Here is a 227,084-nt window from a genome sequence, read left to right as displayed (position 1 = left end):
AGCGCCAGGGACATGGCCCAGTCCTGCGGGGAGACTTCGAAGGGAACGTAGCCGGTGGCGGGAAACACCGAGGACTGGACAGCGAAGAGGTACACAAAGATGATGCCGATCCAGAAGGCGGGCAGTGCCACGGCCAGGCCGCAGATTCCGCCGACGATCCGGTCCGCGAGGCCTCCGCGCACAGCGGCGGTCACGCCGAGGAGAACCCCCAGTACAGCGCTCAGCACGGTGGCGCCGGCCGCGAGCGACGCGGTCACCGGGAGCCTACTGGCCAGGTCAGCGGACACGGAACGGCCGTCGATGAGCGAGACACCGAGATCGCCCTGGACCGCGCCACCCAGCCAGCCGAAAAACTGGACCAGGAGGGGATCGGACCAGCCAAGCCGACGGTTGACCTCGTCGATGGCTTCCTGGGATGCGCCGGCTCCGAGCGAGACCGCTCCGGGGCTGCCGGGCATTGCGTGCACCAGCAGGAATGCCAGCACCGCGACCACCAGCACGGTGGCGAGCGCCATCAGCAGGCGCTTGGTAATGAATAGTGCCATGGTGACCTCCATCGGTCAGGACCTGCCGGGCCGCCCTCCGTTGAGGACAGCCCGGCAGAGCCGGTGTTGGCTTGGTTCGGGTATTAGCTGGCGGGTGCGTAGGACGAGAGCAGCGGGTAGGCGTTGGTGCCGGCGAACTCCACCTGCTTGATCTTCTTGGTGTTGTAGCCCTGGTTGGTGAGTGACTCGTAGAGCGGGATCATCCAGCCGGATTCCACCAGGCGGGTGTTGAGCTTGGTGAGCGCGGTCTTCCTGGCGGCGTCGTCCTTCGCGGCAGCAGCCTCGCCCGTGGCGGCGGTCAGCTGCTCATCGGTGGCCTTCTGGACGTTGGTGAAACCGTTCAGGACGACGCCGTACATCAGGCCCACCGGGTTGTCCCAGCCGAGGGAGGCGTAGCCGAGGGGCGTGGTGGCAACTGCCGCGAACGCTTCATCGGTGGAAGCGGCCATCTTGACGTTCATGGTGATCCCGACGGCGGCAAGATCCTTCTGGACGGCCTGCAGATCCGTCTGTGTTTCAGCGCTGCCAACAATGGTGAACTCGAAGCCGTCAGCGAAGCCGGCCTCAGCCAGGAGGCTCTTTGCCTTCGCCGGATCATAGGCGAACTTGGTGTTCAGCTCTTCGGTGAAGCCGGCAGAATCCTTGGGAAGTGCATTCCAGGCGGGGATATCCCCCTTGTGCAGTGCGTCCACCAGTGCCTGGCGGTTGATGGCGTACTGGAACGCCTGGCGGACTTTCTCGCTGGCGAAGGCGGGGGCGGTCTTCCCGGTCTTGTCGAAGGAAACCATGGTGTGCAGGGTTCCTCCGATCTGGGAAACGCCCAGGCCCTTGGACTTTGCGAAGTCCACCGTGGGGGAGGTGAGCATGGCGACGTCGGCCTGGCCGGAGACGAGGGCGTTGGCACGCGCCTGGGGATCCTGGATGACGCTGAAGGTGACCTTGCTAAAGGCGTACTTTGAAGCGTCCGGGCTCTTCTCGTTCTTGACCAGCACGTACTTGTTGCCCTTCACCGTGGACGCGTCAAGGGTGTACGGGCCGGAGCCGTCCGGGGTCGCGGCCAGGCTGGCGGTGTCCGCCACGCCGGTCTTGCCGACGATCATGCCCATGGTTCCCGTGAGGTTCTTTTCAAAGCCCGGCTGGGCCTTTGCGAACGTGAGGGAAACCTGCGCGGGGCTGACGACGTCAACCGAGGTGATCTCCTGGGCGCCGCCCTTGGCCACGGCGGAGTACGCACTCAGCGCCGGATCCGTGCGGCGGTCGAAGTTGGCTTTGACCAAGGCTGCGTCCAGGGTGGAACCGTCCGTGAATGTGACACCCTCTTTGAGGGTGAGCGTGAGAACCGTGTTGTCCGCGTTGTAGCTGAACTCCTTGGCCAGGCCCGGACCCGCGGATCCGTCCGGCTGCAGGGTCATCAGGTTCTCGTAGAGGCCTTCGAAGAACTGGCGCTGCGCGTCGGCAACCCGCAGCGGATCAAACCCGAAAGAAGCAGCATCGCTGTCGACGGCGAGGGTCAGGGAGCTCGTGTCCGCCTTGGCAGTTGCCTGGCTGGAACCGCCGCAGGCGGTCAATGATCCCAGGAGGAACGCTCCGGCCAGGACGGCGGAGCTCCCGCGTGCGGTGGAGTTCAGAAGTTTCATGTAGTGCGCCTTTGCATTCTGATGTGACAACGGGAAGAACAGTTAGGGGCGCCAGGCGGGTGGCCGGCTCCCCTCAAGCATCAGCGGGCGCTGTTTGATGGAGACACGAGGATTTCATTGGTTGAAATACTTCTGTGGCGGGCGTCACGGCATCGCATCAGGGGCCGGCAGCTCAGGCGATGAGTCTTTCAATCAATGAAAACGGCTGCCACTGGCCCGCTGCGGAGCACCGAGGATGGACAGTCAGCCCATGCACAGTCGCTTGGCGCTCGCATCGAAAGGAACCAGATGACCGACTCTTTTGCTTTCCCGCATGACTTCCTATGGGGCGTTGCCACGGCAGCCCACCAGGTCGAAGGAAACAACGTCAACAGCGACTGCTGGTTCCTGGAAAGGCTCCCCGGCACGATCTTCGCCGAACCGTCCGGGGACGCCGTGGACCACTACCACCGGTACCGCGAGGACATCGCCCTGATTGCCGGCCTGGGATTCACCAGCTACCGCTTCTCGTTGGAATGGGCACGGATCGAGCCCGAGGAAGGCCACTTCTCAGAGGCAGAACTCAACCACTACCGCCGCGTACTGGAAACCTGCCACGAGCATGGGCTTACCCCGGTGGTCACGTTCCATCACTTCACCTCGCCCCTCTGGCTCCTGGCGGCCGGCGGCTGGGAAGGTCCGAGGACCGCCGGGCTCTTTGCCCGCTACTGCGACCGGGCCATGGCGCACCTGGGCGACCTCATTGGCATCGCCTGCACCCTGAATGAACCCAACCTTCCCTGGCTACTGAAATCCATCGGACTGTTCAGCGAGGCCCCGGAAGACCGCGGTTCTGTTCCGGTTTGGGCTACAGCCGCGGAGCGTTTGGGCGTGGCCGCCAGTACGGTGGCCCCGTTCCAGTTCACTGCCACAGAGGCCGCGTTTGACGTAAAGCTGGCGGCGCACCGGGCCGCCACGGCAGCCATCAAGGCCAGGCGGCCGGAGCTGCAGGTGGGCTGGACGCTTGCAAACTCCGATATCCAGTCCATCGACGGCGGCCAGGACTTTGCTGACTCGGCCCGCCGCGACGTCAACGAACGCTTTCTGGAAGCCTCCCGCAGCGACGACTTCGTGGGAATCCAGACCTATGGCCGCACCGTCTTCGGTCCGGACGGATTGGCTCCGGCTGCGGAGGGCGTCCCCACCAACCAGATGGGCGAGGAGATCTACCCCCAGGGCCTTGAGGCCACCATTCGGGAAGCTCACCGCGTTGCCGGCATTCCCGTGATCGTCACGGAGAACGGCCTTGCCACCGAGGACGACACCCAGCGGCTTGCCTACCTGCGCACGGCGGTGGACGGCGTTGCCTCCTGCCTGGCGGACGGGATCGACGTGCGCGGCTACATTGCGTGGACTGCCTTCGACAACTACGAGTGGATTTTCGGTTACCGACCCAAGTTCGGCCTCATCGCGGTGGACCGGACTACCCAGGAACGGACCCCGAAGGAAAGCGCCAGGTTCCTCGGCAGCCTCGCCCGGGCGAAGGTGGTGGAGTCCGTCTGAACCGGTGCTGGTGACGCCCCGCCCAGTGAGCGCGGAGACCATGGAACACCGGCTAGGAGTTTCATTGGGCGAAACACTATTGTGGTGGGGGTCACTGGCGACGAAGAAGGAACGGTGTGAGATGACAGCAGTCCCGACTAGCGGTCCGGACGTTGCCGCTCCTGTCCGCGGCAAGCGCCCCAAGCAGGGCGAACCGGTCATTGACCGGGCCCTGAGCCTCCTCGCGGTCTTCACCGACCGTCGTCGTGCCCTGACGCTGTCCGAAATGGCCAGGTACGCAGACATGCCGGCGCCGACGGCGCTCCGGTTGATTGCCCGGCTGGTGGCGTGGGGCGCCTTGGAAAGGCTCGACGACGGCCGGTACGTGGTGGGCGTGAGGCTCTGGGAAGTCGCATCGCTGTCGCCCCGCGGCCACGGTGTGCGGGAAATCGCGCTGCCCTATCTGGAGGACCTCTTTGAAGTAACGCGCCACCACGTCCTGCTGGCGGTCCGGGACAAAAACGAGGCCGTGCTGATTGAGCGGCTGTCCTCCAAGGAGGCCACCGAAGTTGCCTATCGGGTGGGCGGCCGTGCGCCGCTACGGTCCACCGCCGTCGGCCTGGTTCTCCTCTCCGGCGCGGACGCGGATTTCCAGGAAGCGGTGATCCGGCAGCCTGCCGACGTGGAGGCCGGGGTGGACGCCATGCCGGAGGGCCAGCTCAGGCGAACGCTCTCCGACGTCCGCCGCACCGGCGTCGCGATGATCAGACGGTCTGCGCCCTCCCGGACCGTTTCCGTGGCATCACCCATATTCGATGCCCAGGGTGCCGTGGTTGCCGCACTGTCCATTGTGGTCCCCGACGGCGCCACTCCCCCGAACGTCCTGGCGCCGGCAGTCCAGGCTACGGCCAGGGCGGTGTCCCGAAACCTCGGGTTCCGGGCCGAAGCCAGCTCCGGCGTCCGGGACGCGGGGCGGGCATAACAGCCCGTCTTACGTTCCAACCATTGAAATCCACGGTCCAGCCGCCGGACCGGGCTCCCTAACGTAGGAACTGCCGGCCCCAGAAAGCCGGCAGTGAACACTTTGCTACGGATGGAGCCCTGATGATTGACAGTGCAGCGGAACTGGCGCGGCCAGCCACAGCGTCCGCCGCCATCACACCGGTCATCCCCGGCTTCTTCCCGGACCCCACCATCTGCCGCGCGGGCGACGACTATTTCCTGGCTACGTCAAGCTTCGAATACTTCCCCGGGGCGCCCATCTTCCACAGCCGCGACCTCGTCAGCTGGGAGCAGATCGGGAACATCCTCACGCGGCGGAGCCAGTTTGCCGCCGGAGACCGCCGGCCTTCCGGCGGGATCTTCGGATCGACCCTGAGGTACCACAACGGCCGGTTCTGGTTCGTGACCACGAACATGAGCGACTTCGGCGGCGGCCACCTGCTGATGCATGCCGGCAATGCGACGGGGCCCTGGAGCGACCCGGTCCGGATTCCGGGGACCCTGGGCATCGACCCGGACATCGCGTGGGATGCGGACGGCAATTGCTACCTCACCTGGGTGGGCTTTGGACCCGCTGAGAACGAATCGGGGATCGTCCAGGCGCTCCTGGATCCCCTGTCCGGTCAGCTGCTGGAACGTCCGCGGAAGGTTTGGCAGGGAACCGGGCTCGCATTCCCCGAAGGCCCGCACCTCTATCAGCGCGGCAACTGGTGGTACCTGGTCCTCGCCGAGGGCGGCACCGAACGGGGCCATGCCGTTTCGGTCAGCCGGAGCAGCTCGCCGGCGGGCCCCTTCGAGCCGTATCCGGACAACCCGGTCTTCAGCCGCCGCAGCACTGCTGCCACGGTACAGAATGCGGGGCACGCCGACCTGGTCGAAACGGCCGACGGCGGTTGGGCGGCGGTCTACTTGGGCGTACGCCCCCGCGGCGTGGTCCCCGGCTACCACGTCCTGGGGCGGGAAACCTTCGTCGCGGGCATCAACTGGGCTGACGGCTGGCCCGGGTTCGACGAGGACCGCTACCGGGTCCCAGCCGTGGACACCTCCTTTTCCGATGATTTTTCCGCGGACCAGCTCCATCTGCGGTGGATCTCCCCGGGCAATGATCCGGCGTCCTTCACGGCCCCGGCCACAGGCGGTCTCCTCGTCAGCAGCGGGGAGCCCGGCGCCGCCCGAGATTCCGGCGTCGCGGGTGGGCCCGTGGGAGCCGCACCCGTCCTCGCGACCAGGGTCAGGGACCACGCCTGGAGCGCCAGCGCCACTGTCCGCCTGGCGGCAGGCACGGCGGTGAGGCTGGTGCTGAGGATCGACGACTCCCACTGGTATGCGGTTGAAGCGTCCGACTGCGAAGTCAGGGCCGTGGCCCAGATCGGGCCGCTGCGGCAGGTGCTGGCGACGGCCCCGCGGGATCCGTCAACAGGCGCTGTATCAACGAGCGCTGTATCAACGAGCCCTGTCCGGCTGGAGGTCAGCTGCACCGACGCTCCCTTCGCGGGCCAGCCGGGCAAGAACACCGGCCCGGACCAGATCCTCTTCGGATTTCAGCAGGGCGGCACCACCGTGACGCTGGCCCGGCTGGACGGGCGGTATGTGTCCACTGAAGTCGCCGGCGGTTTCACCGGCCGCGTCATCGGCGTGTGTGCAGTCGGGGGGAGCGCCGTCGTCGAACGGTTCGACTACGACGCCGCCCCCTGACCTGCGCCCCTCAGCCCGGTCGTTACCGGACGGCGCCCACGGCGAGGTGCTGGGCCCGACCGTCCACGAACGTCGCCAGAACCCGGGCGGCGGCCAGGTCATCCGGGGCAACCGACAGCGGATCGACGTCGAACACGGTGAAATCCGCGCGCTTGCCCACCGTGACAGACCCGGAGACAGCCCACTCCCCTGCCGCTTTGGCAGCGTGCGAGGTGTAGCCTTCGAGCGCCTGCAAGGCAGTGAGGGCCTGGCCCGGAACCACCGGTTGTTCGCCCGAATGGCCGGACCGCCGTCGTAATTGCGCGTCCGCCAAAATCGGCAGCGGCTCGAAGGGGGCGATCGGCCAGTCGGAGCCGAGCCCCAGGGTGGTTCCCGCCGCGCGGAGGTCCGCGCACCGCCAGGCGTTGTTCGCGCGCTCCTCCCCCAGGCGCGTGGACCAGTTGTCCGTGTGGTCGGCGCGGGAGTAGTGGGTGCAGTGCGTCGGCTGCATGCTCGCCACCAGGCCGGCGCGGGAGAACCGCTCAATGAGGGCGTCCGGGACGGTTTCGAGGTGTTCGATCCGGTGCGCGGCCTCCGTCGCAACCGGCCGCACCGCGGGAGGCAGGGACTCGAACGCATCCAGGACCGCGGCCACTCCGGCGTCGCCGATCGCGTGGGTAGCGGTGGGAATCCCGCGGCCAGCGAAGAAGCGCACCGCGGCCGCATACTCCTCCGGGCGGGGCCAGAACGGGGCCACGGACTCCCCGTAGGCGTCCGGCTCGAAGAGCCACGCCGTGCCGTTGTCCACGGTGCCGTCAACGAACAGCTTGATGCCGGCTACCTCCCAGCGCTTTCCGCCCACTCCGATCTGTTCCGCAAGCCACTGCCAGTCCTGCTCGACGCTGCCGGGCATGCACCACGGCGAGATCCGCAGGCGCAGCGGGAGCCCGCCGGCCCGATCATGCCCGGGGTCCTCTTCTTCGAGGGCCTCTTGTTCCAGAGCACGGTAAAGCTCCAGCGAGCCCTCCCCGCAGTCCATCACGTGCGCCCCGGTCAGCCCGGACCGCGCGAACTGTGTGAAGAGTTCCGCCAGCCTCGCCTTCCGTTCGCCGAAGGACTCCGCCGGCATCACCTGCGCAACAAGCTCGACGGCGGCGGCCTCCAGCAGGAGCCCGGTGGGCCTGCCGCTGCGGTCACACACCACTTCCGAGGCCTGGTCGAAAGCCCGCGGGCCGGTGACTCCGGCCAGTTCGAGTGCCCGGGAACTGGCCAGCGCGGAATGCCCGTCGAAGAGGCGGATGAGGCACGGGAGCCCGGAGACGACGTCGTCAATCAGTTCGCGGTGGGCAGTGGCAGATCCGAACACATTGGGGTCAAGACCCCAGCCCCGCACCCAGTCCCCTGCGGGGGTTGCTTCCGCTTGGGCACGCAGCAGTGCGCGCACGCCAGCAAGGTCGGTGGCGCCGGACAGGTCGATGCCGCGCGTCAGTTCGAGGCCGAAGACAGGGTGCATGTGGCAGTCCACCAGGCCGGGAGTCAGCACGGCGGCACCGAAGTCGATGACCTCCGCGGCCGGCCAGTTCTCGGCAACGTCACGGCTTCCGACGGCGGCAATCACGCCGCCCTCGACGGCCACCGCCTGCGGGGCGGGACCTCCGGAGGAACTGCCCTCCATGGTGTGGATGGTGTCGGCCAGGATGATCACATCAGGATTCATGGGTTTCGAAGCTTCCAATCTGCGCGAAGGTTTCGGGACGGCGGCGGCGGACCCAGCGGGCAGCCGCAAGCCCGGCGAGAAAGACGACGGGTGTCACCAGGATGAGGATGGTGTTGGTCAGTGCATCGGCGAAGGTGAGCAGCTCGATGTTGATGCCTATCAGCAGCACCACGCCGAAGAGCAGGATGGCCGAGGCCAGGCTGAGCGGCACCATGAGTTTGTGCGTCGCGGCGTCGGGGTTCCGGCGCAGGTACAGGAAGGCCGCCACCGAAACCAGGCCCTGGAGCCCCACGATGCCGAAGATCCCGGGGGTGTTCACCCAGATCAGCAGCTGCTGGTAGGGGTCGGCGTTGAGCAGGGAGCAGATGGCGATCACCACGGCGGCCAGGACAGTCTGCAGCTGGCCGGCCCGGTGCGGGGACTGGAACCTGTGGTGCGTCCTGCCGAGGAAGGCAGGCAGCACTCCGTCGCGGGCCAGCATGTAGACGTAGCGGTTGATCGCGTTATGGAAGGCCAGCTGCGAGGCGTAGACGCTGGTGACGATCAGGAGATACATCACCACTTCTGCCCACGGGCCAACGTAGTGGTTGATGGTCTGGAAGAACATCCCGCCGGCCATTTCGCCGGCGGCCTCGACCACGGCGCCCTCGCCGTAGGCCTGGACCACGGTCCAGACGATGAAGGCGTAGAAAACGGACATAAAGCCGACCGCGATGTACATGGCCCGTGGCACGGATTTGTCCGGGTTGCGCGCCTCGGACCGGTACAGCACGGTGGACTCGAAGCCCATGAAGGCGGCGAAACAGATGCCAAGGATCGCCAGCACGCCCGGGCCGAACGCGTTCTCCGGGCTGAAGGAACCCACGCTGATTCCGTGTGCGCCGCCGCTGCCGAGGATGCCCACTCCCATCACGGCCAGGATGCCGGTCTCGGCGACCAGAAGCACGCCGAGCACCTTCGCGCCGACGTCGATCCCCCGGTAGCCGAGGAACCACACGGCGGCGACGGCGGCGAGCGCGATGGCCGGCCACGGCACGTCGAGCCCGAACAGTACCTTGAACATGTCGTGGGTCTGGACCGCGAAGAGGCCGTAGACGCCGATCTGCAGGCAGTTGTAGGAGACGATCGCCAGGATGGCGGACGCCAGCCCCACGGTCTTGCCCATGGCCAGCGAAATGTACGTGTAGAAGCCGCCGGACGCCTTGACGTGGCGGGTCATGGCCATAAACCCGATGGCGAAGAGGGTGAGCACGATGCCTGCCAGGAGGTAGCCGGCCGGGGCGCCGATGCCGCCGACCCCAATAGCTACGGGGGCCACACCGGCCATCACGGTGAGCGGCGCTGCTGCCGAGATGACGAGGAAGGCAATGCCGCCTGTGCCGAGGGCATTGCGCTTGAGGGCGCCGTCCGCGGACGACGTCGGTGGTCTGGTTTGGGTATCCGGCACTGGTCCGTCCTTTCTGGGGAGCCCTGTTAAACGAAAGGCTTTCGTTTATTATGAATGCGTGTGGCGCAGAGCACAATACTTTTCCCAAAACGGACCCGCGAGCCGTGCCGAGCGACCCGACCGGGCGACCGGAACGGGGCGACCGGAACAGGCAGGACGCACAAGAGCTGCGGGCACTGGCGGCATAAGCCCACCGGTACCCGCAGCCCCACCATGAAGAGCGGCTAAGCTTTGGCCCGCGCCTCCCCCGGTGCGGCACTTTCCGCCATGACCAGGTCCCGGGTGGGCGCGCCCGCAACGACCGGCTCCGGCACGTCCACCGATCCGCCGCGCTTCCGAACCGCGAAGTAGAGCCCCAGCACAACAGCCCAGGACAGGCAGCTCAGCGCCAGCGACACCTGCGTACCGGGCGTCACGGCCATCTGCACCAGGACGGCCGCGATCGCGGCCGCCGTAAGGATGGACAGTCCGGGAAAGAGCCACATCTTCACCGTCAACTCCTCCTCCTTGGCGCGCTTCCGCAGGACAATCTGCGAAAGAGCAATCAGCAGGTAAACGAAGAGGATGATGGCGCCGGATGAATTCAGCAGGAAGAGGAATACTCCGTCGGGCGAAATCGCGGCGGCGATCACGCAGAGAAATCCGACCACCGAAGAAGCAAGGATTGCAACCATCGGCACGCCACGCCTGCTGACCCGGGTGAGCGCGGCCGGCGCTTCACGCCGGGCCGCCAGGACAAAGAGCATCCTTGATGAGGTGTACAGGCCCGAGTTCAGGCAGGAAAGCACGGCGGTGAGCACCACGGCATTCATGACGGTGTCCGCAAAGGGAATCCCCATCACGGTGAAGGCCGTGACGAACGGGGACGCTCCGAGTTCGGTGGAGTTCCAGGGGACGATGACGGCCAGAAGGAAAAGCGAACCTACATAGAAGATCGAAATCCGGACAACCACTGACTTCATGGCTTTGGTGACCGAGCGGACCGGATCTTCTGTTTCTGCCGCGGCGATGGTTGCGACTTCAGCGCCGACCATGGAGAAGACCACCACGACGATGGCCGAGAAGATTGCCTCCGGTCCGTGCGGCAGGAAGCCCTCGTGGGCCACGAGGTTGCTGAAGTCCAAGGTCCGCTCCGGCCAGAAGCCGAGCACGAAGGCGCCCCCGAGGACCAGAAAGACGATGATCGCGGCCACCTTGATGCCGGCAAACCAGAACTCGAATTCCCCAAAGGACGCGACGGAGAACAGGTTGGTGCAGGTCATCAACACCATCAGGCCCAGCGAGAGGACCCACAGGGGAGCATCAATCCAGTAGGAGAGCACCTTGGCCCCGGCAACGGCCTCAAAGCCCACCACGATCACCCAGAAATACCAGTACAGCCAGCCGACCGAGAATCCCGCCCAGCCGCCCAGGGCCCGGCGTGCATAGTCGGCGAACGAACCCGTCGAGGGGTTGGACGTGGCCATTTCACCGAGCATCCGCATCACCAGAATCATGAGCACGCCCGTGATTCCATAGCTGAGGAAGGCTCCAGGGCCGGCGTCGTTGATCACGACTCCCGAGCCCACGAAAAGGCCGGCCCCGATGACTCCGCCGATCGCGATCATGGTGAGCTGCCGTGGTTTGAGGTTCCTGTGCAATTGACGTGCAGGATTCATGGATTTCCATCTCTCCGTCGTTGTGTCCGGCCGATGTCCGGCTGCTTCCCCCGGTTCTTCTCCAACGACTATGGAGGACCGGGACTGTGACCGGAAGCACTCCAGGGCACGCGAAAGTAGGCCTGCCACAAGGGACTCTTGCGCTCCCCGACCGCAACCGCCACCTCCGGAACCGAACGTTAGCCAGCCGCCGCGCTTGAACTGAAGGCGTACACCAGGGCGTCCCGGACCGCCCGGACACTGTCCCGCTCGAGGGCCGAGGAACGCACAATTGCCACGATGCTCCTGCTCGACTCACCGGGCATCACCGCGGTCGGAGCGTCCGTTGGCCTCAGCCCCATCATGAGCGGCGTGGCCAGGGTGATGCCTATTCCGGATTCGGCGAGCGCAATGGAGACGGCCGTATCCGTCACGAGGTGCTGGACGTTCGGCTCGATGCCGGACCGCGCGCAGGCAAACCGGCAGGCCCGGCCAAAGTAGGTGTCAACGGGGGGAAGGATCCAGTCGCTGCTGTTTGCGTAGTCCGCGAGCGCCGGCGGGTCTGCGAGGAGTTCGCGCGCCGCGGGGGGCAGGACCATGAGGAACGGCTCCCGGTGCAGGGCCTGGGACTCGACGCCTCGCAGGGGAGGCTGCGGGGCGTCAGCGTAATTCAGCCCCAAAGCGATGTCGATGCGGGACTCCAGGACGGCCTGGGGCATGGTTTCGACGTCGACCTCCACAGCCTGGATGGCCACATTCGGCGATGATTCCCGCAAGTGGGCGATGGCCGGCTGCATCGCCGACACGGCGGCCGAGCCGAAAACGCCCACTGCAACAACCGCCCGCTGCTCGGACTGCGGACCGCTCAAGGCCGCCGCAGCCCTGCGTTCGTCCTCCAGGAGCACGGCGGCATGGCCAAGCAGGGTCTTGCCCGCATCCGTCAGCGCCACCCTTCGTCCGTCACGGGCAAACAGCGGCCGCGGAACGCTGCCCTGCAGCGCCGCCATCTGCTGGGACACTGCGCCCGGAGTGAATCCCAAGGCTTCCGCCGCCGACGTCATGGTCCCCAGTTCGGCGACCACCTTGAAGGTCTTGAGTTGTTCGAACGTCCACTTCATATAGCAAATCTATATGGAATTATGAAAATGTATCGATAAACCTAAACGTCCGGTGGCTCCAAGCTTGTTTCCAAGACAGGCTTTTGGAGGAAAACATGCAGATCAAGCACGTGGACAATGTCGTCCCGCTGACCAAGTCACCAACTGCCCCGCTTCCCGCGGAGGCAGATGTCGTGATTCTCGGCGGCGGGATTATGGGGGCAAGCATCGCCTTTCATTTGGCGGAGGCGGGCGTCGGGAACATTGTCCTCATCGAACGCAATTCGCTCGGTTCCGGGTCCTCGGCCAAGCCGCTTGGAGGAGTCCGTGCCACGTTCTCCGACCCGGGTAACATCAGGCTGGGGCAGCGCAGTTTGGAGGCCTATGAACGTTTCGGCGAGGACTTCCGCGCCGACATCGGCCTCCGGCAGGTGGGCTATCTTTTCCTGTGCCGCACCGACGCCGAGCTGTTCGAGGTGGAGGCAAGCACCCATATCCAGAACTCGCTGGGCGGGTGCAGCCGGATGGTTTCCCCCGAGGAAGCCCATCGCATCAATCCCTTCCTGGATCCGAAGGCCCTCCTGGGCGCCTCGTATTCCCCGCGTGACGGCTTTGCCGAGCCCTCCAAGGTGGTCCGCGCCTATGCCCAGGCGGCGATGGAGTTGGGCGTAACCATCTGCGAGGACACCGAGGTCCTGGACATCGACGCCGGTGGCGGTTCGGTGCGGGCGGTCAATACCAACCGCGGTCCAGTCCGGACCAGCACAGTCATCTGCGCTGCCGGCGCCTGGTCCACAAGGCTAGGCGCAATGGCCGGCGTCCATCTTCCGATCCAGCCGGTCAGGCGCCAGATCGGGATGACCACCCAACGCCTCGTGCCATTCCCCACCGTTCCGTTCACTCTGGACCTGTCCACCACAATGTACTTTCACAACTACCTCAACGGGATGCTTCTGGGCATCTCCAACCAGGACCAGGAACCGGGCTTTTGCCGTGAGTTCGACTACCAGTGGCTGCCCGCCTTCAATCGTGCCGCAGAAATCGTGGCACCCTCCCTTGCGTGGCAGGAACTCGAGGTCGGCTGGGCCGGACTGTACGAGAACACACCGGACCACAACGCCATGATCGGTTCCTCGGGCACCGTAGAGGGCTTCCTGTACGCCACGGGTTTTTCGGGTCACGGGTTCCTGCAGGGCCCCGCAGTCGGCGAGCTCGTCAGGGACATCTACCTGGGCCGCGAGTCCTTTATGGATCCTGAACAGTTCAGCGCCGCCCGCTTCGCCGGCGAGCTTTCCCGGGTGAAGGAAGTCCACATCATCTGAACCGCGGAATCAGGAACCCCGCACCATGATCCCCCGCGCCAACATCCAAGGATTGAAAGGAAGACCCATGCCAACAACAACGAAGCTGCAGCTGTGGGAACTGAGGGCGGAATTCGCCCTGCGCCTTGCCACCCTGTACGGCAACGAAGTCCCTGCCTACAACACGCTGGTGGACGTCTCACGGGAGGTGAACGAGGACTTCATTCGCAAGAACGGGCAGGACGCAGAACGCCTGGGCAGCGTCCAGCGCGTCACCGCCGAGCGCCATGGCGCCATCCGCGTCGGCTCACACCGCGAGCTTGCCCAGGTGGCGCGGATATTTGCCGCCTTCGGCATGCACCCCGTGGGCTTCTATGACCTCCGGGACGCTTCCAAGAGCTCGGTACCCGTGGTCTCCACAGCCTTCCGCCCCGTGGACCCCGAGGAACTGGCAAGGAACCCGTTCCGCGTCTTCACCTCCATGCTGGCCCATGATGACCGGCGCTTCTTCGACGAGGAAACGCAGCAGCAGCTCGAAACCTTCATCCGCGCGCGGACCCTGTTCCCCGACGAACTGCTCGAGCTCGCCGACCGGACCGCCCGGGAAGGCGAACTCGACCAGCACGACGCCGAACGGCTCCTGGAGCTGGCCACATCAGCATTCAAGCTGTCCACTGCACCCGTTGACCACGACTGGTACTTCAAGCTGGAGGGCATCTCAGCGGTGGCGGCCGACATCGGCGGCGTTCCCTCGACACACATCAACCACCTCACTCCACGCGTCCTGGACATCGATGACCTGTACGCCCGGATGGAGGCCCGCGGCATCACGATGATCGACGAAATCCAGGGGCCGCCCAACTGGGAGGGGCCGGACATCCTGCTCCGGCAGACGTCCTTCCGCGCCCTCGCTGAAGAGAGGTCCTTCCGTTACGCCGACGGCGAGGTCCGCCCCGGGTCACTTCGGGTCCGCTTCGGGGAAGTGGAACAGCGCGGAATCGCCCTCACTGAAACCGGCCGGAACCTCTACGACCGCATGATGGCCGAGGTGGATTCCTGGCTGGCCGCGAGTCCGTCCGGTACGCCGCGCGCCGAGGTTGCCGAGCAGGTCTGGCGGAAGAACCTGCCACGCACTGAACAGGAATTGGCGCTCCAGGGCTTCGCGTACTTCACCTACCGCGTGGCCGATTCTGCCTCGGCTCCCCGGACCGGATCCGCGTCCCTGCGGAAACTCGTCGAGACCGGAGTCCTGGTTCCCGAGCCCATCGTCTACGAGGATTTCCTGCCGCGTTCCGCAGCCGGGATCTTCCAGTCAAACCTCACTGACGACGGCTCCCGCGACGACGGCCAGATCGGCACCCCGTACGACATCGACCGGCTGTCCGACGTCCTGGGCCGCAGGATTTTCGATCCCAACGAACTGTACTCCGCGCAGCGGTACGCATCCCTGGCGGAGGCGCAACGCATCCTCGGTATCACCATCACCGACATCCAGTCGAACCTGTAAATCCAACCCGAAAGAAGGAACCATGACCACCATTGCTCCCGCCCTGCCGGCGACGTCCGAAATCGCGGCTGAAGTCCACAAGAGCCTGCAGGCCATCGGGGTAGACCCGGCCCTGCTCGCCGGTCCGCGCGAAACCCGGACTCCCATCACCGGTGAAGTCATCCTCACCACCAGGGTCCACAACGACGATGATATTGAGGCAGCTGTTTCCACCGCCGCCGAGGCGTTCAAAACCTGGCGAAACGTCCCCGCACCGGTCCGCGGCGCCGTCGTCAAGCGCTGGGGACAGCTGCTGACCGAGCACAAGGAAGACGTCGCAGCGCTGATCACCGCCGAGGTGGGTAAGATCCGCTCCGAAGCCCTGGGCGAGGTGCAGGAGATGATTGACATCGCCGACCTTGCCGTTGGCCAGTCCCGCCAGCTGTACGGCAAAACCATGCCTTCCGAGCGCCCCGGACACCGCCTCGCCGAAACATGGCACCCGCTCGGCGTCGTCGGAATCATCTCGGCTTTCAACTTCCCCGTGGCTGTTTTCGCTTGGAACGCGGCCCTTGCACTGGTGGCCGGCGACACCCTGGTCTGGAAGCCGGCGGACGCCACCCGACTCTCCGCCCTTGCCGTCGACACTCTCCTGGCCCGTGCCGTCAAGGACGTGGGGGCACCGGCCGGTATCCACCACTTGCTGCTGACTGACCGCACCGGCGGACAGAAGCTGGTCGAGGACCCTCGCATCGCCCTCGTTTCCGCAACCGGCTCAGTCCGGATGGGCCAGGAGATCGCGCCCGCGATCGCGAAGCGTTTTGGCCGCGCGCTACTGGAACTCGGCGGCAACAACGGCGCCATCGTGGCTCCCTCCGCCGACCTGGACCTGGCACTGCGCGGAATCGTGTTCGCCGCCGCAGGCACCGCAGGGCAGCGCTGCACCTCGCTGCGGCGCCTCTTTGTGCACACCTCGATCGCCGACACCCTCGTTCCCCGGATCGTGGAGGCGTACCGCACGCTGAACATCGGCAGCCCCACCCAGGAGGGAACGCTCGTGGGACCCCTCATCAACGCAGGCAGTTTCAAGGCGCAGCAGGATGCCCTGGCCCAGGCCGTCGCCGAAGGCGGCGAAGTGGTGCAGGGCGGCAACCGCGTCCTGGCGGACGAGCACCCGGAAGCCTTCTATGTGGAACCGGCCGTCGTGCGCATGCCCGCCCAGACCGCCGTCGTGCATGACGAAACCTTCGCCCCGATCCTGTACGTCATGACGTACGAAAACCTGGACGAGGTCATCGAGGTACACAATGGCGTTCCGCAGGGCCTGTCCTCGGCGATCTTCACCCAGGACCAGACCGAAGCCGAGCTGTTCCTCTCGGCCAGCGGATCAGACTGCGGCATCGCCAATGTGAACATCGGCACCTCCGGCGCGGAAATCGGCGGGGCATTCGGAGGTGAAAAGGAAACCGGCGGCGGCCGCGAATCGGGCTCCGACTCGTGGAAGGCCTACATGCGGCAGGCCACCAACACCATCAACTTCTCCGGGCAGCTCCCGCTCGCCCAGGGCGTCACGTTCATCTAGCCAAGCAGGCACGCGGCAGCTGCCCCCGGGCGCTGCCGCGTGCACCGCATCCTGCCATTCCATCCCCAGTAAGGACAAGACCAGTGACAACCGTCCAGGAACTCCGCCGCCAGCTCGGACACCGGGTGCTGACCGATCCCGCAGACCTGGCCCGCTACAGCGCGGATGCCTCACGCGCCATCCCCGAGGGTCTGCCCGCGGCGATACTGGCCGCCCGTTCCACCGCAGACGTCGTTGCGGGGGTTCAATGGGCCGCCCGGCATCAGGTTCCCGTGTCCGTCCGGGGCGCCGGGACGGGATTGGCTGGAGGAGCTGTGGCTTATGAAGGCGGACTGGTGATTTCCCTTGCCCTCATGGACGCGATCCCCTGCATCGATCCGGACAACCGCCTCGCCCAGGTCCAGGCAGGTGTGGTCACGGCGGACCTCGATGCCGCTGCCGCGGAGTACGGCCTGATGTACGCTCCTGATCCGGCGAGCTACCGGCAGTCCACGATCGGCGGCAATATTGCCACCAATGCGGGAGGCCTGCGGTGTGTGAAGTATGGGGTCACCTCGGACAGCGTGGCAGGCCTGGAAGTGGTCCTGGCCAACGGAGATGTCATCTCCACCGGCGCAAAGACACGGAAGAACGTGGCGGGCTACGACCTGACCAGCCTCTTCGTCGGCTCCGAAGGGACGCTGGGAATCGTGACCGGAGCTACCCTGCGGCTGCATCCCCGCCCTGCGGGGAAAACCGTGACCTTCCGGGCAACTTTTCCTTCCGCGGCTTCAGCCGGCAAGGCCGTCACGGCCATCATGGGCAGTTCAGTGGTTCCTGACGTCATGGAACTGATGGACCGTGCCAGCGTCAGAATCGTCGAACAGTTCCACCCGACAGGACTGTCCACTGATGGAGCCGCCATCCTGGTTGGCCAGTTCATTTCCCCTACGTCGGAAGCGGACGCCGCCGTCGCCGCCCGGCTGTGCACCCGGGCGGGCGCTACCGACGTCGAGCAGGCAGACGGCGATATCCTCCTGGAAGCCCGCCGGGTGTCCGGCAAAGCGCTCGATGCACGGGGGCTACGCGCTTCGTGCGACGTTGCCGTCCCCATCTCGCGGCTGGCCGAGATGTTCCTTGCGCTGGAACAGATCGGATCAGCCAACAACGTGGAGATTCCCACTTTCGCCCATGCCGGTGATGGCAACCTGCACCCCTCCGTGGTCATCGGGGACGAATCCCCCGAGGCCTATGCGGAGGCAGAGCGCATCCTTGACCTGATCACGGACCAGGCCATCCTGCTTGGTGGCACCATCAGCGGAGAGCACGGCATCGGCTCCCTCAAGGTGGGATCGCTCAGCAAGCAACTTGAGCCGGCAACACTGGCCGCCCACCGCCTCGTCAAAACCGCTTTCGACCCGCTGGGGATCCTCACCCCCGGCCGGGGAGTTTGAACGGCCGCGCCGTTCCGGCGCCAGGAGGCAACCATGCTGAACCCCCTGCATTTGCGGACCTTCATCGTCGTGCTGCGGACCGGATCATTTGCTGAGGCCGCCCGATCACTTGGCTACACGAGTTCGGCCGTCTCCCAGCAAATATCCAGCCTGGAGCGGTCCGTCAAGATGTCCCTCTTCGAACGGGACGCCCATGGCATACGGCCCACACCTTCGGCCGGGTTTCTGGCCGAACGTGCCCAAAGTGTCCTGGCTGCCTTTGCCTCCTTCGAAGAGGAGGTAAGGGCCATGTCCGAAGGGAATTTTGGCCAAGTCCGGCTCGGCAGTTTTCCCACTGCCAGCCAGCAGCTACTTCCGCTCTCCCTCTCAACGTTCGCGCGGACGCACCATGACGTAGGCATCGACCTTGATGAGGGCGAGCCGGACACCCTTGTTCCACTGCTGCTGGACCGTGACCTCGACCTGGCCATCGTCTACCACTACGACCTCGTGCCGCAAACCTGGCCAAAGGCCCTGAAAGCAGAGCCGCTCCTTCATGAGGACCTGGTCCTGCTCCTGCCACCCGGTCACCGGTTCGCCGATTCGGAAATCGTCCTCGCCGATCTGGGAAAAGAAACGTGGGTGGCTACCGGGGAACGGACTTCGGGCGCTCGCTCGCTCCGCAGGGCTTGTGCAGCGGCAGGGTTTGAGCCGAACGTGCACTACCGAAGCGATGACTACGACGTCATCAGGAGATTTGTCAGCTCAGGCTTGGGCGTGGCGCTGGTCCCCGCGCTGGGGCACGTGCCCGGCACCATCGCGACGGCGACCATCGCCGACCTTCCCGTGCGGCGGCATGTGGTTGCCCTCCATGCGCCCAGCACGGCCAACCCCGCCGTGGAGGGGGCCGTGGCAGCCCTCAAGGCTGCCAGCGCGGAGGCCGCGGGGCGCCTCCCCGGAGTCCGTGTTGCCTGAACATGTCTGAACCTGCCTGAACTTACCTGAAATAAACCAACCACCAACCAGCAAGAAAATGGAGCATCCGGAAATGACTGACAGCACCTTTGCACTCTTTGACCAGTGGGGACCCGAGAAGATCGTGGTCGTCTCCGACAGGAAGACCGGCATGCGCGGCGTCCTCGTCATCGACAACACTGCACGGGGAACCGGCAAAGGCGGGACCCGCATGAGCCCCAGCCTCACGGTGCAGGAAGTTGCCCGCCTCGCCCGGACCATGACCTGGAAGTGGGCAGCTGTGGACCTGTTCCACGGCGGCGCCAAGGCCGGCATCCTCGGAGATCCCGCCGATCCGAACAAGGAAGCCATCCTCCGTGCCTTCGCCAGGACCCTGTCCAACGAAGTCCCGTCGGAATACGTCTTCGGCCTGGACATGGGCCTGACCGAGGAAGACGCGGCCATCTTCCTCGACGAGCTTGGAGACCGGGGAGCCTCCACCGGGCTGCCGCGGGCCTTGGGCGGCCTCCCCTACGACCAGCTCGGCGTAACCGGCTACGGTGTCGCTGAGGCGGCTGAAGCCGCGGCGCAAAACCGCGGAATCAGCCTCCAGGGCGCACGGGTTTCGATCCAGGGCTTTGGCGCTGTAGGCCAGGCAGCCGCAACCCGCCTCAGCGAGCTGGGCGCCGTCGTCGTTGCCGTCTCTACCGCCGGAGGGGCGGTTCATGACCCCAACGGCCTGGACATCCCGAAGCTCGTGGACCTCCGCGCCGCCACCGGGGACGCGTGCGTGCGTCACTATGGTGCCGTACTTCCGGCTGATGCGGCCTTGCACGTGGACGCCGACGTCCTCATCCCGGCCGCACGGGAAGACACGATCGACGACGTCGTGGCAGCCAGCACCAACGCCAAACTCATCGTGGAGGGCGCCAACCTTCCCACGTCCCCCACGTCGCGGCGGATCCTGCACCAGCGTGGAATCACTGTAGTGCCCGATTTCATTGCCAACGCGGGCGGAATCGTGGCCGCTGCCCACTCCATGGCCGCGCGCTACTCCCCCTTCGTCGTGGACCCCGAAGACATCTTCACGATGATCTCAGCCAAACTGAGGGCGAACACCGCCGCAGTCCTGGACGAAAGCCGCCGCGCCGGCCTCACTCCGCACGAGGCAGCCTACGGCTTGGCGGAGCAGCGCGTCCTAGAGGCGATGAAACTTCGCCTCCAGGTTCCCCGGACCGCCACGGAGACCATCGACGTCCTCGTCTGAGCAGGCGCCCCGACTAGGCTGGGATGACGTTCAAAAGCTGCAGTCAGGAGAACCCATGGGGCGCCCGCTCCGCCCGCTGATATCCGTGGAGGCCCTCACCACCGCCGCCCTCGAGCTGGTTGATGAGGGCGGCGACTTCAGCTTCCCTAAGCTGGCGAAGAAGATCGGCGTCAGCCAGTCCTCCATCTACAACCACGTCAGCGGCCGGGACGAGATCCTGGAGCTCCTGCGCCACCGGATCATCACCGAAGAGCCGTATCCGCCGGTGGACCACAGCGACTGGGAAGCGGCCCTGCGGGTCCTGATCCGCGCCTACCGGGATGCGTTCGTCCGCCACCCGCGGCTGGCGCCGCTCCTTGTCCTGCAAACGATCACTGATCCGGACGTCATCGGGCTTTACGAAGACCTGGCGCTGGCCCTCGAGGCGGCGGGGTTCCGGGGGCGGGACGTGGTGGCGGCCATCTCCACCATCGACAGTTTTGCCCTGGGCGCGGCCCTGGACCTCGCGGCCCCGGAGATTGTCTGGGACCCGCCGGCGGAGGGTTACCCCACACTTAAGCGGGCAGTCGGGAATGCGGGACCGTCGGAGGAACGGGGCGGGCACGCCTTCGACTTCGGCCTGGACGTGATCATCGGCGGGCTTCGGGCCAAGCTGGCCGGTTAACGCCGGGCCGCGCTCAGCCGGGGTCCGCCGGGGCCGGGTTGGCCTCGAGGTTCCGGGTGGCCGGTCCCTGGATAACGGTGCCGTCGGTGCTGAACCGGGAACCGTGGCACGGGCAGTCCCACGTCACGTCGGCCGCATTGAACTCCACCGTGCAGCCCAGGTGCGTGCAAACAGCCGAAACGGCGCTGATGCCGCCCGCAGGGCTGACGTAGACGGCGGTCTTTGCTCCGTCCACGTCCACGACCCTTCCTTGACCCGGGGCGATCGTGGGCGGTGCGGCCGGCGCCTCCCGAAGAGGCTTCTTCGGAAGAGGCTTCTTCGGAAGAGCCGCCTCCGGCGCCACGGCACCCCGTGCCGGGACGGCCCTGGTGCTGTCAAACAATGCCGCCCACGGGTTGGTGCGGCCGCAGAGCAGATCCCGGAGGATCAGGGCGGCGGCCGTTCCGTTGGTCAGCCCCCATTTGCGCAGCCCGGTGATCACGTGGACATGCCGGAAGTCCGGCGACAGGCGCCCGACGAAGGGCAGCCCGTCGGCGGGCATGGCGTCCTGGGTGGACCAGCGGAAGGCGATCTCTTCGGCGCCGAGACGGTCCCGGGCGAAGGCGGCGAGCCTGCCGTACCGTTCGGCGGAGTCAACCGGCTCCGAGGCGGGGTGCCCTTCACCACCGGCCAGAACATAACTGATCCCGCCGATGTCGGTAGTCAGGATGGAGCGCATCGGCTCGTCAACGCTGACAAACGTCGAATCCAAAGGGGCAGCGTCAGAGCGGGCGGCAACGATGTACGAGCGGTGCGCGTAGGTTCGCCCGGCGAAGAATCCGTTGTCCCCGAACGGCATATTGGTGGCGACAATGATTTCCTGCGCCCGGACGGAGCCGCGCTCCGTGTCGACGACGGCCGGCGAGCCGTCCCGGAAACCCGTGGCGGGCGAGTCCTCGAAGACGAAACTTCCGCCCCCGTCCACCGCGCTGGCCAGGCCCTGGACGTACCGGAGTGCGTGGATCTGCGCCTGGTTCTCAAAGCGGACCGCCCCTGCGACCGGGAACGATCCAACCGTGAACGGAAGCGGCACCTCGGTAGTGAAGGACGAGGGAAGTCCCAGCCTGGCAGCGAGCGCCGCTTCCTCGCGGACCAGGGCCAGCGAATCCTCCGATTCCGCGTACGTGTAGTTGGAAACCCGCCGGAAGCCGCAGTCGATCCCCTCCGCGCCAACTGTTCCGGCCACGTGCTCAATCGCGGCTTCGTTGGCCTGCCCGTAGAGGCGGGCCGCCTCGTTGCCGTGGCGGCCCGCAAGCTCGGTGTAAGCCAGCCGGTGCAGGGACGTGACCTTGCCGGTGGTGTTCCCGGTGACTCCGGTGCCCACGCGGGCTGCTTCAAGCACCGCCACTGTCTGGCCCGCCTGCTTCAGGGCCAGCGCAGCGGTGAGGCCGGCGATGCCGCCACCGATCACGGCCACATCCACTTCGAGGGCACCATGGAGGTCTTCATCGAGGGCGGCGTATCCCGTGGATGCGCTCGTGGCCGCCCAGAGGGAGGCGAACTTACCTGCAGGCTGCTCACTCACGGTCCCCGCCTTTCACGTAGCTGGCTTCCCTACTTGGAGCCTTCCCGGCCTGGAGCCTTTCGGCGCCGCAGCCGTCCGGCCGTCGCCGTCAGTCCCCGGCGGACTTCGCAGCCTTGGCAGCAGCTTTGGCCGCCTGCTTGCTGGCGCGCACCTTGGTCAGCGACTCCGGATCAACGATGTCGGCCACGGACAGGTACGAATCCTGCTGGCCGTAGTGGCCAGCGGCCTCGCGCCAGCCTTCTGCCTGGAGTCCGCACTGCTTCCCCAGCAGCGCCAGGAAGATCTTTGCCTTCTGCTCGCCGAATCCCGGCAGGGCCTTCAGCCGGCGCAGCACCTCCTTGCCGTCGGGATCGCCCTGGGTCCAAATGGCCGTGGCGTCCCCGGCCCAGTCCTGGTGCACCGTTTCCGCGAGGGCCTGGACCCGTCCGGCCATGGATCCGGGGAACCGGTGGACGGCCGGGCGTTCCTTGAACATCTCGACGAAGTCCTGGGGGTTGAACCCGGCGATCGCCGCGGGGTCCATGGAGCCGATGCGCGTCCGGATCTTTTCGGGACCGGCAAATGCCGATTCCATGGTCACCTGCTGGTCAAGCAGCATGCCGGTGAGCAGCGCAAACGCGTCGTCGCTGAGTAGTTTGTCCGCCGCGGGGTCCCCTGTGATGTGCAGTTCCATGCGTCCTATCCTCCCACCCGGCCCTGTCCGCGTCATGGGGTCCAACAGCCCGGGTCTCCACAGCCGATCTCAAGTGCTTGCAATCGACTGTCGCCAGGTAATACCGTCCCAACCAGCGGTCGAAACCCACAAGCGGAAGGCATGTCATGCTGAAGCACGTCGCTGAGGGCGTCCTCGTTCATGTGAGCGAGTTCATCCAGAGCAATTCCATCGTCGTGCAGGGCCGGGACGGGGTGTTGCTCATCGACCCCGGCATAACGGGCGACGAAATGGCGGCCCTCGCGAACGACCTCCGCGAGCTGGGCCGGCCCGTGGCCGCAGGCTTCTCCACCCATCCTGATTGGGACCACGTTCTCTGGCACCCGGACTTCGGCGACGCGCCCCGCTACGGTACAGCCCGTTGCGCGGCCTCCCTCCAAGACCTGCTCTCGCATGCTGATTGGGAAGCCCGTGTAGCCGAGGGGCTGCCGCCTGAGTACGCCGACGAGATCCCGATGGATCTGCTCGGCCTCGTCACCGGCCTGCCTGCCGGGGCTACGCATATTCCGTGGGACGGCCCCACGGTCCGGATCATCGAGCACCACGCCCATGCCCCGGGCCATGCGGCGCTGCTGATCGAGGACCGCCACGTCCTGGTCGCCGGCGACATGCTTTCGGACATGACGGCCGTGTTCCCGACGACCCCCGGATCGGCCCGTCGGCCCCGTTGGATTGGCTGCCTGATGTGCACAAATGGCAACTTCTGCGGCTCGCTGAGAGGCAGCAGAACCAGACTCCCTAGGCGGCTTGGGACCGGACCTTCAACCGACCCCGCCACGCGGCAACGCCCCACACGGCCAGCAGCACCGCTACGAGCAGCAGGCCGGCCTCGCCCAGGTCCACCGCACCCAGCCACGTGGTGAGGGGATCCTCCAGGCCAAAGGCCGCGTTGAAGAATCCACCCAGCGTGATGGCCGAAATGAAAAGCGCGGACACGGCGGAGATACCGGTGATCAGGGCGTTGAATCCGAGCTTCCGCCGCGGATTGTGGATGGCTGACCGGTACATGCGCATCATGGCCACACCGTTGACGGTGTCGCACAACGTCATGGCAGCAGTGAAGGCCAGTGGCAGCGCCAGAAGGGCCAGCGGGGAGACCCCGGCGAGGGATGCCGCCGTCGTCATCACCAGAAGCCCGATGGTGGTGGCGGTATCGAATCCCAGCCCGAACAGGAAGCCGATGACGTAGATGTTCCGCGGCCTCTGGACCCTGGACAACGGTTTGGCCAGCAGGCGTGCCACGAATCCCCTGGCCTCCAGGTCCCCGTCCCGCAGTTCCCCGCCGCCCTGCACGTTCCGGTACGCCCGCGCGGCCCGCAGGAACGCCGAGCCGTTGAACAGGCCCATGGCCAGCAGGAACAGCCCGGAAACGCCGCTGCCGATCAGGCCCAGGACCAGGTTTCCGGTGGTTCCGTCCTCCATGAACTCGCCCACCATCGCGGCACCGCCCACCACCAGCGCTCCCGCCAGGATCACTACCGAGCTGTGGCCCAGGCTGAAGGCGAAGCCCACGCTCACGGGATCCTTGTGCTGGGCCACGAACTTCCGCGTCGAGTTGTCGATCGCGGCGATGTGGTCCCAGTCGTAGCTGTGCTTGATGCCTGCCAGGTAGGCGGTGAGCACCAGCCCCAGTGCCAGCGGTTGCGCGGCACCCGCCGAACTGGCAAGCAACAGGACGACGGCGGCAACATGCAGTGCGGCCACCGCACCCAACGCGAACAGCAGGCGCGTCCGGAGCGGCAGTTGCTCCCGTTCCCGGTACATCGCGGCGAACCCGCTGAGCACGGTCATCAGTACTTCCTCAGGTTCAGGGGTGGCTGCCCGTACCAGCGTTCACGCAGCAGGGCGGTGCAGGCGCCCAGCAGCCGGTTGAGTTCCTCCGTGGAGTTGGACAGCGACCGCAGCACCACGCCGGTGGTCCCGCCAATACACGCGGTCAGGGACACCCCGGTATGGGCGTCGTGCCCGGCCGTGAGCGCATGGAACTCATCCGCGAGCGCCTGGTCCACCCGGGCGTCCACCACCACCAGCGACCCCAGGTGACTGAAGCCTTCCATGTATCCCAGGCCGGTGACGTCGTTCAGCGGCGGCCGGATCAGCAGGTTGTCGAGCGCCAGCATCCTGGTGCCCTCCGGTGTCGCCACGTGGATCTCGTTGCGCAGCCGCAGTTCCTCGTACCGGAACGACGCCCCGTCCGGCGACCACCCCGGCGTCACCACTTCAGCCATGACCAGGCTCGACGACGGCCGCACGGTGATGTGCGTGTTCTGCCGGTAGCTGGCCTCCCGGTAGGCGATCAGCTGGTCCGGAGCCAGTTCCAGCTGTGCCCCCTCCCCCAGCCGGAGGGTCATGCGCTGCTCGGCGAACGACCCCGGGGTCCGGTAGATCTTCGTGGCCGACTGCGTGGTCAGCAGCACTTTGGCCCCGTCGCCCGCCTCCACGTCGATGACATAGAGGTCGGCCCCCAGATACGCCCCGCCCGGATTCACGAGGACGTAGCAAACCTGGCCCGAGTCATCCAGGTAATGCGGCCGCAGGACACGGAGGGCACCCCGATGGTACTGGTGCGCGGCCACGGACCGGCCGCCGCGCACGGCGACGACGAGCTCAAGCTCCCCCATCGGGGACTCAACCGCGGCAGCAACGGCCGCCGTCATTGGGCCAGGTCGAGCATCAGGACGTCGCGCCGCACCCATTCGATGACCGCGTCCAGGCCTTCGTCTGTCTTCAGGTTCGTGAAGCAGAACGGCTTCTCGCCCCTGAACTCCTTCGAATCGCGCTCCATCACCGAGAGGTTCGCGCCCACGTGCGGGGCGAGGTCGGTTTTGTTGATGATGAAGAGGTCGGATTTGATCATGCCCTGGCCGGCCTTGCGCGGGATCTTTTCACCCTGCGCCACATCGATGATGTAGATCGAGAAGTCGACCAGCTCGGGGCTGAACGTGGCGGAGAGGTTGTCGCCGCCGGATTCCACGAAGATCACCTGCAGGTCCGGGTGGCGCTTTTTGAGTTCCTCGATGGCCGCCGTGTTCATGGACGTGTCTTCGCGGATGGCCGTGTGCGGGCAGCCGCCGGTTTCGACGCCGATGATCCGGTCCTCGGGCAGGATGCCGTTGGCGGCCAGGATCTTGGCGTCCTCGATGGTGTAAATGTCGTTGGTGATGGCGGCCATGGAGATCTCGCGGCTCATGTGCCGGGTGAGCCGCTCCACGAGCTGGGTCTTGCCGGCGCCGACCGGTCCGCCGATGCCGATCTTGATGGGTTCAGACATACTGTCCTCCTCAGTAATATGCACAGTTAGCTCATGAACATGCGGGCACGTTGACGCTCGTGCCGCATCTGCGAAATTTCCAGTCCGGGGCTGACGGCCCCGAAGTCGTCCGGCGCCAGGCGCCCCACCCGCTCGACGGCGGCAGCGACGTCGTCGGCCGCTTTCCGCAGCAGCCGCTGGCCGGCGTTCTGCCCCAGCGGAATGGCGCGGACGGCGTTCTGGGTCAGGGACGTGACCGCGGCGAAAAGGTAGGCGGCCAGCGCTTCGGTGCGCGGCACACCCAGGGAACGGGCGACGACGGCGAACGCCAGCGGCTGATGGCCGGCGGCCCGGCCGGCGGTCACCAGCTCCCGGTACTCCGCCAGCTCCGGGGAGGGGAACACTTCGGACCCGATCTCCAGCAGCCGGGTGCCCATCTTGGTGCTCGCCTCCCGCAGCTGCCGCGGCAGGAGCTGCGCAGTCAGCAGCGGATCCAGCTCGGCAAGGGGAACGCCGTCGTAGAGGAACCTGATGGCCAGGCCGTCGGAGTACGTGAGCTGCTGCCCTATGAACGCGGACAGCCACACCCCGAAGGACGCCTCGTCATGGACCAGGCCGCGCTCGATGTAGGTCTCGAAGCCGAGCGAGTGCGCAAACGCTCCTGTGGGCAGGGCGGAGTCGGTCAGCTGCTGCAGCGCGAGCTGGTAACTGCCTGCCGCGGCCACGGCGTCAGTGCGAGTGTTCAGCATGGCGGAACGGAACGGGCATCACGCGTTCCTGGCGCTCGTAGGGCACTCCGACGTGTTTGAGGTAGTCCTCCACGGTGTGGTCGTACTGGCACACCATCACCTCGGCCGCGTACTCGGAGGCGGCGTCGAAGAACTGGGCCTGCAGGTGCCGGTTCCCCAGCGAGTGCGCCACCACCCCCATCTCGTGGATGGTCCGCGGCGCCACCACCAGGACGTCGGTGGGCAGCACGGACACCACGATCATGTTGGTTTCGGCCACGTGCAGGATGTCACCGTCGCGGAGGTCCCCGGAACCGGACGGCAGCCGGATGCCCAGCTCCTTGCCGTGGTCCGTGGTGACGCGCTGGATGCGCTTGACCAGCTGGGCGCTGGGCAGCACCACCTTCTCCCGGTGCAGCCCGGCGAAGGCTGCGGTTTCGGCGGCAGGGAGGTCGTGCAGGTTGCCGAGGATCTTTTCGATAATCACGGGTGCTCCGGTGCTCGGGAGGTTAGAAGAGGAAGTAGCGCTGCGCCATGGGCAGCACGTCCGCCGGTTCGCAGGTCACGTCCTCGCCATCCACGGACACCTGGTACGTTTCCGGGTCCACCTGGATGTCCGGAGTGGCGTCGTTGAACTTGAGGTCGGCCTTGGACAGAGTGCGGATCCCCGACACTGGACGGATGACCTTCTGCAGGCCCAGCTGTTCCGGCACACCGGCGTCGATGGCGGCCTGGGACAGGAAGGTGATGGAGGACTGCTGCACGGCCTTGCCGAACGCGGCAAACATGGGACGCATCGTCCGTGGCTGCGGCGTGGGGATGGAGGCGTTGGCGTCACCCATCAGCGCGTAGGCGATCTGGCCGCCCTTGAGGACGAGCTCGGGTTTGACCCCGAAGAACGCGGGGTCCCAGAGCACCAGGTCGGCGAACTTGCCTTCCTCCACCGAGCCGATGGAGTCGGCCATGCCCTGCGCGATGGCGGCGTTGATGGTGTACTTCGCCACGTAGCGCTTGAGCCGGAAGTTGTCGCTCTCCTCGGAACCATGGGCACCCCCCGCCGGATCCTTCAGGACGCCGCCCTGCTTCTTCATCTTGTCCGCCACCTGCCAGGTGCGGGTGATCACCTCGCCCACCCGGCCCATGGCCTGGGAGTCGGAGGAGGTGATGGCGAAGATGCCCAGGTCCTGCAGGACGTCCTCGGCGGCGATGGTCTCGGCGCGGATGCGGGAATCCGCGAACGCCACGTCTTCCGGGATGTCCGGGTTGAGGTGGTGGCACACCATCAGCATGTCCAGGTGCTCTTCGATGGTGTTGCGCGTGTACGGCAGGGTGGGGTTGGTGGAGGCGGGCAGTACGTTCGGGAGCCCGGCGATCTTGATGATGTCCGGGGCGTGTCCGCCGCCGGCCCCTTCGGTGTGGAAGGTGTGGATCACCCGGCCGCCGATGGCCCGGATGGTGTCCTCCACGAAGCCGCACTCGTTGAGGGTGTCGGTGTGGATGGCCACCTGGACGTCGTATTCGTCCGCCACTTTCAGGGAGTTGTCGATCGATGAGGTGGTGGAACCCCAGTCCTCGTGGACCTTGAGCCCGATGGCACCGGCGCGAATCTGCTCGGCCAGCGGCTCGACGGCGGAGGCGTGGCCCTTGCCGAACAGCCCGATGTTGATGGGCATCCCTTCGGTGGCCTGCAGCATCCGCTGGATGTGCCATTTGCCGGGCGTGACCGTGGTGGCCTTGGTTCCTTCGGCCGGCCCGGTCCCGCCGCCCACCATGGTGGTCACGCCGCTGGTGAGGGCGGTGGGCACCTGGTCCGGGGAGATGAAGTGGATGTGCGTGTCCACACCGCCGGCGGTGAGGATCTTCCGTTCGCCGGCGATGATCTCGGTGCTGGCACCGATGACGATGTCCACGCCGTCGGCGATCTGCGGGTTGCCAGCCTTGCCGATCTTGAAGATGTGGCCGTCCTTGAGCGCGACGTCGGCTTTGTAGATGCCGGTGTAGTCCAGGATGACGGCGTTGGTGATGACGGTGTCGGGAACGGCTGCGCCCTGGACGTTCCCGTCCCGGGTCACCTGGCCGTTCTGGCCCATGCCGTCGCGGATCACCTTGCCGCCGCCGAACACCACTTCCTCGCCGTACACGGTGAGGTCTTTTTCGATCTCCAGGAACAGCTCGGTGTCCGCGAGGCGGATGGCGTCGCCCGTCGTCGGGCCGTACAGGTCCGCGTACTGCCTGCGGCTCAGTTCGAAGCTCACTTGGCGTCCCCCTTCCCTGCGTTGGGACCAGCCGTTGCCAGCTTGCCGTTCACGGCGTTGCTGAGACCGTACACCTCGCGGCTGCCGGCCAGTTCGATCAGCCGGACGGTCTTGCTGTCCCCCGGCTCAAACCGCGCCGCAGTGCCGGCCGGGATGTCCAGCCGCCGGCCGTAGGCGGCCTGCCGGTCAAACTCAAGGGCGGCATTCGCTTCGGCGAAGTGGTAGTGCGAGCCCACCTGAACGGGCCGGTCACCGGTGTTAACCACGACGACGTCCACCGCCTCGCGTCCGGCGTTCACCACAACGGGCGCTGACCTGAGAACGTACTCACCTGGAATCATCGCCTGCCCCTAGCGGATCGGATCGTGGACGGTGACGAGCTTGGTGCCGTCCGGGAACGTGGCCTCGATCTGGACGTCGTGGATCATTTCCGGCACGCCCTCCATCACGTCGTCCCGGGTCAGCAGCGTGGTGCCGTAGCTCATGAGGTCGGCCACGGTGCGGCCGTCCCGGGCGCCCTCGATCAGTTCGTAGCTGATGATCGCCACGGATTCCGGAAAGTTCAGCTTCAGGCCGCGGGCCTGGCGGCGCCGGGCGAGGTCGGCGGCGACCACGATCATGAGCTTTTCCTGCTCACGGGGCATCAGGTGCATCGGAATCCCTTCAACGTACTGCTTTGTGACAACAGTAGGCCGGTCACGTTTCCGTGAGATTTCAGGGGACCGTCTCCCGGTTCAGGGACAGCGGGAGACGGTGCGGCGCCCCTTAGCCTTCGCAATCAACGCAATAGGCGTGACCGTTCTTTTCGCGGGCGATCTGGGACCGGTGCCGGACCAGGAAGCAGGAGTAGCAGGTGAATTCATCCTGCGCCTGGGGGATGACCTGGACCACCAGTTCCTCGGCGACGAACTCCCCGCCGGGGACCATGCCGTCGTCCAGCGCGTCGGTCTCATCCAGTTCCCGGACAACGCTTCGCGCGTCGGGGGCGTTGGCGGACTGAAGCGCCTCCAGGGAGTTCTCCTGGGATTCCTTGACGTCGGATCGTACTTCGTCGTAATCGGTTGCCACTTTGGGTGTTTCTCTTTTCTGATGTTCGTGCCCTGACGGGAATGCAACCTACACCATCGCACCCTTATTCCCGATATACCACAACGAACTAAGTCGAAGTGGTGTAATGTGCGGCACGCTGCAGGAAGAAATCAGCCGGCGGGCGCCGCCGTGGAGTCCCTGACCACCAGCTGGGTGGCGAGTTCAACATGGGTTGATTCCAGGGCTTCCCCGTTGGCCAGCCGCAGGATGGACCGGAGCGCCGTGCGCCCCATCTCCTGCAGCGGCTGGGCCACGGATGTCAGTCGTGGCACGGATTGTTCGGTGATGTCGGTGCCGTCGAAGCCCACCAGGCTCAGGTCCCCGGGCACGCTGATCCCCTGCGCGCGGGCTTCGTCCAGGATGCCCAGCGCGATGGCATCGTTGCCGGCAAATATGGCCGTGGGCCGGTCTGCAAGGGCGAAGAGCCGGCGCGCACCGGCGACGCCGAAGTAGCGCTGGAACTGGCCCGACACAATGTAGTCCGGATTCGCCGGGATGTTGTTGGCGCGCAGGGCCGCCAGGTAACCGTGGAGCCGGGCAACGCTGCATTCCGCGGCCTCCGGGCCGCCCAGGAAGGCAATTTTCGTGTGGCCCAGGGCGATCAGGTGCTCTGCGGCTTCCTTGCCGCCCGCCCAGTTGGTGGCGCCCACGCTGACAAAGCCGGAACGTGGCGGGTTCAGCGGGTCGATCACCACCACCGGGATGCTCCTGCGCCGGAAGGATTCCAGCTGGACGGGAGTGATTTCGGAGGTCACCAGGATGAGGCCTTTGCGGCCGGCGTCGAACAGCCGCTGGGACCACTGCTCGTGGTCCGTGTTCTTGAGTTTGTCCGGGGTCACGCTGCTCAGGACCACCTCCACGCCTTCCTCGGCGGCGCAGGCAACGATGCCGGACATCACTTCCAGGGAGTACGAACTGTCCAAGCCGTCAAAGACCAGGTCCACCAGGACAGGGCCGGCGGACCTGACCCTGCGCTGCATCGGCGACTCGTAGCCAAGCTTCACGAGGGCCTTCTGGACGCGGACGCGCGTCGGCTCGGCGACGTCGTCGCGGCCGTTGATGACCTTGGAAACGGTGGGCGCGGACACCCCGGCCAGCGCCGCGACATCGGCCAGGTTCAATTTGGCCTTCGGTGTCTTTGCAGGCATCACAGCAACTTTCTCGAAATATTTCGGTAGCTGAAGTCTGCACCAGTCGCGGCAGTGCCGTCAATATTTGGGCGGAAACCCTTGACGCTGGGACCAAAACGGGGCTAACTTCTATTTCAGTCAACGAATTAGTTGCGAAATATTTCGAAAGCCTCTGTTCATTGCTGGTGCCTCCCGCCCGGGCAGCACCGCCACCGGCGCCGCAATGCCGCGGCTCTTTTCAATGGAGATCAGAATGGAATCACGTCTTTCCTCACGCAGGTCATTCCTTGCCCTTGCAGCCCTCACTCCCCTGGCCGCCTGGACGGTGACCGCCTGCGGCACCTCCGGCCCCGGCACGGCACCGGCAGGCGGCGCCACGTTCTGGTCGCTGACCGGAGAACCCAACGAGTCCATCCGGAAGAAGAGCCTGGATGCCTTCAGCGCGGCCAACCCCGATTCCAAGATCGTGGCCACCGTCTTCCAGAACGATGCCTACAAGACCAAGATCAAAACGGCCATCGGCGCAGGCCAGGCGCCCACCATCATTTACGGTTGGGGCGGCGGAACGCTGAAGACCTATGCACAGGCGGGCCAGGTGGAGGACCTCACCGGCTGGTTCGACGCCAATCCCGACATCCAGGCCAAGCTCTTCCCGTCCTCGTTCGGCGCGGCCACCGTTGACGGCAAGATCTACGCCGTACCCACGCAGACCGTGGCGCCGATTGTCTTCTACTACAACAAGGAACTCTTCGCGAAGGCCAACGCCCAGCCGCCCAAGACCTGGGACGAGCTGATCGCCCTGACCAAGACCTTCAATGACATGGGCGTTGCCCCGTTGTCGCTCGGCGGCCAGTCGCGCTGGACATCCATGATGTGGCTGGAATACCTGCTGGACAGGATCGGCGGACCGGAAGTCTTCCAGGCGATCTTCGACGGCAAGGCCAAGGCCTGGTCCGATCCGGCAGTGCTGGAAACGTGTGCCAAGATCCAGGAACTGGTATCCGCCAACGGCTTCATCAAGGGCTTCTCCTCCATCACGGCGGACAGCAACGCGGACCAGGCACTCCTGTTCACCGGCAAGGCAGCCATGATGCTGCACGGGGCCTGGACCTACGGAGGCATGAAGCACGACGGCGGCACGTTCGTGAAGGACGGCAAGCTCGGCTGGTTCGACTTCCCCACCGTCAGCGGCGGCAAGGGTGATCCGCTCAACACCGTGGGCAACCCCGCCCAGTACCTGTCCATCTCCGCGAAGGCCAGCGACGCCGAAAAGGAGGCCGCCAAGAAGTTCTTCAAGGACGGCCTGCTGACCACGGACGAGATCACCGCGTACATCTCTTCCGGCGCTGTGCCAATTGTCCAGGGCATCGAGGACAAGCTCGCCTCCAGCGAGGACAAGGACTTCCTGAAGTACGTGTACACGCTGAGCAAGAACGCGCCCAGCCTGCAGCAGTCCTGGGACCAGGCCCTCAGCCCCACCGCCGCCGAGGCGCTGCTGAGCAACATCGACCAGCTGTTCCTCAAGTCCATCACCCCGGCGCAGTTTGCCGAAAACATGAATGCGACGCTTGGGAAATGAGCGCCGGAGCACTCACTGCCCGCGAGCCGGCGGAGCAGCAACTTGCCGGGCACCACAGCACCACAGGCACTAAGGCCCGGGGCGGATCGCTAGGCTGGATGGTCCTGCCCGCGCTGCTGTTCTTCGCGGTTTTCGCCGTCCTCCCGCTCCTGGGCGTCGTTGCCCTGAGCTTCACCAACTGGGACGGCATCGGCGCGATCAGCGTGGCCGGCATGGACAACTGGCTCGCCGTCCTGTCCGATCCCGTGATGTACAACGCGGTGTGGCTGACATTCGTGATCATGGTGGTGTCCTGGCTGGTGCAGACACCCATCAGCCTGCTGCTGGGTACCTTCACGGCAGGCAGCCAGAAGTACCGGGCGGTGCTGGCGGTGCTCTACTTCCTGCCGCTGCTGCTCTCCTCCGCAGCCATCGCCATCGCCTACAAGGCGCTGCTCGACCCCAACTTCGGGCTGGCGGAAGGCCTGGGCCTGCCGTTCCTGGCCCAGGACTGGCTGGGACAGCCGCAGCTGGTGCTGTTCCTGGTGATCTTCGTGATCGCGTGGCAGTTTGTCCCGTTCCACACCCTGATCTACCAGGGCGGCGTGCGGCAGATTCCCAAGTCGCTCTACGAGGCTGCCGAGATCGACGGCGCCGGCCGGGTCAAGCAGTTCTTCTACATCACCGTGCCGCAGCTGAAATACACCATCATTACCTCCTCCACCCTCATGGTGGTGGGATCGCTGACCTACTTCGACCTCATCTTCGTGCTCACCGCCGGCGGGCCGGGCAACTCCACCAGGATCCTTGCCCTGGACATGTACCTGACCGGGTTCCGGGCCAACCTGATGGGCCCCGCCAGCGTCATCGCCGTCATCCTGGTGGTGGTGGGACTCGGCCTGGCCCTGCTGCTGCAGCGGCTGGGCGGCAAGAACGCCGGCGGCAGCCAGCTGGAAGGACTCTGACCATGAGCGTCACCCTCACCAAAGCAACGCCCGCAGCCCTGAAGCCCGCGGAGCCGGCGCCCAACCGCGGCCTCGGCCGCCGGATCCGGAAGCTGAACCTTCCCGGCGGCCTGGCCGGCTGGATCTGGCTCGCCGTCATCATCATTCCGATCTACTACATCGTCATCACCAGCTTCAAGAGCCAGGCGGGCTACTTCAGCGAAAACCCGCTGGCACCGCCGTCGAACCCCACCCTGGACAACTACCGGATGGTGCTGGAAGCCGACTTCGCACGGTACTTCCTCAACAGCGCGCTGGTCACGGCCGGAGCGGTGCTGCCGACGGTGCTGTTTTCCTTCATGGCCGCGTTCGCGATTGTCCGCGGCCGCGGTAAGTTCCTGAAGCTCGTCAACGGCCTGTTCCTGATGGGCCTGGCCATTCCGTTGCAGGCCACCATCATCCCGGTGTACCTGCTGATCATCCGGCTGAACCTCTACGACAGCCTGCTGGCCCTGATCCTGCCGTCCATCGCGTTCGGCATCCCGCTCACGGTGCTGATCCTGGCCAACTTCATCCGGGACGTGCCGGATGAGCTGTTCGAGTCCATGCGGCTGGACGGCTGCAACGAGTGGCAGACCATGTGGCGGCTGGCGCTGCCGCTGGTGAAGCCCGCGATCGTCACCGTGGCCATCTACAACGGCCTGGGGGTGTGGAACGGCTTCCTGCTCCCGCTGATCCTCACGCAGAGCCCTGAACTGCGCGTGCTTCCGCTGGCGCTCTGGACTTTCCAGGGCCAGTACAGCGTGAACATTCCTGCAGTTCTGGCCTCCGTTATCCTCACCACCCTGCCCATCCTTGTCCTGTACATCGTGGGCCGCCGCCAGCTGCTGAGCGGCCTCACCGCCGGCTTCAGCAAATAGACCACGATGGAGCGAGATTCATGAACAAGTTGGAAACTGGCACGCCAGAATCGCCGACGGCAACAGATGCCCCGCCGATCCGCATCGGCATGGTGGGCCATGCCTTTATGGGCGCAGCCCACTCGCACGCCTGGCGCACCGCGCCACGCTTTTTCGACCTCCCGCTGGTCCCGGAGCTGAGCGTGCTCGCCGGCCGGGACGCTGACCGAGTGACGGCTGCCGCCCGCCGCCTGGGCTGGGCCGGCACGGAAACGGACTGGCGGGCACTCGTGGAGCGGGACGACGTCGACCTCGTGGACATCTGCACTCCCGGCGACACCCATGCGGAGATTGCCATCGCCGCGCTGCGGGCCGGCAAGCACGTGCTGTGCGAGAAGCCGCTGGCCAACAGCGTTGCGGAGGCCGAGGAAATGGCGCAGGTTGCCGCCGAGGCAGCTGCCCGCGGGGTTTTCGCCATGTGCGGATACTCCTACCGCCGTACGCCGGCCCTTGCACTGGCCCGGAACATGGTCCGGGACGGCAAGCTCGGAACCATCCGCCAGGTGCGCGCACAGTACCTGCAGGACTGGTTGTCCGATGAGAACGCTCCCCTGACCTGGCGGATGGACAAGGCGAAGTCGGGCTCCGGCGCCCTCGGCGACATCGGCGCCCACAGCATCGACGCCGCCCAGTTCGTCACCGGCCAGAGCATCACGGGCGTCTCAGCCATCATGGAGACCTTCACCAAGGAACGTCCCGTCGGCGGGGACTTCGTGGGCCTCGGCGGCAGCGGCGCGGTGGGTGCCGACGTCGAGCGCGGTCCGGTGACCGTGGACGATGCGGTGATCTTCAGTGCACGGTTCGACGACGGCCCCATCGGCGTCTTCGAGGCAAGCCGGGCGGCGCTGGGCAGGAAGAACGCCATGCGCTTGGAGGTGAACGGCTCGCACGGGTCGATCGCCTTCGATTTCGAGGACATGAACTACCTGAACTACTACGACGGCGGCAGCGGCGCCGATCCGGAGTCGCTCGGCTTCCGCCGGATCAACGTTACGGAGGCCCACCACCCTTACACCGGCAACTGGTGGCCGGTGGGCCACGGGCTCGGCTACGAGCACGGCTTTACGCACCAGGTGGTGGACCTGCTGACGGCCATCGGGGCCGGAAGCCAGCCCACGCCGTCGTTCTCCGACGCCCTCCAGGTGCAGCGGGTGCTGGCGGCAGTGGAACACAGTGCGGGCAAGGATTCCCGCTGGACTTCAGTGGACTGACGAAAAGGACATCAAATGACTGAGACAAAGAATGCCTTGGTGGTGCGCGGCGGCTGGGACGGACACCAGCCCCTCGAAGCCACGGACCTTTTTAACCCGTTCCTCCGCGAGCAGGGTTTCACCGTGCGGGTGGAGGAGTCGGCGGCGGTGTACGCGGACGCCGAGTACATGGCCGGCGTGGACCTGATCGTGCAGTGCAACACCATGACCACCATCGAAAAGGCCGAGTTCGAGGGGCTCCGCGCCGCGATCGAGGCTGGCACCGGAATGGCCGGCTGGCACGGCGGGATTGCCGATTCCTACCGGAACAATTCGGACTACCTGCACCTGATCGGCGGCCAGTTCGCCTGCCATCCGGTCAAGGACCACGGTGAGCTGCACGGGGATGCCACGGACAACTTCCGGACGTACACCGTGAACATGCTGCCGGCCGCTGCGGAGCACCCGGTCACTGCGGGGATCGGCGACTTTGAGCTCTTCACCGAGCAGTACTGGGTGCTCTCGGACGACTACATCGACGTGCTGGCCACCACCACGCTGCCCGCCAGGGACAAGGACGCGTGGCACCGGGACGTGGTCTCGCCGGCGGTGTGGACGCGGTCGTGGGGCGAAGGCCGGATCTTCGTGGCCACACCCGGCCACAGCGTGGAGATCCTCAAGGACAACAACGTCCGCACCATCATTGAAAGGGGCATGCTGTGGGCCAGCCGCTAGGAACCACCGAATTGGAGTCACCGACTGCGTCACCGCTCGAGTCACCGTGCGCGTCACCGCTCGAGTCACCGTCTGCGTCACCGCTGCGGATCGGCGTGGTGGGCTGCGGCAACATCATCGCCGCCTACCTGGCCACGTTTCCGCGGCTGACCACCGTCAAGCTGGTGGCGGTGGCGGACCTCGATCCCTCCCGTGCCGAGGCCGTGGCGGCCGGGCAACCGGGCGTGCGGGCGCTGGGCGTGGACCAGCTGCTGGCGGACCCGGACGTGGACCTGGTGCTGAATCTGACCATCCCGGCAGCCCACGCGGACATCGCCCTGCGCGCCATTGCCGCCGGGAAGGCGGTCTACGGCGAGAAGCCGCTGGCTGCCACGACTGACGAGGCACGCAAGGTGCTGGAGGCCGCGGCGGCGGCCGGCGTCGTCGTCGGCTGCGCGCCGGACACGGTCCTGGGGACCGGCATCCAGACCGCCCGCAAGGCGATCGACGACGGCCTGATCGGGGCGCCGATCTCGGCGACGGCCACGATGGTGACACCCGGGCATGAACGCTGGCATCCGCAGCCGGACTTCTACTACGTGCCCGGCGGCGGGCCGCTGCTGGACATGGGGCCGTACTACGTCTCGGCGCTGGTGACGCTGCTGGGTCCCGTAACCTCCGTGATCGGGGCGGCGAGCCACACCCGCGGCACGCGGACCATCGGCACCGGACCGCGCGCCGGCGAGACGGTTCCGGTCAGCACGGACACGCATGTCACGGGGATTCTGGTGCACGAATCCGGTGCGCTGTCCACGCTGGTGATGAGTTTCGACGCGGTGGCCACACAGTCGGCCAACCTGGAGATCCACGGCGCAACGGGGTCTCTGGTGGTGCCCGACCCCAACCATTTCGACGGCGACGTCAAGCTGCGCAGCCTGGGCGGGGAGGACTGGGAGGTGCTTCCGGTTTCAGCAGGCTATGTGGATTCCGCCCGCGGCTACGGCCTGCACGACCTCGCCCGGACCCCGGCCGGAAATGAGCCGCGGGCCGGCGGGGAGCTGGCCTTCCACGTGCTTGAGGTGATGGAATCCGTGCTGGAATCAGCGGCCCTGGGGCAGTCGGTCAAGGTGGCGAGCCGCTGCGAACGGCCCGAGGCGGTGCCGCTGACCGACCTCGGCGGTTAACGGCTTCGATCGACGTTAATTGTCGGTGCCTGCTGACATGCTGTGGGTATGGAAAGCGGTGCAGTTGCGGCGACGTTGGAGGCCATGGCGGCCTCGCTTGTTGCGCTTGCTTCCTGTGCCGGTCGCGTGGATGGAAACGCGGCCGGGAACGTGGCCCCGGCCGGTGCTGACCCGCTCCAGGACGAGGCGGACGCGTGCCTGGACGGTATGGCCGTTGTGGGTGGCCTGGAGGCCATGATGGCCGCGCTGAAAGTGCATTTTGCTGCCGGATACGCCCGCGCCGCTGCGGCCTTGGCGGCCCCGGCCGGTTCCCCGCAGGAGTGCACCGCCCGGGACATGGCGGTGACAGCAGAGGTGGCCTGTGTCCTGACGGTGAGTGAACGGTCGGCAGCCGCGCTCCTGGCGGATTCAGCCACCCTGACCGAGGGCCTGCCGCTGACGCTCGCTGCGCTGGGGGCAGGGACCATTTCATGGCAGCACGCGCGGGTGATGTGCGATGAAACATCCGGTCTGGACCCCGCCGCGGCCGCCGCCCTCGAGGCTCACTTCCTGGACCCCGACGCCCCGTTTGCGGCGCGTGGCTGCCCTGCAGGGGAGCTGGTGCCGGGCAGGTTCCGGGCTAAAGCGCGCAGCTGGCGTGAACGGCACCATCCCGTGAGCATCGAAGCCCGCCACCGCAAGGGTGCGAAGGAGCGCCGGCTGGAACTTGTCCCGGACCGGGACGGCATGGCCTGGCTCTCGGCCTACGTGAGCGCCGATGTGGCGGCGGGTGTCTGGTCCCGTGCCACGGACGCGGCGCGCGCCCTGCAGGGCCCGGCCGAAGCACGGACCCTGACCCAGCTCCGCGCCGACGTCGCCACGTCCTGGCTGCTCGGAGGCGTCGTGGAAGGAACCCCGTCCCCCAAAGCGCAGGTCCTCGTCACCGTTCCGGTGTTCTCGCTTCTGGGCGTAGCGACCGAACCGGCCACGCTGGACGGCTATGGTCCTATACCTGCCAGCATGGCCCGCCGGCTTGTCGCGGACGGTGCCACATCGTTGATGCGCGTCCTGACGGATCCGCGCAGCGGAGCGCCGCTGGAAATAGGGCGCACCAGCTACCCGGTTCCGCAGGCGATGCGCCAGTGGTTGCGGCTTCGGGATGGCCGCTGTCCTTTCCCGGGCTGCAACAACCACTCGCTGGACAACGAAGCGGACCACCTCCTGGCGTGGTCGGACGGAGGCGGCACCGGGATCTCGAATCTTGGCCAGCCATGCCGCAAACACCACCGCCTGAAACACAGCTCACGCTGGAAACCCGTTGGCGCCACCAAGGATCAGCCGCCCGGCTGGATCTCACCTTCGGGACGCTCATATCCCAGCGAACAACAGGACTGGGAACCACCCCACTGGCCGGACCACCCCGGCCACACGGGCGACGATCCGGAGCGGGAACCGCCCCCAGGGCCGGACGGACCTGCCGGTGCCGCCGGTCCCGGCGAGACGGGGGCACCATTACCGGTGGATCCCTTCCCTGACTGGGAGCTATTCATCGCGGCCTAGGATCACCCGCGCCTCTGCTGCTGCCCGGTCACCCCCCTTGGTGAGCAGTCTCTGCCCTGGGAGTCACCGTTGCGGACGCGCGCTGCTGTCTGCAGCCGTCGCCTGCCGGTGCCGGCGGATCCGCCAGGTGACCAGCACGCCGACCGCCACTGCGGCGACAACGACGGCGGCGGCGCTGCCGGCAGTGCGCGCCACCTCGTCGTAGAGGTTCCCGGCCAGGTACCCGTGGGTTACGAAGAGGCTCCCCCAGAGCACGCCGCCGGTGATGTTCCAGAGCGCGAAGCGCCGGTAGGGCATGCCGCTGAGTCCGGCCAGTGCCGGCATCACGGCGCGGAAGAAGGCGGTGAAGCGGCCCAGGAAGACGGCCGGGCCTCCCCGCCGCCTGAGGAACTCCCTGGCTTTCTCGAGTTGGGGCCGCTTCCGGTCAAAGATCTTGCGGGTAACCAGCCGGGGGCCCAGGTGTTTGCCGATTTCGTAGCCCACCGTGTCTCCCAGGATCGCGGCGGAAACCACCACGGCAATCATGGCTGGCAGCGGGAAGCCTCCCTTTCCGGCGATCACCCCGCCCACCACGGCGGCGGTTTCGCCCGGAATGACGAAGCCGATGAAGAGGGCGTCCTCGGCGAAAACCAGGGCGAACACAACACAGGCCACCAGCAGCGGGCTGGCGTTGAGGAGTCCGTCGAAGAATGCCTGCATCAGGAACAGTGTGGCAGTTGAGGCGGGCGGGCGTCAGCCTGCCCGCCTCAATTAGTTGTTAGATGCGCTCCAGCAAGGACACGTCCCGGACCGCTCCCTTGTCTGCGGAGGTGGCCATCGCGGCGTAGGCGCGCAGCGCGGCGGAAACCTGGCGCTCCCGGTCCTTGGGCTTGAACCCGCCGTTGACCAGCAGTTTCTCACGGCGTTCGGCGAGGACCTCGTCGGAGACCTCCAGCTGCAGGGAGCGCTGGCTGATGTTGATGCTGATGATGTCGCCGTCCTCCACCAGGGCGATGGTGCCGCCGGAGGCAGCTTCCGGGGAGATGTGCCCGATCGACAGGCCGGAGGTGCCACCGGAGAAGCGTCCGTCCGTGATGAGGGCGCACTTCTTGCCGAGGCCGCGGCCCTTGAGGAACGACGTCGGGTAGAGCATCTCCTGCATGCCCGGACCGCCCTTGGGGCCTTCGTAGCGGATGACCACCACGTCGCCTTCCTTGACGCCCTTGTTCAGGATCTTCTCCACGGCTTCATCCTGGGACTCGCACACGACGGCCGGGCCGGAGAAGGTCCAAATGGACTCGTCCACACCGGCGGTCTTCACCACGGCGCCGTCCAGTGCCACGTTTCCGCGGAGCACGGCCAGTCCGCCATCCTTGGAGTAGGCGTGCTCCACGGAGCGGATGCAGCCTTCCGCAGCGTCGGTGTCCAGGGAGGTCCACTCGTTCGACTGGGAGAACGCGGTGGAGGAGCGGACGCCGCCGGGAGCCGCGTGCCACAGGGCCTGCGCCTCTTCGGTGGCCTTGCCGCCACGGATGTCCCAGTCATCGAGCCAGCCGTCCAGGTCACCGGAGTGCACGGAATGGACGTCCTTGTGCAGGAGGCCGCCCCGGTTCAGCTCGCCCAGCAGGGCGGGGATGCCGCCGGCGCGGTGAACGTGCTCCATGTAGTAGGTCTTGTCCTTGGCGACGTTCGGGGCCACCTTTGCCAGGCAGGGCACCTGGCGGGACTTGGCGTCCATCTCGGCCAGGCCGTAGTCCACGCCCGCCTCCTGGGCCGCGGCCAGCAGGTGCAGGATGGTGTTGGTGGAGCCGCCCATGGAGATGTCCAGGGCCATGGCGTTGTCGAAGGCCTTCGCAGTGGCGATGTTGCGCGGCAGCACGGAGTCGTCGTCGCCGTCGTAATAGCGCTTCACCAGATCGACGACGGTGGCGCCGGCCTTCTCGTACAGCGACTTGCGGGCGGTGTGGGTCGCGAGCACGGAGCCGTTGCCCGGCAGGGCCAGGCCGATGGCCTCGGCCAGGCAGTTCATGGAGTTGGCGGTGAACATACCCGAGCAGGAACCGCAGGTGGGGCAGGCGTTCTCTTCAATGAGGTTGATGTCCTCGTCGGAGATGGACTCGTCCACGGCGTCGGCGATCGCGTTCACCAGGTCCAGGGAGCGCACGGAGCCGTCGGTCAGGGTCACGCGGCCAGCCTCCATGGGACCGCCGGAGACGAACACAACCGGGATGTTGAGGCGCAGCGCGGCCATGAGCATGCCCGGGGTGATCTTGTCGCAGTTGGAGATGCAGACCAAAGCGTCGGCACAGTGGGCGTTGACCATGTACTCCACGGAGTCGGCGATCAGGTCGCGGGACGGCAGCGAGTAGAGCATGCCGGAGTGGCCCATGGCGATGCCGTCGTCCACGGCAATGGTGTTGAACTCGCGCGGCACGGCGCCGGCGGCCAGGATGGCGTCGGAGACGATCCGGCCCACGGGGGCGAGGTGGGTGTGGCCGGGAACGAACTCGGTGAAGGAGTTGGCCACGGCGATGATCGGCTTGCCGATGTCCGAGTTGGCGACGCCGGAGGCGCGCAGCAGTGCGCGGGCGCCGGCCATGTTGCGGCCACGGGTGACAGTACGTGAACGAAGAGGAGGCATGGTACCGATCATGCCGTCCCGGGCCCCATGGCGGAAGACAGTGCTGATACTAGTAGTAGCAGTACCAGACTACTAGTGTTGGTGACTGTGAAAGAGGCAGGCGAGAGGCGCAAGGAACTGGGACTCTACCTGCGGGCACGCCGCGAGCAGGCGCTGCGGTCGGAGTACGGACTTCCGCCGGTGGCGCGCCGGCGTGAACGCGGACTGCGGCGGGAAGAGATTGCCTTCCTTTCCGGGGTCAGCGTCACCTGGTACACATGGCTGGAGCAGGGACGGGACATCCGGCCCTCGCGGGAAGTGCTTGAGGCTGTGGCCCGCACCCTGCACCTCTCAGAGGCCGGCCGCTCCTATGTCCTGTCACTGGGCGGCTATTCCGTACCGGTGTCGGCCGGCCCGGCGGCCGTTGATGCGCCGGCCCACATCCAGCGACTCCTCGACGCACTGGGCCCCAACCCCGCCTTCGCGCTGGCCCCCGACTGGAGCGTCACGGGCTGGAACCGGGCCTACGCCGCGCTGTATCCCAATATTGCGAACGTGGCCGCAACGGAGCGGAACCTGCTGTGGCTGGTCTTTACCGATCCCTACGTGAAGGAACTGCTGCCCGACTGGGACGTCACCAGCAGGCGCTTCCTGGCAGAATTCCGGGCAGAAGCCGGGCAGCGGCTGGGCGATCCGGACGTGGCCTACCAGGTGGAGCGGCTCAGGGAAACGAGTCCCGGGTTCAAGGAGGGCTGGGACCGGTACGACATCCTCGGCTTCGAATCCCGGGAACGGCTGTTCCGCCACCCGGCGGTGGGCGTCCTGAGGCTGGAGCACCATCAGGTCTCACCGTCGGACCGGCCGGACCTCCATATTGTGGTCTACACTCCGGTACCGGGCAGCGATGCCGCGGAGCAAATCGAGCGGTTGCTGGCCGCCGGCCGTTAGCTGCCCCGGATCTCAGGCCACGCTGCGGGCCGGTGCCCGGCCAAGCCCCTACTAAAACGGGCCCCTACTAAAAGACGTGAAGCGGCGGAACAACGAACGGTTCCGCCGCCTCCTATGCTGGGGCCATGGGAGCCGCACAGCAGTTGGGCACTAAGCCGATCCTCACCCTGACCGTGAACCCGGCGCTGGACATCAGCACCTCAACCGAGCAGGTCAGCAGCGGCCACAAGCTCAGGTGCGGCGCGAGCCGGCTCGATCCCGGCGGCGGAGGCGTCAACGTGGCAAGGGTCATCCAGCGTCTCGGCGGACACACCTTGGCCGTGTACACCGCAGGCGGGCCCACCGGCGAGGCCTACCGCAGGCTCATCGAAGCGGAGCGCATCCCCACGCTGGCGGTGCCGATCCAAGGAAGCACACGCCAGGACTTCACCGTCGATGAGACCTCCACAGGGAAACAATTCCGGTTTGTCCTTCAGGGCCCGGAGCTCTCGGAACCGGAGTGGCAGGCCTGCCTGGACCGTGTTGCCGGGGCGATGCCGGTGGGCGGATACGTGGTGGCCAGCGGCAGCCTCCCGCCCGGCGTGCCGGACGATTTTTATGCCAGGGTTGCCGGGCTGGCACGGCAGTCCGGCGCCCACTGCATCGTCGACGCCTCCGGCCGGGCCCTCACCGAAGCGCTTGCCGAGGGCGTGTTCCTGGTCAAACCAAGCCTCCGCGAACTGGGGGCGCATTTCGGCGCGGCCCTCGACAGCGAGCAGAGCCAGGTGGAGGCGGCATCCGCCCTCGTGGCTGACGGGTCAGCGGAACACGTCGCCCTCACCCTGGGCGAAGCCGGCGCTCTGCTCGCGTCAAAGTCCGGCCTGATCCGGTTGACCGTGCCGGATGTGCCGGTGGTCAGCACGGTCGGAGCCGGCGACAGTTTCCTGGGCGCTTTTGTGCTGCGGCTCGCGCAGGGCCGCCCCCTTGACGCGGCTTTCCGCGCCGCCGTGGCCGCGGGAAGCGCCACAGTCATGACACCTGCCACCGAACTTTGCCACCGCGCCGACGTCGAACGCCTCGAGGCAGAGCTCTCCGGAGCAGTCCCCTGACCGACAGCGGCTGCTTCCGGCAGGGACGCGGAGTCTTCCTACCGCGCTTCCAGGACAGTCTTCAGCTTCCGGAGCTGGGCAACCTCACCCTGCATTGTTCTGGTGACCAGGCCGTCCAGGACTTTCATGAGGCCGGGGAGCTTCAGGTCCAGGACGAAGCGGACGGAGGTGCCTCCTGCTGATTCGCTCAGGATGTACTCGCCGTGAGGCCGCGCCGGACCAGCAACCACGTCGAAGGCGAGGAGCCGGCCGGGCTCCGCTGCCGTGATCCGGTAGTCCCCCTGGATCGGCTTTCCCCGGGGTCCGGTGAGCGTCTGGCTGTTCAGCGGACTGCTCCGGGGTGAACTGGTCCATCGGTGTGGCCGGCCCCTTGTAGAGGTAAATGAACTTGCTCATCATGTGTCCTTTCGTTGCGTGTTTTCCCTTGGGGCTCGCGAACCGTCCCCTTCGAGAAGGGACTTCAGCTTCGCGAGGTCCTTCCGCATGGCCCGGCGCATCATCGGGGCGATGACGAGGCCGGCGACTGCGGAGAAGCCGGCCGGAGTGCCGGTGTTGCGCAGGGTCATCCGGGTGAAACCGCCGTCGGCCGCCGACCAGGTGTACGTGGTCTGCATGGGAAACGGCCCCTGTGCCGTGCGCATCACCAGCGTTCTGCCAGGGTCCAGCTCGGTGAATTCGTAGACGTATTCCAAGGTCCGTCCGAGGAACTGTGCCTTGAACGCCACCTTGGAGCCCACGGCCAACGGCGGGGCCGTTTCCCAGTTGACTGCCTTGATGTTGCTGTACCAGGCAGGCGCGTTGTCCGGGTTGGCCGCGAAGTCGTAGACAGCTTCGGGCGGCCTGCGGATCACTGCTTCCGTCACCACATCAACCATTTCCGGCACCTCCCCCGTGTCTCGTTCTTTCCCGACGACGCTAGAGTCCGGCAACCTGCCGGCCGGTGAAGGCGACCAGGCGTTCCAGGCTTGCCGCCGATTCATCAACCAGGGTTTCCTCGGCAAAGCTCTTGCCGCGCATCTGCGGGCTGATGGTGTTGCGGGCGAGGCCAAGGACGTAGTCGGACAGGACCGGTGAGACGCCGAGCTCCTGGCCGGTTGCCCGGGCGAAGTCCCACGCGTGGACCAGCAGTTCCAGGTTCAGGATGTTGGCCACGGTGGTTGCCGGCAGTTCTGCGAAGCCCATGTCGAGGGCTCCCTCGGTGCCGCGGGCGCGGAACGCCTCCAGGGTGGCCTGCGCGGCATCGGCAATCCGCACCTCGGGTGTTGCAGCCGGCTGATCAGGCACGGTCACGCCGAGGGCTTTGCCGATCGATGCGATCGAACCAAAGAGATGGTCCAGGAGGGCGTCAACGGTGAAGTCCTCGCACGGCGTCGCTGATTCCAGGTCTGATTCCCCCACCTTGCGGAGGACCCGCTGGGCAACCGCCAGGGCCGCCTCGGCGCTGGAGAGTTCATCGATGGGGTCCGGGGCAGCAGCCCATTCGTCCGGACCGGCGTCTCCGCTGGCGGCAAGGAGGACGAGGCGCTCGAGGAAATGGTTCCAGCCTTCTGCGTGGCCTGCCTCCTGCTCTTCCGAGAGTCCCTCGTGAATGAGCTGGACCGTGGTTCCGCCTTCCACAGCCTCCAGGTTCACGGTCACCGTCGACGCTCCCGGCGGCAGCCCGGCGTCGCCCTCCCAGCCCCACGTGTAGACGATCCGCTTTCCCGGCTCGATTTCAGTGAAACTTCCCATCGCCGAGTGCCCCGGCGTGATGGTCCAGCGGTAGTCTCCGCCCACGCGCAGATCCACCCGCGCCGCCACGGTCTTCCAGCGCCGCAACCGCTCCGGTTGCGTGATGAGCTCGAAGGCGGCGTCCGGGTCAACCGGAATGAATACTGTCTTATTGAATGTCATCAGAATTCCCTTGCGATGGTTGCTGGCCCAGCCGGCCGGCGTCGGCCACCAGCAGGTCCAGTTCGGTTGTCCAGAAGGCCTCGAATTGTTCACGCAGCCGGACCATCCCGGCGCCGTCCAGGCGGTAGTACCTGTTCCGGCCGTCCTTCCGGGCGGTCACCAGCCCCACTTCCGAAAGAAGCAGCAGGTGCTGGGAGATGGCCGACCTGCTGACCGGAAAATGGCCGGACAGTTCGGTGACCGTTTTCTCCCCCTCCGCCAGCAGCCGAAGCAGCGCCCGCCTGTTGGGCTCCGTTGCGACTTCCAGAAGATCGGGCACAGAAAATACGTTAGTCGTCACTAACGCATTAAGCAAGCGGTGAGGCCGGGCATGCAAAAGAGCGGCGGCAACCCCTCCGGGCAACCGCCGCCCCGTCTTGCAGTTACGCAGCCGCTACGGACTCCTTGACCTTTAAGGGTTCAATCTTTCCCATGACGAACAGGTAGTTGGCGGCCCCCACGAGGGAGACGGCTCCAATGACCGCCAGCGGCGCCACGAAGGAACCGGTCTGATCCACCAGAACGCCGATCAGGATCGGGGTGAAGATGCCAGCCAGGTTGGAGGCGAAGTTCTGCAGTCCGCCAATGGATCCGACGTGCCTGGAGCTCGGCGCAACGTCCGCGGGCAGCGACCAGATGCCGGTTGCTGCGACGGTGAGGCTTGAGTAGGCAACGGAAAGCAGCGCCAGCGCCATCCAGGCTTCCGGAACGAGCGCTGCAAACATAATGACGGAGCCGCCGGCGAGGCCGCCGGCGATAGCGGTCTTGCGGACCTTGGTGACGGACGCCCCGGCCCGCACGGCACGGTCGGCCAGGTATCCGCCCAGCCAGCCGCACAGCACCGCGCAGATGCCGGGGATGGCTCCGAAGAAGCCCAGCTTGAGCAGGTCGAATCCGCGCTCCTTGACGAGGTAGCTGGGGAAGAACGTGATGAAGAAGTAGATGGCGCTGTTCAGGCAGAAGAAGCCGAACATCATGCTGAGGATGGTGCGGTACTTGAAGAGTGAGCGCCAGGGCAGCTTGGCTGCGTCGGCGTCGTCGCTGCCTTCGCCGCGGGCACCGCCTTCTTCGATATAGGCCACTTCGGCGGCGTTCGCGCCGGGGTGCTCCTGGGGGCTGCGGTACACCTTCCACCAGACGGCAGCCCAGATGAGGCCGGCGACGCCGATGATGATGAACACTGCATGCCACGAGGTCAGTGCCACGATCAGGGTCACGATGGGCAGCGCGATCACGGCCCCCACACGGGACCCCGAGTCCCAGATGCTGGTGGCGAAAGCACGTTCACGGACCGGGAACCAGGTGGCCACCACCTTCGCCGCCGTGCTGGGCGCAGGGCTTTCGCCGACGCCGAGGAGGAAGCGGGCTGCGAACAGGGACCAGAAGCTTGTAGCGGCAGCGGTCACCATCGTGAAGATGGACCACCAGACGGCCGCCAGCGAGAACGACCTGCGCGGTCCCACCTTGTCCACGTACCACCCGGCCGCAAGCTGGCAGAAGTCGTAGGCCCAGAAGAAGGCGGCAAAGATGAGGCCCTGCTGGGTGGCGGTTAGCTCGAAGTCCTTGCCCATGAACGGCAAGGCGACACTCAGGCTGGAGCGGTCAAGGTAATTGATACTCAACCCGATGAAAGCAAGCCAAATGATGACCCAGCGCTTCCGGGTCATCATTCGGGGATCTTTTGTCGGTGACGTGCTGGCAACTTTACTTCCGAGCGCAGTCATGTGGTCTCCTTCGACGTGAACATGGCTTCGGGCGCCTGGGGCGCCTGGGGAAGACACCGAAGATATCGATGCCAAATCATATAGGAATCGGGTTAATCATATAGAAAATGTGATCCAGATCAAGCCCTCCTAAAAAATCGCCCGCAAGAGCACCCCCGAGCCCGGTGGAATATGATTCCCCCAGCGACTCCAACCCGGACACCACCCCAACCAGCACTAAGAGGTCAGCGCGTGCCCCCACGTCAGTCTTCCGATATCTCCCGAGGCAAAGCCGCCGTCAGCGATGTGTATACAGCGATGCGCGCCTCCATCCTCGAGGGTGAGATCGCGCCCGGCACCCGGATCAACATCGACGCCGTTTCGCGAAGTTTGGGCGTTTCGCAGACGCCGGTGCGCGAGGTGCTTCAGCGGCTGGAAGGCGACAACCTGGTGGTCTACAACCCCGGCAAGGGCTACAGCACCACTCCCCTGCTGGACCTGGCCGAACTGCGCTCCCTCTTTGAATTCCGGCTGCTGGTGGAACCCTGGGCTGCGCGGGCTGCTGCCGTAGACCGGCTGGCCAACCCCGCCTCCGCACTGGAGCAGGAGATTAAGGCGTTCCGCGGGGCCATGAAATCCGAAGGCGACCTGCGGCAGGACCTGGTGGCCCATGACACCAGGTTCCACGACACCATCCTCGCCGCCGCGGGCAATACCGTGGTCCGCCACGCCTTTGCCCAGACGCACTGCCACCTGCACACCTTCCGCCTCTACCCGGCCGACGTCGACGGCGCCATCACCGTCGCGGAGCACTCGGCTGTCCGCGAGGCCATCCAGGCCTGCCGGCCGGAAGAAGCCGAAGCGGCCATGGCGGAGCACATCCGAAACTCCTTTGCCCGCTTCGCCCAGGCCTTCGAAGGACACGCCGACCTCGCGCCGCTGGAGGACAGCGGCCCACCCCGACGGCACGTCGTCCAGTAGACCAAAGCGATCAGACCCCGGCCCCGCGGCCGGGGTTTTCTTTTGCCGCGGACTTGATCTGGATCACTCTTCCTATATGATTACTGAAATTCATATAGGAAATCATGCACACCCTCCAGATCGATCCGAGAGAAGAGATCCATGCCTTCCATCACTTCCATCACCACCCAGGACGTCCGCTTTCCCACGTCACTGGAACTCGATGGCTCCGACGCGGTCAACGTTGACCCCGACTACTCCGCCGCCTACGTCGTCATCCGCACCGACGCGGGCGACGAAGGCCACGGCTTCGTTTTCAGCTGCGGCCGCGGCAGCGAGATCCTCACTGCCGCCATCGAGTCCTACGCGGGGCTTCTGCGCGGCCGGGACATCGAAGAACTGATCTATGACCTGGGCAATGCCTCCAAGCGCCTCATCCACGACTCCCAGCTCCGCTGGCTCGGCCCGGAAAAGGGCGTCACGCAGATGGCCGCCGGCGCGCTGGTCAGCGCCCTGTGGGACATCCGCGCCCGGCGCGAGAACAAGCCGCTCTGGCTGCTCCTGAGCGAGATGTCCCCGGAGGAGATCGTGGACGTTGTGGACTTCACCCATATCCGCGACGCCCTGAACCCGCAGCAGGCAATGGAAATCCTCCGCGCGGGCCAGAACGGCAAGGCGGCCCGCATCGCGAGCCTCCGGGCTGACGGCTACCCCGCTTACACCACCTCTCCCGGGTGGCTGGGTTACAGCGACGAGAAACTGGTTCGGCTCAGCAAGGAAGCGGCAGCTGCCGGCTTCTCGATGATCAAGCTCAAGGTGGGTGGCGACATCGCCGACGACCGCCGACGCATGGCCCTCGCACGGCAGGCCGTGGGCGAGCTCCCCATCGCCATCGACGCCAACCAGCGCTGGGAGGTGTCCGAGGCGATTGATTGGGTCAACCAGCTCGCGGAGTTCAACCCGTACTGGATCGAAGAGCCCACCAGCACTGACGACATCCTGGGGCATGCGGAGATCCGGAAGGGAGTCGCACCGGTCCGCGTGGCCACCGGCGAGGCCGTGGCAAGCCGGATTGTGTTCAAGCAACTGCTGCAGGCCAACGCCATCGACGTCCTGCAGCTCGACTCCACCCGCGTGGGCGGAGTCAATGAGAACATCGCCAACCTGCTGCTCGCCGCCAAGTTCGGCGTCCCGGTCTGCCCCCACGCCGGCGGTGTGGGCCTGTGCGAGCTTGTCCAGCACTTCTCCTTCTTCGACTACGCCGCCATCACCGGAAGCCAGGACGGCCGCATGATCGAATACGTGGACCACCTCCACGAGCACTTCGCCGAGCCGGTCCGGATCGTTGGCGGACGCTATGCCGCCCCGCAGCTCCCCGGCACGGGGGCGGAAATGCTCAGCGCCTCCCGGACGCGCTGGGAGTTCCCCTCCGGTGAGGGCTGGCTTGAAGTGGGCAACCGTGCCGCGGTTACCGGCGGCAGCCTTGCACTTGCGGGAGCCGGCCGATGAACAGCACCCCAGCCGAACTGGACGCATCCGTCGAGGCCGCGCACGCGGCGTTCGAAAAGGCCCGGCTGGCAGGTCCCGGAACCAGGGCAGCCTGGCTCGAGGGGGTAGCCGCCGGCCTGGAAGACGACGCTGCGGACCTTGTTGATCTTGCGGTCGCCGAAACCCATCTCGCCGAATCCCGCCTCCAGGGCGAGCTGAAGCGCACCGTCTTCCAGCTCCGGATTTTCGCTGACGAAATCCGCCGCGGTGAGCACTTCGACGCGACGATCGACCATGACGATGCCGCCTGGGGCATGGGGCCGCGGCCCGACCTTCGCCGGTACAACGTTCCGCTCGGCGTCGTCGGGGTCTTCGGGGCATCCAATTTCCCCTTCGCCTTCAGCGTGATGGGCGGTGATTCCGCGTCTGCATTGGCGGCCGGCTGCGCCGTCGTGCACAAGGCACACGACGGCCACCGGGAGCTCGCGGTCCGCACCGCCGAAACGGTGACCGCCGCGCTGGAAGCCGCCGGGGCGCCGTCGGGCCTCTTCTCCCTGGTGACCGGCCGCCAGGCTGCCGAAGCGCTGGTTGACCACCCGCTGGTGAAGGCCATCGGTTTCACGGGTTCGACGGCGGGCGGCCGGGCATTGTTCGACCGTGCGGCCGCGCGGCCGGAACCGATCCCCTTCTTCGGGGAACTGGGCGGCATCAATGCCGTCTTCGTCACCGGCAACGCCTGGGCCGCGCGGCGCGACGAGATCGTCACTGGCTACGCCGGCTCTTTCACCCTCGGCATGGGGCAGTTCTGCACCAAACCGGGTGTGCTGTTCGTCCCTGCCGGACAAACGGACGAGGTCCGGGACAGCCTCCGGAATGCCTTGAGGGATTTCGCTCCCGCCCAGCTGCTCAGCGAACGGCTGCACCAGGGCTACCGGCAGGCAGTCGGCGCGCTGCGGGACACGGCGGGCGTTCAGGTGCTGCTCGACGGCGACTTCGCCGAGGCTCCGGCACCAACCGTCCTGCTGACCACTTCCGAAGCGGTCCGCCGCGATCCCGGAATCCTCCGACAGGAGATGTTCGGGCCCGCCAGCCTGGTGGTGCAGTACAGCGATGAATCCGAACTGGCCGCCCTTGCCGGTCTCTTGGAAGGCCAGCTGACCACTACCTTGCAGGCCGAAGCCGGGGACGACATCGCGGAGCTTGCCGGCAGGCTCGCGGACATCAGCGGGCGCCTGCTCTGGAACGGCTGGCCCACAGGAGTGACCGTCAGTTACGCCCAGCACCACGGCGGCCCCTATCCGGCCACGACGTCGGGCACCACATCCGTGGGGACGGCCGCCATCCGGCGGTTCCTGCGGCCGGTGGCCTACCAGTCCTTCCCGCAGCCGCGGCTGCCGGAGCCGCTGCAGGATGCCAACCCTTGGAACGTTCCGCAAAGGGTCGACGGCGTCTGGCAGCGCCCGTCCGCACGAGCGGAAGGCCTGCTGTGACGGCGCTGCCGGCGTCGGTCGCGGCCGTCCTTCCGGAGGACGCGGAGGACGCCCTTCTCATCGGCCGTCTCTGGGACGCGGAAACCTCCGGTCCCCGGGTTGTGGCGGTTCGGGGCGGGGACGTGTTCGATCTGCAGCACCTCGCCGGGACAGTGTCGGAACTGCTGGAAGGTTCGGAACCCGCTGCGGACGTCCGTTCCGCCCTGACAGTGCCACGGTGGAAGACGGCGGACGTCCTCGAAGCGTCCTTGGCGCAGGACACTTCCCGTCCGCACCTGCTGGCTCCCGTTGACCTCCAGGTCATCAAGGCCTGCGGGGTCACCTTTGTGGACAGCATGATCGAGCGCGTCATCGAGGAGCGCTGCGCCGGAGATGCCGGCAGGGCCAAGGAAATGCGTGAGCTCGTGGGCAGGGCACTCGGCGGCAGCATCGGCGACGTACGGCCAGGCTCCCCCGAAGCTGCCGAAGCCAAGCGGGTGCTCACCGCCGAAGGGCTGTGGTCGCAGTATCTTGAGGTGGGCATCGGCCCGGACCCGGAGGTCTTCACCAAGGCCCCTGTGCTGTCCTCGGTAGGCCTCGGTGCCGGCGTCGGGATTCCCGCGTTCAGTTCCTGGAACAACCCGGAGCCGGAACTCGTGCTGATCTCCACGTCCGCCGGCAAGGTGGTGGGCGCCACGCTGGGCAACGACGTGAACCTCCGCGACGTCGAAGGGCGGAGCGCCCTGCTGCTGGGCAAGGCCAAGGACAACAACGCCTCCAGCGCGCTGGGGCCGCTGATCCGGCTGTTCGACGGCGGATTCACCCTTGAGACCTTGCGGCAGGAAGAGATCCTGCTCCGGGTGGAGGGACCGGACGGGTACCTGCTGGAGGGCCGGAACACCTCGGCCAGGATCAGCCGTCCATTCGAGGAGCTGGTGGCGGCCACCTTCGGCAAGCACCACCAGTACCCGGACGGCTTCGCACTGTTCACCGGCACGCTGTTCGCACCCACGCAGGACCGGGACCAGCCGGGCCAGGGATTCACCCACAAGATGGGGGACGTGGTCACCATCCGCAGCCGCCACCTCGGCGCCCTGGTCAACACCGTGGGTGCCGCCGAGGAGCTGCCACCCTGGCGTTTCGGGCTGCGTCAGCTGTTCACGTACCTGGCAGTGCAGGAGCAGCCCGCTTCAGCTGCGGGCACGGCCGGCCTTAGCTGAACAGCCCTTCGCCGATGTAGCCGCCGGGTTTGGTGCCCGGCGGCACGGCGGCCAGGGCGGAGCCGGTGTGCTTGAGGTACTCCACGGCCAGGGTGTCCTGTTTGGCCATGGCCATCTGCATGGGCACGTAGTGGGTGCGCGGGTCCTTGACGAAGGCAATGAAGAATAGCCCCGCGTCGAGATGCCCCAGCCCGTCGGAACCGTCCGTGTAGTTGTACCCTCGGCGCAGCATCCGGACGCCGCCGTTCTGGTCGGCGTGGGCCAGCCGGACATGTGAATCCATGCCCATCAGGGGCTCGCCGTCCTTGCCCTTGATGGTGAAGTCCGGGGCGGTGAATTCCTTGCCGCCGGACAAGGGGGCGCCCTCGGCCTTGGTCCGGCCGATCAGGGCTTCCTGCTCGCCCAGCGATGTCCGGTCCCAGATTTCGATATGCATGCGGATCCGGCGGGCCACGAGGTAGCTGCCGCCCTCCATCCAGGCCTCTCCCGGCCGGGTGCCGGCCTCCGCCCAGACGTGGTTCTCCAGCAGGTCCGTGTCCTCAGCCTTGAGGTTGTTGGTGCCGTCCTTGAAGCCGAAAAGGTTGCGGGGCGTCTGCTGTGCCCGGGACGTGGAGGCCGTGCGTCCGAAGCCCAGCTGGGACCAGCGGACGCGGACCTTCCCGAACCCCAGCCGTGCCAGGTTGCGGATGGCGTGCACGGCAACCTGGGGATCGTCGGCACATGCCTGCACGATGATGTCACCGCCGCTGCGTCCCGCCTGAAGGTCATCGCCGGGGAAGTGCGGCAGGTCGATCAAGGCCTCCGGGCGGCGGCCCTCGAGCCCGAACCGCGCTTTCCCGTCCTTTTCGAACAGGCCGGCGCCGAAGCCGAAGGTCACGGTGAGCTTGCCGGCGCTGAGGCCCATGGCTTCGCCGGTGTCCTGCGGCGGCGCATCGTAGGAGCCGCCGGCCGCGCCGGTTTCCCCGGTTTCCCGGCCCTGGGTCATCGCCTCCGCGGCGGCGGTCCAGTCTTTCAGGAGCCGGATCAGCTCGTCCCGGTCCTCGGTGATGAGGTCGAAGGCGGCCATGTGCAGGCGGTCCTGCGCCGCCGTCGTAATTCCCGCCTGGCGTTCCCCGTGGAACGGCACGGTGTCGTTGGCCGGTGCGTCGTCGGCAGGTACGGCCGCCACGACGGCGTCGCGTCCCCACAGCCCGGCGGCGAGGCCGGCCAGCGCGCCGGCGCCCCCGACCCCGGCGAAGGAGAGCAGGCCGCGGCGCGAAACGCCGCGCGCGGCTGCCGGGCCGGCCGGCGGCCCTTCCTGGGACGTGGCCTGCCGGCCCTGGCCCGCACCGTCCCGGCCCGCACCGCCCTGGCCCGCACGGCCCTGGCCCCCGCCGAAAGGGCAGCCGGTCACAGCACGACTGCCGCGGTGAGGTTGGACAGCGGCTCGCCCAGGGAATCCACCAGGGCGGCGAGGCGCTGGACCTGCTCGGGGCTCAGCTCGTTGTAGTAGGCAAAGCCGTCACCCCGGGCGTGGGTCTTCAGTTCTGCCTGCAGCGCGGCGAACTTGGTGTCGAGGCTCTTGGCAAGCTCCGGGTCCTTTTGTTCCAGCACGGGCTTGAGGTTTTCGAAGGCGATCCGGGCGCCGTCCACGTTGGCCTGGAAGTCCCAGAGGTCCGTGTGGGACCAGATTTCCTCTTCACCAGTGACCTTGCCGGTGGCCACCTCGTCCAGCAGTTCCTTGGCGCCGTTGCCCAGCTTGTCGGCGGTGAGCTCCACGGTCCGCGTGCGCTTGGCCAGCTCTTCCGTGTCGGCCACCAGCCGGGCAGCGAGCTTGTCACGCTCCGCCGCACTAAGGGCCTGGAACCCGGCCGGCGGGAACAGGTCCTTTTCGGCGCGGTGCCACCCGGTCCATTCCTCGCCCTCGGCCAGGTCCGCCTCGCGGGCGTCCAGCTTGGGGTCTAGGTCGCCGAAGGACTCGGCCACCGGTTCGATCCGTTCCCAGTGCATGCGCGTTGCGGCGTAAAGCTCCTTGGCAGTGGCGGCATCGCCGGCCGCGTAGGCCTCGGCGAATTTCTTCGTACCGGCCAGCAGCTGCTCCGTCTGGTCCTTGACGTAGGCCACGTACTGGGCGGTCCCCTGGTCGGAGAGCGCTTTCAGGTCGCTGTCGACGGCAGGCTGTGTGCCGGAGTCCACCACGTCGAAACCGGCCCGGATGCCGTCGCCCACCATGCCAGGCTTGCAGGCCGCGTTGTATTTCCCTGCAGGGACTGTGACCACCAGGTTCCGCGTCAGGCCGGGCCCGATGTTTTCCACCTCGCCCAGGATCCGCAGGCCGTCTTCGGCCAGCAGGTAGAACTCGGTGACCTGATCGCCGTCGTTCTGGACGGCGAACGTGAGGTTGCCGCTCTTCGCGGACGCCGTGGATACCTTGCAGGCATCGCCGGTGCTGGTGACCCGGATCGGGCCGTCGGCCCCGGCCGAGGACGACGGCGCAGCATTGTCCGTGCAGGCAGCCAGCATCAGCGGAAGAACCACGACGGCGGCTGCAGCGGCCAGGCGGCTGGCAGGGCCACGCCGGCGGCCCTGCGGGTGGATTGCGGACGGGGCGGAATTGGGCAGGCTGGGGCTGGGCATGGGGTTGGTCCTTGGGGTGCGGGGGTGGGGGTCAGGATGCCGCGACGGTTGCCCGGGCAGCTGTGTCCGGACGGGATGATGCGCGGGCACGTCGGTTGGAGCGGAGGTAGAAGAAGAGCACGGCCGGGACGTACAGCAGCCAGGCAGCAGCTTCCAGCCATGTGGTGGCAGGCGAGAAATTCAGGGTGCCTTTGAGCAGGGTGCCGTACCAGGACGACGGCGGGATCGCCGCCGATACGTCAAAGGCCAGGCTGTGGAGCCCGGGGAGGATCCCGGCCTCCTGGAAGTCGTGGACAGCGTAGGCAAGCACGCCTCCGGCGATGACGATCAGCGCCGCGCCGCTCCAGGTGAAGAACGCGCCGAGGTTGATCTTGAGGACACCCCGGTGCAGCAGGAACCCGAGCAGGACGGCGGTGGCCAGCCCCAGCAACGCACCGAACAGCGGCGTTGCCGACTCTCCCGTGGCCTGGGCAGCCGCCCACAGGAAGAGCGCGGTTTCAAGGCCTTCCCGGCCCACGGCCAGTGCGGCGACGGCGGCGAGCCCCCACCCGGCGCCACCTGCAGCCCGGTCCACCTGCGAGCGGAGTCCGGTGCCGAGGGTACGGGCCGTGCGGGCCATCCAGAAAACCATCCACGTCACCAGCGCCACCGCCACAACGGAAAGACTCCCGCCGATGGCCTCCTGCGCCTCGAACGTGAGGCCGCGCGGACCGAAGGTGAGCAGCGCACCAAACCCTGCCGACACGGCGACGGCAAATCCGACGCCCGCCCACAGCCTGGGCAGCAGGTGCTGCCTCCCGGTTTTGAGCAGGTATGCCATCAGGAGCACAACGACGAGTGTCGCCTCGAGGCCTTCGCGCAGGCCGATCAAATAGTTTGCTGTCATTCGTGGAGCCTCAGATATCGCAGCCAAGGTTAGGCTTGCCTTATAAGAGGATCACCCACGCACCTGAATTAAGCAAACTAAACGTGAGGTAATTGAGCGAACGTTACGGCGCCGAGTCCCGCACCTTCAGCTCGAACCCCGCCTCCACGTGGACCCCGCCGGCCGCCGGCTCCGCACCCTCGATCCGGTCGATGAGCAGCTTGATGGACCGCTCGGCTATTTCCTCCATGCCTGGCGACACCGTGGTGAGGGACGGCGACGCGAAACGGGCCTCGTTGATGTCATCAAAGCCTGCCACCGCCACGTCGTCCGGCACCTTGATGCCGCGGATCAGCAACTCGTGCATGGCACCCAGGGCGATTGCGTCATTCAGGCCGAAGACGGCGTCGAACCGGACGCCGCTGCGGGCCAGGCCGACGACGGCGGAGGCCCCGCCGTCGCGGCGCCAGTCGCACTGCACCACCAGGGCGGGATCGAACTCCACCCCCGCAGCCTCCAGCGCCTGTTTGTACCCGTTAAGGCGCAGGCCCGGGCTGTCCGTGGTGTCCCCTGCAGCCGCGCCCAGGACCGCAATCCGGCGCCGGCCGCCTGCGAGGAGATGGGCCGTGATTGCCGCCGCGGCCTCGGAGTTTTTCATGGTTACCAGGTCGAACCGCGGGTCCGTGATGTGTTCGCCCAGCATCACGATCGGCTTGGTGCCCTGCCGCGCGGCGATGGTCCCGGCGTCGAGGGCCAGCGGGGTGAACAGCAGGCCGTCCGTTAGCTGGCGGAACGGGCCCTGCAGCGCGCTCAACTCGTGCGCCGCCTCCGCCCCGGATTGTTCCACCAGGACCCGGTAGCCGCGGCCGGTGGCGATGCTCATCAGCCGGGAGGCCAGTTCCGCGTAGTAGGGCACGGAGAGATCGGACAGCACCAGCCCCAGCATGCGGCTTTTCCCGGAGCGCAGGCTGCGGGCCGTCAGGTTGGCTTCGTAGCCGAGTTCCGCAATGGCATCAAGGACCTTCTGCTTGGTGGCCGGCCGGATGAACTCGTAATCGTTGAGCACATTGGACACGGTCTTCAACGAGACGCCGGCGGCGCGCGCAACGTCGTTCATGGTCACAGCCACAGGTGATTCCCTTCCCCGGCAACACTTTCAGCTACATCGTTGCAGACGGGCCCCGGTTTTGCCCTGTCCACAGGATATACAACGTTATAGAGTTGGCGGGTCAGCAGCAGCCGGGCCGGCCGGTCCGGCAGATCCCAAAGGAACAGCAATGCCGTTTGCCCCGTCGCCCCTCTTCCGCTGCCCCGTGTTCGACGGCGCCGCCGATCCCGTTGTCATCCACCGCCGCGGCACCGCCGAGTGGTGGATGTTCTACACGGCCCGGCGCGCCACGCTCACCACCGGCGGTGTGGACTGGATTACCGGCACCAGGATCGGAATTGCCGTCTCCACGGACGCCGGGGCCACCTGGCAGTACCGCGGCGTAGCGGAGGGGCTCGACCCCGAAGAGTGCCCCGGCCTGAACACCCACTGGGCGCCGGAAGTGGTGTGGCACGACGGCAGATATCACATGTTCCTGACCTGGGGCGCGGGCGCTCCGGGCAGCTGGGCCGAGCAGACCCGGCGCCGGCTGGTGCACTTCACCAGCAGCGACCTGGAGCAGTGGGAGTTCGTAGGCCGCGTGGACGCCGGCTCCGAAAACGTCATTGACGCCGCCTTCGCCGTGGTGTCGGACGGCCGTGCGCGCCTCTGGTTCAAGGACGAGGTGGACGGCTCCACCACCTGGTCCGCTGTCCGCGAAGGTGCCCTGGAAGAAGCGAACGGCCGCTGGCGGGCCGAGGGCCAGGCGATCGGGCTGCCCGCACACGAAGGTCCCAACGTGTTCCGGCTGGGCGGCTGGTACTGGATGGTGGTGGACGAGTGGCGCGGCCAGGCGGTGCACCGTTCGGCCGACGGTCTGGCCTGGACCCGGCAGGAGGCAAACAACGGCCGCATTCTGGACGCCCCCGGCACGGGAGCGGACGACGCCACTTACGGGCGGCACGCGGATGTGGTGACCCAGGGCGATCACGCCTACATCTTTTATTTCACGCACCCCGAATGGCAGGACACCGACATGGTGAGCGGCCTGGCGGACCCGGCCCGGGCGGTCCGGGAGCAGCGCACCAGCATCCACGCGGCGCGGCTGCACGTGGAAGGGGACGCCCTGGTCTGCACTCGCGACCTGGACGCCCCCGTTCACCTCGATCCGGCTCTGCTGGAGAGCTAGTTCCGGCCCGCTTTCGGCCTAGCCCGCAGCGCCGTCAACGGCCAGGCGGACCATGCTCCAGGAGACTGCGGGGAGCTCGGCGGCGAGCCGGCCGCCGTCGAGCTTTACACTGACGTTTTCGCCGGGCACCACTGAGGTGGAGTCGTCCGCCGTCGCCTGCCAGTAGGGGTCCTTGTTGGCGAAGGTGACCGCCTCAACAACCTTGACGTTCCCCAGCCCGGCGACGGCGGCGTCCAGCGTGAGCGCGTCTGTGGCTGAGCGGTTCACGGCAAAAACTACTGCTTGCCCGGAGGCCTCGTCGAACGTGGCGACGGCGGACAGTGCGGCGAAGTCCGCGGTCTTCCCTCCGCTGAGCAGCGGGGATTCGACGGCGAGCTGCAGCACCGTGCCGTGGGCGTGCTGTGAGGTAAGCGCGAACGGGTGGAAGGTGGTCTGCTTCCAGGCGCGGCCGCCGGGTTCGGTCATGATGGGGGCAATGACGTTCACCAGCTGCGCCAGGCTGGCGGAGTGCACGCGGTCGGTGTTGCGGAGCAGGGTGATGAGCAGGTCACCCACCACCACGGCGTCCGCGACGGTGTACCGGTCCTCGAGCAGCACGGGGGCCACCGGCCAGTCCTTGCCCGTGGGCGCCTTGGATTCGTCGCGGCTCATGTGCCAGACGTTCCATTCGTCGAAGGAGATGTTGACCTGTTTGGCGGACTTCTTGACCGACTTCACGTGGTCGATGTGGGCCACGATGTCCTTGATGAATGCCTCCATCCGGTGCCCGGATGAAAGGTGTTCCTGAAGGTCGCCGAAGTCCTCGAAGTACTGGTGGGCGGAGATCAGGTCCACCAGCTCGTACGTTTCGGTGAGGACAACACGCTCCCACTCGCCGAACGTGGGCATGCCGGGGGCCGAGCTGCCGCAGGCCACGAGTTCCAGGTCAGGGTCCACCATCCGCATGGCGCGGGCGGTGTCGGCCGCGAGCCGGCCGTATTCGGTGGCGTTCTTGTGGCCGATCTGCCAGAAGCCGTCCATCTCATTGCCCAGGCACCACATCTTGATGCCGTAGCCGTTTTCTGCCCCGTTGGCCCGGCGCTGGTCGGAAAAGGCCGTGCCGCCGTCGATGTTGCAGTATTCCAGCAGGTCCAGGGCTTCCTGCGTCCCGCGGGTGCCCAGGTTCACGGCCATCATCGGTTCGACGCCGGCCTTGGCGGACCATTTGGCGAACTCGTCCACGCCCACGTGGTTGGGGTCGGTGGAGTGCCAGGCCAGGTCGAGGCGCGCCGGGCGCTGCTCCACCGGCCCCACACCGTCCTCCCAGCGGTAGCCGGAGACGAAGTTGCCACCGGGGTAACGCACGGTGGACACGCCCAGTTCGCGGGTGAGTTCCAGGACGTCGGCCCGGAAGCCGTCCCCGTCCGCCGTCGGATGGCCCGGCTCGAAGATGCCGGTGTAGACGCAGCGGCCAAGGTGCTCCACGAAAGCGCCGAAGGTGCGGCGCCGGACAGGGCCCACGGTGAAGGCGGGGTCCAGGGTGATCTTGGCGGTTGCCTTGGCGGTCATCTCGCCTGCGGCGTTTTCGGTTGCACTCACGTAAACATCCTCGTTTTCTCGGTCTCTACAACGTTATAGAAATCTATTCTTGGTGGTGAAGGCGCTGCCGTCAAGGGACGGCCGCGGACACGCCGGTTCTGTCGACCCCTGGACGAAGGAAAGGCAGCCTGATGAGTACCTGGAATACCGGAATGCCCGGTGCGGCGCAGCGCGCCGCGGCCCTGGCGGCTGTTTTTGGGCTGGCGCTGGCCGGATGCACGGCGAGTCCGCCGCCGGGCCAGCGCCCCACGTCCGCCACAACGTCCGCCGCCAGCACACCGGCCCAGCCCGCCCAGCCGGGCGGAACACAGCCCGGCACACCACAGACCGCCGCGGACATTCCGACCATCGTGGAGAACGTCCAGCCTTCGGTTGTCACCATCCTGACCGACGGCGGCGTGGGCAGCGGCGTGGTCTTCGCGGCCGAGGGGCTGATCCTCACCAATGAGCATGTGGTGCGCGGCAACACTGACGTGGAGGTTGCTTTTGCCGACGGCCAGCGCGTTGCCGGGACGGTCAAGGCCACGGACGCCATTTCGGACCTGGCCCTCGTGGAGGCCAAGCGCACCGGGCTTCCGGCGGCGAAGTTCCAGTCCGACCTTCCGCGGGTGGGTGAGCTGGCCGTCGTGATCGGCTCGCCGCTGGGCTTCGAGAACACGGCGACGGCAGGCATCATCTCCGGGCTGCACCGCGAGATCCCCGGCTCGGCGGCCAGCAGCCAGTCACTGGTGGACCTGATCCAGACCGACGCCGCCATCAGCCCCGGGAACTCCGGCGGCGCCGTCGTCAATTCCCGGGGCGAGGTGATCGGCATCAGTGAGGCGTACATTCCGCCGCAGTCCGGCGCCGTGGCGCTGGGCTTCGCCATTCCGGCCGCAACGGCCGTCCGGGTGGCAGAACAGCTGCGCGAGGACGGCACAGCGGACCACGCCTTTATCGGCCTCCGCCCGGGCGGGATCACCTCACAGATTGCCGAACAGCTGGGGCTCCAAAACACCCGCGGCGCCCTGGTGCTTTCGGTGGTCAGCGGCGGACCGGCGGACCGTGCCGGCATCCGCCCCGGCGATGTACTCACCGCCCTGGACGGCAAGGAGCTGGCCTCCCCGGAGGACCTGCTGGCCGAGCTCCGCGGCAAGAGCCCGGACCAGACGGTCAATGTGGGTTACCGCCGGGGCACGGAATCCAGGGAAGCCAAAGTCACGCTGGCCGCCCGTCCCGCCGCGGAAGGCTGACGGGCGGCACGTGCGCGGGCCCTAAAGCCCGCCGGCCAGCTTGTAATAGGCCGCGTTCCAGTTCAGTTCCTTCTTGAACTGCTTGATGGTGGTGCCTTCGTCAATGGCCAGCAGTTCGGTCTTCGCAATTTCGGCGAAATCCTCGAACACGTCCATGCCCACCTGGGTGGAGAGCACCGTATGGTGGGCCGCTCCGGCGGTCAGCCAGGCAGCGGCGGAGGTGGCGAAGTCGGGCTTCGGGCTCCACAGCGCCCGTGCCACCGGCAGGTTGGGCAGCGGCTCGTCCAGGTCCACGACGTCGACGGCGTTCGCCACGAGGCGGAAACGGTCACGCATGTCGGACAGGGCCACCACGACGCCGGGGCCGGCGTCTGTGTCGAAGACCATCCGGACGGGGTCTTCCTTGCCGCCGATGCCCAGCGGGTGGATCTCGACGCGCGGCTTCGTGGCGGTCAGCGACGGGCAGACCTCCAGCATGTGCGCGCCCAGGATCTTCTCCGCGCCGGGGGCGAGGTGGTAGGTGTAGTCCTCCATCAGGGAGGCGCCGCCGGGAAGTCCGGAGCCCATGACTTTGGCCGCGCGGACCAGGATGGCCGTCTTCCAGTCGCCCTCGGCGCCGAAGCCGTAGCCGTCGGCCATCAGCCGCTGCACGGCCATGCCGGGCAGCTGGCGCAGTTCGCCCAGGTCCTCGAAGGAGGTGGTGAACGCGGCGGAGCCGTTGGCTTCGAGGAAGCCGCGCAGGCCCAGTTCGATCCGCGCACTGTAGCGGAGCGACTCGTGCCGCGCTCCCCCGGCCTTCAGTTCCGGGACCACGTCGTAGAGGCGCTCGTACTCGGCAACGAGGGCGTCTACGTCGGACTCTGCAGCGCCGTGTACGGCGTCGGCGAGCTCGTTAACGGACCAGGTGTTCACCGAAACGCCGAAGCGCAGCTCGGCTTCGGTCTTGTCACCTTCGGTGACGGCCACATTGCGCATGTTGTCGCCGAAGCGGGTCAGTTTCAGCGTGCGGACCGCGGCCCAGCCGGCTGAAGCCCGCTGCCAGACGCCCACCTGCCGGGTCACCTCCGGGTTGGATACGTGGCCCACCACGGTCTTGCGGGGAATGCCCAGGCGGGACTGGATGTAGCCGAATTCACGGTCGCCGTGGGCTGCCTGGTTGAGGTTCATGAAGTCGAAGTCGATGTCCGCCCAGGGCAGCTCAACGTTGGCCTGGGTGTGCAGGTGCAGCAGCGGCTTCCGCAGCAGGTCCAGGCCCTGGATCCACATCTTGGCGGGGCTGAACGTGTGCATCCAGGCCGTCACACCGATCACTGAATCGTCCGAGTTGGCTTCCAGGGCGGTGCGGCGGATGGCATCCGAATCCGTGAGGACCGGCTTCCAGACCACCTTGACCGGAACATCGGAGGATTCGTTCAGCACGCTGGCAATCTCCTGCGACTGCGCGGCGACCTGCTTGAGGACATCCTCGCCGTAGAGGTGCTGGCTGCCAGTGAGGAACCAGACCTCGTACTGTTCGAGCGAAGTTCTGTTGGCGGACGTGTTGTTGGCGTTGCTCATGGGGGTTCTCCTGGAGAAGTGGGGGTGGCCGGCGCTATTGGCCGTAGACGTTCTGGTAGCGGGCGTAGAGGGATTCGATGCTGCCCTGGTCGATGGGCAGCGGTTCGCCCAGCTGGCGGGAGATATGCACCGTGCGTGCCACTTCCTCGCACATCACGGCGGCCTTGACCGCGGAGCGGGCATCCTTGCCGATGGTGAACGGGCCGTGGTTCTGCATCAGGACCGCCGGAGAGGTGGAGTTGCGCAGCGTCTCCACGATTCCCTGGCCGATCGAGTCGTCGCCGATCAGGGCGAAAGGGCCCACCGGAATGCTGCCGCCAAACTCGTCGCTCATCATGGTGAGGACGCACGGGATCGCTTCGCCGCGGGCCGCCCACGCCGTGGCGTACGTGGAGTGCGTGTGCACCACGCCACCCACTTCCGGCATATGCCGGTAGACGTATGCATGCGCGGCAGTGTCCGACGACGGCGAGAACGGCGGGTTGCCCCACCCGCCCTCTGCGGGGACGCCGTAGAGGTCCGTGACCACCATGCTCTCGGGAATGAGGTCCGCATAAGAGACACCGGACGGCTTGATGACCATCAGGTCCCGGCCGGGAACCCGGGCCGAGACGTTGCCGGACGTCCACACCACCAGCTCATAGCGGGTGAGTTCGGCGTGGAGATCGCAGACTTCGCGGCGGACCCGGGCGATGGTTTCCAGGAGGTCGCTCATGCGGACACCTGCGCTGCGGACGGTACGGCCGCTGCCTGCCCGGCGGCATCCTGACCGGCGGCAGCCGCAAACGACGGCTTCGCCGCGCGCTGGATGGCTTTGAGCCGGTGCATCACACTGTTGGTGCCGCGGCCGAAGTAGTCGTGCAGGGTGCGGTACTCGCGGAAGAGTTCCTCGTAGGCGGCAACATTTTCCGGAATCGGAATATAGATCCCGCCGGGCTCCGAACCCATGGCGGCTGCGGCAGCCCGGATGCCCGGGTATCTGCCGGCCGCGACGGCGGCGTGGATGGCCGAGCCAAGCGCGGGCCCTTGGGTTGAGCCGATGGTGGAGAGCGGCAGGCCGGTGACGTCCGCGTAGATCTGCATGAGGAGCTTGTTCTTCAGCAGGCCGCCGGCAACGATGAATTCCTTGACCGGCACGCCCGAGTCCCGGAAGGCGTCCACAATGGTGCGTGTGCCGAACGCCGTGGCTTCCAGCAGCGCGCGGTAGGTGTCTTCGGGGCGCGTTGCCAGCGTCTGGCCCACCACAACCCCGGAGAGTTCATGGTCCACCAGCACCGAGCGGTTGCCCGAGTGCCAGTCCAGGGCAAGGAGCCCGTGTTCGCCGATGGCCTGGCGGGAGGCCAGTTCCGTGAGGTACTCGTGGATGCCAACCCCCTGTTCGGCGGCAGCCTGGTGGTATTCGGGCGGGACGCCGTTGCCGGTGAACCAGCCGAAGATGTCCCCCACGCCGCTTTGGCCGGCTTCGTAGCCCCACAGCCCGTCCACGATTCCGCCGTCCACCACGCCGCACATGCCCGGGACTTCACGAAGTTCGGCGCCGTTCATGACGTGGCAGGTGGAGGTGCCCATGATGGCCACCAGCTGGCTGGGCTCCACCGCCTTCGCTGCCGGTGCCGTGACGTGGGCGTCAACGTTGCCCACCGCGACGGCGATGCCTTCCGAAAGCCCGGTCCAGGCAGCGGCTTCTGCCGTCAGGAAGCCGGCTGCATCGCCGAGCCGCCCGATGGTGTGCTCCAGCTTGGAACTGACGAAGTCCTTGAAGTCCGGGTTCAGGGCGGACAGGAATTCCTCGGACGGATAGCGGCCGTCCTGGTAGATGCCCTTGTAACCGGCGGTGCAGGCGTTGCGGACGTAGTTGCCGCACAGCTGCCAGACGATCCAGTCGGCCGCCTCCACCCAGTGATCCATGGCGGCGTAGGCTTCCGGGTCCTCCTCCAGCAGCTGGAGTCCCTTGGCGAACTCCCATTCGGAGGAGATGAGCCCGCCGTAGCGCGGCAACCAGTTTTCGCCGCGCTCCGCGGCCAGGGCGTTGATCCGGTCCGCCTGCGGCTGTGCGGCATGGTGGCGCCACAGCTTCACGTAGGCGTGCGGCCGGTTGGCGAAGCCGGAAATTTCGTTCAGGGGCGCGCCCTCGGACGTGACCGGAACCATGGTGCAGGCCGTGAAGTCGGTGGCGATGCCCACCACGGCGGCGGGATCGATCCCGGCGTCGGCAATGGCGGCGGGCACCGCCCGGCGCAGCACGTCACGGTAGTCGTTGGGCACCTGCAGCGCCCATTCGCCGGGCAGCCGCGCGGCACTGTCACCCGCCACATCCGCCGGGAGAACATCCGTCACCACGGCATGCGGGTACTCAAACACACCGCTGCCCAGTTCCTTGCCGTCCCGGACGCGGACCACCACGGCCCGCCCGGACAGCGTGCCGTAGTCGACGCCGATCACAAAGCTGTCTGAACCGTCTGCTGTGACGTCCATCAATTCCTCCAATAGTCTCCGCTGCTTTGCGGTTGCCCTTAATTGTTAGCGCTAACAACTTTGCTGTCAAGGCATTGCGGCGAGCCGGGATGGTCCACGCGCCGAAAGGAGCGCTTGCTAACGGGTTTGGTCAGGCGGGCGGGGCGGTGCTTGCCCGCACCACGATCCGGGGCTCCACCACCGTGGCGCCTGCTCCGGCGCCGTCTTCGAGGAGGGCCAGCATCATGTCCATGCAGCGCCGGCCAAGTTCCTCGAAGTCCTGGCGGACCGTGGTGAGCGGCGGCGTGAAATAGCCTGCTTCCGGCTGGTCGTCGAACCCTACGACGGAGACGTCCTGCGGCACCCGCACGCCCGCTTCGCCGAACGCCCGCAGCAGGCCCAATGCCATTTGGTCATTGCCCACGAAAACCGCGGTGGCTGCATGCGCAACGGCGAGCTGCTGGCCGATGCCGTAGCCGCTGCCGGCGCTCCAATCGCCCTCGACAATCAGGTCGTCAGCCAGTCCCGCCTGCACCAGCGCCTCGCGCCAGCCTTCGGCGCGCTCCGCGCCGTCGATCCAGTCCCGGGGCCCGGAGATATGCCCGATGCGCTTATGGCCCTGCTCAATCAAATGCTCGACGGCGAGCCGGGCACCCAGTTTCTGGTCCACCATGGCGCCACTGAAGCGGCCTTCGCCGCTGGACCCCACCACCACCACGGGCACGTCCAGGTTCAGGTTCTCCAGGGCCTGCAGCGTCCCGGTGTGCGGAACCAGCGCCACGATTCCGTCCACGCCCTGGTCCATGAAGTGGCGCGCCGCATCGCTGATCGATTCCGCGCTGACCTCGCGGATGGCCGCAATGCTCACGAAATAGCCGGCATCGCGGGCGGCCTGCTCCACCCCGAGGAGGGTGTTGGCGGGGCCGTACTGGGACAGCTCGCTGGCCAGGACGCCGATGGTGTGCGAACGCCGCGTCACCAGGCTGCGCGCAGCGGTGTTGCGCCGGTACCCCAGCTCGGCGATGGCAGCCTCAACGCGTTCCCTGGTGGCCTTGCTGACGTTGGGGTGGTTGTTGATGACGCGGGACACCGTCTGGTGCGAGACGCCGGCACGTTCCGCCACGTCTTCAAGTCGCGGAAGGCGCCGCTCGCTGCTGTAAGCCATGAAGCTATTGTGCGCGAGCCTGCAGCGCATCCACGAAAACGCTCGGGATGTCCTCCGGATTCCTCGCAACATAGCTCGTGCCGCCGGTGACTTCCGAGATCTTCCGGAGGGTCTCGGCGTCCGCGTCCTCGGTGATGCCGATGCTGACGATCACCACGGGCTTGGCGGGGTCACGTTCGCGTTCCAGGGCTTCGAGCAATTCCTCGAGGCTGAGTGAGTCCGGATCTTCATTGGCGCCGTCGGTAAACAGGATCACGCTGTTGACGGCGCGAGCATCGTAGTTCGCCTTGACGGTGCGGTAGGCGGCAAGGGTCGTGTCGTAGAGCCCCGTGGCACCGCCGGTCCGCTTGTCCAGCCCGGAGATATCGGCCACCAGGCGGTCGCGCTGCGTGACGCCGCCAACCAGCTGGTCCATTTTCCGGATGGGATCGAGCTCCACGTAGTCCTGGCTGCCGCCGCCCAGCCCAATGGAAAACGCCCACATTCCCAGGGCTGCGGTGTTGGGAAACAGCTTGCTGCCGGCGATGGCCGCCTGCTGGGTGAGCTGCATGCGGGTCTGTTCCCCGGCCTGGAAGTTCATGGAACCGGACACGTCCATAACCACCAGCGACCTGAAGGGAATGGCTTGGAGGGACCAGCCTTTGAGCGTCCGCTGCACCGATTCCGACGACGCCGGTTTGAGGGCCGCAACGCTGCCCACGCCCTTCTGGTCCGGCGTGCGGCTGCCGTCCACGGGCCGAAGGCCGGTATCGGCGAGCGCCTTCATTCCCTCCTCGGTTGCCAGGGCGGATGCCAGGGCCTTGGCGGCGTCCGCGGCAGCACCGCCGCGCGCCCTGCCTGCGGCGGTGAGTGCCACGGGGTAGTCCAAGGACACCGACCCGGTGTGCGGCATCGACGCGGCAAGCTTGGCGCCGGCCGGCGTCTGCGCGAAGGACAGCCAGGCCTGCTCGGTAACGATGGCGAATCCCCCTCCGGCGGCCACCGCTTCGAGCTGTTTGGCGTCGGTCAGTTTCTCTCCCGTGCGCTGGCTCTCGCTCTGGGCCAGCTGCGCGGTGGCAGCCTGCAGCGTCTTCGCTTCCGCGCGTCCGGCCTCCACTTCGGAGAGCGCGCCCAGCAGCGCCACTTCCCCGCTCCCGGTCACCAGCGGGTCGCTGAACCGGACGCCGGGCGTCTGCAGGGCGCTGATCCAGGTGGCAAATCCGGGAACTTCCCCCTGGCGCCCAACAATCACACCGGGCGTCGAAGCCAGGGACGGCACGGCGATCTCAGGCACCATGGCAGCCCCCGCGCGCTGCACACGGACGGCCGAGTCGGCCACCCACAGATCCGGGGCGTTCTTGCCCGCGGCCACTGTCGCGGCCAGCTCAGGCTGCGTCCGGGTTTCGATCGTGTATTTCACGCAGGCCTCGGCGGGCACTTTCGCAGCCGCACTCTCCAGCGCAGGTGCGATGGTGGCATCGGCGCCGACGCGCACTTCCGCAGGGACCTCACACCGCTGGGCGGCCAGCGGCGACCGGTTCCCGGTGATCCAGAGGACAGCCGCGGCGGCAACGGCAATGGCCACCACCACGCCGGTGATCATCAGGATCCTGGGCCAGAAGAACGGTGACTTGCGGGGGAATCGGCCGTGGCGCTGGGGGCCTGCTGCTCGGCGACCTGACATGGGCGCGGTACCTAACTGCTGGGGATCCTGATGGGCGGGAGGCGTTTGCCGGCCACTATCCCTTGCTAGCGGGAAGCCCCAAGTCTGGCTGCAAAACCGTTCCAGTATACGTAAGTGAGTGGCTGGCATCACATCCGCCCATGCCCCGGCAATCAATGCCGCGCAACCATCGAAAATGATGGTTGAAGTTTCAAGTAAATGATCCTAGAATAGAAACATGACGCAGACACTTGACCGCCCTCCGGTACTCTTCCTGAGCCACGGAGCTCCTCCCCTGGCCGACGACGCCCGCTGGACCAGCGAGCTCAGCGCGTGGTCGGGCACCTTCGGCAAGCCCAAGGACATCCTGATGGTGTCCGCGCACTGGGAAAACGCGCCGGTGACCCTCAGCGCCACCACCCGGAACCCGGGGCTGGTGTACGACTTCTGGGGTTTCCCGCAGAAGTACTACGACGTCACCTACAACGCACCCCAGGCCGGGGAGCTGGCCACCGAAGTGGAGAAGCTCGTTTCCACCCACGGGCACCACGTGGAGCGCGACGAGGAACGCGGCCTGGACCACGGCGCCTACGTGCCGCTCGTGGAAATGTTCCCCGAGGCCGACATCCCCGTGCTTCAGATGTCCATGCCCACCTTGGATCCGCAGGGCCTGTTCAACCTGGGCAAGACGCTGGCGCCGCTGCGGGACCGCGGCACGCTCATCGTGGGATCGGGCTTCACCACGCACAACCTCCGCTGGTTCAACCCGGCAGCCGGGCCGGACACCACGCCGCCCTCCGTTTCAAGCGAGTTCGACCACTGGGCCGAGGAAACCATGGCGGCCGGCGACGTCGACTCCATCCTGGACTTCCTCAAGAAGGCACCGGCCGCCCGTGAAGCGCATCCCCGCAGCGAGCACTGGGCTCCGCTCTACGTAGCCCTGGGCGCAGCCTACGAATCCGGCGACCTGAAGGCGAAAACGGCCATCGACGGCTTCTGGTTCGGCCTCTCCAAGCGCTCGTGGACACTCACCGGCAAGTAGTTCCGGGCAACAAAAAACCTCCGGCCTCCTGTCGCCAGGATGCCGGAGGTTTTCCACTCTTCGCTAAAAGAGTGGGCCCTGTGGGGATCGAACCCACGACCCACGGATAGAATCCCCCATAATCACGACCGATACCGGCCCCACTGGATACGTACAAAAACCCCGAGCATCCGGGCAAAAACGGTCCGAGTCCCGTCGGCCCAAGTCAACGGAAAACTTGGTCGGTCTGGACCCCATGTCTCCGAAATGTACCCAAAGACCACACCAGACACACGAAAGCCCCTGCATCTCCTTCTGAGACGCGGGGCCTTCCCGTTTCCGTGGACGGCCGCCGGCTAGTCGTAGTCGTGGGCACGTCTCGCGCGCAGGTTCGCTTCCTCGAGCTCCTTGGACACGCCGTTAATCGCTTTACCTATCTCCGCCAGGCTGCCAACCGCTCGCGCGTCGACATGCATCAGGGCAGCGAGGTCTACCGTGTACACCAGTGGCTCGAGGGCCCCGAATGGCCCGTCCGCCTCAATCGTGAACTGACAGGGCCCCAGGTTTTCGCGATTGACTACCTCGTGCGAGACGCCGAGCGCCCAGGACAGCACGCGCCCCGGGGGTATCGAAGGGATGCCGCCGGCTATCTGCCGCTCTGCCAGCCGTGCTCGGTCCTCGTAGCCAGAAGCAGCGGGCAACGGTGCGCTCGTGGTCACTCGAACATTCGTCGCCACGGTGGGGCCACTGTTGCCGACGTGCAGCATTAGCAAGCCGGCCTGTATGGGCTCCAGCCATATGTCAGCCCACACGTAGGGTTGCGCAGCATCGATCCTCAACTGCCGCTGGATCCTCGTTTGATCCTTCGCCGCAGCGGCCGCAACCCCGGTAAAGTAGAGCGCCACTAGCGCGATGCCGGCGGCACCGAAGGCCACCCAAGTTTCAGCCGTGAAAGTACCGAACCACTCGACCATCAGACGTGCCTCGTTCCCCTCAGGTCCCACAACCGCCACGCCTCAGACGTCATGAGAGCCGCGGCCGCGCAGGACTGTACAACCTCCGCAAGGCTGGCACTCATGCGTCGTATCTCTCCACCGTCAGGCAGGGACTCGCGTTCAGTTTTCCGAACGTGCATCGGCCAAGAGCGGGCGTGAGCTGCCGCGCTGGCCATTCTCCACTCGTAGCCCAAGGCAAGACGCAACCACTCGTCAGTTTCCGGCTGACTCGATAGGTGCGCCGCCGCCTCTCGCATCATCACCGTGGACGAGAAATCCCCGGCGTAAGGTTTCCCTTGGCGGAGCTCTTTCAGCGCGTGCATCTTGTCCGTCAATTTCTGCGCCAAGTCCTCCAATTCCGCGACCATTCCAGCAGGCTGGCCCTGCCGGATAAACGGATCCTTGGCGTAGTCATTCACGAAACCCCTATGGTTCTTGTACTCATCGTTCGCCACGGAGAGCGCGCGCAACTGCCGAACCTCGCGGGTGCCGGTCAAAACCCACACAGCTTGCGACGCCCCGAGCAACGCAGCCCGCGTCGAAGTGAACATGGACGACGGCCGAAGAGTCAGCTCCTTGGACAGGTCTGCAACGAGCCCCAGGCAATCCACCGCCGCGATCAGCCCATACCACGCGGCCGAGCGGACAGGATGCCCAGGCAAGCCCTCGTCGTCCCTGTCTATTGAGCTCCTCGCCGCAATTTCATCAGGCCGCTCTATCCGGACTTCCCAACTACGCACCGCGTCCACCACTTTTTGCAACCGCAGACGCCAAAGCTCCTCATCATCCATCCGGCAACCATATCCACCCGAGCGCGGCACGGCTGGCACAATTGCTACGGGACGATTTGCCCCTTAGGCGCGCCCCGTCTACAAACCCTGGACGCCCAACTCATCACACGGGTGCGCGCGCGACCCCCGAACCCCTCGGGGGAGACGGATCACTGCCGGCAACTCGCGTTTCCTGGGCTAGCTGTAGGGATTGTGACGCCCCTATCCCGGGCTTCCGGGCAGCCAGGTGGCCGGGGGCGGCGATGTGTCGCTGACCGGGCCCATGCATCGCGCGCACTGGAAGACCGGGCTCCCGTTTACGACGAAGGACGAGTAGTGAGGTCCCTCGTTGTCGCAGCTGTAGCAATCGTTCATTGTGTAGAGGTTGCCGTCATCGTCCACCCTGATCGTCATGCTCCCGATGGTAGGCCACGCCGCGCGCTGTGTTGGGACAATGTCTCCGGAATGTATCCACGGACCGTCTACCGCGGAAATGGCAAAGGGCCGGAATCCCGCGTTTCCGCGCAATTCCGGCCCCTGTGGGTGGGCCCTGTGGGGATCGAACCCACGACCCACGGATTAAAAGTCCGATGCTCTACCAACTGAGCTAAAGGCCCCAGCTGACTGCCACCTTTGCGCGCGGCAAGCGCACGCAAACGGACCATCAGCCCAGTCCATTTCTGGACGTTAAACACTGTACCGCACGCCAAGGGCAGCTTTGGCACAACGGCGCGCGGCGCCGTCGTGCGTTAAACACGCCACCCGACCAGTAACGATGGCATCCGCAGCCTCCCTCAATACTCCTTAAGCCGCCCGGCGGCAAGCTCGATAACAGAACAGCACAGGAGTAGCGTGGGGGCATGAGCGAGCAAGCAGGACCCAAGGCCTACGGCGGCGCAAACCGGCATCACAAGCCCAAGCCTTTTGCGCCCATCGACTTCGAACCGTTCGCGGGCGGCGCGGACCCTGCCCGGGTGTCCGAAGCCGCGCACCTGGCGGCCCAGGCACTGGTGCGCCACGGCCGCGACAGCGACGATCCCAAGGTGACCAAGCGCCTCGTCAAGCTGGCCGATGAGCAGGGCCTGGAAGCCATCGCCGAAATGTGGGCCGAAAGCCCCGCACGCTCCCTGCCCGGCGCCCTCTGGCGCCTGTACGCGCTGCGCGCCGCCACCATCCAGGACCCCGAGCGCATCTCCGTCTACTTCAAGGCGGGCAAGGACACGGCGCAGGTTTCCAATGTGGTTGCGGGTGCTGCCGAGCCGCCGGGAGCGGACGAAATGAAGACGATGGCGGACGCCATCCTCTCCGGAGCGTTCGACGGCGAGTTCGACGTCGCGCTGGAACGTTCCGCCGCCTTCTGCCGCGTGGTGGCCCTGGGCCAGGCCACTCTGGCGGATGGAGCCGAACACAGCAACGAGAACCACGCCAGCAAACTGACCCGCAATTCCCACCTCCTGGTGAAGACCGCCGAGGACCTCGAGCACGCCGCAAACGCCTGGCGGCTGGGCGAACTGGACTGACGGCCCCGCCGCCGGACCGCCCCTCCCCTGCCCGGCATTGGCCCCGCACCTGCCTGGCATTCGTACGGGCGGAGCACGCTGCGCAAGTCTGCCACTGTTACGCACGGAGGAGCCCGGCTGTCAATGTTGACTTGGTTCAGCCAAAGTAGAAAACTGAAACCGGTGCCGAGCCGCGAAACCCCCGGGCTTCAACATTTAGCCGCCTAGAGCGGCCTACCGCCGAGAGGCGTATCCGGTTCGGCACCACTTTCATGCCCGGATGAATCAGCCGGTAAAGTAATCCCCATGTGCGGGTCAACGTCAAGTCACATGGCCCCCGGGCCACATTCCATGCCGCTCCCTACCTTCGCCGGAATCAGAAGGTGAGGCTCCGCCTCTTTCCGCAGGAGCCCGCGGGGCTGCACCTGCTCTCGCAGATGGCCCGCCAAATCGTCCTCGGCACCGGAACCCTGGCCGAAATCCTCGGCGTCCCGACCACAGAGCACAACCGCCTGGTCGAAGACATGCACGACCACGAGGCCAAGTCCGCCGAGCTGCAGTTCGCGCTGCTGACCCATATGCGCACCAGCTTCGTCAACCCGCTCCCCCGCGAGGACATGTACGCCCTCTCCCGCTACCTCAATGAGGCCATGGAAAAGCTGGACGCCGCAGCCGAACTGGTGGCCCTGTACAAGCTCGAGCGCCTCTCCAAGCGCGCCGCCGACCAGCTGGAAGTCATCAGCCGGCAGGCCGAGCTCACCGTGGACGCAATGCGGCGGCTGAACGACCTGGACGACCTCGAGGATTACTGGATCGAGATCCTCCGCCTGGCCAAGCGCGCCGAACGGACCCACCGGGTGTGGGTTGCGGACATGATCAAGGACATGAAGTGGTCCCAGTACGCACGGAACAGGGACGTCGCCAACCAGCTGGTGGAAGTCACGAAGGACATGCGGCGCATCGCCACCCAGGTGGGCAGCATCATCGTCAAGGAATCCTGACGTGACCCTGTTTTTCTTCGCCGTGGTGGTCCTGTTCGCCGCCGCGTTCGCCTTCCTGAACGGCTTCAGGGACGCGTCAACGTCCGTGGCGCTGGCGGTGCGCACAAGGGCACTGACACCCACCGTGGCGGTCCTGCTGGCCGCCCTCTTCAACTTCGCCGGGGCCGCACTGAGCGGGCTCCTGGCCCTGCAGGTCAGCAGGACCTGGATCTCGCTACCGCGGGGCGAAAACGGGCTGACCATCCTCATCGCGGGCCTGCTCAGCGCCGTGGTGTGGGGCGTCTACACATGGTGGCGGGGTATCCCGTCCTCCTCCACGCACGCCCTGGTGGGCGGGCTGGCGGGCGCGGGCCTGGCCAGCGTGCTGGTGGGCGGCAATGACGTGGACGGCGTGAACAACTCGCTGCTGTTCCAGGTGGTGCTGCCGCTGCTACTCTCCCCCGTGCTCGCTTTTGTGGGCGCCTACCTGCTGGTCTGGCCGGCCACCTGGGCCGCCCGCTACACGCCCCCCAGCGTCGTGAACAGCCGCTCCCGCCGTACCCAGGCAATCGCCGCCGGAGCGGTCGCCTTCGGCCACGGCCTGCAGGACGGACAGCGGACCGGCGCCGTCCTGCTCCTGGCGCTCCTCGCCGCGGGGCTGTCCGACGGCGCAGCCATGCCCGGGTGGGTCCCCCTGCTCACCGCGGCAATGCTCACGGCGGGGACCCTGGCGGGCGGCTGGCGCATTTCCTACACCATCGGCTACAGGCTCACCCGGATCGATCCGCTCCGCGGCTTCGTGGCCCAGCTGTACAGCTCGGTCCTGCTGCTGCTCGGCGCGATCGGGCTGCACTGGCCGGTGTCCACCACGCACACCGTGACGGCGGCTGTGCTGGGTGCCGGCAGCAACCAGGGCTTCCCGGTGACCAACCGCCGGCTGGTCCTGAAGATCCTGGCCTTCTGGGTCCTCACGCCGGTGCTGACGGCAGCGGCCGCCTTCGTGCTGGAACTGTCCCTCTCGCCCCTCACGGACCTTTAAAGCACCATCGGTTGCTCCGCAGACGCCGTTTTGGGGTTCCAAAACGGCGGTTACGGAGCAACCGATGACGCGGCTGGGTGGGCCCACAGCCGCAGGGGTCCCCGGGCGAGCTTGCGAGCCTGGGGAGCGGCTGGGGACTATCCGAAGCGGCCGGAGACGTAGTCTTCCGTGGCCTTCTGGGTGGGGTTGCTGAAGATGGTGTGGGTATCGCCCACTTCAATCAGCTTGCCCGGCTTGCCGGTTCCGGCGATGTTGAAGAACGCGGTCCGGTCCGAGACGCGTGCGGCCTGCTGCATGTTGTGGGTAACGATGACCACCGTGTACTGGTCCTTGAGGTCGTTGATGAGGTCCTCAATGGCCAGCGTGGAGATGGGGTCCAGCGCGGAGCAGGGCTCGTCCATCAGGATGACCTGCGGCTCCACCGCGATGGCGCGCGCAATGCAGAGGCGCTGCTGCTGGCCGCCGGAAAGGCCGGATCCCGGCTTGGCCAGGCGGTCCTTCACTTCGTTCCACAGGTTGGCGCCCTGCAGGGAGCGCTCCACCAGGGCATCGGCCTCGCCCTTGGACATCTTCTGGTTGTTCAGCTTCACGCCGGCCAGGACGTTGTCCCGGATGGACATGGTGGGGAACGGGTTGGGCCGCTGGAACACCATGCCGATCTGCGAACGCACGGTCACTGGGTCAACGCCGGGGCCGTAGAGGTTGTCCCCGTCCAGCAGCACCTCGCCTTCCACGCGGGCACCCGGAATCACCTCGTGCATGCGGTTCAGCGTCCGCAGGAAAGTGGACTTGCCACAGCCGGACGGGCCGATGAATGCCGTGACGGACTTGGCCTCGATGTTGATGTTGACGTCCTCAACGGCCAGGAACTTGCCGTAGTAGACGTTCAAATCCTTGACGTCGATGCGCTTAGACATGGTATTCCTTCACTTGCTGGATACGAATTGAATTTTACCGGCGGACTAGCGGCCGGTCTTGGGTGCGAAGATCCTGGCGATGAGCCGTGCGCCGAGGTTCAGCAGCATGACCAGGATGATGAGCACCAGCGCGGCACCCCAGGCCCGCTGCGAGGACGGATCCGGATTGGACGGCGAGGTGGGGTTCAGGATCTGGGTGTAGATGAACGTGGGCAGCGAAGCCATCCAGCCGCTGAACACGTTGGTGTTGATGCTCGTGGCGAAGCCTGCGGTCACCAGGATCGGAGCCGTTTCGCCGATCACGCGGGCGATCGCCAGGGTGACGCCGGACGCGATGCCGGAGATCGCCGTCGGAATGACCACCTTGAGGATGGTCCGCCATTTACGGACGCCCAGGGCGTACGCCGCCTCGCGGAGCTCGTTGGGCACGATCTTGAGCATTTCCTCGCTGGAACGCACCACCACCGGGATCATCAGGACGGAAAGCGCGACGGCGGCAACGGCCCCCGTTTTGGTGCCCGGCCCCACCACTGCAAAGAAGAACGCGGCGGCGAAGAGGCCGGCGACGATGGACGGGATGCCCGTCATGACATCCACGAAGAACGTGATGGCACGGGCCAGCGGGCGGTCCTCGCCGTACTCGACCAGGTAGACGGCGGTCAGCAGGCCCACGGGCACGGAGATGACGGTGGCCAGCAGGGTGATCTGGATGGTGCCGATCAGGGCGTGGTAGATGCCGCCCATGACGGGTGCGCCCTGTTCCACGCTCTTGTTGTCGAAGGCGCCGGTGACGCCGTTCATGGACGTGTTGAGGAAGCCCGGGTCCAGGAGCCCGGGGAGCCCGTTGATCAGGACGGTCAGGATCACGGAGATCAGCGGCAGCAGGGCCACCAGGAAGGAACCGACCACCAGGCAGGTGGCCAGTTTGTCCTTGGCCTTGCGGCCCCCTTCGACGGCGGCGCTCCAGCCCACCAGGCCGGCGGTGAACAGGATGGCGGCGACAATACCCCAGCCGAAGGCGTTGAAGCCGATGACGGCCATGATGGCGGCGCCGACCACCAGGGCGAGGGCCAGGACGACGTAGGGCGCGAACTTGGGCAGCTGTCCCTTGGTGAGGGCGGAACGCTTGCGGACCGGAGTAAGGGTGGAGGTCATTTAGTTGGCTCCCGAGAATTCTTTGTGCCGGCTGATGATCCAGCGGGCAATCATGTTGACGCCCAGCGTGATGACGAACAGGACCAGGCCCGCCGCGATCAGCGTGCTCACCTTCAGGCCGCTGGCCTCCGGGAAGTTCAGGGCGATTTCAGCGGCGATGGTCTGGTTGCCGGACTGGATCAGGCTGGCGGTGAGGGCGCCGGAGGAGAGCACCAGCGCTACGGCCATGGTCTCGCCGAGGGCGCGGCCCAGGCCAAGCATCACGGCGCTCACGATGCCCGGGCGGCCGAACGGAAGAACGGCCATCTTGATCATTTCCCAGCGGGTGGCACCCAATGCCAGTGCGGCTTCCTCGTGCAGCTTGGGGGTCTGCAGGAAAATTTCGCGGCTCAGGGACGTGATGATGGGCAGGACCATCACGGCCAGCACGATGCCGGCGGTGAGGATGGTCTTGCCGGTGGCGGACGCTGGGCCCTGGAAGATGGGCAGCCAGCCCATGTTGTTGGCCAGCCAGTCGTAGGCCGGGGAGATTTCCTTGGCCAGGAACGCGGCACCCCAGGCGCCGTAGACCACCGACGGGATGGCGGCCAGGAGGTCGATCACATAGCCCAGGCCGGAGGCGAGGCCGCGCGGTGCGAAGTGCGAGATGAAGAGCGCGACTCCGATGGCCACGGGCGTGGCGATGACCAGCGCGATGATTGCTGCGATCACGGTGCCGATGACGATCGGCCAGATGTAGGCGAAGAAGCCTTCGCCGCCTTGGATCTTGTCCGGCGAGGCCACGAGGGCCGGGATGGCCTGGACTACCAGGAACAGGGCAACGCCGAAGAGCACGGCAAGGATCAGGCATCCTGCGGCCAGGGCGGCTCCGGAAAAGACCTTGTCTCCGGCGCGCCCTGCGCCCCGGGACTTTGTCAGGGAGGTGGTGGTCACAAACGATCCTCTGGGTTCGAATAGAACCGACTGCCTCGTCCGGATAATCCGGCAAGCAGCGGTGAAACTGGCTTTACTTCGGACAAACACCTAGGTTCCCTGCCCCGGAACGGCGGTCTGTGACCGCCCCTCCGGGACAGGGAACCTGGTTCAGGCTCGTGTTTCCACTATGCCTCGCTGTGCAGCGAATTCCCTAGGACTTGACCTTGATGGATTCGATGGCAGCAACGGCCTTGTCCTGCAGGGTCTTGGACAGCGGCGCGGACTTCGCGGCGTCGGCGGCGGCCTTCTGGCCGGCGTCGGACACTACGTAGCTTTCGAAGGCCTTGACCAGGTCAACGGTTTCCTTCTTGTCGTACGTGGTGCAGACAACGTGGTAGGAAACCAGGACAACCGGGTAGGCGCCGGCGGCGGTGGTCTTGCGGTCCAGCTTGATGGCAACATCGGTGGCGGCGCGGCCGTCAACCGGCTTGCCGGCTTCTACAGCCTTGGCAGCGGCGTCGGGGGAGATCTTGACGAACTCCTCGCCCACCTTGATGGCGGCGGTGCCCAGCTTGCCGCCCACGGCGGAGTCATCAGCGTAGGTCACGGCGCCCGGGGTGTCGGTGACGGTCTTGACGACGCCGGAGGTGCCCTTGGCGTTCTCGCCCTTCAGGGAAGCGGGCCAGATGCCTGCAGCCTTGTCGGTCCAGACCTCGGGTGCGGCGGCAGCCAGGTAGTCGGTGAAGTTGGTGGTGGTGCCGGAGTCATCGGAGCGGTTGACCGGCGTGACCTTCAGGTCCGGCAGCTTGGCGTCCGGGTTGAGGGCGGCGATCGCGGGGTCGTTCCAGTTGGCGATTTCGCCGCGGAAGATCTTGGCAGCCGTGGTGGCGTCGAGGTTCAGTTCCTTGACATCCGGGATGTTGAACGCGATGGCGATCGGGGAAATGTAGACCGGGATGTTGATGGCGCCTTCGGGGCCGCACTTTTCCTTGGAGCTGGCGAGCTCCTCATCCTTGAGGTAGGCGTCGGAACCGGCGAACTGTGCCGAACCGTCGATGATGGCCTTGCGTCCCGCGCCGGAACCGTCCGGGGAGTACTGCACGGAGGCGGACTGGTTGGCGGAAGCGAAGCCGGCCTTCCAGGCATCCATTGCTGCGCCGGTGGAGGAAGCGCCGATGCCGGTCAGGGTGCCGGTGACGTTGGCGCCCGAGGCAGACGGAGTACCGGACTGTGCCGTGTTCGTCGCGTTGTCGGAACCACAGGCGGTGAGCGCGAGTGCGCCGGCTGCGATGACAGCGATAGCCGCGTGGCGGCCGAAGCGGAGTGCCTTCACTAGATGTACCCCTTCCAGGGATTTTCTGATGCGTGCCGGACCGGAGACGTCCGAACAGAAGAAGTTGCGTACTTTTTGTACCTTTATTGAAGTTATGGGCCTTAGGTAACGGGATGTGGGGACCAAGGTGAACGGAGGGTTAACGACGGCGGGACATCGGCTTACATGTGCAGCGTCACCATTGCGCACATCACATCTCCGGCCGTAGTGCAACGCCAGTGAATAGACTGGAACGCATGGCCCCACCGACTGGAATTTCCGCAAGCAGAAAATTCCTCCGAACCAGGATCCGCACCGGGATGGTCCGTAGCCGGAATTCCCTGGTGCCGGCCATCCAGATGACAGTCTGCGCCGTGGGCGCGTATGCGTTCGCCGAATACGTCCTTGGCCATTCAGGCCCGCTGTTCGCGGCGACGTCGTCGCTGATTGCGCTGGGATTCTCCCGCGAGCCACGGCTGCGCAGGGTGATGGAGGTGGGGCTGGGCTGCACCATCGGCATCGCGGTGGGTGACCTGCTCCGCCACTGGCTGGGCGGCGATATCTGGGTTGCCGCCGTCGTACTTCTTGTCTCCATCCTGCTGGCACGTTTCCTGGACAGCGGCAACATTTTCACCACGCAGTTGGGGCTGCAGTCGCTGTTGGTGGTGCTGCTCCCGGCCCCGGCCGGGGGTCCGTTCACCCGGAGTATCGATGCCATCGTGGGCGGCCTGTTCGCGCTGCTCTTCACCGTCCTGGTGCCGAAGGATCCCCGGCGGGAACCCCGGAAGGATGTGCAGAAGCTGCTGCACGAACTTGCGGAAGTTTTGCGTGATTGTGCGTCCGCGCTGACGAACAGCGACTCCACCGAGGCGTGGCACGCCCTGGTCCGCGGCCGGAACTGCCAGCCGCTGGTGGACGCGATGCGCCAGTCGCTGCGCGCCTCCGGTGAGGTGGCCACGCTGGCCCCGGCCTACCGGCGGCATCGCGACGAGATCGGCAGGCTGGAGCAATCGCTGGATTACATCGACCTGGCGCTCCGTAACAGCCGGGTTTTCGCGCGCCGGCTGACCAGCGCCATCAACCACGCCGCCCTCTCGGACGAGGCCACGGAGAACATCGCGGAGGTCCTGCAGGAAACCGCGGCCGCCATCGACGAACTGTCCCTGGGCCTCGCTGAAATGCACGAAGGAGTCCGGCGCGCCCACCTCCGGACGTCCCGGCTGGAGCTGACCGAAATCGCCGGCCGGCTGCACCCGCGGATGCTGGACGTGCAGCGGCTCGAGGGCGAAACGGTGGTCATGCTGTTCCGCCCGCTGATGGTGGACCTGCTCGAAGCCACCGGAATGGACTCCAAGGAAGCCCGGGACATCCTGCCGCCGCTGTAGCGCGGGACCGGTGGTTGCGCCCGTCGAAACCGGCTCGATCACCAGGAGTGTCACTGCCCCCGGATAGGGTGGAGCAATGGCAACCAAGACTTCCCGGGCGTCCAAAGCCCCGGCCTACAAATGCGCCGAATGCGGCTGGACCACCGTCAAATGGGTGGGGCGCTGCGGCGAGTGCCAGGCCTGGGGCACCGTGGAGGAAACCGGTGCCGCCGTTGCACGCACGACGGCGGCCACCACCGTCCTGGAGCCGGCCCGCCGGATCGCCGACGTCGATGCCACCACCGCGGCGTTCCTTCCTACCGGTGTGGACGAGTTGGACCGTGTGCTGGGCGGCGGCCTTGTTCCGGGCGCGGTCATCCTGCTGGCCGGCGAACCCGGCGTGGGCAAGTCCACGCTGCTGCTGGATGTTGCGGCCAAGTTCGCCCGCACCGCGCAGGACGTCCTCTACATCACGGGCGAGGAATCCGCTGCACAGGTCAAGCTGCGGGCGGACCGGATCGATGCTGTTGCGGAGTCCCTCTATCTTTCGGCCGAAACGGACCTGGGCCAGGCGCTCGGGCAGGTGGAGAAGCTGGAGCCGCGGCTGCTGGTGGTGGACTCTGTCCAGACGCTCAGCAGCGCCGACGTCGACGGCAGCGCCGGCGGCGTCTCGCAGGTGCGGGAAGTGGCGGCCTCCCTCATCGCCGCGGCCAAGCGCCGCAACATGACCACCCTGCTGGTGGGGCACGTAACCAAGGACGGCTCCATCGCCGGCCCCCGCCTGCTGGAGCACCTGGTGGACGTGGTCTGCCAGTTCGAAGGCGAGCGCCACTCACGGCTCCGGCTGCTGCGGGCGGTAAAAAACCGCTACGGGCCCACGGACGACGTCGGCTGCTTCGACCTCAACGAGGACGGCATCGTGGGCCTTGCCGATCCCAGCGGGCTGTTTGTTTCCCGGACCAAGGAGCCCGTGTCCGGCACGTGCATCACGGTGACCCTGGAAGGCCGCCGGCCGTTGCTGGCCGAGGTGCAGTCGCTGCTGGCCGAGAGCGCCAGTTCACAGCCGCGCCGCGCCACCAGCGGCCTGGACAGTTCCCGGGTGGCCATGCTCCTGGCAGTGCTCCAGCAGCGCGCCGGCTGCCTGCTGCACAAGGATGATTCCTACGTGGCAACAGTGGGTGGCGTGAAGCTCAGCGAACCGGCAACCGACCTGGCCGTGGCTCTGGCCGTGGCCTCGGCCAAGGCGAAAAAGCCCCTGCCCACCCGGCTGATCGCCTTCGGCGAGGTGGGCCTGGCCGGTGAAGTCCGCCCTGTTCCGGGCATCAACCAGCGCATCCAGGAGGCCCACCGGCTGGGCTTCACGCATGCCGTGGTTCCATCCAGCCCCAACGGTCCGGGACCGGTTCCGGCCGGCTTCTCCGTCCGGGAAGTGGGCCACCTGGCCGAGGCCCTGGGCCTGCTTATCAGCTGAAGCAGGTGGTGGACAGGCCGGGGCGTGCATCAGCGACTTAGGACCCTAGCGGAGGCCGCGGAAGGGGCGCACCCTTGGAATAAGACTTTGCGCACGAACTGCAGGCACGGATCTGCAGGCCACGGAGGGAGCAGCCATGATGTGGGGTTACGGTCCGGACATGGGCTGGATGTGGCTGTGGGGCGTGCTGATGCTGGTGGGCGTTGCCCTGCTGGTCGTGGTTGCCGTGCGGTTGTTCGCCGGCGGCGGCCACGGCGGGTTCCAAGGCGGCGGGTTCAACCACCCTGGCCAGCCGGGAACGGGTGGCCCGTGGCCAGGACCCGGCGGTCCCGGGTCTGGCGGGCCAGGGTCTGGCGGGCCAGGATTTGGCGGAGCCGGGGGACGCAGCCGGGCCCGGCAGATCCTCGACGAACGTTTTGCGAAAGGCGAACTGACCGCTGAGCAGTACCGCGAGCAGGTCAGGGTACTCGGCGAGGAACCGTAGTGCCTCCCGCCAGCAGGCCGCCCGCGGACCCGAGACCCGGCCCGCCATCCGGCACGCAACAGCCTGCCGGCCCGCCACCGCCGCCTATCAGGCCGCAACCCCTAGTGCGCCGCCCCGTCCTCCGGCCCCTGAGCCGGCGCAGCGCACTGCTTCTGGGCGGTCTCGGGGCGGCCGCCACGGCGGCGGGTGGAGCAGGGCTGTGGTGGTCGCTGGCCACCGGGTCATCGTCCCGGACAGCCCCCGGAACCGGAGGCGAACTGTCCCAGCCATCCGAGCTGCGGAGCTCCGGAGGCAGGCTGGAAGTCCGGCTCGAGGCAGGCCCCGGCCAGTTCCGGCTCGCCGGGCAGCAGGTCCGGACCCTTGGCTATAACGGGGGGATTCCGGGTCCCACCCTTCGTCTGCGGCCGGGCGACCTGCTGAACGTCCGGCTGGCCAACAACCTGGACCAGACAACAAACCTGCATGTCCACGGACTGCACGTCTCCCCCGAGGGCTCCGGGGACAACGTGTTCGTTATTGTAGATCCGGGCGCCGTCCATGAGTACGAGTACCGGCTGCCCGCGGACCACCCTCCGGGAGTGTACTGGTACCACCCACACCACCACGGCACGGTTGCCGACCAGATTTTCGCCGGGCTCTTTGGCGCGATCATCGTGGAGGACCCGGAACCCATCGCAGTCAGCGCCGAGCGCGTCCTGGTCGTTTCGGACACCACACTCGACGGCGCAGGGAACGTTGCCCGCGTTTCGCAGATGGAGCGGATGCTGGGCAGGGAAGGCGAATTCGTCCTGGTCAATGGACAAAGCAATCCGGAATTCACGGCAGTGCCGGGTACGCGCGAGAGGTGGCGCATCATCAACGCCTGCGTGGCCCGCTATCTCTCGCTGCGGCTCGACGGCCAGCAACTGCAGATGCTGGGAATGGACTCGGGCCAGTACCGTACGCCGTCGGACGTGGAGGAACTGTTCCTCGCACCCGGCAACCGGGCGGATCTGCTGGTGACCACTGCCGCCGGAAACTCCGTCCTGCGTGCCGCGTACTACGACCGGGGCAGCATGGCCGGCATGATGGGGCAGGGACGCGGAGCCCGTCGGTCAGACCAACCGGGTACGGCACTCGCAACGTTGCGGGTGTCGGGAAGCACGGCGTCCTCCCCCTCGACCCTGGCGCCCTTGCCGCCAGTCGGGGAACCGGATGACCTCAGGACGGCCGCCGTGGCAGCGCACCGGCAGCTCACGCTGTCTTCCGCCATGGGAATGGGGATGGGCGGGGGCATGATGGGCTTCACCATCAACGGCCGGGAATTCAGCGCGGCTAGGACGGACACCACGGTGGCGGCAGGGAGCGTGGAGGAATGGACCCTGACCAACCCCAGCCCCATGGACCATCCGTTCCACCTGCACGTCTGGCCGATGCAGGTCATTGAGCAGGGCGGCCGGGCGCTGGATCGGCCGGAGTGGCGCGACGTGGTCAATGTTCCGGCGCAGGGCCGTGTGAAGGTCAGGGTGGCGTTCACGGACTTCACCGGACGGTCCGTTTACCACTGCCACATCCTGGACCATGAGGACCTCGGAATGATGGGCGTGATCGAAGTCCGTTAGCAGGAGAGGATCATGCACCCCCGCCACGGTGCAGGCCCATTGGAAACAGGATTGAACACGGGGCCGAGTGCAGGCCGAGTGCAAGCCACCCGCACGCCGGCGACGCGGGCCAGCACTCCCGGCACAGCGTGGCAATGTTCAAGAACAGGTTCTGGCTGACACTTGCCCTGGCCGTGCCGGCGCTCGCCTTCGCCGGGGTGGTGCCGTCCCCCGCGGCTGGCGCCATGCTGATGTCCCCCTCGACGATTGTGGTGGCCCTCAACGCCCAGCTGCTGCGCCGGCTGAAGCTCAATCCCGCCAAGGTGCGCTGAGCAGGGGAGGAACTGATGCCGGAAACCAGCGCCGGACATTCCTCCTACGGGCAATGCTTTGCCCCGCGTGGGTCCGTGCATGGACGCCCGCGGAGCGGCAGCCCATCGCCCGTCACGGTTTCCGACGGGTGGCGGAGGCCCTTCCGGCGGTCGACGAATCCGTGGACGTGGTGGTCTCGCGCCTGGTCCTATGCAGCGTGGCGGACCAGGGGCGGCGGGGCTCACACCGCAGAAAGGCCGGCAGGATGCTGCCGGGAAAGGCAAAAAAGGGCGCCTGCCGCAATGGCAGGCGCCCTTCCGGGAAGCAATGATCGGCCGTTAGGCCTTGCCGCCACCCGGCAGTGCCAGCTTGAAGACCTTGGCCCAGGTGGAGCCGACCTGCTTCCACATCGGCCCGGTGGTGTACGGCAGGCCGTAGCGCTTGCAGATCTCCTGCACCTTCGGCGCCACCTCGGCATACCGGTTGGACGGAATGTCCGGGAAGAGGTGGTGCTCGATCTGGTGCGACAGGTTGCCGGTCATCAGGTGCATGAGCTTGGAACCGGAGATGTTGGCCGAGCCGATCATCTGCCGGACGTACCAGTCGCCGCGGGTCTCACCTTCCACCATTTCCTCGGTGAAGGTGTCCGTCCCCTCGGGGAAGTGGCCGCAGAAGATCACTGCGTGGGCCCAGACGTTGCGTACCGCGTTGGCCGTCAGCGTGCCGTAGAGGGCCTGCTTGCCGGAACCGGTCAGCATGGCAACCGCGGGGGTGGCGGCGTAATCCTTGGTGAACTGCTTTAGCGCCTTGACGCCGAGTGCCTTGAGGTCCTTGACCAGGGCTTCCTTGGACTTGTTGCCGTCCTTGAAGTCCTGCAGCTCGAGGTCGTAGATCGCGATGCCCCACTCGAAGACCGGCGCCAGGATCGCGTTGTACAGCGGGTTGCCGAGGTTGAACGGCTTCCACTCCTGCTGGGGGTCCATGCGCAGGAGGTTGTATCCGACGTCATTGTCCTTGCCCACCACGTTGGTCCAGCGGTGGTGCAGGTCATTGTGCGTGTGCTGCCAGGCGCGGGCCGGGGTGACGAAGTCCCATTCCCAGGTGGTGGAGTGGATGTCCGGGTCCCGCATCCAGTCCCACTGGCCGTGCAGCACGTTGTGCCCGATCTCCATGTTTTCGAGGATCTTGGCAAGGCTCAGCAGGGTGGTGCCGGCAAACCAGGCACCCTTGTTCCGGCTGACCAGGAGCGTGGCGCGGCCGGAGATCTCCAGGGCGCGCTGGATCTTGATCATGCGGCGGATGTACGCCGCGTCGGAGGCTCCGCGCTTGGCCAGGATGTCGTCCTTGATGGCATCGAGTTCGCGCCCCAGTTCGGCCACCTGCTCGTCGGAGAGGTGCGCCGCGGCCGGCGGGCGCACCAGCGGACTGCCGGAGGTGGCCAGCGCCCCCCGACGGGTCTTGGCAGCCTGGGCGCCGGCGGCAGCCGCAGCTGCGCCGTCCGCCTTCAGGGCAGCATCGTCGCGCGAGGACGGCACAACGGCGTCTTCCGTGGTCTCGGCTTCGTGGTTAGTAACTATTGCCATGCGGTGGTGCTCCTCAAATGTCGAGGTTAACGGGTCCGGCGGCTGCCGATACACACGTCTGGATTAGTTGGCCCGGCTCGCCGTGGACTTCGCCGGTGCGGAGGTCGCGGACATGCCCGGCCCGCAGGGGGATGAGGCAGCTGTGGCAGATGCCCATCCGGCAGCCGCTGGGCATCAGCACGCCGGCGTCTTCGCCGACGTCGAGGAGCGGCGTGCCGCCGTCTGCCTCCACCTCGCGGTCGGAGGCTTCAAAGGTGACCAGTCCGCCGTCGTGCCCTGCACCGGCCGCCAGGCTGGTGGTGAAGCGTTCGATGATGAGGTTGATCGGGTCGGCCGCAAACGGCCCTTCCGGCTGGTGGGACCCGCCGGCTTCGGAACCGGTGGAACCTTCGGCCGCCGCTGCGGCTGCTTCTGCGGACCACAGCGCCTCGGCGTCGTCCAGGAAACCCTCAGGCCCGCAGGCATAGGCTGCGCGGTGGCGCCAGTCCGGGCAGAGTTCCTCCAGGACGGCGGCGGAGGAAAAATCCACCCGGCCGCGTTCGCCGGTGAACCAGTGCGTGACCTTGAAGTTGGGGAACTGGTCGGCAAGCTCGGACAGCTCTTCCCGGAAAATGCTGTCTTCCGGGGTCCGGGCTGAATGGATCAGGACGACGTCGGCATCCGGACGGTGCGGCACCAGCGTGCGCACCATGGACATGACGGGGGTGATGCCGCTGCCGGCGGTAAGCATCAGCAGCGGGCGGGGGTGCTCGGGGAGGACGAAGTCGCCCTGCGGCGGCGCCAGGAACAGGACATCACCGGGGCGGGTGTCGCGGACCAGGACGCCGGAAACGGCGCCCACGTCGGTCACCGTGATGGCAGGGTCCTGGCCGGCGGGGGCGCTCAGCGAATAGGAACGCCAGTGCCGCACGCCGTCGAGTTCGACGCCGATGCGCGCCCATTGGCCGGCCTGGTGGGCTTTCCAGCCGCGGCCGGGACGGAAGAAGATGGTGGCGGAATCGGCCGTCTCGGCGACCACCCTGGTAACCACGCCGCGCAACTGGCGGGCGGAAAACACAGGATTGAACAGCGACAGAATATCTTCTGGAGCTAGCGGGGTGGTCAGTACAGATGCGGCGCGCGCCAGCTTACGGAGCCGGATCATGTTATTAACCTTATGTTGGATCGAGGCATATTTCTTCTCCCAAGGCATACGATCGAACGTTCTAAACTGTTCCCCCGAAACAACTTATGGAAGTCTCTCATGAACCCTCCGGCCTCGAAGAGTCCTGCAGCCCCCGCGTACGATCCGCCGTGGCTGGCCCTGCCCCGGGAGGTCAGCGACCTGCTGCGACCGAGGATGCCGGGCATTGTGGAGGCCATCATCGACGCGGTTCCGCAGCTGGTTCCGGCCTACGCCAGGCCCATCGAGGGCCGCTTCGGACGCGGCCTGCGGCGCGGGGTGGCCGCGGCGCTGGAGCGCTTCCTGCAGCTGCCCGGCACCCGGCTGCCCGCCCTGTCCGAGGAGAGCCGGGAGCTCGTGGCAGGCCTTGGCAGCGGCGAATTCCGCCAGGGGCGCAGCATGGACGCGCTGCTGAGCGCCTACCGCATGGGTGCCCGCGTAACGTTCCGGGAAATGTCGAAGATCTCGATGGAAAAGGACCTGGGCCTGAGCGTTGTGGTGGACCTGGGCGAATCGATCCTGGCCTACATCGACGAGCTGTCCGCCGTGAGCGCCGAGGCCTACGCCTTTGAACAGTCCGAGCGCGCGGGAGCGGTGGACCGGCGCAGGACCGAGCTGCTGGAGCTGCTGCTGATGGGCCAGGCGGACGAAGCCGCCCTGCGGCAGGCGGCATCCATGGCCGACTGGTCCCTGCCGGCGAGGCTGGTGGTGGTCACGCTCCCGCTGGACCGGTCGGCAGGGCTCCGGCTGCAGCTGGGCCCGGGAACACTGGTGGTTGAACGCGAAACGGACGCCGTGGCGCTTGTCCCGGCCAGGAAATCCGATGCCGCCCGGGCTGCGCTGGAGAAGGCGCTTAAAGGCAGGTCCGCTGCCGTGGGCCCGGCGGGCGGCTGGGAAAAGGTGCCGGATTCCCTGCGGCTGGCCGTGCTCGCAGCCTCCGTGCTTCCGCCGCGGGAAGGCCCCGAGGATCCGCCGATCTGGGCGGACGACCACCTGGCGCAGATCGTCCTCGGCTCCGAGCCCTCGGCCATTGCCGAGCTGGCGGAGCGCAGGCTGGCGCCCCTGGAAGGCCTGCGTCCGGCACAGCGCGAAAGGCTGGCGGAGACCCTGCTCTCCTGGCTGCGCCACTGGGGCCAGCGCGCTCCGGTGGCGGCCGAGCTGGGCATCCATCCGCAGACCGTGGGCTACCGGGCGGCGCAGCTGCGCGAACTCTTCGGGGAGGCGCTGGAAGACCCGCGGGCCCGTTTCGAGCTGGAACTGGCCCTGCATGCGGGGCGGCGCTAGGAGCCCGGTCATCTGCCGGCTTCCAGCGCGCTCCGGCTTTGCAGCCGCAGCTCAAGGTCGTTCATCACGATCGCGGCCAGGTCCTCCAGCGTTCGGATGTCCTCCGCCGTGAACTCCCGCGGCTCCCGGTCCAGGACGCAGAATGTGCCGAGGTTGTAGCCGTCGGGAGTGCGCAGCGGAACACCGGCGTAAAACTGCAGGCCGAATTCGCCTGCAACCAGCGGATTCGCCAGCGTGCGCGGGTCGGTGAGGGCATCCGGGACCACCCAGGCCTCGTCCTGGAGGATGGCGGACGCGCACAGCCCGGGGTCCCGCCCGATCTCGCCAACGTCGGTGCCGTGGTGGGCTTTGAACCAGATCCGGTCGCGGTCCACCACGCTGACGATCGCCACGGGCACGGAGAACATCCGGGCGGCCAGGCCCACGATCCGGTCGAACGTTCCGTCCGGGGGTGTGTCCAGGATCCGGTAACGCTCGACGGCGAGCATCCGCGCCTCTTCGTTCGCGCGCCCGTCCGACGCGGAAACGTCCGACGCAGAAACGTCCGACGGCGGTGCGTCGGCGGAGGCCGGCGTCCGCCTGCTCCGGCGGCGGCCGGCAGCGCTGATGACCTCCTGCCGGAGGGCGAGGGAAACTTCCCGGGCAGCGGGCCTGGCGGACGGCTCCCGGGACAACATGGAGGTGAGCAGTGCTGCCCATTTGGGTGCGACGCCCTCGGGAATGTGGGGATCCCGCAGCAGCCGCGCCATGGCCGAGGCGATCGGCGCCCCGGGGTAGGCGGGTTTGCCGGTCAGCCCTTCGAGCAGGACCAGCCCCAGGGAATACACGTCACTCGCCGGACCCACCGGCTCGCTGGCGGCTTGTTCCGGGCTGAGGTACTGCGGGGTTCCGGAGCTTTCCGCGGGGCCGCTCTGCCGGCCCTCGCCGAGGATCATGGCCACGCCGAAGTCGCTCAGCTTGGCCCGAGGCCGGCGGTCATCGATGTTGTAGTCCACCAGGAGGATGTTGGCGGGCTTGACGTCGCGGTGCACGATGCCGTGGTGGTGGATGTAGGCGAGCCCGTCCGCAAGGTCGTGGCCGATCAGCGCCAGGTGTGCCGCGGAAATGGGGCCTTGGGCTGTGCGCTGCCGCAGGTCCGGGCCGCGGACCAGTTCCATGACCAGGTACGTGCGGCGGTGCCGCGGATCGCTAAGGTCCGCGCCGGCGTCCAGCAGGGTCACCAGCGCGTGGTGGCTCATTCCGGCCAGGATGCGCACTTCCTCGCCCTGGCGGCGGGTATGGTCTACGTTCCCTGGATCGTCCCGGAAGAGCTTCACCGCAACGTCACGCTGCAGGAGTTCATCGAAGGCCCGGTAGACGCCCGATTGGCTCCCCCTGCCGATGAGGACGCCAATCCGGTACCGGCCGCTGAGGAGGTAACCGGGTTCCATGCTCGCAGCCATGATGGCCTCTCAGCTATTAATTTAATAAGTATGCTTATGATATCCCGGCGGCGGCCGCCCGCGTGACGCCGGGCCCGCTATTTGGCGGGGTTGTGCGTGCCGATGGGCACGAGGGTCAGGTCGGGGTGGTTCTTCTCAATCCGGCGCAGCGCCCAGACGTCATTGAACAAGGCGAGGTATTCGCCGTCGGACCTCAACAGCACCTCAGCGCCGGGCACGTTGGCCAGCGTGGGCATGGCATCCGCCGTCGAAATCCTGGCCATCGAGTACGGGAGCCGCTCCAGGCGCATGGGGGCGCTGAAGTCGTGCGCCATCCGGTCCTCCACCACTTCGAACTGCATGGGGCCGACGGCGGCGAGGACGGGCGCCTGGTCACCGCGGATGTCTGAGCGGAGCACCTGGATGACGCCCTCGTGCTCAAGCTGCTCAATGCCGCGGCGGAACTGCTTGAACCGGCTGGGGTCCTTGGAGCGTGCCACCTGGAAGTGTTCCGGCGCGAACAGCGGGATCGCAGGGAACTCCACGGGCTCTTCCAGGAACAGGCTGTCGCCCACCCGGAGCGAGGAGGCGTTCACCAGTCCGACGACGTCGCCGGGGAAGGCTTCGTCGATGACCTCGCGCTCACGGCCGAACACCTGCTGGGCGTACTTGGTGGCGAACGATTTGCCGGTGCGCGTCTGCGTGACCACCATGCCGCGTTCGAACACACCGGAGCAGACCCGGATGAAGGCGACATGGTCGCGGTGGGCCTTGTTCATGCCGGCCTGGACCTTGAAGACGAAGCCCGCGAAGGGGGCATCAACGGGCCGGGGGTCGCCGTCGACGTCGGGCCGCGGCGCCGCGGGCGGGGCGAAGTCCACCAGCGCGTCCAGGATCTCCTTGACGCCGAAGTTGAGGGCGGCGGAGCTGAAGAGGATGGGAGTTGCCTTGCCCGCGTAGAAGGCGTCGGCGTTGAACTCAAGGTTGGATTCGATGACCAGCCCTGCTTCGTCCACGGCGTTGGACCAGTCGTCGCCCTGGCTGGCGGCGGCTTCTTCCGGGGTGAAGTACTCGGTCAGCGCGATGTTGGCGCCGGCGTTGTTGCGCTGGAACCTGGCGAAGCGGTCGTTCCGGAGGTCCCACACGCCGCGGAAGTCACCGGAGATGCCCACTGCCCAGGTCAGCGGCATGGGCTGGAGGCCGGTGCGCTCGGTGATTTCGTCCATCAGCGCCAGCGCATCCAGGCCGGGGCGGTCCCACTTGTTGATCACGGTGATGATGGGCAGGTTGCGCTGCTTGCAGACCTCGAAGAGCTTCATGGTCTGTGTTTCCAGGCCCTTGGCGGCGTCAACCAGCATCACGGCGCAGTCGACGGCGGCCAGGACGCGGTAGGTGTCCTCGGAGAAGTCGGCGTGGCCGGGGGTGTCCAGGAGGTTGATCACGGTGTCCCGGTAGGCGAACTGCAGGGCGGCCGAGCTGATGGAGATGCCGCGGTCCTTTTCCATCTGCATCCAGTCCGAGACTGTTTCCTTGCGGTTGGCCTTGCCGCTGGACGCGCCGGCCGTACCGATCACCTTCGCGTGCAGGGCCAGGGCTTCGGTGAGCGTGGACTTGCCGGCGTCAGGGTGGGAAATGACCGCGAAAGTCCGACGCCGGGCCGCCTGCTTGTGAATCTCCTGGACTCGGGCGGGGCTAAGGACTTCTTGAGACACGGTGCTACTTTCGCTGCGACAGGGGTGGGCTGGGGTTTATGCGTGACGTGGACGTGCGTTGTGAACGTGGGGCCGGCAGGCGTGAACTGTGCAGCCAAGGTTCCCAGTTTATCGCAGGGCGGCAGGAGCCGCCGGTGGACGCCCAACTGCCGCCTCCCGCCGTCGCCGTCCGGTGCCTTCGGGACCGTTCCCGACGGCAGGTCAAACGGGCCACTTTGAGGCTTGTCCGTGCGGTTAATGCACTCCTTTGCCTCTAGGATGGAGCCAGTGGGAAATTGAGTACTTTTGATCCTGTCGGCGGAATCGTAAAACCGGCATACTTGCAGGCAACGGCTTGCACCTTTGAAGGGACAACCTATGGCTCGGAGCCCTGAGGATTCGCTGAAGGCGACTCTGGGCAGGGTGGCTCCAGGCACCGCTCTGCGTGACGGTCTGGAACGCATCCTCCGCGGAAGGACCGGCGCGCTGATCGTTCTGGGCTCGGACCGCACCATTGAGTCCATCTGCTCCGGCGGATTCGACATCGGGATCGACTTCTCGCCGACGCGGCTCCGTGAACTCGCCAAGATGGACGGCGCCATCATCTGCGACAAGGACGCCGGCAACATCCTCCGGGCGGCCGTCCAGCTGGTTCCGGATTCGAGCATCGAGACCCAGGAATCCGGCACGAGGCACCGCACGGCCGAGCGCGTCGCCATCCAGACCGGGGTTCCCGTGATTTCGGTAAGCCAGTCCATGCAGATCATCGCCCTGTACGTGAACGGGCTGCGGCACGTCCTCGAAGGTTCCGAGAAGGTCCTGGCCCGTGCCAACCAGGCGCTGGCCACGCTGGAACGCTACCGGTCCCGCCTGGACCAGGTCACCAGTTCGCTCTCCGCCCTGGAAATCGAAGCCATGGTCACCGTCCGCGACGTCGCGGTGACGCTGCAGCGCCAGGAAATGGTGCGCCGGATCTCCGAGGAAATCTCGCAGTACGTTCTGGAACTCGGCGAGGACGGGCGGCTGCTGTCGCTGCAGCTGGACGAACTCACCGTGGGCCGCGGGCCCGGCAGCGATGTGATCATCCGTGATTATGCCGGCCCGAACGCGTCCCCCGAGGACATCGACGGCGCTGTCAGTGCCCTGCTCAGCCTGGGACCCACCGAACTGATCGATCTCAGCCGGATTGCCGGCATCATCGGCTTCGCCGGAGGCGTGGACACGCTCGACGCCGTGGTTCAGCCGCGCGGGTACCGCCTCCTGTCCGGCCTGAAGGCAGTGCCCAAGGCTGTGGCGGACAGGCTCGTGGACCACTTCGGCGGCCTCCAGTACCTGATGGCGGCCACCATCGATGACCTCATGACCGTGGACGGCATCGGCGACCAGCGCGCCCGCACTGTCCGGGAGGGACTGAGCCGGATGGCCGAAGCGAGCCTGCTGGACCGCTTCCTCTAGGTCCGGGCCTCCACGGTCCCGTCCGAAGTGTTGACGGTGAAACGGCGTTCCAGCCGCCGGCCCCGGCCGCGTGCCGCCCATTCCACGGCGTACCTGATGTCGAGGAAGCCGCGCTCGATGTCCTCCGCCGTCACCGTGCAGACCGGGGTGAAGTACAGCGCCTCCTCGCCGGGCTGCAGGTCTGCGGCATCGAAACCCGCAGCGCCCGGTCCGGTCAGCCGCACGCCGGCCGCCAACGCACTGCCATGGTTGCGGGCACGTCCGGTGAAGGCGAGGATGTCCCCCTCCTTGAAGCCGGGGATGACGGGCCCGTAGTTCAGGTCCTGCGCCTCCCGGGTTCCGATCACCTGGGCTGCCTCCGGCGAGTAGCCCTGTCCGATCTCCTTCCAGGTGTGGACGTCCCAGTCGCCGGCCGCGGCAGGTGCCATCACATGGAATTCACCGGCGTTCCGCCAGACGGCGGGGCGGCCGGGCGTAATGGAGCGCAGCTCCATGTCGAAAACCACGCCGTCGTCGCCCGGCCCGTACTTCGGCGGTGCGCCGGCCTCCGTGACCTGCGCTGCCGGAATCGAGCAGAACACAATTTGCCGGTAGCCCTGCCGCTCATAGAGGACGCCGATATTGCCGTCCGGAAGGCGTGCCACTGTTGAATATGCCGAACTGCCCGGGCAAATGACGAGCTTCGCCGGCCAGGTTGCTCCGTTGTCACGCGAGAGGCTGAGGACGGTGTTACGGCGGAGCGCGGGGTCGTGGTTGTTGCTTGCCAGCAGCCAGGTGTCCGTTTCCGCCATGGCGTGCCCCGCCGGCAGGGGAAGTCCGTCAAACCGGGCGAGGGAGCCGTTGTCCCCCGGGTCCGGGAGGTCCTCGACGGCGGCCAGCGCACTCCAGGTGTGCCCGCCGTCGCCGGAAATCGCGGAAAGCCGGCGCGGCGTTGCCCGGCTGTGCAGCAGCAGCCGGCCGTCGCTAAGGCAGACAACCTTGTTTTCATTGGGTGCCGCGGCGCCGGCCTCGGCGCCAATGAGTTGACCCAGTGTCCAGGTCTCCCCGTGGTCGTCACTGTAGGCGGAGGCCGCCAGGATGTTCCCCGCAACGAGGACCACGAACTGCTGGACCAGCCTGCCCGCAAACGGGCCGGCATGGATTTGGATGCCCTGTCCTGCGGCGGCAAAGATTCCGGTGATTCCGCGCTCCGGGCCGCCACCGAGCTTAAGCTGGGCAGTGAGGCGACGGTGACGCCAGGTCTGTCCGTCGTCGTCGGAAAAGCTGAGGTCGCAGTGCTGGACGTCATCGCCCGTGCCCAACCCTGCGGCGGCTTCGAAGAAGCCGGCGCGGGTGCCCGCTGCATGGAACAGGAAGATCCTGCCGGTCACCGCGTCCACCAGCAGGCTGGGGTCCCCGTAGCCTTCAAGCCCGACGCCGGTCCGCACCACCTGCTGATCCCGCCAGGTCCGCCCGTTGTCCACACTGCGCCGCATCAACAGGTCGATGGGGCTGGGAAGATCATCGAGATTGGGCCGTCCGTCGTAGGCGACAAGGAGGGTTCCGCGGGTTGTCACGGCCAGCGCCGGAATCCTGTACTGCCGGTAACCGCCCCGCCCCCGTTCCGCCAGCACGTGCTCTACGTCGGGCCGGGCCAACGGGATGCCTTCCGGCCAATTCATAAGGTGGGATGTCATATCTCCAGCGTAGAAGCCCGGAACGGCGGGGCCAAGCGAGCCGGATCACACTTGACGGAACCTTGTGACCGCCCTTACAGTTTTCCTACGAGCATCGGACGTCCTACATCCGATAACTATCTGAACGGTGAGGCAACTCTATGGATAAGACGATCAAGAACCTTCCGCTGGTCAGTTCCGCCAGCCGCCGGAGCTTCCTGAAATTGAGCGGGGCCGCGGGCGTCGCAGCTGCTTTCGCCACCACCCTGGCAGCCTGCGGCGGGCCTGCGGCCACCACCACCGGCACCGCCGCCGGTGGCGGTGGCGGTGGCGGAGCCATCAACAAGGACCTCATCATCGAAGCGGGCATCTCCTACGCCCTCTCCACCGGTTTCGACCCGCTGAGCTCCTCCGGCGCCACCCCGATGGCCGCCAACCTGCACATCTTCGAGGGCCTCATCGAGCTCCACCCGGCCACCCGCGAACCGTACAACGCACTTGCCGCAGCCGACCCCAAGAAGGTCAACGACACCACCTACCAGGTGACCATCCGCGACGGTGCCAAATTCCACAACGGCGCCCCGGTCACCACCGAAGACGTCGCGTTCTCCTTCACCCGCGTTATGGACCCCGCGAACAAATCCCTGTTCTCGCAGTTCATCCCGTTCATCCAGGACGTTAAGCCCGTTGACGCCAAGACGGTCGAGTTCACGCTCAAGTACCCGTTCCCGGGCTTCGCATCCCGCATCTCCGTAGTCAAGGTTGTGCCCAAGGCACTGGCCACCGACCTGAAGGCCTTCGACGCCGCTCCCGTCGGCTCCGGCCCCTACAAGCTTGTTTCCGCCGTGAAGGACGACAAGATCGTCTTCGAAGCCTTCGCCGACTACAACGGCCCCAAGCCGGCACTGGCCAAGGGGATGAACTGGCTGCTGCTCTCCGATGCCGCGGCCCGCGTCACCGCCGTCCAGTCCGGCCGCGTCCAGGCCATCGAGGATGTCCCCTACCTGGATATCGAGGGCCTGAAGTCGAAGGTCACCGTCGAATCAGTTCAGTCCTTCGGGATGTTGTTCCTTATGTTCAACTGCAAGAAGGCTCCTTTCAACAACAAGCTGGTGCGCCAGGCCCTGCACTACGGCCTGGACAAGGAGGCCATCATCAAGAAGGCGCTGTTCGGCAACGCCAAGCCCGCCAGCTCCTACTTCCAGGAAGGCCACCCGGACTACGTCAAGGCCAAGAACGTTTACGGCTACGACGCCGGCAAGGCCGCAGACCTGCTCAAGCAGGCCGGGGTCACCAACCTCGAATTCGAGCTGCTGACCACAGACACCGCCTGGGTCAAGGACGTTGCCCCGCTGATCCTCGAATCCTGGAACAAGATCCCGGGCGTCAAGGTGACCGTGAAGAGCATCCAGTCAGGCGCCTTGTACGCCGACCGCGTGGGCACCGGCGATTACTCGGTGGTCGCAGCTCCCGGCGACCCGTCCGTCTTCGGCAACGACGCGGACCTGCTCCTGAGCTGGTTCTACTCCGGTGCCACCTGGATGGAAAAGCGCGCCTACTGGACCGCCCCTGAACGGGCCCAGCTGCAGGAGCTGATGAACAAGGGATCACAGGCCGCTGCGGCAGATGCCAAGAAGATTACCGGCGAAATCGTGGACCTCATCTCCGACGAGGTGCCGCTCTACCCGGTCTTCCACCGCCAGCTGCCCAGTGCCTGGGACGGCAAGAAGCTCAACGGATTCAAGCCCCTGCCCACCACCGGCATGTCCTTCATCGACGTCGGACGCACTGCCTAAGCTGCGCTGAGAAGCAGCGGTCCGTCGCAGCCGAGACGCTGCGACGGGCCGGCAAAGCACCACCCTGTGACGCGGCCCCCGCGGCACAACCAAACAAACCGGAGAACAAATTGGTCACGATATTGCGTCTGCTCGGCCGCAGACTCGCAGCACTGCCATTGATGATCCTGGGCATCACCCTGCTCGTCTTCCTTGTCCTGCAGGCCGCTCCCGGCGACCAGGCCAGCTCCGCCCTGGGCGACGGCGCCAGCGAGGAAGCCAAACAGCAGTACCGCCAGGAAAACGGCCTGAACGATCCGCTGGTCCTCCAGTACCTCCGCTTCCTTGGCAAGCTGCTGCAGTTCGATCTTGGTGTCACCACCCCGCCCGCAAAATCGGTGGCCTCCATGATCGGCTCGGCGTTCCCCCTGACGCTGCAGCTGACCTTCCTGGGCGTCCTCATCGCGATCGTCCTCTCCCTCGCATTCGGCATCCTCGGCGCCCTCTACCGCGACAAGTGGCAGGACCAGCTGGTCCGCGTTTTCTCCATCGCCGCGATCGCCACGCCGTCGTTCTGGCTGGGCATCCTGCTGATCCAGTGGTTCGCCCTCGGCTCCAGCCCCCTGTTCCCCTCCGGGGGCATCGCGACGCCGGAATCCGGCTTTGGCGGCTGGCTCAACTCGATGGCCCTTCCGGCCCTCGCGCTCGGCATCCCGGTCTCCGCGTCACTGATCCGGGTGGTCCGCACATCGATGGTGGAAGAACTCGACCGCGATTACGTCCGCACCGCGATCGGCAACGGCGTCCCCTACGGCGAGGTCGTCTCCAAAAACGTCCTGCGCAACGCCCTGGTCACCCCGGTGACCGTGCTGGGACTGCGCGTGGGCTACCTGCTGGGCGGCGCCGTCGTGATTGAAATGATCTTTGCCCTGCCCGGCATGGGCCAGCTGATCCTGAACGGCATTACCAACCTGGACGTCAACCTCGTCCAGGGCGTGGTGCTCACCATCTCGGTCACCTTCGTTCTGGTGAACATCGTGGTGGACCTCCTGTACCTGCTCATCAACCCCCGAATCAGGACGGTATAGCTCATGCGTAGCAAACTCGCTGAACGGCTGAGTGCCCCGGGCCTCCGCTTCAAGGCCCTGCCCTGGGGTTCCCGCATTGCCCTCCTTTTCCTGGTCCTGATCGTCCTCGCGGCCGTGTTCGCCCCGGTCATCGCCCCGCATGATCCGCTGGAAACCTTCATCCCGGCCACCCCGCCCGGCGCCGAGCACTTCTTCGGAACGGACCGGCTGGGCCGCGACATCTTCTCCCGGCTGCTCTTCGGTGCACAATCCTCGCTCATGATCGGCCTCGGCGCGGTGGCCCTGGCCATCCTGGCCGGTGCCCTGCTGGGCTCGTTCGCGGCGACCTCCAGCAAGGCTGTCAACGAGATCATCATGCGGCTGATGGACATCCTCATGGCGTTCCCGGGCATTGCCCTGGCGGCGGTGCTCCTGGCGGCCTTCGGCAATTCGGTTCCCACCATCATCATTGCGATCGCCATCATCTACACGCCGCAGCTGGCCCGCGTGGTCCGCGCCAACGTGCTCTCGCAGTACAGCGAAGACTACGTCCGCGCCGAGCGCGTGATCGGTGCCGGCCGCTTCTACATCCTGCTCAAGCACATCGTCCGAAACACCGCAGCCCCCGTCCTGGTGTTCGCCACGGTCATGGTGGCGGACGCGATCATCCTTGAGGCCTCGCTGTCCTTCCTCGGCGCCGGCGTGCAGGATCCCGCACCGTCCTGGGGCAACGTGATCTCCTACGGCCGCAACCTGGTCCTGTCCGGTGGCTGGTGGGCCACCACCTTCGCCGGTGTGACCATCCTGCTCACCGTGCTGTCGCTGAACATCCTGGCCGAAGGCCTCACCGACGCCATGGTGAACCCGAAGCTACGCAAGGCGCCGGTTGTGAAAGACGACGACGGCTCTGCGGCTGCTGTGACCGGCACTGCGGCGGGTGCCGCCGTCGAGCCTGTGGATACGCAGGTGGCGATGTCCGTTGCCCAGCCGTCAGTGCTGGATGAGCACGAGCTCGACGGCGTCCGTGCCGCCTATGGTGACGTCCTCACCGACGAGCGCTACAGCGAGTCCGCCGTCCTGTCCGATCCGAAGCTGGCTGCGGTGAACCCGCACCTCCTCCTCGACAGGGAACTGGAACTGCTCACAGCGATCGAGGCCAGCCGGACCGACCGGCTCCCGCAGGTCCCGGCCGGCGCACGCAGCATCCTGGAGGTGAAGAACCTGTCCATCAGTTTCCCGGGCCGTTACGGGAACACTGCGATCGTGGACAATGTCTCGTTTACCGTCCGGGAAGGCGAAACCATGGGCCTCGTGGGCGAATCCGGCTGCGGCAAGTCCATCACCTCCCTCGCGATCATGGGCCTGCTGCCCAAAACCGCGCAGGTGACGGGATCCATCAAGTTCGATGGCAAGGAACTACTGGATCCGGCCACCAGGCACAGCAGCATCAAGGCCTACGAGGGCCTGCGCGGCCAGCAGATCGCCATGGTCTACCAGGACGCCCTGAGCTCCCTAAACCCGTCCATGAAGATCAAGGACCAGATGGAGCAGCTGACCCGGCGCGGCGGCCGCAAGACCCCGGCCGAGCTGCTGGAACTCGTCAAGCTTGATCCCGTCCGCACGCTCGCCAGCTACCCGCATGAGCTCTCCGGCGGCCAGCGCCAGCGCGTCCTGATCGCCATGGCCCTGTCCCGTTCACCGAAGATCGTAGTGGCCGACGAGCCCACCACCGCCCTGGACGTCACCGTCCAGAAACAAGTGGTTGACCTCCTGAATGAACTGCGCGAACAGCTCGGATTCGCCATGGTTTTCGTCAGCCACGACCTCGCCCTAGTGGCCTCACTGGCGCACCGCATCACGGTCATGTACGCCGGCCAGGTGGTGGAATCGGCGCAGGCCTCGGAGCTCCTGCAGAACCCGAGGCACGAATACACCCGCGGCCTGCTCGGCGCGGTGCTCTCCATCGAAGCCGACGCCGTCCGCCTGCACCAGATCCCCGGGACCGTCCCGTCACCACAGGACTTCGCGTCCGGCGACCGCTTCGCCGCACGCTCGCTGCGGCCCGACGCCGATCCCAACCAGCAGCTGGTCCTGACCACGGTTTCACCCGCCGGAGGACGAAACACGGACCACTACTGGGCGAGCCACCTGAAGGAGGACGCGAAGTGACTGATTCAACGCAGAACGGCTCCCAGCCGGTCATTGAGCTCAAGGACGTCAAAGTCCACCACCATGCCCGTGGCGGCAAGCTGTTCCGCCCGAACATCGTCAAGGCAGTGGACGGCGTCGACTTCACCATCAGCCGCGGCGAAACCGTGGGAATCGTGGGTGAGTCCGGCTGCGGCAAGTCAACGCTGGCCTCGGTGCTCGTGGGGCTGCAGGCACCAACCTCGGGTGACGTCCTGTTCCACGGCAAGCCCGCCATCAAAAGGAACGCCGCCCTGCGCAGGGAGTTCGGCCGGTCCGTGTCCGTGGTCTTCCAGGATCCGTCCACGGCACTGAACCCGCGCATGACCATCCAGGACATCTTGACCGACCCGCTTCAGATCCACGGCATCGGCACCGCGGCCACCCGAGCTGCCAAGGTGGGTGAACTGCTGGCCCTGGTGGGCCTGCCGCAATCAGCTGCCGAAGTCACACCGTCGCAGGTTTCCGGCGGCCAGCGCCAGCGGGTGGCCATCGCCCGCGCCCTGGCCCTGGACCCGGACATCATCGTGGCGGACGAGCCGACGTCTGCCCTGGACGTTTCCGTCCGGGCGCAGGTGCTGAACCTTCTCTCGGACCTGAAGACCCAGCTGAACCTTGGAATGGTGTTCATCTCACACGACATCCAGACGGTCCGCTACGTCTCGGACCGCATCTGCGTCATGTATTTCGGCAGGATCGTCGAACAAGGCACCGCCTCGCAGGTCTTTGACACCCCCTCCAACGACTACACCAAGAAGTTGCTGAGCGCCGCGCCGAGCCTGCTGCACATCTAGCTTTTCCACTCACCAGTTTTCAACCACCCATCATTGGAGTTTTCCGTGTCTTCCCAGTTCCAGGGCGTTATCCCGCCGGTTGTCACCCCCCGCCACGCTGACGGCAGCATCGACACTGAGTCGCTGAAGAACGTCACCAAGCACCTGCTCGACGGCGGCGTGTCCGGACTTTTCGTCCTGGGCTCCTCCGCTGAGGTCCCCTACATGACCAACGCCGAGCGTGAACTCGTAGTCAGCACCATCGCCGAAGCCAACTCGGCGGCCGGCGCAGGCCGCGTCCCGCTGATCGTGGGCGCCAACGAGCAGACCACCAACCGCGTCATCGAGGAAGCCAGGAAAGTCATCGACCTCGGCGCCGACGCCATCGTGGTCACCTCCATGTACTACGCCATCGGGAACGCCGACGAGACCGAAACACACTTCCGCGCCATCCACGCCGCGGTCAACAAGCCGATCTTCGCCTACGACGTTCCCGTGCGCACGCACTTCAAGCTCCCCACCGACCTGCTGGTCCGCCTGGGCAGCGACGGCGTCATTGCCGGCGTCAAGGACTCCTCCGGCGATGACGTCTCGTTCCGACAGTTGCTCCTCGCAGCCCGCGATATCGACAACTTCGACATCTTCACCGGCCACGAAGTAGTAGTTGACGGCGCCCTCCTCGGCGGCGCGCAAGGTGTGGTCCCGGGCCTCGGCAACGTGGACCCGGCCGGCTATCGCCGCCTGTTCGATGCCGCACAGGCCGGCGACTGGGCCGGAGCCGCCCGCGAGCAGGACCGCCTGGCCGACCTCTTCGAGATCGTCTACACCCCCAACGGCCGCGTCTCCGGCGGGGCGGCAGGCCTCGGCGCTTTCAAGACCGCGCTCCAGGTCATGGGCATCATCGAATCCAACACCATGAGCGTGCCGATGCTCTCCCTCAATGACGACGAGACCAAGGCAATCCGGACCATCCTGGAACGCAACGGGCTCGTCTAATCAGGCGCGTTGGGGCCTACCCAGCAACGATCCCTGTTAGGAAGAAAATGACGTACGCGATCGGTGTCGACCTTGGCGGCACTAAGACTGCTGCCGGGGTTGTTTCGGCGGCCGGTGAGGTGCTGTATTCGGAGACCATTCCGACGCTCAACCGGGATGGTGGCGAGGCGATTCTTGATGCTACGGCGGCGCTGGTTTCTTCCCTCATGTCCCGGGCTCAAGCAGAGGGCCTGGACGTGGCGGGGGTTGGCGTTGGTTCTGCCGGGGTGATTGATACCGCCCGCGGAGTGGTGGTGTCCGCTACCGACGCGATCCTCGGGTGGGCCGGGACGGAGCTGACGGGCGGGCTTGCTGTTCGGCTCGGCCTGGATCCGGCTGCGGTGCAGGCCGTGAACGATGTCCATGCGCATGCCCTGGGCGAGGCGTGGGCGGGCGCCGCAGCCGGGACGGCGAGTTCGCTGCTGGTGGCCTTCGGCACCGGCGTCGGCGGCAGTTTTGTCCTAAACGGCCGTCCGGTCCTGGGCAACAGGTATGCGGGCGGGCATGTGGGCCATTTTGCCTCGCCCTACGCCTACCACCGTGGCAAACCCCTTCCTTGCGTCTGCGGCGGAGCCGGGCATGTTGAGGCCGTCGCCTCCGGACCGGCCGTCCTGCAGTCCTTTCTCCGTCTTGGCGGCAAGGAAACGGCGGTCGATGCCCGCGGTGTTTTTGCCCTGGCCGGCGCGGGCAACGCCGTCGCCGCCGGGGCAGTGGATTGGGGCGCCTCCGCGGCGGGCCAGGCAGTGGGCGGCCTCGCCAACATCCTGGACCCCGAGGTAATTGTGGTTTCCGGCGGACTGTCCGACGCCGGCGCCCCCTGGTGGCACCCCATGGAGCGCGCACTCCGGGCCGAGCTCCTGCCCGCCCTATCCGGGCTACCCGTCCTCCCCGCTAAGCTCGGCAACGCGGCAGCCGTCGTGGGCGCCGCACGCCTGGTCCTGTCCGCTCCATCCACACCACCACTTTCCTGAGGAACTGACCGTGATCCTGAGTCCCCGAGCCCTCGAAACCCTCCGCGGGCAACTGATCGTGTCCTGCCAGGCGTATCCCGGCGAGCCCATGCGGGACCCGCGCACCATGGCGCAGGTTGCCGCCTCTGCCGTGATCGGCGGCGCCGCCGCCATCCGTGTCCAGGGGCTGGCGGATGTGCAGCAGACGCGGGCCGCGGTGGAGGTTCCGGTGATCGGGCTCTGGAAGGACGGACACGACGGCGTCTTCATCACCCCCACGCTCCGGCACGCCCTGGCGGTGGCCAATGCGGGCGCCCACGTGGTGGCGATCGACGGCACGCGCCGGGAACGCCCGGACGGGCTTTCCCTCGCACAAACCGTGGCAGGCATCCACAACGACTCCCACGCCCTGGTGATGGCGGACTGCGGTTCCTTCGACGATGCCGCGGCCGCTGTCGCAGCCGGCGCGGACCTGATCGGCACCACACTTTCCGGATACACCGGCGAGCGCCCCAAAACGCAGGGCCCGGACCTGGAACTGCTGGAGCAGATCGCCGCCGCCGGTTTCGGCCGGCCGCTCATCGCCGAAGGCCGCCTCCACACCCCCGCCCAGGCCAGGCAGGCCCTCGACGCCGGCGCGTTCGCCGTCGTCGTCGGCACCGCAATCACGCACCCGGCGAGCATCACCGGCTGGTTCGCCGAGGCCCTGAAGTGACTCCGCAGCCGGAACAAATACAGTCGGAACGAAAACAGCCGGAAGCCGCTGGGTCCGGCAGCTATCTGCTGGCTGGCGCCGTCCTTACCGGCGGGCTGGCGCTGGACGACGCCGTCGTGGCCGTCGCGGACGGCCGCATCGCGTATGTGGGTCAACGCGAAGGCCTGGACGAGGCGGCGCTCTCCGGCCTTGAGGAACTCGAACTCCCGCCAGGCAGCATGATTCTCCCGGGCCTTGTTGACCTGCACTGCCACGGTGCAGCCGGGGGTGACTTCCCCACGGGCAATGCCGGCCCGGCCCGCACAGCCGTCGACTTCCTGCACGGCTCCGGCACCACCACCCTCCTGGCCAGCCTGGTGACGGCGTCCCGCGAGGATCTGCTGCGGGGGCTGGCCAACCTCAGGCCGCTGGCGGACGAAGGCCTGATTGCGGGCATCCACGCAGAGGGCCCGTTCCTTTCCCGTTCACGGTGCGGCGCGCAGGATCCCCGGTTTCTGCGGGACCCGGACCCCGGCCTGCTGGAGGAAATACTGGAGGCTGCCGGCGGGCACCTGCGCACCATGACATACGCGCCGGAACTGCCCGGCGCCGTCGACCTGGTCCGGACGCTCGTGCAGCACGGCGTAACGCCTTCGCTGGGCCACACTGACGCGGACTCCGGGATCTCCGCGGCGTCCCTCACCGAGGCGGCGGAGCTGATGGCGGCGGGAGTCCGCGGGTCACGCCCCACAGTCACGCACCTGTTCAACGGAATGCCGCCCCTGCATCACCGCAACCCCGGACCGGTCGCCGCCTGCCTCCGCCTGGCAGCGGTAGGCACTGTAGCTGTCGAACTGATCGCGGACGGCGCACACCTGGATCCGGACACGGTCAGGATGGTCTTCGAGCTGGTGGGCGCCGGGAACGTGGTCCTGGTGACCGATTCCATGGCAGCCACCGGCCTGCCCGACGGCGACTATGAACTGGGTCCCGCCGCCGTCGCAGTCAGGGGCGCCGAAGCGCGGCTGGCGAGCAACGGCTCCCTGGCCGGAGGCACCGCCACGCTGCTGGACGTTGTCCGGCGGACGATCGCTGCAGGCGTTGCACCCGCCGCGGCTGTTCAGGCAGCCAGCGCGGTACCGGCGGCGATCATCGGCCGGCAGCACGAAATCGGAAGCCTCCGCGCCGGCTTGCGGGCCGACGTCGTGGCGGTGGACCGGGACTTCCGCCCGGTGCTGGTCCTGCGGGAGGGCCGGAAGCTGGCCCGCCCCGCCGTCGGGCCCTAGCCTTCTGCCCGTCTGCAGGCTCCTGCCCTCAACCCCGCAAGGCCCTAACCCTTCCGGGCCTAAACGCTCGCGGCGGCCACACGCGTGGCCGTGCACGGCATCAGGGCGGCCGCACCCTCGTCCGCGATCACGGTTACGTGCGGATGGCGCTGCAGGACGGAAGCGGGGCAATCCGGCGTCACCGGTCCGGTGAGCGCACGGTGCAGGATTTCCGCCTTGTCCGCTCCATGGACCACCATCAGGAGCTGGCGCGCCTCGAGGATGGTGCCGAGGCCCTGTGTGATGCACCGCCCGGGCACGTCTGCAGGCGAGTCGAAATAGCGGCCGTTGGCCTGCCTCGTGCGTTCAGTGAGATCCTCTACCCGGGTGCGGGACTCCAGCGACGACCCGGGCTCGTTGAAGGCCAGGTGGCCGTTATGGCCGATGCCCAGCAGCTGGATATCGATCCCGCCGTGGGCTGCAATGGCAGCTTCGTAGTCGTTGGCCGCGCGTTCGGGGTCCGCTGCGCTGCCGTCCGGGACAAACACATTGGCAGGATCCAGGCTGAGCCGCTCGGTGACTTCACGGCGGACAACTTCCGCGTAGCTTTCCGGATGGCCGGCGGGCAGGCCCACGTATTCATCCAGCGCGAAGCAGCGGACGCGTGACATCTCCAGCCCGTATCCTGCCAGCGCCCGGTAGACGGGCAAGGGCGAGCCGCCCGTTGCCACCCCCAGCACGGCATCCTGGTTGCTGCGGATCACGGCCGCCAGAAGCCCCGCGCCGACCGCGCCGGCTGCCTCTGCGTCCTGAACTACGAAAAACTCCATGCCGAACGGGCTCTCTTCTGTGTTGACGGGGTGCTGTGTCTGGATGGACGGGGGTCTGACGGGCGTGCTCAAGGAGGCGCACCCGCGGGGATGATGCGGAAGGCGGTTCTAGCGGGCCGCGACGGCGCGGAGCTTTCCCCGGATTCCGTCGAAGTGGCGCTGCAGCCGCTCGGAGGCAAGTGGCTTGTTGCCCGCCGCCACCGCCTCGTAGATCTCGCGGTGGTCGCGCACCTGCTGAAGCAGGTCCACGGGCCCCGGCCCCAGTTCCAGGTGGATTTGGCGGTAAACCTTCCAGAAGACGTCCATCAGGTTCATGAGCAGGTCGTTGCGCAGCGGCGCGAACAACCGGCGGTGGAACTCGGCGTCGTGGGCAAACAGGGGTTCGCCCTTCCCGGCTGCCACCTCCATGGCTTCCAGCGCGTGCTGCAGGTCCTCCTGCTGCGCAGCCGTCATCCGGTCCATCGCCGAACCGATCAGCCCGGATTCGAGCGCCTGGCGCACATCCACCAGCTCCATGGCTTCCTCTCCCCGGTGCCGCAGGGAGAGCCGGCCCCGGAAGGCCAGTCCGTCGGCGAGGGCATGGAAGTTGTTGGGGGCCACGAAGGTCCCGAAGCCGTGGCGGATCTCGATCACGCCGAGGGCCTGCAGGACTTTCAAGGACTCCCGGACCGTATTGCGCCCCACGCCCAGAGTTGCGGAGAGTTCGGCTTCAGTGGGGAGCGCATCGCCAACGTCCAGTCCCTGCTCCAGGATCAGTTCCATGATGCGCGTTTGCAGGGCATGGGAGCGCAGCTGCGCGCTGAAGCGGGCAGTTGACACTTCTTGCGGGGCCACGGTCACGGCTGTCTCCTCGGGATCGGACCTGCCTAGCAAGCAGGTCTGCTACTAATCCTACCGGAGATGGGACGTCCCTTGTCCTATTTGGTAACAATGAATTTGCCCCTGACCGCGCCGCCAGAGCGGGCGTACATGGAATGGGAGGGTTGTTACAGGAGCTGGAAAACGGCCTTGGTGCTGGCCTTGGTCCCGAGCCTGGCGACGAACATGTAATACGCCCCGCCGGCGCCGGGCTTCGCGGACACCGGGCCGCACCCGGGGACGCTGCGGTTGCGCTCCCATGGGAAGTTGGCGGTCTCGCTCTGGCCCGGAGCGATGGTCTTGACCAGGTCTCCGCTCTCCACCTGGCAGTCAACCGAAGAGAAGATCCGGTCGGAGCCGCTGGTGACCGTGTACTCCATCTGGGACGTACCCAGGTTCACCTCGCATGCCACTTTTCCGCCGTTGGTGACTTTCAGGCTAAGGAGCGGGTTTTCCCCCGCCGCGTAGGCAGCCTTGTCCGTGGACGCCGAAACGGTGACAAGGCCCTGGTCGCATGTCGGCGTGGCCTGGGCGCTGGGAGTCGCGGACGCGGAGGGCGTGGCCTCAGGATTCGCCGCCGCCCCGTCAGAACCGTCGCGGCCCGCGGGGTCGGTGGAGGAGGCCTGCTCGGAGGAGCGCATGGCCGCGGACACGGCGGCGAAGCCTCCCAAAGCCACAGCCGCCACGAGAAGCAGCACCACGGCAACGAACAGCCTGCGACGGCGGTAGACGGCCTTCAGCGGAGGCCGCCCCGCCTGACGGCCGGGGGTGCCCTTCGGTTTCGAACTGTTCTTTCCTGAAGTGCCTTGCCTGACCATCCTTCTAGGCTAAAGAACGCCGGGCACATTGACGCACCACCACGCCGCGAACACGGACGTCGGCCAGTATCCACTACAGTATTTGCATCGATGCCTTAGCCTTACCCACTGCCCTTTCCCCGGCGAGTCGCCCTGCGCCGGCGCCGCTGGCAGTCCTCCACGAAACCCTTGACGCCTGGTTCGCAGACACCGCCAGGGAACTGCCGTGGCGCGAACCCGACTGTCCCGCCTGGGGCGTCCTGGTCAGTGAAATCATGCTGCAGCAGACTCCGGTTGTCCGGGTCCTGCCCGTGTGGGAAGAGTGGCTTCGCCGCTGGCCGGCACCGGCAGACCTCGCCGTGGAACCGTCCGGCGAAGCTGTCCGGCACTGGGGCCGGCTGGGCTACCCGCGGCGGGCACTGCGCCTGCACGCTGCCGCCGTCGCCATCGTGGAGAAGCACGACGGCGGGGTGCCGGGAACGTACGCGGAACTGCTGGAACTTCCGGGCGTGGGCAGCTACACGGCCGCCGCCGTGGCCGCATTCGCTTTCGGCCGCCGCGAGACGGTGGTGGACACCAACATCCGCCGCGTCCATGCACGGCTTTTTTCGGGCACGGCGCTGCCGTCACAGTCGCTGACGGCCGCCGAGATGCGGCTCGCCGCCGAACTGCTGCCGGCCGATGTCGGACTCTCTGTCCGCTGGAACGCGGCGGTTATGGAGCTGGGAGCCTTGGTCTGCACGGCGAGGGCGCCGAAATGCGGCGACTGCCCGGTGCGTGGCGCGTGTCAGTGGCTGGCGGCCGGCGAGCCGCCGCCGTCGTACACCCCCAAAGGGCAGTCCTGGCACGGCACCGACCGGCAGGTGCGGGGTGCCGTGATGGCTGTGCTCCGGCTGGCGGACTCACCGGTGGCACCGGAAATGTTCCATCAGCCTGCCGCGGACCTTGGCTTCGAAGCGGACGGCATCGGCGTCCCGCTTGCGGCGCTGCATCGGCTGAATTCCGCGCCGGAACAGCTGGAACGCGCACTGGCGGGCCTGGTCAGCGACGGCCTGGCCGAGCTGCACCTCGGCGGCCTGCGGCTTCCTGCCTGACGCCCGTTATGCATTCGTTCCGGAACTGGAACCACCCTGTGCTGGTGCGGCCCGAGCCTGCGGACCTACCCTGAAGCATGCGCAGCTTGGGGGTACTTCTGGCAGCGGTCACGACGTCGCTGATCCCGTCCGCGTGCATGCCCGAGGCAGTGCCGTGCCCGGCAATCGCGCAGGCGTCCGTGGTGGCGCTGACCGTGGCTGCCAGCTATGTACCCGAGGTCGAGGCCATCCACCTCAAGGCCTGCCAGGATGGAACATGCCGGGAAGCCGACCTTGAGCTGATGCCGGGCAGCACCACGGTGGACCAGGGCTGCGAGCCCTCAGCCGGCCCGGACGGCACGTGCTCCGCAACGTCCTCCCCGGACGGCACGCTCACCGGCATGCTGATGATGGACGTCCTGACCGAATCGCGCATTGACGCCACTGCCACCGGCACGTCCACTGCGGGGACGCCGCTGCCAGAGCGCAGGCTCAGCTTTATGCCCAGGGCCGAGTATCCCTACGGCGAGCAGTGCGGAAAGTTCATCACGGCCGGCGTGGTGCTGGATGCCGACGGCCTCCGGCAGTCACCGTAACTACAGGCCGCAAGTCAGGGCTCGCCGAACCCTGCCTCCACCAGTCCGCCGACGTACTTCACAGCTTTGGCCGCGTCCGGCCCCCAGGCCTCCACGTGGAGGATCGATCCCCTGCCCGCGCCCAGGGTCATGAGGCCGGTCATGGACGCTCCGTCCACGCCGTTGACGGTCACCTCGGCTTCCAGGCCCGAGATTCCCCCGGCGATCTTCGCTGCGGGCCGTGCATGCATGCCGGCCTGGTTGACCAGCTCAAAATCGCCCGCAGCGTCCGGCGGCCCGACCGTTTCCGCCTCCGACGGCGCCTCCGGGGCAGCTGCACGGCGCACCGCTTCCGCCGCCTGCTTCACTCCGGCGGCGTCCGCCCCGGCCTGCGCCGCAACGGCAGCCGCCACGAGCCCCTCCACCAGCGGCGCGTCGGCCAACAGGACCGTGTCCGGGTCCGGCAGGAACTCCACTGCTGATTCGGCCGTCATCACGGCGGAGCCGAGGTCCGTCAGCACCACGGTTCCATCCTCGCCCGCCGCCTGTTCGAGGGCGGCCATGACCTTCTCCAGGCTGGTGCCGATCCGGCCGTCGTCGGTACCGCCCGCGGGGAGGATCACGACGTCGGGTGCCATTTGGGCCGCCAGCTCCACCGCGCCGTCGGCGATCTTTTCGCTATGGGAGACCACCACCAGGCGGACCGTCACTCGGCTGCCCCGGCCGCAGCGCGCAGGATGAGGGCGGTGGACACGGCGCCGGGATCGCGGTGGCCCGCGCTCCGCTCCCCCAGGTAGCTGGCCCGGCCCTTGCGGGCGATCAGCGGATCGGTGGCCACGGCACCCGCCTCGGCGGCTTCCGCCGCCGCCAGGAGGACCTTGAGGACGTCCCCGTCCCCTGCAGCGGCCTGCGCTGCCGCAGCATCGACGGCGGGGGTCCACGCGTCCACCATGGTCTTGTCGCCGGATTCGGCCTTGCCGCGGGCCACAATGCCGTCGCGGGCGGCCTGAATGGCAACAGCCAAGGCCCCGGGGTCGATGTCCGTGGTGTCGCCCAGCGAGGTGGAGGCACGCAGGAAGGCAGTCCCGTAGAGGGGTCCTGCCGCGCCGCCCACCTTGGACATCAGGGCCATGGCCGTGAGCTTCAGCGCCGCTCCCGGCGTGGCGGGCGGCGCCTCTGCGAGCCTCTCCATCACGGCCTTGAAGCCGCGGTCCATGTTTTCACCGTGATCGGAATCCCCGATGGCCCGGTCCAGTTCGATCAGTTCCACGCGGTGGTCCGCCATGGCCTGCGCGGAAAGGGTGAGCCACCGTACCGCCCAGTCAACGTCCAGTCCCACTGTCAGATGCCCCATCGCAGCGCAGCGGTGTGGACCGGCGCATCCCAGAGCGTGGTGAGTTCATCGTCGAGCCGCAGCACCGTGATGGAGCAGCCCTGCATCTCGAGGGAGGTGATGTAGTTGCCCACCAGGGACCGTTCCACCGTGACGCCCTTCTCCGCGAGCACCTGCGCCGCGCGGCGGTACACGATGTACAGCTCGCTCTGCGGGGTGCCGCCCATGCCGTTCACGAACAGGAGGACCTTGTCGCCGGAGGCGATGCCGAGGTCGGACAGGATGGGCTCCAGGAGTCGGTCGGTGATGCCGTCGGCATTTTCCATGGGGATCCGGTGCCGCCCGGGCTCACCGTGGATTCCGATGCCGATTTCGATTTCGTTCTCTTCCAAATCAAAGCTGGGCGTACCGGCGTGGGGGACCGTGCAGGCGGTCAGTGCCACGCCCATGCTGCGCACGTTCTGGTTGACGCGGTCTCCGATGGCGGCGACGCCGTCCAGGTCATCGCCGCGTTCCGCGGCCGCACCGGCGATCTTCTCCACCAGGACGGTGCCGCCCACGCCGCGCCGGCCGGCCGTGTACAGCGAGTCTTCAACCGCGACGTCGTCATTGACCAGGACAGTCCGCACCTGCACGCCTTCGGCCTCCGCCATTTCGGCGGCCGTTTCGAAATTCAGGACGTCGCCGGTGTAGTTCTTGACGATGTGCACCACGCCGGCGCCGGAATTCACGGCCAGGGTGGCCGGAATGATCTGGTCGGGCGTGGGCGAGGTGAAGACGGCACCCGGCACAGCGGCGTCGAGCATTCCCAGCCCCACGAAGCCGCCGTGAAGCGGCTCGTGGCCGCTGCCTCCGCCGCTGACAAGGCCCACTTTCCCTGCCACCGGGGCGTCCTTGCGGGTAATGAATTTCGGCTCGGCACTGACGGTTACGAGGTCTGCGTGGGCCAGGCCGAAGCCTTCCACGGACTCGTCCACTACAGCGCGGGGATCGTTGATCAGCTTCTTCATTGGAGTGCTCCCTGGAGTGTCCTGGCGGCTTTGTCTTGACAGTACTACCGCGGCCCGGGCAACGGTAGCGCTCCGTCGAATCGGCTGGTTCAGCCGGCGCCGGAGGCCGGTTCAGCGAGGGCAAAAGAAAGGGACAGCCCCCAATAGACTGTCCCTTCCCCTTCCAGCTTGTGTCCCCCGGCCGGGTTCAGCGCTTCCCCCAGGATGCCGGGAGGAAATCCGGCCACGCCGCGGCGCCTATGTGGAATGCCGAGGACTCGCAGGGCTGACTCAGCGGATCCCTTCGAGTCAGTACTGTCGGCAGGTCCATTTGAAACGCCGAAAAATCCGGAAAAATGGCGTGCTCGCGCATTTCTGTCCTTTGAAGTGGTTTCGGGATTCTGGTGTTACTGGCAGGCTTGATTAATTTTATACATCGATTCGATATATGGGAAGAGTTTAGAAATACGACATTATGGATGGTGCCGGGCACGCCTGCGACGTGACGGGGCTAGAGGGCCTTGATCATCCGGGTGTTGCCCAGCGTGTTCGGCTTCACCCGGGCGAGGTCCAGGAATTCCGCCACACCTTCGTCATGCGAGCGGAGCAGCTCGGAATAGACAACAGGGTCAACGGCCGTCTGGTCAGCCATGACATCGAAGCCGTGTTTCTTGAAGAAATCCACCTCGAACGTCAGGCAGAACACGCGCGAGACGCCCAGCGCCCTGGCCTCTTCCAGCAGGCTTTCCACCAGGACGTGGCCCACGCCCTTGCCCCGCCACGCGTCCGAGGCCGCCAGGGTGCGCACCTCGGCGAGGTCCTCCCACATGACGTGCAGGGCGCCGCAGCCGATCACCTCGCCGTCGGCCGACTCCGCGATCCTGAACTCCTGCAGGCTTTCGTAATAGGCCACCGTTTCCTTGGCCATCAGGATCCTCTTGTCCGCCAGCGGAGCCACCAGGCGCTTGATGGCAGCTACATCGCTGGTGCGGGCAGGGCGGATGCGGAAGGTCTCAGTCACAGCCCCCATCTTACGGCCGACCTCCGTCCGGCTAGAGCCCCAGATCCGGCGGCAACGGCAGGTCGCTGCCCAGCACGTTCTTCGCCAGGAAGTGCTCGACGACCCCGTACCAGACCTTGGCGTGCTGCGGCTGCAGGATCCAGTGGTTCTCGTCCGGGTAGTAGAGGAAACGGTGTGGCGTCCGGCCGTCGCTGTCCGCTGCCAGCTGCGATTTGGACAGCAGCTCGTACCAGAGCCGCAGGCCCTCGCCAATGGGCACGCGGTAGTCCTTGTCGCCGTGGATCACCAGCATGGGCGTGCTGATTTTCTCGACGTGCAGGTGCGGCGAGTTCGCCATCGCCATCTCGGCCGTCATTTCCTTCAGCCAGTACTGCGAGGCGTCGGTGGTGGGGCCGAACTGGTCCAGGGCCCACAGGCTTGCGTGGGTGACGATGGCGCCGAAGCGGTCCGTCTGGCCTGCCACCCAGTTCGCCATATAGCCGCCGAAGGAGCCGCCCATGGCAGCTGTACGCTCCGCGTCAATGTCGGGGCGCTCCACGACGGCGTCCGTGATTTCCATAAGGTCCGTGAAGGGCGCCTTGCCCCACTCTCCCCAGCCGCGCTGGATGAAGGACTGCCCGTAGCCGGTGGACAGGGCCGGATCCGGCAGGAGGACGGCGTAGCCCTTGGCCACCAGCAGCCACGGGTTCCAGCGCCACGTCCATGCGTTCCACGAGCCCAGGGGTCCGCCGTGGATCCAGAGCAGCAGCGGCGCCGGTTCCTGCGCGGAGGCGCCGTCCGGCAGGGCAAGGTAGGCGGGCACCCGCGTGCCGTCGGCGGCGGTCGTGTCAAGGCGCTCCAGGGAGCCCTGGATGTGCGGGCGTTCAGCCGGAGCCTGGAGGCGGGTGACGTCCCCGGTCGCCAGGTCGATCCGGACTGCCTCGGGCGGAAATTCGTACGAACTCCGCAGCGCGTAGGCGCTGCGCCCGTCCGGGGAAACCACGACGTCGGTGTAGGCGGCGGCGTCCCGGGTCACCCGGGTGACCCTCGCTTCGCCGGCAGACGCCGGAACGGTGATCCGGAAAACCGGCGACGCGCCGTCGTCGTCGGCCGTTACCAGGAGGGCGGAGCCGTCCGGCAGCCACGCCGCCTTGATGGCCCAGCGGTCCCAGTCGCGGACCAGCGGCCGGAGGTTCGCTTCCGGATCCCCCGGCGCACTGACGTCCAGCAGGTGGAGCCTGCCCTGCGGAGCCTCGAGGGGAGTGCTGTCCGATTCGCTCAGCACCACCAGTGTGCGGTTGTCAGGGCTCACCGGCCCGGCAAAGTAGCTCATGCCTTCGCGGTCCAGCAGGACCCCGTGCGTTGCTGTGGCCACGTCGACGGCCACCAGGACCGAGCGCGAGTCGGCCTTGGCGAGGGGTTTGTCGAAGCTGGTGTAGATCGTCCTGCCGTCCGGGCTGACCACCGAATCCGCGTTGCGCAACAGTCCTGCCGCGTCCGGCGTCAGGTTCCGGAGCTTCAGCGGCGCGGCGGCATCGACCGTCGCCGGCTTGCCCCGCTCCTTCCCCTCCCCTGGCTCGACAGCGAAAATCCGCGGCTGGTCCGGGCCCAGGTCGGCATCCCAGTAGCGCACGGGGTAGCCGCTGTGGAGGATGGCGGACACTTTGTTGTCCTTGCGGCTCTTCCGCCGCGCTTCGTCCGCATCCTCGTCCGGGGAACCGGCCAGGACGGAGGCCGTGACGAACGTGGCCCCGGTGTCCCGGGCTGACATCACGTGGCTGATTCCGCCCGCGCGCGAAAGGACCACCCGGGCCTCGCCGCCGTCGGCGGGCAGCTGCCAGAGTGCACTGACAGGTTCGTCGTCCGGGCTCTCGGGATCGGGGCGGGCGGACGTGAAGTAGAGATCGCCGGTGGAGGCAAAGGCAGCACCCGCCTCGCCCTTGGCGCTGCGGGTGATCCGCCGGGCATGCTTCTCACCCGCGGGGTCCAGTTCCCACAGGGCGGTGACGTACTCGGTGCCTTTGGAGTTGAGCGTGGCGACGGTGGTCACCAGGCGCTTTCCGTCCGGGCTCAGCGCCAGGCCGCTCACCCGGGGTATGGCGAGGTAGTGGTCAATATCGTGGAAAGGGGTCGCCGGTTGTTCGCTCAGGATCGCTGAGTCTTGGGAAGCCATGAAGAGATTCAACACCGACTGTGCGCCAGATCACAGCACGTTCACTATTAGTGAACCACTACTTTCACACCCCCCCAACACAAACGCACGGCGACGCCGCAAGTCATGCACGGACAACCGGGGCGCTTCGGCACCGGCACCATTTGCCGCTTGCTGCTCCTTCGTCGCTTTGACGCAAGCTACACAAATGCCACCGCCGCCTTCGCTCCGCTGGGAGCCGCCTTCCGCGCTGAGGCGCTGCCGGTCAGGCATTTGTGTAGGCGCCGTCTAAGGGAGGAACGACCGAGGCGCCGGCAAATGTCTCGGCCGGCAGCGCCGGACCCAGCAACAGGAACGGAACCCAGGGCAACGCAAAGACCCCGCCCGCTCTTTGCAGAGGGGGCGGGGCCTTGGCGGTGATGCTTAGACGCTCGGAGCGATTTCCGGGATGCGCGGCTTGGCGTTTCCTTCGAAGGTGAACTTGGCGTCGTCGCCTTCGCCGTCCACATCCACCACTACGATGTCGCCCGCGTGGATCTCCCCGAAGAGGATCTTCTCGGACAGCTGGTCCTCGATCTCGCGCTGGATGGTGCGGCGCAGCGGCCGGGCACCCATGGCGGGATCGTAGCCGCGGGTTGCCAGGAGAACCTTGGCAGCCTTGGTGAGCTCGATGCCCATGTCCTTGTCCTTGAGGCGCTTCTCGAGGCGGCCAACGAACAGGTCCACGATCTCGATGATCTCGTCCTGGGTCAGCTGCGGGAAGACCACAACGTCGTCAACACGGTTCAGGAACTCGGGGCGGAAGTGCTGCTTGAGCTCTTCAGTGACCCGGGCGCGCATCCGGTTGTAGCCGGTTTGCGTGTCCGTGCCGGACTGGAAGCCGGTGGCGACACTCTTGGAGATGTCCCGGGTGCCGAGGTTGGTGGTCATGATGATCACCGTGTTCTTGAAGTCCACCACGCGGCCCTGGGAGTCGGTCAGGCGGCCGTCTTCCAGAATCTGCAGCAGTGAGTTGAAGAGGTCCGCGTGGGCCTTTTCCACTTCGTCGAACAGCACCACGGAGAACGGACGGCGGCGGACCTTTTCGGTCAGCTGCCCGCCTTCTTCGTAACCGACGTAGCCCGGAGGGGCACCGAAGAGGCGCGACACCGTGTGCTTCTCGGAGTATTCGGACATGTCCAGCGTGATGAGGGCATCCTCTTCACCGAACAGGAACTCCGCGAGGGCCTTGGCGAGCTCGGTCTTGCCGACACCGGTGGGGCCGGCGAAGATGAACGAACCGCCCGGACGCTTGGGGTCCTTCAGGCCTGCACGGGTGCGGCGGATTGCCTGTGACAGGGCCTTGATGGCCTCGTCCTGGCCGACGACACGCTTGTGCAGTTCGCTTTCCATCTTCAGCAGTCGCGAGGACTCTTCCTCGGTCAGCTTGAAGACGGGAATACCGGTGGAATTCGCCAGCACCTCGGCGATGAGATCCTCATCCACCTCGGAGATGTCGTCCATGCCGCCGGTCTTCCAGTGGCGTTCCTTCTCGGCACGCTCGGCAATGAGCTTCTGCTCCTTGTCGCGCAGCGAGGCGGCACCTTCGAAGTCCTGCGCGTCAATCGCGGACTCCTTCTCCATCTTGAGTTCGGCGATGCGCTCGTCCATGGCCTTCAGCTCCGGCGGAGCGGTCATGCGGCGGATGCGCAGGCGTGCACCGGCTTCATCGATGAGGTCGATGGCCTTGTCCGGCAGGAAGCGGTCCGAGATGTAGCGTTCGGACAGGTTGGCTGCCGAGGCGAGGGCGCCGTCGGTGATGGTCACGCGGTGGTGCGCTTCATAGCGGTCCCGCAGGCCCTTGAGGATCTCGATGGCGTGCGCCACCGAAGGCTCCTTGACCTGGATCGGCTGGAAGCGGCGCTCAAGCGCTGCATCTTTCTCGATGTGCTTGCGGTATTCATCCAGCGTGGTGGCGCCGATGGTCTGGAGCTCGCCTCGTGCCAGCATGGGCTTGAGGATGGACGCGGCATCGATGGCGCCTTCGGCGGCACCCGCACCCACCAGGGTGTGGATCTCGTCGATGAACAGGATGATGTCGCCGCGGGTCCGGATCTCCTTGAGCACCTTCTTCAGGCGCTCTTCGAAGTCACCGCGGTACCGGGAGCCTGCCACCAGGGATCCAAGGTCCAGCGTGTAGAGCTGCTTGTCCTTGATGGTCTCCGGGACGTCCCCGCGGACGATCGCCTGGGCGAGTCCTTCGACGACGGCGGTCTTGCCGACGCCGGGTTCGCCGATGAGCACGGGGTTGTTCTTGGTGCGCCGGGAAAGGACCTGCATGACGCGTTCCATTTCCTGTTCGCGCCCGATGACCGGGTCCAGCTTGTTCTCGCGCGCAGCCTGGGTCAGGTTGCGGCCGAACTGGTCCAGGACCACGGAACCTGCAGGAGTTCCTTCCGGCTGGCCGGCACCGACGCCTGCGCCGGTGGTCTCCTTGCCCTGGTAGCCCGAGAGCAGCTGGATCACCTGCTGGCGGACGCGGTTGAGGTCCGCTCCGAGCTTCACCAGCACCTGGGCAGCCACGCCTTCACCCTCGCGGATGAGCCCCAGCAGGATGTGCTCCGTGCCGATGTAGTTATGGCCCAGCTGCAGTGCCTCGCGGAGCGAGAGCTCCAGCACCTTCTTGGCGCGCGGGGTGAAGGGGATGTGGCCGGACGGGGCCTGCTGGCCCTGGCCGATGATCTCCTGCACCTGCTCGCGTACGCCGTCGAGCGAAATGCTCAAGGACTCCAGAGCTTTGGCGGCAACGCCCTCACCCTCGTGGATCAGACCCAAGAGGATGTGTTCGGTACCGATGTAATTGTGGTTCAGCATGCGTGCCTCTTCTTGGGCAAGCACAACTACGCGACGGGCACGGTCCGTAAATCGCTCAAACATTTCGCCACACTCCTAGCTACGACGTACTTTGATGCTACGTGGCAGACCCGGACTTGTGGAGCGTGTTCGCCACAGGGGAAACCCGGGGCAGTCCTTCCGGGTTGACTTCCCTGGTCATCAGGGCCGCGGCAGTGCCCGAACTCCGCACCTAATGGCTTTGTTATCGGTCCGGAATCCCGCCACTTGAGCGACTTCTATTGCGGCTCGGCCGCTTCGAACTTGAACACGGAACTCGCCCCTGCCTGGTAACTGCCTTGAAACTGCCTTGTTCCCCGCCGCAATATCCGCGCAATAGCGGGCACCGCTTTACCCGGGCGGCTTCACCGGCAGGCACTGGTATTCAAAAGGCAATGCCCCCGCCGATTGGCAGGGGCATTGATTTTCTACGCAAAACTGCGGCAGTGCTAGGAATTTGCCTTCTGGTAGGCTTCCTGAATTTCAGCCTGGATGCGGCCGCGGCTGTTAACCGCGTAGCCGTTCTCCCTGGCCCACTGGCGAATCTGTGCAGAGTCCTGGTTCCTGCCGCCTGAGACCTTGGTACGGGTGGCGCGGCCGGTGGACGTCTTGCGGGCGCTGGAAACAAACCGCTCCAAGGAGGAGCGGAGTTCTGCAGCATTGGCACCCGACAGGTCAATTTCGTAACTGACGCCGTCAAGGCCAAATCGGACAGTTTCGTCCGCGGTTCCCCCATCCAGATCATCGACAAGGATGATTTTTACTTTCTGTGCCATATAAATTCTCTCTTTTGGAAAGGACGGGTATGCAGAAAAGCAGGATGTATCTGTAAAAAGTATCCCCCGGTTTATGGCAACGCGTCAAAGCGCCAAAAGGTTCCTGTGAATGGTGGGCAGGAATATACCGGGAGTATTAGTTTGTGCCGTTCCCGTTGCCGGCATTCGTCCCGGTATTCGGCGCGCCATTGGGACCGTGATTGGTTTCAGCCGAGCGGGCGTCCGCTTCGGCCTGGGCGCGCGCTTCCGCCTGGCGCTCCGACTTATCGGCATTGAAGATCGACTTCATGGCAAACCAGAAAAGCAACCCGACCACAAGGGACGGCAGGAGGACTGCAACGTACTCCATGGTCAGTGTCCTTCGGGCTTCAGGAGCGGGAAGAGGATTGTTTCGCGGATGCCTGCACCGGTGAACAGCATCACCAGGCGGTCGATGCCCAGCCCGATGCCGCCCATGGGCGGGGCGCCGTACTCGAGCGCACGGAGGAAGTCCTCGTCCAGCTGCATGGCCTCGACATCACCGGCCGCTGCGTGCATGGACTGTTCGGTGAGGCGCTCCCGCTGGATCACGGGGTCGATGAGCTCGGAGAAGGCCGTGCCGCGCTCCATGCCGCCGATGATCAGGTCCCAGGCTTCGATCAGGCGATCGTCGTCGCGGTGCTGGCGTGCGAGCGGCTGCGCGGAGGGCGGGTAGTCATACACGAAGGTGGGGTTCAGCAGCGTGGGTTCCACGATTTCGCCGAACAGTTCAACGGCCAGCTTTTCGGCGTCCCACTTGGGATCCACCTTGACGTCGTGCTTGGCCGCCACTGCCCGCAGTTCCTCCACGGTGGTGTCCGGCGTGATTTCCTGGCCCACGGCCTCGGAAAGCCCCGGGTAGACAGCCAGCCACTTCCATTCGCCGTCGAGGTTGATCTCCCCGGCTTCGGTCTGGAGGGTGCGGCCCACGCCGGCGGCGTCGGCGGCGTCGAGGATGATCTCCTTGATGCGGTCCGCCATGACAAACTGGTCGGCCCAGGCTTCGTAGCATTCCAGCGTGGTGAATTCCGGGCTGTGTGTGGAGTCCACGCCTTCGTTGCGGAACACCCGGCCCATGTCGTAGACGCGGTCGATGCCGCCCACCACGGCGCGCTTGAGGTACAGCTCGGTGGCGATGCGGAGGGTCATCTTCTGGTCGAAGGCGTTCATGTGGGTCTCGAACGGCCGGGCCAGGGCGCCGCCGTGGACCAGCTGCAGCATCGGGGTTTCCACCTCGACGTAGTTGCGGCGGTGCAGGCTCTCGCGGATGGAGCGGGTGATCGCGGCGCGGGTGTATACCATTTCGCGGGCCTCGTCGCGGACCATCAGGTCCACGTAACGCTGGCGGACGCGGGTTTCATCGTTCAGGCCGGCGTGCAGCACGGGCAGCGGGCGCAGCGCCTTGGACGCCATGGACCACGAGTCCGCCATTACGGACAGCTCGCCGCGGCGGGAGGAAATGACCTCGCCCTTGATGAAGACGTGGTCGCCCAGGTCAACCAGGGCCTTCCATTCGGCCAGGGCTTCCTCGCCCACGTTGGCCAGGCTCAGCATGGCCTGCAGGCGGGTGCCCTTGCCGTCCGTGCCGCCCTCCTGGAGCGTGGCGAAGCACAGCTTGCCGGTGTTGCGGATGAAGACGATGCGGCCGGTGACGCCCACGGTGTCCCCGGTGGTCTCGTCGGCCTGCAGGTGTGCGTACTTCTCCCGGACTTCGCTCAGGGAATGCGTGCGTTCAACACCCACCGGGTAGGCCTCAACACCGCGTTCGATCAGCTTGGCGCGCTTCTCCATGCGGATGCGCATCTGTTCGCTGGCGTCCGCCGGTTCGGCAGCATTGGTCGGGGTGGGGGTGTTTTGGGAAGTCACAATCCATAAGTTTACCGGGAGTTCCCCGGCATGTTTTCCGGCCGCCCGGGATCCCCTCCCCCGGGCGTTTTCGCTTCGAGGGGTGGGCATAGACTCGGGGCTGTGGAAACTCGGACGATCAGCACGGACGACGGCGAGGGTCACCTTCAGGTGCACTCCTTCAGTCCTGCACCCGCCACGGCAATTCCCGCAGCGGACGGCGCCGCGCAACCCGGCGTCGTCGTAATCCACGGCACCCTGGTGACCGACGCGCTGTACCGGCCGTTCGCGCTCAAGCTCGCCCGCCTGCTGGGGCGGCCGGTGCACACCTTCAACCGCCGCGGCCGGGAAGGTTCCTCCGAGCAGCGCGAAGACTATTCGGCGGCGACGGAGGTCAGCGACCTCCGGGCCGTCATGCGGGCAACCGGCTCCGCCGACGTCGTGGCCCACAGTTACGGCGGGTTCGTGGCGCTGCAGGCGGCCCGGACCGGGTCCATCCGGCGGCTCGTGACGTACGACGCCGCGGTTTCCCTCTCCGGCAGCCTCAGCCGCCGGTGGCGGCCGGAACTCGAGCACTCCATGGCGGCCGGGCAGCTCGACCAGGCGTGGGCTCACCTTGTCCAGGGGCTGGAGACCGCCGGGCCGGTGTCGAAACTCCCCCTCGGCGCACTGCGCATGCTGAGCATCCTGTCCGCCCGGACGCGCCTCGGCGCGGAAATGCGGCAACTGCTGCCCACCGCCGTCGTCGAAATGCGGGCCGTGCTCCAGGCCGACGCCGAGCTGGAGGATTTCGCCGGCATCACCACCCCCACCCTGATGCTGAGCGGCGGCTGGAGCCCGGCGTACTTCGCCGAAACCGGCCGCCAGCTCGCGGCGTCAGTCCAGGCGATCGACTTCGCCCTCGTTCCCGGGCAGCTGCACGAAGGCCCGCTCCGTCCGGGGGCCCGGCTTGCCCTCACCGCCGCGCGGTTCCTGGCCGACGACGCCGGGTTGCGGCTTCAGCGCCTCCGCGCCGCCGGGATTCCGCCGGGCAACCGTTTTAGGATGGGCCGGTGAAGGAAACCCGCGCCCGTGAGGGCACAGTCAAGCAGCAGGTCATCCCCGCGCACGACGGCGGACGGCTGGCTTTGTACAGTTACGGGACCGTCGATGCCCCCGGCGAGCGCCGTGTGGTGGTGATCGGCGGAGCCTTCCTCACGGCATCGATCTACCGGCCGTTTTCCGAGGCGCTGTCCAAGGGCCTCGGGGACGGCTGGGCGGTGGACGTCTACGACCGGCGCGGCCGCGGTGATTCCACGCCGCAGCCCGCGGACTACTCCATGGCCACCGAGATTGCCGACGTCCGGACCATCATGGACGCCACCGGTGCGCGCAACCTCTTCGGCCACAGCCTGGGCGGCTCCGTGGCGCTCAACGCCGTGCAGGAGTTCATCGGCACCGCCCACCAGCCCGACAAGCTTGCGGTCTATGACGCCGCCGTGAACATCGACGGCAGCGTGGATACCTCCTGGCTGGAGGGTTTCGAACGCTCAGTCAATGAGGGAAACGTCCCGCACGCCCTGGCCAAGCTCAAGAAGGGCATGCAGCCAAGCTCGGCGCTGGCCAGGATTCCGGAGCCGGTCCTTGCCGGGCTAATGGCGCTGGTGTCGCGGACCAAGGTGAACCGGCTCTTCAAGGAGCTCATGCCCAGCGGGGTGGGCGAGCTGAAGGCGGTGTTCGACGAGGCCGACCACGTCCGCGACTTCTCCGTCCTGCCGCCGAACACCCGGTTCATGGTGGGAGCCAGGAGCCCCCGGTACTACAAGGTGACGGCGGAACTGCTGCACCGTGCGGTGCCCGGCAGCGCCCTCCAGGTTTCACCCAAGTGCGTCCATGCCTCCATTCCCGCGGCCGTCAAGGAACTGGTCGAGGACATCTCCGCGTATTACAAGGGCTGACGCACTGCGTGCCGGGCCGAAGCTGCTGCGCGGTTCCTGCCGCCCCGGGTAGGCTCGGAACATGACGCGCGAGAACATCAAAACACCCGACGGCGGAACGCTGGAGCTTTACACCACGGGGGCCGAGCTGGCTTCGGCGGGCTCGGGCGTCGTCGTCGTTCAGGCTTCCATGGTCACCGCCGCGGACTACACGCGCTTTGCCCAGAAACTCAGCGCTTCGCTGGGCCGGCCCGTGCACACGTTCAACCGGCGCGGCCGCGGCGAATCGTCACCGCAGCCCGAGGACTACACCCTGGACGTGGACATCCGCGACCTGGACACCGTGATGAGGCACACGGCGAGCACCGACGTTTTCGGCCACAGCTTCGGCGGCGCCGTGGCGTTGCACGCGGCCCGCACGCTGCCGGTGGAACGGCTCGCCGTCTACGATCCCGCCGTCTCCGTGAACCACAGCGTGAAGGCTGACTGGATCGCCGAATACGAACGCGCCACCGCTGCCGGCGACGACGACCGCGCCCTCGCCGTGCTGGTCCGGGGACTCGAAACGGGAGGGGCTTTGTCCTCCCGGATGCCGCTCTCAATGCTCACGCTGGCCAACAAGCTCACCGCCGGAACGCCCATCGGCAAGCAGCAGCGCGAGCTGATGAAGACCGGGGTGCGCGAGATCAAGGCCATCATCGCCGCCGACATGCCGGCCGAGCCGTTCCTGGCCCTGCCGCTTGAGACCCTGATCATCGTCGGCGAAAAGAGCCCCGCCTACTTCGGCATCGCCTGCGGCCAGATCCACGACGTCCTGTCCGGGTCGAGCTACACCATCCTGCCCGGCGCGGGCCACGACGGCGTCAACCGGGCCCCCGACAAGCTGATCAGCGAACTCAGCGAGTTCTTCGCCGGCTGACGCCGGTTTACCGCACACAGCGCGAACGGACAGTTGGGGCCCGCTTTGTGGGGCCCCAACTGTCCGTTCGTGCTTAATGGGACGTTAGTGTGCTGCCGGCACCGGGTGCTCCGCACCGGCGGTCTTGCGCATCATGGCGGAAAGCACGACGGCGGCGACGGCGATGATTGCCGCCGTCAGGAACGCTGCGTGCATGCCTGCGACGATGCCCGATCCTGCCGACACGACAGCGTAGATCGAGACCAGGAGCGCGGTTCCGGCCGCACCGGCAACCTGCTGCAGGGTGCTCATGATGGCCGAGCCGTGCGAGTAGAGGTGCGGCGGCAGCGGGTTGAGTCCGGTGGTGAACGCCGGGGTGAACAGCAGCGCCAGGCCCAGGCTGAGGACCACGTGCAGCATCACAATCCACCAGACGGCTGTTTCCGCGTTCAGCATGGAGAACTGCCACAGGGACAGCACCATCATGACGGAGCCGGTGACGGTCAGGGGAAGGGGTCCGACCTTGTCGAAAAGCCGGCCGATGAACGGGCCCAGAAGGCCCATGGCCAGGCCGCCGGGCAGGAGGGCCAGGCCGGTCTCCAGGGACTTCAGCCCGCGGATTTCCTGAAGGTACAGCGGCAGCAGGATGACGGCGCCGAACAGGGCGATCATGGCCACCACCAGGAGCAGCACGGACACCGTGAACATGCGGAAGTTGAATGCGCGCAGGTCCAGCAGCGGGCCCTCCGACTTCTGCAGCTTCAGCTGGCGGAAGACGAACGCCGTCATGGCCACCAGGCCAATTGCCAGCGCGGCCAGGGCTGGCGTTCCGGGGCCGCTTTGCCCGCCGTGGCCTCCGCCGACCTGGCTAAGCCCGTACACCAGGCCGCCGAAGGCAGGCACGGTCAGCAGGACGGAAAGGATGTCCAGCCGGGTCTTCTCGGATTCGCCGATGTTGGTGAGGTAGCGGGCTCCGATGGCGAAGGCGGCCAGGGCGATGGGGAGCACGAACACGAACATAAAGCGCCAGGTGAAGTGCTCAAGGATCAGCCCGGACACGGTGGGGCCCATGGCCGGGGCCACCGAAATGGCGATGCTGACGTTGCCCATCACGGCGCCGCGCCGTTCGATGGGGACCAGCGTCAGGATGGTGGTCATCAGGAGCGGAAGCATGATGGCAGTGCCGCCGGCCTGCACGATGCGTGCCAGCAGGAGGACTTCGAATCCCGGAGCAAGCGCCGCCAGTAGCGTGCCGCCCGAAAACAGCCCCATGGCCAGCATGAAGACCGCCCTGGTGGACAGCCGCTGCAGGATGAATCCGGTGGTGGGAATGACCACGGCCATGGTGAGCATAAAGCCCGTGGACAGCCACTGCACCGTAGGCGCATCGACACCAAGGTCCACCATGAGCCGCTGGAGGGCGACGTTCATGATGGTCTCGTTGAGGATGACCACGAAGGTGGCAACGAGCAGTGTGACGATGATGGTGACCGACTCGCGGGACATCTTCGCCGGGCCGGTCGCCGTTACCGTCTCAGACGCTGGCGCGGCGGGGGCCACGGGGTCGCCGTGGGCGTTGGAAGAGACGTCTGTAGACATGGGGATTCCCTCAGGGAGATGTGAAGTGGTTTCCGGCGAGCTTCGTCGCTGCAGATTCCAACAGTGTATCCCCCGGGGTAATTCCCGTCATTGGAAAAAAGTTCAGGAGCTGAGGGGCACGTTGTCAATCAGCCGGACCGGGCCCACCTTCGCCGCGATGATGGCCAGGCCCTCGCCGCGGAACGGTGTCTCCTTGCAGTTCTCCGCCAGGGGTTCGAGGGTGTCCGGGTCCACCACGTCGAAGTAGTCCAGTCCCACGAGGGGCTGTGATTCCACCAGGGCCTGGGCGGATTCCAGGTCGAGCGGTTCGTGGGCGTTGGCCCGCTCTTCGAGGAGCCGCAGCGCACGGGAGAGGACCAGGGCGGCTTCGCGTTCCTCCGCGGACAGGAACCTGTTCCGGCTGCTCAGGGCCAGGCCGTCGGCGGAACGGACAGTCGGCACGGCCACGATCTCCACCGGGAAGTTCAGGTCCGCCACCATGCGACGCACCAGCGCCAGCTGCTGGGCGTCCTTCTGGCCGAAGTAGGCGCGGTACGCGGGCAGTCCCGCGCCGGCGCCGGTCACGAACGCGCCTCCGCCGGGCAGTCCCGTCCCCGGGATCCCGTAGTGCAGCAGCTTGGCCACCACTGTGAGTGCGCCGTCGAAGTGGCCCGGCCGGGACGCGCCCTCCCATTTCCCGGCAAGGCGTCCTGCCGTCACGCGGACGAGGGGTTCGCCGCCGGGGTAGACCTCCTCCACGGACGGCGCGAACACCAGGTCCACGCCCTCGGCGTCCAGGAGCTCCATGTCTGCTTCCAGGGTCCGGGGGTAGCGGTCCAGGTCCACGGCCTCGCCGAACTGCAGCGGGTTGACGAAGATGCTGGCCACCACCACGTCGTTTTGTTCGACGGCGGTGCGCGCCAGCTTCGCGTGGCCTTCGTGCAGGGCGCCCATCGTGGGAACGAGGCCCTGCGACGAACCCTGTTTCTCCGTCAGCAGCCGGGCGCTTTCGGCGCGCAGCTGCGCCGCCGTGGTCACGAGTTTGATCGCCAAGTCAGTTACCTCCAGTGGCCTGCGGGCCGTCGTTGTCCGGCCCGCTGTTGTCCGGCCCGTTGTCATCCAGACCGTCTTCCCCGGCCAGTGCTTTCCGGATCGCGTCCAGCTGGTCGGGCTTCAGCAGCCCCCGGCTCCCGGCGCGGTGGGCGGTGGCCCGCGCCATGGCCAGGTATGCCTCGAGAATATCGCCCCCTGCACCGGCGTCGTGTTCGCGCAGGGCCTCCGCGTGCGCGGCAACCGTGCCCACGTCGCCCCGGGCCACCGGCCCGGTGAGGGCGGCCTCGCCGGAGGCAAGTGCGTTCTCCAGCGTTGCCCGCAGCAGCGGGCCCAGCATGCGTTCAGGGGATTCGACGCCCACTTCGCGCAGCAGCTGGGAGGCCTGGGCAACCAGGGTGACCATGTGGTTGGAGCCGTGCGCCAGGGCCGCATGGTACTGGGTACGGTCGCCCTCGGCAATGGCCACCGGTTCGGCACCCATCTCCACCACCAGGGCCTGCGCGATGGGCAGCATCGCGGCGTCCGCCGTGACTCCGAAGGTGCAGTCCAGGAGCCGGGTGAGGTCCAGGCTCATGCCGGTGAAGGTCATGGCGGGGTGCAGCGCGAGCGGGATGGCACCGGCTGCCCGCACCGGATGCAGGATGCCAACGCCGAAGCGGCCCGAGGTGTGGGCCACGAGTTGTCCGGGCTGCCAGGCACCCAGCTTCGCGAGCCCCTGCACGAGGTCGCCGAGGGCATCGTCCGGAACGGCGAGCAGCACCAGTTCGGACCGTTCCACGATGTCCTGCACATCGAGTACCGGCACGCCGGGCAGCAGGGTTTCGGCGCGTTCGCGGCTTGCGTCGGAGACGGCGGAAACCCCGACGACGGCGTGCTCGGCTGCGCGGAGTGCTGCACCGAGCACGGCTCCGACTTTGCCTGCACCGATGATTCCGATGCCGAGGCGTCCTGGCTTAGCCATGTTGCGGGCCTTCCTCGTGGTTCTGGGGGTGGTCGGGAGTGTGCCGGTCCGCCGTCGCCTCCGGCGCGACCTGCGCGAGCCACTGCTCGCTGGTCTGGCGTTTGCGGGCTTCCCGTGCGCGGGCTGCCTGGGCATCGAACAGGGCCCGGGCTTCGTCCAGTCCGGCCTGGATGACCCGGGGCGATACCGGACCGGCCGTGGTGTGCAGGACCAGGTCCGCCACCCGGAATCGCCGCGCCAGCGGCCCCTGGTGCAGGGCCATCGACTGTGTGCGCTGGTGCGGAACCACCACGAGCTCGCGCCACAGCCGGCCGGAACGGATAAGCAGCGCCGTATCCGTGGCGGCGAAGCCGTTGCGGCGCCAGCCCAGGGGAGCCAGCAGCCGCACGCGGCGCGGGCTGGTGACGAACCCGCCGTCGGGCGCCCCGCCGGAAGACACTCCCGCGGGAGTCTCCGCACCGGAGGCCGCTCCCGCGGGGGCAAGGCCGGTCAGGCCGGCGCCAAAGACGCGGGCAGGGTCCGCTGTTCCGGGATCGGGGAGCACCAGGGAGAGCATCCTCATGACGTCCGCCAGGACTCCCACCGGGAGGATCGTGGTGCGTGAGGCGGCCTCGCCGTTGCTGCCGGGGCCGCCGTAGCCGGCCACGTTCACCTGCATCCGGTACCAGCCGAAGATCCGCCACAGCGGCGGCTGCGTCACTTTCAGGGCCTGGATCCTGCCCGGCGGAAGGGTCTGCGCCTGCGTGTCCAGCAGCCCGTAGCGGAGCCGGATGCCGTCGGGCGAAATGGCGGCGGTGAAGTTATAGCCCTTGTTGAAGGACCCCCAGTAGGCGGCGGCCAGGCCAAGGACGGCAGGGATCAGGTAGAAGTAGAAGCTGCGGTTGTCGGTGATGGTTGAGAGCACCACGGACGCCACCGCGCCCAGCACCACGAAGAAGCTCTGCTCGCTCAGGAGCAGCGAACCGACAAGGCGCGACGGCGGGACGGCCAGGACCGGGAATTCCGGCGCCTCCGGCAGGGCTGCTTCCGGCCGCTCGGGGTCGGGTTCCAGCCCGGCCGCGCGGGCCAGGATGGTGGCCCGCAGCTGGCGGGCGTCGTCGATGCGGAGGTAGGCCAGGCGGACCGCCGATTCGCCGGCATCGGCCACCTCGAATTTGAGCTCGGCAAGGCCGAAGACCCGGGCCAGGAGGGGCTGCACGATGTCGATGGCCTGCACGCGGTCCAGCCTGGCCTGCCGCTGCTGCTTGAACAGGAAGCCGGTGTTCACCCGGACATAGCCTTCGGCCACCTGGTAGCGGGTGAAGTACCAGGTCATGATGAACCCTAGTACGGACAGCAGCAGGAACAGCCCGCCGCCGGCGACCAGGAACGGCACGCGCCCGGCAAACATGTCATCCATCAGGGGCCGGCCCTGCAGGAGCCGCTCAAAAGTGTCGCGGCCAAAGAAGTAGCCGATGGCGGCAAGCGCTACCCAGCCCCGGATGAACGGCGACGCAGGGTGTACCCTCAGCCACTCGCCGTCGGGCTTCCCGGAAACCTGCCCGGGCCCCTCGGTGGCCACGGGACCTTCAGGGGTCGCGGCGTAGCCTGGGGTCACAGCCCGGCCAGCCGTGCAGCGCCCCGGGCGGAAAGCTGCTCGCGGAGCCGTGCCCCCTCGTCGGCAGGCAGGCCGGGGATTTCAGCGTTGGTGCCGGCGGACGCGGTGTGCAGCTTCAGCGTGCAGAGCCCGAGGGCGCGTTCCACGGGACCTACGCCGATGTCGACGTACTGCATCCGGCCGTAGGGAACCACCAGGGTGCGCTGGAAAAAGATGCCGCTGCGGATCAGCAGATCATCGTCGCGCTCGGCATACCCGATGGCGCGCACCTGGCGCGGTATCAGCAGCAGCCGCCAGACGGCCAGCAGCAGCATGACGGCCGGAACCGTGACGGCCAGCCAGAGCGGAAGCCACACCCACCAGCCCGCCAGGGTGAAGACGAGCGGCAGTGAGAGCAATCCCACGGCGATGAGGTTGCCGACCGCCCATTCAACCAGACGGACGGTGACGTATTTGGGTGAAACGCGGAGCCAGGAGATCCCCGGCGGATCAATCGCCTCGGTACGCATATTCGCCCTCCCCCTTGGGCTTGCGGGCGCCTCTTCCGGGCGATCCCGGCGCGCCGTCGGCGTCGCCGTCTTCGGGCGGGATCCGGCAGAAGCGTTCCACCACCAGCCCGACGATGATCATCGCAAGTCCGCCGCCGGCCATGGAAAGCGCCAGCCAGGTGATTCCCTGGTCGCTGCGCAGGTTCCAGAGCCTTAGCAGGTCCAGGAAGATTCCCGCGTGCCAGCCCAGGAGCACGGCTCCGGTGTACGCGCAGGCCTGGGCGAGGACCAGCGTCCAGGCGGCCAGGATGGGGTTGAGCATTTTCTTCTTGTTGCCGTTCCGCCAGCGCAGGACGCGGATTCCGAGCACCAGCGTGAGCGCCACGATCACGCCCATGGTCACCAGGCCGGTCTGGGGCAGCACCGGGGTGGCCAGGCCGTAGCGGGTGGTCATGACGGTCGCAAACCAGCCGGCGATGGCGAGGATCAGCCCGACGACGATCAGCAGGAAGGGGTTGACGGGTTTCACGGCCTATTCCACTGCTCCCGCGGTGGGAAGGCCGTCGAAGTCCCCGAAACCGTCGAAGGGGGCAAGATCGGGAAAGTCGGCGGCGCGGGCCGCCAACTCACCCACGCGGACGCCGTTGAGCTCCGCCGACGGGTCGATCAGCGACCACGGATACAGCACAAACGCACGCTCGGCAGCCCGCGGATGGGGCAGGGTCAGGGCGGGATCCGCACTCACCAGGTCCCCGTACGTGATGATGTCCACGTCCAGGGTCCGCGGACCCCACCGGACTTCGCGCACCCTGTGGTGCTTGTTTTCCACGGCCTGGCAGTGGCGCAGCAGTTCCGACGGCGGCAGCGAGGTCTCTACCGTGATCACCATGTTCAGGAAGTCCGGCTGGCCTTCCGGCCCGCCGACGGCTTTGGTCTGCACCACCGGGGACACCGCGGTCAGCCGCACTTCGGGCCGGTCCACCAGGTCCGCGACCGCGCTGGAAAGGGTGTCGTTCCGCTCCCCCAGGTTGCTGCCCAGGGCCAGGACGGCCCGGACATAAGGGTTGTTCGAGTACGGCGGGTTCATGAGCGCCGCCGATGCACGCTGACGGAGACGTCGCCGAACTCAACTTCGATGGGCGCCTTGGGCTTGTGCACCGTGATGTCGACGGCGGCCAGCGGGAATTCCTGCAGCAGGTCTTCGGCGATGCGCACAGCCAGGGCCTCGATCAGGTTCAGCGGCTCGCCGGTGATCCAGTGCTTGATCCGCTCGGCCACCTCGCCGTAGTGGGCGGTGTCCAGGACGTCGTCCGAGGCGGCGGCCTTGCTGAAATCCAGGTGCAGCACCGCATCAACGATGAACGGCTGGCCGTCGCGGCGTTCGAAATCGAACACCCCGTGATGGCCGACGGCGGTAACACCGCTCAGCGTGATTGTGTCCATCGTGGCTGCCTAGTTGGTGGGTCTGGAGTCGCCGAGCGGTGCGGCGGACATCCGTGCGGCAACCTTGACGGCGTCAAGGCTGGGTTCGACGTCGTGCACGCGCACAGCCCATGCGCCGCGGGCGGCGCTGATCGCCGTGATGGCGGCGGTGGCGTGGTCCCGTTCCTGGGGAGCGGCGGCCTTGCCAGCCACGGTCAGCAGCGTGCCAAGGAAGCGCTTGCGCGAAGCTCCCACCAGGATCCTGTGGCCGAGGGCCTCCAGCGGTCCCATGTTCCGCAGGAGCTCCCAGTTCTGGACATCGTTCTTGGAGAAGCCCAGCCCCGGGTCCACGATGATCTTTTCCGGCGCCACCCCGGCCGCGTACAGCTTGTCCCGCACGCCCACCAGTTCAGCGGCGACTTCCTCTGCCACGTTGCCGTACTCCGCGAGGGAGGTCATGGTCTTGGCATCGCCGCGGCGGTGGGTCAGCACGTACGGGACGCCGGTCCGGGCAGCCAGTTCAGCCATCTCCGGCTCCATCGTCAGCCCGGAAACGTCGTTGATGATGGCGGCGCCGGCCTTGAGGGCAGCGGCTGCCGTTGACGCATGGGTGGTGTCGATGCTGACCAGGGCGCCGGCCTTGACCATGGCCTCGACCACCGGCAGGACGCGGCGCTGCTCCTCTTCCGGGCTGACTTCCTCAGCGCCGGGGCGGGTGGATTCGCCGCCGATGTCGATGATGTCGGCTCCGGCGTAGAACATCCGGAGGCCTGCAGCGATGGCCGTGTCCGGCGTCGGATGCGTGCCGCCGTCGCTGAAGGAATCCGGGGTGACGTTCAGGATGCCCATCACCAGCGTGCGGTCCGTGGGGAGATCTTCAAACTTGGCTGCCGGCCGCGGTTTACGCAGGATGGGCAAGGGGTTTGTTGCGGGTCCGGTTCCAGGGGCAGCAGCGAGGGAGTCCATAGTCTGTTTTATTACCTTCCGAGTATGAGGCTCATGGCTTCGGCGCGGGTGGCCGGGTCATGCAGTTGACCGCGCACGGCACTGGTGACGGTCTTGGCACCGGGCTTGCGGATGCCGCGCATGGACATGCAGAGGTGTTCGCACTCAACGACCACGATCGCGCCCCGCGGCTTCAGGTGCGTCACCAGTGCTTCGACGATCTGGGTGGTCAGCCGTTCCTGCACCTGCGGGCGCTTGGCGAACATGTCCACCAGCCTTGCGAGCTTGCTCAGCCCGGTGACTTTGCCGTCGTGCGAGGGAATGTAGCCCACGTGCGCCACCCCGTGGAACGGCACCAGGTGGTGCTCGCAGGTGGAGTAGAACGGAATGTCCTTGACCAGGACCAGCTCCTCGTGGTCCAGGTCAAAGGTGGTGGCCAGGATTTCCGCGGGGTCGTGGTGCAGGCCGGCGAACATTTCCGCATAGGCCTTGGCCACCCTTTTGGGAGTGTCCAGCAGCCCGCCGCGGTCCGGGTCTTCCCCGATGGCCAGCAGGATTTCCCGGACGGCCGCCTCGATCCTGGGGCGGTCCACCTTGGTGCCTCCCCCATGCCGCGAATGGTCTGCAGTCGAGGGGTTGGCGGAGCCGGAAACGTCGTCGTCGTCGAAATGATTCACAGCAGAAGCTTAGCCGTGATGCGGTCCGTCGGCGCCGACGTCCGTAACACCGCCGCCGAAGGTCTCCTGGCTTGACACGCCCTGGGGGTGGGGCGGCTGGGCGTCCAGCGGCTCTTCCAGGCGTGCTTCCTTGGCTTCTTCCTGGGCTTCACGTTCGGCCTTTTCGAGGCGGGATTCCACGGGACCGGCGGTCTGCACCGGCCGGGATTCCTTGGAGAGCCAGACTTCGCGGAAGTCGCGCTTGCGGATATCCCGGAAGACGTGGGCGATCTCGGCCTGGTTGAGGGTTTCCCGCTCCAGGAGCTCAAGGGCCAGGGAATCGAGGATGTCGCGGTTCTCGGTGAGGATCGCGTAGGCCTCGTCGTGCGCCTGGTCGATCAGGCGGCGCACTTCCTCGTCCACAATGTAGGCGATCTGGTCCGAGTAGTTGCGCTCGTGGCCGGCGTCGCGGCCCAGGAACGGCTCCCCGCCGCCCTGTCCGAGGCGGACGGCGCCGACGCGTTCGCTCATGCCGAACTCCGTGACCATCTTGCGGGCCGTTCCGGTGGCCTTCTCAATGTCGTTGGAGGCGCCGGTGGACGGATCGTGGAAGACGATTTCCTCGGCCACGCGGCCGCCCATCGCATAGGCCATCTGGTCCAGCAGTTCGTTGCGGGTAATGGAGTACTTGTCGTTCTCCGGGACCACCATGGTGTAGCCCAGGGCGCGGCCGCGGGGCAGGATGGTGATCTTGGTGACCGGGGCGGAGTTCCGCAGGGCGGCCGCCACCAGGGCGTGTCCGCCTTCGTGGTAGGCCGTGATCTTCCGCTCGTGTTCCTTCATGACGCGGCTGCGCTTCTGCGGGCCGGCCATAACGCGGTCAATGGCTTCGTCGAGGGCGCGGTCGTCAATCAGGTTGGCGTTGGAGCGGGCCGTCAGCAGGGCGGCTTCGTTGAGGACGTTGGCGAGGTCGGCACCGGTGTAGCCGGGGGTCTTCTTGGCGACGGCCTTCAGGTCGACGCCGGGAGCCATCGGCTTGCCCTTGGCGTGCACCTGCAGGATCTGGTCGCGGCCCACGAGGTCCGGTGCCTCAACGGTGATCTGGCGGTCGAAGCGGCCGGGGCGCAGCAGGGCCGGGTCCAGCACGTCAGGACGGTTGGTGGCGGCGATCAGGATGACGTTCGTCTTGACGTCGAAGCCGTCCATTTCAACCAGCAGCTGGTTGAGGGTCTGCTCGCGTTCGTCGTTGCCGCCGCCGATGCCGGCGCCGCGGTGGCGGCCGACGGCGTCGATCTCGTCCACGAAGATGATGGCGGGCGAGCTGGCCTTGGCCTGCTCGAAGAGGTCGCGGACACGGGACGCGCCCACGCCGACGAACATTTCGACGAAGTCGGAACCGGAGATGGAGAAGAACGGCACGCCCGCTTCACCGGCGACGGCACGGGCCAGCAGGGTCTTGCCGGTGCCCGGAGGGCCGTAGAGCAGCACGCCCTTGGGGATCTTGGCACCCACGGCCTGGAACTTGGCCGGTTCCTGGAGGAATTCCTTGATTTCCTGGAGCTCTTCGACGGCTTCGTCGGCACCGGCGACGTCGCTGAAGGTCACCTGGGGCATGTCCTTGTTGACCAGCTTGGCCTTGGACTTGCCGAACTGCATGATCTTGGATCCGCCGCCCTGCATGCGGGAAAGCAGGAACCAGAAGAGGACACCCAGCAGCAGTACCGGAATCAGGAGGGAGAACAGGCCGGAGAACCAGTTGTTTTCGATCGGCTGGTCAGTGAAACCGCTTGAGGGGTTGGCGTCGGTGACTGCCTTGACCACGTCTGCGGCGCGGGCGTTGACGAAGAAGAACTGGACGTTCTTGCCCTTGTCCTGGCCGTCGATGACCAGGTTGTCCTTGAGGACCAGGTCCACGCGGTTTTCCGCGTCGAAGATCTTGGCCTGTTCCACCTTGCCGCTGTCTGCAAGAAGCTCGAGGCCCGGCTTGGTGTCGATCCGGGTAGCCCCGCCGGGGGCGAGCGTGGCAAAGGCCAGCAGGAGCATTCCGACCACAACTACGATCCAGATGCCCGGGCCCTTGAAGAAACTCTTAGCTTTCATCTGATCGGGGGCTGGCCCCGTCCCTCCTGGTAGTGCTGCACGGCGACTGGTCTGCGCGCGTGTGGTGCTGCGTCAGCTTCTAGCTATACACCGTTCGGAGTGAATCACGCACGGTGTAGGGCAAAAGTTCCCTCTAGGCGTAGCGGTGCATGGCCGCGGCCTTTTCGGGCCCAGCCGGCCGGGAGGGATCCCGGGGAGTGTGCCTACTCGTAGACGTGGGGGGCCAGGGTGCCCACGAAGTCCAGGTTGCGGTATTTCTCGGCGTAGTCCAGGCCGTAGCCCACCACGAACTCGTTGGGGATGTCGTAGCCGACGTACTTGACGTCGATCTGGACCTTCGCGGCCGTGGGCTTGCGGAAGGCGGTGCAGATTTCCACAGAGGCGGTGCCGCGGGATTCCAGGTTGGTCTTGAGCCAGGACAGCGTCAGGCCGGAATCGATGATGTCTTCAACGATCAGCACGTCCTTGCCCATCAGGTCCGTGTCGAGGTCCTTCAGGATCCGCACAACACCGGATGACTGGGTGCCGGAACCGTAGGAGGAAACTGCCATCCAGTCCATGGAAACGTGGCTGTGAAGTGCCCGCGCCAGGTCCGCCATGACCATCACCGCGCCCTTCAAAACGCCGACGATGAGGAGCTCCCGGCCCTCGTAGTCCTTGTCGATCTCGGCAGCGAGCTCGGTAATCCGCTGCTGGATCTGATCCTTGGTGTAGAGAACGTGCTTGAGGTCTGCCTGGACGTCGTTTGAATCCACCAATGGCTCCTGTGTAGATGCGGGTGCGACTATTTTTGGGGCGGCTTGTGAAGCCGGAATACTAGCTTCCCACAGCGGGCGGCTTCGCGGGGACCGCCGTTGGGAGCGTCCTGCGCCCCGGCCGGCTGATTCTGCCCTTCGCCGGCGAGGATCTGCGCCAGGGAAAGCCGGTAGGCACTCACGCCGCCGGGAAGTTCCACGGGACCGGCGGAGCCCTGCCGGCGCAGGAGCGCTTCCGCGGCGAGCAGCCGTTGATAGCTTGGTTGCTGGCCCCCGACGGCGGCGGCCGCCTTCGCGATCACCCGGAACCGGATGGCGGGGGCCAGCTCGCCCAGGGCTTTCTCAGGCAGGCTGACTTCGTCGCCGGATTGCTCGGCCAGTTGCCCATAAGTGCTGTTCGCCACGTCGTCGAGGTAATCGGCGTCCAGCTGCAGGATGGCCGCCGTCCGGGCGAGGGACTCCGCGACGCCGGGACCAAGCTTTTCCTCCAGCATCGGAAGGACCTCCACCCGCGTCCTTGACCGTGCAAAGGACGGATCGGCATTGCTCGGATCGTGCCACGGGTCCAGGCCTTCGACGGCGCAGATCTCCAGGGTGTCGGCACGGCGGAGGCCCAGGAAAGGCCGGAGCAGGAGTCCGCGGACCGGCCGCATTCCCGCAAGCGAGCGTGTTCCGGAGCCCCGGGCCAGTCCCAGCAGCACCTGTTCCGCCTGGTCATCCAGGGTGTGGCCGAGGAGGATCGCGCCGGCACCGGCCTGGGCGGCGGCTTCCTCCAGGGCGGCGTGCCGGGCGTCCCGCGCAGCGGCTTCGGGGCCGATCCCGGTGGACGCGACGTCAACCCGCCGGATGTCCACGGGAGAGAGCCCCAGGCCCCGGAGGATGTCTGCGGTTTGGGCGGCAACGCCGGCTGAACCGGGCTGCAGCTGATGGTCCACGACGACGGCGCCCACCGATACGGGGTGCCCGTCCACATGGCCGCGGCGCCCGAAGTAGGACGCGACGGCGGCCAGGGCCAGGGAGTCCGGGCCGCCGCTGCAGGCGACGAGCACCCGGCCGGGGTAGCCGGCGTCGGCCAGGGCGTTCTGCAACATTTTGCGCGCCTTGCCGACGACGGGCGACAGCCGGCCGGGACGCCGTCGTCCGGTTGGGGGTTGGGACAACTAGAGCCCCATCCGCTCGAGCCAGAGCTTGGCGTCATGGATTTCCGGTTCGGTGGGCAGGTTCCCGGCGGATTCCCAGACCCGGTTGAAGCCGTCCATGCCGGCGACGTCCACTACGGCGCGGACAAACTTGGCGCCGTCCGTGTACTGCCGCATCTTGGCATCGAGGCCCAGCAGGCTGCGGATGAACTTCTCCACGACGCCGCGGTCCTTGCCACGGGCGTTGAAGCGTTGCCGGATCGTCTTGACGGACGGGACGATGCTGGAATCCACGGCGTCCATCACCACGTTGGCGTGGCCCTCCAGCAGGCTCATCACGGCAGTCAAGTGCGAGAGGGAAGCTTTTTCCTCCGGGTCCTGCAGCAGGTCCAGGATGGCGCCGCGGCCGGGCGCTGTTCCGGCGGCCGTGCGGTCCTTCAGCGACCGGGCCGCGGCCGATGCGCGTTCGAGGAGCGTGTCCACGTTGCCCAGCAGGTGTTCGCTGAGATTGTCGATTTCGTTGAGCATGTGGTGGCGGAGCCAGGGCGCGGCGGCGAACTGGACGCGGTGGGTCTGTTCGTGCAGGCAGACCCACAGCCGGAAATCCTCGGGGGCAACGTTGAGTTCGCGCTCCACCTGGACGATGTTCGGCGCCACGAGCAGCAGGCGCCCGGCGGCGGGGGCGGTGGAGTCCTCGGCGAGCGCCGAGAAAGGATCGTACTGGCCCAGGACCTTGCTGGAGAGGAAGGCGAGCACGGCGCCCAACTGGCTTCCGGTGATGGCTCCGCTCACGGATGCGGCACCGGGGCTCATGGTTCCGCGCCGGCCTTCGAGCATCTTTTCCATGGCCGGTTTCAGCATGACGGCAAAGCTCTGGGTGTTGGCCTTGGCCCAGGAAGCGCGGTCCACCACCAGCACGGACGAATCACGGAGGTCCCGTGCCGCCTCCAGCCCGGTGATGTCGTGGACGTGCGGCACGGAAATATCCGCCATGAGGCGCAGGTTCTCCACGGCCGCCCCGATTTCGGCGGACCCCAGCGCGGGGCCCGCGGGAGCCAGCCGCGCGGCTGTTGACGCTGCGAGCTCCCAGTTGATCAGTGCCTGGGCCTGTGCTGATGAATCGCCTGCAGTTGACTCCATAGCGTCCATCAGATCACAGCACCCTGCAGTTACGCCTTAAGTTCGCTGACCGGCGAACGGGTTCAACGCACAGGCAGGGCACAGGATCGGAACAGAGGAACACAAATGTTCCGGACCAGAGTTGGTACCGAAGTCCACACCACCGAGGAGAGTCCGATGATTGCGTACCGTCCGATCCCGCCGCTGAGCCTGGGTAAGAGCACCGGCTGGAGGTCCGTCCTGTCGGCTGTGCTGATGGCCGCGCTGCTGGGCACCGCCGCGTTTGGGGCTGCGGAGGCATCACCCGGAACCGGAGTGCAGCTGAGTTCCGCTTCAGAAAACTAGCGGCACCCGCAGGAAGCCAGGGCCGACGCCGTGCGGTCCAGCGCTGTCCGGTTGCCCGCAGCGCCGGGCTGCAGCCCGTTTCCTATAAAGGAGAACACCAGGAGGCGCCCGTCCGCGTCCACCACGTAGCCGCTCAGTGCGATCACGGAATTCAGGGTTCCGGTTTTGGCCCGGACCAGCCCGGCGCCGCGCTCCGTCGATGCGTCGGTGTACCTGCTGCCCAGGGTTCCGGTCAGGCCGGCCACGGGGAAGCCGCCGATGGCCGCCCGCAGGCTGGGGTCCGTGCCGGAGGTGATGGCCCGGACGATCTCGGCGAGTTGCCCGGCCGAGACCTGGTTGCCCAGCGACAGCCCCGAGACGTCGGCCACGCGAAGGCCATCCGTGGGGATTCCGAGGTCCTGCACCTGTTTGAACACCGTGGCCGTGGCGCCGTCATTGCTGCCGGGCTGTCCGGCTGCGACGGCCGCCAGCCGGCCCAGCACCTCGGCGAGGTAGTTGTCCGAGGTCTGAAGCATCAGGTCCACCTGCTGGCGGAGCGTGGCGGACTGGACCTCGGCCAGCACCTTGCTGCTTTCCGGTGCCTGGCCACGCACGACGCCGGGCGTGACGGACAGCCCGGCGGCGGCGGCCGCCGTCGTGAGCTGGGCGGAGAACGCCTCTGCCGCTGTCATGGCGGCGTCCTGCGGACGAGGTCCGGTGGTCACTGCGGGGTCGTATCTGGCCGAATTGAGGGCGAGCGGGAACAGGGGTGCGGTCTCGCCGGCTGCCACATCGTCCGGGCTCCACGTCGGGTTCAGCGCCGGACCGGTGAACAAGGAATCGTCCAGCCGTACCTGCACCGGGCCTTTGACGCCGCTTTCCTGCAGGGCCTTGACCGTGAGCTGGGCCAGCGTGGCCAGCCCGGCGTGGCCCAGCACGCTGTCCCGGGACGACTCCCCCGCACCCAGCAGGACGTCGCCGCCGCCGGTGAGAACCACCGACCCCGGCTCAGCCCCGGACACCACCCGGGTGCTGAAGCGCTGGTCCGGGCCGATGGCACGGACGGCGGCGGCGGCCGTCAGGAGCTTCATGTTGGAGGCGGGCACCCGGGCTTCCGCAACGCCGCGGTCGAACAGCACCTGCCCGGTGGCGGCGTCCTGCACCACGCCGGTGAAGGACCCGCCGCCGTCGGCCTGCAGTGTGGTGTTGAGCTGGGCTCCTAGGGCGTCCGGCCAGGGTACGGGAGCCGAGTCCTTGAGGGGGGCGATTCCCTGCGGAAGGGAGAGGTCCCGCGGGACCTGCTGCCAGGCGGGAACAGCAGACTCAGTGTTGGCCGGCTCCGGGCCCCGCCCGGTGAAGGCAGGGGCGATCAGCATGGCCGCGGGGACGGCGAGCGCCACAATCAGGATGGTGAGCAGCGCGAGCGGCAGTTGCCGCCTGATGATGGCGGCCCAGGGATGGCTGGCCACGTGGCTCATCATGCGTTTCATGCTGCTGCTGGTCCTTATAGTCCTGAAATGTCCCCACTAGTTCATGAAACCTGGGCCTATCGCTATATCCTCAATAGTAGTCGGCGGCACCGACACTCCTTTTGCTGGTCATTCTGTGTGCCGCGAACACCCTGAAGTCGAGGAGCATTCCATGAAGCATGACGTGACCATCGAGATCCCCAAGGGATCACGCGTCAAGTACGAAGTCGATCACGAGACCGGCCGCGTCCGCCTGGACCGTGTCCTGTTTACGTCCATGCAGTACCCCACCCACTACGGTTTCTTCGAGAACACGCTCGGCGAAGACGGCGACCCGCTGGACGCACTGGTGCTCCTGCAGGACTTCGATCTGCACCCGGGCGTCATCGTTGAAGCCCGCCCCATCGGCGTGTTCAACATGACCGACGACGGCGGCGGGGACGCCAAGGTCCTCTGCGTTCCCACCGACGCCCGCTTCGACCACATCAAAGAGGTCAGCGACGTCAGCGAATACCTGATCAAGGAAATCGAGCACTTCTTCACCCGCTACAAGGACCTGGAGCCGGGCAAGTGGGTCAAGGCTGAAGGCTGGGGCGACCGCGCCGCTGCCGAAGCCGAGCTGGAAGCTTCCATCAAGCGCTACGTTCCGGCAGCACACTAGTTACGCCATCGCCGCGCATTAGCGCGAACGGACACTTGAGGCCCTGGAATCTGCGGATTCCGGGGCCTCAAGTGTCCGCTCGCGCTCTGGCGGGGAGCACGGGAACCCGGCACCCGCCGTCGTCGTTCTCAGGAGTGTGCCAGCCTTCCGTGAAATCGTTGCCTTATGAGTGACGTTCCTGCCTTCAATCCTCCGTGCTTCAGTCCGCCCTGCGGGCCGGTCAGCGGCTGGCGCGACGGCGACGTCGTGCGCGCCACGGGAATCCCGTACGCCACGGCGGGCCGCTTCCAGCCGCCGGCCAGTGCACCCGACTGGACCGAAGTCCTGGCCGCAACCTCGCTCTCCCCCGCGTGCCCGCAGGGCCCGGTGCCGTTCCTCGACGACATCCTCGGAACCCGCTACGGTGAGCTTCCCGGCAGCGAAGACTGCCAGCGCCTCTCGATCACCATCCCGGCCGGCCTTGCCGACGGCGAGCGCGTTCCGGTCATGGTGTGGCTCCACGGCGGGTCCTACACCTCGGGCTCCGGCGACCTGGCCATTTTCGATCCCAAGACCCTGGTGGCCGAGAACCGGGTCATCGTTGTCTCCGTGACGTACCGCCTGGGCCTGTTCGGATATCTCGCGACCGGCACAGGCCGGCCCGGAAATCTCGGCCTGCTGGACCAGCTTGAGGCGTTCCGCTGGGTGCAGCGCAATATCCGCGCCTTCGGCGGCGATCCAGAGCGCGTGACCGCCTTTGGCCAGTCGGCGGGAGGCGACGCCGTCGCGCATCTGATGGCGACGCCGGAGGCAGCCTCGCTGTTCCAGCGCGCCATCATCCAGAGTGCGCCCCTGGGCATTACCCGGGGCCGGGAGAAGATGAACGCCGCGATGGGCGTCGCTGCGGAACATGTCACCGAAGACACCCCCGCGATGGACGTGGTTGCCATCGAAGGGCGTGTTTCCCAGGTGGCCCGGAAGTACGGGCTGAAGGCCGCCATGCCCTTCGGCACGCAGTACGGACACGCACCGCTGCCGCCGGAACACGAGATTGAAGCCGCGTGGAACTCGGCCGCGCCCGGCATCGAGGTCCTGATCGGCCATACCGCCGACGAGGCACGGATGTTCCTGCCGGGAAACCCCGTCGCCGAACGCCTGGCCAAAATTCCGGTGCTAGGAACCGCCGTCGTTAACGCAGTCAGCCGTGCCGTGACCCAAGCCGTTTACGGCCGGGCCGCCCGCAAGTTCGCCCGGCGGCATGCCCGGGCCGGAGGAAAAGCGTACAGCTACGTGCTCACGTGGGCCGCGCCCGGGAACTACTTTGGGGCCGCCCACACGGTTGACCTGCCGCTGCTGTTCGGAAACAAACAGACGTGGGCCACGGCCGGCCTTGTCGCGGGCGCCACCTGGGACGACATCGACGCCCAGGGCCGCGCCCTCCGCGCCATCTGGGCCCGGTTCGCTTCCGGGGAGGGCCTCGATACCCGGGGAGAACTCCCCGGCACGCTCCGCTACCGTTCCGCCTGACCCGTGAGGACCCTGGGCGTGGACCTCGCTGCGGCCACCAGGAAAACCGCGGCGGCGGTTCTCGAGTGGACGGAAGGTGGTGCGCGGCTTGTCCACCTCTCCCTGGACGTCACCGACGAGGAGATCGTGGAGCTGTTCGGCAGCAGCGACTTGACGGGCGTCGACTGCCCGCTGGGCTGGCCGGACGCACTCCTTCCGTTCCTTGCCGGGCACCTGGAGTTCGACCCGCATCCGGTCCTGGACCACGACGGGATTGCGGGCCGCCGGCTGCTGGCCTACAGGGACACCGACAGGTTCGTCACGGGCGCCACCGGCCTCATTCCGCTCAGCGTCTCCGCGGACCGGCTGGCCCATCCCGCCATGCGCTGCGCGGTCATCCAGGCCAAGATCGCACAGGATTACGGCCCGCAGGCCAGGGATGGCTCCGGCCGGCTGGCGGAGGTCTACCCCGCGGCCTCGCTGAAACTCTGGGGAATCCGCGCCCGCGGCTACAAAGGGCGCGGCACCGCGGAGGCGGAGCGGCTGGGCGTGATCCTGGGCAGCCTGACCGCCGTGGCGCCCTGGCTGGACCTGGCCGGATACCGTGACGCCCTCGAGGCCTCCGACGACATGTTCGACGCCGTCATCGCCTCGCTCACGGCCCGCGCCGTGAGCCTCCGCCAGACCCTGATGCCGCCGGATGACCATGCCGCCGCGGCCCTCAGCGAAGGCTGGATCCACGTGCCGTCCGGCCCGCTCGCGGGCCTGACCGGGACCGGGTAACCTGCGTTCACCGGACTACCCTTCCCGGGCTACGCCCCGAGCGCTGCCCGCCCCGGGGCTACCCGCCCCGGACTACCCGCCGAGCGTCCAGTCGCGGATCTCCGCCATATCCTCGCCGTGGCTGCGCGTGTGGTTATGCGCCCGGATGCGCTGATCCTGCAGCGACTGGCGCAGCAGGGAGTGCCGCTCCGCCAGTCCGGGAACCCGGTCGATGGCGTCGATGGCCAGCTGGAAGCGGTCAATCCCGTTGAGCATGGCCATGTCGAACGCCGTCGTGGTGGTGCCTTCTTCCTTGTAGCCGCGGACGTGCAGGCCTTCCTGGTTGGTGCGCCGGTAGGCCAGCCGGTGTATCAGGGACGGGTAGCCGTGGTAGGCGAAGATGATCGGCTTGTCCGCGGTGAAGATGCCGTCGAAGTCGCGTGAGCTCAGCCCGTGGGGGTGTTCTCGGTCGTCCTGGAGCCGCATCAGGTCCACCACGTTGACCACCCGGATCTTCAGCCCGGGGGCGCCTTCCTTCAGCAACTCCGCGGCGGCGACGGTCTCCACCGTGGGTACGTCCCCGGCGCAGGCCAGCACCACGTCCGGCTCCTCTCCCGGCACCTCGGATCCGGCAAACTCCCAGATCCCCAGTCCGCGCTGGCAGTGGTGGGCGGCATCGGCGGGCCCCAGCCAGGTGGGTGAGGGCTGCTTGCCGCTGACCACGATGTTGACGTAGTCCCTGGATCCGAGGCAGTGCTCCATGACGGAGAGCAGCGTGTTGGCATCCGGCGGCAGGTACACCCGGATGACCTCGGCCTTCTTGTTGACGGCGTGGTCGATGAAGCCCGGGTCCTGGTGCGAGAAGCCGTTGTGGTCCTGCTGCCACACGTGCGAGGACAGCACGTAGTTCAGCGACGCCACGGGCTGGCGCCAGGCGAGCTCCCGGTGGACCTTGAGCCACTTGGCATGCTGGTTGAACATGGAGTCGACGATGTGGATGAAGGCCTCGTAGCAGCTGAACACTCCGTGCCGGCCGGTCAGGAGGTAGCCTTCCAGCCAGCCCTGGCAGAGGTGTTCGCTGAGCACCTCCATAACGCGCCCGGCCCGCGCGAGGTGCTCGTCGACGTCGTCGATCCGGTACTGCCAGACCTTGTCCGTGACGTCGTAGACGTCCTGGAGGCGGTTGGACGCGGTCTCATCGGGGCCGAAAAGCCGGAACGTCTCGGGGTTCTGCGCAACAACGTCCCGCATCCAACCGCCCAGGGTGATCATGGCGCTGACCCGCTCCACGCCCGGCACGGGCACCTCGACGGCGTGCTTGCCGTAGTCCGGCAGTTTGAGGTCGCGCAGCAGGATGCCGCCGTTGGCGTACGGCGTCGCACTCATCCGCAGCTCCCCGGCGGGAGCGTTTTCCGCGACGTCGGGCATGAGCCGGCCGGCGTCGTCGAACAGTTCGCCCGGCCGGTAGGACTGGAGCCACTGTTCCAGCTGGGCCAGGTGCTCCGGATTGGTGCGGACCTCGGACAGCGGCACCTGGTGGCTCCGCCAGGTGCCCTCCACCTGCTTGCCGTCCACCTGCTTGGGTCCGGTCCAGCCCTTGGGTGAACGCAGCACAATCATGGGCCACCGGGCGGCGCCTGCGTCGTCGCCGGCGCCTGCGTCGGCTGGCGACGGGGCGCCGTCCGGCGACACGGCGACGGCGGCGCGGCGCTCCGACTGGATGGCGCGGATGTCAGCCAGGCACGTATCCAGAACAGCGGCGAAATCGCGGTGGGCGCTGTCGACGTCGTCGGGATCCGCCACGGTGACAAAATACGGCTGGTGGCCGTAGCCGCGCAGGAGCTGTTCCAGCTGGGCCTCTGGCATCCGGGCCAGGATCGTGGGGTTGGCGATCTTGTAGCCGTTCAGGTGCAGGATGGGCAGCACTGCGCCGTCAGCAACGGGGTCCAGGAAGTTGTGCGAGTGCCAGCTGGCCGCCAGCGGCCCGGTTTCCGCCTCGCCGTCACCGATCACGACGGCGGTAATCAGCTTCGGATTGTCGAAGACGGACCCGTACGCGTGCGCCAGGGAATAGCCGAGTTCGCCGCCCTCGCTGATGGAGCCCGGGGTCTCGGGAGCGGCGTGGCTGGGGATGCCGCCCGGGTAGGAGAACTGCCGGAACAGCTCAGCAAGCCCCGGTTCGTCGTTGCCCACGTTGCTGTAGATCTCCGAGTAGGTGCCCTCGAGCCATGCGTTGGCCACCACCGCCGGGCCGCCGTGGCCGGGTCCGGCGATGAACAGCATCTCCTGCCGGTCCCGCCGGATGGCCCGGTTGAGGTGGGCGTAGACGAAGTTGAGTCCCGGGGTGGTGCCCCAGTGGCCCAGGAGCCTGGACTTGGCGTCCTCCGCGCGGAGTGGTTCGCGCAGCAGCGGGTTGGAGCGGAGGTAGATCTGGCCCACGGACAGGTAGTTGGCCGCCCGCCACCAGCGGTCCACGAGCCCAAGTTCGGAGTCACCAAGCAGGGCATCACTCACGTCACTGGTCACTGCAGTCCTCGTTTCGCTGGGGCTCCGTCGGTGGCACAGCTCCCATCGCAACATCTCCACGCGCCTGACACAACCCCGGACACTTTCGACGAGAAGTTCATAGCGATGGGTTGGTCTCGCCGCGAGGGCAACCTTCTGGGAGGACATCGACGCCGGAACCCTTCGCTCCGTTGTGGCTCCGGCAGGAACGGACGCGGACCGGCTGCTGAAGACGCTGAACCCTGAGGACAAGATTTCACTGGGTGTGCGGGGACAGTTTGCAGTAGTGTTCCGCGCCAGGGAATCACGGGTGACAGCCACAGCGCAGCCCGCATCAGGTTCGGACGGCGCCGGGAGGCGTCTCCGTTTCTTCACCTTCACCACACGGAATAGCCCTGACCAGCTGGTGGGCATGATCCAGGAGGGTCTGAGACATACTGGCGTCCCGGAAGCCGCAGCCGCATTACCAGCGCTGCCGCCCGCCGTCGTCCATTCCGCGGTGTCTTTGGATTAGATGATGGGTGCATGGTCAGGAACCCGCCGCGTCCAAGGTGGGCAGCGACAGCACGGAACTGTCCGCCTGTCAGATTCCCGCTGAGCCCGGGCCGTCACCGGGTAGTCTGTCATCCAGAATGTTCACGCTGACCATCAATCAAACGGACAGCCGGCGCGACGGTGACCGGGTGCCGCAGTTGCTCAAGGACCTGCGGCACATACCGGCGCGCCTCGACTTCGACCGGTCGGTTGAGGACGAGGTCCAGGGCATCGTTGAGTTCCCGCACCAAGCGGTGGAGGCTGCCCTGATCGCCCTTCGCTGCGGCAGCTGGTTCGTCGGGATCGGTGTTGGGCCGGTGAATGAGCCGCTGCCCAACCAGATCAGGGACGCTACCGGGCACGGCCTTATCTACGCCCGCCGCGCCGTGGACCGCCTGCGGAACGGCAAGGAACGCGTCCCCGTTGCAGTTGACGGTCCGTTCGCAGATCTCGCCGCGGAAGCAGAGGCCGTCCTGAAGCTCCTCGGCCACATTGTGCACGACCGTAGCGCGGCAGAGTGGCGTGTCCTGGATTTGCTGACGCCCGGCGTGCGAGGCCAGCAAAAGGCTGTCGCCCAGGAGCTTGGCATCACCACCCAGGCTGTCAGCAAGGCCGTGGCCAGGGCCCAGTGGAACGAGGAGCACGCAGCCCGCCCGGCGGCGGCCCGGCTGCTGCAGCTGATTCTCGAGGTCCGCTAAGCCCGGGCTGCCCGGAGAACCGGGTGCGGCCCGGCTGTGCCCCGGGCCGAACGCGAAGCAGTCCGGCTTAGGACAGCAGGCTGCGGAGAACGTGCGCGGCGCCGTCGTCGTGGACGGACATGGTGACCTCGTCCGCGGCGGCAACCACTTCGTCGGGAGCCTGGCCCATGGCGACGCCGCGGCCGGCCCATGTGAGCATCTCGATGTCGTTGCGGCCGTCGCCGATCGCCACCGTGAGGTGCGACTCGATGCTCAGGTGCCCCCGGAGGTGTTCCAGGGCGCTGGCCTTGGTGACGCCTTCCGCGGCAATGTCCAGCCACGCAGTCCAGCCGACGGAATAGGTGACACCGGACAGGCCGATGTGCTTGATGGCCTCGTTAAACTCCTCGGACGTGTTTTCGGAGCTGAAGACCACCACGCGCACTGCGGTAGCGTCGAGCATGGTCTGGAAATCCACGCCGATGGCCTCCACGCCGAAGCTCGCGTCCTGGAAGCGCTCGGTGGAGAGGAAGTTGCCGTGCTCGTCCTCCAGCGCGTACTTGGCCATGGGGAGCCGCTTGCGGAGGGCACGGAGCGCCGGGCCGGGATCAAACGTGGCCTTGCGGATGACCTCGTAGCCTTCAGGGTGTGCCGGATCCAGCCGGAGCGTCACGCCGCCGTTGCAGCACACCGCGTAGCCGGTTTCGATACCGATCTGCTCAATGATGGGGAGGGTGGCGTTGAGGGACCGGCCGGTGGCGATCATGACCTCGTGGCCCGCTGCGACCACAGCCTGGGCCGCTTCACGGACGGGGGCCGACATGTGGCCGTCGTGGTTGACCAGGGTGCCGTCCACGTCCAGGGCCACCATGAGCTTGGGTGAGTTGTTCTTGCCGTTGTCTCGCTGGTCATCGTTGCCAGCGACTGAGGTTTCAGTCAATGTTGTCATTCACCTAGTACAGCAGACGCCCCCGGACGGCCGCTAGGACGCACGCCACAGCCGATGTTAACTTGTGGTAAACACCCACAGTTTGTCCACATTGTGAGTGTTTGCCTGCGTGTCACCCGACGCCATGTGCGGCCGCAAAATCCCGCCCTTTCCGAACCTTGTTCGCAGTTCCTGCCCTTGAGGGTACTGATGCGCGGACTAGGGCCGGTTCCGTGGGCGCAGCCCGGCCGCCAGGAGCTTGCGCCTCAGCCGTTCAGGGTTATCCACATCCGCCCAACTCCAGCGCACGAAGCCGCACCCCAGGCCGCGGATCCGGTCTTCGCGTAGCTTTTCGAGGTAGAGGGCCTCCTCCGGCGTGACCCCGCCGCGGATCGCGGCGTCAACATACTTGCCTTTGCCGTCGAACTCCCCCACCACACCTTGTTCCGGCCACCAGCAGTCACTCCTGCCAATGAAGCCATCATGGTCGTTGAAGACGTGCTGGAGCACGGGCTGCTCGAAGCCCAGATACTCAAAGGCCGCACGGCTGAACGACTCGCCAACAGACTCAGCGAGCGGACTGGCGAGGCCGGCAGCCAGTTCCGCACGACGCCGGGCAGCTGCAAACGGGTGGGCGGCTATGCGGTCCGCAATGCCGGGCACGCTAAGAAGGCTGGCACCCGCGGCAAGGGCGCCCCCGGCGTGCAGTTTTCGGGCCACACCGTCAGCAACCACCAGGGCGTTGCCCAGCTTGCCGGAAGCCATGACATCCACCGCGGTCTGCATCAGCCCCGTGCACCGGAACTCACCGTGCTGCACGGGCTCTACCTCGGCTTTGAGGCAGTAGCGGAGTGGATAGGAGCGCTTGTCGCGGACCTCTTTGGCCGTGCCGTCCCCGCCCAGGACCAGGAGCGGAGACCGCCGTGTCCCGCTGCGTCCGGGCAGGGTTGTTGCGAGCTCAACGCAGGCGGGGGTCCTGAGCGTGGGCAGGCCGATGGCAAGGGCTGCCGTTTCCCCGCAGAGCACGGCGTCTTTCACCGATCTGGCCACCGCCGCCGTCGACCACGCGAAGCGCTGCGACGGGTGGGCGCGGATCCAATCGGTGGTGCGCACGTAGTAGCCGCGGCGGATCCGCACCAGCTTTCCCGCCCTGAACTCGCGATGGATGAAATTGGTGCCGCCCTGGGTGCGCAGAACGGCGGCTGAGTCGATCAGTCCGGGCGGGATTTCCATGCCAACAGAATGACGCACCAGGCGGCAGCCAGCACCGGAAACGGTGGGCTATGTGGACCCGAGCGACGTGTGGAGGAACGGTCACGCCGCCTCCGTCCGGCAGATCCTAAGCTTGTCCGCGCATCAGGCCCGTGAGGGGCAGGAAACGCGAACAAGCTTAGGAGAACCCGAAAACTACAGGACCGGAAGCACTTCCAGGCCGCCGAGGTACTTCTGGAGCGCCCGGGGGACGTTCACCGAGCCGTCCTCGTTCTGGTGGTGCTCCAGGATGGCCACAATCCAGCGCGTCGTGGCCAGGGTGCCGTTGAGGGTGGCGACGGCGCGGGTGCCCTTGGGCGCGCCGTCCTCGTTCAGGACCCGCTCGCGGATGTTCAGGCGGCGGGCCTGGAACGTGGTGCAGTTGGACGTGGACGTCAGTTCGCGGTAGGCGCCCTGTGTGGGCACCCAGGCTTCGCAGTCGAATTTGCGGGCCGCAGAGTTGCCGAGGTCGCCGGCGGCGGTGTCGATCACCCGGTACGGGAGTTCGCACTTGGCCAGCATCTCCTCTTCCCACGCGAGCAGGCGCTCGTGCTCGGCAGCTGCCTCCTCCACCGTGGTGTAGATGAACATTTCCACCTTGTTGAACTGGTGGACGCGGATGATTCCGCGGGTGTCCTTGCCGTGCGACCCCGCCTCGCGGCGGTAGCAGGAGCTCTGGCCCGCGTAACGGATGGGGCCGGCGGAGAGGTCCAGGATCTCGTCCGCGTGGTAGCCGGCGAGGGCCACCTCCGAGGTGCCCACCAGGTACAGGTCGTCTTCGGCGAGGCGGTAGATCTCGGCGTCGTGCTTGACGTCGAATCCTGTGCCCTGCATCGTTTCGGGACGGACCAGCGTGGGGGTGATCATGGGGACGAAACCTGCATCGATGGCCTGTTCCATGGCCATCTGCAGGAGAGCCATCTCCAGCCGGGCGCCGACGCCGCGGAGGAAGTAGAAGCGTGAGCCGGACACCTTGGCGCCGCGCTCCATGTCAATGGCGCCGATCAGCTCACCGATTTCCAGGTGGTCTTTCGGCTCGAAATCAGGGAATTCGCGGGGTTCGCCGACGGTCTTGACCACAACGTAGTCGTCCTCGCCGCCTTCTGGCACCCCGTCCACAATCAGGTTGGGAATGGCGCGGAGCAGTTCTTCCTGCTGGGCCTGGGCAACGTCGGCTTCGGCCGAGGCTTCCTTGACCGACGCGGCCAGGACCTTGACCTCCGCCAGCAGGGCCTGCTTTTCCTCGCCCTTGGCCTGTGCCACCTTCTTGCCGAAGACATTCTGCTCGGCGCGAAGGTTTTCGAAGCGGATCAATGCCGCGCGGCGGGCCGCGTCCGCTGAGATGATCGCATCCACCACGGACTCGTCGGCGCCGCGGGCGCGCTGGCTGGCACGGAACTTGTCCGGATTTTCGCTGAGGTCTTTTACGTCGATCACCAGACAAGAGTATCGAATCCGCCCGGGATGACGCGGTGGGCCGTGCGGAGGTCCGTGCGGGATAGTGTTGGAGCACCATGAACGATTGGCTGCTCTACCTCATCCTTGCTGCGGCCCTGGCTTTCGCGGTCTCCAGCTGGTGGGGTGTCCGGAGGCTCAAAGCGCTGCACACACGCAGTGCGGTCCAGGAGGACACGTACCATCCCGGCCTGGAGCAGCAGAAGGTGGCCGTGGTGATGAACCCGATCAAGGCCAAGTCGGCGGAGGCCCGCGCCCTCATCCAGCGCGCCTGCCTGTCGGCCGGCTGGGAAGCCCCCGTCTTTTTCGAAACAACAGCGGAAGATCCCGGATATGCGCAGGCCGAGGCGGCACTGAAGAGCGGTGCCGACGTCGTCCTGGTGGGCGGCGGAGACGGCACGGTACGCGTTGTGGCCGAGAAGCTGGCCCACACCAACGTGCCGATGGGCATCATCCCGCTCGGCACCGGAAACCTGCTGGCCAGGAACATCCACCTGGACGTCAACGACGTCCACGGCAGCATCCAGACGGCGCTCTTCGGGCACCAGCGGCACATCGACACGGCGCGGATGGGCATCCGGAACTCGCGGACGGGCGCGTCGTCGGAGCATGTGTTCCTGGTGATTGCCGGCATGGGCATGGATGCCGAGGTCGTCGGGGACACCAACGACGGGCTGAAGAAGGCCGTCGGCTGGCTGGCCTACACCGAGGCCGGGGTCAGGCACCTGCCCGGGCGGCGGAAGAAGGTGTCCATCGCCCTGGACGACCAGCCGGAACAGTCCCGGAAGATCCGCAGCGTGCTGTTCGCCAACTGCGGCCTGATTCCGGGTGGCATCGACTTCATCCCGCAGGCCATGATCGACGACGGCATGCTGGATGTGGTGGTGATGAGCCCGCGCAGCGCCATCGGGTGGATTGCGATGTACACAAAGATCATGTTCAAGCACAAGAGGAACTTGCCGGTGATGAGCTATTACCGCTCCGGCAAGATCGTGATCAAGTGTGCGGAACCGGTGGCCACGCAGGTCGACGGCGATCCCTCAGGCGAGGCCACGGACGTTACCGTCCAGGTGGCGCCGGGATCACTGTTGGTGCGGGTTACGGAAAGCAAGGGCGGCGAACCGTCCGCAGGGGAAGCTTCCACCCCGCAGTAGGCCTCCGGAAGGACGCTTCCTGCGGGGACGCCGGAATCAGGCGCTGGCCTTCTTCTCCTCCGCCTCGGCTGCGGCCTTTGCCGCCGCACGGGCTTCGGACTGTTCACGGATCATGGCTTGCTCCTCTTCGAAGCGCAGGCGATCCGCCCTGTCTGCATCGTCGCCGTCCCAGTCCTGGTTGTCGGCAGTCGGCTTGGGATTGACAATCATTCCCTGGCCGTCATTGTCGCTGCTGGTTCCTGACATGACCCGCTCCTTCCGGTAGAGGTCTTCCCCAATGGATCAGGCAAGCATACGCACTGCTGTGCGGGCGGGGAAGTACCCCAAGGGGCATTTGCCTAAGCTGTGGGCGAACCTTGCGGGGCATGGACGGGAGCGATCGATGCTCCTCGGAGAATCCCTGCCACCCATTCATGTGCCGCCTGGAATGCTTGGTCGGAGGTGTGCGGTTCCACCTCCGGGCTCTGCTCGTCGGCCCGCGGATAGGAGCCGAGGAATCGAGTGGCCGGGCTGATCCGGTGCAAGCCGGCCAAAGCATCGGCAACACGGGCGTCCTCCACGTGGCCGTCGGCGTCTATGCTGAAGAAATAGTGGCCGAGGTACTGGCCGGTGGGCCGTGACTCGATGCGGCTAAGGTTCACGCCGCGGGTGGCGAACTGGTCCAGGATCTCCATCAGCGCACCCGGCCGGTCCTCCGGCAGGGGCACAACCACCGTGGTCTTGTCAGCTCCGGTGCGGTGTGGCAGCGCCCCGGGCCGGCTGACCAGGACAAAGCGCGTCACTGCCCCGGGGTTGTCGCCGATGTTCTCAGCGAGCACCTGCAGCCCGGGCTGCTCGGTGGCCACGATCGGGGCGCAGATGGCGGCGTCGTAGTGGACCCCCTCCTCGTCCAGCAGCCCCATGGCCCCCGCCGCTGTGGAGGAAGCGGGAATGTATTCCACATTTGGCATATTCGCTTCGACCCAGAGCCTGCACTGGGCCCAGGCGTGTCCGTGGGTGGAGATCCGGCGGATGTCCCGGATTTCCACCCCCGGGCGGGCCACCAGGACAAAGCTGATGGGAACCAGAGCCTCGCGGACAATCCTCAGTTCCTGGCCGGACGCGATGGCATCCAGGGTTGCCGTGACACCGCCCTCCACGGAATTCTCGATGGGCACCATGGCGGCATCGGCTGACCCGTCACGTACCTTGTCCAGCGCGGTGTTCACATTGGAGGAGGGGATGCGGACGGCCTCGACGGCGCCCGGAACCTGAATCAGCGCCGCCTCAGTGAACGTCCCCTCCGGGCCGAGGAAGGTGTAGGTGACGGGCGACGCGGGCATGGACTGTCCTTCTCGATAATCTAAGCGCCGCCCGGCGGGCGGCCCGGCGGCTACTGCGGGTGCCGCAGTTACTGGCAGGAGCGCTAGAGGATGACCGGCTTGAGTCCGTTGTCCGACACAAGCGGCAGGCCCGATTCGAGCCATTGGTCCATTCCGCCGGCCACGTTGATGGCGGTATAGCCCTGTCCCACGAGCCACTTGGCCGCCCGGAAGGAGCGGCCGCCCGTGCGGCAAATAACGTACAGGTCCTCGTCCGGATCCAGTTCGCCGAGCCGGCCCGGCAGCTGGTCCAGCGGTATGTGCAGGGCACCTTCCGCGTGCCCGGCCGACCATTCGTAGTCCTCCCGCACATCAAGGATCTTGGCGTCGGCGGGAACGTCGGTCACGGTCACGGTTTCGAAGTCGCTCATGGAAATCCTCTCCGGAAAATGAAGGTCTGCCTCCAGCGTAGCCGCCGCCGGAGGCAGGCACCCCGAATCCGGAGCACGTTACGCTTCAAGGTGACCGCAAAGGAGGGAATCGCCGATGACAGCCCCACAGCCAACCATCCTGGCAACGTCCGGCGGATATAAGGCCGGCCAGCGTTCACGCCTGGAGTTCGACGCCCTGCTGCACCACGCCGTCGAACTTTCCGGCGTCACGGGACGCGCGCCGCGCGTGACTCATATCGGCACTGCCGCCGGCGACCAGCGCTGGTTCAATGCCGAGCTGGACCAGGCCGCGAAAATCGCCGGCTTCGATTTCAGCCACCTCAACCTGTTCACGATGCCCAGCATCGACGATCCTGAAGCGCACCTCATGGAGCAGGACGTGGTGTGGGTCAACGGCGGGTCGGTGGTGAACCTGCTGGCCGTCTGGCGCGCACACGGCCTCGACGAAATCCTGCGGCGCGTGTGGGAGGCCGGCGTGGTCCTCGCAGGCGTCTCGGCCGGGTCCATCTGCTGGTACCAGGGCGGCACCACGGATTCGTTCGGCCCGCAGCTGCGCCCCGTGACCAACGCGCTGGGCTTCCTGCCGTACGCCAACGGCGTCCACTACGACTCCGAGGACCAGCGCCGCCCGCTGGTGCACCGGCTGGTGGCCGAGGGCACCCTCGGCGAAACGCACTGCACGGACGACGGCGCGGGGCTGGTTTACTTCGGCACGGACCTCGTGGACGCAGTCACCGAAGTGCACGGCAAGGCGGCGTACCGCGTCACCCGCCAGGCCGACGGCGGGGCACCCGCCGCCGCCGAAGAGCGGCTGGAGGCCCGTTTCCTTGGCTGACATCCACGAGCTGTCCGCGGTGGGACTCCGCGACGCGGTGCGCTCGGGCGATCTGTCCGCCCGCGAAGTGACGGAGCATTTCCTGGCCCGGATAGCGGCGCGGAATCCCGGCCTCGGCGCCTTCATCACGGTGACCGGAGAGCAGGCACTGGACGATGCCGCCCGCGCCGACGCGCTCTACGCCCACGCCCTCCACGCAGAGGCGCCCGGGCAGCTTCCGCTGCTGCACGGAATGCCGGTGGCCTTCAAGGACCTGACGGATGTGGCGGGCGTGGTGACCACGCACGGCAGCGCGGCCCTGGACCACAAGCCCGCTCCCGCGGACAGTGCACTCGCGGCGGCCCTGAAGGGTGCCGGTGCCATCTCGCTGGGCAAGACCCAGGTTCCGGAGTTCGGCCTGACGGCCTACAGCGAAAACCTGATCGCGCCGCCGTCGCGTAATCCATATGCGCTGAGCCGCAGCTCGGGCGGATCATCGGGCGGCAGCGCCGCCGCGGTGGCCGCCGGCCTTGTGCCGTTTGCTCCGGGGTCCGACGGCGGCGGTTCCGTCAGAATTCCGGCGGCCGCCTGCGGACTGGTGGGCCTGAAACCCGGGCGCGGACTCGTCCCGGCCGGCGAAAGCACCGGCGACCCGGCACGGCTCGTCGTGGCCGGACCGCTGGCCCGCTCAGCCGGAGATGCCGCCCTGATGCTGGACGCCATGGTGCCGGAAGGCAACGGCCGGTACCTCGAGTCCCTGGCCCGGGCGCCGGGCCGGCTCCGGATCGGCGTGAGCCTGGACAGCCCCTGGCAGGCCATATTCCCGTTTACGCCGGACCCGGAAGCAATGGACGCCCTCAATGCGGGCATCCGGCTGCTCGAAGCCGCGGGCCATTCCACGGCCGAAGCCGCCGTCGGGTACGACAACCGCTACCCGGACGCGTTCACCACGGCGTGGACAGCCGGCGTCGGGAGCGCCCGGATTGCACCGCAGCGCGAAGCCCTGCTGACCCCGCTCACACGCACCTTCCGCCGGCGCGCACAGCAGCGGAGCGCCTCAAAACTGAATGAAGCGCTGGGCTTCCTGCGGCAGTTTGAGCGGGACACCGTGTCCCAGTACTCCCAGTGGGACCTCATGCTGATGCCGGCACTGGCCCAGACACCCCGGCCCGTGGGCTGGTTCACGGGGGCCTCCCACGGCGACGGTTACTGGCCAACCTCGGAATGGGCCGGCGACGCCGACGGCGACTACCGGAAGCAGTGCGAATACGCGCCGTGGTCCAGCATGGTGAATGTGTGCGGGCTGCCCGCCATCAGCATTCCCGTGCACTGGACCGGCGGCTCAGCCGGGGCCGGCCTGCCCATGGGCATCCAGCTGGTGGGGCCCACGGGATCCGAGGAACTGCTGCTGCAGGTGGCTGCGCAGATCGGGTTCTAGGCGGGGCGTCCACCCAGCGGGTCCGCCTTGCTTCCTCGCGCCGCGAATGTGACAATCCCGCGCTCCGGTGTCACCCTTAAGTAAATGAGCACAACTCATTTATCCGATCGTCCCGCTACAACGCCGGGCGATACGTCATTTTTTGGCCACCCAAAGATGCTGGCCAGCCTCTTCTCCGTAGAGATGTGGGAGCGCTTCTCCTTCTACGGCATGCAGGGCATCCTCCTCTACTACATGTACTTCACGGCTGCGCAGGGCGGGCTCGAAATTGAGCAGGGCCTGGCTGCCAGCCTGGTCGGAGCCTACGGCGGCGGAGTCTACCTCTCCACCATTCTGGGCGCCTGGCTGGCCGACCGGCTCTTCGGCTCGGAACGGGTCCTGTTCGGCTCGGCCGTCCTGATCATGGCCGGCCACATCGCACTGGCGCTGGTGCCCGGAATTCCGGGCCTCATCGCCGGGCTGGTGCTGGTGGGCGTCGGCTCCGGCGGTTTGAAGGCCAACGCCACCGCGCTGGTGGGCACCCTGTACGGGGAGAAGGACGAACGCCGCGATGCCGGCTTCTCCATCTTCTACATGGGTATCAATGCCGGTGCGCTGATCGGCCCGCTGGTCACCGGCTGGCTGCAGGAAAGCCAGGGGTTCCATTGGGGCTTCGGCGCTGCCGCCGTCGGCATGGCCCTGGGCCTGGGCATCTACGCCATGGGACGAGGGAAGCTCCCCGACGAAGCCCATCACGTACCCAACCCGCTGCCGGCCGCCCAGCGCACAAGGTACGGCCTGATCTTCCTGGGCATCGCCGTCGTGGTGGCTGTTCTCCTGGCCACCGGCACCGTGAACGCCGAAAACCTGGCCATGTCCATGGCCTACGCGGCGATCGGCGCCTCCGTGCTCTACTTCGCCCTGATCTTCCGCAGCAACAAGGTCACCGGCGCCGAACGCAAGCGGGTGGTGGCCTTCATCCCCCTGTACATCGCCTCAGCGGCGTTCTGGGCCCTCTTCCAGCAGCAGTTCACGTTCATTGCCGTCTACTCGGAAGAGAAGCTGGACCGGAACCTGTTCGGCTGGGAAATGCCGGCCGCCTGGGTGCAGTCCATCAACCCGGTGTTCATCATCATTTTCGCCGGCGTCATGGCGGCACTGTGGACCCGCCTCGGCCAGAAGCAGCCCGGCTCGGCCGTGAAATTCTCCATCGGCCTGTTCGTGATGGGGCTGGCCTTCCTGGCCTTCATCCCCCTCGCCGGCGACGGGAAAACGCCCCTGCTGGCCCTGGTGGGGATCCTGTTCCTGTTCACCCTGGCGGAGCTCTTCCTCTCCCCCATCGGCCTGTCCGTGACCACCAAGCTGGCGCCCCAGGCCTTCCACACCCAGATGGTGGCCTTGTTCTTCCTGTCGGTCTCGCTGGGCACCACCCTGGCCGGCATCCTGTCCGGGCTGTACAACCCGGCCGACGAACTGCCGTATTTCATCGGCATCGGCGGCACGGCCATGGTGCTGGCTGTCGGCCTTGCAGCTGCGTCGCCGGCCATCAAGAAGCTCATGGGCGGCGTCCGCTGACCCGACGTCACCGACGGCGTGGTGCGGGTGGGCGGAGCCATCCGCCGCCCGCACCAGCCGCAGCGTTTCGCCGTGGCGGGGCACCTGGACTGGCTGGTGCGCGCCGGTTTCGAAGCGGTTCTAGTAGCCGTACCCCGCGTTGGCCGCGGCGAAAATCGCTGCCACGGCGAACGTGAGCACAATCGCGGTCAGGGCCAGGCCGAGGTAGCCAAGGATCAGGCCGGCGATGGCAAGTCCCCGCCCGGCAGGTTCCTTGAGCAGGGCCAGGTGGCCCAGGACCACGGCCGCAATCTGCGGCAGGATGAAGAGGCCCAGGCCAAGGAAGACGGCGATGCCGCAGCACAGGCTGGCGATGCTCAGGCCTTTGGGCTCGGGCGGCATGCCGTAATAGGACGGCTGCCCGTAGGCAGCGCCGTAGGGTCCGGCCGGCTGTGACCCTTGCGGTGGAATGTACGACGGCGGCTGGTAGCCCTGTGGCGTCCCCTCGTCGCCGGGGGCAGGCTGGTTCGACATGGGAATTCCCCTTATTGAAAGGCTAGAACCAGCCTACCAACGCACCGCCCGGAGGTGCGCGGCCGTGATACACCCGTGATACGCCAGCGGGCAGGACCTACAGGTTCCAGAGCGGCGTCGAAAGTGCGAACACCACGATCCCCAGGACCAGCAGGCTCCATAATCCGGCCACCAGCCAGCCTCTGTTGGGCTGGCTTCCCAGGGACCGGCTTCCCAAGTGCGGTGGACCAGCCACGGACCGGTATCCGGTGCGGGCCGGGACCGGCGACGGATAAGCTCCGCCCTGATACGGGCGAGCCGGGGGATGGCGGCCCGCGCTCCCGCGGACATCCGAGGCTGCGGGCGACTGGGGCTGCGTCAGTTGCTGTCCCAGGTGGGAGTAGATTCCAATCACCGACTGTGAATCCAGCACTGCCGGGAGGGCCGCCACCCGCGCAACCACCCGGTTGACGCCCAGCACTTCGACCCCGGACCCGGTCACGTCCGCGAGGTCGGGCTGGCCGGTCAGGCAGATGATCGAGCGGACCAGGTGCCGGTGCGGCGCGTCGACCAGGGCGGCCACGGCGGCCGCCTGCCCCAGGGAGCCGTCCACGGCGGGGTTCCGTGAGTAGCCGTTCTGCCTCAGGACGCCTGCCCGGACCTCAACGGCGCCTGACCAGTTCTTGGCATCCACCACCACTATTCCGCCCGGGCCCACCAGAACATGGTCGAGATTGGCCAGGGGCCGTCCGGGCCAGTGCACGTCGTGCAGCAGGAACCAGCCGTGCGGGGTCAGCTGGCCCAGCAGGCTGGCAGTGCGGCGCTCTCCGTCCACACCGGAACCCCACGGTTCCTCGGCGCGTTCTGCATGCTCCAGCTGGCGTTTGAGCCGTGCAATCCGTTCGGCAGCCAGCCGGGCCTGTTCCGACGCTTCGTCGCCTGCCGCCATTGGCTGTCCTCCTTTGATTCGCCGCACCCTGGATCATCCGGACCTGGACCAATCCGACGTGGATTCGCCGCCACGCTGACGGCGGCGGAGGGCCCGCCGTCGTAATTTGTTTAGAAATTAGCAGCCGCGGGACGGCCGGTATATAGGTACTTTTGGCGCCACTACTCGCTTTTCCGCAGCCAATTACTGCCCCTCAATAAATGCAAAGGGGAATGAATTGGTAAATGCCGGATGAAATTCGACGTCACAGGGGCCGGATTCCGGACATACCGTGTTGCGTCCCGCCGTCGTCTGGCATGCTGGTGCCATGGCTAGCCGCGCGGGCACAGTTGCCCAACCCCAAGACCTTGTTGACCTCACTGCGCTCCTGGATGCGTACTACGATGTTTCCCCCGACCTGAGCGACCCGGGCCAGCGCGTTGCGTTCGGCACCTCCGGGCACCGGGGATCCAGCCTGAAGGCGTCGTTCAATGAACCCCACATTGTGGCCATCACCCAGGCAATCGTGGAATACCGTGCCGGGCAGGGCATCACCGGACCGCTGTATATGGCAAAGGACACCCACGCCCTCAGCGAACCGGCGCAGAACTCCGCGCTTGAAGTGCTGGCCGCCAACGGCGTGAACGTGCTGATTGACGCCCGCCATGGCTACACGCCCACCCCGGCGCTGAGCCACGCCATCCTCACGCACAACCGGAACGCCCCCGCCGGCGCACCGCAGGCCGACGGCATCGTGGTCACGCCCAGCCACAACCCGCCCGGTGACGGCGGCTTCAAATACAACCCGCCGCACGGCGGCCCCGCAGACACGGACGCCACCGGCTGGATCGCCAACCGCGCCAACGAACTCCTGGAAAACGGACTCCGCGGCGTCAAGCGCATCCCGGTGGCGGACGCACTGGCCGCCGAGACGACCGGCAAGTTCGACTTCCTCAGCAGCTACGTGGACGACCTCCCGTCCGTGCTGGACCTGAACGCCATCCGCGAGTCCGGGGTCCGGATCGGCGCCGACCCGATGGGCGGCGCCTCGGTGGACTACTGGGGCGAGATCGGCGAGCGCCACCACCTGAACCTCACCGTGGTGAACCCCACCGTGGACCCGCAGTGGGCCTTCATGACCCTGGACTGGGACGAGAAGATCCGGATGGACTGCTCCTCCCCGTCGGCCATGGCCTCGCTGATCAACCGCATGTCCAGCGGCGCAAACTTTGACGTGGCCACCGGCAATGACGCCGACGCCGACCGTCACGGCATCGTCACGCCGGACGGCGGGCTGATGAACCCGAACCACTACCTCGCCGTGGCCATCGACTACCTGTACCGGCACCGCACCGGCTGGAACCCGGAGTCCGTGATCGGCAAGACCCTGGTCTCCTCGTCCATCATCGACCGCGTGGCCGAGAGCCTGGGGCGCAAGCTCGTCGAGGTGCCGGTGGGCTTCAAATGGTTCGTTCCCGGGCTGCTGTCCGGCGAGGGCGCGTTCGGCGGCGAGGAATCCGCCGGCGCTTCGTTCAACAAGATGGACGGCAGCGTGTGGACCACCGATAAGGACGGCATCCTGCTGGCGCTGCTGGCTTCGGAAATCACCGCCGTCACGGGCAAGTCGCCGTCGCAGCTGTACAAGGGCCTGACCGACCAGTTCGGCGATCCGGTCTACGCCCGGATCGACGCCGCCGCCACGCGCGAGCAGAAAGCTGCGCTCGGCAAGCTGTCGCCGTCGGATGTCACCGCCACGGAGCTCGCCGGCGAAACGATCACGGCCAAGCTCACCGAGGCTCCCGGCAACGGCGCCTCGATCGGCGGCCTGAAGGTGGTCACCGAGAACGCGTGGTTCGCCGCCCGCCCGTCCGGCACCGAGGACGTCTACAAGATCTACGCCGAGTCGTTCAAGGGCGCCGACCACCTCAAGCAGGTCCAGGCCGAAGCCAAGGCACTGGTTGACGGGGTTATTTCGTAAGTTCCCACAAGTGGAGGATGCGCCGGACGGAATGGTTTCCGTCCGGCGCCATGTCCACCAGGGCCACGCGGTCCAGTACGACGGCGTCTCCCGGGCGGGTGCGCTTGTCACCATGGTGCGACACATGGGGACGATAGTTGGCCAGGGTGTGGTCCGGCGTGGGCACCCGGCCAGGCAGCGCCGCCACGACCTCCACCAGTGACTCGTGAAGTTCCTGCAGGGGCCGGCTGGGCTCTACGAGACTGACCGGGATGGACTCCCGCCGGCCGAAGCCGGCGTCTGCGCCGATGGTCAGCCGGGCGCCAAGGGCCGCCCGCACGGGCAGGTCGATGAGTCCGGCGATCCGTTCGGTGGGGTCGGCGCCCGAGGTCGGGTCGACGTCGAACTTCACCAGGGTGATATGCAGGGGCCAGTCGTCGCGGGGAAAAACGAGCCCGTCGGTGACGGGCTCGGTGAAAGCCACCAGAATCAGGTTCCGCATAGGGCCAGTGTGCCACTGCGCAGGCCGGCTGTGTCCGTCCGCGGGCGCGGACGGGCACAGTAGCCAGCGTGGCGATTTGGACTAAAATGGGAAGTGGCCCAGGACACATGCCATGCATTCAACTGCAAAAATGTGTCTAGAGTGCCTCCGGCGTGTCCCCCATCGTGCCGGGGGCCTCTCTGCGCATCAGGGCTCGCCCAACCCGTTGATACTCCGGACCCGTTGACACTCCGGCCCCGGACGCTAGGGACCTAGACGGTGCGGACTACATCCTCGTAAGCGAACTTCGGCTTGGCTTCGCCCCAGGCGTCGGGACCGGGCTGGCCGATGTTGACCACCAGGAAGCTCTTCTGGTCCCCGGCGGGGAAGAACGCCGCATCGATGGCGGAGAAATCGGCTCCGGTCATGGGGCCGGCAGCGAACCCGAGCGAGCGGACCGCCAGGATGAAGTAGCCGGCCTGCAGGTGGGCGTTGTTGTTGCCCGTGCTGGCCGCCAGTTCCGGGGAGGCGTCGTACATGGCCTTGGGGGCGTTGTAGCCGGGGAGGAAGTTGTTCCACTGCCCGGCCCAGTCGGTGTCGTAGCTGAGGATGGCCACGAGCGGGGCGGACGCGGTCTTGGCCTTGTTGCCGTTGGCCAGGGTGTCCACGAGCTGTGCGCGGGCCTCGTCGGAGCGGACGTAGGTCACGCGCAGCGGCTGGGAGTTGAACGCCGTGGGGCCGAACTTGGTCAGCTCGTAGATGGCGCGGGCCTGCTCGTCCGTGACCTCTCCGGTGAATGCGTTGGCCGTACGGGCTTCGGCGAAAATCGCGTCCACTGCGGCTGCGTCGATCACTGCTTCTTCATGGGCAATTGTCATCTGCATACCTTTCGCTGGGCCCGCTCACCCGAAGGCGGCCGGCGGTTCTGCTATCCATAGTTGCAACTTCAAGCGAATCGTTCCTCTTCCCGTGACCCCGCGTGACCTTCCCCACAGCGGTGACCTGCCTGGCGGACAGCCCGGCGCGCGGGCCCGGGGCCTCCCTGGCGGCGACCTGCCTGGCGGGCAGCCCGGCGGGCGGCCCGGCGCGCAGGCTCCCCGGGGGCCGGGCGGATTGCGGGGCGCACTGGCGGGCCTGCGCGGTAATGTTGCTCCGGAAGATTCCTTCCCCGCTCCCGACACATCCTCCTTTGAAAGGCTCCCGGCCATGAGCATGCTTGGTACCAAATGGAAGCTCCACGGCAACGGTAAGTCGGTCCGCCCGGGCGAGGTGGTGGCCCCCGGCGAAAGGCTGACCTGGCCGCTGACCATCGGGGTGGGAATGCAGCACGTCGTGGCGATGTTCGGGGCCACGTTCCTGGTGCCCATCATCACCGGCATGCCGCCGGCCACCACGCTGTTCTTCTCCGGCATCGGAACCCTGCTATTCCTGGTGATCACCCAGGGCCGGGTGCCCAGCTACCTCGGTTCGAGCTTTGCGTTCATAGCCCCGATCATGGCCTCCCAGCAGCAGTTCGGGATTCCCGGGGCCCTGGGCGGGGTGGTGCTCGCCGGCGCGGGCCTGGCCGTCATCGGCGCGGTGGTCCAGAAGTTCGGGGCCGGCTGGATCAACCGGCTCATGCCGCCGATCGTCACGGGCGCCATCGTGGCCCTGATCGGACTGAACCTGGCCCCGGCCGCGAAAAACAACTTCGACGCCGCCCCGGTCACCGCCGTGATCACCCTGGCCACCATCATCCTGGTGAGTGTGCTGTTCAAGGGCATCCTGGGCCGCCTCAGCATCCTGGTGGGCGTAGTGGTGGGCTACCTTGTGGCCATGCTCCGCGGCGAAGTCAACTACAGCAAGATGGACGCCGCAGCGTGGGTTGGGCTGCCGCATTTCCAGACCCCCGAATTCCACCTGGGCGTGGTAGGCCTCTTTGTTCCCGTGGTGCTGGTGCTGGTCGCGGAGAACATCGGCCACGTGAAATCCGTGTCCGCCATGACGGGCCAGAACCTCGACGGCGTCTCCGGACGCGCCCTGATGGCCGACGGTGCCGCAACCGTACTGGCCGGCTTCGGCGGCGGTTCGGGAACCACCACGTATGCCGAAAACATCGGCGTGATGGCAGCCACGAAGGTCTACTCGACGGCGGCCTACTGGGTGGCCGGCACCTTCGCGATCATCCTCAGCTTCTCCCCCAAGTTCGGCGAACTGATTGCCACGGTTCCCGCCGGGGTGCTGGGCGGCGCGGCCACCATGCTCTACGGCATGATCGGCATCCTGGGCGTCAAGATCTGGGTCCAGAACAAGGTCAACTTTTCCAACCCCGTCAACCTGACCACCGCAGCGGTGGCGCTGATCATCGGCATCGCGGACTACACCTGGACCATCGGCGAGCTGACGTTCACCGGCATCGCCCTGGGCTCCGCCGCCGCGCTGGTGATCTACCACGGCATGAAGGCGATCGCGAAGGCCCGCGGCAGCGTCGCTGAGCCCGAGACCGAACAGGCCGGCCTGCCCCCCGCAGTCAAGGCCGCCATCAACGCCGTCGCCAAGCGGACTCCGAAGAAGCGGCCTTAAACACCGCGTGCGGGCGGCCGCCTCGGCAGCCGCCCGCACGGGCCGTTTACCGGCGGAGCGTTATCCGGCGTCGAAGGCATCGTCCTCGCGGTCCTTGGGGGCTTTGCTGTCCGGCAGGTCCGTGCCGCTGCCGTCGGGGATCCCGGCGGCGTCCTGCGGCGGTTCAGACGAGAAGGGCCGTCCGGCGTCGGGATCCTCGGTGTTGGATCCATCCATTTCCGCCTCCGCGGACGGCACTGCGGCGTCGCCTTCAGCCGGCTCAAAGCCGGGGTCCGTGCTTTCACTCTCTGCGTGCAACTGATCCTCCGTTCCTCCGAAACGGCCGGCGCCGGGCTCGCCGGCGCTGTCCTGGTCTTCACCGCCGAGCTGGCTGAGGTCCGGCGCTCCGGCAGGATAGGTTTCGCCGTCCGGGCTGTCCTGGCTCAGGCCCGCGGCGTCGAACGCCTCTTCCTCACGCGGCTGGGCGAACTTCTTCGTGTCAGCGCCACCCATTTCCTGCTCCACAGTGGGCGTACCGTACCCGCCCTCTTCCTCGATGGGTGTTCCTTGGTTATCCTGCGTCATTTCATTCCTCCTGGGTGGTAGGGATTGCTGGCTTGCTGGATGCGGGCCTGGATCCAAAGTCTGGACCCTGGACCTGGACGGGATCAGAGACCCTTGCCGCCTGTCACCGGAAGCACGGCCCCGGAGATATAGGAGCCGTGGTCCGAGGCCAGCAGGACGTAGGCGGCCGCCAGTTCCGCGGGTTGTCCCGCGCGTCCCAGAGGAGTGTCCTGGCCGAACGTCGGCAGCTTGTCGGGCCATTCCGTCGCGGGAATGAGCGGTGTCCAGATGGGGCCCGGGGCCACAGCATTGACCCGGATGCCCCTGGGTCCAAGCTCCTGGGCAAGCGCCTTGGTGAACGCCACCTGGGCGCCCTTTGTCATGGCGTAGTCAATGAGTTGCGGAGAAGGGTTGAAGGCCTGGATGGAGGCGGTGGTGATGATGGAGGCGCCTGCCTTGAGATGGGGCACCGCGGCCCGTGCCGTCCAGAGCAGGGAATACAGGTTTGTCTTGAACACACGGTCGAATTCCTCGGTGGGCAGCGATTCAAAGCTGTCGCGGTTCTTTTGGTAGGCGGCGTTCAGCACCACCACGTCCAGGCGACCGAACTCCGCGAGCGTGTCCGCCACGATCCCGGTGCTGAAGTCTTCACGGCGCCCATCGCCCGGCAGCAACAGCGCGCGTTGCCCGGCCTTGCGGATCCACGCGGCGGTGTCCTGGGCGTCCGCTTCCTCCTCGGGAAGGTATGAGATGGCGACGTCGGCCCCCTCGCGGGCGAAGGCAATGGCCACCGCCCGTCCGATGCCGGAGTCTCCCCCGGTGATGAGCGCTGCCTTGCCGGGGAGCGCGTTGCTTCCTTCGTAGCTTTCCTCGCCGTGGTCCGGCTGCGGCTCCATGGGCGCCGTGAGCCCCGGCTGCTTCTGGACTTGCTCCGGGAACGGTCCGTCATGGTAGCCCGCCCTCGGGTCCCTGGGCTGGTGATCCTGCTTTTCGTCGGTCATTTCCACCTCGCTAACGTCTCAGTTCTTTTCTGGTCCGGTGCGTGACTGGCTCTTCGAAACTATCCCAGCGCACAAGGCAAGTCCACGGTTTTGGCCAAATTAGTCAGTAAACTTAGTAGTGCTTGATAATAGGGGCCTTCAAGCCTAGGTTGAGACATAGTTGCGGCCATGCGCGGCCGCTCGCGGCAACCGGAGGTGGGCAATTGTCGGACCCGGAGGTGACGCCGGGCAACGGTAGGAACGAAACGGTCGAGCAGCAAATGGACCGCAACTGGATGGAGCTAATCCAGGAGCTGCGCGTGCTCCAGACCGGCGTCCAGATCCTTGCCGGCTTCCTGCTCACGCTTCCCTTCCAGTCCCGGTTCGAGGACCTCGACACTTTCCAGGTGGGCCTCTACCTGACCAACGTGGTGCTGGCCGCCCTGACCACAGCACTGATCCTCTTGCCGGTCAGCGTCCACCGCAGGTTGTTCCGGCAACGGCTGAAGGCCACCCTGGTTTCGAGCGCGGACAGCATTACGAAGGTTGCCCTCGGCGGCGTCGCACTCCTGAGCGTCGGAACATCAGCCCTGGTCTTCGACGTAACTGCCGGACGCAACGCGGGACTCACGGCAGGCGGATTGCTGCTGGCAGTCCTGCTGATCCTGCTGGTAATCGTCCCGATCCAGCTCAACAAACGCGCCAGGCGAGGATAGTTCGGAGGCTGTCTTCAATGAAGTTCGCCAGTCAAATTCGGGAGGCGCCATGAAGAAGTGGGCCAAGGAACACGGCCTGATGCTTGCCAACGTGGGGTTGTTCCTTGCGTTCTTCAGCGGCATGGTGGTCAGCGGAGCCAGCGATTACAGCGAGGACCAGCTCGCCCACGGCCAGCCGGCAGTGACCGTGGCCGAGTACCTCGCCACCGGGGCGTTCCTCGAAGCCACGTTCGAGAACTGGGAATCGGAGTTCCTGCAGATGGGAATGTATGTCATCCTGACGGTTTTCCTTTTCCAAAAAGGCTCTTCGGAATCGAAGCCGATGGGTAAAGCAGCCCCGCAGGACGAGGACCCCCGAGGTGCAGCCGTGAAGGCCGCCACGCCGTGGCCCGTACGTCGCGGCGGCTGGGTGCTCAAGCTCTACGAGCACTCCCTGTCCATCATGTTCCTGGTGCTGTTCCTGGCCTCATTCATCCTCCACGCGGTTGGCGGCAGCGAGGAGTACAGCCAGGAACAACAAAGCCACGGCCAGCCGGGCGTGACGCTGCTCGGCTATCTCGGCACCAGCCGGTTCTGGTTCGAGTCGTTCCAGAACTGGCAGAGCGAATTCCTGGCGGTCGCCGTGCTGGTTGGCGCGTCCGTCTACCTGCGCGAACGGGGCTCACCCGAGTCCAAACCTGTGGCCGAACCGCATTACGAGACCGGAGCTTAGCGGCCCGGGTCAGGCTCCTTCGAGGACCTGGCTGGTGGCCCAGGTGAGGTACTTGGCGGCATTGGCGACGGCGTCTTCCGGGCTGGCAGCGACGTCCAGCAGCTGCGCCGCGGCCACCACCCCGTGCCTGGCCAGATCCTCCGGTGTGACCAGGATGCGGCCGGCCACCACAATCACCGGGATGCCCCGCTCGCGCGCTGCATCGGCCAGCGCGATGGGCGCCTTGCCCTCCAGCGACTGCGAGTCCATGGATCCCTCGCCGGTGATCACCAGGTCCGCCTCGGCCAGCTGGACCGCCAGGCCCGTGAGGCCCGCCACCAGGGCGAAGCCTCCTTCGAGGGCGGCATTGCTGAAAGCCAGGAACGACGCCGGGAACCCGCCGGCCGCGCCGGCTCCGGGAACGTTGACGTCACGTCCCGTGGCCTCCCGCAGAACCGACGCCCAGTTGCGGAGCCCCGCATCCAGCAGTTCCACGGCGTCCGCGTCGGCACCCTTCTGCGGACCGAAGACGTGCGCAGCTCCGTCGTTTCCGAACAGCGGGTTCTGGACGTCCACGGCGATCCGGAATTTCACGGCAGCCAGCCGGGGGTCCAGGCCGGAAACGTCAACGCCTACAACGTCCCCCAGTGAACCGCCGCCCAGCGGAACCACGTTGCCGCCGGCGTCCAGCGGCTTCAGGCCCAATGCACGCAGGGCGCCGCTGCCGCCGTCGGTCATGGCAGAGCCGCCCACGCCCAGCACGATTTCGGTGGCCCCGGCGTCCAGCGCGGCCGCGATGAGCTGGCCGCAGCCGTAGCTGTGGGCGCGCAGCGCGTTGGCGGGCGTCGGCTCCATGTGCGCCAGCCCCGAGGCCTGCGCGGTTTCAATCACTGCAGTGGCTCCGCCGAAAGCATCCTTGCGGAGTGCCCAGGCCGCGCCTATGGGCGCCAGGATGGGACCGACGACGGCGTTCAGCCGTTCCTCGTAGCCGGCGGCAACGGCGGCCTCCAAGGTGCCTTCCCCGCCGTCGGCCACGGGGAACTGCGTGGCCACCGCGTCCGGATAGACGCGCAGCGCCCCCTCGGCGATGGCACTGGCAGCCTCCGCAGCAGTCAGTGACCCTTTGAACTTGTCCGGAGCGATGAGAATGCGCATGGGTCTATCCTGCCAGCAACCGCCGGAAAGCGCTTGCCTGCGAGTAACACGGGGATTGCTCAAGTCATGACACGACGGCTGCGGCTGCGGCCCGTATCCGCGAAACAGTCCTCCCGGGAAGGGATTAAGGGAAGTTCTCCCAGTTCCGTGCTTTGAGCACCGCGAAGTAGCCGGGGATGAGGTCAGCCCGCGTCGGGTGGGACAGGGGCATCGTCTCGATTGTCGTGGGACCGTCCTCGATCAGTTCCCAGCGGCCCGCGGGGAAGGCCAGGTTCCGTTCTTTCGGGCCGAAGCGTCCTGGCATCGGCAGCCCGCGGATGGCCCCTTCGAGAGGCGACGGGATGGACCGGAGCGTTGCGCCGAGGTGTGAGACGTATTCGACGGCGTTTCCCTGGAAGTCGGTTTCGGCAAGGAACACCCGCCCGTCGGCTCCGGCGATGGCACGAACGTTTTCGGCAAGGGCGTGCCGGTCCCGTTCCCCCAGGACGTGGAGTACGCCCCGGATAAAGACATTCGCCCCTGCCCCGGCTCCCCCGCCAAGCAGCCGCAGCTCTTCCCCGAGCCTGCCGCCGGCGCCGGGAGCCGTCATGTCACGGACGAGGTACGAAACGTTCGCCAGCCCGGCTGACTCGCTGAGCGCCCGCCGCACTGCGTGGGCGGAGACATCAACTCCCATGGCGTGCGGAAAGAGCGCGGCGAGTTGCCGGGTGAAGCTGCCGTTGCCGCAGCCGATGTCCACCACCGGCAGCCGGGGGTCCAGATGCTGGTGCAGCCTGTGCACGTAACCCTGCATCTCGTGGTCGCTGCCGGAGTCCCACAGAACGTCGCCGGTGGCCCCCGTGGTTTTCACGGAGGACCAGAACCGGTCCCAGGCAACATGGTGGTCCCGTGGTGCGCCGGCGGACAATCGCACCAGCCTGGGGATCATCAGATATTTCTTTAGGGCGGCGAGCATGGTCCAAATATAAGGGCACGTCTGTTGATGCCCGGTCAGCCAGGTCCGGAAGTCAGGTCACAGACAGCCAGGCGATGGCGTCCCGCTCCGACGTGAAGAACTTCGTGGGACACGGCACCGCGTTGATTCCCAAAAAGAAATTGGCCAGGACGCGGTCAACCGGCGATGCCCCCAGCAAGGCGATCCGGGAGGCCTGGCACGGGCGGCCAAAAACGGCGCGCGCGCCCCTGCTCACATCGGCAGTGGTGGCCATGTCCACCAGCATGGGATGCCGTTCGTCGCCGCACAACTGGTTCACCCTGAGCATGGCACGCTCCGCGTCCTCGGCCGTGATCACGGCGCCCCGCGGCCAGGTTAACCGGAGCACTCCGTCGGCTCCCAGCGCCAGTCCCGCTTCCGTGCCCATCTCGCGATTTCCGGACATATCCACCCTTCCTCCCGCCAGGGTAAGCACCGCACGGAATGCGTGCGACCTATGTCACCCTACAATGTACTCAACCGGGGACCGAGGGGGGCAGTGTGGCAATTCAGGCGGCGCAGGAATCACTTGTACAACGCACGGCTGTCGTGGCCGATCCGGACAGCGGGCGCCTGTCCGCTACAGCGGCCGTTTTGGCGGACGCAGGGTTCGAGGTTTCCACGGCCTCCAGCCACGAAAGCCTCGCCGGGCTGCTGGACCGGCACCATCCCAGCATCGTCGTCGCGGACCATTCGCTGGCCGGCCCGCCGGTGGATGCACCGCTGCTCCTCCTGATCGATCTGGACGACGAGTCCGCGGCCGAAAGCGTGCGGTCGCTCCCCATGGCGGACTACATCGCGAAACCCCCGGCCCCGGCCGAACTTGTCCATCGGGCGGACGTCCTGATCAGCCGCGCTGCGCAGCGCTCCGATGCCCGGCAAAGCGCTGAGCGGCTGCGCGAGAAGCTCCGCGGAGTGTCCTCTGCGGTCCGCGCCACCCACGATCCCCTCCTGATTTCGGATTATCTGGTGACGGGATTCGGGGAGACGTTCGGCGCCGACCGCGTCCTGTTCACCACTTTCGACGACGACCGGGTCCCGCGGATAGCTGCCCAGTGGCACCGGCCCGGGCTTGCCCCGGTCCCGGACGGCCTCGGCATCCAGGAATCCTCCGCGCACCGCGTTGCGGACCGGCTGTGGTCGGAAGCCGAAGTCCTCGCGGTGGAGGACCACCGGTTCCACGAGTGGTCCCCCGAGGACCACGAACTGGCGGCATGGTCGGAGCATATGGCCCCCTGGGCCTCTGCCTTCGTTCCCGTGGGCGAGGGCAAGTCATCGCTCGGCGTCATCTGGATCGCGCAGCTGGACGAGCCGCGGGTCTGGACGCGCACCGAAATTTCCCTGATTCAGCATGTGGCCGGAAACGTTGCGTACGGGCTCATCCAAAGCCACTTGATGAGCGCGCAGCAGCGGGTGGTCAAGCAGCTGCGGCAGCTCGACCAGGCAAAGACCGATTTCCTTGCCACCGTCAATCACGAACTCCGTACTCCGCTGACGTCCATTTCCGCCTACCTGGACATGATCCAGGACGGCGTGGGAGGGCCGGTGCCCGCGGAAGTGGACAGGATGCTGGACATCATTGTCAGGAACTCGGAACGGCTGCGGCGGCTGATCGAAGATATGCTCACTGTTTCGCGCCAGGATTACGACGGCGCCAACCTCCACCTGGGGCCCGTCCAGCTGGGCCACACTCTCCAGATCGTGACAGTGGCGCTGCGCCCGCTGGCCGAACTGGGAGATGTTTCCATCTCGCTGGAGCTCTGCGACGGCGATTCCGCGATTATGGCCGACGAAGTTCAGCTGGAGCAGGTGTTTACGAACCTTGTTTCAAATGCCATCAAATTTACGCCTCGCGGAGGCGGGATTGTTGTCAGTTGCAGCCTTGAGTCAATGACGGATGGCGAGCCCGGCATTAATGTCCACGTGCGCGATACGGGGGTTGGAATCCCGGAGGAAGAAATCCCGCATCTTTTCACCCGCTTCTTCCGGGCATCCAACGCGACCTCGGCCGCCGTCCCCGGCAGCGGCCTGGGACTCGCCATTGCGTACGACATCGTCAAGGCGCACCGGGGAGATGTGGCGGTCAGCTCGGAACTGGGCAGGGGCACCACCATCACCGTAAAACTGCCGGTTTCCGGGCCTTAAACGAAACTGCCCCCGGATCGGAGATCCGGGGGCAGCCTTGGCGCATGGAGCTTAGTCTGGCCACCAGCCGATGTGTGCCTGCGTGGTGGGCGCCTTGCTTGACGTGCTGACGGTGGTATCCGACTTGGGAGCGGCCGTGGCGGGCGCAGCAAAACCTGCGACAGCCAGGACGCCGGTGAGCAAGAATGTAGCGGCTATTTTCTTCATCCGCGGGTCCTTTCAATCAATTGGGCGCAAAAACTCATTACGAGCGTCAGTATACGGTCACAAGATCAACATTTAACTCCAGTAACACCAGCAAAATATTGACGCGGATGGACGATGCAGAACCATTCCGGGGGATAATTGAAAAATGCCGATTCCCCGGAAATTGTTACCGCATGTGGTTGCGGAGCTTCAGGCCCGCGAAAGCTGGAAAAGCCGCGAGTACTCGCGGGCGCGGGACGAAGCACGCAGGGCAGCGGACCTCGCCTTGCTGGAGGGGGACCAGACCGCCTGGTGGAACATGACGCTCTTCCAGGCTGAATGCCTCAAGGACATGGGTCAGATCCACGAGTGCATGGAGCTGATCACGTACCTGTCCGGCCACCCGCTCTCCACGGCGGAACCGGCCCTGGGAGCACGGGCCTTCATTCTGTTGGCGCTCTCGCAGCAGGGGCTGGGGCGGCTACCTGACGCCGTCGCCGCAGCCACCTCCGCCGCCGACCTCGTTGCCGGCAACCCCGAGTACGTCTACCTCCACATCCAGGCCCAGCGTGCGCTCATCGCCGCCCTCGCGGAAAGCCGCCGGCTGGATGAGGCGTGGGAGCAGTGCCTCCTGCTGGAGGGCCTGCTGACGGACCTCGTGGACGAGGACACTGCCGGAAAAGCCTACTGGGTGATTGGAAACGTCGCGTTCCTCACCGGCCGGGTGATGGACGGCGGCCGCTACCACGACATGGCGGCAGAGAGCCTGTCACCGTCGAAGGACGTGGACCTCTGGGCCCGGTTCAACCGCGCGTCGGCCGTGATGCGCCTCGAGGCGGAGCTCACCGACCCCGCAACCCTTCGCTGCATCGAGCGGGCCGAGCTCGCCACCGAAGTGGTCGGCGGCAGTGACCGCGACCTCCTTGAAATGTCGTTCGTGCGCGCGCACTGGCATTTCCTGACCGGCGATATGGCCACGGCCATCAACATGCTCCGGCCGCTGTGCACCGAAGCAGGAATCCTGGCCACCCAGACAGCGGGTGAAGCCTCGTTCCTGCTGGGCAAATCGCTCCTTGCCAACGGTGAACACGAGGAAGCACTCCAACGCCTGGCTGATGCGGCCGAACTCTTCGACAATGCTGCCGCTTCCGAACGGAGCGCCCAGGTCCGTGCGTATGCGGCAGGTGTCAGCTAACGCACTCCGGAGGGACGGACGGTGTATTTTTAGTTTCAAAGCCTCGCCGGAGGTTAGGTGGCGCCAGGGAGGCCGAACGGCTCTTCTCATATGTTCGGGGGATTAATGTCTAAGCCGCTTGGATTGATGCAAGAGCAAATAGTCAGGATCGTGCTTCCCCGGGACGAACACCTGGATGAGCAGTCAGCGCGGCTGCTCGCTGCCGGCCTTCAACGCCCGCGCTCCGGCTCTCCGCTGGCCGTACTCCTGGATGTGACCGACGTAGCGTCGGTCAGCAGGGCGGCGAGGGCGGTGTTCAGCAATGTGAGCACGGTGGCCGCCTGGGCGCTGCTGGGACGGACGCCGGTGGACCGGATCCTGGCGCATTTCATCCTTGGCGGCGACTTCAAGTCCGGGCCTGCCAGTTACTTCACGTCCGAGCCCGAGGCCCTCAAGTGGTTGAAGGAAAACGCCCATGTTCACTGAGGGCGACCCGCGCCTGGGGAAGCTGCTGGACGGAATCGTCCGCCTTGCCGCAGGGGAGCTTCACTCGCGGATTGAAGTATCTCCCGCGAGGGATGAGCTGGATGCCGTCATCATGGGCACCAACCTCCTCGCCGAAGACCTGCAGATCATGTACCAGGAGCTGGAACAGCGGGTGGAACTGCGCACCCGGCTGCTCAACGAAGCGCACCTGGAAATGCAGAAGATGGCGCTGACGGACTCGCTGACCGGCCTGGCCAACCGCACGGCACTGGTCAGCGCCCTAAACGACACCCTGGCGGAGGCTGAGCGGGGCGACCTTCCGCCCGCCGTCCTCCTGCTGGACCTCGATGCTTTCAAAGGCATCAACGATTCCCTCGGCCACGCCGCCGGGGACCAGGTGCTGGCCGCCGTCGGGGAACGGATCAAGGCATCGGTCCGGGACACGGACACGGTGGCCCGCCTGGGCGGTGACGAATTCGCCGTCCTGATGCCCGCCACCACCCTTGCCCGCGCCGCGGGCGTGGGCAACCGCATCCTCGCTGCCCTGGACAGCCAGGTGGAGCTCGACAACGATTCCGTCCAGTGCGGCGCCAGCATGGGGCTGTGCATCGGCGGCGCCGGGCAAAGCGCCGAACAGCTCCTCATGGAAGCCGACGTGGCCATGTATGCCTCCAAGGCCGGCGGGCGCAACAGGCTCAAGGTATTCGAACCGGCCATGCTGCACGCGCGCCAATTGCGGAGCCAGCTTATTGAGGACCTGCGGACGGCCATTTCAGAGTCAGAGCTGGTGCTTTTCTACCAGCCCGTGGTCGCGCTGGCTTCCGGCCGGATCGAGGGCGCGGAAGCCCTGGTCCGCTGGCAGCATCCTTCCCGCGGCATGGTGATGCCGGACGAGTTCATTCCCCTCGCTGAGGATGCCGGACTCATTTCCGAGCTGGGCGGCTGGGTGCTCCGCACCGCCGTCAGGCAACTGCAGGACTGGCGGGCGGAGGGCCGCGCGGGGGACGACTTCTCCATGCGGATCAACATCTCGCCCACGGACCTTCAGCGCCTCGAGTTCATCGAAGAGGTCAGGGATGCCCTCAGCGGGGCCGGAATCAGCCCGGAGCTGCTCGTCCTGGAGCTCACGGAGGGCGCGATTGTCAGCGGCAATGAGCTGGACCGGTACTCCCTGAGCAGCCTGCGGAAGCTCGGGGTGGGCCTTGAAATCGACGACTTCGGTACGGGCTATTCCTCCATCAGCTACCTGCGCAAGCTTCCGGTGGACAAGGTCAAGGTGGACCGCTCGCTACTGAAGGACCTCGGAACGGATCCGGCCCAGCCGGACCTGATCGCAGCGATTCTCCAGCTCATCCGGGCGTGCGGCCTCGAAGCGGTCTGGGAAGGGGTGGAGACGGCGGAACAGGCACAGCACCTGGCCAGCATCGGCTGCGTGAGCGCCCAGGGGTATTACTTCGGCCGTCCGGTTCCTGCGGACGAGTTCGCGGCGGTGCTGGAAGCGCAGCGGGCTTCACACCACGGCAGCTAGTCCCACTGCCCCCGGTCCTGCAGCACCGTCTTGAGGAGATCGGCCCGGTCCGTCACGATGCCGTCAACGCCTAGGTCCAGGAGCCGGTGCATCTCCGCGGGGTCGTTGATGGTCCACACATGGACCTGGAGGCCGTGCCGGTGGGCGCGGCGGACAAACGCCGGCGTCACCACCCGGACGGCACCGTAGCTGACCGGCACCTGCAGCGCGTGGATGCCCCGCACCACCCGCCGGATGACCGGCGCGGGAAGCACCGGCCCCAGCATTGTGAAGAGCGCATTGGATACGACGCCGGCCGACGCCGCGACCGGCCGGCTCAACCGTTTGAGCACCGCCCGGCGGCGGCGGTCCGAGAAACTCGTAACCAGCACCTGATCGTGAACGGCGTACTTCTCAATCGCGGCGGCGAGGCCGGGGACGGAGTTCCAGTCCTTGACGTCCAGGTTCAGCCGGACGCCGGGGAAAGCCCGCACCATCTCCTCAAACAGCGGGATGGGTTCCAGGCCGCCGATCCGCGCCTGGGCCACCGTCGCCGCAGGCAGCCTGGCAATGCGTCCCTGCCCGTCCGTGACACGGTCCAGTGCGGGGTCATGGAACACCAGCAGCACGCCGTCGGCGGTGGTATGGACGTCCATTTCCAGGTACCGGTAGCCGAGTTCGACGGCGGCACGGAACGCCGCCATCGAATTTTCCATCCCGTCCGGCGAAAATCCGCGGTGCGCCATCGCGATCCGCGCGGACGCGCTTCCGGCGGTGAAGAAAGGCTGGGGCTCGGTCATTCCAGGCGCCTGCCTAGGCGCGCTTCACGCCAAATTCGGCCAGTTTGGCTTCGAGGATCTGTGCCACGCCGTCGTCGTCGAAATGTGGCGCCTGCTGCCCTGCGGCACGGATGGCCTCCGGGTGGCCGCTGGCCATCGCGTAGCCGTCACCGGCCCAGCGCAGCATCTCGATGTCGTTGGGCATGTCCCCGAACGCCACCACGTCCGCTGCGTCAATCCCCAGGGTGGCGGCGTATTCGGCGAGGGTCACCGCCTTGTTGACGCCCGGCAGGGCCAGCTCCAGCATGGCCACGGTGGGTGCCGAGTGGGTGGCGGAGGCGAGGTGCGCGACTGCGGGCGACACTTCGGCCAGGAAGTCGTCCGCCGTGCCTTCGCGGACGATGGCCAGGAACTTCACCACGGCGTCGTCGGCGGTGAGCGTGCTGGCCAGCGGGGCGGGGGTGAATTCGGTCAGGAGTTCGCTGGAGTCGTTTTCGATGAAGCCCGGCTCCAGGTGGAAGCCGGTGAGCGTTTCCGCCGCGAACAGCGCGGACGGCCGGAGCTGCTTGATGATGCGGCGCGCTTCGAAGACAGCCTCCAGGGCGAGGGCGCGCGCGGAGACCAGGCGGCCTGCCTCGAGGTCCCACACGACGGCACCGTTGGAGCAGATCACGGTTCCGGCGTGCCCCAGCTGGTCTTCCAGGGGGTGCAGCCAGCGGGGCGGGCGTCCGGTCACGAACACCAGTTCGACGCCGGCATCGCGGCACGCGTGGAAGGCGCGGATGGTCCGGTCACTGATCTTGCCGTCATGCCCGAGGATCGTTCCGTCGATATCACTTGCTACCAGCCGCATACAGCCAGTCTACGTTGGCCCGGCGGCGGACCCCGCCGGGTCGGGCGGGCTCAGCGCTCGAAGATGCCGGTCAGCGTCCCGCGGCCCAGCACGTGCGGGGCCATCTTGGATTCCAGCTTGCCCGGGCTGGCTCCCGCGTCCACCCCGAGGCGCTCCACATCAAGGGCGTAGACCGTGACGATGTACCGGTGCGGGCCGTGGCCGGGCGGCGGCGCGGCGCCCAGGTAGCCGTGGAAACCGCCGTCGTTCTTCAACTGCAGCGCACCGGCCGGAAGGTGCCCGCCGCCCTCGGCACCGGCGCCGGCGGGAAGCGACGTGACGCCTGCCGGGAGGTCCAGCACCGCCCAGTGCCAGAAGCCGCCGCGGCCCGGGGCGTCCGGATCGAACATCGTGACCGCATAGCCCTTGGTCCCTGCCGGCGCACCGCTCCAGCTCAGTTGCGGCGATTCGTCCTTGCCCCCGGCGCGCATCTTGCCGCTGCGCTGGGCGGGCGGCAGGGTGTGGCCGTCCTGGAAGGACTCGCTGCTGACGTGCAGGGACGGGGACTGGTGGCTGGACATGTGCTGCCTTTCAGTTGCTGGCGGAGTCGGCATTCCTCAGGTCGTCGCCGGCGAGCGCGGCATCCCGTTCGGCGGCGGATTCCGCCTCGCGTTCCAGGCTTTCGAGCTCGAGGTGGTTGAGTTCGGCCCTCGTGGGCGGGTTGGCTCCCGGCCGGGACACGGTGACGGCGGCAGCCCACGCCGCATGGGCCAGCAGTTCGCGGAGCGACTCGGCCGGTAGTTCGCGCAGCTCCTTGCGGTTCTGGGCACCGTCGAGGCCGCGGTCCACCAGCCCGGAAATCAGCGCGGCCATGAAGGAATCGCCTGCGCCCACCGTGTCCGCCACCTCCACCCTGGGAGCGGGGAACTCCGCTTCCCCGGCGGCCGTGATGCCCCACGGTCCGGCCGCGCCGCGGGTCACCACCACCAGGGCGGGCCCCTCGGGACCGCCGAGGGACAGCCACCGCCGGGCCGACTCCAGGACGTCCACGCCGGGGTACAGCCATTCGAGGTCCTCATCGGAGGCCTTCACCACGTCCGCGAGGGTGACGAACTTTTCCGCCTGCCGGCGGGCATAGTCCACGTCCGTGATGATGCTGGGGCGGCAGTTGGGGTCGAAGCTGATGGTGGCCGAGGGGTGCGCGTGCTCGACGGCGGCAAGCACCTCAGCGGCCCCCGGCGCCAGCATGGTGGCGATGGAGCCGGTGTGCACCAGGGTGGTGCCCTGCAGCATGAACGGCAGCCGGTCAGCGAGTCCGGGAAGCTCCCAGGCGAGGTCGAACGTGTAGGTGGCGGCGCCGTCGTCGTCGATCAATGCGGTGGCCACGCTGGTGGGCAGGGCATCCGGGCCCTGCGGGACCATCACCGAGCTGGATTTCAGGTGGGCCGCCACGGACTCGCCGTAGGCGTCGCGCCCGAACCTGCCGATGAACTGCACGGGGTGGTCCAGCCGCGCCAGTCCCACTGCCACGTTGAGCGGGCTGCCGCCCACGTGGGCCTCGATTCCCGAGGATCGTTGGACAACGTCGACCAGGCCTTCGCCAATAACTGTGAGCATGGTCATACTCTGCCAGAGAAGGGGGTGCGCGCGCTCCTGGTTACGCTGGCGGGGCGTTGTCCAGGGGCACCCCGGCTGCCTCGGCGTCGCTGAACCTCGCATCCAGGTGGACCACGTCCCGGCCCGCGCGCTGCAGCAGGCTGGCAGCCACGCCGGCCCGGTAGCCGGTTCCGCAGTGGACCCACAGCCGTCCGGCCGGCACTTCGCCCAGGCGGGTCAGGAGCTGGTGGACGGGAACGTTGACAGCACCGGCCACATGGGACGCAGCGAACTCGTCCGTCCGACGCACGTCAAGGACCGTGTCACCGTCCGTGCGGCCTGCCAGCAGGCCGTCCCAGCCGACCCGCGGGTAGGAGGCGACGGCGGCATCCGGCGCCAGCGCCTGCGGCTCGGTTCCGACGGCGGCATCCGGCGAATCGATGCCGATGCGGGAAAGGTCCCGGATGGCCTTTTCAACGTCCTCGCGCGAGCCCACGAGGGTGAGCTTCTCATCCCAGGGCAGGACCCAGCCCAGGTAGGTGGTGAAGTTGGAGCCGCTGCCGTATTCGAAGCTGACGCTGCCCTTGAGGTGGTTGCTGGCGAACGCCACGCGGCGGCGGAGGTCAACCACCCACTCGCCGTCATCCAGGCGGCGGGTGAGCTCTGCGGGGTCCACGGACTCCGGGACGGCAAGGTCCGCGGGTCCGGGCCCCTTGGCGTTCAGGGCACCCATGTGCGCGTAGTACGAGGGGTACGCGGAGAGGTTGGAGATGAGCTCCTGGACGAAGTGGTCCTCGTCCGGATCGGTGAGGGCGTGGTTGGCAGTGAGCTGCTCGCCAAGAGTGGAGGAGCCCGCCCTGCTGGCCGGGCCGGAGGAACAGAACGATCCGAAGCCGTGCGTGGGAAACAGTGCCGCTTCGGGCCGCGCCTCGGTCACGAGCCGGCGAACGGAAGCGTACTGGTCGTGGGTCAGGCCCACGGTGTCGGACGCGGCGACCAGGTCCGTCCGGCCGACGGAGCCGTACAGCAGGCTGCCGCCGGAGAACACGGCCTGCCTGTCGCCGTCGTCCACGATGAAGGACAGGTGGGTGTGGGTGTGTCCCGGCGTGGCGACGGCCCTGACCGTCAGGGATCCCACGCGGATTGCCTGGCCGTCGGTGATGGCTTCTCGCTCGAACTGGACCGGGTCCGCGGCGTTGACCAGGTACTTGGCGCCGTGGGCTCTGGCGAGCTCCAGGCCGCCGGTGACGTAGTCGTTGTGGAGGTGCGTTTCAGCGACGTGGGTGATGGTCACGCCCGCTTGACGCGCGGCGGCCTCCACCCGGTCGGTGTCCCGCTGCGGGTCGATGACCAGGCCCACCGCGCCGTCGTGCACCAGGTAGCTCCGGTCTCCCAGCGGCGGCGTATCGATGACAATGACGTCCATGGCATCCTCCTCGGCGGCCTTACCTGCCCCTGGCGGCGGGCTTCCGGCCGTATTCAAACCATACCCATAGGGGTATGGCGCAGCAAGAGGCCGGCGCAGGCCTCAGGCCTGGTTTCCGTGTTCGTAGACGTCCGGGATGCCGTCCTGGTCCGAGTCCACCTTTTCGCGTTCCTCCGCCTCGCGGTACTGGCGGTTCCTGGTCCGCAGCACCACGGCTGCCAGCATTGCGGCGAGGACCGACGCCGCCAGGATGCCAACCTTCGCGTGGTCGTCGTGCAGGCTGCCGTGGCCGAAGCTGAGTTCCGCGACCAGCAGCGACACAGTGAAACCGATCCCGGCCAGCAGGGAAACTCCAAACACGTCGATCCACTTGAAGGACGCGTCCAGCCGCGCCCGGGTGGCCTTGGTGAGGATCCACGTGGTGCCCATGATTCCCACCGGCTTGCCCAGGACGAGGGCCATGATGATACCGATGGCCACGGGGTCGGCCAGCGCCGAACCCAGCCCTTCCCAGCCCCCGACGGCCACCCCGGCCGAGAAGAAGGCGAAGACGGGAACGGCCACTCCGGCGGAAATGGGACGGAAGCGGTGTTCAAAGATTTCCGCGAGGCCGGGTCCGGCGTCCGGACCTCCGCTGGCCTTGGACCGGAGCACCGGCACGGCGAACCCCAGCAGCACGCCCGCCACCGTGGCATGGATGCCGGAGGCGTGCACCAGGGCCCAGGTGGCGACGCCGAGCGGCAGGAGGATGGCCCAGGCCGCCAGGAAGTGGGTGCCGAAGAAGCGGCGGTACCTCTGGGCCAGGAAGGCGTAAAGGGCCAGCGGGATGAGGGCGGACAGCAGCGGGGCGGCCTGGATGTCGCTCGAATAGAAGAACGCGATGATGCTGATGGCAATGAGGTCGTCCACCACCGCCAGGGTGAGCAGGAAGATGCGCAGGGCACTGGGCAGGTGTGAGCCGATGATTGCCAGCACCGCCACGGCGAACGCGATGTCCGTTGCGGTGGGGATGGCCCACCCGCGCAGGGTTTCCGGGCTGGCGATGTTCACGGCGGTGTAGATCAGCGCCGGAACAATCACGCCGCCGGCCGCGGCAGCCACGGGCACGATCGACTTGCTGATCTGCCGCAGGTCCCCGGCCACGAACTCCCGTTTGAGTTCCAGGCCCACCAGGAAGAAGAAAATGGCCAGCAGTCCGTCGGCTGCCCAGGCGCCAAGGCTCAGCTCGAGGTGCCAGGGTTCGTACCCGATCCGGAAATCCCGCAAGGCGAAGTAGCTGTCGGAGACCGGTGAATTTGCCCAGATGAGGGCGATGACGGCCGCGGCCACGAGGAGGGCGCCGCCTACGGTTTCCTTGCGCAGGATCTCGCCGATGCGCAGCGATTCCGCGTAGCTGCCATAGCCAAGGACGGTGAAGCGCGGTTTGGCGTCCGGGGCGGGCGGAGGTGTGTGGCTCATGAAGCGTCCTAAACGTTGAGTCGACAAAATCATGCCGACCAGACTTCCCGGCGCACCTTCGTCCAGTCTAGGGGACGGGCCCTGCCGCCGCGCGGGCCGAGGCGGCGCGGCGGTTCAGCCCAGGAGTTCCTGCACCAGGTCCCGGCATTTCCGGTAGGCCGGGGCTTTGGGGTCAATCAAGGCGAAGTGGTCGCCGGGTACGTGGAGCAGCTGGACGGGTCCGCCCGCAGCCTTGGCCGCGCCGGCGTAGGACACGGACTGGCTGGCGGGAACGTCGTCGTCGTCACTGCCGTGGACGGCGTACACGGGAACCCGCAGCGGGACTGCGCTCATGGGGTCCGCGTATTTGTGGCGTTTGGGGTATTTCGCCGACGAACCGCCCAGCAGGTTGCTGACGGCGCCGTTGCTGAGGTTCAGCTTTTCGGCATCGGCCAGGTTCAGGAGGCCGGCCTGGCTCACCACCCCGGTGAGCTGCACGGCGCCGTCGTCGTCGTTCCTGCGCTTCAGCTGCCGGTCAGCGTCCGGTGCGCCCAGCTGTCCGAGCCGGGTCCGGCCGGCAGCCCAGACGGCAAGGTGCCCGCCGGCGGAGTGGCCCAGGGCCACCACTTTTTCCAGCCCGAGCCCGTGGATCGCCGCTACGTCCCTGAGTTTGTCGATGCCCGCCAGCACGTCTTCGAAGGTGTGCGGCCAGCCGCCGCCGTTGCCGGCGCGCCGGTACTCCAGGTTCCAGGCGGGCATTCCGTGCATGGCAAGGTCCCGGGCCAGCGGTTCGCCCAGCTCGGCGCCGTACTGCGAGCGCCAGTACCCGCCGTGGATGACCACCACCACGCCGCGGGTTACCGCCGCGTCCGGCAGGAACAGCTCACCCCACTGGCTGGGGTCATCGCCGTACTGGTACTTGTGCCGCTTCACTGCGTCCTCCTTCGGGCCCGACGAACAGGAAGCGGACAGTGCCCCCAGTGTCACTGCTGCGGCGGCGCCAAGAAGCCCGCGGGAAAGCAGGGTCCGACGCCGCACATCAGCCATGTGCCGAGCCTACCTTGGGCGGCAGACAGCTTGCGCCAGCGCGTTCGACGGCGGCGCCGTGCGCCGTTCGCCGCATGCACCGCGGCGCCACGGACGGCGCTGCCCGGGGGTGTCACCCGCCTGGCTGTCGCAGGCCGCCCGTAAGCTGGAAACATGGCTACCAACTGGGACCGCCTGGACGCAGGCCTGCGCGAGTCCGTGCAGGAAAACGTGGAGCTCTATGCACGGGTGCGCCCTGCCCTGAAGCTGGTCACGCGGGAAGTCCTGCTGACGCTGCGGAGCATGCTCAAGGACACCGAGGTAACGCCGCTGTTCGTCACCGGCCGCACCAAGACAGTGGAGTCCTTCAAGGAGAAGATTTCCCGTGTGGAGGAACCGCTGGAACCGGGCGGACCGCCGGTCCTGAAGTTCCCGGACCCGTTCCGCACGCTCAATGACATGGTGGGCGTCCGCGTCATCACCAAGCTGCCGGCAGAGAACGCGGTGGTGGCCAACCTGATCAAGCGCCAGCGGCAGCTCTTTGACTGCCGCGGCGACCGCGAAAAGGACATCGGCTCCATCGAATCCGGCACCTACGGCTACTCCAGCCGGCACCTGATCCTGCGGACCATCCAGAACGAGGCGGTGAAGGAGTACCAGCAGGCGTTCAACCCGGACATCCAGCCCAACGGCAGCTACTTCTTTGAATGCCAGATCCGCACTGTTTTTGCGCATGCCTGGAGCGAGATCGAGCACGACATCCGCTTCAAGGCCGAGGACCCGCGGGCCTGGACTCCGCATTTCGACCGCCAGTTCACCGCCACGGCGGCCATGCTGGAAACAGTGGAAGGCGCCTTCGCGGACCTGCACGAACGGTACGAAGAAGTCCGAAGCTACTGGGACACGGACGGTGAAGGCGCAGCCCAGCTCACACCCAACCGGATCCGCGACGTCTGGCGGACGCTGCTTCCGCACGTTGACCGTAAAGTGGATGATGACTGGGGGTGGGCAGCCGAACTCATGGCGGCGCACGGCCTCAACCAGACCATGCAGCTGGCAGAGCTGCTCAGCGCGAACCGGATCACCGAGGTCCGCAAGGCCCTGGACCACAGGTACTCCCCCGGCCCGGACCGGCTGCTGGATGACCTGCTGCTGTGGCAGTACGGCACCAAACACATTGACCTCACCGCGGAGGCGCCCGACGTCGTTCCGCACCCCCGGCGCGACAGTCTCCTGCGGAGGCTGAAGCAGATCGAGCGCTATCGCCAGACCAAGCCCTAGGAACACATGAAGCCCGAACAACTCCAGTCCGTCCGGGCCACGCTCCGCTCCCCGCGCCGCCTCAAAACCGAAGCCCTAGCCGGGCTGGTGGTGGCGCTGGCCCTCATCCCCGAGGCCATTGCCTTCTCCGTCATTGCCGGCGTGGATCCCCGGATCGGGCTGTTCGCGTCCTTCACCATGGCCGTCACCATTTCTTTCGTGGGCGGCAGGCCCGCCATGATCTCGGCAGCTACCGGCGCGGTTGCGCTGGTGATCGCCCCGCTGATGCGGAGCCACGGCCTGGACTACCTGATCGCCGGGGTGATCCTGGCGGGGGTCTTCCAGATTCTCCTGGCCCTCCTGGGCGTCACCAAGCTCATGCGCTTCATTCCGCGCTCCGTGATGGTGGGTTTCGTCAATGCCCTGGCCATCCTTGTGTTCATGGCGCAGCTGCCCGAGCTGATCAACGTTCCCTGGCTGGTCTATCCGCTCGTGGCAGTCGGGCTGGTGATTGTTATTGCGCTCCCGCGGCTGACCACGGCCGTGCCCTCCCCGCTGGTGGCCATCGTGGCGCTCACATTGTTTGCGGTGCTGGCCCACATCGACGTTCCAGCCGTCCGGGACAAGGGCCAGCTTCCCGAAAGCCTGCCGTCCCTCTTCATTCCCAATGTGCCGCTGACGCTGGAGACCTTTCAGATCCTCGCACCCTTCGCGCTGTCCATGGCGCTGGTGGGCCTGCTGGAATCGCTGATGACGGCCAAGCTCGTGGACGACATCACCGATACCCGCTCGAACAAGACCCGCGAGTCCTGGGGCCAGGGCGTCGCGAACATCGTCACCGGATTCCTCGGCGGCATGGGCGGCTGCGCCGTGATCGGCCAGACCATGATCAACGTCAAGGGCTCCGGCGCCCGGAGCAGGGTGTCCACGTTCCTGGCCGGCGTCTTCCTGCTGCTTCTGGTAGTGACGCTGGGTGGCATCGTGGGGCTGATCCCGATGGCCGCTCTGGTGGCCGTGATGATCTTCGTCTCCGCCATCACGTTCGACTGGCACTCCATCGCCCCGAAGACACTTAAGCGGATGCCCAAGTCCGAAACAGCGGTCATGCTCATCACCGTGGGCACCGTCGTGGCCACTCACAACCTGGCCATCGGCGTGGGAGTCGGCGTGCTGGCGGCCATGGCCATGTTTGCCCGGCGCGTAGCCCACTTCGCCACCGTGGAACGGACGGAGATCGAACTCAACGGAGACACCGTTGCCACGTACACAGTCGACGGGGAGCTCTTCTTCGCCTCCTCCAACGACCTCTACACGCAGTTCGAGTACGCCCGCGATGCCGCACCCACGGTGGACCGCGTCATCATCGATTTCCATGCCTCCCACCTGTGGGATGCGTCCACCATCGCGGTGCTGGACGCCGTCACCGAGAAGTACCGCAGGCACGGCAGGGAAGTGGAGCTGATCGGCCTCAACTCCGCCAGCAGCCAGATGCGTGAACGGCTCGCGGGGAAGCTGAACGCCGCGGACTAGGGCGGTTCCGCGCGCCTGCCACACAACGCTGCAGGCCTTCCGGCCTGCCGACACAAATCGTTGTCTAATTCATATGACAAGAATTGTCATCTACAGTTGGAGGGGAGCAGCCTGCGGCTACCGTGCAGGCGCACCACCTTGGGGGAGGTCCAGCATGGCAGGTAAATTCGAACTCGTCGCCGCGGAACAGGGCGGCGTCCGCATCCGGCTCGTCAACGGCGCAGGCAACATCCTGGCAGTGTCGGGCATTTACCGGGACAGCGCAGCGGCTGCTTCCGGCGTCACGGAGATCCGCGAGCACGCAGCCACGGCGCACATCGCCGATTACAGCGGCCCGAAATCCGACACAAATGTCTGACGTCTGTTCATGAAGTGGCTGGAATAGGCGCCAGGATGTGAGCATTATTGGATGCTTGAGGCAACAAAAACCCACGATAACTCCGCAGCCGGCCCCGAAGCCGATGCCGCCCCGCTGAATCCGGCACTGGCCGCCGAGGCGAAAATCGCCCGGATCGCCGTCACGGTTTTCCCGCTGCTGGTAGTCGCCGCAGGCATTGCCGGCTTCCTGCTGCCCGGCGCCTTCAAGCCCATGGGCCCCAGCGTCCCCTACCTGCTGGGCATCATCATGTTCTGCATGGGCCTGACGCTGACCCCGCCGGACTTTGCCTCGGTGGTCAAGCGCCCCTGGGCCGTGGTGCTGGGCATCGTGGCCCACTACGTGATCATGCCGGGTGCTGGCTGGCTGATTGCCGTGGCGCTCAACCTGCCGCCCGAACTGGCCGTAGGCCTCATCCTGGTGGGCTGCGCACCGTCGGGAACGGCCTCGAACGTGATGGCTTTCCTGGCCAAGGGCGATGTGGCACTGTCCGTGGCCGTCGCGTCCGTCTCCACGCTGATCGCTCCGATCGTCACTCCCCTGCTGGTCCTGTTCCTGGCGGGGTCCTTCCTGCAGATCGATGCCGGCGCCATGGTCCTGGACATCGTCAAGACCGTCCTGCTGCCGGTGGTTGCGGGACTCCTGGCGCGCCTGTTCCTCAAGAAGCTCGTCGCGAAGGTGCTGCCGGCGCTTCCCTGGGCGTCCGCCGTCGTAATTTCACTGATTGTGGCGATTGTGGTGGCCGGCAGCGCCAGCAAGATTGTTGCTGCGGGCGGCATCGTGTTCCTTGCCGTTGTGCTGCACAACGGTTTCGGCCTGGGCCTCGGTTACCTGGCCGGGAAGCTCGGCCGCCTGGACGACAAGGCCCGCCGCGCGCTGGCTTTTGAAGTGGGGATGCAGAATTCCGGCCTGGCCGCCACGCTGGCAACGGCCCACTTCAGCCCGCTGGCGGCGCTGCCGTCCGCGGTGTTTTCGCTCTGGCACAACATCTCGGGGGCCATCGTGGCCGCCTGGCTGGCCCGCCGCCCGCTGCGTGATACCGCTGCTGACGCGGCAGTCCCAGCCGCCCAGGACGCCTAAGCGCTCAGTTGCGGTGGTGTTCGATCAGCCAGCCGGCCATCTGCTGGGCCCGTTTCGACGCCAGGAAGTCCCCCTCGGTGGCTGAAATGATGGAGCCTTTCATGAGGATGTGCCAGGACCGCGCGAATTCCTCGGTCCGGCTCAGCCCGGCCTCCTCGGCCAGGGCCTCGATGTGGCCGCGGATCCGGCTGAGGTAGCCGATGCTCGCCTTCCCCAGCGGATGCTCGGGTCCCATTTCCAGCAGGACGTTGATGAACGTGCACGCCTCGAAGTCATCGCGGTGGAACCAGTCGCCGAACACATCGAAAACAGCGAGCAGCCGCTCCTCGGGGGTGCTGCCGCGGCGGCGGGCTTCGGAGACGATGAGGTCAACGGTCCACACCTGGTCCCGGAGTGCCAGAAACGCCAGGACCAGGGCGTCTTTTGACGGGAAATGCCGGTAGAACGTTGCCTTGGCCACCCCGGAACGGCTGATGAGTTCGTTGGTCCCCACATCGCGGATCCCGCGGCGGGAGAAAAGCTCATAGGCGGTCGCAAGAATGCGGTCCACTGGGTCATCGCGGCCCGCCATTGCCCGGGCGGGCAGCAGCGAGGAACGGTTGGCGTCGTCGGCAGTCATCGTAGAAGGAATTTTACATGGAGCGCTGCTGCCGCCTCCCATGGTGCCCCCGGATGCCAAGCGTTTCCGGCCGGCGGCGGAACGGGCCGCGGTGGAGGGCCTGGATGAAGCTGTCCAGAAGTGCGGGGTCCTTGGCGTTGTTGGCCAGGTCCACCAGGTCGGCTGCAGTCCGGGCCAGCTTGATGTTGCTGTGTTGGCTGTGGCTGACGAGCAGGTTGAAGGCATCCTCCGCACTGATGTGCAGGGCCCCCATCAGGATCCCCTTGGCCTGCTCGATGGTGCTCCGGCTCGCATTGGCCGCTGAGACGGCGGCCCGGGCGAACTGTTCGGTCTCACGCCGCAGCGTCATGGTGAGGTCGACGACGAAGCCGGCTATGTGGCTCAGCCTGGCGTCCCGGTCGAGGATACCCTCCCCTGTTGTCAGGATCCGGTGCTCCCGCAGGCGGGCGTCGATCAGCCGGTCGAAACTGAAAAATTTGCCGCCCTCGTTGTGGACCTGTGTGAAGATCTCCCTGCTGCGGTTCCGGTCGTCCGGGTGCTTGTGCGAGTGGAACAGTTCCAGGGTGGGCACAATCTCGCCGCGGCCGTAGCCGTGGATGAGGTATAGCTCCTCGGACCAGTCGAGCCTGCCGGTTGCCGCGTCAAACCGGAACGTCCCGGCGATGCAATCCCCCGCCGCCAAGGCGCCGGAGTGCGCCTGCGGGGTTTTCCGTGCGGCCATGGAACTTACCACGCAGGAAAATCTGCGACGGACCCCGGCTTGAGGGGTTGCTGCCACCGGGCCAGAATCTGCTGCCTGCGGCTGGCTGCCCGGCTCCTAAAGGCAAGAGCTACGGACGGTCCGCGGGAAGGTTGGGGCTTCGGGGCCGGGACTTCGGTGACGAAGCCCGTTCCTGCGTACTCGCGCACCGCTGCGATCCCGGCCACGGCGGCCCGTTTGTCCGGGAAGGGCTTCGAGAGCGCCATAACTGTTCCGTCAGGAGCTGTCAGCCGAAATCTAAAGGAAGCATCCGCATCGGAGAAAAGTTCAAACATGCCTGCCATTGAGCCCTCCAGGAAACTCGGGATCATGCCACTCCCGATGACGCCGTTGTCAGCGGAAGCAGCCTGAATCCATCCATGTGTAACCGGCCGATGTAGCGGTCGGGGGAATTGATGAATTCATGAAAGTCTGAACTACTCAAGCCGTCCGCGCAAGGGCTGTCCGCGGACTAAATCCAACGATCATCCCTTTGCGGCCGGGGCTACGATATAGCTGCGACGGGGGCCGATTCGCGCCGTCGACAGACAGACCTTTCTGTCTGCCGTAGGCTGTATTCGTTGAACAGGCGTTATGGTTACCGCCGCAATGCAGACGTTAGGAAGGGAGGCCCGATGAAGGACGAATTGCCTGCAGGCGTGGTCCTGAGTGAGGTTAAGGCCGAACTCTTCAAATCTCTGGGCCACCCTTCGCGGATCCGGGTCCTGGAGTTGCTTGCCGACGGCCCCGTTGCCGTCAGCCGGCTGCGCGACGACACAGGCCTCGAACCCTCGAACCTCTCGCAGCACCTCGGCGTGCTCCGCCGCCAGCGCCTGATCGTCCCCTCGCGCCAGGAAGGCCGGCTGTTCTACGAACTCTCCTGCCCCGAGGTGAGCGGCCTCCTCCTCTCGGCACGGTCGCTGCTTGTCACGGCCCTGCAGTCACAACGCCTGACGCTGATGACGCTGGATGAGCCTGCAAAGGAATCCGCGGTCCGCTAGCGACTCTGTCGGCCCGTTCCCCCGACGGCACCTGGGCGCCTGCCCGGATAGGCTTATGTCATGTTTCAGGACGCCGCCGTCCTCTTTGATTCCGGCCGGATGTTCTATGGGCGCCTGCCCCGGGCGATCATCGGCGGTGCCGTGGTGCTGCTGGGAGGAATCCTGGTGGCGGTCTCCAGCACCGGTGCGCTGGAGGCGGAGCCCTTGGGCGTGACCTCCATTGCAGTCGCACTGGTTTTCATCACCTCCCTGGCATTCGGGTTCTCCAGGATCCAAGTCCTCGAAAATGAAGTGCGGCTGCAGTGGTTTCCGTTCTACCGCCGCAGGATTCCCGTGGCGGCGATCCAACGGGCAACTCCGGCAGCAATCCACGGCCTGCGCTACGGATTCGGGCTGCGTTTCGGCGCGTTCGGGCTGGGAATCATCCAGGACACAGGGCCAGCAGTACGGCTCGACGCCGGGCGGGGGTATCTGTTGAGCCTTGGGTCAGCAGACCGCCAAGAACGGTTCCTCGAAGCCTTGACGGCGGCGGGCATCCACGTCCAGCGCAACTAGCAGCAGGCGCCAAGACCGCCGTGGGGCTAGGCCTTCTCCACCCACCGGGCACGCCATTCCGGCGCTTCGAAGGCCTCGCTCCAGTAGGCGGTTTCCCTGGCTATGCGGCCGTCACGGAATTCGAAGATGAACACCGTCTCGTACTGCGGTCCGTCGTAATCCAGCAGCGCTTCGGCAGTAACGAGGTTCCCGCCGCTGAGCAGCCGGCGCAGCGTGATGGTGGGCAGCTGCGGGAAGGCGTTGTAGATTCCCCGGCGGTTCTCTGCTCCGCGCACAATCTCCCCGGATTGCGGCCAGTGCATCACCGCATCGTCGTGGAACAGCTCGTCCATGACCTCGATCCGGCGGTCGTTGATGCATTCGATCAGCCGGTTGACTACTTTCTCGTTGGTGCCGGTTTCATCCACAGCGTTGCTCCGATTCCTGGCGGGTCCTAAGGCTAGCTAATGCCTTGCATTGTCCTCCCGAAACCCCGGCTGCACCACCGTTTTGGGTCCTCCCAGACGGGCCTAGCCGATCAGTGCCAGCACAGCCCCGGCAGTCACCACACCGCCGGCTTCGGCGCGGATGCCCGTCACCGTTCCGTCGCGGTGCGCCGTCACCTGGGTTTCCATCTTCATCGCTTCAAGAACGACGACGGCGTCCCCCGCCGACACTTCGGCGCCCGGCTCCACGAGCCACTTGACTACGGTTCCGGCCATGTCTGCGCGCAGCTCACCGGGATCAGTGCCGCCGTCCGAACCGGAGTCGGCAGCACCGCCGTCGGAATCCAGGGAGACTCCGGCGGGGAGGGCGCTGCCTGAGCGTGCCCAGCCGTCCAGCAGGTCAGCCGGCAGTCCGACCGCAAGCCGGCGGCCGTCCACCTCGACGGTGACGGTGCGGCGTGCGCCATCGGGCGCGGTGGTGCTGTAGCCGGGATCCGAAGGGATCCGGTCCGCGAAGTCGGTTTCGATCCAGCGGGTGTGGATGCCCAGCCCGTCCTCGGAAGTGAAGTCCGGCGATTCCAGCACGGCGCGGTGGAACGGCAGCACGGTGGCCACGCCGGTGATTTCAATCTCGGCGAGTGCGCGGCGTGCACGCCGCAGCGCCTGCTGGCGGTCCGCGCCGGTGACGATCAGCTTGGCCAGGAGGGAGTCGAACTGCGGCGCCACAAAGGATCCCGAGCGGACGCCGGTGTCCAGCCGGATGCCGGGCCCGGTGGGGCCGTGGAATTCCGCGATGGTGCCGGGTGAGGGCAGGAAGCCGCGCCCCACGTCCTCGGCGTTGAGCCGGAACTCGAACGAGTGGCCGCGGGGCTCAGGGTCCGCAGTGATGCGCAGGGGTTCCCCGGCGGCAATCCGGAACTGTTCCTGGACGAGATCGATCCCGGTGGTTTCCTCGGTGATGGGGTGCTCGACCTGCAGCCGGGTGTTCACCTCGAGGAAAGCGACGGTGCCGTCCGCGGCTACGAGGAATTCCACGGTGCCGGCGCCGGAGTAGGCGGCTTCCCGGCAGACTGCCTTGGCGGCATCGTAAATCTGTTGGGTCTGCTCGTCGCTGAGGAACGGTGCGGGTGCTTCCTCCACCAGCTTCTGGTGACGGCGCTGGAGCGAGCAGTCGCGGGTTCCGACCACCACCACGTTGCCGTGCGTGTCAGCCAGGACCTGCGCTTCGACGTGGCGCGGGCGGTCCAGGTAGCGTTCCACGAAGCATTCGCCGCGGCCAAAGGCTGCCACGGCTTCGCGGACGGCGGAGTCGAAGGATTCTTCGATCTCGTCCATGTTCCGGACCACCTTCAGCCCGCGGCCCCCGCCGCCGAAGGCCGCCTTGATGGCGATGGGCAGGCCGTGCTCTTCGGCGAAGGCCCGGGCCTCCGCCGCGGAGTCCACGGGACCGTCGCTGCCCGCCACCAGCGGCGCCCCGGCACGGACGGCGATCTCGCGGGCTGTGATCTTGTTGCCGAGCTGCCGGATGGCCTCGGGCGTGGGGCCGATCCATGCCAGTCCGGCATCCAGGACGGCCTGGGCGAATTCCGCGTTCTCGGACAGGAAGCCGTAGCCGGGGTGTACGGCGTCAGCACCCGACCGGGCAGCCACCTCGAGCAGCTTGGGGATGTTCAGGTACGTGTCCGCCGGGGAGTTGCCGTCCAGGCTGAACGCTTCGCTTGCGGCGCCGACGTGCATGGCATCGGCGTCGATGTCCGCGTAGACGGCGACGGATTCCAGCTGGGCGTCGTCGCAGGCACGGGCAATCCGGACGGCGATTTCACCACGGTTGGCGATCAGGACCTTGCGCATCAGTTACTCACTTTTTCTTGGGACGTCTGTTCGGGGGCAGTCTGTTCAGGAGATTTCTGTTCCGGCGATTCTTGTTCCGGCGATTCTTGTTCGGGCGAAGGTGTCCGATCGGGAACACGGCGGAAGCGGATGCTGCCGCCGATCGGCACCTGGGCGGCCAGGTCCAGCTGGTGGTCCACCACCACGCCGATCACGGGGTAGCCGCCCGTGATGGGATGGTCGGCCAGGAACAGCACGGGGAGGCCTTCGGGCGGCACCTGGATGGCGCCCGCCACGGTGCCTTCGCTGGGCAGTTCACCCTGCCTGCTGCGTTCCAGCGGCGTGCCGTCCAGCCGCATGCCTACACGGTTGGACTGCGGCTTCACCACCCAGTCCTGCCCGCAGAGGGAGTCCAGGGCGGCCTCGTCGAACCAGTCGGCCCGCGGGCCCAGGACAATGTCCAGCACCGTGACGCCTTCGCCGGGGAAGTCCGGCTGGAGTTCGGGACTGCCCACGACGCCGGAGTCTGTGACGTCGCCGGATGCCAGCAGCTGGCCCGCGGCCAGCGGGGCCGGTCCGATGCCGGACATGGTGTCTGTGGAACGGCTGCCCAGCACCGGCGAGGCGGCCACTCCGCCGCGGACGGCCAGGTAGCTGCGGAAACCGGCCTCCGGCGCACCGAGGGTCAGGATTTCGCCGTCAAGCAGGGCAAAGGGTGTGGCCATGGGAACCGAACGCTGGCGCGCAGGCAGGTCGGGTTCGGAGTCGGACTCAGCGTCCGACGGCGACGTGATAGTCAGTGCCGACGGCGCCCCGGCGACGGCCAGGACCTGGTCGCCGACGGCCTGGACCTTGAGCCCGCCGGCTACGCTCTCGATGGCTGCGGCCGCGGGGCTGTTGCCCACCAGCCTGTTGGCCCGGCGCAGCGAGGCCCGGTCCAGGGCTCCGGCGGCGGAGACTCCCAGCGCGGAGTGGCCGTGCCGGCCGAGGTCCTGGATGAGGCTTTGCAGCCCGGGCGACACGATCCGCAGCCCGGAAGCTGCCTCAGCAGCGGTTGCCGCCTCGGAGACTGTAGCGGAGGCGAGGGGCTCGGGTGCCATGGTCACCACATCGCGGACGGCGCGGAACTGGACGCGGTGTCCCGGGCTGGCCAGTGCCGGCTCGGAGCGGCTGAGGTCCCACATGCGGGCCCCGGTGCGGCCGATCAGCTGCCAGCCGCCCGGGGACCTGCGTGGGTAGACGGCCGAATAGTTGCCCGCAAGCGCCACTGATCCGGCGGGCACGGCCGTGCGCGGTGAGCTTCGGCGGGGCACTTCCAGCACCTGGTTCTCCCCCACCATGTAGCCGAACCCCGGCGCGAAGCCGGCGAAAGCCACCGTCCACACCTGGCCGGAATGGGCTTCGATGACGCCGTCCGTTCCGAGGCCGGTGAGCCGCCCCACTTCGGCGAGATCCTCGCCGTCGTACACGGTATCGATGTACACCAGGCCGCCGGCCTGTTTGACCGGAGCCGTGAGGTCCAGTTCCAGCAGGAACGAGCCCATGCGGCGGGCGGCCGCCGGCGAATCCGCGCGGACCATCACGGTCTGCGCGGCTGCCAGCACGTCCACCTGGCCCGGCAGCGGGGATTCCAGGAGCAGGGTCTGCAGGGCGAGGACGTCCTGCGTTCCGGCGAGTTCCGCGAGCACCGCCCGCGTTCCCACCGGCCGCACCGAGAGGACCTTGTGCATGCTCAGGGTTTCCATTGCTACCGCTTCCATCGTTGCCAATGCCTTAGAGATTCCGTGCCGTACAGGTTGCCGTGCCGCCTAGCCGAGGGCAGCGGCGTCCGCCAGGAGGCGCTCTTCTTCGGCGGTCTGGGGGTTCCGGCCGAGGGCCAGGCCCACAACCGTGACTGCGGAGGCCACCAGCAGGTAGGCCGCGATCAGGTACCAGTCACCGGACGCCGCGTAGAGGGCGGTAAAGATCAGCGGTGCCACGGCGCCGCCGATGACGCCGGCCAGGGTGTAGGCGAGCGAGCTGCCGGCGTAGCGCAGGCGGGCCGGGAACTGCTCGGTGATGTACGCGGCCTGGGGGCCGTACATGAAGGCGTGGAACGCCAGTCCGATCACCACACCGACGGTCAGCAGCAGCACGGACCTGCCCTCGATCAGGAGGAAGAAGAGCGGAATGTACAGTGCCGTTCCCACGGCGGCGATACCGTAGACCATCCGGCGGTTGAACCGGTCCGTGAGGGCGCCGGCCAGCGGGATGAGGAACAGCTGGAAGGCCGAGCCGATCAGGATGGCCGTGAGGACATTGCCCGTGGTCATGCCCAGTTCCTTGGTGGCGTAGACGGCCACGAAAACCGTGAAGAGCGCGTAGAGGACGTCGGGGCAGACACGGGAGAGGGCAGCGGCCACGAGGGCACGGGGTTCCTTGCGGAACACCTCGGTGATGGGGGCCTTGGGCTGTTCACCGTGGGCTGCGATGGCCTTGAACACGGGGGTTTCTTCAAGCTTGAGGCGGATGAGCAGGCCGAAGACTACCAGCAGCGCGGAGGCGAGGAAGGCCACGCGCCAGCCCCAGGAGAGGAATGCTTCGGTGCTGAGCGTTGCGGCGAGGAGCGCCAGGACGCCGTTGGCCATCAGGTTGCCGGCGGGCGGGCCGATCTGGGCTGCGGAGGACCAGAAGCCGCGCTTGTTGGCGTCACCGAATTCGCTGGAGAGCAGGACGGCACCGCCCCATTCGCCACCGACGCCGATGCCCTGGGCCAGGCGCAGGAGCACCAGGATGGTGGGGGCTGCCACGCCGATCACGGAGTAATCGGGGAGCAGGCCGATAAGCACGGTGGCAACGCCGATGAGCATGAGCGTGACCACCAGGACGTGCTTGCGGCCGATCTTGTCGCCCAGGCGGCCGAAGATCACGCCGCCGATGGGCCGTGCCAGGTAGCCCACCGCGAAGGCGGAGAAGGAGAGCAGGAGGCCCACGAACTCGTCATTGCCCGGGAAGAAGATCTTGGGGAAGACCAGGGCGGAAGCCACAGAGTAGATGGCGAAGTCGTAGTACTCCAGCGAGGTGCCGGTGAGGCTGGCGACGTAGGCCTTCAGCGCGCCGGGCGGGATCTTTCGGCCGGTGCGGGCGGCCGTGTGGTGTGTGGTCATGATTTTTCCTTCAGGTGTGCGGTGGGTGCTGCCTGGAAGCGGTTCTAGGCGAAAGCTTTGATAGTGATGCCGGCGTCAGTAAGCGCAGCTTTCACGGCAATAGCCATGGCCACTGCCCCGGGGGAATCGCCATGGACGCAGATGCTGTCTGCATTGATTTTCAGGATGGAGCCGTCCACGGTGCGGATGGCGGAGTCGGCGGCCATGCGCAGGACGTGTTCGGCCACCTGGGCCGGGTCATGCAGGACGGCTCCGGGGAGCGAGCGGGAGACGAGCGTGCCGTCGGGATTGTAGGCACGGTCGGCAAAGGCTTCGGAAACAGCGCGGAGTCCGGCGGCCTCTGCAAGCCGCAGCACCTCCGAGCCGGGAAGGCCGAGGATGGGCAGTCCGGGATCGATGGATCGGACGGCGTCGACGACGGCGCGTGCCTGCGCTGTGTGGGAGACGATCGCGTTGTATAGGCCGCCGTGCGGCTTAACGTAGCGGACGCGTCCGCCTTCAGTGGCGGCCAGCGCCTGGAGTGCGCCGATCTGGTAGACGATGTCGTCAGCCAGTTCGTGGGGATCGATGTCCACGAAGCGGCGGCCGAAACCGGAGAGGTCACGGTAGCCCACATGGGCGCCGATCATGACGCCGGCCTGCACGGCCTCGCGGCAGGTGCGGCGGATGACCGTGGGATCGCCGGCGTGGAAACCGCAGGCCACGTTGGCGCTGGACACGGACTGGAACATCGCCGTGTCGTCGCCCAGCGTCCAGCGGCCGAAGGACTCGCCGACGTCGCTGTTTAGATCCATATACACCATTGTGATCCTCGTCTCATTGGTTTGCTCTTACTAGGATGCACCAAATTTAGCGATTGTTCAACAATCCTTCGATTCAACGATGTGACGATCGTGTAAATTCTGGAGTATGGCCACTTCAGCAGCAGCAACCCGGAGCGCATCCGGCACAGTCGCAACCTCTGCAGCAACGTCAACTGCCGCGGCCCGGCTGCGTGTCGCTGTGCCCTCGGTGGCCGACCGGGTGGCGGATGAACTGCGCCTGCAGTTGGCGGAAGGCGTCCTGCTGCCGGGGGCGCGGCTCACCGAGTCCACGATCGCCGAGGACCTTGGCGTCTCCCGCAACACCGTGCGCGAGGCCTTTGCCGAACTCGCAAGCGAACGGCTGGTGGTCCGGCACCCCAACCGGGGCGTTTTTGTGGCCAGCCTGGAGCCGGGCGATATCCACGACGTCTACACAGTCCGCCGGGTCATCGAAGTGAGCGCGATCCGCGGCGGAGGCAGCCCCGGCGCCGTTGCAGCGGTCCGGGCTGCGGTCGAGGAAGGCAAGGTCGCGGCAGCCGCGAACGACGACGAAGGGCTGGGGACCGCAAACCAGCACTTTCACGGAGCTATCGTCGCCCTGGCCGGAAGCCGCAGGCTGAACACGATCATGTCCCAGGTCCTGGCGGAAATGCGGCTGTTCTTCCACAAGGCCACCATGGACGCGAACTTCTACAGCGGCTACCTCAAGGACAACGAGGAAATCTGCGAGGCCTTGGAGGCCGGCGAGCTCGAGAAGGCAGCCGAACTGCTGCTGGCCTACCTGGACCGCTCCGAAGAGAAGCAGGCCGAAGTCCACGGGGAGTAGGACGGGGGCAGCCCAACCCGGGCGGGAGCAGCCCAACCAGGCTCAGGCGCGGTACCCTGAATCGCAGACTAGTTCAGGGGGATGAATGAAAGTCAAAGGCCATCAAGGCACGCTCGAAGTTCGCGGCAGGATCATCTTCAGCCGAAACGGAGCGCCGGCCCGGCCAGGATTCGGCGCCTAGCATGCGATCTTTCCTCGTATGCGCCGCCTGCGGATCAGCCGTGGTGTTGGTCCGGCACCCTCAGCAGGGCCCACGGGCCTCACAGGACGAAACCCCTTCGCACTGCAGCAACCGGAATTGCCCCAACAGCAGCAAACACACGAAGCTGGCCAGCGACTGGTACCGCCGGACCACATTGGAGAGGCGCCAACCCGGCTGATGCCGGGCACTTTATGCCCCCCGACCGCTCAACGACAGGAGTCCTCGTGAGCCTTCCGGATCAGGCAACCTACCAGGTAGTCCCTGACCAGCCGAGCCGGAGCCCCGGAAGGGATGCGGCCCGGGGGTTGCTGATCGGAATCCTGGCAGGATTGCTCGGCCTTGGCCCGTGGCTCGTAAGCGGCGCGAGGCTGCCGTTGCAGAACCTCTGGGGCTCAGAGGTGCCCCCGGACCAGATGCCGGTCTCGTTGCTGCCGTTAAGTCAGTACGAACTCACCACCATCGTTTCCCTCCTCACCGTGGGCGGCGCCGCGGCAGGACTCGCGCTGCGCCTCTGGTCCCCCGCCCGACGGCGGCTGGCGGCGTGGTGCGCCGCGGCAGGACTGCTGGCAGTCCAGTTCACGGCGACCGTTCAGTCGTTCACGGTGCTCGACGGCGGCTTGGCGGGCGGGACCATGGCCGGCCTCTACTTCGCCGGGTTGCTGGCAGGTGCGATCGCCTCCCTCGCCGCGGCCGCCGTCGCGCTTTTCTTGTTATTCTCCAGGTCGCGGGCGCTGGCCGCGTTGGGGGTGGGGCTTGTGGCGGCGCCGTTCGCTTCGTGGGCGGTGGAGTGGATGGTCGGTTTCATGGGGCATACCGGCGTGCCGGTTGCGGTGCCGTCAGCGGCTCGCTGGATTCCCGCCATCGTGGTCGGCTGCGCCCTGGCGTGGTGCGGCCTCCGTTCCGCGGGCCGGGCGGTGGTGTGGCTCGTGAACCTTGCCCTGCTATGGCTGGTTCCCGCCGTGTTCATCTCGGTTAATTACGTGCTGGGGACTCGCGTGCTGGCCGGCGACCTGGCGGAGATGCTGTTGATGAGCCGGCAGATCCTGGCGGCGACCCTGGGACCGGACGGCGGAGCACTTCCAACGGTGCTGCTGGCTCTGGCCGTCGCCCTGGCGGGGCAGGGCGTCGGTGCCGTTGCTGCCCGCCGGCGCGACCGCCAGACCCTGCCTGACGCCGGCCGCTACGACGCCGGCCACTGACTAGTCGAATCAGTCCGTTTCCGGCCCGGTGCAGAAGAAACAGCTGTTCGTGTCGCATTCCTCGCCCGCCGCAGAAGCCACGGCCAATGCTGCAGGGGCGTCACCCGCCGCCTGCGCGTAAATCGTTCCGGACATGGCTTACTCGCCGTACATCAGGCTGGCGAGGAATGCGTCCAGCTGGCGGCCCATGGCTGATTCGTTCCCCGTCGCCGCCGGCGGCTGTGCCTGCTCAAGGTACAGGCCCTCCCACGGCGAGCACTTCAGCTCTCCGCCCTCAAAAGGGACAGGAGCTTCGGCGGTCGGGGCCGGCGACGGCGCCTGCTTGGACGGTGCATGGGCGTGCAGTGCGGAGCTGCTGTGGCCGAAAGCGGTGAAAATGGCGCGGTGGCCGATTGAGATGGACATGATCGCTTTCCTTCCTGCTGGGGGCCCGGAACCACGGTGTCCCGGAGCCAGATCATATTTGGTGGCTAAAATTGAACGCTACGTTCGATTAATGAACGTGAAAATAGTGTGGCACACCTCACCGGGGGGCGCAATGGGTTTCCCTAGCGGGACTTTTCGGCCGGCGTCACCACAACCACCCGGGGCCGGTCGGCCCTGCAGATCATGACCCGGCCCCGCCCTCCATCCTGGATGACCCACAGGACGGTGCGATCCAGCGCAAGCATGTCAATGAGGCCGGCCGCAGTGCTGCCGTCCCTGCGGAAGACCCGCACCGTGTCCCCGCGGGACAACTTTGACCAGTCCGGGGCGGCGGCCGCAGGCTGCGGGGAGCGCGTGCGGCGCGTGGAAATTCTGGGGTTGGCGTACATCTTCGTAGTCCGTTCGGCTCGGGTGGCAAATGAATTGCAGCACCTCCTTGCCAAAGAACGTGAGGAGGGCCACAATTGAAAGTGTTCACCCAGTGAACGCCGCGTTCAAAATGTGTCGTAAAAATATGACGTTCAAACTATTAGCCGGTGAGTCCGTACTCGGACCTCCATCAATGGAGATGATGGCCATGAAAAGACGTGAGAAGCCCGCCAACACACGCCTCCGACACCTGCCGCCCCTGCCGGGCGTGCCAGCGACCGCCCGGCCGCTTGCACTTTACGTCCTGCCGCCGCACTACGAGCAGGCGCTCTTCCCGGATTTTGCAGGATGACCATGCCTCACTGGAACCACAAGCAGAAGCAGAAGCGCCGCAGGGAACCCGCCGAGCTGCTCAAGGCCCGCGATGCGCGCAGGACCGCTGCACTCACGCAGTGCGTCAGGGAGTTGAGCAGCAGCGGGGTGCCGCAGGAATTAACACACACCCTGGTGGCCGAACGCGTGGGAGTGCCCGTTCAGTACGTGCGCTGGAAATATCCCTCCGTGGAGCATCTCCTCGCGATGGCTGAAGCCTAAACGGGTTCAATCCCGAGGAGCGCCTTCGCGATGTCCCTGCTGGCCGCGCGCAGCTGGTCGATGGTGTCCGGCAGGCCTTCCGATTTCAGCCGCTGCTCGGGCCCGTTGACGGAGACGATGCCTACCAGCGCACCTGCCACATCCCGGACCGGAAGTGCCACTACAAAGAGGCCTTCTTCGAGTTCGTTGTCCATCACCGAATAGCCCTGGTCCCGGATCTTGTGCAGTTCCTGGATGAGCGCCTCGCGCTTGGTGATGGTGGCCGGCGTGAACCTTTCCAGCTTTTTTGGCAAGGCCTGAGCCACGTCGTCGTCGCTCATTTCCGCAAGCATGAGCTTTCCGGTGGCGCTGGCGTGCACGGGATAGGTTTCGCCAACGTACATCGTGACATTCAGGTACCTGGAACCCGAAGCTTCCGCGATCACGTCGTAGTTCACGGCGTCCCGCACCATGGCCAGGCTCACGGTCTCGTTGAGCCTGGCAGCGTATTCCTCCAGGATGGGCTGGACCCTGGCCACTGCACCGGTGTACGGGTCAGCAAGCCGGCCCAGCCGGGCCATTTCCCAGCCCAGTGTGTACCGGTTGTCCACCCGGTCCACGAATCCCGTTTGTTCCAGGCTCAACAGCAGGCGGAAGGCCGTCGGACGCGTCATGCCGACAGCCTGGGCAAGCTCGGTGACAGTGATGCCGCCCCTGTGCCGGCCCAGCTCACTGAGCAGGACCGTGGCCTTGATGACGGATTTGTTGGTGAGGTCTACAGCCTCGGCCGGCACCGCGTCCTCGCCGTCTGTTGCCGCCTCTACGTCCACGCCTGTTTCCGCTGCCACATCAAACCCCGGTTCCATTCACGTCTGCCCGGGGCACGGTGCCCCGATTGGATGTCTTCCCATCCTATGCCTCGCCAAGGAGCGAACGGGGCGTTCAAGAGTGGTTCAACGTCGCAGCGCTCCCTCCCGCCTGCTACGGCACCAGGATGACTTTGCCCGTCGTTGCCCGCGACTCCAGGGCAGCGTGGGCCTCTCCTGCCTGCTCCAGCTGGAAACGCGCACCAATGTCGACCTTGACGCTGCCCCGGACCACCAGGTCAAACAACTCCCGGGCGCGCCAGCGGCGCTCCTCGGCATCGAGCAGGAAATCGTCGATCTTGGGCCGGGTGACCGTCAGGGATCCGTGGGCATTGAGCCGCTGCAGGTCGAGCGGCGGCACCTGGCCGGACGCCCCGCCGAAGAGCACCAGCGTGCCGCGGATGCGCAGGGAGGCCAGGGATCCGTCAAAGGTGTCCTTGCCTACGCCGTCATAGACGACGTCAACGCCCCTTCCGCCAGTCAGTTCGCGCACCCGCTCGGGAACCTCCGGGTACGTGAGGACGTGGTCGGCTCCGGCTTTCCGGGCCAGTTCCGCTTTTTCGGACGTTGAGGTGGTGGTAATGACGGTGGTGCCGCGGTGCTTGAGCATTTGGGTCAGCAGCAGCCCGACTCCCCCGGCTCCGGCGTAGGTCAGGACGGTGTCGCCGGGCTGGACGTTGTAGCTGGAATTGACCAGGTAATGTGCAGTGATTCCCTGGGCGGGCAGCGCCTTGTCGGCGTCAACCAGCATGTACTCGGCGTAGCTGCCGGTGCCCTCCGTGGTGGTGATACGACCGCCCGCCACAAAGTCCGTGACGCCGTCGCCGATTTCCTCGATGATTCCGGCGGCCTCGACGCCGGGAACAAAGGGATAGTCGACGGCGTAGATGCCCGCGCGCTGGTAGGTCTCGATGAAGTTCACCCCGACGGCGGCGACGCGCATGAGCAGCTGGCCCGGCCCGGGCTCGGGCCTGGTGACGGTGACCCGCTCGAAGACGTCCGGGCCGCCCGCCCTCGGAATGTGCATGGCATAGGGCATTGAATTTCCTCCTTGAACCGCAGGGTTAGTGCACGGCCTCGCAGGCGGCGAGGCCAGTGGATGCCGCAACGGCGGCTCGTGCCGCGACGGCCAGCAGGCCGGTGTCCGATGCCACTGGCATGAAGCGGAAGCCGAGGGCGATCATTTTTTCGGACAGGACCGGCTCGCCGGTGTAGATGCCTGGGACCACGCCGGCAGCGGTGCAGCGGCGCGCGATGTCCGCGAGGATCCCGTCCGGGCCTTCGCCGGTGAGTTCCTCCAGCGTCACCCCCAGGCTGAGGGAGAGGTCGTAGGGGCCAACGAAAATGGCGTCCGGACCGGTGGCCAGGATGGCGTCAAGGCTGGCCAGGCCTGCGGCCGTTTCGATCATAAGGATGCACAGGGCGTCGTCCTGCAGGCTCCCGGGGACCGGCTTGGGGTAGCGGGGGCTGCGGCGCGTTGGCCCATAGCTGCGCCTGCCGCGGGGAGCAAAGCGGGTGGCCGCAACCAGGGTGGCTGCAGTCGCAGCATCCTCCACGGTGGGAAAGATGATCCCGCCCGCCCCCGCGTCGAGCACCCTGCCGAGGGTACCCGCGTCGTGTCCGGGAACGCGGACGATCGACGGGACACCGAACAGGTGGGCGGCTTCGATCAGGGGCTGCACCTCGGACACGTCGGGTGCGCCGTGCTGGCCGTCGATGCAGATCCAGTCGAATCCTTCGGCCGCCAGGGTGTCCACCACTGCCGGATCCCGGAAGCTCACCCACGCACCCGGGTGGATGCCGCCGTCGTCAATGACCAGGCGGGGCGTGGGGAGCCCGGTGGAGTGGGCACTTTCACCATGGATCTTCATGTTGTTCCTTCGGAGACAGGCCGATCATGCCGGGCCGTACGAAGGGACGCCTGGCCGGAGTCAGCCCGGCCAGGCGTCCCGCCGTATGAAAGTGGAATTATCGCTGGAGCACTGCTTTGCCCAGCGGCGCGGACGTGTCGCTCAGGCTCAGGCCCTTGGTCTCAGGTGCCAGGTACTGGGAGATCACGGCACCGAGCACACAGATGCCGGCGGCGATCAGCATGGTGGTCCCGACTCCGAGGCCGTTCACAGACATGGGCAGGATGAAGGTTCCCGCAGCCGCACCAATCCGCGAGAACGCGGTGGCGAAGCCGACTCCGGCGCCGCGGATTTCGGTGGGGAACACCTCGCCGGGATAGACGCCGGTCAGGGCGGTGGAGACGGCATTGAAGAAGGAGAACACCATGAAGCTGATCAGGATGACCATCGGAGACAGGTGCGAGAACAGGCCGATGACCACAAGCGCGACGGCGGCGATCCACATGGGCGGGATGGACAGCTTGCGTCGGCCCACGCGTTCGATCAGGTACATGGACGCCAGTGAGCCTGCGACCACCACGCCGTTGAGCAACAGTGCTCCGGCCAGGCCGTCCTCGACGCCGAGGCTTTCCAGGACGATGGGTGCGAAGGTGGCGATGGCGAAGTACGGGGTGACGTTGCAGACCCAGTACATGCAGACAAAGATCGTGGAATTGCGGTACTGCGGGGAGAACAGCTTGGCGAAGTTGGGCTTCTCAGACTTCTCGTGCTCCAGGTCCTTGATGTCGGCGTCCTCCATGCACTGGTGGGCGATGGCGAATGCCTCCTCACGCCGTCCCTTACTGATGAGCCAGCGCGGCGATTCGGGCGACCCCAGCCGGAGCAGGAACACGATCAGCGACGGAACGGTGCTCATGCCCAGGATGATCCGCCAGTCCGCGTCGATCGAGGTGGACATGTAGTAACCGACGGCGTAGGACAGCAGGTAGCCGACGTACCAGGCGACCTCCTGGAAGGCCATCAGCTTGCCCCGCAGCCTGGCGGGTGAGAACTCCACCAGCAACGGCCAGCCGATGGCGTAGTCGGCACCAATCGCCATGCCCATGACCAAACGGATGATGAACAGCTGCCACGCGTCCGCCACGAAGAACTGTGCGGCCGAGCCAAGAAGGAAGATGGCGAGGTCCACGATGAACATCGGCTTGCGGCCGATCTTGTCCGCCAGGTAGCCGCCGATCGGGCCGCCGAAGAAGATGCCGATGAGTGCCGAGGCGCCAATCAGGCCCTGCCAGGTGGCGGAGAGGCCCAGGTCTGCCGTGAGCGCCGGCATGACCAGTCCGATGCCGCCTAGGATGAAGCCGTCGATGAACATGCCGCCGGCGATCACGCCGCTGAGCTTCATGAGGAACTTCTTCTTTTGCGGATCCTGGGGAGCCGATGACTGCACGAGCGGCCTCGCGGCAGGTGTAACAGGTGTATTCACGATGGACTTCCTTGTAGATCGTGCCAATTCGAACGGATAAGAGCGCCGGCGATATCAGCACGGCGGTGTGGAGGGCGTTGGGAGCCAAGTCCTGGTTCGTTCACTTTTCGAACGCCATGGTCAAAAATATGGCATGCGCCACATTCCATGTCAATAGGCGATCCGCAACGTGAAGAACGAAAAACGAACCCTTGACAGTGAGCTGGCTTACATTCTAAATTGAACGCAGTGTTCATCTAATGAACGTCAAACTGAAATTTGTCGCCGTGTTCGGCACGAGTCCAAGGAAGTACCGCTGCCATGAAAAACGAACCTCTCAGCCTTTTCGCCTTTGACGTCTTCGCCCCCTCACACCTGACCTCCGGGTCCTGGCGGAACGACGGGGACCAGGGCTACCGCTACACCGACCTGCAGTACTGGACCGGCATCGCACAGATGCTGGAAAAGGCCGGGTTCGACGGGATCTTCTTCGCCGACAACGTGGGCTACCACGACGTCTACCGCGGAAACGGCGATGCCGCCCTTCGCGATGCCGCGCAGTTCCCGATCAACGACCCGACCGTACTGATCAGCGGCATGGCCGCCGTCACCAGGCACCTGACCTTCGGGGTGACGGTGTCGGCAACGTATGAGCCGCCCTACCTGCTGGCCCGTAAGTTCAGCTCACTGGACCACCTCACAGCAGGCCGCGTGGGCTGGAACATCGTGACGTCCTACTCGGAGGCCGCTGCCCGCAACCTCGGCAAGCAGCAACAGCTCACCCCGGCCGAACGTTACGACCTGGCCGACGAGTACATGGACGTCGTGTACAAGCTCTGGGAGGGTTCCTTCGAGGAGGACGCCGTGGTCCGCGACGCCGAATCCGCCACCTATGTCGACCCCGCGAAGGTGCACCCGATCAACCACTCCGGCCAGCACTTCACGGTGCCCGGTTTCCACCTCTGCGAGCCTTCCCCGCAGCGCACCCCGGTCCTGTTCCAGGCCGGCGCTTCCTCAAGGGGCATGGAGTTCGGCGGCAAGCACGCCGAAGTGGTCTTCCTCCAGGGCACGTCGGTGGAAGGCACCAGGCGGTCAGTCGACAAGCTCCGCCAGGCCGTGGCGGACGCCGGCCGTGATCCCCGGGACGTCAAGATCGTCGTCCTGCTCACCGTCGTCGTCGCGCCCACCGACGAGGAAGCCCAGGCGAAGTACCGCAGCGCCGTTGAAACCGCCCCGGTCGAAGGCATCCTGGCCCGCTTCAGCGGCTGGACCGGCATCGACATGTCCGAATACGAACTGGACACTCCCCTGCGGTCCGTAGGCACCAAGGCAGGGCAGTCCATGGTGGACATGTTCTCCAAAGCTGACCCGGACCGGGACTGGACGCCGCGCCAGATCGCGGAATTCCTCGCCGTCGGCGGCACCGGATCCACCATTATCGGTTCCCCGGAGACCGTGGCCGCCGAACTGCGCCGCTGGCGCGACGAGGCAGACATCGACGGCATCAACCTCAGCTACACCACCAAGCCGGGCAGCTGGGAAGACTTCATCGAGCTGGCACTCCCGGAACTCCGTGCCCAAGGGATCATCGCCCCGGAACGCAGCGGAGACCAGGAACCCGTCACTCTGCGCGAAAAGCTCTTCGGCCAGAAATACACCCTGGCGGGCCACCCGGCAACGGCGCAGCGCGCCGCTCACCTCAGTGACGCTGCCCGCTAAACGCGGCCGCCATCAACGGAATTATCACCAAAGGATCCTTCAATGACTGAACAAACTGACGTCGTCGTCATCGGTGCCGGGCTGGCCGGCCTCATCACGGCCCGCGAACTCGGGAACCGCGGCCACAAGGTGGTCGTCCTGGAAGCCCGCGAGCGGCTGGGCGGCCGGTTGTGGACAGAGAACCGCCTGGGCCGGAAGCTGGAGCTCGGCGGAAACTGGCTGCACTGGACCCAGCCGCACGTCTGGGCCGAGGTCACCCGCTACGGGCTGGAAGTCTCACGCGGTCCGCGCTCGGAAGAAACCTACTGGCTGGCCGGCAATGAAGTGCGCCGCGGCAACCTGGAGGACTTCATGAAGCTGATCGATCCGGGCATGACCCGGCTGCTGGAAGACACCATGAAGTGGCTGCCGCGCCCTGACGCACCGCTGACGGTCGAGAACCTGGCCGAGGCCGACCAGTACAACCTGCAGGAAATGCTGGACAAGCTGGACCTCTCCGAGGACGAACGGAATGCGAACGAGGCCGCCTGGGTGGGCCACTTCAACGCACCCCTGGACCAGTGCGCCTACGTCAACGCCCTGCGTTGGACCGCCGGGTCCTCCGGGCACTGGCACCTGATGCACGAAGCCTCCGCGATCTACCGCCTGACGAACGGGAACGACACCCTGGTCACCGCCATCGCCGAGGATACCAACGCGGACATCCGCCTCAACACCCCGGTCACCGCGGTCCGCCACCACGCCGACGGAGCCACCGTCAGCTACGGCGACGGCCAGGAAATCCGGGCCAGGAAGGTGGTCATCACCCTGCCGCAGAACATCCTGCACAAGCTCGACGTCCAGCCTGCGCTCTCGGACGGAAAGCTCGCTGCCAGCCGGGAAAAGACCGCGTCACAAGGCGTCAAGGCCTGGATCCGGGTCAAGGGCCCCATCAAGCCGTTCTTCGCATACTCCGCCCAGGACAAGCCCCTCTCGGTGATCCGCACCGAGTTCGTCGGCGAGGACGACGCCGTGCTGGTGGGCTTCGGCGCCGACGCAAACCGCATCGACGTCACCGATCCCCGGCAGATCCAGGACGCCATCAGGGTCTGGCGCGATGACCTGGAAGTCCTCGAAGTCACCGGTCATAAATGGGGTGAAGACCCTTACGCGGAGGAAACCTGGCAGATCCAGCGTCCCGGCCAGCTCACCAAGTACCACCAGGCGCAGCAGGCCAGTGAAGGAGCCCTCCACTTCGCCAGCAGCGACACCGCGAACATCTGGGCGGGCTTCTTCGACGGCGCCATTGAAAGCGGCCTCCGGGCAGGCCGCACCATCCACGCAGAACTGAAGGCCGCCGCACCGGAAGGACAGTCATGACCGCCACCGCCATGGCCCCCAGGACCATCGACTCCGACCGCTACCGCGCCGTCATGCGGCACCTGCCAACAGGTGTAGCGGCCGTCTGCTCCACCGATCCGGTGACCGGCATCCAGAACGGCATGATCGTGGGCACGTTCGCCTCCCTGTCCATGGAGCCGGCGCTGGTGACGTTCAGCGTCATGCACACCTCCACCAGCTGGCCGAAGATCTCCGAAGCCGCAACCTTCAGCATCAGCCTGCTCGCCGAGGACCAGCAGCAGGTGTGCCGCGCACTGTCCGCCAAAGGCGAGGACAAACTCAGCTCCGTTGGCTGGTCCGAGTCCGGCTGGGGCACCCCGCACCTGCACGGCTCCCTGGCCTGGTTCGACTGCCGGGTTGAACAGCAGTTCACGGCCGGGGACCACGTCGTCGTCATCGCCAGCGTGCTGGACATGACTCCCGCTGAGCGGGCTTCCACCCCGCTCATTTTCCACGGCGGCCGCTTCGGCAGCTTCCGCGAAGCCGCCTGATACGCCTTGATGTAAGGAACCTGAGATGGATATCACCCCAGCCAGCACCACTGCTTTAGCAGACAAAACAGCAGACATCACACCCGCCTACTACCGCCAGGTCCTGGGCAAACTCCCCACGGGAGTCACTGCCATCACCGGCATCAATGACGACGACGAGAAGCTCGGCCTGGTGGTCGGCACCTTCCAGTCACTCTCGCTGGATCCGCCGCTGGTCATGTTCTGCGTGGACAAGTCCTCCTCCAGCTGGCCCAAGCTGCGCAAACTTCAGAAGTTCACCGCCAACATCCTGTCCGATGACCAGATCAACATCTGCCGGTCGCTGTCCCGCAAGGGACCGCAAAAGTTCGAGGGCCTGCCCTGCACCGCGGGCCCCCTCGGCACCCCGCACCTGGACGGCGCCACCGCCTACATCGACTGCCTGGTGACGGCCGAGGTTGTGGTGGGAGACCACTACATGGTGGTGGGCGCCGTGACTGGCATGGAGGAAGGGAACGGCGATGCGCTGCTCTTCCGGGCCGGCAAGTTCGGCCAGTACCTGCCCATCGAGATTCCCGCACCCGCCGAACAGGCAGCACCGGCATCCGTACCCGCATCAGTACCGGCAAGGAGCGCATCATGAGCCGTCAGCAGACCATCCTCAAGGCTTGGAACAGCGCATGGGGCGACGGCGACCTGACCGCCTTCGAGCAGATGCTCGCACCGGATTATGTCCGCAGGTCCAAGTCCGGCAGTGAAGACTACGCCACCCTGCGGAAGACCATTGAGGCCACCCACGCAGCCTTCCCCGACACCACCACGGAGATCCTGCACATCCTCGAGGACGGTGCCACCGCTGCAATTCACTGGCAGACCAAGGGAACGCATCAAGGCGAGTTCATGGACGTACCCGCCACCGGACGCACCATCACCGTCTCCGGCGCGTCCTTCCTCCGTTTCGACGGCGACAAGCTGGCCGAGGAATGGGTGGTCTGGGACCCCCGCGAACTCCTCTCCGCACTCGGGATCTGGCACCTGGGCCCCGGCAACGCCTGACCAGGACCTCTCCCACCAACTTCTTACCGCCCAGGAGGGCGCCATCATGACACTTAACGGACATTCCCTCATCGCAGGGCACCCCACCGCGGGAACCAGCGGAACCGCCCATGGAATCAACCCGGCAACCAGCGAGCAGCTGGAACCGGCGTACACCCTGATCAGCGACGACCAGCTGCGGACGGCCACCGAAGCCGCCGCGGACGCCTTTGACTCGTTCAGCACCCTCGAACCCGGACAGCACGCCCGGTTCCTGGACGCCATTGCCGAAAACATCGAAGCGATCGGCGAGGAGCTCATCGAGCGGGCATCCGCCGAAACCGGCCTCGGCGTGGACCGCCTCCGCGGCGAACGCGCCCGCACTGCCGGCCAGCTGCGGCTGTTCGCAGAGGTGGTGCGCGGGGGCGATTTCCGCGGCGTCCGCATCGATCCCGCCTTGCCGGACCGGGCACCGCTCCCCCGGGCCGACATCCGGCAGCGCCAGATTCCCCTGGGTCCGGTGGCTGTTTTCGGCGCCAGCAATTTCCCGCTGGCCTTCTCCGTGGCCGGGGGCGACACCGCGTCCGCGTTTGCGGCAGGCTGCCCCGTGGTGGTCAAGGCCCACAACGCCCACCCCGGCACTGCCGAACTCGTGGGCCAGGCCATCGTCAACGCCGTCCGCGATTTGGGCCTGCATCCGGGCGTGTTTTCCCTGGTCTACGGTTCCGGTGCCAGCATCGGCCAGGCATTGGTGGCAGACCCGAACATCAAAGCCGTGGGGTTCACCGGATCCCGCGCCGGCGGCACCGCACTGATGCGCACCGCCGCGGCCCGGCCCGAGCCCATCCCGGTCTACGCCGAAATGTCCTCGATCAACCCGGTCTACGTCTTTCCCGGAGCCCTGTCCGGCACCAAGGACGTCGAGGCGCTGGCCAACCAGTATGTCGCCTCAGTGACGGGCAGTTCCGGGCAGCTCTGCACCTCCCCGGGACTGGTCTTCGTCCCCGCGGGTGAGGCGGGCGACCGGTTCGCTGCGGCCGTCGCCAGCGAAATCACCCCGTTGTCCGGGCAGACCATGCTCAGCGGCGGGATCGCCTCGGCCTGGCACCACGGCCACGATGCACTCGAGGCCGCTGCCGACGTCGAACTCCTCGGCCGGGGTCATCAGGGCCCCGGCGAGAACGCACCCGCACCGGTAGTCTTCAGTTCCGAACTGGACGTCTTCACCGGAAACCCGGTCCTGCACGAGGAAATCTTCGGCGCGGCGAGCCTGGTAGTCCGCTACAAGGGCGTCGAGGACCTGATTGAAGCCACCAGCAAGCTTGACGGCCAACTGACAGCCTCGCTGCACGTCACCGAGGATGACTACGCCGCGGCTGCGCCGCTCATCCCGGCACTGGAACGCAAGGTGGGCCGCATCATCATCAACGGCTGGCCCACCGGCGTCGAAGTCGGCCACGCCATGGTCCATGGCGGCCCGTACCCCGCCACCTCCGATTCAAAAACGACGTCGGTTGGAACCCTGGCCATTGCACGGTTCCTCCGCCCCGTGGCCTATCAGGGGTTCCCTGAGCAGCTGCGGCCCGCGCCGCTGCAGGACGCCAACCCGTGGAACGTCAACCGCCTCATCGACGGCAAGCCGGAACAGCACTAGGCCCGGCGCCAAAACCCCGCAACTTCCGGCCCCGGGCATGCCTCTCTCGCACGAGTCGCCCGGGGCCGGATCCCCAACCATCGAAATTTGAGGAAACCATGTCCACCATCACGCTTGAAGACGTCGCCGGCACGCTCCGCACCGCCCGGCTGCAGGGACAGCCCGTCGCTGCGCCCACGGAAACCTGGCCCGCGCTGGACGCCGACGGCGCATTCCAGGTCCAGAAAATCAACGTTGACCACGCCGTCGCCGGAGGGGACCGGCTCGTCGGCTACAAGCTCGGCAACATCGCCAAGGTCATGCAGGACGCCTTCGGCCTGGACCAGCCGGACTACGGCCACCTGCTGGCAGGCATCTTCGAATTCGAGGGCGCCACCCTCCAGCGGGACAACTTCATCGCACCCTACGTGGAACTCGAACCCGCCTTCGTGCTCCGCTCACGCCTGGGCGGCCGGAACACCACAATCGCGGACGTCATCAACGCCATCGACTACGCGCTGCCCGCCATCGAGATCATCGACTCGCGCGTGAAGGACTGGGCCATCGGGCTGCCGGACACCCTGGCGGACAACGGCTCCACCGGCGCCGTCATCCTGGGCGGCACACCCCGCAAGGTCACCGACCTGAACCTGCGGGACACCCGCGGAGTCCTGACCTTCAACCACCGCGAAGTCATCGCAGGGACCACCGGCAACATCCTGGGAAACCCCCTCGCCGCGGTCGCCTGGCTGGTCAACCGCCTTGCCGACTACGACGTCGAGTTTGAAGCGGGCCAGGTCATCCTTCCCGGCAGCTGCCTCCAGGCCGTACCGATGAACGAGGCCGGCCGCTGGTCCGGAACGTTCGAGGGCTGGGGCACGGTCGAGTTCGACGTTTCGGCCTGATCATGCGCCTGGCCAACATTTCCGGACGCCTCCACCTCGTCACCCCCGATGACCACGTCATCGATGTTTCGATGGAAACCGGCGGACATTTCAGCCCGCGGATCCAGGACTGCTACGAGCGCTGGCCAGAGCTTCGCAGCGTTGCCTTCACGCTGGAGCAATGGAGCGGAACCCCGCTGGCCGACGTGCCGCCGTCGTCCTTTGGAAATCCCGCGCCGCAGCCCCGGCAGGTGTTTGCCATCGGGCTGAACTACGCGGCGCACGCCGCCGAGGCCGCGCTGGAGGTCCCCGATGACCTCACGGTGTTCACGAAGTTCGTGACGTCCCTGACTGGTCCGCACGGGACCATCGTCCTCCCGCAGGGCACGGTGGACTGGGAGGTCGAACTCGTCGTTGTCATCGGCCGCGGCGGGACCCGCATCCCCGTTGAGGAGGCGTGGAAGCATGTGGCGGGCCTGTCCGTGGGACAGGACCTCTCGGAGCGCACGCTGCAGCAGTCAGGGCCGGCGCCGCAGTACAGCCTGGCCAAGTCGTTTCCCGGGTTTGGACCCATCGGGCCGCTGCTGGTGACTCCTGATGAGTTTGATGACCCGGACCGCATCGAACTGGGCTGTTCGATCAACGGCGAAGAAGTCCAGAAGGGGAACACCGCTGACATGGTGTTCCCGGTGCCGGAGATCATCGCCCGGCTTTCCCAGGTGACTCCGCTGCTGCCCGGTGACGTGATCTTTACCGGCACGCCTCCCGGGGTGGGCGTTGGCCGGGTGCCGCAGCGCTTCCTCAAACCGGGGGACGAACTGGTCACCTATGTGCGCGGCGTCGGCGAGATGCGGCACACCATGCAGTAGCGGGCAATAGGAGTCAGGGGCCGCCGGACCTTATCGGACCGGCGGCCCGCTTCCGTCAGCCTCGTGCAGACCGCCGCAGCCGCTCCACGTCGGCAACGTCGGCGTATGCAGCCTGCGTGCCCTTGCGTGTGGCGGCAAGCGCCGCCGCCGCTGAGGCGAAGGCCGCGGCGTCGGCCAGCGGCTCGCCGGCGGCGAGCCGCGCAGCAACGGCGCCCGTAAACGCGTCGCCGGCTCCCGTCGTGTCCACGGCGTGGACCGCAACCGGCGCGATCCTCGTAACGCGGTCCCTTCCTGCGGCCAGCGAATCAAGAACTACCGAGCCCCTGGAGCCAAGGGTGACCACCACCCGGTGCAGCCCGCGCCCGGCGAACCTTTCCCGGACCTGGTCCCAGCCGGCGTCGTCCGCGTCCGCCCCGGGAACATCCGGCCCCAAAAACAGTGACGCTTCGTGCGCATTGACCAACAGCACATCGCACAAATCCGCCAACCCCTGCGGGATCTCGCCGTAGGGCGACAGGTTTAACAGAACTGTTGCGCCGGCGTCGCGCCCTGCCCGGGCCGCGGCTTCCACCGTATCCAGGCCGATCTCAAGGCAGAGGCAGATCACGGAGGCGCCGACGAACGCCTCAGCGGCCGCTGCGACGTCGGCGGGCGCAAGGGTCCCGTTGGCCCCGGCGGAGATGATGATGTTGTTCTCACCGTGCGCGTCCACGGCGATGACCGCGACTCCCGTGGCGGCGGACGGTGAAATGCGCACGTGCGAGATGTCCACACCGGCGCCGGCGGTGGAGGCCAGGAGCATTTCGCCGTTGGAGTCGTCCCCCACGGCCCCGATGAGGCTGACCGCCCCGCCAAGGAGGCTGGCAGCCACGGCCTGGTTGGCGCTCTTGCCCCCGGGATTGACGGCGAACCCGGTACCGTGGACCGTCTCGCCCGGCCGCGGGAGCCGTTCGCAGTAAATGGTCAGGTCGGCGTTGAGGGAGCCGACGACGACGATCCGGCCGTGCGCTTCCGTGCCCATTCCAGCCACTCCCCTAACGTTCGTTCTGATCCAAGCGTTCGCGTTGCCGCCGGTAAGCCCGGACGGACAGCCATGCAATGGTGGCAGCCAGCACGGCGTACACGGCGTAATTGAGGTATTTGGAGTAGTCCTCAATAAGCCGGTACTGGGCTCCGAGCAGCACGCCCAGGCCGATCAGCAGCGCGTTCCAGAGCCCGCTCCCGGCAATGGTGAAAATGCTGAAAGTGGCAAGGTTCATTTTCTTGGCACCGGCCGGCAACGAAATCAGGCTGCGCACCCCTGGCAGGAACCGGCCGAAGAACACCGCCAACTTGCCGTGGCGCTGGAACCAGTCCGCGGCCTTTTCGAAGTCTTCGCGGTCCATCAGCGGAAGCCGGGACAGGCCCGTGATGGCCCGTTCCAAGCCCAGTTTGGCGCCCAGCCAGTACAGCAGTAAGGCACCGGCATACGCGCCGAGCGTGCTGGTGATGAAGACGAGCGCCAGGACCATGCTCCCCTGCTTGGTGAGGAAGCCAGCCAGCGGCAGGATGACCTCGCTGGGAATGGGCGGGATGACCGTTTCGGCAAAGGTGAAGAGCCCGACGCCCCATTCCCCCAACGAGTCGATGCTGCGCGCGGCGAAGCCGGCTATCCCGGTGAGCTCATCCACAGCGTTTGCCGACATCATGGCTGGACCCTGGCGCCGGGACGGAACCTGAGAAAACCGAAGGCTGAAGAAAGCAGGAGCAGCCCGCCGCCGATGGCAATCAGGTATCCCGCGACGGGAACGGTCCCCGCCTCAACCCCGCCGGAATCGGACGGTGCCGCCGTCAACGTCCGGGCCGAGCGGGACGGCAACGGTGGCTCAGATCCTGCCGGCGTGGCCGTGCCCGCGCGGGACGGCGATCCCGCGGACGCTGCGCTGGCCGCCTCCGGTCCCTGGCCGGCGATAGTTTCCTGTAACGGCATATCTTCCTCGCCGGAACCTGTGACGACGGGCTGCACTTGACCGGGGCCGGTGCCGTCCTGAATGGTTCCGGGGGCGGCTGGCTCCGGGGAAGTTGCCGGGGATGCGGGCGCCCGCGACGGCGGCCCGCCGGAATCGCAGGAGCCGGCGTCGGCAGCAGGACCCTTCTTGTCCGAGCAGGGCGCAGCACTTGCGGACACAGCGAAAGCCAGGAGGCAGGCAGCCACGACGGACAGCACCGCGAGGATGCATGGAACCAGTCGACCGTTGCGCATGTCAGCCAACGCTACCCGCTCCGGCGGAATCCGGCCTGCCAACCGTCCCCTAGCGCCGTTCCCTAGCGCCGGGCGGAGAACCTCGCCGGGGCGCTGCCGCCGTCGGCAAGGTCTGCAAGCACCCGGCCGATGGCCGGTGTGAACTTGAAACCGTGACCGGAGAACCCGGCCCCCACCACCAGCGGCCCGAAGCGGTCCAGCACAAAGTCCTCGTTCGCGGTGGTGGTGTACGTGCAGCTGATCGGAACCGCCGACTCCGGATCCACGCCCGGCAGCCAGTCCCGGACGTACCTGACCAGCGCTTCCAGCTGTACCGGCTCGGGGGTGAAGCTCCGCGCGTCCGGATCCGTCACCGGCCCCACCCCGTGCCAGCCTGCCTTGATGCCTTCACCGGGCGTGAGCATTCCGTAGACCGGGCTGTACCAGTACGCATCGCGGGGGTCGTCCGGGTCGGGGTTGTGGTTGAAACTGGGCCAGGCCAGCGAGTCATCCAGCGGCGTGAAGTGGGCCGGCTGCTCCTGCGTGACCACGAGCCTCGGGAGCCGGACCAGGTTCCGCGCAAGCTTGGTGGTCCACGCACCGGCCGTGACCACAACGCGCCGCGCGGTGATCTCGCCGGAGTCAGTAACGACGACGGCGCGGTCGTCACCGGCGACGCGGATGTCGCGGACCGGCGTCGAGTACTCAAAGCGGGCGCCGTGCGCCTCCGCGGCCTGGTGCAGCGCCTGCAGCGCCGCCTCGGCGCGGATACGGCCGGAGCCGGGAACCACCAGCACCTCGCTCCGGAAGTTCATGCCCCGCCAGCGGTCCGCCGCTTCCGACGCCGGGATGAAGTGGCTTTCTATGCCCCGCCGGGCATGCGAGGACCGGACCTCCTGCAGCCGGCGGACGTTGCCGTGGTTCACCAGTCCCACGAGGTCCAGGAGTTGCCTGCCCGTTTCGGCGGCCAGCCCGTCCCACAGATCCTTGGCCTCGGTGACCAGGTCCAGGTAGTCAGCCTCCGCGTAGGCCGTGTTGAAATTCCGGGTCGCGCCGTGGGAGGCGCCGATGTGGTGCCCCTGCTCGAACTGTTCCAGGAGCCTGACCGAGTGCCCGCGGCGGGCCAGCTGCCACGCGGCAGCGGATCCCATCGCCCCTCCGCCAACTACAACGACGTCAACTTCCACCACAGCTCCACCCAACTCAATCCCGCAGCCTCTTCGTGAGGCCTGTTACCGGTTCCTATTCTGCCAATTGGACGGGTGGCTCGCATGCGGGGTTGAGAGGGACCGGCTCAGTCCTTGAAGGTCACATCCTTCGTGTCCTCCACGGCAGCTGTCCGGCCGGGCGCCGTGTGGTACTTCCAGTACAGGTTGGTGTGCGCGATGACCTTGTCCGGCGGCGGCGCGCCCCATTCGCTCTGGTCTTCCGTGGTGTGTGCATCGCCGACGAGCGTCACGTCGTAGCCGCGGACAAAGGCGCCGTGGATGGTGGACCGGATGTATTCGTCCGTCTGCGCGCCGGTCACCACGAGTCGGCCCACTCCGGCGTCGGCCAGCACCTCTTCCAGGTTGGTGTCCTCGAACGAGTCCGCAAACGACTTGTGCACCAGCGCCTCAGGGTCCTGGCGCTTCAGTTCCGGGACATACTCCCAGGCTTCGCTGCCCTTTTCCAGCTGCTCGTCCGAGTGCTGGACCCAGACGATCGGCACTCCTTCACTGCGCGCCTTGTCCACGAGCGTGCCGATGTTGGCCACCACCTCGTGGCGCTGGTGCACATCCGACACCACGCTGTTCTGGACGTCGATCACCATCAAGGCGGTGTTGGGTCGATCTGACAATGTGGTCATAACGAGCTCCTTGGTGTGCGCTGAGGCAGTGGAAGGACCCTGGGAGGGCAATCCGTTGCATGCATTTTACGTGGGCTTAACTTGATCGGTCTTGTGAGCCTACAAGGAGGCGCGACAGACTTGAAGCACTTGATGAACCGATCAATTCTGATCGTTCGACCAGACCAGCGGAACATGTTCGCAGAGATGCGTTCGGCCCGTTTCACGGCGAAGCCGCCAGCGGACGGGCTCCGCAGACCGGAAGGATTAGTTATGGCCGGCAAGTTCGAAGTTTTCCTTGATGCACAGGCGCAGTACCGGTTCCGGCTGACAACGCCGGACGGAACCGAACTGGCGGTTTCCGGTGTTTACCCCGACAAGGCCTCGGCTGTCGCGGCCATCGAGACGGTCCGCGAGTGCGCGGGAATGGGACTGATCACCGACCTCTGTCCGTCCGCCAGCTCGGTTCCGGCACCGGCTGCCGTGGTGCAGGGTGCCGCACTGCCGGTCCCGGCAGCTTCGGCCTGCGACACCCGGAGGGTGCCGGTTGACGGCTTCCGCAAGCACGCCGCGGTTCGCCGTGCCACGCCTCAGCTGACCGGGGCGGCCTAAGCCCGGCGGGCCCCGGGCGCGGGGCGGTGCAGCGCGATTCCTGCTGCAGCCCAGGCCAGCAGCAGGATTCCGCCGATCGTCAGCAGGTAACCGGCCGTTGCCAGGGTTGACCGGGACGGCGTCTGCGGACGCGCAGGTGCACCCGCCGGAACGGCGGACGTTGCCTGAGCCGATGGTGCGGGACCCGCAGTGGCCGGCGCACCGGACGATTCCGACGACGGCGTGACGGTCGCATCGACCGCCGCTTCCGCGTCGTCGGTGGTGGTTGCGGGCGCCAGGTTTCCGGGCGCTTCGGTTCCCGGTGCAGGAAGCTGGGCTGCCGACGCCTGGGTGCTAGGGCCGGGCTGCCCTGGAAGGGCGCCGCCCGGCGGAGGGTCCGACGTTGCCGTGGGCGAGGGGGCAGGCGCCGTTGGAGCCGCCGTCGTCGGCGTTGCCGGTCCGGGAAGCAACGGGCTCAACGGGACGCAGACGCCGCCGCGGGTCACCGGAACCTGGCCTGCCGGGCACGGCTCCGCTGCCACCGGTGCAGCCAACGCCACCATGCTGAGGACGACGGCGGACCACAGCGACGCAATGCCCACAACCCTCTGTTCGGTGCTCACGGCGTACAACGCTACCCAACTGTCCGCCAAAACGGGCGCACCCCCGCCCGGCACGTGTCCGGCACCGCCCGGGCGTCGCCGGGACACCGCCGCCGGAAACGTGGTAGGCAAGAGAAGGGAGCATCTGCGACCTGCCATGCGCGGAGGGATGAGACGGTGCCAGACGATTCGAATACCGGAGCGAAGGATGCGAGGGGCCGGCTCGCATCGCGGCTCCTCGGTGGCGGCACCGAACCCGATCCCCGGTTTACCCTGGCGAACGAGCGCACCTTCCTGGCGTGGATCAGGACGTCCCTGGCGCTGCTCGCCGGCGGCGTGGCCGTCGAGGCCTTTATGGCCAGCCTCCTGGGTCCCGAGTTGCGCAAGACCATCGCGGTCCTGCTGCTGGTGCTGGCGCTGGTCATCGGCGGCGGCTCGTTCTTCCGCTGGCTGAACGTGGAACGCGCCATGCGGTCCAATTCGCCGTTGCCGCTTCCCCTGATCGCTCCCGTGCTGGCCATCGGCGGAGCCTTGGTGGCTGCCATCATGGTGGTGTTCGTGATCGCCCGGCCGGCCTGAGCGTGGCTGCCCCGAATGATCCCGACCCGGGAGATCCGGCCCGGCATGGCGATTCCGGCCTCCAGCCCGAACGCACGGATCTGGCGTGGGGCCGAACCACCATGGCAATGGTGGTGGCCGCAGCGCTCTTCCTGCGCTGGCTGCCCCACCACGGCTGGTTCGTCGGAACGCTCGTCTGCGGCGCCATCGCCGCGGCGCTGGCCATCAACCTCACCCAAAAACGCCGGTTCCACCGTGCCGTCCGGGGCATCAACCGGGAAACCATGCCACCCGATTTAGGTTCGACGGCGGCGGTTGCCGCGAGCGTCGTCGTCCTCGCCCTGCTGGGAATCTACACCGTCCTGTTCCTGCCGCTGCAGCCATGACCGCTGCAGCCACGGCGGAAGGCAGCCATGACGGAGGGCATTGCGGCACGGTTCGGCGACGAGGGCCTGGCGATGAGAGCGCCAGCGATCAGAAGAGCGTCTGCTGGCCGTCTGCTGATGCGTCGGCGTCCTGCGGCCCCCACTCCGACAGGGCAAGACGGGCAAGGTCCTTGAACTCCGGGAGCAGCTCGGCAATGCAGGTCTGTCCCTCCAGCACTGGGATCACCACCGGGTTTGCACTGCTATCGGTGCTCGAATCTGCCACTGGCTGAGTTTATGGCAGGCCACCGACAGTGTGCGGCAGACACTCCATGGCGCCCCGGGGCTGCGCCTCTCAGGCGTGGCTCCTGACGGCAACCACGGGCCGGCCCGGAGTGGTTACCGGGGCGGCTACAGGCTGCTTCGCGATGGGCTCAGTGACCTTCGCCGGCCGGCGGACCTGGTGCCACGCCCAGGGCAGCAGATAGCTGCGGGCCCATTGGAGGTCTTCGACGCGGGCCTGCCGCCAGTTGCCGCGCGGCAGTTCGCGGGATTCCAGCGGCTGCAGGAGGTGCTGCACACCGAGCGCATCCAGCACCCTCATCGCAACGGCATGGTGGCCCAGCGGTGACAGGTGCAGCCTGTCCCGGTCCCACATCAACGGGTTCCTGAGCTCACGCAAGCCCCACAGATCGGCGACCACGGCATCATGCTTTGCGGCAATCGCGCGGATGTTTTCGTTGAAGACGGCAACCTTTGTCCGGTTGCGGCCCAGCACAGGGGTGGACCCCCAGTCGGGGCCGGTGAACACCACCAGTGTGGCACCGGAAGTGCTGAGCAGCTCCACGCCGGAGTCGAGCCGTTCCGCCAACTTGTCCGGATCGCTGCCGTGGAAGACCATGTCGTTGCCGCCTGCGGAAAGCGTGATCAGGTCCGGTTGCAGCGCCAGCGCGGGCCCGGCCTGCCGTGCCAGGATCTGGTCCAAGAGCTGGCCCCGCACGGCTAGGTTCGCGTAGGCAAAGTCCGGGTGGCCGTTACTCAGTTCCTCGGCCACACGGTCGGCCCAGCCCCGCACTCCGCCGGGGCGCCGCGGGTCCGGGTCCCCCGCGCCTTCGGTAAACGAATCCCCCAACGCCACGTATCGGCGCCACGGGTGCTCGCTGACACCGGCAGCCTTATCCCCCCTGCCGATGACAACGCCGTGAGGCCGGCGTCCTGACAGATCCTTGTCATTCGTGGTCACCACGCACCTCCTTGTGGGAAGCCCTGCGCCCTTTCTGTGATTAACCATGGAAGCGCCCCACATGTTCCAGAAACTGGCCGGAATGCCACATTTGTGAATGGAATGCACACCGGGTTGCCGGCGTTAATAACGAGTGTCCGGCACCATCGGTTGCGCCGGACTGACAGGAAGGTCATGAGCAGGAAAATCGAAACAGTCGAAGACGACGCCGGCAAGGTCATCAGCTATCACCGGCACCCGAACGGCGGCGGCCTGATCGGGCGCGGCGCCGAAGTGGACGAGTCGTCCTTCATCAGTTCCACGGCCTACGTGGAGGCCGGCGCCGAGGTGGGACAAGGCTGCCGGATTGGCGGCGGCAGCTGGATTGACCGGCGGGCCCGGATCGGCCAGCGGGTGGTGATCGGTGACGCCGTGTACGTGGGGCCGGGCGCCGTGATCGGCAACCGGGTCCGTGTTGGCAGCCACTCCCGGATTGGAGCGGGCGCCGTCATTGGCCACGGAGTGCGCCTGCATGGCGACAGCACGGTCGCGCAGGGCAGCCGCGTAGGGACCCGGACCAGGACGTCCGTGAGTGCTTCACGGCGGTCCGCGCCGAGCGACGGGCGGAAGGCCCGCAAGGCCGCCTGAGGTCCTAAGCCTCTCGTGGACTGCGCCGGAGTGCGTTTAACTTAGGGCATACCCACCGTTTTGAGCAGTGAAAGCGGGGACGCGTGATGGGCAGCCCATGGAACGCCGACGGCGGCTCCTACGAAGAGCCCGACGGCATGGTCCCGGCCGAGAGCGCGGTCCCGGCCGACCGTGTGGTTCCGGCCGACCCGGTTGCCCGGATCAGGGAAACGGTGGTTGCCCGGCAGGAGGAGCGCTTCGGCGGCATCAAAATCGGTTCGGCCTTCTTCGGCTGCCTGACTGCGGCCGCAATGACCATCCTGCTGGGCGCTTTGGCTGTGGCGGCGGGTAGGGCGGGGCTTCTGGCCGGCACGGACCCGGTCTCGGATTCAACGAAGGGGTCCTCTCCGTTCAGCGGGATGGCCGGCCTGATCCTGCTCTTCCTGGTGCCTTTCCTCGCTTTTGTTTCAGGCGGCTACGTCGCAGGACGGATGGCCCGCTTCAACGGCGTCGGCCAGGGGCTCATGGTGTGGCTGTGGGCCGTCATTGCCGCCGCGGGACTTGCCTCGGTTGCCGTAGTCGGCGGCGGCCAATCTGATCCCCTGACCGTGGTCAGGGATCTCCTGGGCGTACCCGTCGATGAGGGCCTGCTCAGTACAAGCAGCGTTGTTGCAGCTATCGCAGTCGCCGCGCTAGCGCTCCTGGGTGCCGTCCTGGGCGGCCTGGCCGGAGTCCACTACCACCGGAAGGTGGACCGGGCCGGATTCGCACCGGCGGAGTCGCACTACCAGCCGTAGGGACGGCTCCGCGCTAGACGGCGGCCGCCACGCGTTCGCCGTTGAAGTATTCGAGCTGCCAGCCGTCAACGGCATGGTGGTGGGCGAGGTTGAGCACGGCGTTCTCGACGCTGTCCAGGGTGCGGCCAATGGCGCGGCTGAGGCTTACGCGGATGAGGGTGCCGTGGGCGACCACCAGGACGCGGCGGCCGCGGAACTCCTCAGCCAGGGTCTCCAGCGCGGCCAACCCGCGGGAGGCTGCCTCGTCCTCGCTTTCTGCGCCGCGGAAACCACCGGGAATGCGCAGGGCGTCAAGCTCGGGACCGGCCTGCAGGCCCTCCGCGGGCCCGAAGCTACGCTCGGTGAGCTCCGGAATGTGCCGCGCCACGCTGAGGCCCAGACCGTCGGCAATGAGGTTCGCCGTTTCCGCGGCACGGCCGAGCGGCGAGGACACAATTGCGTCCCATTCCTGGCCGGACAGGACGGCGACGGCGTCGCGCGCCTGGCCGCGGCCGACGTCGTTCAGCGGAATGTCGGTGGATCCCTGCAGCCGGCGCTGCGCATTCCAGTCGGTCTGGCCATGGCGGACAAGGGCGAACGTCGTAAGGGTCATGCCTCCCATTCTGCCTTGGTGCCGGGTGGGGACCGGAAATTGTGGCTACATGAAGCCGGCGTCTGCCGCGTTAACGAGAGTGCCCGCCCGGGGTTTCCCGGGCGGGCACTCGTTTCACACGGAGAGTCAGTTCGCGTCAGCGCCGACTGCCGCGACGGCTTCTTCGCCGCGTGCCTCACCGGCGAGCCGGAGCCAGGTGTCCACCACGGTGTCGGGGTTCAGGGAGACGGAATCGATGCCTTCCCCGACCAGCCATTCGGCGAAGTCCGCGTGGTCGCTGGGCCCCTGGCCGCAGATGCCGACGTACTTGCCGCGCGCCTTGCACGCCTTGATGGCCATGCTGAGGAGCTTCTTGACGGCAGGATCGCGTTCATCGAAGCCGCCCGAGACGATCGCGGAATCCCGGTCCAGACCGAGGGACAGCTGGGTCATGTCGTTGGAGCCGATGGAGAAGCCGTCGAAGTGGTCCAGGAATTCGTCAGCCAGCAGCGCGTTGGACGGAATTTCGCACATCATGATGACTTCGAGGCCGTTCTCGCCGCGCCGCAGGCCGTTCTCGGCCAACAAGTCGATGACGCCGCGGGCCTCGTCCAGGGTCCGCACGAACGGGATCATGAGCTTGACGTTGGTCAGGCCCATCTCGTTGCGGACGAAGGACAGGGCCTCGCACTCGAGGTCGAAGCAGTCCCGGAAGGAAGGCTCCAGGTACCGGGAAGCACCGCGGAAGCCGAGCATCGGGTTTTCTTCGTGCGGCTCGTAGGCCGGTCCGCCGATGAGGTTGGCGTACTCGTTGGACTTGAAGTCGGACATGCGCACAATCACCGGTTCCGGCGCGAAGGCCGCCGCGATGGTTGCCACGCCCTCGGCCAGCCGCTTGATGTAGTACTCGCGCGGGCTGTCGTACGCGGCGATCCGCTCCCGGATGACCGCGGCCACATCCGCCGGTTGCTTGTCCAGGTTCAGCAGTGCCTTGGGGTGGATGCCGATCTGGCGGTTGATGATGAATTCGAGCCGGGCCAGGCCCACGCCGTGGTTGGGGAGCTGCGCGAAGGTGAACGCCTGCTCCGGGGTGCCGACATTCATCATGACCTTGACCGGGGCCTCGGGCAGCTGGGTGATCTCGGTTTCCTCGACGCTGAAGTCCAGGAGCCCTTCGTAGATCACGCCGGTCTCGCCGTCGGCGCAGGAAACGGTCACCTCGAGGCCGTCGGAGAGGACGTCCGTGGCGCCGCCGGTACCGACGACGGCGGGAATCCCCAGTTCCCGGGCAATGATGGCCGCGTGGCAGGTGCGTCCGCCGCGGTTGGTCACGATGGCGGAGGCACGCTTCATGATCGGTTCCCAGTCGGGGTCGGTCATGTCGGCGACGAGGACATCGCCGGTCTTGAAGGCGGCCATCTGGTCGATTGAGCTGAGAATGCGGACGGTGCCGGCGCCGATGCGCTGGCCGATGGCGCGGCCTTCGACCAGCACCCGGCCGGTCCCGTTGAGGCGGAAGCGGCTCAGGCTGCCGGAGGCGCGGCGGGACTGCACGGTCTCCGGGCGGGCCTGCAGGATGTACAGGCCGCCGTCGATCCCGTCCTTGCCCCATTCGATGTCCATGGGGCGGCCGTAGTGGTTCTCGATGGCGACGGCGTGCCGGGCGAGCTGCTCGACGTCGTCGTCCGTGATGCTGAAGCGGTTCCGCAGCGAAGCCTCAACCGGAACGAAATCGATGGTGTGGCCCACTTCGCGGTTGCTCGTGTAGGTCATCTGGAGTGCCTTCTCGCCCAGCCCGCGCTTGAGGATCGCCGGGCGGCCTGCCTGCAGGGCGGGCTTGTAGACGTAGAACTCGTCCGGGTTGACGGCGCCCTGGACCACGGCCTCGCCGAGGCCGTAGGAGGACGTGACGAACACGGCGTCGTTGAATCCTGATTCGGTGTCCATGGTGAACATGACGCCGGAGGCCCCGACGTCGGAGCGGACCATGCGCTGGATACCGGCCGAAAGCGCCACCTCGGCGTGTTCGAACTTGTGGTGCACGCGGTAGGCGATGGCGCGGTCGTTGTAGAGGGAGGCGAACACGTCCTTGATGGCGAGCAGGATGTTCTCAATGCCGCGGACGTTCAGGAAGGTTTCCTGCTGCCCGGCGAAGGAGGCGTCCGGGAGGTCTTCGGCCGTTGCGCTGGAACGGACAGCCCAGGAGAGATCCTCGGAGCCGCCGTGCTTTTCCACCAACTGCTGGTAGGAGTCCCGGATCTGGGCTTCGAAGTCCGGCAGGAACGGCGTCTCACGAATGAGGGTGCGGATCTCCTGGCCGGCAGCGGCGAGGGCCGTCACATCGTCGGTGTCCAGGCCGATGAGCCGGTCGGCGATCTTCTGGTCCAGGCCGGAATCTGCGAGGAAGGTCCGGTACGCGTCCGCTGTCGTGGCGAAACCGTCGGGGACCTTGACACCGGCCGAGGTCAGGTTCTGCACCATCTCACCGAGGGACGCGTTCTTTCCGCCCACCCGGTCCAGGTCCTTGAGTCCGAGTTCTGAGAACCACAGGATGTCTGTCGTCATAGTTGCTGCTCCTTTGCAGATGATGGCATGCAGATGTGCCGCCCCGCTCGCGGCGATAGCCGTTTGGTGGGCGCGAATCTTGTCCACAGTGACAGGTCTCGGGCGCTCTTTCCACATGATGTGCGCCACACTCTGATTGTGAAAATTTTCCCTAATGCTTGAGGTTCATGCGCTGCAGTATGGTCGCAGCCATTTCCTCCACGGACACCGTTGCTGAATTGAGGTACGGAATCCGGTGGGAGACGTACAGCTGCTCCGCGCTGCGCAGCTCGAAGCCGCACTGGCGGAGCGAGGCGTAGGGCGAACCGCGGCGCCGTTCGGTGCGGATCTGGCTCAGTCGCAGGGGGTTGGAGGAGAGGCCGAAACATTTCTCAACGAAAGGCCGCAGCGGCTTGGGCAGCCCTTCGCGTTCGAAATCCTCGTCCACCAGCGGGAAGTTCGCGGCGAAGATTCCGTGCTGCAGCGCCAGGTACATGGTGGTGGGAGTTTTTCCGCAGCGGGACGGCGCCACCAGGATGACCTGTGCCTTTTCCAGCGCACGCAGGCTTTGGCCGTCGTCGTGTTCCATGGCGTACTCAACGGCGGCCATCCTGGATTGGTACCGCTCCGCATTGCCCAGGCCGTGGGCCCTGCCGGGCTCGCCGCTGGCCGGCGAGCCGAGGGCCTGCTCCAGCTGACCGACATGCGTCCCGATCAGGTCCACGATGATCCCCTTGCACGTGGCAAGGGTCTGGCGGATGTCGCTGCTGACCGCCGTGGAAAAGACGATCGGCCGCAAACCGCTGGCGGCCAGTTTGTCGATGGTGCCGACGACGGTCCTGGCCTGTTCGACGGTGGTGATGAAGGGGACCGTGATGCGGTCGAAATGATTCGCGGGAAACTGCGTCAACAAGGTGTTGCCGAGCGTTTCCGCGGTGATGCCGGTGCTGTCCGAAAGAAAGTAGACAGGCCGCAGATCGTCATTGGTCATGAACGTATTGTGCCCCAGGGCCGGTCCCCGTCCGGAATCGGAGGGGCGGCGCGGTCCAACGGACCTAGCCGTCGAAGGGTTCGGCCGATCCCGTGAAGCCGTCCCTTCCGGGGGAACGGGTGAGCAGTTCCCTCCCGTCCTACCCGGCAGCCCTGGCCTCAACTGCGTAGGCCTTTGCCTGCTCGCGCACCTGGAGCACGTAGGAATCGGACTGGTTGTAGGAGAGCACGGCGTCGGTCCATCCCCGCGCCGTGGTGAGGTCGCGGCCGCCTCCGCACAGGTACGAGGCGGCGCTGAAGGCGGCGTCGTCGATGTTTAGCGGGTCGGCGTATCCGTCGCCGTTCCCGTCCCGCCCTGCCAGCTCCCACGTGGAGGGGATGAACTGCATGGGCCCGACGGCGCGGTCCCAAAGAGCGTCGCCGTCGAGGACGCCGTCGTCCGTGTCCGGGATGGCGGCGAAGCTGCCGCCGTCGAGGCTGGGCCCGATGATTGGTCCGCTCACCTGGCCGGTGCTCGATAAAGTTCCGCCGCCGTGGCTGCCGTGCGCCGACTCAACAAAGCCCACGGCCGCTACGGTATTCCATCCGATCCGGCACGCCGGTGCGGCGGCATTGGCCAGCTCGGCTGCCACTGCGTAGGCCTGGAGCGCCCGGGCAGGGATGCCGGTCTGCGCCGCTGTCCGGTCAAGCCACTTTGCATCCATCGTGCTGTCGGTGATGTCCACCGCACGGGCGCCGGAGAGGGTCGCGAGCTTCGCGCCCGATTGAGGCGGAGCCGCCAGGTCCCCGAACCCTGCCGCGCCGGGTGCGCGGAGGACCCAGAAAAGGAGTCCGGTGATGACGCAGATCGCGAAAAGGCAGAAGACCGCAAGGCGTTTCAGGCGAAGCATGGACTAGCCGGGCAGGCCAATGCCTCGACAAGCACCGTACGCCCGCATCGAGTCAGCCTTCACACTCAATACAGTACGCGTGGCCGTCCTTTTCGCGGGCGATCTGTGAACGGTGCCGCACCAGGAAGCAGGAATAGCAGGTGAACTCGTCCCGCGCCTGCGGCACCACCTGAACCACCAGCTCCTCGGCCACAAATTCGCCACCGGGAACAATGGAGTCGTCCAGTGCATCTGCTTCGTCCAGGTCGCGGACAACGCTGCGGGCATCGGGTGCGTTCGCCGACTGCAGGGCCTCGAGGGAGCTGTCCTGCGATTCCTTGACGTCGGAACGTACTTCGTCGTAATCAGTTGCCACTTGGGGGTTCTCATTTCAGGTGTATTTGCTGGCCGGAAGAAACTTACACCATCTCCCCGTTAAGTCACCCGGTCTCCGTCAGTCCACCCGGCTACAGGCACTTCCGGTGAACCGGATTGTCACCCAAGCGGGGCGGATTTCGCGGTACGGTCCTATGCTTTTCCTACAGGGTTTTGCAGGAAGCCGCAACGTCTTATTTGAGCGTGCACCATGGCCGAAGCTACGAACAGCGGACCGGAACCACCGGCTGCCTTCCCGTCCGCAGTTCTGGACACTCCCGACGCACAAGCGTTCCTCAGCGATGCGGCCGAAGACCTCATCGAGGAGGTCGGTGGCCCAGCCCGGGGTTTCCTTTGGGCCATCACCCGAGTCGGCCCGGGCGGAGTCCGGAATTGGACGGCCGCCTCACTCAAGGGGCGGCAGGTCGACGGACTTCAAGGCTCATTCGCAGACGGTCCTGCCCGGGCCGCGGTGGTGAGCCGCGAATTCATCCACATACCCGACGCCGCGGCAGACCGCCGCTGGCCCGGATACTGCGCCGCAATTGCCGGTGAAGGCCTCGGATCCGTGCTATCCGTGCCGATGATCGATGAGTGGGAGACCAGTGCCGCCCTGACGCTATACGCACCCGCACCGCACGCCTTCACCAGCGACGACGTCATCCGGACGGTCGCATGCGCACGGCGCATGTCCAAGGTGTGCCATTTGCTGTTGGAGCTGGCGCGGAAGGCACGGACCGCCGTCTCGCCGCCGCCTTCACCCCTGACCGAACTGGCTGTGGAGTCCTTGATCCGCGAGTACGGCCTCACCGAGGAGTCGGCCCTGCAGTACCTGCGGGCGGTGGCACGTGACCTGGCGTTCATGTCGCCGACGGCTCCCGACGCCGGCACCACCAGCGCCGCCTGACAGGCCGGTCTCTCTTACCGCTCGATGCAGACGGTGAGATCCAGGTGAATGTCGCTGGCCGCCGCGAGGCGGTCCTGGAGGTAGAGGGCCAGGCTCGCATCGGTGGCGGTGTGGACGCTGTTGGGAACTGCACCGCGCAAAAGCGCCTGCGTGTTGGTGGACTTGACCATGTCCAGCGGCGCCCAGCCGCGGTGGCTGGACGTGAGGCGCTCGATGTCCGTGCGGAAGGAACGCTGGTGGTCCTCGCGGACAGTGGCGCGAACAGTAAACGGGATGAAAGTAGTAGGCAAGGAGGTCCTCTCAAGAGGCAACCGGTGGTCGGCGCCCAGTTATTACAAGCCTCCCCGGGCCCCTGCTATTCCCCTGCCGCCGCCAAGGAGTCCGATGTCACGGCCCGAAGTTCCGCCCGGAATAGGCCTAAAGCCCCTCGTGGGCCCTGCTGCCCTGCGGGTAGGTTGATTGCAGCCACAGGCCGGTCGGGCACAGCGGAGTGACTGCGGCCGTGGCAGGCGGTCCTGCCGATGTTCATGGGTGCCATCGGCGGACGTCGCCTTCCGGATGATGGGTTGCCCCGTCACAGGGGCGGGGTAACTCGTCCGGAGGTTGTTAGGCCACCATCTGTAGAGTTCGACGCCGGGCGGTCACCTTGTCAGGTGACCACCGGCGTCGTGCTTCCCAGGAAACGGCGCTACCGCAGAATCACGGTGCGGTTGCCCAGCAGCATTATCCTGCCCTCGCAGTGCCAGCGCACCGCGTTGCGGAGCGCGGCGCATTCGGCGTCCCGGCCAACGGCCACCAGGTCGTCGGCGGTGTAGGTGTGGTCCACGTCGATGACCTGCTGCGAAATGATCGGTCCCTCGTCGAGTTCCGCGTTGACGTAGTGGGCTGTGGCGCCCACGGTCTTGACCCCGCGGTCGTAGGCCTGGTGGTACGGCTTCGCACCCTTGAAGCTGGGCAGGAACGAGTGGTGGATGTTGATGGTCCGGCCGGCCAGCTTGGCCGAGAGTTCGTCGCTCAGGACCTGCAAGTAGCGGGCCAGGACCACGAGTTCCACATCGAACTCGTCGACCAGTTCCAGAAGCCGGGCTTCTGCTTCCGGTTTGGTGTCCTTCGTGACCGGCAGGTGGAAGAACGGGATGCCGTGCCACCGGACCAGGTCCTCCTGCTCGCGGTGGTTGGAGACCACGGCGACGATCTTCACGGGAAGGTCGCCGGTGCGGGCACGGAACAGCAGGTCATTGAGGCAGTGCCCCATTTTGGACACCATCACCAGGACGCGGCGTTTGCGGCCGTGCGGCTCCAGTTGCCAGTTCATCTGCCACTTCTCCGCCAGGGATGCGAAGTCCTCGCGGAGATCCTCGGTGCTGGTGGAATCCTGGCCCGAGTCAAAGTGCACCCGCATGAAGAAGTGCCCCTGGACGCGGTCCCCGTACTGCTTGTTGTCGATGATGTCGCAGCCGTGGTCCAGCAGGAATCCCGAAATCGCATGGACAATGCCCGGAGACTCGGCACAGTCCAAAGTCAGTACATGCTCGCTCATTTCCTGACGTCCCCGAGTTCCCGCTCACCAGCCGCGTCGGGCTCCATGTCCTGGCTGAGTTCAGCCTGGAACGTCGCATAGCGGGCCAGGTGAGCGGGCCGGCGGCGCAGCACGAACCAGGCGGCACCGAGCAGGATGAACCACACCGGCGTCACCAGGAGCGCCAGCAGCGTGTCCGGCTGGGTGGTCAGTGCCCACAGCACGAACGCGAAGAAAGCGAAGACCACCCAGACCATGGGAATGCCGCCGGGCATCCGGTACTTGGACGCCTCATGCAGCTGCGGGCGGCGCTGCCGGAAGGCCAGGTAGCTGGCCAGGATGATGGACCAGACAAAAACGAAGCAGACGGCGGACACGGTGGTCACCATGTCGAACGCCTTGCCGATGTCCGAGCCGGCATACATCAGGATGACGCCGGAGAGCAGCAGGACGCAGGAGAGGAACAGCGCATTCTGCGGGACCTTGCGGCGTGACAGGCGGCCGAACACGGACGGCGCGTCACCTTCCTGGGCCAGGCCGTAAACCATGCGTGAGGTGGAATATATCCCGGAGTTGGCCGAGGACATCGCCGAGCTGAGCACCACCAGGTTCACCACGGTGGCCGCGGCACCAAGACCGGCCAGGGAGAACATGGCGATGAATGGGCTGTGGCCGGCCTGGAACTGGGTCCACGGGGTGACGGACATCAGGATGATGAGAGCGCCAACGTAGAAGAGCAGCACGCGGATGGGAATGGAGTTGATGGCCTTGGGCAGGTTCTTCTCCGGGTCCTTGGCCTCCGCGGCCGTGGTGCCCACCAGTTCAATGCCCACAAAGGCGAAGACTGCGATCTGGAAGCCGGCCACAAAACCCATGAACTCGTTCGGGAAGAAACCGCCGTGGCTCCACAGGTTCGTGAAGGTGGCAGGGCCGGCGTCGGACTGGAATCCGCTGAAGATCATGAACAGGCCCACGATGATAAGTGCCGCGATGGCGATGATCTTGATCAGCGCGAACCAGAACTCGGTCTCGCCGAAGGCCTTCACCGTGGTGAGGTTCAGGAGCAGCAGGATGGCCACGGTGGCCAGGCCCGGGATCCACAGCGGGAGCCCCGGCCAGAGTTCCTTCGAGTAGCCGGCAATGGCGATCACGTCCGCGATTCCGGTGATCACCCAGCAGAACCAGTAGGTCCAGCCGGTGAAGAACCCGGCCCAGGGGCCCAGCAGGTCAGCGGCGAAGTCGCTGAAGGATTTGTAGTTCAGGTTGGAAAGCAGCAGTTCGCCCATGGCCCGCATGACGAAGAACAGCATGAAGCCGATGATCATGTAGACGAAGATGACGGACGGGCCGGCCGCCGAGATGGTTTTGCCGGACCCCATGAAAAGGCCGGTGCCGATGGCTCCGCCAATGGCGATCAGCTGGATGTGCCGGTTGCTGAGCTGCCTTTCAAGATGCGGTTCCTGGTGGGACGTCAGGGTCTTAGTTGTCACGTGCTGCTCCTCGAATCAAGGCTGGCTGGAGTGCCGTTGGGGAAGACGCGGGGCCCACTTCGTTGGGGACCGCATCAAGGTTGTTGAAGCTGTAGAGGTGGATGCCGGCGATCTTCCCGGGCTGGCTTCCCAGCCCGTCCACGAGATTCTGCGGCGAGTAGCGGTCACCGCTGAGGAGCTTGCGCGCCAGCGGACCTTTTCGGCTCAGGAACTTCAGGGAACTTCCCACGCCGATCTGCGTCGCCAGGGAGACCAGCTTGGTCCGCGGAACGTTCCCGGCCACGCCGGCCCAGACGGGCAGCTGCACTCCTTCGCGGCGCAGGAGCGCCACGTAGTCAAGGACTTTCGGTGCGGAGAAGCACATCTGCGTCACCACGTGCGAGGCCACGTGCTGCTTGGCCAGCAGGGCGTCCAGCAGGTCCACCGGCCCAACCGAGGGATGACCCTCCGGGTAGCCGGCGATTCCTGCCCGCATCATGCCGCCCGTGTACTGCGCGATGTCTTCGAGCAGCGGGAGCGCGGAGCCGTACGGGCCGGCCGGCTGCTTCCGGTCGCCGCCGATCACGAACACTTCGCCGATGCCGGCAACGTTGCAGTCGCGGAGGATTCCGGTGAGCTGGGACCGGTCATGCAGGCTCCGCGCCGCGAGATGCGGGACCACGGAGTAGCCGAGCAGGCTCAGCTGCACAGCGGTGCGCATGGTCCGTTCGATCCCGTGGTGGGGCAGGCACGTCACGGTGAGTGTTGTGGTCAACGGCACGTGCGCGCTGACCCGATCAGCGATTCCCTCTGACGGGATGATCTCGATCCGGGTGGGGAACATCATCGGTCCTCTCTCAATGTCACGTCTGAATTTCACGGTGGTCCTAGTGGTGTGCCGCGATGAGGGAGCTGGCTTCCTGGCGGGTGCTGCCGGAGCTTTCGATGTGCGCGAGTTCG

General features: G+C 66.8%; 219 protein-coding genes, 1 tRNA gene and 1 pseudogene (1 of these 221 running past the window's edge). 92 read left to right on the top strand and 129 right to left on the bottom strand.

Annotated elements, in window-relative coordinates; genetic code table 11:
- A protein-coding gene (locus PV761_RS02860; protein WP_028270578.1) for an ABC transporter permease crosses the window boundary here: on the bottom strand, positions 1-557 show its 5' portion. Its footprint begins 397 nt before the window's first position; the window shows 557 of its 954 coding nt (coding positions 1-557); it begins with the start codon at positions 555-557; the stop codon falls past the left edge of the window.
- Positions 558-628: 71 nt separating this feature from the next.
- Positions 629-2,182 (bottom strand): ABC transporter substrate-binding protein, encoded by a 1,554-nt coding sequence (locus tag PV761_RS02855; protein WP_347894171.1) that lies wholly within the window; start codon positions 2,180-2,182, stop codon positions 629-631.
- Between the two features lie 288 nt (positions 2,183-2,470).
- Here PV761_RS02855 and PV761_RS02850 point away from each other — a divergent pair, with 288 nt between their 5' ends.
- The 3 genes from PV761_RS02850 to PV761_RS02840 all read left to right on the top strand — a co-directional run bounded on the left by PV761_RS02850 (position 2,471) and on the right by PV761_RS02840 (position 6,400).
- Complete coding sequence (locus PV761_RS02850; RefSeq protein ID WP_347894169.1) at positions 2,471-3,724, top strand: family 1 glycosylhydrolase; 1,254 nt, start codon at positions 2,471-2,473, stop codon at positions 3,722-3,724.
- Between the two features lie 121 nt (positions 3,725-3,845).
- Complete coding sequence (locus tag PV761_RS02845) at positions 3,846-4,685, top strand: IclR family transcriptional regulator (RefSeq protein ID WP_347894167.1); 840 nt, start codon at positions 3,846-3,848, stop codon at positions 4,683-4,685.
- Positions 4,686-4,807: 122 nt separating this feature from the next.
- Complete coding sequence (locus PV761_RS02840; RefSeq protein ID WP_347894165.1) at positions 4,808-6,400, top strand: family 43 glycosylhydrolase; 1,593 nt, start codon at positions 4,808-4,810, stop codon at positions 6,398-6,400.
- A gap of 22 nt (positions 6,401-6,422) precedes the next feature.
- Here PV761_RS02840 and PV761_RS02835 read toward each other — a convergent pair whose 3' ends face one another.
- The 4 genes from PV761_RS02835 to PV761_RS02820 form a co-directional block, all read right to left on the bottom strand.
- Positions 6,423-8,096, bottom strand: coding sequence for an amidohydrolase (locus PV761_RS02835; protein ID WP_347894163.1), 1,674 nt, complete (start codon positions 8,094-8,096; stop codon positions 6,423-6,425).
- Complete coding sequence (locus PV761_RS02830; protein WP_347894161.1) at positions 8,086-9,543, bottom strand: APC family permease; 1,458 nt, start codon at positions 9,541-9,543, stop codon at positions 8,086-8,088. Before PV761_RS02830 ends, PV761_RS02835 begins: the two co-directional genes overlap by 11 nt.
- Before the next feature lie 224 nt (positions 9,544-9,767).
- Positions 9,768-11,201, bottom strand: coding sequence for an amino acid permease (locus PV761_RS02825; protein ID WP_347894159.1), 1,434 nt, complete (start codon positions 11,199-11,201; stop codon positions 9,768-9,770).
- 179 nt (positions 11,202-11,380) lie between these two features.
- Entirely contained in the window at positions 11,381-12,298 is a 918-nt protein-coding gene (locus PV761_RS02820) for a LysR family transcriptional regulator (protein WP_347894157.1), read from the bottom strand.
- Positions 12,299-12,393: 95 nt separating this feature from the next.
- On the opposite strand from PV761_RS02820, the gene PV761_RS02815 reads away from it, so the two are divergent.
- The 7 genes from PV761_RS02815 (at position 12,394) to PV761_RS02785 (ending at position 20,943) form a co-directional block, all read left to right on the top strand.
- The gene (locus tag PV761_RS02815; RefSeq protein WP_347894155.1) at positions 12,394-13,599 is read left to right on the top strand and encodes an FAD-binding oxidoreductase; all 1,206 of its coding nucleotides are present in this window, start codon (positions 12,394-12,396) and stop codon (positions 13,597-13,599) included.
- 67 nt (positions 13,600-13,666) lie between these two features.
- Positions 13,667-15,085, top strand: a complete 1,419-nt coding sequence (locus tag PV761_RS02810) for a VOC family protein (RefSeq protein WP_347894153.1) — start codon at positions 13,667-13,669, stop codon at positions 15,083-15,085.
- 22 nt (positions 15,086-15,107) lie between these two features.
- Positions 15,108-16,646: an aldehyde dehydrogenase family protein gene (locus PV761_RS02805; RefSeq protein WP_347894151.1), complete on the top strand. Its 1,539-nt coding sequence runs from the start codon at positions 15,108-15,110 to the stop codon at positions 16,644-16,646.
- 83 nt (positions 16,647-16,729) lie between these two features.
- Positions 16,730-18,079: an FAD-linked oxidase C-terminal domain-containing protein gene (locus tag PV761_RS02800; RefSeq protein ID WP_347894149.1), complete on the top strand. Its 1,350-nt coding sequence runs from the start codon at positions 16,730-16,732 to the stop codon at positions 18,077-18,079.
- A gap of 33 nt (positions 18,080-18,112) precedes the next feature.
- A complete protein-coding gene (locus PV761_RS02795) occupies positions 18,113-19,033 on the top strand; it encodes a LysR family transcriptional regulator (RefSeq protein WP_347894147.1) in 921 nt (306 codons plus the stop codon).
- A gap of 73 nt (positions 19,034-19,106) precedes the next feature.
- A complete protein-coding gene (locus PV761_RS02790; protein ID WP_347894145.1) occupies positions 19,107-20,279 on the top strand; it encodes a Glu/Leu/Phe/Val dehydrogenase in 1,173 nt (390 codons plus the stop codon).
- Positions 20,280-20,334: 55 nt separating this feature from the next.
- Positions 20,335-20,943, top strand: a complete 609-nt coding sequence (locus PV761_RS02785; RefSeq protein WP_347894143.1) for a TetR/AcrR family transcriptional regulator C-terminal domain-containing protein — start codon at positions 20,335-20,337, stop codon at positions 20,941-20,943.
- Positions 20,944-20,956: 13 nt separating this feature from the next.
- On the opposite strand, the gene PV761_RS02780 is transcribed toward PV761_RS02785, so the two are convergent.
- On the bottom strand, positions 20,957-22,507 hold the full coding sequence (locus PV761_RS02780) for an FAD-dependent oxidoreductase (RefSeq protein ID WP_347894141.1): 1,551 nt from the start codon (positions 22,505-22,507) through the stop codon (positions 20,957-20,959).
- 88 nt (positions 22,508-22,595) lie between these two features.
- Positions 22,596-23,180: an HhH-GPD-type base excision DNA repair protein gene (locus tag PV761_RS02775; RefSeq protein ID WP_347894139.1), complete on the bottom strand. Its 585-nt coding sequence runs from the start codon at positions 23,178-23,180 to the stop codon at positions 22,596-22,598.
- 146 nt (positions 23,181-23,326) lie between these two features.
- On the opposite strand from PV761_RS02775, the pseudogene PV761_RS02770 reads away from it, so the two are divergent.
- Positions 23,327-23,773 (top strand): annotated as a pseudogene (locus PV761_RS02770) (MBL fold metallo-hydrolase); the annotation flags it as partial.
- A gap of 184 nt (positions 23,774-23,957) precedes the next feature.
- On the opposite strand, the gene PV761_RS02765 reads toward PV761_RS02770, so the two are convergent.
- The 10 genes from PV761_RS02765 to PV761_RS02720 all read right to left on the bottom strand — a co-directional run bounded on the left by PV761_RS02765 (position 23,958) and on the right by PV761_RS02720 (position 31,689).
- Entirely contained in the window at positions 23,958-25,010 is a 1,053-nt protein-coding gene (locus PV761_RS02765) for a nickel transporter (RefSeq protein ID WP_347894137.1), read from the bottom strand.
- Complete coding sequence (locus PV761_RS02760; protein WP_347894135.1) at positions 25,010-25,876, bottom strand: urease accessory protein UreD; 867 nt, start codon at positions 25,874-25,876, stop codon at positions 25,010-25,012. Before PV761_RS02760 ends, PV761_RS02765 begins: the two co-directional genes overlap by 1 nt.
- Positions 25,873-26,490, bottom strand: coding sequence for an urease accessory protein UreG (gene ureG, locus PV761_RS02755; RefSeq protein WP_347894133.1), 618 nt, complete (start codon positions 26,488-26,490; stop codon positions 25,873-25,875). Before ureG ends, PV761_RS02760 begins: the two co-directional genes overlap by 4 nt.
- A gap of 26 nt (positions 26,491-26,516) precedes the next feature.
- Positions 26,517-27,218 carry an urease accessory protein UreF gene (locus PV761_RS02750; RefSeq protein WP_051628818.1) on the bottom strand — a complete coding sequence of 234 codons (702 nt, stop codon included), beginning with the start codon at positions 27,216-27,218 and terminating at the stop codon, positions 26,517-26,519.
- Entirely contained in the window at positions 27,199-27,684 is a 486-nt protein-coding gene (gene ureE / locus PV761_RS02745) for an urease accessory protein UreE (protein ID WP_347894131.1), read from the bottom strand. Before ureE ends, PV761_RS02750 begins: the two co-directional genes overlap by 20 nt.
- Before the next feature lie 22 nt (positions 27,685-27,706).
- Positions 27,707-29,452: an urease subunit alpha gene (gene ureC, locus PV761_RS02740; protein WP_347894129.1), complete on the bottom strand. Its 1,746-nt coding sequence runs from the start codon at positions 29,450-29,452 to the stop codon at positions 27,707-27,709.
- On the bottom strand, positions 29,449-29,793 hold the full coding sequence (locus PV761_RS02735; protein ID WP_347894127.1) for an urease subunit beta: 345 nt from the start codon (positions 29,791-29,793) through the stop codon (positions 29,449-29,451). Before PV761_RS02735 ends, ureC begins: the two co-directional genes overlap by 4 nt.
- Positions 29,794-29,802: 9 nt before the next feature.
- Positions 29,803-30,105, bottom strand: a complete 303-nt coding sequence (locus tag PV761_RS02730) for an urease subunit gamma (RefSeq protein WP_011690112.1) — start codon at positions 30,103-30,105, stop codon at positions 29,803-29,805.
- A 112-nt stretch (positions 30,106-30,217) separates the two neighbouring features.
- A complete protein-coding gene (locus PV761_RS02725; RefSeq protein WP_028270561.1) occupies positions 30,218-30,520 on the bottom strand; it encodes a DUF4193 domain-containing protein in 303 nt (100 codons plus the stop codon).
- Between the two features lie 131 nt (positions 30,521-30,651).
- The gene (locus PV761_RS02720) at positions 30,652-31,689 is read right to left on the bottom strand and encodes a LacI family DNA-binding transcriptional regulator (protein WP_028270560.1); all 1,038 of its coding nucleotides are present in this window, start codon (positions 31,687-31,689) and stop codon (positions 30,652-30,654) included.
- 235 nt (positions 31,690-31,924) lie between these two features.
- Between PV761_RS02720 and PV761_RS02715 the strand changes: the two genes are divergently transcribed.
- The 7 genes from PV761_RS02715 (at position 31,925) to PV761_RS02685 (ending at position 39,759) form a co-directional block, all read left to right on the top strand.
- Positions 31,925-33,250 (top strand): extracellular solute-binding protein, encoded by a 1,326-nt coding sequence (locus PV761_RS02715; protein ID WP_347894123.1) that lies wholly within the window; start codon positions 31,925-31,927, stop codon positions 33,248-33,250.
- A 98-nt stretch (positions 33,251-33,348) separates the two neighbouring features.
- Complete coding sequence (locus PV761_RS02710) at positions 33,349-34,194, top strand: sugar ABC transporter permease (protein WP_051628832.1); 846 nt, start codon at positions 33,349-33,351, stop codon at positions 34,192-34,194.
- Between the two features lie 2 nt (positions 34,195-34,196).
- A complete protein-coding gene (locus PV761_RS02705; protein ID WP_347894121.1) occupies positions 34,197-35,093 on the top strand; it encodes a carbohydrate ABC transporter permease in 897 nt (298 codons plus the stop codon).
- A 20-nt stretch (positions 35,094-35,113) separates the two neighbouring features.
- Positions 35,114-36,343, top strand: a complete 1,230-nt coding sequence (locus PV761_RS02700; protein ID WP_347894119.1) for a Gfo/Idh/MocA family oxidoreductase — start codon at positions 35,114-35,116, stop codon at positions 36,341-36,343.
- 15 nt (positions 36,344-36,358) lie between these two features.
- Positions 36,359-37,057 (top strand): ThuA domain-containing protein, encoded by a 699-nt coding sequence (locus PV761_RS02695; RefSeq protein WP_347894117.1) that lies wholly within the window; start codon positions 36,359-36,361, stop codon positions 37,055-37,057.
- Positions 37,058-37,140: 83 nt separating this feature from the next.
- Positions 37,141-38,220 (top strand): Gfo/Idh/MocA family oxidoreductase, encoded by a 1,080-nt coding sequence (locus PV761_RS02690; RefSeq protein ID WP_347894231.1) that lies wholly within the window; start codon positions 37,141-37,143, stop codon positions 38,218-38,220.
- A gap of 48 nt (positions 38,221-38,268) precedes the next feature.
- The gene (locus tag PV761_RS02685; protein ID WP_347894115.1) at positions 38,269-39,759 is read left to right on the top strand and encodes a DUF222 domain-containing protein; all 1,491 of its coding nucleotides are present in this window, start codon (positions 38,269-38,271) and stop codon (positions 39,757-39,759) included.
- 63 nt (positions 39,760-39,822) lie between these two features.
- Here the strand turns inward: PV761_RS02685 and PV761_RS02680 are convergent, their stop codons facing one another.
- A complete protein-coding gene (locus PV761_RS02680) occupies positions 39,823-40,458 on the bottom strand; it encodes a DedA family protein (RefSeq protein ID WP_347894113.1) in 636 nt (211 codons plus the stop codon).
- A gap of 58 nt (positions 40,459-40,516) precedes the next feature.
- Positions 40,517-42,379: a dihydroxy-acid dehydratase gene (gene ilvD, locus PV761_RS02675; protein ID WP_347894111.1), complete on the bottom strand. Its 1,863-nt coding sequence runs from the start codon at positions 42,377-42,379 to the stop codon at positions 40,517-40,519.
- Between the two features lie 87 nt (positions 42,380-42,466).
- On the opposite strand from ilvD, the gene PV761_RS02670 reads away from it, so the two are divergent.
- The gene (locus PV761_RS02670; RefSeq protein WP_347894229.1) at positions 42,467-43,306 is read left to right on the top strand and encodes a helix-turn-helix transcriptional regulator; all 840 of its coding nucleotides are present in this window, start codon (positions 42,467-42,469) and stop codon (positions 43,304-43,306) included.
- A 125-nt stretch (positions 43,307-43,431) separates the two neighbouring features.
- Positions 43,432-44,394 (top strand): 1-phosphofructokinase family hexose kinase, encoded by a 963-nt coding sequence (locus tag PV761_RS02665; protein ID WP_347894109.1) that lies wholly within the window; start codon positions 43,432-43,434, stop codon positions 44,392-44,394.
- A gap of 38 nt (positions 44,395-44,432) precedes the next feature.
- Here PV761_RS02665 and PV761_RS02660 read toward each other — a convergent pair whose 3' ends face one another.
- The 5 genes from PV761_RS02660 to PV761_RS02640 all read right to left on the bottom strand — a co-directional run bounded on the left by PV761_RS02660 (position 44,433) and on the right by PV761_RS02640 (position 47,996).
- Positions 44,433-44,624: a hypothetical protein gene (locus PV761_RS02660; RefSeq protein WP_347894107.1), complete on the bottom strand. Its 192-nt coding sequence runs from the start codon at positions 44,622-44,624 to the stop codon at positions 44,433-44,435.
- A gap of 165 nt (positions 44,625-44,789) precedes the next feature.
- The gene (locus tag PV761_RS02655; protein WP_347894105.1) at positions 44,790-45,269 is read right to left on the bottom strand and encodes an SRPBCC family protein; all 480 of its coding nucleotides are present in this window, start codon (positions 45,267-45,269) and stop codon (positions 44,790-44,792) included.
- 40 nt (positions 45,270-45,309) lie between these two features.
- On the bottom strand, positions 45,310-46,287 hold the full coding sequence (locus PV761_RS02650) for a TIGR03086 family metal-binding protein (RefSeq protein WP_347894104.1): 978 nt from the start codon (positions 46,285-46,287) through the stop codon (positions 45,310-45,312).
- Positions 46,274-46,606, bottom strand: a complete 333-nt coding sequence (locus tag PV761_RS02645; protein ID WP_028270391.1) for a metalloregulator ArsR/SmtB family transcription factor — start codon at positions 46,604-46,606, stop codon at positions 46,274-46,276. Before PV761_RS02645 ends, PV761_RS02650 begins: the two co-directional genes overlap by 14 nt.
- Before the next feature lie 103 nt (positions 46,607-46,709).
- A complete protein-coding gene (locus PV761_RS02640) occupies positions 46,710-47,996 on the bottom strand; it encodes an MFS transporter (RefSeq protein WP_347894101.1) in 1,287 nt (428 codons plus the stop codon).
- A gap of 285 nt (positions 47,997-48,281) precedes the next feature.
- Here PV761_RS02640 and PV761_RS02635 point away from each other — a divergent pair, with 285 nt between their 5' ends.
- The 4 genes from PV761_RS02635 (at position 48,282) to PV761_RS02620 (ending at position 53,166) form a co-directional block, all read left to right on the top strand.
- Positions 48,282-49,010 (top strand): GntR family transcriptional regulator, encoded by a 729-nt coding sequence (locus tag PV761_RS02635; RefSeq protein ID WP_347894099.1) that lies wholly within the window; start codon positions 48,282-48,284, stop codon positions 49,008-49,010.
- Positions 49,011-49,151: 141 nt separating this feature from the next.
- Positions 49,152-50,498 carry an L-fuconate dehydratase gene (locus PV761_RS02630; RefSeq protein WP_347894097.1) on the top strand — a complete coding sequence of 449 codons (1,347 nt, stop codon included), beginning with the start codon at positions 49,152-49,154 and terminating at the stop codon, positions 50,496-50,498.
- Positions 50,495-51,967 carry an aldehyde dehydrogenase (NADP(+)) gene (locus PV761_RS02625; protein WP_347894095.1) on the top strand — a complete coding sequence of 491 codons (1,473 nt, stop codon included), beginning with the start codon at positions 50,495-50,497 and terminating at the stop codon, positions 51,965-51,967. The genes PV761_RS02630 and PV761_RS02625 overlap by 4 nt, the downstream gene beginning before the upstream one ends.
- Before the next feature lie 5 nt (positions 51,968-51,972).
- Positions 51,973-53,166: a fumarylacetoacetate hydrolase gene (locus tag PV761_RS02620; RefSeq protein ID WP_347894227.1), complete on the top strand. Its 1,194-nt coding sequence runs from the start codon at positions 51,973-51,975 to the stop codon at positions 53,164-53,166.
- Here the strand turns inward: PV761_RS02620 and efeB are convergent.
- The 4 genes from efeB to PV761_RS02600 all read right to left on the bottom strand — a co-directional run bounded on the left by efeB (position 53,159) and on the right by PV761_RS02600 (position 57,776).
- Positions 53,159-54,559 (bottom strand): iron uptake transporter deferrochelatase/peroxidase subunit, encoded by a 1,401-nt coding sequence (gene efeB, locus PV761_RS02615; protein WP_347894093.1) that lies wholly within the window; start codon positions 54,557-54,559, stop codon positions 53,159-53,161. The two genes, PV761_RS02620 and efeB, sit on opposite strands and share 8 nt — an antisense overlap.
- Complete coding sequence (gene efeO / locus PV761_RS02610; protein ID WP_347894091.1) at positions 54,556-55,782, bottom strand: iron uptake system protein EfeO; 1,227 nt, start codon at positions 55,780-55,782, stop codon at positions 54,556-54,558. Before efeO ends, efeB begins: the two co-directional genes overlap by 4 nt.
- Positions 55,783-55,813: 31 nt before the next feature.
- Positions 55,814-56,668 carry an iron uptake transporter permease EfeU gene (efeU, locus tag PV761_RS02605; RefSeq protein ID WP_043438067.1) on the bottom strand — a complete coding sequence of 285 codons (855 nt, stop codon included), beginning with the start codon at positions 56,666-56,668 and terminating at the stop codon, positions 55,814-55,816.
- A 103-nt stretch (positions 56,669-56,771) separates the two neighbouring features.
- Complete coding sequence (locus tag PV761_RS02600) at positions 56,772-57,776, bottom strand: LacI family DNA-binding transcriptional regulator (RefSeq protein WP_347894088.1); 1,005 nt, start codon at positions 57,774-57,776, stop codon at positions 56,772-56,774.
- Between the two features lie 148 nt (positions 57,777-57,924).
- Between PV761_RS02600 and PV761_RS02595 the strand changes: the two genes are divergently transcribed.
- Positions 57,925-58,923: a family 43 glycosylhydrolase gene (locus PV761_RS02595; protein WP_347894086.1), complete on the top strand. Its 999-nt coding sequence runs from the start codon at positions 57,925-57,927 to the stop codon at positions 58,921-58,923.
- Positions 58,924-58,941: 18 nt separating this feature from the next.
- Here PV761_RS02595 and PV761_RS02590 read toward each other — a convergent pair whose 3' ends face one another.
- Positions 58,942-60,471: an alpha-N-arabinofuranosidase gene (locus tag PV761_RS02590; protein ID WP_347894225.1), complete on the bottom strand. Its 1,530-nt coding sequence runs from the start codon at positions 60,469-60,471 to the stop codon at positions 58,942-58,944.
- A 161-nt stretch (positions 60,472-60,632) separates the two neighbouring features.
- On the opposite strand from PV761_RS02590, the gene PV761_RS02585 reads away from it, so the two are divergent.
- Positions 60,633-61,733, top strand: a complete 1,101-nt coding sequence (locus tag PV761_RS02585; protein ID WP_347894084.1) for a trypsin-like peptidase domain-containing protein — start codon at positions 60,633-60,635, stop codon at positions 61,731-61,733.
- A 21-nt stretch (positions 61,734-61,754) separates the two neighbouring features.
- On the opposite strand, the gene araA is transcribed toward PV761_RS02585, so the two are convergent.
- The 5 genes from araA to PV761_RS02560 form a co-directional block, all read right to left on the bottom strand.
- Positions 61,755-63,290 carry an L-arabinose isomerase gene (araA, locus tag PV761_RS02580; RefSeq protein WP_347894082.1) on the bottom strand — a complete coding sequence of 512 codons (1,536 nt, stop codon included), beginning with the start codon at positions 63,288-63,290 and terminating at the stop codon, positions 61,755-61,757.
- A gap of 34 nt (positions 63,291-63,324) precedes the next feature.
- On the bottom strand, positions 63,325-64,005 hold the full coding sequence (locus PV761_RS02575; RefSeq protein WP_347894080.1) for an L-ribulose-5-phosphate 4-epimerase: 681 nt from the start codon (positions 64,003-64,005) through the stop codon (positions 63,325-63,327).
- Positions 64,002-65,765, bottom strand: a complete 1,764-nt coding sequence (araB, locus tag PV761_RS02570; protein WP_347894078.1) for a ribulokinase — start codon at positions 65,763-65,765, stop codon at positions 64,002-64,004. Before araB ends, PV761_RS02575 begins: the two co-directional genes overlap by 4 nt.
- A 130-nt stretch (positions 65,766-65,895) precedes the next feature.
- Positions 65,896-66,909: a LacI family DNA-binding transcriptional regulator gene (locus PV761_RS02565; protein WP_347894077.1), complete on the bottom strand. Its 1,014-nt coding sequence runs from the start codon at positions 66,907-66,909 to the stop codon at positions 65,896-65,898.
- Positions 66,910-66,913: 4 nt separating this feature from the next.
- Positions 66,914-68,572 (bottom strand): substrate-binding domain-containing protein, encoded by a 1,659-nt coding sequence (locus PV761_RS02560; RefSeq protein WP_347894076.1) that lies wholly within the window; start codon positions 68,570-68,572, stop codon positions 66,914-66,916.
- 217 nt (positions 68,573-68,789) lie between these two features.
- Here PV761_RS02560 and PV761_RS02555 point away from each other — a divergent pair, with 217 nt between their 5' ends.
- Positions 68,790-69,593: a class III extradiol ring-cleavage dioxygenase gene (locus PV761_RS02555; RefSeq protein WP_028270374.1), complete on the top strand. Its 804-nt coding sequence runs from the start codon at positions 68,790-68,792 to the stop codon at positions 69,591-69,593.
- Positions 69,594-69,928: 335 nt separating this feature from the next.
- Here PV761_RS02555 and PV761_RS02550 read toward each other — a convergent pair whose 3' ends face one another.
- From PV761_RS02550 to PV761_RS02540, 3 genes are all read right to left on the bottom strand, one after another.
- Positions 69,929-70,546 carry a hypothetical protein gene (locus PV761_RS02550; protein WP_347894075.1) on the bottom strand — a complete coding sequence of 206 codons (618 nt, stop codon included), beginning with the start codon at positions 70,544-70,546 and terminating at the stop codon, positions 69,929-69,931.
- Positions 70,546-71,358, bottom strand: coding sequence for a hypothetical protein (locus PV761_RS02545; RefSeq protein ID WP_347894074.1), 813 nt, complete (start codon positions 71,356-71,358; stop codon positions 70,546-70,548). The genes PV761_RS02550 and PV761_RS02545 overlap by 1 nt, the downstream gene beginning before the upstream one ends.
- Positions 71,359-71,881: 523 nt before the next feature.
- Positions 71,882-71,954 (bottom strand) — tRNA-Lys (locus tag PV761_RS02540).
- Positions 71,955-72,197: 243 nt separating this feature from the next.
- Here PV761_RS02540 and PV761_RS02535 point away from each other — a divergent pair.
- From PV761_RS02535 to PV761_RS02525, 3 genes are all read left to right on the top strand, one after another.
- Entirely contained in the window at positions 72,198-72,857 is a 660-nt protein-coding gene (locus PV761_RS02535) for a hypothetical protein (RefSeq protein WP_028270373.1), read from the top strand.
- 362 nt (positions 72,858-73,219) lie between these two features.
- On the top strand, positions 73,220-73,837 hold the full coding sequence (locus tag PV761_RS02530) for a nuclease PIN (RefSeq protein ID WP_347894072.1): 618 nt from the start codon (positions 73,220-73,222) through the stop codon (positions 73,835-73,837).
- Position 73,838: 1 nt separating this feature from the next.
- Positions 73,839-74,855, top strand: a complete 1,017-nt coding sequence (locus PV761_RS02525) for an inorganic phosphate transporter (protein WP_347894071.1) — start codon at positions 73,839-73,841, stop codon at positions 74,853-74,855.
- A 137-nt stretch (positions 74,856-74,992) separates the two neighbouring features.
- Here PV761_RS02525 and pstB read toward each other — a convergent pair whose 3' ends face one another.
- From pstB to pstS, 4 genes are all read right to left on the bottom strand, one after another.
- Entirely contained in the window at positions 74,993-75,772 is a 780-nt protein-coding gene (gene pstB / locus PV761_RS02520) for a phosphate ABC transporter ATP-binding protein PstB (protein ID WP_028270370.1), read from the bottom strand.
- 45 nt (positions 75,773-75,817) lie between these two features.
- Positions 75,818-76,927: a phosphate ABC transporter permease PstA gene (pstA, locus tag PV761_RS02515; protein ID WP_028270369.1), complete on the bottom strand. Its 1,110-nt coding sequence runs from the start codon at positions 76,925-76,927 to the stop codon at positions 75,818-75,820.
- A complete protein-coding gene (gene pstC, locus PV761_RS02510; protein ID WP_028270368.1) occupies positions 76,928-77,860 on the bottom strand; it encodes a phosphate ABC transporter permease subunit PstC in 933 nt (310 codons plus the stop codon).
- 193 nt (positions 77,861-78,053) lie between these two features.
- Entirely contained in the window at positions 78,054-79,175 is a 1,122-nt protein-coding gene (pstS, locus tag PV761_RS02505) for a phosphate ABC transporter substrate-binding protein PstS (RefSeq protein ID WP_028270367.1), read from the bottom strand.
- Positions 79,176-79,411: 236 nt separating this feature from the next.
- On the opposite strand from pstS, the gene PV761_RS02500 reads away from it, so the two are divergent.
- From PV761_RS02500 to PV761_RS02480, 5 genes are all read left to right on the top strand, one after another.
- The gene (locus PV761_RS02500) at positions 79,412-80,539 is read left to right on the top strand and encodes an FUSC family protein (RefSeq protein ID WP_347894070.1); all 1,128 of its coding nucleotides are present in this window, start codon (positions 79,412-79,414) and stop codon (positions 80,537-80,539) included.
- A 76-nt stretch (positions 80,540-80,615) separates the two neighbouring features.
- Positions 80,616-81,989, top strand: coding sequence for a DNA repair protein RadA (gene radA, locus PV761_RS02495; protein WP_028270365.1), 1,374 nt, complete (start codon positions 80,616-80,618; stop codon positions 81,987-81,989).
- 136 nt (positions 81,990-82,125) lie between these two features.
- Complete coding sequence (locus PV761_RS02490) at positions 82,126-82,473, top strand: SHOCT domain-containing protein (RefSeq protein ID WP_347894068.1); 348 nt, start codon at positions 82,126-82,128, stop codon at positions 82,471-82,473.
- A 104-nt stretch (positions 82,474-82,577) separates the two neighbouring features.
- On the top strand, positions 82,578-84,074 hold the full coding sequence (locus PV761_RS02485) for a multicopper oxidase family protein (protein ID WP_347894066.1): 1,497 nt from the start codon (positions 82,578-82,580) through the stop codon (positions 84,072-84,074).
- Between the two features lie 134 nt (positions 84,075-84,208).
- Positions 84,209-84,385: a hypothetical protein gene (locus PV761_RS02480; protein ID WP_347894237.1), complete on the top strand. Its 177-nt coding sequence runs from the start codon at positions 84,209-84,211 to the stop codon at positions 84,383-84,385.
- Positions 84,386-84,703: 318 nt separating this feature from the next.
- On the opposite strand, the gene PV761_RS02475 is transcribed toward PV761_RS02480, so the two are convergent.
- Together PV761_RS02475 and PV761_RS02470 are read right to left on the bottom strand one after the other, a co-directional pair.
- Positions 84,704-85,948, bottom strand: coding sequence for an acyl-CoA desaturase (locus PV761_RS02475; RefSeq protein ID WP_231511132.1), 1,245 nt, complete (start codon positions 85,946-85,948; stop codon positions 84,704-84,706).
- A gap of 13 nt (positions 85,949-85,961) precedes the next feature.
- Positions 85,962-87,092 carry a ferredoxin reductase gene (locus PV761_RS02470; protein ID WP_347894064.1) on the bottom strand — a complete coding sequence of 377 codons (1,131 nt, stop codon included), beginning with the start codon at positions 87,090-87,092 and terminating at the stop codon, positions 85,962-85,964.
- Between the two features lie 99 nt (positions 87,093-87,191).
- Here PV761_RS02470 and PV761_RS02465 point away from each other — a divergent pair, with 99 nt between their 5' ends.
- Entirely contained in the window at positions 87,192-88,394 is a 1,203-nt protein-coding gene (locus PV761_RS02465; protein ID WP_347894062.1) for a helix-turn-helix domain-containing protein, read from the top strand.
- A gap of 8 nt (positions 88,395-88,402) precedes the next feature.
- On the opposite strand, the gene PV761_RS02460 is transcribed toward PV761_RS02465, so the two are convergent.
- Both PV761_RS02460 and PV761_RS02455 read right to left on the bottom strand, forming a co-directional pair.
- Entirely contained in the window at positions 88,403-89,824 is a 1,422-nt protein-coding gene (locus PV761_RS02460; RefSeq protein ID WP_347894060.1) for a GAF domain-containing serine/threonine-protein kinase, read from the bottom strand.
- 89 nt (positions 89,825-89,913) lie between these two features.
- A complete protein-coding gene (locus tag PV761_RS02455; protein WP_347894058.1) occupies positions 89,914-91,527 on the bottom strand; it encodes a peptide chain release factor 3 in 1,614 nt (537 codons plus the stop codon).
- Positions 91,528-91,884: 357 nt separating this feature from the next.
- Here PV761_RS02455 and disA point away from each other — a divergent pair, with 357 nt between their 5' ends.
- Positions 91,885-92,961: a DNA integrity scanning diadenylate cyclase DisA gene (gene disA / locus PV761_RS02450; protein ID WP_028270356.1), complete on the top strand. Its 1,077-nt coding sequence runs from the start codon at positions 91,885-91,887 to the stop codon at positions 92,959-92,961.
- Here disA and PV761_RS02445 read toward each other — a convergent pair.
- The gene (locus tag PV761_RS02445; protein ID WP_347894055.1) at positions 92,958-94,637 is read right to left on the bottom strand and encodes a sialidase family protein; all 1,680 of its coding nucleotides are present in this window, start codon (positions 94,635-94,637) and stop codon (positions 92,958-92,960) included. The two genes, disA and PV761_RS02445, sit on opposite strands and share 4 nt — an antisense overlap.
- A gap of 140 nt (positions 94,638-94,777) precedes the next feature.
- On the opposite strand from PV761_RS02445, the gene PV761_RS02440 reads away from it, so the two are divergent.
- The 8 genes from PV761_RS02440 (at position 94,778) to nagA (ending at position 104,383) form a co-directional block, all read left to right on the top strand.
- A complete protein-coding gene (locus tag PV761_RS02440; protein ID WP_347894053.1) occupies positions 94,778-96,412 on the top strand; it encodes an ABC transporter substrate-binding protein in 1,635 nt (544 codons plus the stop codon).
- Positions 96,413-96,522: 110 nt separating this feature from the next.
- Entirely contained in the window at positions 96,523-97,479 is a 957-nt protein-coding gene (locus tag PV761_RS02435) for an ABC transporter permease (protein ID WP_043438059.1), read from the top strand.
- A 3-nt stretch (positions 97,480-97,482) separates the two neighbouring features.
- The gene (locus tag PV761_RS02430) at positions 97,483-99,627 is read left to right on the top strand and encodes a dipeptide/oligopeptide/nickel ABC transporter permease/ATP-binding protein (protein WP_347894051.1); all 2,145 of its coding nucleotides are present in this window, start codon (positions 97,483-97,485) and stop codon (positions 99,625-99,627) included.
- Positions 99,624-100,439 carry an ATP-binding cassette domain-containing protein gene (locus tag PV761_RS02425; protein ID WP_347894049.1) on the top strand — a complete coding sequence of 272 codons (816 nt, stop codon included), beginning with the start codon at positions 99,624-99,626 and terminating at the stop codon, positions 100,437-100,439. The genes PV761_RS02430 and PV761_RS02425 overlap by 4 nt, the downstream gene beginning before the upstream one ends.
- A 45-nt stretch (positions 100,440-100,484) precedes the next feature.
- Entirely contained in the window at positions 100,485-101,414 is a 930-nt protein-coding gene (locus tag PV761_RS02420) for a dihydrodipicolinate synthase family protein (protein WP_347894047.1), read from the top strand.
- Between the two features lie 47 nt (positions 101,415-101,461).
- On the top strand, positions 101,462-102,424 hold the full coding sequence (locus PV761_RS02415; RefSeq protein WP_347894045.1) for an ROK family protein: 963 nt from the start codon (positions 101,462-101,464) through the stop codon (positions 102,422-102,424).
- Between the two features lie 10 nt (positions 102,425-102,434).
- Complete coding sequence (locus tag PV761_RS02410; protein WP_347894043.1) at positions 102,435-103,118, top strand: N-acetylmannosamine-6-phosphate 2-epimerase; 684 nt, start codon at positions 102,435-102,437, stop codon at positions 103,116-103,118.
- 17 nt (positions 103,119-103,135) lie between these two features.
- Positions 103,136-104,383, top strand: a complete 1,248-nt coding sequence (nagA, locus tag PV761_RS02405; protein ID WP_347894223.1) for an N-acetylglucosamine-6-phosphate deacetylase — start codon at positions 103,136-103,138, stop codon at positions 104,381-104,383.
- Positions 104,384-104,442: 59 nt separating this feature from the next.
- Here the strand turns inward: nagA and PV761_RS02400 are convergent, their stop codons facing one another.
- The 3 genes from PV761_RS02400 to PV761_RS02390 all read right to left on the bottom strand — a co-directional run bounded on the left by PV761_RS02400 (position 104,443) and on the right by PV761_RS02390 (position 106,868).
- Complete coding sequence (locus PV761_RS02400; RefSeq protein WP_347894041.1) at positions 104,443-105,192, bottom strand: glucosamine-6-phosphate deaminase; 750 nt, start codon at positions 105,190-105,192, stop codon at positions 104,443-104,445.
- Between the two features lie 108 nt (positions 105,193-105,300).
- Positions 105,301-106,026, bottom strand: coding sequence for an FCD domain-containing protein (locus tag PV761_RS02395; RefSeq protein WP_347894039.1), 726 nt, complete (start codon positions 106,024-106,026; stop codon positions 105,301-105,303).
- Between the two features lie 152 nt (positions 106,027-106,178).
- Positions 106,179-106,868, bottom strand: a complete 690-nt coding sequence (locus tag PV761_RS02390; RefSeq protein WP_347894037.1) for a hypothetical protein — start codon at positions 106,866-106,868, stop codon at positions 106,179-106,181.
- A gap of 254 nt (positions 106,869-107,122) precedes the next feature.
- Here PV761_RS02390 and PV761_RS02385 point away from each other — a divergent pair, with 254 nt between their 5' ends.
- Entirely contained in the window at positions 107,123-107,941 is an 819-nt protein-coding gene (locus tag PV761_RS02385; protein ID WP_231511129.1) for an A/G-specific adenine glycosylase, read from the top strand.
- Between the two features lie 77 nt (positions 107,942-108,018).
- Entirely contained in the window at positions 108,019-108,516 is a 498-nt protein-coding gene (locus PV761_RS02380; protein WP_347894035.1) for a hypothetical protein, read from the top strand.
- 14 nt (positions 108,517-108,530) lie between these two features.
- On the opposite strand, the gene dhaM is transcribed toward PV761_RS02380, so the two are convergent.
- From dhaM to lysS, 9 genes are all read right to left on the bottom strand, one after another.
- Positions 108,531-109,205, bottom strand: coding sequence for a dihydroxyacetone kinase phosphoryl donor subunit DhaM (gene dhaM, locus PV761_RS02375; protein ID WP_347894033.1), 675 nt, complete (start codon positions 109,203-109,205; stop codon positions 108,531-108,533).
- Positions 109,202-109,834, bottom strand: a complete 633-nt coding sequence (gene dhaL / locus PV761_RS02370; protein WP_028270342.1) for a dihydroxyacetone kinase subunit DhaL — start codon at positions 109,832-109,834, stop codon at positions 109,202-109,204. Before dhaL ends, dhaM begins: the two co-directional genes overlap by 4 nt.
- Positions 109,835-109,836: 2 nt before the next feature.
- Positions 109,837-110,838: a dihydroxyacetone kinase subunit DhaK gene (dhaK, locus tag PV761_RS02365; protein WP_028270341.1), complete on the bottom strand. Its 1,002-nt coding sequence runs from the start codon at positions 110,836-110,838 to the stop codon at positions 109,837-109,839.
- A 490-nt stretch (positions 110,839-111,328) separates the two neighbouring features.
- Positions 111,329-111,838, bottom strand: a complete 510-nt coding sequence (locus PV761_RS02360; protein ID WP_028270340.1) for an amino-acid N-acetyltransferase — start codon at positions 111,836-111,838, stop codon at positions 111,329-111,331.
- A gap of 31 nt (positions 111,839-111,869) precedes the next feature.
- Positions 111,870-113,990: an alpha/beta fold hydrolase gene (locus tag PV761_RS02355; RefSeq protein WP_347894031.1), complete on the bottom strand. Its 2,121-nt coding sequence runs from the start codon at positions 113,988-113,990 to the stop codon at positions 111,870-111,872.
- Between the two features lie 402 nt (positions 113,991-114,392).
- Positions 114,393-116,885, bottom strand: coding sequence for an ATP-dependent Clp protease ATP-binding subunit (locus PV761_RS02350; RefSeq protein ID WP_028270337.1), 2,493 nt, complete (start codon positions 116,883-116,885; stop codon positions 114,393-114,395).
- A gap of 404 nt (positions 116,886-117,289) precedes the next feature.
- On the bottom strand, positions 117,290-117,616 hold the full coding sequence (locus tag PV761_RS02345) for an Lsr2 family protein (protein ID WP_028270336.1): 327 nt from the start codon (positions 117,614-117,616) through the stop codon (positions 117,290-117,292).
- A 136-nt stretch (positions 117,617-117,752) separates the two neighbouring features.
- On the bottom strand, positions 117,753-117,965 hold the full coding sequence (locus PV761_RS02340; RefSeq protein WP_347894030.1) for a hypothetical protein: 213 nt from the start codon (positions 117,963-117,965) through the stop codon (positions 117,753-117,755).
- 2 nt (positions 117,966-117,967) lie between these two features.
- A complete protein-coding gene (lysS, locus tag PV761_RS02335; protein ID WP_347894029.1) occupies positions 117,968-119,500 on the bottom strand; it encodes a lysine--tRNA ligase in 1,533 nt (510 codons plus the stop codon).
- A 102-nt stretch (positions 119,501-119,602) separates the two neighbouring features.
- Between lysS and PV761_RS02330 the strand changes: the two genes are divergently transcribed.
- The 3 genes from PV761_RS02330 (at position 119,603) to PV761_RS02320 (ending at position 122,314) form a co-directional block, all read left to right on the top strand.
- Positions 119,603-120,535, top strand: coding sequence for an alpha/beta hydrolase (locus PV761_RS02330; RefSeq protein ID WP_347894028.1), 933 nt, complete (start codon positions 119,603-119,605; stop codon positions 120,533-120,535).
- Positions 120,532-121,416, top strand: coding sequence for an alpha/beta hydrolase (locus PV761_RS02325; protein ID WP_043438048.1), 885 nt, complete (start codon positions 120,532-120,534; stop codon positions 121,414-121,416). Before PV761_RS02330 ends, PV761_RS02325 begins: the two co-directional genes overlap by 4 nt.
- A 61-nt stretch (positions 121,417-121,477) precedes the next feature.
- Positions 121,478-122,314, top strand: a complete 837-nt coding sequence (locus tag PV761_RS02320) for an alpha/beta hydrolase (RefSeq protein WP_028270331.1) — start codon at positions 121,478-121,480, stop codon at positions 122,312-122,314.
- 84 nt (positions 122,315-122,398) lie between these two features.
- Here PV761_RS02320 and PV761_RS02315 read toward each other — a convergent pair whose 3' ends face one another.
- From PV761_RS02315 to PV761_RS02250, 14 genes are all read right to left on the bottom strand, one after another.
- On the bottom strand, positions 122,399-123,892 hold the full coding sequence (locus PV761_RS02315) for a DHA2 family efflux MFS transporter permease subunit (protein WP_028270330.1): 1,494 nt from the start codon (positions 123,890-123,892) through the stop codon (positions 122,399-122,401).
- A gap of 102 nt (positions 123,893-123,994) precedes the next feature.
- Positions 123,995-124,924: a pantoate--beta-alanine ligase gene (locus PV761_RS02310; protein WP_028270329.1), complete on the bottom strand. Its 930-nt coding sequence runs from the start codon at positions 124,922-124,924 to the stop codon at positions 123,995-123,997.
- Between the two features lies 1 nt (position 124,925).
- Positions 124,926-125,885: a DUF2520 domain-containing protein gene (locus PV761_RS02305; RefSeq protein ID WP_347894024.1), complete on the bottom strand. Its 960-nt coding sequence runs from the start codon at positions 125,883-125,885 to the stop codon at positions 124,926-124,928.
- Entirely contained in the window at positions 125,878-127,446 is a 1,569-nt protein-coding gene (locus PV761_RS02300; RefSeq protein ID WP_347894022.1) for a PH domain-containing protein, read from the bottom strand. Before PV761_RS02300 ends, PV761_RS02305 begins: the two co-directional genes overlap by 8 nt.
- Positions 127,447-127,478: 32 nt before the next feature.
- Positions 127,479-127,991: a PH domain-containing protein gene (locus PV761_RS02295; RefSeq protein WP_347894020.1), complete on the bottom strand. Its 513-nt coding sequence runs from the start codon at positions 127,989-127,991 to the stop codon at positions 127,479-127,481.
- Entirely contained in the window at positions 127,972-128,499 is a 528-nt protein-coding gene (locus PV761_RS02290) for a DUF3180 domain-containing protein (RefSeq protein ID WP_028270326.1), read from the bottom strand. The genes PV761_RS02295 and PV761_RS02290 overlap by 20 nt, the downstream gene beginning before the upstream one ends.
- Positions 128,500-128,502: 3 nt before the next feature.
- Entirely contained in the window at positions 128,503-129,057 is a 555-nt protein-coding gene (gene folK, locus PV761_RS02285) for a 2-amino-4-hydroxy-6-hydroxymethyldihydropteridine diphosphokinase (RefSeq protein WP_028270325.1), read from the bottom strand.
- Complete coding sequence (gene folB, locus PV761_RS02280) at positions 129,054-129,413, bottom strand: dihydroneopterin aldolase (protein ID WP_028270324.1); 360 nt, start codon at positions 129,411-129,413, stop codon at positions 129,054-129,056. Before folB ends, folK begins: the two co-directional genes overlap by 4 nt.
- 9 nt (positions 129,414-129,422) lie before the next feature.
- Entirely contained in the window at positions 129,423-130,358 is a 936-nt protein-coding gene (gene folP / locus PV761_RS02275; RefSeq protein ID WP_347894017.1) for a dihydropteroate synthase, read from the bottom strand.
- A gap of 11 nt (positions 130,359-130,369) precedes the next feature.
- A complete protein-coding gene (gene folE, locus PV761_RS02270; protein WP_028270322.1) occupies positions 130,370-131,014 on the bottom strand; it encodes a GTP cyclohydrolase I FolE in 645 nt (214 codons plus the stop codon).
- Positions 131,015-131,023: 9 nt separating this feature from the next.
- Positions 131,024-133,093, bottom strand: a complete 2,070-nt coding sequence (ftsH, locus tag PV761_RS02265) for an ATP-dependent zinc metalloprotease FtsH (protein WP_028270321.1) — start codon at positions 133,091-133,093, stop codon at positions 131,024-131,026.
- Between the two features lie 203 nt (positions 133,094-133,296).
- Positions 133,297-133,848, bottom strand: a complete 552-nt coding sequence (hpt, locus tag PV761_RS02260; RefSeq protein ID WP_028270320.1) for a hypoxanthine phosphoribosyltransferase — start codon at positions 133,846-133,848, stop codon at positions 133,297-133,299.
- 29 nt (positions 133,849-133,877) lie between these two features.
- Complete coding sequence (tilS, locus tag PV761_RS02255; RefSeq protein ID WP_347894014.1) at positions 133,878-134,939, bottom strand: tRNA lysidine(34) synthetase TilS; 1,062 nt, start codon at positions 134,937-134,939, stop codon at positions 133,878-133,880.
- 69 nt (positions 134,940-135,008) lie between these two features.
- The gene (locus PV761_RS02250) at positions 135,009-136,127 is read right to left on the bottom strand and encodes a zinc-dependent metalloprotease (RefSeq protein ID WP_347894012.1); all 1,119 of its coding nucleotides are present in this window, start codon (positions 136,125-136,127) and stop codon (positions 135,009-135,011) included.
- Positions 136,128-136,232: 105 nt separating this feature from the next.
- On the opposite strand from PV761_RS02250, the gene PV761_RS02245 reads away from it, so the two are divergent.
- Positions 136,233-136,451: a hypothetical protein gene (locus tag PV761_RS02245; RefSeq protein ID WP_347894010.1), complete on the top strand. Its 219-nt coding sequence runs from the start codon at positions 136,233-136,235 to the stop codon at positions 136,449-136,451.
- Here PV761_RS02245 and dacB read toward each other — a convergent pair.
- The gene (dacB, locus tag PV761_RS02240; protein WP_347894008.1) at positions 136,448-137,920 is read right to left on the bottom strand and encodes a D-alanyl-D-alanine carboxypeptidase/D-alanyl-D-alanine-endopeptidase; all 1,473 of its coding nucleotides are present in this window, start codon (positions 137,918-137,920) and stop codon (positions 136,448-136,450) included. The two genes, PV761_RS02245 and dacB, sit on opposite strands and share 4 nt — an antisense overlap.
- Before the next feature lie 151 nt (positions 137,921-138,071).
- On the opposite strand from dacB, the gene PV761_RS02235 reads away from it, so the two are divergent.
- The 3 genes from PV761_RS02235 to PV761_RS02225 all read left to right on the top strand — a co-directional run bounded on the left by PV761_RS02235 (position 138,072) and on the right by PV761_RS02225 (position 140,828).
- A complete protein-coding gene (locus PV761_RS02235) occupies positions 138,072-138,560 on the top strand; it encodes an inorganic diphosphatase (protein WP_028270315.1) in 489 nt (162 codons plus the stop codon).
- 165 nt (positions 138,561-138,725) lie between these two features.
- Positions 138,726-140,066, top strand: coding sequence for a carboxylesterase family protein (locus tag PV761_RS02230; protein ID WP_028270314.1), 1,341 nt, complete (start codon positions 138,726-138,728; stop codon positions 140,064-140,066).
- A gap of 3 nt (positions 140,067-140,069) precedes the next feature.
- On the top strand, positions 140,070-140,828 hold the full coding sequence (locus tag PV761_RS02225) for a DUF429 domain-containing protein (protein ID WP_347894006.1): 759 nt from the start codon (positions 140,070-140,072) through the stop codon (positions 140,826-140,828).
- A 72-nt stretch (positions 140,829-140,900) separates the two neighbouring features.
- Here the strand turns inward: PV761_RS02225 and PV761_RS02220 are convergent, their stop codons facing one another.
- On the bottom strand, positions 140,901-143,333 hold the full coding sequence (locus PV761_RS02220) for a phosphoketolase family protein (RefSeq protein WP_347894004.1): 2,433 nt from the start codon (positions 143,331-143,333) through the stop codon (positions 140,901-140,903).
- A gap of 172 nt (positions 143,334-143,505) precedes the next feature.
- On the opposite strand from PV761_RS02220, the gene PV761_RS02215 reads away from it, so the two are divergent.
- Positions 143,506-143,826 (top strand): hypothetical protein, encoded by a 321-nt coding sequence (locus tag PV761_RS02215; RefSeq protein ID WP_347894002.1) that lies wholly within the window; start codon positions 143,506-143,508, stop codon positions 143,824-143,826.
- A gap of 118 nt (positions 143,827-143,944) precedes the next feature.
- Positions 143,945-144,544, top strand: coding sequence for a MarR family transcriptional regulator (locus tag PV761_RS02210; RefSeq protein ID WP_028270311.1), 600 nt, complete (start codon positions 143,945-143,947; stop codon positions 144,542-144,544).
- Between the two features lie 67 nt (positions 144,545-144,611).
- On the opposite strand, the gene PV761_RS02205 is transcribed toward PV761_RS02210, so the two are convergent.
- From PV761_RS02205 to serS, 3 genes are all read right to left on the bottom strand, one after another.
- Positions 144,612-145,472 (bottom strand): HAD family hydrolase, encoded by an 861-nt coding sequence (locus PV761_RS02205; protein ID WP_347894000.1) that lies wholly within the window; start codon positions 145,470-145,472, stop codon positions 144,612-144,614.
- Positions 145,473-145,670: 198 nt separating this feature from the next.
- Positions 145,671-146,684: a hypothetical protein gene (locus tag PV761_RS02200; protein WP_347893998.1), complete on the bottom strand. Its 1,014-nt coding sequence runs from the start codon at positions 146,682-146,684 to the stop codon at positions 145,671-145,673.
- A gap of 174 nt (positions 146,685-146,858) precedes the next feature.
- Entirely contained in the window at positions 146,859-148,139 is a 1,281-nt protein-coding gene (gene serS, locus PV761_RS02195) for a serine--tRNA ligase (protein WP_347893996.1), read from the bottom strand.
- 77 nt (positions 148,140-148,216) lie between these two features.
- Here serS and PV761_RS02190 point away from each other — a divergent pair, with 77 nt between their 5' ends.
- A complete protein-coding gene (locus PV761_RS02190) occupies positions 148,217-149,311 on the top strand; it encodes a diacylglycerol kinase family protein (RefSeq protein ID WP_028270299.1) in 1,095 nt (364 codons plus the stop codon).
- A gap of 36 nt (positions 149,312-149,347) precedes the next feature.
- On the opposite strand, the gene PV761_RS02185 is transcribed toward PV761_RS02190, so the two are convergent.
- From PV761_RS02185 to PV761_RS02175, 3 genes are all read right to left on the bottom strand, one after another.
- A complete protein-coding gene (locus PV761_RS02185; RefSeq protein WP_028270298.1) occupies positions 149,348-149,557 on the bottom strand; it encodes a hypothetical protein in 210 nt (69 codons plus the stop codon).
- Between the two features lie 92 nt (positions 149,558-149,649).
- Entirely contained in the window at positions 149,650-150,633 is a 984-nt protein-coding gene (gene pheA / locus PV761_RS02180; RefSeq protein WP_347893993.1) for a prephenate dehydratase, read from the bottom strand.
- Positions 150,634-150,716: 83 nt separating this feature from the next.
- Complete coding sequence (locus tag PV761_RS02175) at positions 150,717-151,043, bottom strand: rhodanese-like domain-containing protein (RefSeq protein ID WP_028270296.1); 327 nt, start codon at positions 151,041-151,043, stop codon at positions 150,717-150,719.
- A 115-nt stretch (positions 151,044-151,158) separates the two neighbouring features.
- Here PV761_RS02175 and PV761_RS02170 point away from each other — a divergent pair, with 115 nt between their 5' ends.
- The 3 genes from PV761_RS02170 (at position 151,159) to PV761_RS02160 (ending at position 154,870) form a co-directional block, all read left to right on the top strand.
- Positions 151,159-151,899: a peptidase E gene (locus PV761_RS02170; RefSeq protein WP_347893991.1), complete on the top strand. Its 741-nt coding sequence runs from the start codon at positions 151,159-151,161 to the stop codon at positions 151,897-151,899.
- Complete coding sequence (locus PV761_RS02165; RefSeq protein ID WP_347893989.1) at positions 151,892-153,316, top strand: amidase; 1,425 nt, start codon at positions 151,892-151,894, stop codon at positions 153,314-153,316. Before PV761_RS02170 ends, PV761_RS02165 begins: the two co-directional genes overlap by 8 nt.
- A gap of 84 nt (positions 153,317-153,400) precedes the next feature.
- Positions 153,401-154,870: a peptide MFS transporter gene (locus PV761_RS02160; protein ID WP_347893987.1), complete on the top strand. Its 1,470-nt coding sequence runs from the start codon at positions 153,401-153,403 to the stop codon at positions 154,868-154,870.
- A gap of 120 nt (positions 154,871-154,990) precedes the next feature.
- Here the strand turns inward: PV761_RS02160 and PV761_RS02155 are convergent, their stop codons facing one another.
- Positions 154,991-155,383 (bottom strand): DUF4190 domain-containing protein, encoded by a 393-nt coding sequence (locus PV761_RS02155; RefSeq protein ID WP_347893985.1) that lies wholly within the window; start codon positions 155,381-155,383, stop codon positions 154,991-154,993.
- A 97-nt stretch (positions 155,384-155,480) separates the two neighbouring features.
- Positions 155,481-156,311, bottom strand: coding sequence for a nuclease-related domain-containing protein (locus PV761_RS02150; protein WP_347893983.1), 831 nt, complete (start codon positions 156,309-156,311; stop codon positions 155,481-155,483).
- A 307-nt stretch (positions 156,312-156,618) separates the two neighbouring features.
- Between PV761_RS02150 and pgm the strand changes: the two genes are divergently transcribed.
- Positions 156,619-158,268 carry a phosphoglucomutase (alpha-D-glucose-1,6-bisphosphate-dependent) gene (gene pgm / locus PV761_RS02145; protein ID WP_028270290.1) on the top strand — a complete coding sequence of 550 codons (1,650 nt, stop codon included), beginning with the start codon at positions 156,619-156,621 and terminating at the stop codon, positions 158,266-158,268.
- On the opposite strand, the gene PV761_RS02140 is transcribed toward pgm, so the two are convergent.
- Together PV761_RS02140 and PV761_RS02135 are read right to left on the bottom strand one after the other, a co-directional pair.
- A complete protein-coding gene (locus PV761_RS02140; RefSeq protein ID WP_028270289.1) occupies positions 158,258-158,749 on the bottom strand; it encodes a 2'-5' RNA ligase family protein in 492 nt (163 codons plus the stop codon). The two genes, pgm and PV761_RS02140, sit on opposite strands and share 11 nt — an antisense overlap.
- A gap of 251 nt (positions 158,750-159,000) precedes the next feature.
- Positions 159,001-159,606: a malonic semialdehyde reductase gene (locus PV761_RS02135; RefSeq protein WP_347893980.1), complete on the bottom strand. Its 606-nt coding sequence runs from the start codon at positions 159,604-159,606 to the stop codon at positions 159,001-159,003.
- A gap of 328 nt (positions 159,607-159,934) precedes the next feature.
- On the opposite strand from PV761_RS02135, the gene PV761_RS02130 reads away from it, so the two are divergent.
- A complete protein-coding gene (locus tag PV761_RS02130; RefSeq protein ID WP_347893978.1) occupies positions 159,935-161,290 on the top strand; it encodes a solute carrier family 23 protein in 1,356 nt (451 codons plus the stop codon).
- Positions 161,291-161,350: 60 nt separating this feature from the next.
- Here the strand turns inward: PV761_RS02130 and PV761_RS02125 are convergent, their stop codons facing one another.
- Positions 161,351-161,854 (bottom strand): hypothetical protein, encoded by a 504-nt coding sequence (locus PV761_RS02125; RefSeq protein ID WP_347893976.1) that lies wholly within the window; start codon positions 161,852-161,854, stop codon positions 161,351-161,353.
- 83 nt (positions 161,855-161,937) lie between these two features.
- A complete protein-coding gene (locus PV761_RS02120) occupies positions 161,938-162,834 on the bottom strand; it encodes an SDR family oxidoreductase (protein ID WP_028270285.1) in 897 nt (298 codons plus the stop codon).
- 203 nt (positions 162,835-163,037) lie between these two features.
- Here PV761_RS02120 and PV761_RS02115 point away from each other — a divergent pair, with 203 nt between their 5' ends.
- Together PV761_RS02115 and PV761_RS02110 are read left to right on the top strand one after the other, a co-directional pair.
- On the top strand, positions 163,038-163,529 hold the full coding sequence (locus PV761_RS02115) for a DUF6328 family protein (RefSeq protein WP_028270284.1): 492 nt from the start codon (positions 163,038-163,040) through the stop codon (positions 163,527-163,529).
- A 49-nt stretch (positions 163,530-163,578) separates the two neighbouring features.
- On the top strand, positions 163,579-164,241 hold the full coding sequence (locus PV761_RS02110; protein WP_347893973.1) for a DUF6766 family protein: 663 nt from the start codon (positions 163,579-163,581) through the stop codon (positions 164,239-164,241).
- A gap of 9 nt (positions 164,242-164,250) precedes the next feature.
- Here PV761_RS02110 and PV761_RS02105 read toward each other — a convergent pair whose 3' ends face one another.
- The 3 genes from PV761_RS02105 to PV761_RS02095 form a co-directional block, all read right to left on the bottom strand.
- Positions 164,251-165,375, bottom strand: a complete 1,125-nt coding sequence (locus PV761_RS02105; RefSeq protein WP_347893971.1) for a glycerate kinase — start codon at positions 165,373-165,375, stop codon at positions 164,251-164,253.
- Positions 165,376-165,499: 124 nt separating this feature from the next.
- Positions 165,500-166,330: a class I SAM-dependent methyltransferase gene (locus PV761_RS02100; protein ID WP_347893969.1), complete on the bottom strand. Its 831-nt coding sequence runs from the start codon at positions 166,328-166,330 to the stop codon at positions 165,500-165,502.
- Between the two features lie 52 nt (positions 166,331-166,382).
- Positions 166,383-166,754 (bottom strand): STAS/SEC14 domain-containing protein, encoded by a 372-nt coding sequence (locus PV761_RS02095; RefSeq protein WP_028270280.1) that lies wholly within the window; start codon positions 166,752-166,754, stop codon positions 166,383-166,385.
- Positions 166,755-166,792: 38 nt separating this feature from the next.
- Here PV761_RS02095 and PV761_RS02090 point away from each other — a divergent pair, with 38 nt between their 5' ends.
- Positions 166,793-168,493 carry an ATP-binding protein gene (locus PV761_RS02090; RefSeq protein ID WP_081818845.1) on the top strand — a complete coding sequence of 567 codons (1,701 nt, stop codon included), beginning with the start codon at positions 166,793-166,795 and terminating at the stop codon, positions 168,491-168,493.
- A 51-nt stretch (positions 168,494-168,544) separates the two neighbouring features.
- Here the strand turns inward: PV761_RS02090 and PV761_RS02085 are convergent, their stop codons facing one another.
- Positions 168,545-168,700 (bottom strand): hypothetical protein, encoded by a 156-nt coding sequence (locus tag PV761_RS02085; RefSeq protein ID WP_156037087.1) that lies wholly within the window; start codon positions 168,698-168,700, stop codon positions 168,545-168,547.
- Between the two features lie 145 nt (positions 168,701-168,845).
- On the opposite strand from PV761_RS02085, the gene PV761_RS02080 reads away from it, so the two are divergent.
- The 3 genes from PV761_RS02080 (at position 168,846) to PV761_RS02070 (ending at position 171,867) form a co-directional block, all read left to right on the top strand.
- Positions 168,846-169,874 carry a hypothetical protein gene (locus tag PV761_RS02080; protein ID WP_347893966.1) on the top strand — a complete coding sequence of 343 codons (1,029 nt, stop codon included), beginning with the start codon at positions 168,846-168,848 and terminating at the stop codon, positions 169,872-169,874.
- Positions 169,875-170,000: 126 nt separating this feature from the next.
- A complete protein-coding gene (locus tag PV761_RS02075; protein WP_156037086.1) occupies positions 170,001-170,339 on the top strand; it encodes an STAS/SEC14 domain-containing protein in 339 nt (112 codons plus the stop codon).
- Positions 170,329-171,867 (top strand): EAL domain-containing protein, encoded by a 1,539-nt coding sequence (locus tag PV761_RS02070; protein ID WP_028270277.1) that lies wholly within the window; start codon positions 170,329-170,331, stop codon positions 171,865-171,867. The genes PV761_RS02075 and PV761_RS02070 overlap by 11 nt, the downstream gene beginning before the upstream one ends.
- On the opposite strand, the gene PV761_RS02065 is transcribed toward PV761_RS02070, so the two are convergent.
- From PV761_RS02065 to PV761_RS02035, 7 genes are all read right to left on the bottom strand, one after another.
- Positions 171,864-172,646: a glycerophosphodiester phosphodiesterase gene (locus PV761_RS02065; RefSeq protein ID WP_347893963.1), complete on the bottom strand. Its 783-nt coding sequence runs from the start codon at positions 172,644-172,646 to the stop codon at positions 171,864-171,866. The two genes, PV761_RS02070 and PV761_RS02065, sit on opposite strands and share 4 nt — an antisense overlap.
- 13 nt (positions 172,647-172,659) lie before the next feature.
- Positions 172,660-173,478: an HAD family hydrolase gene (locus PV761_RS02060; RefSeq protein ID WP_347893961.1), complete on the bottom strand. Its 819-nt coding sequence runs from the start codon at positions 173,476-173,478 to the stop codon at positions 172,660-172,662.
- Positions 173,479-173,528: 50 nt separating this feature from the next.
- Positions 173,529-174,038 carry a YbhB/YbcL family Raf kinase inhibitor-like protein gene (locus tag PV761_RS02055; protein ID WP_347893959.1) on the bottom strand — a complete coding sequence of 170 codons (510 nt, stop codon included), beginning with the start codon at positions 174,036-174,038 and terminating at the stop codon, positions 173,529-173,531.
- 10 nt (positions 174,039-174,048) lie between these two features.
- Positions 174,049-175,074 carry a carbohydrate kinase gene (locus PV761_RS02050; protein WP_231511126.1) on the bottom strand — a complete coding sequence of 342 codons (1,026 nt, stop codon included), beginning with the start codon at positions 175,072-175,074 and terminating at the stop codon, positions 174,049-174,051.
- Positions 175,075-175,114: 40 nt separating this feature from the next.
- Complete coding sequence (locus PV761_RS02045) at positions 175,115-176,479, bottom strand: MBL fold metallo-hydrolase (protein WP_347893957.1); 1,365 nt, start codon at positions 176,477-176,479, stop codon at positions 175,115-175,117.
- 102 nt (positions 176,480-176,581) lie between these two features.
- Complete coding sequence (gene nhaA / locus PV761_RS02040; protein WP_043438034.1) at positions 176,582-177,937, bottom strand: Na+/H+ antiporter NhaA; 1,356 nt, start codon at positions 177,935-177,937, stop codon at positions 176,582-176,584.
- Positions 177,938-178,051: 114 nt separating this feature from the next.
- Entirely contained in the window at positions 178,052-178,849 is a 798-nt protein-coding gene (locus PV761_RS02035; RefSeq protein WP_028270270.1) for an alpha/beta hydrolase, read from the bottom strand.
- Between the two features lie 267 nt (positions 178,850-179,116).
- On the opposite strand from PV761_RS02035, the gene PV761_RS02030 reads away from it, so the two are divergent.
- From PV761_RS02030 to PV761_RS02015, 4 genes are all read left to right on the top strand, one after another.
- Positions 179,117-180,223, top strand: coding sequence for a RelA/SpoT domain-containing protein (locus PV761_RS02030; protein ID WP_028270269.1), 1,107 nt, complete (start codon positions 179,117-179,119; stop codon positions 180,221-180,223).
- Positions 180,224-180,229: 6 nt separating this feature from the next.
- Positions 180,230-181,732 carry a SulP family inorganic anion transporter gene (locus PV761_RS02025; RefSeq protein WP_347893954.1) on the top strand — a complete coding sequence of 501 codons (1,503 nt, stop codon included), beginning with the start codon at positions 180,230-180,232 and terminating at the stop codon, positions 181,730-181,732.
- Between the two features lie 154 nt (positions 181,733-181,886).
- A complete protein-coding gene (locus tag PV761_RS02020) occupies positions 181,887-182,090 on the top strand; it encodes a YegP family protein (protein ID WP_043438031.1) in 204 nt (67 codons plus the stop codon).
- Between the two features lie 51 nt (positions 182,091-182,141).
- The gene (locus PV761_RS02015) at positions 182,142-183,188 is read left to right on the top strand and encodes a bile acid:sodium symporter family protein (protein ID WP_347893951.1); all 1,047 of its coding nucleotides are present in this window, start codon (positions 182,142-182,144) and stop codon (positions 183,186-183,188) included.
- Positions 183,189-183,192: 4 nt separating this feature from the next.
- On the opposite strand, the gene PV761_RS02010 is transcribed toward PV761_RS02015, so the two are convergent.
- The 3 genes from PV761_RS02010 to PV761_RS02000 are packed head-to-tail and all read right to left on the bottom strand — an operon-like array spanning position 183,193 to position 184,842.
- Positions 183,193-183,807 (bottom strand): TetR/AcrR family transcriptional regulator, encoded by a 615-nt coding sequence (locus tag PV761_RS02010; RefSeq protein WP_028270266.1) that lies wholly within the window; start codon positions 183,805-183,807, stop codon positions 183,193-183,195.
- 13 nt (positions 183,808-183,820) lie between these two features.
- Positions 183,821-184,528 carry a PAS and ANTAR domain-containing protein gene (locus tag PV761_RS02005; protein ID WP_028270265.1) on the bottom strand — a complete coding sequence of 236 codons (708 nt, stop codon included), beginning with the start codon at positions 184,526-184,528 and terminating at the stop codon, positions 183,821-183,823.
- 5 nt (positions 184,529-184,533) lie between these two features.
- Positions 184,534-184,842: a YegP family protein gene (locus tag PV761_RS02000; RefSeq protein WP_331280045.1), complete on the bottom strand. Its 309-nt coding sequence runs from the start codon at positions 184,840-184,842 to the stop codon at positions 184,534-184,536.
- A gap of 339 nt (positions 184,843-185,181) precedes the next feature.
- Between PV761_RS02000 and PV761_RS01995 the strand changes: the two genes are divergently transcribed.
- Both PV761_RS01995 and PV761_RS01990 read left to right on the top strand, forming a co-directional pair.
- Entirely contained in the window at positions 185,182-185,547 is a 366-nt protein-coding gene (locus PV761_RS01995) for a metalloregulator ArsR/SmtB family transcription factor (RefSeq protein ID WP_347893949.1), read from the top strand.
- 60 nt (positions 185,548-185,607) lie between these two features.
- A complete protein-coding gene (locus PV761_RS01990; protein WP_347893947.1) occupies positions 185,608-186,102 on the top strand; it encodes a hypothetical protein in 495 nt (164 codons plus the stop codon).
- Positions 186,103-186,128: 26 nt separating this feature from the next.
- Here PV761_RS01990 and PV761_RS01985 read toward each other — a convergent pair whose 3' ends face one another.
- The 5 genes from PV761_RS01985 to PV761_RS01965 all read right to left on the bottom strand — a co-directional run bounded on the left by PV761_RS01985 (position 186,129) and on the right by PV761_RS01965 (position 192,306).
- Positions 186,129-186,509, bottom strand: coding sequence for a nuclear transport factor 2 family protein (locus tag PV761_RS01985; protein ID WP_028270262.1), 381 nt, complete (start codon positions 186,507-186,509; stop codon positions 186,129-186,131).
- A 102-nt stretch (positions 186,510-186,611) separates the two neighbouring features.
- Positions 186,612-188,378, bottom strand: coding sequence for a biotin carboxylase N-terminal domain-containing protein (locus tag PV761_RS01980; RefSeq protein WP_347893944.1), 1,767 nt, complete (start codon positions 188,376-188,378; stop codon positions 186,612-186,614).
- Positions 188,378-190,117, bottom strand: a complete 1,740-nt coding sequence (locus tag PV761_RS01975; protein ID WP_347893942.1) for a 5-oxoprolinase/urea amidolyase family protein — start codon at positions 190,115-190,117, stop codon at positions 188,378-188,380. Before PV761_RS01975 ends, PV761_RS01980 begins: the two co-directional genes overlap by 1 nt.
- A 48-nt stretch (positions 190,118-190,165) precedes the next feature.
- Positions 190,166-191,503, bottom strand: a complete 1,338-nt coding sequence (locus PV761_RS01970; protein WP_347893940.1) for an MFS transporter — start codon at positions 191,501-191,503, stop codon at positions 190,166-190,168.
- A 44-nt stretch (positions 191,504-191,547) separates the two neighbouring features.
- Positions 191,548-192,306 carry a 5-oxoprolinase subunit PxpA gene (locus PV761_RS01965; protein ID WP_028270259.1) on the bottom strand — a complete coding sequence of 253 codons (759 nt, stop codon included), beginning with the start codon at positions 192,304-192,306 and terminating at the stop codon, positions 191,548-191,550.
- Positions 192,307-192,412: 106 nt separating this feature from the next.
- Between PV761_RS01965 and PV761_RS01960 the strand changes: the two genes are divergently transcribed.
- Together PV761_RS01960 and PV761_RS01955 are read left to right on the top strand one after the other, a co-directional pair.
- Entirely contained in the window at positions 192,413-193,132 is a 720-nt protein-coding gene (locus PV761_RS01960) for a GntR family transcriptional regulator (protein ID WP_028270258.1), read from the top strand.
- Between the two features lie 426 nt (positions 193,133-193,558).
- On the top strand, positions 193,559-194,533 hold the full coding sequence (locus tag PV761_RS01955; protein WP_347893938.1) for a hypothetical protein: 975 nt from the start codon (positions 193,559-193,561) through the stop codon (positions 194,531-194,533).
- Positions 194,534-194,671: 138 nt separating this feature from the next.
- On the opposite strand, the gene PV761_RS01950 is transcribed toward PV761_RS01955, so the two are convergent.
- On the bottom strand, positions 194,672-194,938 hold the full coding sequence (locus PV761_RS01950) for a hypothetical protein (protein ID WP_347893936.1): 267 nt from the start codon (positions 194,936-194,938) through the stop codon (positions 194,672-194,674).
- Positions 194,939-195,081: 143 nt separating this feature from the next.
- A complete protein-coding gene (locus PV761_RS01945) occupies positions 195,082-195,348 on the bottom strand; it encodes a hypothetical protein (protein WP_156037084.1) in 267 nt (88 codons plus the stop codon).
- A 92-nt stretch (positions 195,349-195,440) separates the two neighbouring features.
- On the opposite strand from PV761_RS01945, the gene PV761_RS01940 reads away from it, so the two are divergent.
- The gene (locus tag PV761_RS01940) at positions 195,441-195,680 is read left to right on the top strand and encodes a hypothetical protein (protein ID WP_156037083.1); all 240 of its coding nucleotides are present in this window, start codon (positions 195,441-195,443) and stop codon (positions 195,678-195,680) included.
- Between the two features lie 2 nt (positions 195,681-195,682).
- On the top strand, positions 195,683-195,922 hold the full coding sequence (locus tag PV761_RS01935) for a hypothetical protein (RefSeq protein ID WP_043438027.1): 240 nt from the start codon (positions 195,683-195,685) through the stop codon (positions 195,920-195,922).
- On the opposite strand, the gene PV761_RS01930 is transcribed toward PV761_RS01935, so the two are convergent.
- From PV761_RS01930 to PV761_RS01915, 4 genes are all read right to left on the bottom strand, one after another.
- Complete coding sequence (locus PV761_RS01930; protein ID WP_347893933.1) at positions 195,919-196,749, bottom strand: IclR family transcriptional regulator; 831 nt, start codon at positions 196,747-196,749, stop codon at positions 195,919-195,921. The genes PV761_RS01935 and PV761_RS01930 overlap by 4 nt on opposite strands.
- Positions 196,750-196,882: 133 nt before the next feature.
- Positions 196,883-197,806 (bottom strand): quinone oxidoreductase, encoded by a 924-nt coding sequence (locus PV761_RS01925; protein WP_347893931.1) that lies wholly within the window; start codon positions 197,804-197,806, stop codon positions 196,883-196,885.
- 25 nt (positions 197,807-197,831) lie between these two features.
- Positions 197,832-198,638 (bottom strand): aldolase/citrate lyase family protein, encoded by an 807-nt coding sequence (locus PV761_RS01920; RefSeq protein ID WP_347893929.1) that lies wholly within the window; start codon positions 198,636-198,638, stop codon positions 197,832-197,834.
- Positions 198,639-198,735: 97 nt separating this feature from the next.
- Positions 198,736-200,100: an MFS transporter gene (locus PV761_RS01915; protein WP_347893927.1), complete on the bottom strand. Its 1,365-nt coding sequence runs from the start codon at positions 200,098-200,100 to the stop codon at positions 198,736-198,738.
- Positions 200,101-200,400: 300 nt separating this feature from the next.
- On the opposite strand from PV761_RS01915, the gene PV761_RS01910 reads away from it, so the two are divergent.
- The 8 genes from PV761_RS01910 to PV761_RS01875 all read left to right on the top strand — a co-directional run bounded on the left by PV761_RS01910 (position 200,401) and on the right by PV761_RS01875 (position 208,069).
- A complete protein-coding gene (locus PV761_RS01910) occupies positions 200,401-201,798 on the top strand; it encodes an LLM class flavin-dependent oxidoreductase (protein ID WP_347893925.1) in 1,398 nt (465 codons plus the stop codon).
- A 42-nt stretch (positions 201,799-201,840) separates the two neighbouring features.
- Entirely contained in the window at positions 201,841-203,157 is a 1,317-nt protein-coding gene (locus PV761_RS01905) for an NAD(P)/FAD-dependent oxidoreductase (protein WP_347893923.1), read from the top strand.
- Positions 203,154-203,669: a flavin reductase family protein gene (locus PV761_RS01900; protein ID WP_051628784.1), complete on the top strand. Its 516-nt coding sequence runs from the start codon at positions 203,154-203,156 to the stop codon at positions 203,667-203,669. The genes PV761_RS01905 and PV761_RS01900 overlap by 4 nt, the downstream gene beginning before the upstream one ends.
- Positions 203,670-203,694: 25 nt before the next feature.
- On the top strand, positions 203,695-204,291 hold the full coding sequence (locus tag PV761_RS01895) for a flavin reductase family protein (RefSeq protein ID WP_347893920.1): 597 nt from the start codon (positions 203,695-203,697) through the stop codon (positions 204,289-204,291).
- Positions 204,288-204,704, top strand: coding sequence for an ester cyclase (locus PV761_RS01890; protein ID WP_028270249.1), 417 nt, complete (start codon positions 204,288-204,290; stop codon positions 204,702-204,704). Before PV761_RS01895 ends, PV761_RS01890 begins: the two co-directional genes overlap by 4 nt.
- Positions 204,705-204,750: 46 nt before the next feature.
- The gene (locus PV761_RS01885) at positions 204,751-206,337 is read left to right on the top strand and encodes an aldehyde dehydrogenase (NADP(+)) (RefSeq protein WP_347893918.1); all 1,587 of its coding nucleotides are present in this window, start codon (positions 204,751-204,753) and stop codon (positions 206,335-206,337) included.
- A gap of 98 nt (positions 206,338-206,435) precedes the next feature.
- On the top strand, positions 206,436-207,221 hold the full coding sequence (locus PV761_RS01880) for a 2-hydroxypenta-2,4-dienoate hydratase (RefSeq protein WP_028270247.1): 786 nt from the start codon (positions 206,436-206,438) through the stop codon (positions 207,219-207,221).
- 2 nt (positions 207,222-207,223) lie between these two features.
- Entirely contained in the window at positions 207,224-208,069 is an 846-nt protein-coding gene (locus tag PV761_RS01875; protein WP_028270246.1) for a fumarylacetoacetate hydrolase family protein, read from the top strand.
- Between the two features lie 55 nt (positions 208,070-208,124).
- Here PV761_RS01875 and PV761_RS01870 read toward each other — a convergent pair whose 3' ends face one another.
- The 5 genes from PV761_RS01870 to PV761_RS01850 form a co-directional block, all read right to left on the bottom strand.
- On the bottom strand, positions 208,125-209,090 hold the full coding sequence (locus PV761_RS01870; protein WP_347893915.1) for a ribokinase: 966 nt from the start codon (positions 209,088-209,090) through the stop codon (positions 208,125-208,127).
- A 13-nt stretch (positions 209,091-209,103) separates the two neighbouring features.
- Positions 209,104-209,757 (bottom strand): DedA family protein, encoded by a 654-nt coding sequence (locus PV761_RS01865; protein ID WP_347893913.1) that lies wholly within the window; start codon positions 209,755-209,757, stop codon positions 209,104-209,106.
- Positions 209,754-210,311, bottom strand: coding sequence for a hypothetical protein (locus PV761_RS01860; protein ID WP_347893911.1), 558 nt, complete (start codon positions 210,309-210,311; stop codon positions 209,754-209,756). Before PV761_RS01860 ends, PV761_RS01865 begins: the two co-directional genes overlap by 4 nt.
- A gap of 62 nt (positions 210,312-210,373) precedes the next feature.
- Positions 210,374-211,477: an FAD-dependent oxidoreductase gene (locus PV761_RS01855; protein WP_347893909.1), complete on the bottom strand. Its 1,104-nt coding sequence runs from the start codon at positions 211,475-211,477 to the stop codon at positions 210,374-210,376.
- A gap of 107 nt (positions 211,478-211,584) precedes the next feature.
- Positions 211,585-212,139 carry an isochorismatase family protein gene (locus PV761_RS01850; RefSeq protein ID WP_347893907.1) on the bottom strand — a complete coding sequence of 185 codons (555 nt, stop codon included), beginning with the start codon at positions 212,137-212,139 and terminating at the stop codon, positions 211,585-211,587.
- 252 nt (positions 212,140-212,391) lie between these two features.
- Here PV761_RS01850 and PV761_RS01845 point away from each other — a divergent pair, with 252 nt between their 5' ends.
- Complete coding sequence (locus tag PV761_RS01845) at positions 212,392-212,730, top strand: DUF1508 domain-containing protein (protein ID WP_028270241.1); 339 nt, start codon at positions 212,392-212,394, stop codon at positions 212,728-212,730.
- On the opposite strand, the gene PV761_RS01840 is transcribed toward PV761_RS01845, so the two are convergent.
- Positions 212,727-213,332 carry a hypothetical protein gene (locus tag PV761_RS01840; RefSeq protein ID WP_347893905.1) on the bottom strand — a complete coding sequence of 202 codons (606 nt, stop codon included), beginning with the start codon at positions 213,330-213,332 and terminating at the stop codon, positions 212,727-212,729. The two genes, PV761_RS01845 and PV761_RS01840, sit on opposite strands and share 4 nt — an antisense overlap.
- A gap of 156 nt (positions 213,333-213,488) precedes the next feature.
- On the opposite strand from PV761_RS01840, the gene PV761_RS01835 reads away from it, so the two are divergent.
- The gene (locus PV761_RS01835; protein WP_028270239.1) at positions 213,489-213,890 is read left to right on the top strand and encodes a DUF202 domain-containing protein; all 402 of its coding nucleotides are present in this window, start codon (positions 213,489-213,491) and stop codon (positions 213,888-213,890) included.
- A 2-nt stretch (positions 213,891-213,892) separates the two neighbouring features.
- Positions 213,893-214,255 (top strand): DUF202 domain-containing protein, encoded by a 363-nt coding sequence (locus PV761_RS01830; RefSeq protein WP_043438015.1) that lies wholly within the window; start codon positions 213,893-213,895, stop codon positions 214,253-214,255.
- A gap of 88 nt (positions 214,256-214,343) precedes the next feature.
- Here PV761_RS01830 and PV761_RS01825 read toward each other — a convergent pair whose 3' ends face one another.
- Positions 214,344-214,520 (bottom strand): hypothetical protein, encoded by a 177-nt coding sequence (locus PV761_RS01825; RefSeq protein ID WP_156037081.1) that lies wholly within the window; start codon positions 214,518-214,520, stop codon positions 214,344-214,346.
- Positions 214,521-214,589: 69 nt separating this feature from the next.
- On the bottom strand, positions 214,590-215,477 hold the full coding sequence (locus PV761_RS01820; protein WP_347893902.1) for an SGNH/GDSL hydrolase family protein: 888 nt from the start codon (positions 215,475-215,477) through the stop codon (positions 214,590-214,592).
- Between the two features lie 174 nt (positions 215,478-215,651).
- On the opposite strand from PV761_RS01820, the gene PV761_RS01815 reads away from it, so the two are divergent.
- Positions 215,652-216,104: a DapH/DapD/GlmU-related protein gene (locus PV761_RS01815; RefSeq protein WP_347893900.1), complete on the top strand. Its 453-nt coding sequence runs from the start codon at positions 215,652-215,654 to the stop codon at positions 216,102-216,104.
- Between the two features lie 86 nt (positions 216,105-216,190).
- Complete coding sequence (locus PV761_RS01810) at positions 216,191-216,880, top strand: hypothetical protein (protein WP_347893898.1); 690 nt, start codon at positions 216,191-216,193, stop codon at positions 216,878-216,880.
- Between the two features lie 13 nt (positions 216,881-216,893).
- Here PV761_RS01810 and PV761_RS01805 read toward each other — a convergent pair whose 3' ends face one another.
- From PV761_RS01805 to PV761_RS01785, 5 genes are all read right to left on the bottom strand, one after another.
- Entirely contained in the window at positions 216,894-217,481 is a 588-nt protein-coding gene (locus PV761_RS01805; protein ID WP_347893896.1) for a histidine phosphatase family protein, read from the bottom strand.
- Between the two features lie 117 nt (positions 217,482-217,598).
- Complete coding sequence (gene ppsA, locus PV761_RS01800; RefSeq protein ID WP_347893894.1) at positions 217,599-220,016, bottom strand: phosphoenolpyruvate synthase; 2,418 nt, start codon at positions 220,014-220,016, stop codon at positions 217,599-217,601.
- A gap of 151 nt (positions 220,017-220,167) precedes the next feature.
- The gene (locus PV761_RS01795) at positions 220,168-220,986 is read right to left on the bottom strand and encodes a pyruvate, water dikinase regulatory protein (RefSeq protein ID WP_028270233.1); all 819 of its coding nucleotides are present in this window, start codon (positions 220,984-220,986) and stop codon (positions 220,168-220,170) included.
- A 139-nt stretch (positions 220,987-221,125) separates the two neighbouring features.
- Positions 221,126-221,875: a lytic transglycosylase domain-containing protein gene (locus PV761_RS01790; protein ID WP_347893891.1), complete on the bottom strand. Its 750-nt coding sequence runs from the start codon at positions 221,873-221,875 to the stop codon at positions 221,126-221,128.
- Positions 221,876-221,927: 52 nt separating this feature from the next.
- Positions 221,928-222,230, bottom strand: a complete 303-nt coding sequence (locus PV761_RS01785) for a DUF4193 domain-containing protein (RefSeq protein WP_028270230.1) — start codon at positions 222,228-222,230, stop codon at positions 221,928-221,930.
- 210 nt (positions 222,231-222,440) lie between these two features.
- On the opposite strand from PV761_RS01785, the gene PV761_RS01780 reads away from it, so the two are divergent.
- Positions 222,441-223,136, top strand: coding sequence for a GAF domain-containing protein (locus PV761_RS01780; RefSeq protein WP_347893889.1), 696 nt, complete (start codon positions 222,441-222,443; stop codon positions 223,134-223,136).
- 14 nt (positions 223,137-223,150) lie between these two features.
- On the opposite strand, the gene PV761_RS01775 is transcribed toward PV761_RS01780, so the two are convergent.
- The 4 genes from PV761_RS01775 to PV761_RS01760 all read right to left on the bottom strand — a co-directional run bounded on the left by PV761_RS01775 (position 223,151) and on the right by PV761_RS01760 (position 226,971).
- Positions 223,151-223,426, bottom strand: a complete 276-nt coding sequence (locus PV761_RS01775) for a hypothetical protein (RefSeq protein ID WP_347893887.1) — start codon at positions 223,424-223,426, stop codon at positions 223,151-223,153.
- A gap of 398 nt (positions 223,427-223,824) precedes the next feature.
- On the bottom strand, positions 223,825-224,676 hold the full coding sequence (purU, locus tag PV761_RS01770) for a formyltetrahydrofolate deformylase (protein ID WP_347893885.1): 852 nt from the start codon (positions 224,674-224,676) through the stop codon (positions 223,825-223,827).
- On the bottom strand, positions 224,673-226,145 hold the full coding sequence (cycA, locus tag PV761_RS01765; RefSeq protein ID WP_347893883.1) for a D-serine/D-alanine/glycine transporter: 1,473 nt from the start codon (positions 226,143-226,145) through the stop codon (positions 224,673-224,675). The genes purU and cycA overlap by 4 nt, the downstream gene beginning before the upstream one ends.
- Positions 226,135-226,971 carry a methylenetetrahydrofolate reductase gene (locus PV761_RS01760; RefSeq protein WP_081818841.1) on the bottom strand — a complete coding sequence of 279 codons (837 nt, stop codon included), beginning with the start codon at positions 226,969-226,971 and terminating at the stop codon, positions 226,135-226,137. Before PV761_RS01760 ends, cycA begins: the two co-directional genes overlap by 11 nt.
- Between the last annotated feature and the right edge of the window lie 113 nt (positions 226,972-227,084).

This window comes from Arthrobacter sp. CC3, assembly GCF_039907775.1.
Classification (GTDB): Bacteria; Actinomycetota; Actinomycetes; order Actinomycetales; family Micrococcaceae; genus Arthrobacter.
This window is presented reverse-complemented; position numbering and strand designations above follow the sequence as displayed.

Bases quoted from the DNA above. Each gene is read 5' to 3' on its own strand.
- PV761_RS02855 (WP_347894171.1), bottom strand. From the start codon at position 2,182: ATGAAACTTCTGAACTCCACCGCACGCGGGAGCTCCGCCGTCCTGGCC.
- PV761_RS02850 (WP_347894169.1), top strand. From the start codon at position 2,471: ATGACCGACTCTTTTGCTTTCCCGCATGACTTCCTATGGGGCGTTGCC.
- PV761_RS02845 (WP_347894167.1), top strand. From the start codon at position 3,846: ATGACAGCAGTCCCGACTAGCGGTCCGGACGTTGCCGCTCCTGTCCGC.
- PV761_RS02840 (WP_347894165.1), top strand. From the start codon at position 4,808: ATGATTGACAGTGCAGCGGAACTGGCGCGGCCAGCCACAGCGTCCGCC.
- PV761_RS02835 (WP_347894163.1), bottom strand. From the start codon at position 8,096: ATGAATCCTGATGTGATCATCCTGGCCGACACCATCCACACCATGGAG.
- PV761_RS02825 (WP_347894159.1), bottom strand. From the start codon at position 11,201: ATGAATCCTGCACGTCAATTGCACAGGAACCTCAAACCACGGCAGCTC.
- PV761_RS02820 (WP_347894157.1), bottom strand. From the start codon at position 12,298: ATGAAGTGGACGTTCGAACAACTCAAGACCTTCAAGGTGGTCGCCGAA.
- PV761_RS02815 (WP_347894155.1), top strand. From the start codon at position 12,394: ATGCAGATCAAGCACGTGGACAATGTCGTCCCGCTGACCAAGTCACCA.
- PV761_RS02810 (WP_347894153.1), top strand. From the start codon at position 13,667: ATGCCAACAACAACGAAGCTGCAGCTGTGGGAACTGAGGGCGGAATTC.
- PV761_RS02805 (WP_347894151.1), top strand. From the start codon at position 15,108: ATGACCACCATTGCTCCCGCCCTGCCGGCGACGTCCGAAATCGCGGCT.
- PV761_RS02795 (WP_347894147.1), top strand. From the start codon at position 18,113: ATGCTGAACCCCCTGCATTTGCGGACCTTCATCGTCGTGCTGCGGACC.
- PV761_RS02790 (WP_347894145.1), top strand. From the start codon at position 19,107: ATGACTGACAGCACCTTTGCACTCTTTGACCAGTGGGGACCCGAGAAG.
- PV761_RS02785 (WP_347894143.1), top strand. From the start codon at position 20,335: ATGGGGCGCCCGCTCCGCCCGCTGATATCCGTGGAGGCCCTCACCACC.
- PV761_RS02775 (WP_347894139.1), bottom strand. From the start codon at position 23,180: ATGGAACTGCACATCACAGGGGACCCCGCGGCGGACAAACTACTCAGC.
- PV761_RS02765 (WP_347894137.1), bottom strand. From the start codon at position 25,010: ATGACCGTGCTCAGCGGGTTCGCCGCGATGTACCGGGAACGGGAGCAA.
- PV761_RS02760 (WP_347894135.1), bottom strand. From the start codon at position 25,876: ATGACGGCGGCCGTTGCTGCCGCGGTTGAGTCCCCGATGGGGGAGCTT.
- ureG (WP_347894133.1), bottom strand. From the start codon at position 26,490: ATGTCTGAACCCATCAAGATCGGCATCGGCGGACCGGTCGGCGCCGGC.
- PV761_RS02750 (WP_051628818.1), bottom strand. From the start codon at position 27,218: ATGCTGAACACTCGCACTGACGCCGTGGCCGCGGCAGGCAGTTACCAG.
- PV761_RS02735 (WP_347894127.1), bottom strand. From the start codon at position 29,793: ATGATTCCAGGTGAGTACGTTCTCAGGTCAGCGCCCGTTGTGGTGAAC.
- PV761_RS02730 (WP_011690112.1), bottom strand. From the start codon at position 30,105: ATGCACCTGATGCCCCGTGAGCAGGAAAAGCTCATGATCGTGGTCGCC.
- PV761_RS02720 (WP_028270560.1), bottom strand. From the start codon at position 31,689: ATGCCTGCAAAGACACCGAAGGCCAAATTGAACCTGGCCGATGTCGCG.
- PV761_RS02715 (WP_347894123.1), top strand. From the start codon at position 31,925: ATGGAATCACGTCTTTCCTCACGCAGGTCATTCCTTGCCCTTGCAGCC.
- PV761_RS02710 (WP_051628832.1), top strand. From the start codon at position 33,349: ATGGTCCTGCCCGCGCTGCTGTTCTTCGCGGTTTTCGCCGTCCTCCCG.
- PV761_RS02705 (WP_347894121.1), top strand. From the start codon at position 34,197: ATGAGCGTCACCCTCACCAAAGCAACGCCCGCAGCCCTGAAGCCCGCG.
- PV761_RS02700 (WP_347894119.1), top strand. From the start codon at position 35,114: ATGAACAAGTTGGAAACTGGCACGCCAGAATCGCCGACGGCAACAGAT.
- PV761_RS02695 (WP_347894117.1), top strand. From the start codon at position 36,359: ATGACTGAGACAAAGAATGCCTTGGTGGTGCGCGGCGGCTGGGACGGA.
- PV761_RS02685 (WP_347894115.1), top strand. From the start codon at position 38,269: ATGGAAAGCGGTGCAGTTGCGGCGACGTTGGAGGCCATGGCGGCCTCG.
- PV761_RS02680 (WP_347894113.1), bottom strand. From the start codon at position 40,458: ATGCAGGCATTCTTCGACGGACTCCTCAACGCCAGCCCGCTGCTGGTG.
- ilvD (WP_347894111.1), bottom strand. From the start codon at position 42,379: ATGCCTCCTCTTCGTTCACGTACTGTCACCCGTGGCCGCAACATGGCC.
- PV761_RS02665 (WP_347894109.1), top strand. From the start codon at position 43,432: ATGGGAGCCGCACAGCAGTTGGGCACTAAGCCGATCCTCACCCTGACC.
- PV761_RS02655 (WP_347894105.1), bottom strand. From the start codon at position 45,269: ATGGTTGATGTGGTGACGGAAGCAGTGATCCGCAGGCCGCCCGAAGCT.
- PV761_RS02650 (WP_347894104.1), bottom strand. From the start codon at position 46,287: ATGACATTCAATAAGACAGTATTCATTCCGGTTGACCCGGACGCCGCC.
- PV761_RS02640 (WP_347894101.1), bottom strand. From the start codon at position 47,996: ATGATGACCCGGAAGCGCTGGGTCATCATTTGGCTTGCTTTCATCGGG.
- PV761_RS02630 (WP_347894097.1), top strand. From the start codon at position 49,152: ATGCCTTCCATCACTTCCATCACCACCCAGGACGTCCGCTTTCCCACG.
- PV761_RS02625 (WP_347894095.1), top strand. From the start codon at position 50,495: ATGAACAGCACCCCAGCCGAACTGGACGCATCCGTCGAGGCCGCGCAC.
- efeO (WP_347894091.1), bottom strand. From the start codon at position 55,782: ATGCCCAGCCCCAGCCTGCCCAATTCCGCCCCGTCCGCAATCCACCCG.
- efeU (WP_043438067.1), bottom strand. From the start codon at position 56,668: ATGACAGCAAACTATTTGATCGGCCTGCGCGAAGGCCTCGAGGCGACA.
- PV761_RS02595 (WP_347894086.1), top strand. From the start codon at position 57,925: ATGCCGTTTGCCCCGTCGCCCCTCTTCCGCTGCCCCGTGTTCGACGGC.
- PV761_RS02590 (WP_347894225.1), bottom strand. From the start codon at position 60,471: ATGACCGCCAAGGCAACCGCCAAGATCACCCTGGACCCCGCCTTCACC.
- PV761_RS02585 (WP_347894084.1), top strand. From the start codon at position 60,633: ATGAGTACCTGGAATACCGGAATGCCCGGTGCGGCGCAGCGCGCCGCG.
- araA (WP_347894082.1), bottom strand. From the start codon at position 63,290: ATGAGCAACGCCAACAACACGTCCGCCAACAGAACTTCGCTCGAACAG.
- PV761_RS02575 (WP_347894080.1), bottom strand. From the start codon at position 64,005: ATGAGCGACCTCCTGGAAACCATCGCCCGGGTCCGCCGCGAAGTCTGC.
- araB (WP_347894078.1), bottom strand. From the start codon at position 65,765: ATGGACGTCACAGCAGACGGTTCAGACAGCTTTGTGATCGGCGTCGAC.
- PV761_RS02565 (WP_347894077.1), bottom strand. From the start codon at position 66,909: ATGGCTTACAGCAGCGAGCGGCGCCTTCCGCGACTTGAAGACGTGGCG.
- PV761_RS02560 (WP_347894076.1), bottom strand. From the start codon at position 68,572: ATGTCAGGTCGCCGAGCAGCAGGCCCCCAGCGCCACGGCCGATTCCCC.
- PV761_RS02555 (WP_028270374.1), top strand. From the start codon at position 68,790: ATGACGCAGACACTTGACCGCCCTCCGGTACTCTTCCTGAGCCACGGA.
- PV761_RS02550 (WP_347894075.1), bottom strand. From the start codon at position 70,546: ATGGTCGAGTGGTTCGGTACTTTCACGGCTGAAACTTGGGTGGCCTTC.
- PV761_RS02545 (WP_347894074.1), bottom strand. From the start codon at position 71,358: ATGGATGATGAGGAGCTTTGGCGTCTGCGGTTGCAAAAAGTGGTGGAC.
- PV761_RS02535 (WP_028270373.1), top strand. From the start codon at position 72,198: ATGAGCGAGCAAGCAGGACCCAAGGCCTACGGCGGCGCAAACCGGCAT.
- pstB (WP_028270370.1), bottom strand. From the start codon at position 75,772: ATGTCTAAGCGCATCGACGTCAAGGATTTGAACGTCTACTACGGCAAG.
- pstA (WP_028270369.1), bottom strand. From the start codon at position 76,927: ATGACCTCCACCCTTACTCCGGTCCGCAAGCGTTCCGCCCTCACCAAG.
- PV761_RS02500 (WP_347894070.1), top strand. From the start codon at position 79,412: ATGGCCCCACCGACTGGAATTTCCGCAAGCAGAAAATTCCTCCGAACC.
- radA (WP_028270365.1), top strand. From the start codon at position 80,616: ATGGCAACCAAGACTTCCCGGGCGTCCAAAGCCCCGGCCTACAAATGC.
- PV761_RS02490 (WP_347894068.1), top strand. From the start codon at position 82,126: ATGATGTGGGGTTACGGTCCGGACATGGGCTGGATGTGGCTGTGGGGC.
- PV761_RS02480 (WP_347894237.1), top strand. From the start codon at position 84,209: ATGTTCAAGAACAGGTTCTGGCTGACACTTGCCCTGGCCGTGCCGGCG.
- PV761_RS02475 (WP_231511132.1), bottom strand. From the start codon at position 85,948: ATGGCAATAGTTACTAACCACGAAGCCGAGACCACGGAAGACGCCGTT.
- PV761_RS02470 (WP_347894064.1), bottom strand. From the start codon at position 87,092: ATGATCCGGCTCCGTAAGCTGGCGCGCGCCGCATCTGTACTGACCACC.
- PV761_RS02465 (WP_347894062.1), top strand. From the start codon at position 87,192: ATGAACCCTCCGGCCTCGAAGAGTCCTGCAGCCCCCGCGTACGATCCG.
- PV761_RS02460 (WP_347894060.1), bottom strand. From the start codon at position 89,824: ATGGAACCCGGTTACCTCCTCAGCGGCCGGTACCGGATTGGCGTCCTC.
- disA (WP_028270356.1), top strand. From the start codon at position 91,885: ATGGCTCGGAGCCCTGAGGATTCGCTGAAGGCGACTCTGGGCAGGGTG.
- PV761_RS02445 (WP_347894055.1), bottom strand. From the start codon at position 94,637: ATGACATCCCACCTTATGAATTGGCCGGAAGGCATCCCGTTGGCCCGG.
- PV761_RS02440 (WP_347894053.1), top strand. From the start codon at position 94,778: ATGGATAAGACGATCAAGAACCTTCCGCTGGTCAGTTCCGCCAGCCGC.
- PV761_RS02430 (WP_347894051.1), top strand. From the start codon at position 97,483: ATGCGTAGCAAACTCGCTGAACGGCTGAGTGCCCCGGGCCTCCGCTTC.
- PV761_RS02415 (WP_347894045.1), top strand. From the start codon at position 101,462: ATGACGTACGCGATCGGTGTCGACCTTGGCGGCACTAAGACTGCTGCC.
- PV761_RS02400 (WP_347894041.1), bottom strand. From the start codon at position 105,192: ATGGAGTTTTTCGTAGTTCAGGACGCAGAGGCAGCCGGCGCGGTCGGC.
- PV761_RS02390 (WP_347894037.1), bottom strand. From the start codon at position 106,868: ATGGTCAGGCAAGGCACTTCAGGAAAGAACAGTTCGAAACCGAAGGGC.
- PV761_RS02385 (WP_231511129.1), top strand. From the start codon at position 107,123: ATGCTGCAGCAGACTCCGGTTGTCCGGGTCCTGCCCGTGTGGGAAGAG.
- PV761_RS02380 (WP_347894035.1), top strand. From the start codon at position 108,019: ATGCGCAGCTTGGGGGTACTTCTGGCAGCGGTCACGACGTCGCTGATC.
- dhaK (WP_028270341.1), bottom strand. From the start codon at position 110,838: ATGAAGAAGCTGATCAACGATCCCCGCGCTGTAGTGGACGAGTCCGTG.
- PV761_RS02355 (WP_347894031.1), bottom strand. From the start codon at position 113,990: ATGGCTTCCCAAGACTCAGCGATCCTGAGCGAACAACCGGCGACCCCT.
- PV761_RS02350 (WP_028270337.1), bottom strand. From the start codon at position 116,885: ATGTTTGAGCGATTTACGGACCGTGCCCGTCGCGTAGTTGTGCTTGCC.
- PV761_RS02345 (WP_028270336.1), bottom strand. From the start codon at position 117,616: ATGGCACAGAAAGTAAAAATCATCCTTGTCGATGATCTGGATGGGGGA.
- PV761_RS02340 (WP_347894030.1), bottom strand. From the start codon at position 117,965: ATGGAGTACGTTGCAGTCCTCCTGCCGTCCCTTGTGGTCGGGTTGCTT.
- PV761_RS02320 (WP_028270331.1), top strand. From the start codon at position 121,478: ATGACGCGCGAGAACATCAAAACACCCGACGGCGGAACGCTGGAGCTT.
- PV761_RS02315 (WP_028270330.1), bottom strand. From the start codon at position 123,892: ATGTCTACAGACGTCTCTTCCAACGCCCACGGCGACCCCGTGGCCCCC.
- PV761_RS02305 (WP_347894024.1), bottom strand. From the start codon at position 125,885: ATGGCTAAGCCAGGACGCCTCGGCATCGGAATCATCGGTGCAGGCAAA.
- PV761_RS02295 (WP_347894020.1), bottom strand. From the start codon at position 127,991: ATGCGTACCGAGGCGATTGATCCGCCGGGGATCTCCTGGCTCCGCGTT.
- folK (WP_028270325.1), bottom strand. From the start codon at position 129,057: ATGAACCCGCCGTACTCGAACAACCCTTATGTCCGGGCCGTCCTGGCC.
- folB (WP_028270324.1), bottom strand. From the start codon at position 129,413: ATGGACACAATCACGCTGAGCGGTGTTACCGCCGTCGGCCATCACGGG.
- folP (WP_347894017.1), bottom strand. From the start codon at position 130,358: ATGGACTCCCTCGCTGCTGCCCCTGGAACCGGACCCGCAACAAACCCC.
- ftsH (WP_028270321.1), bottom strand. From the start codon at position 133,093: ATGAAAGCTAAGAGTTTCTTCAAGGGCCCGGGCATCTGGATCGTAGTT.
- tilS (WP_347894014.1), bottom strand. From the start codon at position 134,939: ATGTTGCAGAACGCCCTGGCCGACGCCGGCTACCCCGGCCGGGTGCTC.
- PV761_RS02250 (WP_347894012.1), bottom strand. From the start codon at position 136,127: ATGGAGTCAACTGCAGGCGATTCATCAGCACAGGCCCAGGCACTGATC.
- PV761_RS02245 (WP_347894010.1), top strand. From the start codon at position 136,233: ATGTTCCGGACCAGAGTTGGTACCGAAGTCCACACCACCGAGGAGAGT.
- dacB (WP_347894008.1), bottom strand. From the start codon at position 137,920: ATGAAACGCATGATGAGCCACGTGGCCAGCCATCCCTGGGCCGCCATC.
- PV761_RS02235 (WP_028270315.1), top strand. From the start codon at position 138,072: ATGAAGCATGACGTGACCATCGAGATCCCCAAGGGATCACGCGTCAAG.
- PV761_RS02230 (WP_028270314.1), top strand. From the start codon at position 138,726: ATGAGTGACGTTCCTGCCTTCAATCCTCCGTGCTTCAGTCCGCCCTGC.
- PV761_RS02210 (WP_028270311.1), top strand. From the start codon at position 143,945: ATGTTCACGCTGACCATCAATCAAACGGACAGCCGGCGCGACGGTGAC.
- PV761_RS02205 (WP_347894000.1), bottom strand. From the start codon at position 145,472: ATGACAACATTGACTGAAACCTCAGTCGCTGGCAACGATGACCAGCGA.
- PV761_RS02200 (WP_347893998.1), bottom strand. From the start codon at position 146,684: ATGGAAATCCCGCCCGGACTGATCGACTCAGCCGCCGTTCTGCGCACC.
- PV761_RS02190 (WP_028270299.1), top strand. From the start codon at position 148,217: ATGAACGATTGGCTGCTCTACCTCATCCTTGCTGCGGCCCTGGCTTTC.
- PV761_RS02185 (WP_028270298.1), bottom strand. From the start codon at position 149,557: ATGTCAGGAACCAGCAGCGACAATGACGGCCAGGGAATGATTGTCAAT.
- pheA (WP_347893993.1), bottom strand. From the start codon at position 150,633: ATGCCCGCGTCGCCCGTCACCTACACCTTCCTCGGCCCGGAGGGGACG.
- PV761_RS02175 (WP_028270296.1), bottom strand. From the start codon at position 151,043: ATGAGCGACTTCGAAACCGTGACCGTGACCGACGTTCCCGCCGACGCC.
- PV761_RS02170 (WP_347893991.1), top strand. From the start codon at position 151,159: ATGACAGCCCCACAGCCAACCATCCTGGCAACGTCCGGCGGATATAAG.
- PV761_RS02160 (WP_347893987.1), top strand. From the start codon at position 153,401: ATGAGCACAACTCATTTATCCGATCGTCCCGCTACAACGCCGGGCGAT.
- PV761_RS02155 (WP_347893985.1), bottom strand. From the start codon at position 155,383: ATGTCGAACCAGCCTGCCCCCGGCGACGAGGGGACGCCACAGGGCTAC.
- PV761_RS02150 (WP_347893983.1), bottom strand. From the start codon at position 156,311: ATGGCGGCAGGCGACGAAGCGTCGGAACAGGCCCGGCTGGCTGCCGAA.
- pgm (WP_028270290.1), top strand. From the start codon at position 156,619: ATGGCTAGCCGCGCGGGCACAGTTGCCCAACCCCAAGACCTTGTTGAC.
- PV761_RS02140 (WP_028270289.1), bottom strand. From the start codon at position 158,749: ATGCGGAACCTGATTCTGGTGGCTTTCACCGAGCCCGTCACCGACGGG.
- PV761_RS02135 (WP_347893980.1), bottom strand. From the start codon at position 159,606: ATGACAATTGCCCATGAAGAAGCAGTGATCGACGCAGCCGCAGTGGAC.
- PV761_RS02130 (WP_347893978.1), top strand. From the start codon at position 159,935: ATGAGCATGCTTGGTACCAAATGGAAGCTCCACGGCAACGGTAAGTCG.
- PV761_RS02125 (WP_347893976.1), bottom strand. From the start codon at position 161,854: ATGACGCAGGATAACCAAGGAACACCCATCGAGGAAGAGGGCGGGTAC.
- PV761_RS02120 (WP_028270285.1), bottom strand. From the start codon at position 162,834: ATGACCGACGAAAAGCAGGATCACCAGCCCAGGGACCCGAGGGCGGGC.
- PV761_RS02110 (WP_347893973.1), top strand. From the start codon at position 163,579: ATGAAGAAGTGGGCCAAGGAACACGGCCTGATGCTTGCCAACGTGGGG.
- PV761_RS02105 (WP_347893971.1), bottom strand. From the start codon at position 165,375: ATGCGCATTCTCATCGCTCCGGACAAGTTCAAAGGGTCACTGACTGCT.
- PV761_RS02100 (WP_347893969.1), bottom strand. From the start codon at position 166,330: ATGCTCGCCGCCCTAAAGAAATATCTGATGATCCCCAGGCTGGTGCGA.
- PV761_RS02095 (WP_028270280.1), bottom strand. From the start codon at position 166,754: ATGTCCGGAAATCGCGAGATGGGCACGGAAGCGGGACTGGCGCTGGGA.
- PV761_RS02090 (WP_081818845.1), top strand. From the start codon at position 166,793: ATGCGTGCGACCTATGTCACCCTACAATGTACTCAACCGGGGACCGAG.
- PV761_RS02085 (WP_156037087.1), bottom strand. From the start codon at position 168,700: ATGAAGAAAATAGCCGCTACATTCTTGCTCACCGGCGTCCTGGCTGTC.
- PV761_RS02080 (WP_347893966.1), top strand. From the start codon at position 168,846: ATGCCGATTCCCCGGAAATTGTTACCGCATGTGGTTGCGGAGCTTCAG.
- PV761_RS02075 (WP_156037086.1), top strand. From the start codon at position 170,001: ATGCAAGAGCAAATAGTCAGGATCGTGCTTCCCCGGGACGAACACCTG.
- PV761_RS02070 (WP_028270277.1), top strand. From the start codon at position 170,329: ATGTTCACTGAGGGCGACCCGCGCCTGGGGAAGCTGCTGGACGGAATC.
- PV761_RS02065 (WP_347893963.1), bottom strand. From the start codon at position 172,646: ATGACCGAGCCCCAGCCTTTCTTCACCGCCGGAAGCGCGTCCGCGCGG.
- PV761_RS02060 (WP_347893961.1), bottom strand. From the start codon at position 173,478: ATGCGGCTGGTAGCAAGTGATATCGACGGAACGATCCTCGGGCATGAC.
- PV761_RS02055 (WP_347893959.1), bottom strand. From the start codon at position 174,038: ATGTCCAGCCACCAGTCCCCGTCCCTGCACGTCAGCAGCGAGTCCTTC.
- PV761_RS02050 (WP_231511126.1), bottom strand. From the start codon at position 175,074: ATGCTCACAGTTATTGGCGAAGGCCTGGTCGACGTTGTCCAACGATCC.
- PV761_RS02045 (WP_347893957.1), bottom strand. From the start codon at position 176,479: ATGGACGTCATTGTCATCGATACGCCGCCGCTGGGAGACCGGAGCTAC.
- nhaA (WP_043438034.1), bottom strand. From the start codon at position 177,937: ATGAGCCACACACCTCCGCCCGCCCCGGACGCCAAACCGCGCTTCACC.
- PV761_RS02030 (WP_028270269.1), top strand. From the start codon at position 179,117: ATGGCTACCAACTGGGACCGCCTGGACGCAGGCCTGCGCGAGTCCGTG.
- PV761_RS02025 (WP_347893954.1), top strand. From the start codon at position 180,230: ATGAAGCCCGAACAACTCCAGTCCGTCCGGGCCACGCTCCGCTCCCCG.
- PV761_RS02020 (WP_043438031.1), top strand. From the start codon at position 181,887: ATGGCAGGTAAATTCGAACTCGTCGCCGCGGAACAGGGCGGCGTCCGC.
- PV761_RS02015 (WP_347893951.1), top strand. From the start codon at position 182,142: ATGCTTGAGGCAACAAAAACCCACGATAACTCCGCAGCCGGCCCCGAA.
- PV761_RS02010 (WP_028270266.1), bottom strand. From the start codon at position 183,807: ATGACTGCCGACGACGCCAACCGTTCCTCGCTGCTGCCCGCCCGGGCA.
- PV761_RS02005 (WP_028270265.1), bottom strand. From the start codon at position 184,528: ATGGCCGCACGGAAAACCCCGCAGGCGCACTCCGGCGCCTTGGCGGCG.
- PV761_RS02000 (WP_331280045.1), bottom strand. From the start codon at position 184,842: ATGTTTGAACTTTTCTCCGATGCGGATGCTTCCTTTAGATTTCGGCTG.
- PV761_RS01995 (WP_347893949.1), top strand. From the start codon at position 185,182: ATGAAGGACGAATTGCCTGCAGGCGTGGTCCTGAGTGAGGTTAAGGCC.
- PV761_RS01990 (WP_347893947.1), top strand. From the start codon at position 185,608: ATGTTTCAGGACGCCGCCGTCCTCTTTGATTCCGGCCGGATGTTCTAT.
- PV761_RS01980 (WP_347893944.1), bottom strand. From the start codon at position 188,378: ATGCGCAAGGTCCTGATCGCCAACCGTGGTGAAATCGCCGTCCGGATT.
- PV761_RS01975 (WP_347893942.1), bottom strand. From the start codon at position 190,117: ATGGAAGCGGTAGCAATGGAAACCCTGAGCATGCACAAGGTCCTCTCG.
- PV761_RS01970 (WP_347893940.1), bottom strand. From the start codon at position 191,503: ATGACCACACACCACACGGCCGCCCGCACCGGCCGAAAGATCCCGCCC.
- PV761_RS01965 (WP_028270259.1), bottom strand. From the start codon at position 192,306: ATGGTGTATATGGATCTAAACAGCGACGTCGGCGAGTCCTTCGGCCGC.
- PV761_RS01960 (WP_028270258.1), top strand. From the start codon at position 192,413: ATGGCCACTTCAGCAGCAGCAACCCGGAGCGCATCCGGCACAGTCGCA.
- PV761_RS01950 (WP_347893936.1), bottom strand. From the start codon at position 194,938: ATGTCCATCTCAATCGGCCACCGCGCCATTTTCACCGCTTTCGGCCAC.
- PV761_RS01945 (WP_156037084.1), bottom strand. From the start codon at position 195,348: ATGTACGCCAACCCCAGAATTTCCACGCGCCGCACGCGCTCCCCGCAG.
- PV761_RS01935 (WP_043438027.1), top strand. From the start codon at position 195,683: ATGCCTCACTGGAACCACAAGCAGAAGCAGAAGCGCCGCAGGGAACCC.
- PV761_RS01925 (WP_347893931.1), bottom strand. From the start codon at position 197,806: ATGCCCTATGCCATGCACATTCCGAGGGCGGGCGGCCCGGACGTCTTC.
- PV761_RS01920 (WP_347893929.1), bottom strand. From the start codon at position 198,638: ATGAAGATCCATGGTGAAAGTGCCCACTCCACCGGGCTCCCCACGCCC.
- PV761_RS01910 (WP_347893925.1), top strand. From the start codon at position 200,401: ATGAAAAACGAACCTCTCAGCCTTTTCGCCTTTGACGTCTTCGCCCCC.
- PV761_RS01905 (WP_347893923.1), top strand. From the start codon at position 201,841: ATGACTGAACAAACTGACGTCGTCGTCATCGGTGCCGGGCTGGCCGGC.
- PV761_RS01900 (WP_051628784.1), top strand. From the start codon at position 203,154: ATGACCGCCACCGCCATGGCCCCCAGGACCATCGACTCCGACCGCTAC.
- PV761_RS01895 (WP_347893920.1), top strand. From the start codon at position 203,695: ATGGATATCACCCCAGCCAGCACCACTGCTTTAGCAGACAAAACAGCA.
- PV761_RS01890 (WP_028270249.1), top strand. From the start codon at position 204,288: ATGAGCCGTCAGCAGACCATCCTCAAGGCTTGGAACAGCGCATGGGGC.
- PV761_RS01885 (WP_347893918.1), top strand. From the start codon at position 204,751: ATGACACTTAACGGACATTCCCTCATCGCAGGGCACCCCACCGCGGGA.
- PV761_RS01880 (WP_028270247.1), top strand. From the start codon at position 206,436: ATGTCCACCATCACGCTTGAAGACGTCGCCGGCACGCTCCGCACCGCC.
- PV761_RS01875 (WP_028270246.1), top strand. From the start codon at position 207,224: ATGCGCCTGGCCAACATTTCCGGACGCCTCCACCTCGTCACCCCCGAT.
- PV761_RS01870 (WP_347893915.1), bottom strand. From the start codon at position 209,090: ATGGGCACGGAAGCGCACGGCCGGATCGTCGTCGTCGGCTCCCTCAAC.
- PV761_RS01865 (WP_347893913.1), bottom strand. From the start codon at position 209,757: ATGATGTCGGCAAACGCTGTGGATGAGCTCACCGGGATAGCCGGCTTC.
- PV761_RS01860 (WP_347893911.1), bottom strand. From the start codon at position 210,311: ATGCGCAACGGTCGACTGGTTCCATGCATCCTCGCGGTGCTGTCCGTC.
- PV761_RS01850 (WP_347893907.1), bottom strand. From the start codon at position 212,139: ATGACCACATTGTCAGATCGACCCAACACCGCCTTGATGGTGATCGAC.
- PV761_RS01845 (WP_028270241.1), top strand. From the start codon at position 212,392: ATGGCCGGCAAGTTCGAAGTTTTCCTTGATGCACAGGCGCAGTACCGG.
- PV761_RS01815 (WP_347893900.1), top strand. From the start codon at position 215,652: ATGAGCAGGAAAATCGAAACAGTCGAAGACGACGCCGGCAAGGTCATC.
- PV761_RS01810 (WP_347893898.1), top strand. From the start codon at position 216,191: ATGGGCAGCCCATGGAACGCCGACGGCGGCTCCTACGAAGAGCCCGAC.
- PV761_RS01805 (WP_347893896.1), bottom strand. From the start codon at position 217,481: ATGGGAGGCATGACCCTTACGACGTTCGCCCTTGTCCGCCATGGCCAG.
- ppsA (WP_347893894.1), bottom strand. From the start codon at position 220,016: ATGACGACAGACATCCTGTGGTTCTCAGAACTCGGACTCAAGGACCTG.
- PV761_RS01795 (WP_028270233.1), bottom strand. From the start codon at position 220,986: ATGACCAATGACGATCTGCGGCCTGTCTACTTTCTTTCGGACAGCACC.
- PV761_RS01790 (WP_347893891.1), bottom strand. From the start codon at position 221,875: ATGCTTCGCCTGAAACGCCTTGCGGTCTTCTGCCTTTTCGCGATCTGC.
- PV761_RS01780 (WP_347893889.1), top strand. From the start codon at position 222,441: ATGGCCGAAGCTACGAACAGCGGACCGGAACCACCGGCTGCCTTCCCG.
- purU (WP_347893885.1), bottom strand. From the start codon at position 224,676: ATGAGCGAGCATGTACTGACTTTGGACTGTGCCGAGTCTCCGGGCATT.
- PV761_RS01760 (WP_081818841.1), bottom strand. From the start codon at position 226,971: ATGATGTTCCCCACCCGGATCGAGATCATCCCGTCAGAGGGAATCGCT.